At 72.9% G+C, this 230,686-nt stretch carries 207 protein-coding genes and 1 tRNA gene (2 of these 208 cut by a window edge); 150 read left to right on the top strand and 58 right to left on the bottom strand.

Going from position 1 to position 230,686, the window contains the following annotated elements; all coding sequences use genetic code 11:
* The 4 genes from OSR43_RS16345 to OSR43_RS16330 form a co-directional block, all read left to right on the top strand.
* A protein-coding gene (locus tag OSR43_RS16345) for a flagellar biosynthetic protein FliR (protein ID WP_302267742.1) crosses the window boundary here: on the top strand, window positions 1–198 show its 3' end. Its footprint begins 570 nt before the window's first position; only the last 198 of its 768 coding nucleotides appear in the window; the start codon falls outside the window, past its left edge; it ends in the stop codon at window positions 196–198.
* Window positions 195–1,340, top strand: a complete 1,146-nt coding sequence (locus OSR43_RS16340; RefSeq protein WP_302267741.1) for a flagellar biosynthesis protein FlhB — start codon at window positions 195–197, stop codon at window positions 1,338–1,340. The genes OSR43_RS16345 and OSR43_RS16340 overlap by 4 nt, the downstream gene beginning before the upstream one ends.
* 82 nt (window positions 1,341–1,422) lie before the next feature.
* Complete coding sequence (flhA, locus tag OSR43_RS16335; protein ID WP_302267739.1) at window positions 1,423–3,471, top strand: flagellar biosynthesis protein FlhA; 2,049 nt, start codon at window positions 1,423–1,425, stop codon at window positions 3,469–3,471.
* Window positions 3,468–3,749, top strand: a complete 282-nt coding sequence (locus tag OSR43_RS16330) for a hypothetical protein (protein ID WP_302267738.1) — start codon at window positions 3,468–3,470, stop codon at window positions 3,747–3,749. The genes flhA and OSR43_RS16330 overlap by 4 nt, the downstream gene beginning before the upstream one ends.
* A gap of 59 nt (window positions 3,750–3,808) precedes the next feature.
* Here OSR43_RS16330 and OSR43_RS16325 read toward each other — a convergent pair whose 3' ends face one another.
* The 5 genes from OSR43_RS16325 to OSR43_RS16305 form a co-directional block, all read right to left on the bottom strand.
* Window positions 3,809–5,923 (bottom strand): xanthine dehydrogenase family protein molybdopterin-binding subunit, encoded by a 2,115-nt coding sequence (locus OSR43_RS16325; protein ID WP_302267736.1) that lies wholly within the window; start codon window positions 5,921–5,923, stop codon window positions 3,809–3,811.
* Entirely contained in the window at window positions 5,920–6,912 is a 993-nt protein-coding gene (locus OSR43_RS16320) for a xanthine dehydrogenase family protein subunit M (RefSeq protein ID WP_302267735.1), read from the bottom strand. The genes OSR43_RS16325 and OSR43_RS16320 overlap by 4 nt, the downstream gene beginning before the upstream one ends.
* Entirely contained in the window at window positions 6,909–7,427 is a 519-nt protein-coding gene (locus OSR43_RS16315) for a 2Fe-2S iron-sulfur cluster-binding protein (protein WP_302267733.1), read from the bottom strand. The genes OSR43_RS16320 and OSR43_RS16315 overlap by 4 nt, the downstream gene beginning before the upstream one ends.
* 607 nt (window positions 7,428–8,034) lie before the next feature.
* On the bottom strand, window positions 8,035–9,297 hold the full coding sequence (locus tag OSR43_RS16310) for an HNH endonuclease signature motif containing protein (RefSeq protein ID WP_302267731.1): 1,263 nt from the start codon (window positions 9,295–9,297) through the stop codon (window positions 8,035–8,037).
* Window positions 9,298–9,634: 337 nt separating this feature from the next.
* Window positions 9,635–10,042 carry a CoA-binding protein gene (locus tag OSR43_RS16305; RefSeq protein WP_302267729.1) on the bottom strand — a complete coding sequence of 136 codons (408 nt, stop codon included), beginning with the start codon at window positions 10,040–10,042 and terminating at the stop codon, window positions 9,635–9,637.
* Window positions 10,043–10,182: 140 nt separating this feature from the next.
* On the opposite strand from OSR43_RS16305, the gene OSR43_RS16300 reads away from it, so the two are divergent.
* From OSR43_RS16300 to OSR43_RS16285, 4 genes are all read left to right on the top strand, one after another.
* A complete protein-coding gene (locus OSR43_RS16300) occupies window positions 10,183–11,061 on the top strand; it encodes an Ig-like domain repeat protein (RefSeq protein ID WP_302267727.1) in 879 nt (292 codons plus the stop codon).
* 54 nt (window positions 11,062–11,115) lie between these two features.
* Window positions 11,116–11,847: a TSUP family transporter gene (locus OSR43_RS16295; RefSeq protein ID WP_302267726.1), complete on the top strand. Its 732-nt coding sequence runs from the start codon at window positions 11,116–11,118 to the stop codon at window positions 11,845–11,847.
* 74 nt (window positions 11,848–11,921) lie between these two features.
* Complete coding sequence (dps, locus tag OSR43_RS16290; protein ID WP_302267724.1) at window positions 11,922–12,476, top strand: DNA starvation/stationary phase protection protein Dps; 555 nt, start codon at window positions 11,922–11,924, stop codon at window positions 12,474–12,476.
* Between the two features lie 177 nt (window positions 12,477–12,653).
* The gene (locus tag OSR43_RS16285) at window positions 12,654–13,601 is read left to right on the top strand and encodes a sigma-70 family RNA polymerase sigma factor (protein WP_302267723.1); all 948 of its coding nucleotides are present in this window, start codon (window positions 12,654–12,656) and stop codon (window positions 13,599–13,601) included.
* Between the two features lie 55 nt (window positions 13,602–13,656).
* Here OSR43_RS16285 and OSR43_RS16280 read toward each other — a convergent pair whose 3' ends face one another.
* Window positions 13,657–14,526 (bottom strand): crotonase/enoyl-CoA hydratase family protein, encoded by an 870-nt coding sequence (locus OSR43_RS16280; protein ID WP_302267721.1) that lies wholly within the window; start codon window positions 14,524–14,526, stop codon window positions 13,657–13,659.
* Complete coding sequence (locus OSR43_RS16275; protein ID WP_302267719.1) at window positions 14,523–15,782, bottom strand: LCP family protein; 1,260 nt, start codon at window positions 15,780–15,782, stop codon at window positions 14,523–14,525. The genes OSR43_RS16280 and OSR43_RS16275 overlap by 4 nt, the downstream gene beginning before the upstream one ends.
* A gap of 23 nt (window positions 15,783–15,805) precedes the next feature.
* Here OSR43_RS16275 and OSR43_RS16270 point away from each other — a divergent pair, with 23 nt between their 5' ends.
* The 9 genes from OSR43_RS16270 to OSR43_RS16230 all read left to right on the top strand — a co-directional run bounded on the left by OSR43_RS16270 (window position 15,806) and on the right by OSR43_RS16230 (window position 27,946).
* Complete coding sequence (locus tag OSR43_RS16270) at window positions 15,806–16,336, top strand: acyl-CoA thioesterase (RefSeq protein WP_302267717.1); 531 nt, start codon at window positions 15,806–15,808, stop codon at window positions 16,334–16,336.
* A 124-nt stretch (window positions 16,337–16,460) separates the two neighbouring features.
* A complete protein-coding gene (locus OSR43_RS16265) occupies window positions 16,461–17,930 on the top strand; it encodes an LCP family protein (protein WP_302267715.1) in 1,470 nt (489 codons plus the stop codon).
* A gap of 779 nt (window positions 17,931–18,709) precedes the next feature.
* Window positions 18,710–19,681 carry a glycosyltransferase family 2 protein gene (locus tag OSR43_RS16260; RefSeq protein ID WP_302267713.1) on the top strand — a complete coding sequence of 324 codons (972 nt, stop codon included), beginning with the start codon at window positions 18,710–18,712 and terminating at the stop codon, window positions 19,679–19,681.
* A complete protein-coding gene (locus OSR43_RS16255) occupies window positions 19,678–20,583 on the top strand; it encodes a glycosyltransferase family 2 protein (protein ID WP_302267711.1) in 906 nt (301 codons plus the stop codon). The genes OSR43_RS16260 and OSR43_RS16255 overlap by 4 nt, the downstream gene beginning before the upstream one ends.
* A 6-nt stretch (window positions 20,584–20,589) precedes the next feature.
* Window positions 20,590–21,789, top strand: a complete 1,200-nt coding sequence (gene glf, locus OSR43_RS16250; RefSeq protein WP_302267709.1) for a UDP-galactopyranose mutase — start codon at window positions 20,590–20,592, stop codon at window positions 21,787–21,789.
* A complete protein-coding gene (locus tag OSR43_RS16245) occupies window positions 21,786–23,879 on the top strand; it encodes a glycosyltransferase (RefSeq protein ID WP_302267707.1) in 2,094 nt (697 codons plus the stop codon). The genes glf and OSR43_RS16245 overlap by 4 nt, the downstream gene beginning before the upstream one ends.
* A complete protein-coding gene (locus OSR43_RS16240) occupies window positions 23,872–24,759 on the top strand; it encodes an ABC transporter permease (RefSeq protein WP_302267705.1) in 888 nt (295 codons plus the stop codon). Before OSR43_RS16245 ends, OSR43_RS16240 begins: the two co-directional genes overlap by 8 nt.
* On the top strand, window positions 24,756–25,562 hold the full coding sequence (locus OSR43_RS16235) for an ABC transporter ATP-binding protein (RefSeq protein ID WP_302267703.1): 807 nt from the start codon (window positions 24,756–24,758) through the stop codon (window positions 25,560–25,562). The genes OSR43_RS16240 and OSR43_RS16235 overlap by 4 nt, the downstream gene beginning before the upstream one ends.
* Before the next feature lie 257 nt (window positions 25,563–25,819).
* Complete coding sequence (locus OSR43_RS16230; RefSeq protein ID WP_302267701.1) at window positions 25,820–27,946, top strand: N-acetylmuramoyl-L-alanine amidase; 2,127 nt, start codon at window positions 25,820–25,822, stop codon at window positions 27,944–27,946.
* Between the two features lie 46 nt (window positions 27,947–27,992).
* On the opposite strand, the gene OSR43_RS16225 is transcribed toward OSR43_RS16230, so the two are convergent.
* Entirely contained in the window at window positions 27,993–28,715 is a 723-nt protein-coding gene (locus OSR43_RS16225) for a TIGR03089 family protein (RefSeq protein WP_302267699.1), read from the bottom strand.
* A 43-nt stretch (window positions 28,716–28,758) separates the two neighbouring features.
* Here OSR43_RS16225 and OSR43_RS16220 point away from each other — a divergent pair, with 43 nt between their 5' ends.
* Entirely contained in the window at window positions 28,759–29,904 is a 1,146-nt protein-coding gene (locus OSR43_RS16220; protein ID WP_302267698.1) for a mannose-1-phosphate guanylyltransferase, read from the top strand.
* 44 nt (window positions 29,905–29,948) lie between these two features.
* Window positions 29,949–30,170 carry a hypothetical protein gene (locus OSR43_RS16215; protein WP_302267697.1) on the top strand — a complete coding sequence of 74 codons (222 nt, stop codon included), beginning with the start codon at window positions 29,949–29,951 and terminating at the stop codon, window positions 30,168–30,170.
* Between the two features lie 85 nt (window positions 30,171–30,255).
* Here the strand turns inward: OSR43_RS16215 and OSR43_RS16210 are convergent, their stop codons facing one another.
* The 3 genes from OSR43_RS16210 to cofD are packed head-to-tail and all read right to left on the bottom strand — an operon-like array spanning window position 30,256 to window position 33,058.
* Window positions 30,256–31,011 carry a DUF3105 domain-containing protein gene (locus tag OSR43_RS16210; protein WP_302267695.1) on the bottom strand — a complete coding sequence of 252 codons (756 nt, stop codon included), beginning with the start codon at window positions 31,009–31,011 and terminating at the stop codon, window positions 30,256–30,258.
* A gap of 51 nt (window positions 31,012–31,062) precedes the next feature.
* A complete protein-coding gene (gene cofE, locus OSR43_RS16205; protein ID WP_302267693.1) occupies window positions 31,063–32,037 on the bottom strand; it encodes a coenzyme F420-0:L-glutamate ligase in 975 nt (324 codons plus the stop codon).
* A gap of 4 nt (window positions 32,038–32,041) precedes the next feature.
* Complete coding sequence (cofD, locus tag OSR43_RS16200; protein ID WP_302267691.1) at window positions 32,042–33,058, bottom strand: 2-phospho-L-lactate transferase; 1,017 nt, start codon at window positions 33,056–33,058, stop codon at window positions 32,042–32,044.
* A gap of 219 nt (window positions 33,059–33,277) precedes the next feature.
* On the opposite strand from cofD, the gene OSR43_RS16195 reads away from it, so the two are divergent.
* The 3 genes from OSR43_RS16195 (at window position 33,278) to OSR43_RS16185 (ending at window position 37,945) form a co-directional block, all read left to right on the top strand.
* The gene (locus OSR43_RS16195) at window positions 33,278–33,565 is read left to right on the top strand and encodes a WhiB family transcriptional regulator (RefSeq protein ID WP_302267690.1); all 288 of its coding nucleotides are present in this window, start codon (window positions 33,278–33,280) and stop codon (window positions 33,563–33,565) included.
* A gap of 139 nt (window positions 33,566–33,704) precedes the next feature.
* Window positions 33,705–36,551, top strand: coding sequence for a glycosyltransferase family 2 protein (locus OSR43_RS16190; protein ID WP_302267689.1), 2,847 nt, complete (start codon window positions 33,705–33,707; stop codon window positions 36,549–36,551).
* Entirely contained in the window at window positions 36,548–37,945 is a 1,398-nt protein-coding gene (locus OSR43_RS16185; protein WP_302267688.1) for a DUF5719 family protein, read from the top strand. The genes OSR43_RS16190 and OSR43_RS16185 overlap by 4 nt, the downstream gene beginning before the upstream one ends.
* Here the strand turns inward: OSR43_RS16185 and OSR43_RS16180 are convergent.
* The gene (locus OSR43_RS16180) at window positions 37,942–38,376 is read right to left on the bottom strand and encodes a metallopeptidase family protein (protein ID WP_302267687.1); all 435 of its coding nucleotides are present in this window, start codon (window positions 38,374–38,376) and stop codon (window positions 37,942–37,944) included. The two genes, OSR43_RS16185 and OSR43_RS16180, sit on opposite strands and share 4 nt — an antisense overlap.
* A 48-nt stretch (window positions 38,377–38,424) precedes the next feature.
* Between OSR43_RS16180 and OSR43_RS16175 the strand changes: the two genes are divergently transcribed.
* Genes OSR43_RS16175 through OSR43_RS16150 form a run of 6 tightly spaced genes read left to right on the top strand, consistent with a single transcriptional unit; the run spans window position 38,425 to window position 43,584 of the window.
* The gene (locus OSR43_RS16175) at window positions 38,425–38,787 is read left to right on the top strand and encodes a DUF3499 domain-containing protein (RefSeq protein ID WP_302267686.1); all 363 of its coding nucleotides are present in this window, start codon (window positions 38,425–38,427) and stop codon (window positions 38,785–38,787) included.
* A 19-nt stretch (window positions 38,788–38,806) separates the two neighbouring features.
* Window positions 38,807–40,195 carry a phosphomannomutase/phosphoglucomutase gene (locus tag OSR43_RS16170; protein WP_302267685.1) on the top strand — a complete coding sequence of 463 codons (1,389 nt, stop codon included), beginning with the start codon at window positions 38,807–38,809 and terminating at the stop codon, window positions 40,193–40,195.
* A complete protein-coding gene (locus tag OSR43_RS16165) occupies window positions 40,195–40,374 on the top strand; it encodes a Trm112 family protein (protein ID WP_302267684.1) in 180 nt (59 codons plus the stop codon). Before OSR43_RS16170 ends, OSR43_RS16165 begins: the two co-directional genes overlap by 1 nt.
* Window positions 40,375–40,378: 4 nt before the next feature.
* Entirely contained in the window at window positions 40,379–41,407 is a 1,029-nt protein-coding gene (locus OSR43_RS16160) for an SIS domain-containing protein (RefSeq protein WP_302267683.1), read from the top strand.
* 59 nt (window positions 41,408–41,466) lie between these two features.
* On the top strand, window positions 41,467–42,567 hold the full coding sequence (locus OSR43_RS16155; RefSeq protein ID WP_302267682.1) for an acyltransferase family protein: 1,101 nt from the start codon (window positions 41,467–41,469) through the stop codon (window positions 42,565–42,567).
* A gap of 60 nt (window positions 42,568–42,627) precedes the next feature.
* Complete coding sequence (locus tag OSR43_RS16150) at window positions 42,628–43,584, top strand: DUF808 domain-containing protein (protein ID WP_302267681.1); 957 nt, start codon at window positions 42,628–42,630, stop codon at window positions 43,582–43,584.
* Window positions 43,585–44,008: 424 nt separating this feature from the next.
* Here the strand turns inward: OSR43_RS16150 and OSR43_RS16145 are convergent, their stop codons facing one another.
* Window positions 44,009–45,259, bottom strand: a complete 1,251-nt coding sequence (locus tag OSR43_RS16145; RefSeq protein WP_302267680.1) for an HNH endonuclease signature motif containing protein — start codon at window positions 45,257–45,259, stop codon at window positions 44,009–44,011.
* A 518-nt stretch (window positions 45,260–45,777) separates the two neighbouring features.
* Here OSR43_RS16145 and ahcY point away from each other — a divergent pair.
* The 9 genes from ahcY (at window position 45,778) to secA (ending at window position 59,143) form a co-directional block, all read left to right on the top strand.
* Window positions 45,778–47,253: an adenosylhomocysteinase gene (gene ahcY, locus OSR43_RS16140; RefSeq protein WP_302267679.1), complete on the top strand. Its 1,476-nt coding sequence runs from the start codon at window positions 45,778–45,780 to the stop codon at window positions 47,251–47,253.
* 128 nt (window positions 47,254–47,381) lie between these two features.
* Window positions 47,382–48,095, top strand: a complete 714-nt coding sequence (gene mtrA, locus OSR43_RS16135; protein WP_302267678.1) for an MtrAB system response regulator MtrA — start codon at window positions 47,382–47,384, stop codon at window positions 48,093–48,095.
* Window positions 48,064–49,932: an MtrAB system histidine kinase MtrB gene (gene mtrB / locus OSR43_RS16130; protein ID WP_302267676.1), complete on the top strand. Its 1,869-nt coding sequence runs from the start codon at window positions 48,064–48,066 to the stop codon at window positions 49,930–49,932. Before mtrA ends, mtrB begins: the two co-directional genes overlap by 32 nt.
* Complete coding sequence (locus OSR43_RS16125) at window positions 49,929–51,674, top strand: LpqB family beta-propeller domain-containing protein (RefSeq protein WP_302267675.1); 1,746 nt, start codon at window positions 49,929–49,931, stop codon at window positions 51,672–51,674. The genes mtrB and OSR43_RS16125 overlap by 4 nt, the downstream gene beginning before the upstream one ends.
* Window positions 51,675–51,739: 65 nt before the next feature.
* A complete protein-coding gene (locus OSR43_RS16120) occupies window positions 51,740–52,480 on the top strand; it encodes a ComF family protein (RefSeq protein ID WP_302267674.1) in 741 nt (246 codons plus the stop codon).
* A gap of 430 nt (window positions 52,481–52,910) precedes the next feature.
* On the top strand, window positions 52,911–53,540 hold the full coding sequence (gene raiA, locus OSR43_RS16115; protein WP_302267673.1) for a ribosome-associated translation inhibitor RaiA: 630 nt from the start codon (window positions 52,911–52,913) through the stop codon (window positions 53,538–53,540).
* Window positions 53,541–53,680: 140 nt separating this feature from the next.
* Window positions 53,681–54,373, top strand: coding sequence for a response regulator transcription factor (locus OSR43_RS16110; RefSeq protein WP_302267672.1), 693 nt, complete (start codon window positions 53,681–53,683; stop codon window positions 54,371–54,373).
* 654 nt (window positions 54,374–55,027) lie between these two features.
* On the top strand, window positions 55,028–56,245 hold the full coding sequence (locus OSR43_RS16105) for a winged helix-turn-helix domain-containing protein (RefSeq protein WP_302267670.1): 1,218 nt from the start codon (window positions 55,028–55,030) through the stop codon (window positions 56,243–56,245).
* A gap of 72 nt (window positions 56,246–56,317) precedes the next feature.
* Window positions 56,318–59,143 carry a preprotein translocase subunit SecA gene (gene secA / locus OSR43_RS16100; RefSeq protein ID WP_302267669.1) on the top strand — a complete coding sequence of 942 codons (2,826 nt, stop codon included), beginning with the start codon at window positions 56,318–56,320 and terminating at the stop codon, window positions 59,141–59,143.
* A 257-nt stretch (window positions 59,144–59,400) separates the two neighbouring features.
* Here secA and OSR43_RS16095 read toward each other — a convergent pair whose 3' ends face one another.
* Both OSR43_RS16095 and OSR43_RS16090 read right to left on the bottom strand, forming a co-directional pair.
* Window positions 59,401–59,940, bottom strand: coding sequence for an Rv3235 family protein (locus OSR43_RS16095; protein WP_302267668.1), 540 nt, complete (start codon window positions 59,938–59,940; stop codon window positions 59,401–59,403).
* Window positions 59,937–60,587, bottom strand: coding sequence for a LysM peptidoglycan-binding domain-containing protein (locus OSR43_RS16090; RefSeq protein WP_302267666.1), 651 nt, complete (start codon window positions 60,585–60,587; stop codon window positions 59,937–59,939). The genes OSR43_RS16095 and OSR43_RS16090 overlap by 4 nt, the downstream gene beginning before the upstream one ends.
* A gap of 208 nt (window positions 60,588–60,795) precedes the next feature.
* Between OSR43_RS16090 and OSR43_RS16085 the strand changes: the two genes are divergently transcribed.
* The gene (locus tag OSR43_RS16085) at window positions 60,796–60,924 is read left to right on the top strand and encodes a hypothetical protein (RefSeq protein WP_302267665.1); all 129 of its coding nucleotides are present in this window, start codon (window positions 60,796–60,798) and stop codon (window positions 60,922–60,924) included.
* A gap of 101 nt (window positions 60,925–61,025) precedes the next feature.
* On the opposite strand, the gene OSR43_RS16080 is transcribed toward OSR43_RS16085, so the two are convergent.
* Window positions 61,026–62,810: a peptidoglycan recognition protein gene (locus OSR43_RS16080; protein ID WP_302267663.1), complete on the bottom strand. Its 1,785-nt coding sequence runs from the start codon at window positions 62,808–62,810 to the stop codon at window positions 61,026–61,028.
* Between the two features lie 138 nt (window positions 62,811–62,948).
* On the opposite strand from OSR43_RS16080, the gene OSR43_RS16075 reads away from it, so the two are divergent.
* Both OSR43_RS16075 and OSR43_RS16070 read left to right on the top strand, forming a co-directional pair.
* Window positions 62,949–64,391 carry a cytochrome ubiquinol oxidase subunit I gene (locus tag OSR43_RS16075; RefSeq protein WP_302267661.1) on the top strand — a complete coding sequence of 481 codons (1,443 nt, stop codon included), beginning with the start codon at window positions 62,949–62,951 and terminating at the stop codon, window positions 64,389–64,391.
* Window positions 64,391–65,395 carry a cytochrome d ubiquinol oxidase subunit II gene (locus OSR43_RS16070; protein WP_302267659.1) on the top strand — a complete coding sequence of 335 codons (1,005 nt, stop codon included), beginning with the start codon at window positions 64,391–64,393 and terminating at the stop codon, window positions 65,393–65,395. The genes OSR43_RS16075 and OSR43_RS16070 overlap by 1 nt, the downstream gene beginning before the upstream one ends.
* A 53-nt stretch (window positions 65,396–65,448) precedes the next feature.
* On the opposite strand, the gene OSR43_RS16065 is transcribed toward OSR43_RS16070, so the two are convergent.
* A complete protein-coding gene (locus OSR43_RS16065; protein WP_302267657.1) occupies window positions 65,449–65,733 on the bottom strand; it encodes a GlsB/YeaQ/YmgE family stress response membrane protein in 285 nt (94 codons plus the stop codon).
* Between the two features lie 248 nt (window positions 65,734–65,981).
* On the opposite strand from OSR43_RS16065, the gene OSR43_RS16060 reads away from it, so the two are divergent.
* Window positions 65,982–66,521 (top strand): hypothetical protein, encoded by a 540-nt coding sequence (locus tag OSR43_RS16060; RefSeq protein ID WP_302267656.1) that lies wholly within the window; start codon window positions 65,982–65,984, stop codon window positions 66,519–66,521.
* An 11-nt stretch (window positions 66,522–66,532) separates the two neighbouring features.
* On the opposite strand, the gene OSR43_RS16055 is transcribed toward OSR43_RS16060, so the two are convergent.
* From OSR43_RS16055 to OSR43_RS16040, 4 genes are read right to left on the bottom strand one after another with little or no spacing between them, the layout of a single operon-like run.
* Window positions 66,533–66,868, bottom strand: coding sequence for a sec-independent translocase (locus OSR43_RS16055; RefSeq protein WP_302267654.1), 336 nt, complete (start codon window positions 66,866–66,868; stop codon window positions 66,533–66,535).
* A gap of 3 nt (window positions 66,869–66,871) precedes the next feature.
* Complete coding sequence (locus tag OSR43_RS16050) at window positions 66,872–68,035, bottom strand: Mrp/NBP35 family ATP-binding protein (RefSeq protein ID WP_302267653.1); 1,164 nt, start codon at window positions 68,033–68,035, stop codon at window positions 66,872–66,874.
* A gap of 11 nt (window positions 68,036–68,046) precedes the next feature.
* Window positions 68,047–68,616 (bottom strand): DUF1003 domain-containing protein, encoded by a 570-nt coding sequence (locus tag OSR43_RS16045; RefSeq protein ID WP_302271702.1) that lies wholly within the window; start codon window positions 68,614–68,616, stop codon window positions 68,047–68,049.
* Window positions 68,617–68,635: 19 nt separating this feature from the next.
* A complete protein-coding gene (locus OSR43_RS16040) occupies window positions 68,636–69,883 on the bottom strand; it encodes a CBS domain-containing protein (protein WP_302267651.1) in 1,248 nt (415 codons plus the stop codon).
* A gap of 66 nt (window positions 69,884–69,949) precedes the next feature.
* On the opposite strand from OSR43_RS16040, the gene OSR43_RS16035 reads away from it, so the two are divergent.
* The 14 genes from OSR43_RS16035 (at window position 69,950) to OSR43_RS15970 (ending at window position 84,537) form a co-directional block, all read left to right on the top strand.
* Window positions 69,950–71,035: a hypothetical protein gene (locus tag OSR43_RS16035; protein WP_302267650.1), complete on the top strand. Its 1,086-nt coding sequence runs from the start codon at window positions 69,950–69,952 to the stop codon at window positions 71,033–71,035.
* Window positions 71,032–71,436, top strand: a complete 405-nt coding sequence (locus tag OSR43_RS16030) for a hypothetical protein (RefSeq protein ID WP_302267649.1) — start codon at window positions 71,032–71,034, stop codon at window positions 71,434–71,436. The genes OSR43_RS16035 and OSR43_RS16030 overlap by 4 nt, the downstream gene beginning before the upstream one ends.
* Window positions 71,437–71,528: 92 nt before the next feature.
* A complete protein-coding gene (locus OSR43_RS16025) occupies window positions 71,529–72,902 on the top strand; it encodes a phospholipase D-like domain-containing protein (RefSeq protein WP_302267648.1) in 1,374 nt (457 codons plus the stop codon).
* A gap of 67 nt (window positions 72,903–72,969) precedes the next feature.
* Window positions 72,970–75,156: a cutinase family protein gene (locus OSR43_RS16020; RefSeq protein WP_302267647.1), complete on the top strand. Its 2,187-nt coding sequence runs from the start codon at window positions 72,970–72,972 to the stop codon at window positions 75,154–75,156.
* Window positions 75,153–76,208: an endonuclease/exonuclease/phosphatase family protein gene (locus tag OSR43_RS16015; RefSeq protein WP_302267646.1), complete on the top strand. Its 1,056-nt coding sequence runs from the start codon at window positions 75,153–75,155 to the stop codon at window positions 76,206–76,208. Before OSR43_RS16020 ends, OSR43_RS16015 begins: the two co-directional genes overlap by 4 nt.
* A gap of 11 nt (window positions 76,209–76,219) precedes the next feature.
* Window positions 76,220–77,800 (top strand): class I SAM-dependent methyltransferase, encoded by a 1,581-nt coding sequence (locus tag OSR43_RS16010; protein WP_302267644.1) that lies wholly within the window; start codon window positions 76,220–76,222, stop codon window positions 77,798–77,800.
* Window positions 77,797–79,104, top strand: coding sequence for a DUF6752 domain-containing protein (locus tag OSR43_RS16005; protein ID WP_302267643.1), 1,308 nt, complete (start codon window positions 77,797–77,799; stop codon window positions 79,102–79,104). The genes OSR43_RS16010 and OSR43_RS16005 overlap by 4 nt, the downstream gene beginning before the upstream one ends.
* A 24-nt stretch (window positions 79,105–79,128) precedes the next feature.
* Window positions 79,129–79,356, top strand: a complete 228-nt coding sequence (locus OSR43_RS16000) for a hypothetical protein (RefSeq protein ID WP_302267642.1) — start codon at window positions 79,129–79,131, stop codon at window positions 79,354–79,356.
* Window positions 79,357–79,463: 107 nt separating this feature from the next.
* A complete protein-coding gene (locus OSR43_RS15995) occupies window positions 79,464–80,663 on the top strand; it encodes an acyl-CoA dehydrogenase family protein (protein ID WP_302267641.1) in 1,200 nt (399 codons plus the stop codon).
* 59 nt (window positions 80,664–80,722) lie between these two features.
* Window positions 80,723–81,751: a hypothetical protein gene (locus OSR43_RS15990; RefSeq protein WP_302267640.1), complete on the top strand. Its 1,029-nt coding sequence runs from the start codon at window positions 80,723–80,725 to the stop codon at window positions 81,749–81,751.
* A complete protein-coding gene (locus tag OSR43_RS15985; RefSeq protein WP_302267639.1) occupies window positions 81,748–81,894 on the top strand; it encodes a DUF1059 domain-containing protein in 147 nt (48 codons plus the stop codon). The genes OSR43_RS15990 and OSR43_RS15985 overlap by 4 nt, the downstream gene beginning before the upstream one ends.
* Before the next feature lie 259 nt (window positions 81,895–82,153).
* The gene (locus OSR43_RS15980; protein WP_302267638.1) at window positions 82,154–82,333 is read left to right on the top strand and encodes a DUF5302 domain-containing protein; all 180 of its coding nucleotides are present in this window, start codon (window positions 82,154–82,156) and stop codon (window positions 82,331–82,333) included.
* Window positions 82,334–82,432: 99 nt separating this feature from the next.
* Window positions 82,433–82,969 (top strand): MaoC family dehydratase, encoded by a 537-nt coding sequence (locus tag OSR43_RS15975; protein ID WP_302267636.1) that lies wholly within the window; start codon window positions 82,433–82,435, stop codon window positions 82,967–82,969.
* A gap of 92 nt (window positions 82,970–83,061) precedes the next feature.
* Entirely contained in the window at window positions 83,062–84,537 is a 1,476-nt protein-coding gene (locus tag OSR43_RS15970) for a peptide MFS transporter (protein ID WP_302267635.1), read from the top strand.
* Here the strand turns inward: OSR43_RS15970 and OSR43_RS15965 are convergent.
* Window positions 84,497–85,696, bottom strand: a complete 1,200-nt coding sequence (locus OSR43_RS15965; RefSeq protein WP_302267634.1) for an MFS transporter — start codon at window positions 85,694–85,696, stop codon at window positions 84,497–84,499. The genes OSR43_RS15970 and OSR43_RS15965 overlap by 41 nt on opposite strands.
* Before the next feature lie 162 nt (window positions 85,697–85,858).
* On the opposite strand from OSR43_RS15965, the gene OSR43_RS15960 reads away from it, so the two are divergent.
* The 5 genes from OSR43_RS15960 to OSR43_RS15940 are packed head-to-tail and all read left to right on the top strand — an operon-like array spanning window position 85,859 to window position 88,569.
* On the top strand, window positions 85,859–86,182 hold the full coding sequence (locus OSR43_RS15960) for a potassium channel family protein (protein WP_302267633.1): 324 nt from the start codon (window positions 85,859–85,861) through the stop codon (window positions 86,180–86,182).
* A 30-nt stretch (window positions 86,183–86,212) separates the two neighbouring features.
* Entirely contained in the window at window positions 86,213–86,770 is a 558-nt protein-coding gene (locus OSR43_RS15955; RefSeq protein WP_302267632.1) for a histidine phosphatase family protein, read from the top strand.
* A 40-nt stretch (window positions 86,771–86,810) separates the two neighbouring features.
* Window positions 86,811–87,452 (top strand): DUF6758 family protein, encoded by a 642-nt coding sequence (locus tag OSR43_RS15950; protein WP_364868868.1) that lies wholly within the window; start codon window positions 86,811–86,813, stop codon window positions 87,450–87,452.
* A 17-nt stretch (window positions 87,453–87,469) separates the two neighbouring features.
* A complete protein-coding gene (locus OSR43_RS15945; RefSeq protein WP_302267630.1) occupies window positions 87,470–87,655 on the top strand; it encodes a hypothetical protein in 186 nt (61 codons plus the stop codon).
* A gap of 26 nt (window positions 87,656–87,681) precedes the next feature.
* Window positions 87,682–88,569, top strand: a complete 888-nt coding sequence (locus OSR43_RS15940; protein ID WP_302267629.1) for a PHP domain-containing protein — start codon at window positions 87,682–87,684, stop codon at window positions 88,567–88,569.
* Between the two features lie 16 nt (window positions 88,570–88,585).
* Here OSR43_RS15940 and OSR43_RS15935 read toward each other — a convergent pair whose 3' ends face one another.
* The gene (locus tag OSR43_RS15935) at window positions 88,586–89,344 is read right to left on the bottom strand and encodes an SDR family NAD(P)-dependent oxidoreductase (RefSeq protein WP_367891500.1); all 759 of its coding nucleotides are present in this window, start codon (window positions 89,342–89,344) and stop codon (window positions 88,586–88,588) included.
* A gap of 77 nt (window positions 89,345–89,421) precedes the next feature.
* Here OSR43_RS15935 and OSR43_RS15930 point away from each other — a divergent pair, with 77 nt between their 5' ends.
* The 6 genes from OSR43_RS15930 to OSR43_RS15905 all read left to right on the top strand — a co-directional run bounded on the left by OSR43_RS15930 (window position 89,422) and on the right by OSR43_RS15905 (window position 94,697).
* The gene (locus tag OSR43_RS15930; protein WP_302267627.1) at window positions 89,422–90,201 is read left to right on the top strand and encodes a ParA family protein; all 780 of its coding nucleotides are present in this window, start codon (window positions 89,422–89,424) and stop codon (window positions 90,199–90,201) included.
* 1 nt (window position 90,202) lies between these two features.
* Window positions 90,203–90,889, top strand: coding sequence for a L,D-transpeptidase (locus OSR43_RS15925; RefSeq protein WP_302267625.1), 687 nt, complete (start codon window positions 90,203–90,205; stop codon window positions 90,887–90,889).
* A 200-nt stretch (window positions 90,890–91,089) separates the two neighbouring features.
* On the top strand, window positions 91,090–92,172 hold the full coding sequence (locus tag OSR43_RS15920) for an iron ABC transporter permease (protein ID WP_302267624.1): 1,083 nt from the start codon (window positions 91,090–91,092) through the stop codon (window positions 92,170–92,172).
* 10 nt (window positions 92,173–92,182) lie between these two features.
* Window positions 92,183–93,184, top strand: a complete 1,002-nt coding sequence (locus tag OSR43_RS15915; RefSeq protein WP_302267623.1) for an ABC transporter substrate-binding protein — start codon at window positions 92,183–92,185, stop codon at window positions 93,182–93,184.
* Window positions 93,181–93,984 (top strand): ABC transporter ATP-binding protein, encoded by an 804-nt coding sequence (locus OSR43_RS15910; RefSeq protein ID WP_302267622.1) that lies wholly within the window; start codon window positions 93,181–93,183, stop codon window positions 93,982–93,984. The genes OSR43_RS15915 and OSR43_RS15910 overlap by 4 nt, the downstream gene beginning before the upstream one ends.
* Window positions 93,981–94,697: a class I SAM-dependent methyltransferase gene (locus OSR43_RS15905; protein WP_302267620.1), complete on the top strand. Its 717-nt coding sequence runs from the start codon at window positions 93,981–93,983 to the stop codon at window positions 94,695–94,697. The genes OSR43_RS15910 and OSR43_RS15905 overlap by 4 nt, the downstream gene beginning before the upstream one ends.
* A 101-nt stretch (window positions 94,698–94,798) precedes the next feature.
* Here OSR43_RS15905 and OSR43_RS15900 read toward each other — a convergent pair whose 3' ends face one another.
* Window positions 94,799–96,298, bottom strand: a complete 1,500-nt coding sequence (locus OSR43_RS15900; RefSeq protein WP_302267619.1) for a DEAD/DEAH box helicase — start codon at window positions 96,296–96,298, stop codon at window positions 94,799–94,801.
* Window positions 96,299–96,518: 220 nt separating this feature from the next.
* Here OSR43_RS15900 and OSR43_RS15895 point away from each other — a divergent pair, with 220 nt between their 5' ends.
* The gene (locus OSR43_RS15895) at window positions 96,519–97,232 is read left to right on the top strand and encodes a ferritin-like fold-containing protein (protein ID WP_302267618.1); all 714 of its coding nucleotides are present in this window, start codon (window positions 96,519–96,521) and stop codon (window positions 97,230–97,232) included.
* A gap of 65 nt (window positions 97,233–97,297) precedes the next feature.
* On the opposite strand, the gene OSR43_RS15890 is transcribed toward OSR43_RS15895, so the two are convergent.
* From OSR43_RS15890 to OSR43_RS15880, 3 genes are all read right to left on the bottom strand, one after another.
* Window positions 97,298–97,567 (bottom strand): hypothetical protein, encoded by a 270-nt coding sequence (locus tag OSR43_RS15890; RefSeq protein ID WP_302267617.1) that lies wholly within the window; start codon window positions 97,565–97,567, stop codon window positions 97,298–97,300.
* Window positions 97,568–97,569: 2 nt separating this feature from the next.
* Window positions 97,570–97,791, bottom strand: a complete 222-nt coding sequence (locus tag OSR43_RS15885) for a DUF3107 domain-containing protein (protein ID WP_302267616.1) — start codon at window positions 97,789–97,791, stop codon at window positions 97,570–97,572.
* A gap of 71 nt (window positions 97,792–97,862) precedes the next feature.
* On the bottom strand, window positions 97,863–98,444 hold the full coding sequence (locus tag OSR43_RS15880; protein WP_302271701.1) for a TetR/AcrR family transcriptional regulator: 582 nt from the start codon (window positions 98,442–98,444) through the stop codon (window positions 97,863–97,865).
* A gap of 255 nt (window positions 98,445–98,699) precedes the next feature.
* Here OSR43_RS15880 and moeZ point away from each other — a divergent pair, with 255 nt between their 5' ends.
* From moeZ to OSR43_RS15865, 3 genes are all read left to right on the top strand, one after another.
* Window positions 98,700–99,899: an adenylyltransferase/sulfurtransferase MoeZ gene (moeZ, locus tag OSR43_RS15875; RefSeq protein WP_302267614.1), complete on the top strand. Its 1,200-nt coding sequence runs from the start codon at window positions 98,700–98,702 to the stop codon at window positions 99,897–99,899.
* 175 nt (window positions 99,900–100,074) lie between these two features.
* Complete coding sequence (locus OSR43_RS15870; RefSeq protein WP_302267613.1) at window positions 100,075–100,965, top strand: hypothetical protein; 891 nt, start codon at window positions 100,075–100,077, stop codon at window positions 100,963–100,965.
* A 78-nt stretch (window positions 100,966–101,043) separates the two neighbouring features.
* Window positions 101,044–101,352 (top strand): MGMT family protein, encoded by a 309-nt coding sequence (locus tag OSR43_RS15865; RefSeq protein WP_302267612.1) that lies wholly within the window; start codon window positions 101,044–101,046, stop codon window positions 101,350–101,352.
* A gap of 132 nt (window positions 101,353–101,484) precedes the next feature.
* On the opposite strand, the gene OSR43_RS15860 is transcribed toward OSR43_RS15865, so the two are convergent.
* Window positions 101,485–103,716 (bottom strand): SCO7613 C-terminal domain-containing membrane protein, encoded by a 2,232-nt coding sequence (locus OSR43_RS15860; RefSeq protein ID WP_302267610.1) that lies wholly within the window; start codon window positions 103,714–103,716, stop codon window positions 101,485–101,487.
* A 127-nt stretch (window positions 103,717–103,843) separates the two neighbouring features.
* Here OSR43_RS15860 and OSR43_RS15855 point away from each other — a divergent pair, with 127 nt between their 5' ends.
* The 3 genes from OSR43_RS15855 (at window position 103,844) to OSR43_RS15845 (ending at window position 107,560) form a co-directional block, all read left to right on the top strand.
* The gene (locus tag OSR43_RS15855; RefSeq protein ID WP_302267609.1) at window positions 103,844–105,175 is read left to right on the top strand and encodes a sodium:proton antiporter; all 1,332 of its coding nucleotides are present in this window, start codon (window positions 103,844–103,846) and stop codon (window positions 105,173–105,175) included.
* A gap of 56 nt (window positions 105,176–105,231) precedes the next feature.
* A complete protein-coding gene (locus OSR43_RS15850; protein ID WP_302267608.1) occupies window positions 105,232–106,800 on the top strand; it encodes a SpoIIE family protein phosphatase in 1,569 nt (522 codons plus the stop codon).
* 76 nt (window positions 106,801–106,876) lie between these two features.
* On the top strand, window positions 106,877–107,560 hold the full coding sequence (locus OSR43_RS15845; RefSeq protein ID WP_302267606.1) for a 1-acyl-sn-glycerol-3-phosphate acyltransferase: 684 nt from the start codon (window positions 106,877–106,879) through the stop codon (window positions 107,558–107,560).
* A gap of 32 nt (window positions 107,561–107,592) precedes the next feature.
* On the opposite strand, the gene OSR43_RS15840 is transcribed toward OSR43_RS15845, so the two are convergent.
* Window positions 107,593–107,886 carry a hypothetical protein gene (locus tag OSR43_RS15840; RefSeq protein WP_302267604.1) on the bottom strand — a complete coding sequence of 98 codons (294 nt, stop codon included), beginning with the start codon at window positions 107,884–107,886 and terminating at the stop codon, window positions 107,593–107,595.
* Window positions 107,887–108,079: 193 nt separating this feature from the next.
* On the opposite strand from OSR43_RS15840, the gene OSR43_RS15835 reads away from it, so the two are divergent.
* The 3 genes from OSR43_RS15835 (at window position 108,080) to OSR43_RS15825 (ending at window position 113,552) form a co-directional block, all read left to right on the top strand.
* Window positions 108,080–111,049 carry a M14 family zinc carboxypeptidase gene (locus tag OSR43_RS15835; protein ID WP_302267602.1) on the top strand — a complete coding sequence of 990 codons (2,970 nt, stop codon included), beginning with the start codon at window positions 108,080–108,082 and terminating at the stop codon, window positions 111,047–111,049.
* 141 nt (window positions 111,050–111,190) lie between these two features.
* Window positions 111,191–112,771: a metallophosphoesterase gene (locus tag OSR43_RS15830; protein WP_302267601.1), complete on the top strand. Its 1,581-nt coding sequence runs from the start codon at window positions 111,191–111,193 to the stop codon at window positions 112,769–112,771.
* A 16-nt stretch (window positions 112,772–112,787) separates the two neighbouring features.
* A complete protein-coding gene (locus OSR43_RS15825; protein WP_302267600.1) occupies window positions 112,788–113,552 on the top strand; it encodes an SDR family NAD(P)-dependent oxidoreductase in 765 nt (254 codons plus the stop codon).
* A 70-nt stretch (window positions 113,553–113,622) separates the two neighbouring features.
* Here OSR43_RS15825 and OSR43_RS15820 read toward each other — a convergent pair whose 3' ends face one another.
* Window positions 113,623–114,213 (bottom strand): DJ-1/PfpI family protein, encoded by a 591-nt coding sequence (locus tag OSR43_RS15820; RefSeq protein ID WP_302267599.1) that lies wholly within the window; start codon window positions 114,211–114,213, stop codon window positions 113,623–113,625.
* Between the two features lie 126 nt (window positions 114,214–114,339).
* Between OSR43_RS15820 and OSR43_RS15815 the strand changes: the two genes are divergently transcribed.
* Together OSR43_RS15815 and OSR43_RS15810 are read left to right on the top strand one after the other, a co-directional pair.
* The gene (locus OSR43_RS15815; RefSeq protein WP_302267598.1) at window positions 114,340–117,585 is read left to right on the top strand and encodes an ATP-dependent DNA helicase; all 3,246 of its coding nucleotides are present in this window, start codon (window positions 114,340–114,342) and stop codon (window positions 117,583–117,585) included.
* Window positions 117,582–120,872, top strand: coding sequence for an ATP-dependent DNA helicase (locus OSR43_RS15810; RefSeq protein WP_302267597.1), 3,291 nt, complete (start codon window positions 117,582–117,584; stop codon window positions 120,870–120,872). Before OSR43_RS15815 ends, OSR43_RS15810 begins: the two co-directional genes overlap by 4 nt.
* On the opposite strand, the gene OSR43_RS15805 is transcribed toward OSR43_RS15810, so the two are convergent.
* Entirely contained in the window at window positions 120,842–121,906 is a 1,065-nt protein-coding gene (locus OSR43_RS15805; RefSeq protein WP_302267596.1) for an NAD(P)-binding domain-containing protein, read from the bottom strand. The two genes, OSR43_RS15810 and OSR43_RS15805, sit on opposite strands and share 31 nt — an antisense overlap.
* A 114-nt stretch (window positions 121,907–122,020) precedes the next feature.
* Between OSR43_RS15805 and nudC the strand changes: the two genes are divergently transcribed.
* Window positions 122,021–122,953 carry an NAD(+) diphosphatase gene (gene nudC, locus OSR43_RS15800; RefSeq protein WP_302267594.1) on the top strand — a complete coding sequence of 311 codons (933 nt, stop codon included), beginning with the start codon at window positions 122,021–122,023 and terminating at the stop codon, window positions 122,951–122,953.
* Between the two features lie 18 nt (window positions 122,954–122,971).
* On the opposite strand, the gene OSR43_RS15795 is transcribed toward nudC, so the two are convergent.
* Window positions 122,972–123,223 carry a mycoredoxin gene (locus OSR43_RS15795; protein WP_302267592.1) on the bottom strand — a complete coding sequence of 84 codons (252 nt, stop codon included), beginning with the start codon at window positions 123,221–123,223 and terminating at the stop codon, window positions 122,972–122,974.
* Window positions 123,224–123,300: 77 nt separating this feature from the next.
* On the opposite strand from OSR43_RS15795, the gene OSR43_RS15790 reads away from it, so the two are divergent.
* The 6 genes from OSR43_RS15790 (at window position 123,301) to OSR43_RS15765 (ending at window position 127,154) form a co-directional block, all read left to right on the top strand.
* Window positions 123,301–125,322: an ATP-dependent DNA helicase UvrD2 gene (locus OSR43_RS15790; protein ID WP_302267591.1), complete on the top strand. Its 2,022-nt coding sequence runs from the start codon at window positions 123,301–123,303 to the stop codon at window positions 125,320–125,322.
* Window positions 125,323–125,549: 227 nt separating this feature from the next.
* Window positions 125,550–125,780, top strand: coding sequence for a hypothetical protein (locus OSR43_RS15785; RefSeq protein WP_302267590.1), 231 nt, complete (start codon window positions 125,550–125,552; stop codon window positions 125,778–125,780).
* A gap of 108 nt (window positions 125,781–125,888) precedes the next feature.
* A complete protein-coding gene (locus OSR43_RS15780; protein ID WP_302267588.1) occupies window positions 125,889–126,206 on the top strand; it encodes a WhiB family transcriptional regulator in 318 nt (105 codons plus the stop codon).
* 74 nt (window positions 126,207–126,280) lie between these two features.
* Window positions 126,281–126,445 carry a hypothetical protein gene (locus OSR43_RS15775; RefSeq protein ID WP_302267587.1) on the top strand — a complete coding sequence of 55 codons (165 nt, stop codon included), beginning with the start codon at window positions 126,281–126,283 and terminating at the stop codon, window positions 126,443–126,445.
* A 32-nt stretch (window positions 126,446–126,477) separates the two neighbouring features.
* Window positions 126,478–126,690, top strand: a complete 213-nt coding sequence (locus OSR43_RS15770; RefSeq protein ID WP_302267586.1) for a hypothetical protein — start codon at window positions 126,478–126,480, stop codon at window positions 126,688–126,690.
* Window positions 126,691–126,959: 269 nt separating this feature from the next.
* Window positions 126,960–127,154 (top strand): hypothetical protein, encoded by a 195-nt coding sequence (locus OSR43_RS15765; RefSeq protein WP_302267585.1) that lies wholly within the window; start codon window positions 126,960–126,962, stop codon window positions 127,152–127,154.
* A gap of 27 nt (window positions 127,155–127,181) precedes the next feature.
* Here the strand turns inward: OSR43_RS15765 and OSR43_RS15760 are convergent, their stop codons facing one another.
* Together OSR43_RS15760 and OSR43_RS15755 are read right to left on the bottom strand one after the other, a co-directional pair.
* Window positions 127,182–128,018 carry a TOMM precursor leader peptide-binding protein gene (locus OSR43_RS15760; protein ID WP_302267584.1) on the bottom strand — a complete coding sequence of 279 codons (837 nt, stop codon included), beginning with the start codon at window positions 128,016–128,018 and terminating at the stop codon, window positions 127,182–127,184.
* 131 nt (window positions 128,019–128,149) lie between these two features.
* Window positions 128,150–128,308, bottom strand: a complete 159-nt coding sequence (locus OSR43_RS15755; RefSeq protein ID WP_091115022.1) for a DUF5679 domain-containing protein — start codon at window positions 128,306–128,308, stop codon at window positions 128,150–128,152.
* Window positions 128,309–128,474: 166 nt separating this feature from the next.
* Between OSR43_RS15755 and OSR43_RS15750 the strand changes: the two genes are divergently transcribed.
* From OSR43_RS15750 to OSR43_RS15740, 3 genes are all read left to right on the top strand, one after another.
* Complete coding sequence (locus OSR43_RS15750) at window positions 128,475–129,269, top strand: enoyl-CoA hydratase/isomerase family protein (RefSeq protein ID WP_302267582.1); 795 nt, start codon at window positions 128,475–128,477, stop codon at window positions 129,267–129,269.
* A gap of 329 nt (window positions 129,270–129,598) precedes the next feature.
* The gene (locus OSR43_RS15745) at window positions 129,599–130,657 is read left to right on the top strand and encodes a PHP domain-containing protein (protein ID WP_302267581.1); all 1,059 of its coding nucleotides are present in this window, start codon (window positions 129,599–129,601) and stop codon (window positions 130,655–130,657) included.
* Window positions 130,658–130,666: 9 nt separating this feature from the next.
* Window positions 130,667–131,197 carry a M48 family metallopeptidase gene (locus tag OSR43_RS15740; RefSeq protein ID WP_302267580.1) on the top strand — a complete coding sequence of 177 codons (531 nt, stop codon included), beginning with the start codon at window positions 130,667–130,669 and terminating at the stop codon, window positions 131,195–131,197.
* On the opposite strand, the gene OSR43_RS15735 is transcribed toward OSR43_RS15740, so the two are convergent.
* Both OSR43_RS15735 and OSR43_RS15730 read right to left on the bottom strand, forming a co-directional pair.
* Complete coding sequence (locus OSR43_RS15735; protein WP_302267579.1) at window positions 131,134–131,748, bottom strand: NUDIX hydrolase; 615 nt, start codon at window positions 131,746–131,748, stop codon at window positions 131,134–131,136. The genes OSR43_RS15740 and OSR43_RS15735 overlap by 64 nt on opposite strands.
* Complete coding sequence (locus OSR43_RS15730; RefSeq protein ID WP_302267578.1) at window positions 131,745–133,115, bottom strand: zinc-dependent metalloprotease; 1,371 nt, start codon at window positions 133,113–133,115, stop codon at window positions 131,745–131,747. The genes OSR43_RS15735 and OSR43_RS15730 overlap by 4 nt, the downstream gene beginning before the upstream one ends.
* A gap of 42 nt (window positions 133,116–133,157) precedes the next feature.
* On the opposite strand from OSR43_RS15730, the gene OSR43_RS15725 reads away from it, so the two are divergent.
* The 15 genes from OSR43_RS15725 to OSR43_RS15655 all read left to right on the top strand — a co-directional run bounded on the left by OSR43_RS15725 (window position 133,158) and on the right by OSR43_RS15655 (window position 155,244).
* Window positions 133,158–133,586, top strand: coding sequence for a molybdenum cofactor biosynthesis protein MoaE (locus OSR43_RS15725; RefSeq protein ID WP_302267577.1), 429 nt, complete (start codon window positions 133,158–133,160; stop codon window positions 133,584–133,586).
* 68 nt (window positions 133,587–133,654) lie between these two features.
* Window positions 133,655–133,882, top strand: a complete 228-nt coding sequence (locus OSR43_RS15720; RefSeq protein WP_302267576.1) for a hypothetical protein — start codon at window positions 133,655–133,657, stop codon at window positions 133,880–133,882.
* Window positions 133,883–133,970: 88 nt separating this feature from the next.
* Complete coding sequence (locus tag OSR43_RS15715; protein ID WP_302267575.1) at window positions 133,971–135,023, top strand: PDZ domain-containing protein; 1,053 nt, start codon at window positions 133,971–133,973, stop codon at window positions 135,021–135,023.
* On the top strand, window positions 135,020–135,730 hold the full coding sequence (locus OSR43_RS15710; protein ID WP_302267574.1) for a PPA1309 family protein: 711 nt from the start codon (window positions 135,020–135,022) through the stop codon (window positions 135,728–135,730). Before OSR43_RS15715 ends, OSR43_RS15710 begins: the two co-directional genes overlap by 4 nt.
* Window positions 135,727–138,768: a UPF0182 family protein gene (locus OSR43_RS15705; RefSeq protein ID WP_302267573.1), complete on the top strand. Its 3,042-nt coding sequence runs from the start codon at window positions 135,727–135,729 to the stop codon at window positions 138,766–138,768. Before OSR43_RS15710 ends, OSR43_RS15705 begins: the two co-directional genes overlap by 4 nt.
* Before the next feature lie 50 nt (window positions 138,769–138,818).
* Window positions 138,819–138,892, top strand: a tRNA-Met gene (locus OSR43_RS15700).
* 295 nt (window positions 138,893–139,187) lie between these two features.
* A complete protein-coding gene (locus tag OSR43_RS15695; RefSeq protein ID WP_302267571.1) occupies window positions 139,188–139,598 on the top strand; it encodes an AlpA family transcriptional regulator in 411 nt (136 codons plus the stop codon).
* 56 nt (window positions 139,599–139,654) lie between these two features.
* Window positions 139,655–141,985, top strand: a complete 2,331-nt coding sequence (locus OSR43_RS15690; protein ID WP_302267570.1) for a hypothetical protein — start codon at window positions 139,655–139,657, stop codon at window positions 141,983–141,985.
* Window positions 141,986–142,680: 695 nt separating this feature from the next.
* Complete coding sequence (locus OSR43_RS15685) at window positions 142,681–142,884, top strand: excisionase family DNA-binding protein (protein ID WP_302267569.1); 204 nt, start codon at window positions 142,681–142,683, stop codon at window positions 142,882–142,884.
* A 14-nt stretch (window positions 142,885–142,898) separates the two neighbouring features.
* Complete coding sequence (locus OSR43_RS15680) at window positions 142,899–146,147, top strand: SNF2-related protein (RefSeq protein ID WP_302267568.1); 3,249 nt, start codon at window positions 142,899–142,901, stop codon at window positions 146,145–146,147.
* A complete protein-coding gene (locus OSR43_RS15675) occupies window positions 146,144–146,797 on the top strand; it encodes a DUF4391 domain-containing protein (protein ID WP_302267566.1) in 654 nt (217 codons plus the stop codon). Before OSR43_RS15680 ends, OSR43_RS15675 begins: the two co-directional genes overlap by 4 nt.
* A 16-nt stretch (window positions 146,798–146,813) precedes the next feature.
* Complete coding sequence (locus tag OSR43_RS15670) at window positions 146,814–148,814, top strand: site-specific DNA-methyltransferase (RefSeq protein ID WP_302267565.1); 2,001 nt, start codon at window positions 146,814–146,816, stop codon at window positions 148,812–148,814.
* 4 nt (window positions 148,815–148,818) lie between these two features.
* Entirely contained in the window at window positions 148,819–151,932 is a 3,114-nt protein-coding gene (locus tag OSR43_RS15665) for a type III restriction-modification system endonuclease (protein ID WP_302267564.1), read from the top strand.
* 10 nt (window positions 151,933–151,942) lie between these two features.
* A complete protein-coding gene (locus tag OSR43_RS15660; RefSeq protein WP_302267563.1) occupies window positions 151,943–154,528 on the top strand; it encodes an AAA family ATPase in 2,586 nt (861 codons plus the stop codon).
* A 446-nt stretch (window positions 154,529–154,974) separates the two neighbouring features.
* Window positions 154,975–155,244 carry a hypothetical protein gene (locus OSR43_RS15655; protein ID WP_302267562.1) on the top strand — a complete coding sequence of 90 codons (270 nt, stop codon included), beginning with the start codon at window positions 154,975–154,977 and terminating at the stop codon, window positions 155,242–155,244.
* A gap of 56 nt (window positions 155,245–155,300) precedes the next feature.
* Here the strand turns inward: OSR43_RS15655 and OSR43_RS15650 are convergent, their stop codons facing one another.
* From OSR43_RS15650 to OSR43_RS15640, 3 genes are all read right to left on the bottom strand, one after another.
* Complete coding sequence (locus tag OSR43_RS15650) at window positions 155,301–155,987, bottom strand: hypothetical protein (protein WP_302267561.1); 687 nt, start codon at window positions 155,985–155,987, stop codon at window positions 155,301–155,303.
* A gap of 20 nt (window positions 155,988–156,007) precedes the next feature.
* On the bottom strand, window positions 156,008–157,660 hold the full coding sequence (locus OSR43_RS15645) for a hypothetical protein (protein ID WP_302267560.1): 1,653 nt from the start codon (window positions 157,658–157,660) through the stop codon (window positions 156,008–156,010).
* 73 nt (window positions 157,661–157,733) lie between these two features.
* The gene (locus tag OSR43_RS15640; RefSeq protein ID WP_302267559.1) at window positions 157,734–157,994 is read right to left on the bottom strand and encodes a hypothetical protein; all 261 of its coding nucleotides are present in this window, start codon (window positions 157,992–157,994) and stop codon (window positions 157,734–157,736) included.
* 506 nt (window positions 157,995–158,500) lie between these two features.
* Between OSR43_RS15640 and OSR43_RS15635 the strand changes: the two genes are divergently transcribed.
* The 3 genes from OSR43_RS15635 (at window position 158,501) to OSR43_RS15625 (ending at window position 160,406) form a co-directional block, all read left to right on the top strand.
* Entirely contained in the window at window positions 158,501–159,802 is a 1,302-nt protein-coding gene (locus tag OSR43_RS15635) for a hypothetical protein (protein WP_302267558.1), read from the top strand.
* A 180-nt stretch (window positions 159,803–159,982) separates the two neighbouring features.
* Entirely contained in the window at window positions 159,983–160,225 is a 243-nt protein-coding gene (locus OSR43_RS15630) for a hypothetical protein (protein ID WP_302267557.1), read from the top strand.
* Window positions 160,226–160,238: 13 nt separating this feature from the next.
* Window positions 160,239–160,406, top strand: coding sequence for a hypothetical protein (locus OSR43_RS15625; RefSeq protein ID WP_302267556.1), 168 nt, complete (start codon window positions 160,239–160,241; stop codon window positions 160,404–160,406).
* A gap of 89 nt (window positions 160,407–160,495) precedes the next feature.
* Here OSR43_RS15625 and OSR43_RS15620 read toward each other — a convergent pair whose 3' ends face one another.
* Window positions 160,496–161,212: a hypothetical protein gene (locus OSR43_RS15620; protein ID WP_302267555.1), complete on the bottom strand. Its 717-nt coding sequence runs from the start codon at window positions 161,210–161,212 to the stop codon at window positions 160,496–160,498.
* A gap of 946 nt (window positions 161,213–162,158) precedes the next feature.
* Here OSR43_RS15620 and OSR43_RS15615 point away from each other — a divergent pair.
* Window positions 162,159–163,214: a hypothetical protein gene (locus tag OSR43_RS15615; protein WP_302267554.1), complete on the top strand. Its 1,056-nt coding sequence runs from the start codon at window positions 162,159–162,161 to the stop codon at window positions 163,212–163,214.
* A 127-nt stretch (window positions 163,215–163,341) separates the two neighbouring features.
* Here OSR43_RS15615 and OSR43_RS15610 read toward each other — a convergent pair whose 3' ends face one another.
* From OSR43_RS15610 to OSR43_RS15600, 3 genes are all read right to left on the bottom strand, one after another.
* Window positions 163,342–165,441 (bottom strand): DUF262 and DUF1524 domain-containing protein, encoded by a 2,100-nt coding sequence (locus tag OSR43_RS15610; RefSeq protein WP_302267553.1) that lies wholly within the window; start codon window positions 165,439–165,441, stop codon window positions 163,342–163,344.
* A 228-nt stretch (window positions 165,442–165,669) separates the two neighbouring features.
* Complete coding sequence (locus OSR43_RS15605; RefSeq protein WP_302267552.1) at window positions 165,670–165,876, bottom strand: hypothetical protein; 207 nt, start codon at window positions 165,874–165,876, stop codon at window positions 165,670–165,672.
* Window position 165,877: 1 nt separating this feature from the next.
* Window positions 165,878–166,552 carry a hypothetical protein gene (locus OSR43_RS15600; protein ID WP_302267551.1) on the bottom strand — a complete coding sequence of 225 codons (675 nt, stop codon included), beginning with the start codon at window positions 166,550–166,552 and terminating at the stop codon, window positions 165,878–165,880.
* A gap of 1,153 nt (window positions 166,553–167,705) precedes the next feature.
* Between OSR43_RS15600 and OSR43_RS15595 the strand changes: the two genes are divergently transcribed.
* Both OSR43_RS15595 and OSR43_RS15590 read left to right on the top strand, forming a co-directional pair.
* Window positions 167,706–168,815 carry an SPFH domain-containing protein gene (locus tag OSR43_RS15595; RefSeq protein ID WP_302267550.1) on the top strand — a complete coding sequence of 370 codons (1,110 nt, stop codon included), beginning with the start codon at window positions 167,706–167,708 and terminating at the stop codon, window positions 168,813–168,815.
* Window position 168,816: 1 nt separating this feature from the next.
* Complete coding sequence (locus OSR43_RS15590) at window positions 168,817–170,103, top strand: hypothetical protein (protein ID WP_302267549.1); 1,287 nt, start codon at window positions 168,817–168,819, stop codon at window positions 170,101–170,103.
* An 11-nt stretch (window positions 170,104–170,114) separates the two neighbouring features.
* Here OSR43_RS15590 and OSR43_RS15585 read toward each other — a convergent pair whose 3' ends face one another.
* Window positions 170,115–170,639: a hypothetical protein gene (locus tag OSR43_RS15585; protein WP_302267548.1), complete on the bottom strand. Its 525-nt coding sequence runs from the start codon at window positions 170,637–170,639 to the stop codon at window positions 170,115–170,117.
* Window positions 170,640–170,753: 114 nt separating this feature from the next.
* Here OSR43_RS15585 and OSR43_RS15580 point away from each other — a divergent pair, with 114 nt between their 5' ends.
* The 6 genes from OSR43_RS15580 to OSR43_RS15555 all read left to right on the top strand — a co-directional run bounded on the left by OSR43_RS15580 (window position 170,754) and on the right by OSR43_RS15555 (window position 175,494).
* A complete protein-coding gene (locus tag OSR43_RS15580) occupies window positions 170,754–171,308 on the top strand; it encodes a hypothetical protein (protein WP_302267546.1) in 555 nt (184 codons plus the stop codon).
* Between the two features lie 84 nt (window positions 171,309–171,392).
* Entirely contained in the window at window positions 171,393–172,070 is a 678-nt protein-coding gene (locus OSR43_RS15575) for a response regulator transcription factor (RefSeq protein ID WP_302267544.1), read from the top strand.
* Window positions 172,063–173,496, top strand: a complete 1,434-nt coding sequence (locus OSR43_RS15570; RefSeq protein ID WP_302267542.1) for a cell wall metabolism sensor histidine kinase WalK — start codon at window positions 172,063–172,065, stop codon at window positions 173,494–173,496. The genes OSR43_RS15575 and OSR43_RS15570 overlap by 8 nt, the downstream gene beginning before the upstream one ends.
* 87 nt (window positions 173,497–173,583) lie before the next feature.
* On the top strand, window positions 173,584–174,207 hold the full coding sequence (locus OSR43_RS15565) for a PepSY domain-containing protein (RefSeq protein WP_302267541.1): 624 nt from the start codon (window positions 173,584–173,586) through the stop codon (window positions 174,205–174,207).
* Between the two features lie 109 nt (window positions 174,208–174,316).
* Window positions 174,317–174,544, top strand: coding sequence for a hypothetical protein (locus OSR43_RS15560; protein ID WP_302267539.1), 228 nt, complete (start codon window positions 174,317–174,319; stop codon window positions 174,542–174,544).
* Window positions 174,545–174,714: 170 nt separating this feature from the next.
* The gene (locus tag OSR43_RS15555) at window positions 174,715–175,494 is read left to right on the top strand and encodes a hypothetical protein (protein WP_302267538.1); all 780 of its coding nucleotides are present in this window, start codon (window positions 174,715–174,717) and stop codon (window positions 175,492–175,494) included.
* A gap of 24 nt (window positions 175,495–175,518) precedes the next feature.
* On the opposite strand, the gene OSR43_RS15550 is transcribed toward OSR43_RS15555, so the two are convergent.
* Window positions 175,519–176,532, bottom strand: coding sequence for a LacI family DNA-binding transcriptional regulator (locus OSR43_RS15550; RefSeq protein ID WP_302267537.1), 1,014 nt, complete (start codon window positions 176,530–176,532; stop codon window positions 175,519–175,521).
* Window positions 176,533–176,723: 191 nt separating this feature from the next.
* Here OSR43_RS15550 and OSR43_RS15545 point away from each other — a divergent pair, with 191 nt between their 5' ends.
* From OSR43_RS15545 to OSR43_RS15490, 12 genes are all read left to right on the top strand, one after another.
* Complete coding sequence (locus tag OSR43_RS15545; RefSeq protein ID WP_302267535.1) at window positions 176,724–178,292, top strand: sugar ABC transporter ATP-binding protein; 1,569 nt, start codon at window positions 176,724–176,726, stop codon at window positions 178,290–178,292.
* A complete protein-coding gene (locus OSR43_RS15540) occupies window positions 178,289–179,359 on the top strand; it encodes an ABC transporter permease (RefSeq protein ID WP_302267534.1) in 1,071 nt (356 codons plus the stop codon). Before OSR43_RS15545 ends, OSR43_RS15540 begins: the two co-directional genes overlap by 4 nt.
* Complete coding sequence (locus OSR43_RS15535; RefSeq protein WP_302267533.1) at window positions 179,356–180,462, top strand: ABC transporter permease; 1,107 nt, start codon at window positions 179,356–179,358, stop codon at window positions 180,460–180,462. Before OSR43_RS15540 ends, OSR43_RS15535 begins: the two co-directional genes overlap by 4 nt.
* Window positions 180,459–181,499, top strand: coding sequence for a rhamnose ABC transporter substrate-binding protein (gene rhaS, locus OSR43_RS15530; protein WP_302267532.1), 1,041 nt, complete (start codon window positions 180,459–180,461; stop codon window positions 181,497–181,499). The genes OSR43_RS15535 and rhaS overlap by 4 nt, the downstream gene beginning before the upstream one ends.
* A 136-nt stretch (window positions 181,500–181,635) precedes the next feature.
* The gene (locus tag OSR43_RS15525) at window positions 181,636–181,989 is read left to right on the top strand and encodes an L-rhamnose mutarotase (protein WP_302267530.1); all 354 of its coding nucleotides are present in this window, start codon (window positions 181,636–181,638) and stop codon (window positions 181,987–181,989) included.
* Between the two features lie 99 nt (window positions 181,990–182,088).
* On the top strand, window positions 182,089–183,267 hold the full coding sequence (rhaI, locus tag OSR43_RS15520; protein WP_302267529.1) for an L-rhamnose isomerase: 1,179 nt from the start codon (window positions 182,089–182,091) through the stop codon (window positions 183,265–183,267).
* Window positions 183,268–183,271: 4 nt separating this feature from the next.
* Window positions 183,272–185,332 carry a bifunctional aldolase/short-chain dehydrogenase gene (locus OSR43_RS15515; protein WP_302267528.1) on the top strand — a complete coding sequence of 687 codons (2,061 nt, stop codon included), beginning with the start codon at window positions 183,272–183,274 and terminating at the stop codon, window positions 185,330–185,332.
* Window positions 185,329–186,822, top strand: a complete 1,494-nt coding sequence (locus OSR43_RS15510; RefSeq protein WP_302267527.1) for a rhamnulokinase family protein — start codon at window positions 185,329–185,331, stop codon at window positions 186,820–186,822. Before OSR43_RS15515 ends, OSR43_RS15510 begins: the two co-directional genes overlap by 4 nt.
* 50 nt (window positions 186,823–186,872) lie before the next feature.
* Window positions 186,873–189,869, top strand: coding sequence for a glycosyl hydrolase (locus OSR43_RS15505; protein WP_302267526.1), 2,997 nt, complete (start codon window positions 186,873–186,875; stop codon window positions 189,867–189,869).
* A gap of 31 nt (window positions 189,870–189,900) precedes the next feature.
* Complete coding sequence (locus OSR43_RS15500; RefSeq protein ID WP_302267525.1) at window positions 189,901–190,701, top strand: (Fe-S)-binding protein; 801 nt, start codon at window positions 189,901–189,903, stop codon at window positions 190,699–190,701.
* A 17-nt stretch (window positions 190,702–190,718) separates the two neighbouring features.
* Window positions 190,719–192,209 carry a lactate utilization protein B gene (locus OSR43_RS15495; protein WP_302271699.1) on the top strand — a complete coding sequence of 497 codons (1,491 nt, stop codon included), beginning with the start codon at window positions 190,719–190,721 and terminating at the stop codon, window positions 192,207–192,209.
* Window positions 192,206–192,817, top strand: coding sequence for a lactate utilization protein C (locus tag OSR43_RS15490; protein WP_302267524.1), 612 nt, complete (start codon window positions 192,206–192,208; stop codon window positions 192,815–192,817). Before OSR43_RS15495 ends, OSR43_RS15490 begins: the two co-directional genes overlap by 4 nt.
* A 51-nt stretch (window positions 192,818–192,868) precedes the next feature.
* Here the strand turns inward: OSR43_RS15490 and OSR43_RS15485 are convergent, their stop codons facing one another.
* Entirely contained in the window at window positions 192,869–193,261 is a 393-nt protein-coding gene (locus OSR43_RS15485) for a VOC family protein (protein WP_302267523.1), read from the bottom strand.
* 145 nt (window positions 193,262–193,406) lie between these two features.
* Between OSR43_RS15485 and OSR43_RS15480 the strand changes: the two genes are divergently transcribed.
* Window positions 193,407–196,232 (top strand): crotonase/enoyl-CoA hydratase family protein, encoded by a 2,826-nt coding sequence (locus OSR43_RS15480; protein ID WP_302267522.1) that lies wholly within the window; start codon window positions 193,407–193,409, stop codon window positions 196,230–196,232.
* Between the two features lie 131 nt (window positions 196,233–196,363).
* On the opposite strand, the gene OSR43_RS15475 is transcribed toward OSR43_RS15480, so the two are convergent.
* Window positions 196,364–197,440, bottom strand: coding sequence for a hypothetical protein (locus tag OSR43_RS15475; RefSeq protein ID WP_302267521.1), 1,077 nt, complete (start codon window positions 197,438–197,440; stop codon window positions 196,364–196,366).
* A gap of 84 nt (window positions 197,441–197,524) precedes the next feature.
* On the opposite strand from OSR43_RS15475, the gene OSR43_RS15470 reads away from it, so the two are divergent.
* The 4 genes from OSR43_RS15470 (at window position 197,525) to OSR43_RS15455 (ending at window position 204,430) form a co-directional block, all read left to right on the top strand.
* A complete protein-coding gene (locus tag OSR43_RS15470; RefSeq protein ID WP_302267520.1) occupies window positions 197,525–197,821 on the top strand; it encodes a hypothetical protein in 297 nt (98 codons plus the stop codon).
* 76 nt (window positions 197,822–197,897) lie between these two features.
* Window positions 197,898–199,322 (top strand): SIR2 family protein, encoded by a 1,425-nt coding sequence (locus OSR43_RS15465; protein ID WP_302267519.1) that lies wholly within the window; start codon window positions 197,898–197,900, stop codon window positions 199,320–199,322.
* A gap of 52 nt (window positions 199,323–199,374) precedes the next feature.
* On the top strand, window positions 199,375–203,055 hold the full coding sequence (locus tag OSR43_RS15460) for a SpoIIE family protein phosphatase (RefSeq protein ID WP_302267518.1): 3,681 nt from the start codon (window positions 199,375–199,377) through the stop codon (window positions 203,053–203,055).
* A gap of 40 nt (window positions 203,056–203,095) precedes the next feature.
* The gene (locus tag OSR43_RS15455) at window positions 203,096–204,430 is read left to right on the top strand and encodes an alpha/beta hydrolase domain-containing protein (RefSeq protein WP_302267517.1); all 1,335 of its coding nucleotides are present in this window, start codon (window positions 203,096–203,098) and stop codon (window positions 204,428–204,430) included.
* Window positions 204,431–204,433: 3 nt separating this feature from the next.
* On the opposite strand, the gene OSR43_RS15450 is transcribed toward OSR43_RS15455, so the two are convergent.
* Together OSR43_RS15450 and OSR43_RS15445 are read right to left on the bottom strand one after the other, a co-directional pair.
* The gene (locus OSR43_RS15450) at window positions 204,434–205,060 is read right to left on the bottom strand and encodes a PaaI family thioesterase (protein WP_302267516.1); all 627 of its coding nucleotides are present in this window, start codon (window positions 205,058–205,060) and stop codon (window positions 204,434–204,436) included.
* Window positions 205,057–206,319, bottom strand: coding sequence for a hypothetical protein (locus tag OSR43_RS15445; protein ID WP_302267515.1), 1,263 nt, complete (start codon window positions 206,317–206,319; stop codon window positions 205,057–205,059). The genes OSR43_RS15450 and OSR43_RS15445 overlap by 4 nt, the downstream gene beginning before the upstream one ends.
* Window positions 206,320–206,490: 171 nt before the next feature.
* Between OSR43_RS15445 and fadD1 the strand changes: the two genes are divergently transcribed.
* From fadD1 to OSR43_RS15385, 12 genes are all read left to right on the top strand, one after another.
* Window positions 206,491–208,083, top strand: coding sequence for a fatty-acid--CoA ligase FadD1 (gene fadD1 / locus OSR43_RS15440; RefSeq protein ID WP_302267514.1), 1,593 nt, complete (start codon window positions 206,491–206,493; stop codon window positions 208,081–208,083).
* A gap of 966 nt (window positions 208,084–209,049) precedes the next feature.
* Window positions 209,050–209,628: a TetR/AcrR family transcriptional regulator gene (locus OSR43_RS15435; protein WP_302267513.1), complete on the top strand. Its 579-nt coding sequence runs from the start codon at window positions 209,050–209,052 to the stop codon at window positions 209,626–209,628.
* A complete protein-coding gene (locus tag OSR43_RS15430; RefSeq protein ID WP_302267512.1) occupies window positions 209,625–210,899 on the top strand; it encodes a cytochrome P450 in 1,275 nt (424 codons plus the stop codon). The genes OSR43_RS15435 and OSR43_RS15430 overlap by 4 nt, the downstream gene beginning before the upstream one ends.
* Window positions 210,896–211,681: an SDR family oxidoreductase gene (locus OSR43_RS15425; RefSeq protein ID WP_302267511.1), complete on the top strand. Its 786-nt coding sequence runs from the start codon at window positions 210,896–210,898 to the stop codon at window positions 211,679–211,681. The genes OSR43_RS15430 and OSR43_RS15425 overlap by 4 nt, the downstream gene beginning before the upstream one ends.
* On the top strand, window positions 211,678–213,063 hold the full coding sequence (locus OSR43_RS15420; RefSeq protein ID WP_302267510.1) for a cytochrome P450: 1,386 nt from the start codon (window positions 211,678–211,680) through the stop codon (window positions 213,061–213,063). Before OSR43_RS15425 ends, OSR43_RS15420 begins: the two co-directional genes overlap by 4 nt.
* Complete coding sequence (locus tag OSR43_RS15415; protein ID WP_302267509.1) at window positions 213,063–213,269, top strand: ferredoxin; 207 nt, start codon at window positions 213,063–213,065, stop codon at window positions 213,267–213,269. Before OSR43_RS15420 ends, OSR43_RS15415 begins: the two co-directional genes overlap by 1 nt.
* Window positions 213,262–213,921 carry a hypothetical protein gene (locus tag OSR43_RS15410; RefSeq protein WP_302267508.1) on the top strand — a complete coding sequence of 220 codons (660 nt, stop codon included), beginning with the start codon at window positions 213,262–213,264 and terminating at the stop codon, window positions 213,919–213,921. Before OSR43_RS15415 ends, OSR43_RS15410 begins: the two co-directional genes overlap by 8 nt.
* Window positions 213,918–215,381: an aldehyde dehydrogenase gene (locus OSR43_RS15405; protein WP_302267507.1), complete on the top strand. Its 1,464-nt coding sequence runs from the start codon at window positions 213,918–213,920 to the stop codon at window positions 215,379–215,381. Before OSR43_RS15410 ends, OSR43_RS15405 begins: the two co-directional genes overlap by 4 nt.
* A gap of 106 nt (window positions 215,382–215,487) precedes the next feature.
* A complete protein-coding gene (locus OSR43_RS15400) occupies window positions 215,488–216,237 on the top strand; it encodes an SDR family oxidoreductase (protein ID WP_302267505.1) in 750 nt (249 codons plus the stop codon).
* A complete protein-coding gene (locus OSR43_RS15395; protein WP_302267504.1) occupies window positions 216,230–217,078 on the top strand; it encodes an NAD(P)-dependent oxidoreductase in 849 nt (282 codons plus the stop codon). Before OSR43_RS15400 ends, OSR43_RS15395 begins: the two co-directional genes overlap by 8 nt.
* Window positions 217,075–217,500, top strand: a complete 426-nt coding sequence (locus OSR43_RS15390) for a carboxymuconolactone decarboxylase family protein (RefSeq protein WP_302267503.1) — start codon at window positions 217,075–217,077, stop codon at window positions 217,498–217,500. Before OSR43_RS15395 ends, OSR43_RS15390 begins: the two co-directional genes overlap by 4 nt.
* A 50-nt stretch (window positions 217,501–217,550) precedes the next feature.
* On the top strand, window positions 217,551–218,177 hold the full coding sequence (locus OSR43_RS15385) for a hypothetical protein (protein WP_302267501.1): 627 nt from the start codon (window positions 217,551–217,553) through the stop codon (window positions 218,175–218,177).
* A gap of 131 nt (window positions 218,178–218,308) precedes the next feature.
* Here the strand turns inward: OSR43_RS15385 and OSR43_RS15380 are convergent, their stop codons facing one another.
* Window positions 218,309–218,548 carry a hypothetical protein gene (locus OSR43_RS15380; protein ID WP_302267500.1) on the bottom strand — a complete coding sequence of 80 codons (240 nt, stop codon included), beginning with the start codon at window positions 218,546–218,548 and terminating at the stop codon, window positions 218,309–218,311.
* Between the two features lie 648 nt (window positions 218,549–219,196).
* Between OSR43_RS15380 and OSR43_RS15375 the strand changes: the two genes are divergently transcribed.
* The 4 genes from OSR43_RS15375 to OSR43_RS15360 all read left to right on the top strand — a co-directional run bounded on the left by OSR43_RS15375 (window position 219,197) and on the right by OSR43_RS15360 (window position 222,892).
* Window positions 219,197–220,525, top strand: coding sequence for a helicase (locus OSR43_RS15375; protein WP_302267499.1), 1,329 nt, complete (start codon window positions 219,197–219,199; stop codon window positions 220,523–220,525).
* Window positions 220,526–220,616: 91 nt separating this feature from the next.
* Window positions 220,617–221,288 carry a Type 1 glutamine amidotransferase-like domain-containing protein gene (locus OSR43_RS15370; RefSeq protein ID WP_302267498.1) on the top strand — a complete coding sequence of 224 codons (672 nt, stop codon included), beginning with the start codon at window positions 220,617–220,619 and terminating at the stop codon, window positions 221,286–221,288.
* A 61-nt stretch (window positions 221,289–221,349) separates the two neighbouring features.
* On the top strand, window positions 221,350–222,207 hold the full coding sequence (locus OSR43_RS15365) for a nuclease-related domain-containing protein (protein WP_302267497.1): 858 nt from the start codon (window positions 221,350–221,352) through the stop codon (window positions 222,205–222,207).
* 97 nt (window positions 222,208–222,304) lie between these two features.
* On the top strand, window positions 222,305–222,892 hold the full coding sequence (locus tag OSR43_RS15360) for a hypothetical protein (protein WP_302267496.1): 588 nt from the start codon (window positions 222,305–222,307) through the stop codon (window positions 222,890–222,892).
* A 143-nt stretch (window positions 222,893–223,035) separates the two neighbouring features.
* Here the strand turns inward: OSR43_RS15360 and OSR43_RS15355 are convergent, their stop codons facing one another.
* From OSR43_RS15355 to OSR43_RS15330, 6 genes are all read right to left on the bottom strand, one after another.
* Entirely contained in the window at window positions 223,036–223,269 is a 234-nt protein-coding gene (locus tag OSR43_RS15355; protein ID WP_302267495.1) for a superinfection immunity protein, read from the bottom strand.
* A 183-nt stretch (window positions 223,270–223,452) separates the two neighbouring features.
* The gene (locus tag OSR43_RS15350) at window positions 223,453–224,490 is read right to left on the bottom strand and encodes a phosphotransferase family protein (RefSeq protein WP_302267493.1); all 1,038 of its coding nucleotides are present in this window, start codon (window positions 224,488–224,490) and stop codon (window positions 223,453–223,455) included.
* Window positions 224,487–225,575: a TIGR03857 family LLM class F420-dependent oxidoreductase gene (locus OSR43_RS15345; RefSeq protein ID WP_302267491.1), complete on the bottom strand. Its 1,089-nt coding sequence runs from the start codon at window positions 225,573–225,575 to the stop codon at window positions 224,487–224,489. Before OSR43_RS15345 ends, OSR43_RS15350 begins: the two co-directional genes overlap by 4 nt.
* Window positions 225,572–226,330, bottom strand: coding sequence for an SDR family NAD(P)-dependent oxidoreductase (locus OSR43_RS15340; protein ID WP_302267490.1), 759 nt, complete (start codon window positions 226,328–226,330; stop codon window positions 225,572–225,574). Before OSR43_RS15340 ends, OSR43_RS15345 begins: the two co-directional genes overlap by 4 nt.
* Window positions 226,327–227,208 carry an SDR family oxidoreductase gene (locus tag OSR43_RS15335; RefSeq protein WP_302267489.1) on the bottom strand — a complete coding sequence of 294 codons (882 nt, stop codon included), beginning with the start codon at window positions 227,206–227,208 and terminating at the stop codon, window positions 226,327–226,329. The genes OSR43_RS15340 and OSR43_RS15335 overlap by 4 nt, the downstream gene beginning before the upstream one ends.
* Entirely contained in the window at window positions 227,205–228,974 is a 1,770-nt protein-coding gene (locus OSR43_RS15330; RefSeq protein WP_302267488.1) for a GMC family oxidoreductase, read from the bottom strand. Before OSR43_RS15330 ends, OSR43_RS15335 begins: the two co-directional genes overlap by 4 nt.
* A gap of 208 nt (window positions 228,975–229,182) precedes the next feature.
* On the opposite strand from OSR43_RS15330, the gene OSR43_RS15325 reads away from it, so the two are divergent.
* Window positions 229,183–229,341: a DUF1905 domain-containing protein gene (locus tag OSR43_RS15325; RefSeq protein WP_302267487.1), complete on the top strand. Its 159-nt coding sequence runs from the start codon at window positions 229,183–229,185 to the stop codon at window positions 229,339–229,341.
* Window positions 229,342–229,431: 90 nt separating this feature from the next.
* Here the strand turns inward: OSR43_RS15325 and OSR43_RS15320 are convergent, their stop codons facing one another.
* Window positions 229,432–229,854, bottom strand: a complete 423-nt coding sequence (locus tag OSR43_RS15320) for a DUF309 domain-containing protein (protein ID WP_302267486.1) — start codon at window positions 229,852–229,854, stop codon at window positions 229,432–229,434.
* A 49-nt stretch (window positions 229,855–229,903) separates the two neighbouring features.
* Window positions 229,904–230,512: a TetR/AcrR family transcriptional regulator gene (locus OSR43_RS15315; RefSeq protein WP_302267485.1), complete on the bottom strand. Its 609-nt coding sequence runs from the start codon at window positions 230,510–230,512 to the stop codon at window positions 229,904–229,906.
* A 93-nt stretch (window positions 230,513–230,605) separates the two neighbouring features.
* On the opposite strand from OSR43_RS15315, the gene OSR43_RS15310 reads away from it, so the two are divergent.
* Window positions 230,606–230,686 carry the 5' end (the start) of a cytochrome P450 gene (locus OSR43_RS15310; RefSeq protein WP_302267484.1) on the top strand. Its footprint extends 1,341 nt past the window's final position, so 81 of the gene's 1,422 nt are visible here — the first part of the coding sequence; the start codon lies at window positions 230,606–230,608; its stop codon lies off the right edge, out of view.

Here is a 230,686-nt window from a genome sequence, read left to right as displayed (position 1 = left end):
CTGTTCATCACCGACCTCGGGCTCGCCCTGCTGACCAAGGTGGCCCCGCAGCTGAACGCGATCAACGTCGTGTTCCCCGCCAAGATCGGCCTCACCCTGCTGCTCGTCGGGCTGTCCTTCCCGGTGCTCCCCGGGGTGGTCGACCGCCTGGTCGAGGCGGCGCTGGAGGCCATGGCCGCGATCGTGGGGGCGTCGTGAGCGACGACAAGACCGAGAAGCCGACACCCAAGCGCCGCAAGGAGGCGCGCAAGGAGGGGCAGGTCGCGCGCACCCAGGAGCTCGGCGCGTGGTCGGCCCTGCTGCTGGTCTCGCTGGTGATCCCGGCGCTGCTGCGCCACGAGCTGGAGACCCTGTCGGCCCTGCTCGAGCGGTGCCTGAGCTCCGCGGAGGGCGCCGACGTGCCGATGGCGCTCGAGCTGCTCGCCGAGGCCGGCGGGCACATCCTGCTCACCCTGGTGGTGCTCGGCTGCTGCGTGATGGTCGTCGGGGTCGCCGGCGCGCTGGCGCAGGGCGGGTTCTTCGTCGCCACCAAGACGGTCACGCCGAACCCCAAGAAGCTCGACCCCATCAAGGGCTTCAAGCGGATCTTCGGCCCGCAGGCCTGGTGGGAGGGGGCGAAGATGCTGGTCAAGTGCGCCCTGGTCGCCGGCCTGGTCTGGCTCGGCGTCGACGCGATGATGCCGGTCCTCGGCGGGTTCGTGCCGGTCGGCGTCGTGCTGGAGATCGTCGGCGGCGAGGCGCTCACCATGCTGCGCAACATCGCGATCGCCGGGCTGCTGATGGCGGTCGTCGACTACGCGGTGCAGCGCCGCCGGATCGGCAAGCAGACCCGGATGAGCAAGGACGAGGTCAAGCGGGAGCACAAGCAGACCGAGGGCGACCCGCTGGTCAAGAGCGCCATCCGCTCGCGCCAGCTCGCGGCGTCGCGCAACCGGATGCTCGCCGACGTGCCGACCGCCGACGTGGTCCTGGTCAACCCCACGCACGTCGCCGTCGCCCTGCGGTACGACGAGGGCTCGCCGGCCCCGCGCGTGGTCGCGCGCGGCGCGGGGCTGGTCGCCCAGCGGATCCGCGAGACGGCGGCGGCCAACGACGTGCCGCTCGTGCGCGACGTACCCCTCGCCCGGGCGCTGTACGCCGCCACCGACGTCGGTCGGGAGATCCCGGCCGAGCTGTTCGCGGCCGTCGCGCAGGTGCTCGCGTTCGTGATCAGCCGGCGCGCGCGGGGGCAGCGCGGGGGCGAGCACCGGACCCCGCGGGCGACGACCGACCTGCCCGCGGTGACGAGCGGCCGTCGTCGTCCGCGGAACTCCTCAGCCGCGGCGCTGCCCGGCCGATAGGGGTGGGCAGCAGGGGACCAGGACGGCCCCCACCCGCGCCAGGGACGGCGCCGCCCGCAGCCTCCCCGAGGAGCCACCCGCGTTGTCCCTGAAGCGCCTGACCCAGCTCGGCGTGCCGCTCGGCATCGTGCTCATCGTGGTCATGCTGGTGATCCCGCTGCCGGCGATCGTCCTGGACCTGCTGATCGCGCTGAACATCACCGGTGCGCTGCTGATCCTGCTCACCGCGATGTTCGTGAGCCGCCCGCTCGACTTCGCGGCGTTCCCCGCGGTCCTGCTCGTGATGACGCTGTTCCGGCTGGCGCTCAACGTCAGCGCGACCCGGTTGGTCCTGCTGCACGGCGACGCGGGGAAGGTGATCGAGACCTTCGGCCACTTCGTCGTCGGCGGCTCGCTGATCGTCGGCCTGATCGTCTTCGCGATCCTGCTGGTCATCCAGTTCGTCGTGATCACCAACGGCGCCGGCCGCGTCGCGGAGGTCGGCGCGCGGTTCACGCTCGACGCGATGCCGGGCAAGCAGATGGCCATCGACGCCGACCTCAACAGCGGCCTGATCGACGAGGAGCAGGCGCGGCGGCGCCGGGCCGAGGTGCACGCCGAGGCGGACTTCTACGGCGCGATGGACGGCGCCTCGAAGTTCGTCAAGGGCGACGCGATCGCCGCGATCGTGATCACGCTGGTCAACCTTCTGGGCGGCTTCGCCGTGGGCATGGCCCAGCGGGGGATGTCGGCCGGCGACGCGGTGCAGACCTACAGCCTGCTCTCGGTCGGCGACGGCCTGGTCTCCCAGATCCCGGCGCTGCTGCTCTCGGTGGCGACCGGCCTGGTGGTGACCCGCGGCGTCGGCGACGGCGACATGGGCTCCGACATCATCCGCCAGCTCACCCGGCAGCGGACGCCGCTGCGCGTGGCGGGCGGCTCCGCCCTCGCCCTGTGCCTGGTGCCCGGCATGCCGAAGATCCCGTTCCTGCTCGCCGGCGGCGCCTTCCTCCTCGTCTCCACCCGGATCGACGAGTCCTCCGGCGACGCCGCGGCGGAGCAGGCCCCCGAGCTCGCCGCCGCCCCGCGGGACACCCCCGAGCTGCTCGCCGCGGAGATCCAGGTCGACCCGCTCAGCCTGGAGCTCTCCGCGGACCTCATCGACCTCGTCGACCGCGAGCACGGCGGCGACCTGCTGGAGCGGGTCAAGGCGCTGCGCCGGAAGGTGGCGCTCGAGACCGGCGTGCTGATCCCGCCGGTGCGCACCCGCGACAACCTCGAGCTCCCGCTGCGCACCTACGTCATCAAGCTCTTCGGCATCGAGGTCGCCCGCGGCGAGGCGCCGCGCGGCACGGTCCTGGCGATCGGCGACCACCTCGCGTCGCTGCCCGGCGAGCTCACCCGGGAGCCGGTCTTCGGCCTCGAGGCGAAGTGGATCCCCGCCGAGCTCGCCCACCAGGCCGAGATCGGCGGCGCGACCGTGGTCGAGCGGACCGCCGTCATGACCACCCACCTCTCCCACGTGGTCAACACCCACGCCAGCCGCCTGCTCGGCCGCGAGGACGTCCGGCTGCTCACCGACGTGCTCAAGCGGACGCACCCGGTCGTGGTCGACGAGCTGACCCCGACGCTGCTCAGCCTCGGCCAGGTGCAGCGGGTGCTGCAGTCGCTCCTCGACGAGGGGGTGTCGATCCGCGACCTGGTCCGGATCTACGAGGCGCTCTCGCTGCGCGCCGCCGACAGCAAGGAGCACGACGCCCTCGTCGAGGCGGCCCGGGTCGCGCTCGGGCCCGCCGTCGTCGCACCGCACCTGCGCGAGGGGGTGGTCCACGTGATCAGCCTCGACCCGCGCCTGGAGCAGCAGATGCTGGAGTCGATGCGGCTGGGGGAGGAGGGCAACGTGCTCCTCCTCGACCCGGTGCTCGCCCAGTCGGTGGTGACCCGGCTGGGTCAGCTGCTCATCGAGGCGGAGAACGCCGACATCCGCCCGGTGCTGGTCTGCGCCCCGCAGATCCGGCCGGCGTTGCGCCGGTTGGTCCACCAGCAGGTCGACCGGCTGCCAGTCCTGTCCTACCAGGAGCTCGTCGGCTCCGCCCAGGTCCGCTCGGTCGGCGTGGTCTCCGGCGAGGCGATGATCGAGGTGGGCTCGTGAAGCCGCTCTCGGTCCCCGTGCTCGGCGTCGCCGCCGTGCTCACCGCCCCCGCCCTGTGGTCGGCGCTCGTCGGCGAGCTGCCGGTCGAGACGGCCGCGGTCCGCTACGTCGTCGTCGCCGCCCTCGCCTGGGCCGCGCTCTCCGCGCTCGCGCTCCTGGTGGGGCCGCCGCCCGCCGGCGCCGGCGCCGAGGAGGCCGGGACGGGCAGCGGGGACCAGGACGCCCTGGACCCCACTGCGGTGCTGCCCGCCGTCGACGGACCCGGCGCCGGAGCCTGAGCCGGGCCTGAGTCGCCCCTGGGTCGGCCCTGGGTCGGCCCCGGCCCGGTGCCGCGGTCCTAGTCGAGGAAGTGGTCCGCGGTCAGCGGCAGGCCGCGGACCCGCACCCCGGTGGCGTGGTACGTCGCGTTGGCGACCGCTGCGGCGGTGCCCACGATCCCGATCTCGCCGATGCCGCGGGACCCCATCGGCGTGGACAGCTCGTCGACGTCGTCGAGCCACTCGGCCTCGATCTGCTTGACGTCGGCGTTCGCCGCCACGTGGTAGGTCGCCAGGTCCTGGGTGACCGTGTGGCCGGTGCGCGGGTCACGCCAGCCGTCCTCGAACAGCGCCGCCGAGAGCCCCATCACCAGGCCGCCGAGCAGCTGCGACCGGGCCGTGCGCGGGTTGACCACGCGGCCGACGGAGTACACGCCGAGCAGCCGGGGCACGCGGACCTCGCCGGTGTAGCGGTGCACCCGCGCCTCGCAGAAGACGGCGCCGAAGGAGTGCAGCGCGTGGCCGTCCATGTCGGCGTACTGCCCCGAGGCCGCCGTCGTCTCCACGCCCGGGTCGGGGTGGTCGCCGTGGTCGGCGCGGAACTGCTGGGCGGCCGCCACGATGGCGGTGCCCCACGACGTGGTGCCCGAGGAGCCGCCCGCGACCGAGCCGAAGGGCAGGTCGCTGTCGGCCATGTCGAGGTCGATCGCCTCCGGCGGGCAGCCGAGCGCGTCGGCCGCGATCTGGACGAGCACGGTGCGGGCGCCGGTGCCGATGTCGGTGGCGGCGATCGCCACGCCGTACCGGCCGCCGTCGAGGGAGCGGACCCGGGCGACGTTGCCGGGCATCCACAGCATCGGGTACGTCGAGGCGGCCATGCCGGTGCCGACCCACCACTCGCCGTCGGCCGTCGCGCGGGCCTCGGCGGGCCGGTCGGCCCAGCCGAACCGCTCGGCGCCGCGCCGCAGGCACTCCACCAGGCGACGGTTGCCCCACGGGTTGCCGGTGTCGGGGTCGACGTCCGGCTCGTTGCGCACGCGCAGCTCGACGGGGTCGACACCGGTGTGCAGCGCGAGCTCGTCCATCGCGACCTCGTGGGCGAACATCCCGGGCATCTCGCCGGGAGCCCGCATCCACGACGGGACCGCCACGTCGAGCTCCGCGACCCGGTGGGTGGTCGCGCGGTGCGGCGCGGCGTACATCACGCGGGCCGGGACGGCGGCCTGCTCGGCGAACTCCTTGATCCGCGAGGACTGCGACACCGTGTCGTGGCGCAGCGCCTCGATCCGGCCGTCGGGGTGGGCGCCGAACCGTACGTGGGAGCGCGTGGCGGTGCGGTAGCCGGTCAGCGCGAACATCTGCTGGCGGGTCACCGCCAGCCGGACCGGCCGGCCCGGGACGGTCATCGCCGCCATCGCGGCCGCCATCTCCGGGGCGTGGGGGAGCCCCTTGGAACCGAACCCGCCGCCGACGTACGGCGCGAGCACCCGCACCTGCTCCTCCTCGAGCCCGAGCATCGGCGCGAGCGTGCCGCGCACCGGGCGCGGGCCCTGGGTGGAGTCGTGCAGGGTCAGCCGCTCGCCGTCCCACAGCGCGGTGGCGGCGTGCGGCTCCATCGGGTTGTTGAACTCGTACGGCGTCGTGTAGGTCGCGTCGACGGTCACCACCGCCCGGGCCAGGGCCTCGTCGGGGTCGCCGTCGAGGGTGTCGGTCTCCGAGCCGCCGTTGACCTGCTCGGGGGCGTACGTCGGGGTGTCCGCGTCGAAGACCACCTCGTGCGGCTGCGCCTCCTGCTCGACGCGCACGAGCGCGGCGCCCTCGCGGGCGGACTCGGCGGTCTCGGCGAGGACGATCGCGACGATCTGCCCGCGGAAGTCGACGACGTCGTCCTGCAGGATCGCCAGCTCGCGGTCACTGGTCTCGGCCAGCCGCGGGGCGTCGGTGTGGTCGACCACCGCGACGACGCCGGGGTGGGCCAGGGCGGCGCTCCGGTCGATCGAGACGACGCGGCCCCGGGCGACGGTCGAGGTGACCAACCAGGCCTGGAGCGGCGGCTCGCCGCCGGCACCGGTGACGGGGTGCTCGACTGCGTACGCCGCCGACCCGGTGACCTTCTCCACGCCGTCGCGGCGCAGCAGGCTGGTGCCGATCGAGCTCGGCGCGACCGGGGTGGGCGTGACCTCGTTGGCGGTCATCGGGCGGCTCCTTCCGCGAGGCTCGTCAGGGTGAGCGCGGTGAGGTTGCGGACCATCGCGACCTTGTAGGCGGTCTGCTCGTCCGTGACGGCGGCCTCGAGCTCGGCCTCCGCGGCCTGCCGCACCGCGTCCTCGCCGAGGTACTGCCCGCGCAGCGCCTCCTCGGCGACCTCCGCCCGCCACGGCTTGTGCGCGACCCCGCCCCAGGCGATCCGCACGTCGCGGACCCGGCCGCCGTCGAGCTCGACGCCGGCGGCGACGGAGACCAGCGCGAAGGCGTACGACGCCCGGTCCCGCGCCTTGCGGTACGTCGAGCGCGCCGCCACCGGGCTGGCCGGCAGCTCCACCGCGGTCACCAGCTCGCCGTGGGCGAGCGTGGTGTCCTGCTCGGGCCGGTCCCCGGGCAGCCGGTGGAAGTCGCCGATGGGGACCCGGCGCTCGCCGTCCGGGCCGAGCACCACGACGGTCGCGTCCACGGCGGCCAGGCCGACGGCGAGGTCCGAGGGGTGCGTGGTCACGCAGGACCCGCTCGCCCCGAGGATCGCGTTGTAGCGGCCGTAGCCGCCGATCGCGCTGCACCCCGTGCCCGGCTCCCGCTTGTTGCACGGGGTGGTGACGTCCTGGAAGTACACGCAGCGGGTCCGCTGGAGCAGGTTGCCGCCGGTCGTCGCCTGGTTGCGGATCTGCCCCGACGCCCCGGAGAGCAGCGCCCGGGTCACCACCGGCCACCCGCGGCGTACCGCCGGGTGGGAGGCGAGGTCGCTGTTGCGGACGTTGGCCCCGACCCGCAGGCCGCCGTCGGGCAGCTCGGTGACCTCGTCGAGCGGGAGCCGGCTGACGTCGACCAGCGTCGTCGGCGACGTGACGCCGAGCTTGAGGTGGTCGACCAGGTTGGTGCCGCCGCCGAGGAAGCGCGCGTCGGGGTCGCCCGAGACGAGGGCGACGGCCGCCGTCGCGTCGGTGGCGCGGTGGTACGTCAGCTCCTTCATGCCGCGCCCGCCTGCCCGGCCTGCTTCACGGCCGCGACGATGCCGGCGTACGCGCCGCAGCGGCACAGGTTGCCGCTCATCCGCTCGCGGACCTCCTCGTCGGTGAGCTCGGGGTCGGCCTCGAGGTCGTCGGTGACGTGGCTGCGGTGCCCCTGCTCGATCTCGTCGAGGACACCGACGGCCGAGCAGACCTGCCCGGGCGTGCAGTAGCCGCACTGGTAGCCGTCCTGGTCCAGGAACGCCTGCTGCACCGGGTGCAGCCCGCCGTCGCTCCCGGCCAGCCCGCCCGCGGTCGTCACCTCGGCACCGTCGTGCGCGACGGCCAGCGCCAGGCAGGTCAGGTGCCGGCGCCCGTCGAGGAGCACCGTGCACGACCCGCACTGCCCGTGGTCGCACCCCTTCTTGGGGTTGTTGACGCCGAGCCGCTCGCGCAGCGCGTCGAGCAACGTCGTCCGGGTGTCGACCGTGACGGTCCGCTCCTGCCCGTCGACGGTGAGGGTGATGTCCGCATCCATGGCGACGAGGTACCCACCCGCGCGCCGACGAGCAGCGAGCGCGGCCACCCGCTGGTCGAGCAGCGAGCGCGAGCGAGCGTCGTCGAGACCCGGTGAGGTGCGCAGGGCCTACGGGTGATCGTCGGGCCGGCCTCCTGCTGGTCGAGCAGCGAGCGCCAGCGAGCGTCGTCGAGACCCCGTGAGGTGCGCAGAGCCTCGGGGTGCGGCCGCTGGTCGAGCAGCGAGCGCGAGCGAGCGTCGTCGAGACCCGGTGAGGTGCGCAGGGCGCGGGGGTGATCGCCGGGCCAGCTTCCTGCTGGTCGAGCAGCGAGCGCTGGCGAGCGTCGTCGAGGCCCGGTGAGGTGCGCAGGGCGTGGGGTGGTCGTCTGGCCGGCTTCCTGCTGGTCGAGCAGCGAGCGCTGGCGAGCGTCGTCGAGACCCGGTGAGGTGGGCAGGGCCCCGGGGTGGTCGTCGGGCCGCCGGGTGGTGCCAGGGCAGGTCCCTGTTTCGAGTCGTGTGGTTGCGCGCCGCTGTGGTCGAGGTCCTGGGCGCGGCTGCATGTCGCCTCACGGCTTGAGGGGGTCGACCGCTGTGGTTGCGGTGGACGGGGCGTGTTCGTTGGTTCGGCCTATGTCCTGCGGTGGAAGGCGACCTCCCCTCCGGGCAGGTGGGTGGTGTCGTAGGCGGGGTCGTGGATGCGGGCGTGGTGCCTGGGGCAGAGGTTCCGGGCGTTCGTCAGGTCGGTGGCGCCGCCGTTCGACCAGGGTTGGTCGTGGTGGGCGTGGCAGAGGTGGGCGGGCCAGTCGCAGCCTTTTGCGGTGCAGGTCGGCTGGGTGGTGTTGAGGGCCCGTCGTTGGGGTCCGGTGAAGAGGCGGGTGGTGCGGCCGAGGTCGAGCAGCTCTGACTTGCTGCCGAGGACGGCGGGGATGAGTCCTGCTTCGCAGGCCAGTCTCCGTGCGGTGGTTGCGGAGATGGTGGTGCCGTCGTCGAGCACACCTGGCGCGAGGCCACCTAGGAGGGACGCGATGTCCATGGTGATGACGACGGTGGCGTTGAGCCCGCCGAGCTTCGGGACCGAGGCGGTGGGGATGCGTTCGAGGAGCTCGCAGAACGCGTCGCCCATCCGCTCCGGTGATGGGCGGCACTCGACCGCCTCGGGCGCGCCTGGTTCCTGGGTGGCGGCTTGGTGCTTCGGCGCCGCGAACGCCAACAGCGTCTTCTTCAGCATGGCGCCGTGCAGCTCGGGGATCTTGAACTTCCCGACCACCGACCCGCGGCCGTCGGGGCTCATGGTCAGCCAAGCGGTCTCCCGAGCGAGGCGCTCCTCGGCTTCGAGGGCCTTCGCGTCGCGTGCCTCCCCGATCTCGGGGGCGACGACGGTGAGGACGTGCTTGGCCAGGACCCGCAGGGCTTTCGGGTCTCGGTGGCGGGCCTCGGCCAGGAGGTGCTGCTCGGCGCGGAGCGGGATGGTCGGGTCGTCGAGGTCGGCGGGCAGCCGGTCGAGGCACTCGGTGATCACGCGAGCGTGATCGACCGACACCTCGCCCTCGGCGAAAGCCGTTGCCGTCTGGCAGTGGCGGTCCAAGGACTCGGCCAGCCGCATGCGGTGCTTCGCAGAGGGCCTCGTCTGGCGGGTCTCGACCGCCCACCAGGCGGCGGTGTCGGTGGCACCGACCCGTTCCCCGGCGTGCCGGCGGTCGGCTTCCGCGGCCAGGCGGAGCTCGAGCGCCTCGACCCGGGCGCGCAGCCGCGCGGCCTCGACCAGGGTGGCGGTGACGTCGTCATCCGACATCGACCACAGGTGCGACTCGTGCGCCCGGTCGAGGCGGGTGTGGGACTTCGCGACGGCGCGGCACACCACGTGTGCGCTGCGTCGGGAGTCCTTGGCCATGGGTCTACTCAAGCACCGACCACCGACAGTCCAGTGGTCGTTTCCCCAGGTCAGACCACATCGTGGACCACGAGTTCAGGGACTCTTCGCCGACCCCGGAGGCTCGAGGCCCTGCGTCACTCACCGGGTCTCGGCGACGCCTCGCCAGGGCTCGGCTGCTCGACCAGCGGCAGCCGGGAGACCACTGCGACCACCCGCCCTACGTCTGCCGTAGCTGCCCCCACCCGCAACCACCCATGGCCCGGCAGCCAGAGGCGAGCAGCCAGGCCCTGCCCATCTCACTGGGTCTCGACGACGCCTCGCCAGGGCTCGGCTGCTCGACCAGCGGGGGCGAGGCTCAGTAGCGACGCCACTCGATGGCGGGACAGGTGTCCATGACCATGGGGACGCCGGCGGCGGTGGTCCGCTCGAAGGCCGCCTCGTCGACGACGCCGAGCTGGAACCACACGGCCTTCGCGCCCACGGCGACGGCCTGGTCGGCGAACTCGCCGGCGGCCTCTGAGCGGCGGAAGACGTCGACGACGTCGATGGGGAACGGCACGTCGGCCAGCGAGGCGTACCCCTGCTCGCCCAGCACCGTCTCGGCCGACGGGTGGACCGGCACGATCCGCTTGCCGCGATCCTGCAGCAGCTGCGCGATCTGGTACGCCGTGCGGCTCGGGTCACCGGAGAGGCCCACCACCGCCCACGTGTCGCAGTCGTCGAGCATGAACCGGACCGCCTCGGGGTCCTGCCAGCTGGTCATGGCGCCAGTCAACCACCGTGCCGCACGCGCCCGCCGTACGGCGACCCGGCGCGATCCGCTGCGGCGAGCGCCGCGTGCACCTAGGTTGGCCGCTGGTGCGTGCCGGGAGGCGGCAGCGCCCTGCTCTCGGGAGGAGCCCCATGACCGCCGTCGCCGGCCTCGCCGCCACGCTCGCCACCACGCTCGCAGCGGCGACGATGGTCGGCGCGACCACCACCCCGGCCCGCGCAGCAGCCCCCGGCACCGGCACCGCGACGTTCAGCTGCGACGTGCCGCTCCTCGGCGCGGTCGAGGTGCCGCTGACCCTGTCGCCGGAGACGCTGCCGACCGAGCTCCTCGCCGACAGCCTCCTGGCCCGGCTCCCCGTGGCCGGGCAGCTCGAGCTCGGCGGGCTGCTGGGGCTCCTCGGCAGCCTCCCCGTGCTCGGCGCGGTCACGCAGATCGGTACGAGCCTGACGGACTTCGACCTCCTGCTCGGCGCGCGCCCGGTCCCCGTCTCCGGCCTCGGCTCGCAGGTCGGTCCGCCGGGCCCCGTCGCCGTCCTGACCGGCGCGCTCGGCGGGGCGGGCGTGCGGGCTCCGGCCAGGCCCGGCACCTACGAGCTGAGGTTGCCCCGGTCCTTCGAGCTCCGGACGCTGGGCCTGCCGGCCCCGCTCGCCGAGCTGGTCCCCGCCCTCTCCTGCACGATCAGCGACGGCCGGGGCCCCGTCGTCGGCACCGTCACCGTCACGAAGCAGTCGCCGGCGCTCTCCGCCCGCGTCGTGCGCGACACCGTGCGCAAGGGCAAGCCCGTCAAGGTGCGGACCAAGGTGACCCGCGAGGACGGGAAGGAGGCGACCGGGAAGGTCGTCGCCGTCGTCGGCGGCAAGCAGGTCGCGCGCCGGTTCCTGCAGAACGGCCGGGCCACCCTGGCGATCTGGAGGCTCGGCGCGGGCAGCAAGCGGGTCGTGGTGAAGTACCTCGGCGACAGCTCCACCCGCACGGCGCGGCGGACGGTGCGGGTCACGGTCCGGCGGTAACGGCCGAGCGACCAACAGGGTCGAGTAAGTCGACCGACCCGCTACGGTTAGCGGGTGCTGGCCGTCCCCCTCGTCCTCGCGCTGCCCGTCGGCGTCCTGGTCGGGATGGTCGGCGTCGGCGGCCTCCTCCTGCCGGCCGCCCTGGCCGGCCCCGGAGGGCTGGACCCGCACCAGGCGGCCGCCACCAGCTCGTGGGCGTTCCTCTTCACCGGTGTCGTGGCCGCCGTCGTCCTGGCCCGCGCCGGCCGGCTCCCGTGGCGCACGGCCGGCCCGCTCGCGCTCGGGGCCGCCCCCGGCGCCGCGCTCGGGGCCGGCGTCGGCGGTGCCGTGCCGGGCGCGGTCCTCGTCCTGCTCCTCGCCGCCGTCACCCTCGGCTCGGGCCTGCACGATCTGGTGGGCAGGGGGCGGCGGCCGGCCGGGCGCTCCCTGCCCGTCCCGGTCGTCGTCGGCATCGGCGCCGCCGTCGGCCTGGGGTCGGCCCTCACCGGCACCGGCGGGCCGGTCCTCCTCGTCCCCGTGCTGCTCCTCCTGGGCGTCGACCTCGTCGAGACCATCGCGCTGGGCCAGCTCGTCCAGCTGCCGATCGTGTCCTTCGCGGTCGCCGGCTACTGGCCGCAGGGGTACGTCGACGTACGGCTCGGCACCCTGCTCGGGCTGCTGGCGGGGGCCGGCGCGGTGGTCGGCCTGCTGCTGGTGCGCCGCGTGCCGGCGGGGGACCTGCGGCGGGCGACCAGTGTGCTGCTCGTCCTCACCGGTACCTACCTGGCGGTCTCCGCGACGTTCTGACCGGCGCCGCGGCGGAGCTGCCGCCCGGCCCCGCGGCCCGATTCACCCGAGCGGGTGGTGGGTACCTGCGCGGCATGTCCACCAACGCCAAGCTCCGCTACACGGTTCCCGGCATGAGCGAGTCCGACGCCGAGCGCGTCGTGGAACTGCTCCAGGGCCGGCTGAACGCCACCAACGACCTGCACCTGACGCTCAAGCACATCCACTGGAACGTCGTGGGTCCCCACTTCATCGCCGTCCACGAGATGCTCGACCCGCAGGTCGAGGCGATCCGTGGCTTCGCCGACGAGCTCGCCGAGCGCATCGCGACCCTGGGCGGGTCCCCGGTCGGCACGCCCGGCCGCCTCGTCGAGGCCCGCGACTGGGACGAGTACTCCATCGGTCGCGCGACGACCCAGGAGCACCTCGGTGCCCTCGACCTCGTCTACACCGGCGTGATCGAGGACTACCGCAAGGGCATCGAGGAGCTCGGCGAGCTCGATCCGGTGACCGAGGACATGTTCATCGCCCAGACCAACCAGATCGAGCTCTTCCACTGGTTCGTCCGGGCGCACCTCGAGGACAAGGGCGGCAACCTCAGCACCGCGGGCGCCACCTCGGAGACCGAGGCGGCCAGCGCCGCCGGCTGAGCCGACACCGATCCACTGCCGGTCACGACCGGCACGCAGCGCAGCGCACGACCCGACCGGGGCGCGGACGAGGAGTCCGCGCCCCGGTCGTCGTGTGTCTGGACCGCCTCTCTCGATCCGGTGGCAGCGGCCGACACCCCGTGGGAGCATGCAGCCGTTGGCTGGGGGGATCAGCCGATGACGGAGGTCGGGGTCGTGGGGACCGAGAGCGACTGGGCGTACGACGGCGGCACGCCGCCCGCGCCCGAGCGGCGAGCACCCCAGCGGGAGACCGCGGGGGAGTGGAGCGTCGGCACGCAGCCGCCCGCGCCCGTCGCCGCTCCCGCACCGGACGCCCCGACGCTGTTCCGAACGGTGCCCCCGCAGCGCGCACGCATGACCGACAGCAGGCGCCGGATGGAGACCGCCCGGCTGCTGTCCCGCGCCCGCGCCAGCCAGGGCGAGCTGCGCACCCGCTACGAGGACGAGGTGATCCGGCTCAACATGACCGTCGCCTCGGACGTGGCCCGGCGCTACCACGGCCGCGGGATCGCTGCCGAGGACGTCGACCAGGTCGCCTACCTCGGCCTGGTCAAGGCGGTTCGGGGCTTCGACCCGACGCTGGGGGAGGACTTCCTCAGCTTCGCGGTCCCGACGCTGCGCGGGGAGATCCGCCGCTACTTCCGCGACGCCGGCTGGGCGGTCCGCCCGCCGCGGTCGGTGCAGGAGGTGCAGGCGCGGGTCACCGCGGCCGAGGGTGAGCTGGCCCAGCAGCTGGGACGGACCCCCCGGCCCGCCGAGGTCGCGGTCCACCTCGACGTACCGCTGCAGCTGGTGCTCGACGCGCTCCACGCCACGGGGTGCTTCACCCCGGTGTCCCTCGACGCGCCTAGGCCCGACGGCGTCGAGGACCCGACGGAGTCGATGGGCGACCTCGACCCCGCCTTCGCCTCGGCCGAGGCCCGGGTCGCGCTGCGCCCGCTGATGGCCGAGCTCACCGACCGCGAGCGGCGGATCATCGAGCTCCGCTTCTTCGAGAACCGCACCCAGACCCAGATCGGCGACGAGGTCGGTGTCACCCAGGAGCAGGTCTCCCGGCTGATCACCTCGATCCTCGCCCGGCTGCGCAAGAGCCTCGCCGCCTGAGCCGACGCCCGGGCCCGCCGGCCAGGTCCGCGACGTCCGACCGGCCGCGGGAGGGTCAGAAGACCGGCGGCAGGTCCGAGGCCCGGCCCGTGAACTCCGGCGCGCGCTTCTCGCGGAAGGCCGCCACGCCCTCCTTGCCGTCGCCGACGGAGGTCCAGTACATCGCCAGCGAGTCGTTGAGGTGCGCCTCGAGCGGGTCCGCGGCGGCGGCACCCCGGTGGAGCAGCTGCTTGGCCAGGGCCAGCGCGACCGGCGACCGCCCGTCCACGAAGGACCGGGCCAGCTCCCGGGCGGCCGGCAGCAGCTCGTCGGGCTCGTGCACCGAACGCAGCAGCCGGCCGGCGAGCGCCTGCTCGGCGTTCAGGACCTCCGCGGAGTAGACCCACTCCAGCGCCTGCTGGATGCCGACGATCCGGGGCAGGAAGTACGACGACGCCGCCTCCGGCACGATGCCGAGCCGGCCGAAGACGAACCCGATCCGCGCCTTCGTCGAGGCCAGCCGCAGGTCCATCGCGAGCGTCATCGTCGCGCCGATGCCGACGGCCGGGCCGTTGATCGCGGCGATGACCGGCTTGGGCAGCGCGTGGACGGCCAGCGTCACCTTCCCGCCGGTGTCGCGGACGCCGGCGTCGTACGGCGCCTGGTCGTACGCCGCGCGGAACGCCGCCGGGTCGGGGCGGACCGACTCGTCGAGCCCGAAGACGTTGCCCTCGGCCGAGAGGTCCATCCCCGCGCAGAACGCGCGGCCGGACCCGGTCACCACGACGGCGCGGACGTCGTCGGAGAGGGCCTCGGTGCGGAACACCTGCTCCAGCTCGCCGGCCATGGTTACGTCGAAGGCGTTGAGCTGGTCGGGTCGGTGCAGGGTGAGGGTCGCGACGCCGTGGTCGTCGACGTCCCACAGCAGGGTCTCGTAGGAGGTCATCCGGTCACTTCCTTCGGCAGCCCGGTCGGGGTGCACAGCTTGCGCGGGATCGAGTCGATGTCGTCCTCGATGATCGCCTGGAACATCTGCTCGGACCGCTCGGGGTCCCAGGTGACCGCGAGGTCGGAGATGGGGACGCCGCAGGTCAGCCCGGACTCGCCGTTCACCCGGGTCATCGCCATCGCCCACATGCCGGCGCGCAATGGGCCGGTGCCCTCGCCGAAGGCGAAGAAGCCGGGCACGGAGTGGTTGAGGTCCCAGTAGCGGAACGGGTTGAGCACGGTCCACGGCGAGACGACCTTCTTCCCGACCGCCGAGACCACCTCACGCTGGGCCTGGGCCCGCTGGGTGTCGCCGAACCGGGTGTAGGTCTTGCGCGAGCGTGCGTAGCCCAGCGCCGTCGGTCCGTCGGCCTCCTGGCAGCCGGCCTCGATGTCGAGCTTGGCCTGGGGGTCCTTCATCGCGTTCTCGGGGCAGATCTCGATCCCGCCCACCGCGTCGACGACCCCGGCGAGGCCGCCCATGCCGATCTCGACGTAGTCGTCGACACGGATGCCGGTGGACTGCTCGATCGTCTGCACCAGCAGCTTCGGGCCGCCGAACGCGTAGGCGGCGTTGATCTTGTTGAGCCCGCGCCCGGGGATCTCGACGTTGGAGTCGCGCGGGATCGACATCAGCAGGTTCGGCCCGGAGCCGGTGTGCAGCAGCATGATCGTGTCGGTGCGCTGCCCCTCCGCGCCGCCGGTGCCGAGCCGCTTGCGCTCCTCGGGGGAGAGGTCGCCGCGCGAGTCGCTGCCGACCATCAGGTACGTCGTGCCGGGCTGGTCGCCCGGGCGGTCGCCGTCGGGCTCGAAGTCGACCTTGTCCACGTCGTTCCACGCCATCACCGGCACGATCACCAGGTAGGCGATCCAGGCCAGCACCAGCAGGAACACCCACCGCAGCCGCGGTCGCGGGAACCGGAAGCCCCGCCGCTCGCGGGTCGCGGGGCTCGCGGGGCCCGACGGGACGCCCGCGCCCCGAGGTCGGGAGGTCGCAGGGCCCCCCGGGGGCGTGTCCCGTCCGACCGGCTGGGCCGGTCGGGGTGGCTGGGCCGGCTGCCCCGGCACGGCGCGCGACCGGCCGCCGTCGCGCGGCTGCACGGGCATGACGCGGGTCTCCTCGGGGCCGGGCTCACGGGGCTGCTTCCCGCCGTAGAGCCAGCCGTACTCTCGGGACCCGTCCTCGGGACCGCCGTTCCGGGGACGATCTGCCATGGGCCCGACGCTACCGTGCAGCCATGCCGGAACCCTCGGAGCGGCCGCTCGAGCCGCGGCCCCCGTCCTACGCGCGGGTGGCCCTGGGCCAGGTCGTCACCAGCCGCGAGGCCAACCTGCTCGGCAACATCCACGGTGGCGAGATCGTCAAGCTCGCCGACTCCGCCGCGGGCGTCGTCGCCCAGCGGCACAGCGGGGGACCGGCGGTCACCGCGGCGCTCGACGAGATGACGTTCCTCGAGCCCGTGCACGTCGGCGACATCGTCCGCACCTATTCCCAGGTGAACTGGGCCGGACGCTCGTCGATGGAGATCGGCGTGCGGATCGAGGCCCAGCCCTGGGACGACCCGACGGTCACCTCGCTGCACGTCGCCTCGGCGTACTTCGTCTTCGTCGCGATCACCGCCGAGGGCGGCTCGCGGCCGGTGCCGTCGCTGCGCCCCGAGACCCCCGACGAGCTCCGCCGCCAGCGGGAGGCCGAGATCCGGCGGGCGCACCGGCTGGCCCGCCGCGAGGAGATCGAGTCGGGCCGACGTGGCCCACGCGACACCTGAGCGGCGCCCCGATCCGGGCGACCGGCGCGTCGCGCGCGGCTGTGACGCCTGTGACTGGTGATACTGACCGGGCAGCACTGACCTTCCCCTTCAGTACTCACGGCAGTACCCAGCAGAAAGAGGCATGTCGATGCCACCCGTCTCTTCCCCCGGGTTGCTCGACGGCACGAGCCGCGTGCCGCGCACCCCCCTCGAGGAGCGCGCGGCACGCGTGCGCTTCCGTCGGGCGATCTCGCTGATGGTGATGACCCTCGTCCTCCCCGGCTCGGCGCAGCTGGTCGCCGGCAACCGCCGGGTCGGCGGCGTCGCCCTGGTCGTCTGGTTCGGGGCCGTCGTCTCCGGCGTCCTGCTCCTGCTCGTCGGACTGGTGCACCACCAGGCGCTGTTCACGCTCTTCTCCAGCACCGGTGTGCTGCTGGTGCTGCGCGCGCTGCTCGTGGTCGGGGCGATCGCGTGGGCCGCGCTGTTCATGGACGCCTGGCGCATCGGTCAGCCGCTGAGCCTCGGCCTGGCGCACCGCCGGGCCGTCGTCGGGGTGAACGGCGTGCTGTGCCTCTCCGTCATCGGCACCATGCTGTTCGGCGCGCACGTCGTCGGGGTCCAGCGCGACTTCATCCTCACGATGTTCGGCTCCGACAAGGTCGTCGGTGCGCACGACGGCCGCTTCAACGTCCTGCTCCTCGGCGGTGACTCCGGCGCCGGGCGCTGGGGCCTGCGCCCGGACTCGCTCACCGTCGCCTCGATCGACGCCGAGACCGGCCGCACCGTGCTGGTCGGCCTCCCGCGCAACATGGCGTCCTTCCCGTTCCGGCAGGGCTCGCCGATGGCGAAGGAGTTCCCCGACGGGTTCGACTGCGACGGCTGCTACCTCAACGGCGTCAGCACCTGGGCCCAGGACCACACCGAGCTCTTCCCCGACTCCGAGAACCCCGGCATCGACGCGACCGTCTCGGCCGTGGAGGGCATCACCGACCTGCGGATCAACTACTGGGCGATGGTCAACCTCGAGGGCTTCAAGGACCTGGTCGACGCGGTCGGTGGGGTCACCCTCAACGTCCGCCAGCCGATCCCGGTCGGCCTGCCGCACGAGTCGACGTTCCACTACATCGAGGCGGGCACGCGAAAGCTGAACGGCCACGACACGCTCTGGTACGCCCGCGCCCGGGAGGGCTCCGACGACTACTCGCGGATGGCGCGGCAGAAGTGCGTCATGAACGCGATGCTGCAGCAGGTCAGCCCGCAGGTCGCGGTCCGGAACTTCGAGAAGATCGCCACGGCCTCCACGGAGATGATCTCGACCAACCTCCCGGCCTCCGAGCTCGACACCTTCATGGACCTCGCGCTCAAGGCCCGCGGCCAGAAGGTCTCGACGCTCTCGCTGGTGCCGCCCATGATCGTCACCGCCGACCCCGACATCGACCTGGTCCGCTCCAAGGTCGCCCAGGCGATCGACCGGGCCGAGGGCGGGACCACCGCCAAGGCGGGGGGCGCCAAGCCCAAGCCCGCGCCCGACTCCGTCACCGGCGGGTCGCTCGGCTCGCTGTCGGAGGGGTACGCCGCGAACCAGGCCGAGGACCTCGGCTCCGCCTGCTGATCGCCCCACCCGCTGGTCGATCAGCGAGCGCCAGCGAGCGTCGTCGAGACCCGGTGAGTCGGGCTACGGCGTCGGTGGTGGGGGTAGGGGCCGCCGCTGGTCGAGCAGCGAGCGCCAGCGAGCGTCGTCGAGACCCGATGAGTGGGCTACGGCGTCGGTGCTGCGGTGTCGGTGGTGGGGGTCGGGGCCTGCGGTTCCCGCCGGGCGGGCAGGCCCGGTCTACCGGCCCTGCGCTCGTGCCTCGCTCCGGGCCGCCAGACCCGACCACGACCGGGCCTGCCCGCCCGTCGTCCACCTCCGGCCCCGACCCGCGGCAGCCGCTGGTCGAGCAGCGAGCGCGAGCGAGCGTCGTGGAGACCCGGTGAGGCGGGCTACGGCGTCGGTGGTGGGGGCCGGGTTCTGCGGTTCCCGCCGGACGGGCAGGCCCGGTCCACCGGCCCTGCGCTCGTGCCTCGCTCCGGGCTGCCAGGCCCGACCACGACCGGGCCTGCCCGCCCGTCGTCCACCTCAGGCCCCGACCCGCGCGGCAGCCGCTGGTCGAGCAGCGAGCGCCAGCGAGCGTCGTCGAGACCCGGTGAGGCGGGCTGCGGTGTCGGCTCCGCCGGCCTGATGACAGACCGGCCCGATCGTTCCTCAACCCGCCGACTTCTCAGGGATAACCAGCGCTTCTCAGGGAATGCGTCCCCTGAGAAGCGCCGGAATCCCCGGGGGGCCGGGGAAACCGACGCCCCACCCCCGCCACCCGCACCCACCACCACCGGGCTCGTAGGGTGACGCCCGTGACCGACCCCAGTGTGCCGTCGCCGCGGGTGGTGGCCGTCGTCGTGACGTACGACCGGATCGAGCTGCTGCAGCGGCTGGTCGAGCGGCTCGACGAGGTGGGTGCCCGCGAGGGGAGCCCGCTGGTCGAGGTGCTCGTCGTCGACAACGCCTCCTCCGACGGCACGGGGGAGTGGCTGGCCGGGCTGACGGACCGGGAGATGCCCGACGAGCACGCGAGCACGCCGGTGCTGGGGCGGACGCTGGCCGAGAACCTCGGCGGCGCCGGCGGGTTCCACGCCGGCCTGGCCTGGGCGGTCGAGCGCGGGGCGGACCTGGTCTGGCTGATGGACGACGACGGGCTGCCCGACGCCGGGTGCCTGGAGACGCTGCTGGAGCACCGCGGCGACCTGGACTTCTGGGGCCCGGTGGTCGTCGACGAGGACGACCCGGGCCGGCTGGTCTTCCCGATCCGGCTGCCCGGGGGCACCCGCGTGGTGCACCGGATGGCGGACGTCGCCGCGGCGGCGGACGGGGACGGGCTGATCCGCGACGTGGTGATCCCGTTCAACGGCGTGCTCGTGACGCGGGAGCTGGTCGAGCGGATCGGCCTGCCGCGAGAGGAGTTCTTCATCTGGGGCGACGACCACGAGTACCGCCTCCGCGCCGAGCGTGCCGGAGGACGGGTCGCGACGGTGGTCGACGCCCGGGTGCTCCACCCCTCGGTGGGCGAGCTCGGCACCCCGATGCTGGGCGGCCGGACGACGTACAACCACAGCCCCAGCGACCTCAAGCACTACTGCATGGCGCGCAACAACCTGCTCAACCTGCGGGAGTACCGCGGCTGGCCGCACGCCCTCGCGTTCGTCGCCAAGACCCTGTGGTTCTACACCGTCACCCGGCCCCGGCCGCGCCGCCTCGTGCTCAGCGCCCGGGCGTGGGTCGCCGCCCTGCGCGGCGACTTCACCGGCCACCGGCGGTACCTGCGGTGACCGGTCGCGAGAGCGTCGCGGTCGTCGTGGTGACCTACAACCGCGCCGACCTGCTCGACCGGATGCTCGACGGCCTGGCCGCGCTGACCACCCAGCCCGACGCGGTGCTGGTGGTCGACAACGCCAGCACCGACCACACCGCCCGGGTGCTGGCCGCGCGGACCGAGCCGTGGCTGCGGGTGACGCGGACCGAGGAGAACCTCGGCGGCGCCGGCGGCTTCTCCCTCGGCGTGCGCCAGGCCCACGCCGGCGGCTGGGACCGGATCTGGCTGATGGACGACGACGTGGTGCCCGCGCCGGACTGCCTCGACGTGCTGCTCGACCAGGACGAGGACTGCCTGATGGCCGTGCGCGAGGACACCTCGGGCCGGCTGTGCGAGAAGGCCGCCACCCGCTTCGACCTCCGCAACCCGCTGGCGATCAAGCCGAAGACGTCGATGGTCGAGACCGACTGGGGCACCCGGGCCGCGATGCCCGAGCGGGTCGAGCTGGAGAACGTCGCCTTCGAGGGCTTCATGTGCCGCCGCGGCGTGGTCGAGCGGATCGGGCTGCCCGACCCGTCGTACTTCATCTTCTACGACGACGTGGACTTCGCCGTCCGCGCGCGGCGGGCCGGCTTCCGGATCTGGGCGGTCCGCGACGCCGTGCTGGTGCGCCAGCTCGACTTCGACCAGCAGCACGACCTGGCCGGCTGGAAGGGGTTCTACATGTACCGGAACCTCTTCGCCGTGCACTTCCGGTACGGCGAGAACGCGCTCGTCCGGGCCAAGCCCTGGCTCGTCGCGCTGGCGGTCGTCGTGCTCAGCCCGCTGCGCGGCGGGCGGGCCGAGGCGGGCAACGTGATCCGGGCCATCGTCGCGGCGCGTGCGATGCGGACGCCTCCGCCGCTCTCCGTAGACTGACCCACCGTGTCCTCCCCTGATCCGGCTCCCGCGTCCGCACCCGACCTGGTCGTCGTCGGCTCCGGCTTCTTCGGCCTGACCGTCGCCGAGCGCTGCGCCAGCGAGCTGGGCCTGAAGGTGCTCGTCCTCGAGCGCCGCAGCCACATCGGCGGCAACGCCTACTCCGAGATCGACCCCGAGACCGGCATCGAGGTGCACGTCTACGGCACCCACCTGTTCCACACCTCCAACACCAAGGTGTGGGAGTACGTCAACAGGTTCACCGACTTCACCGACTACCAGCACCGGGTCTTCGCCAAGTACCAGGGGCAGGTCTACTCCTTCCCGATGAACCTGGGCCTGATCAACCAGTTCTTCGGCAAGTCCCACACGCCCGACGAGGCGCGCGCGCTGATCGCCGAGCAGGCCAGCGAGATCGCCACCGCGGACGCCACGAACCTCGAGGAGAAGGCGATCTCCCTCATCGGCCGTCCGCTCTACGAGGCGTTCGTGAAGGGCTACACCGCCAAGCAGTGGCAGACCGACCCCACGGAGCTCAGCGCGGACATCATCACGCGCCTCCCGGTCCGCTACACCTTCGACAACCGCTACTTCAACGACACCTACGAGGGCCTCCCGGTCGACGGCTACACCGCCTGGCTCGACCGGATGGCCGACCACCCGAACATCGAGGTCCGGCTCGAGACCGACTTCTTCGACGTGGCCGACGAGTGGAGGGGCACCGTCCCGATCGTCTACACCGGACCGGTCGACGAGTACTTCGGCAACTCCGAGGGCCGCCTGTCGTGGCGCACCATCGACCTCGAGCGGGAGACCGTCGACGTCGACGACTACCAGGGCACCGGCGTGGTCAACGCCAACGACCAGGACGTCCCGTGGACGCGCGTGCTGGAGTTCAAGCACCTGCACCCCGAGCGCACCTACCTGCCCGGCAAGTCGATCGTGGTCCACGAGTACAGCCGCTTCGCCGAGGAGGGCGACGAGCCGTACTACCCGGTCAACACCGCCGCCGACCGGGAGAAGCTGCTGAAGTACCGGGAGCTGGCCAAGAAGGAGCCGATGGTGCTCTTCGGGGGCCGCCTCGGGACCTACAAGTACCTCGACATGCACATGGCCATCGGGTCGGCCCTGTCGATGTTCGAGAACAAGCTGCGTCCGCACTTCGCGGACGGCACGCCGCTGACCAGCGGAGGAGTCGACGCATGACCACCACCAGCACGAGCACGGGCACGGCCACGAGCGGCACGGCCGGCACCGCCACCCGCCTGCTCCAGCGCCAGATCCTGCCGCTGGACCGCGACTCCGACGTCCTGGCGCTGTACGTCGACCCCGAGGACGCCAAGCTCGACGCCGACAAGTACGAGATCGGCGGCAACCGCTCGGCCAAGGCGCTCAACAACGCCGCGCTCCGGCAGTCGACGTCCACCGGCCGCGCCCTGCACCCCGACCAGATCGAGTCGCGCACCGCGCTGCGGGTCGAGTCCGGCGACCGGCTCTCGTTCGGCACCTACTTCAACGCGTTCCCCGCCAGCTACTGGCGCCGCTGGACGGTCGTCACCGAGGTGACGCTCACCGTCACGCTGCGGGGGAGCGGGGCGACCGTGATCGTCTACAAGTCCATGGCGCGCGGCAACGCGCAGCGCGTCGACGCGGCGGAGACGACCACGTCCGGCTCGGAGTCCTTCAGCTTCGACCTCACCCTCAAGCCCTTCGTCGACGGCGGCTGGTACTGGTACGACGTCATCGCGGGCGACGAGGACGTGGTGGTCGAGTCGGCCGAGTGGACCGCGGAGGTCCCCGCCGACCGCGCCCAGCACGGCACCGTCGACATCGCGATCACCACGATGAACCGGCCCGACTTCTGCGCCCAGCTGCTGACCCAGATCGGCGAGGACGAGGCGCTCCGGCCCTACCTCGACACCGTGATGGTGATGGAGCAGGGCACCGACAAGGTCACCGGCTCGGCGGACTTCGCGCGGGCGCAGGAGGCCCTCGGGGACGTGCTGCGGGTCATCGAGCAGGGCAACCTCGGTGGTTCCGGCGGCTACGCCCGGGGCCAGCTGGAGTCGGTGCGCAAGGGCACCGCGACGTACGCGCTGATGATGGACGACGACGTCGTCTGCGAGCCCGAGGGCATCGTCCGCGCCGTGACCTTCGGCGACCTGGCCCGCCGGCCCACGATCGTGGGCGGCCACATGTTCAACATCTACTCGCGCTCGCGGATGCACAGCTTCGGCGAGATCGTCCAGCCGTGGCGGTTCTGGTGGCAGTCGGCGCCCGACACCCAGACCGACTGGGACTTCGCGGGCCGCAACCTGCGCTCGAGCCGGTGGCTGCACAAGCGGATCGACGTCGACTACAACGGCTGGTTCATGTGCCTGGTCCCGCGGGTCGTGCTCGAGGAGGTCGGCCTCTCGCTGCCGCTCTTCATCAAGTGGGACGACTCGGAGTTCGGCCTGCGGGCCAAGCAGGCCGGCTTCCCGACCGTGACGTTCCCCGGCGCCGCCGTCTGGCACGTGCCGTGGACCGACAAGAACGACGCGCTGGACTGGCAGGCCTACTTCCACCACCGCAACCGCCTGGTGGCGGCGCTGCTGCACTCGGTCTACCCCAAGGGTGGCCGGATGATCCGGGAGAGCCTCAACCACCAGGTCGCCCACCTGGTCTCGATGCAGTACTCCACCGCCGAGCTCCGGCTGCTGGCGATGGAGGACGTGCTCGCCGGTCCCCACGGCCTGCACGAGATGCTGCCGACCCGGTTGGCGGAGGTCAACGCGCTGCGCAAGCAGTTCACCGACGCCCAGCTCCAGGTCGACCCCGACGCCTTCCCGTCGGTGCGCCGCAGCAAGCCGCCGCGCAAGGGCCGGGACAGCGCGGAGGTGCCGGGCCGGCTCTCGACCCTGGTCAGCGCCGGTCTCCAGCCGCTGCGCCAGCTGAAGAAGCCGCGTCCGCTGGCCCAGGAGCACCCGGAGGCCGAGATCCGCGCGATGGACGCCAAGTGGTACCGCCTCGGCACCCTGGACTCCGCGGTCGTCTCGATGAACGACGGCACCTCCGCGGCGTTCTACCGACGCGACCCCGACAAGTTCCGCGACCTGGTGAAGCGGACCGTCGAGATCCACGAGCGCTACCGCCGCGAGTGGCCGCGGCTGGCCCAGGACTACCGCGAGGCGCTCGGCGAGATCACCTCGCCCGAGGCCTGGGAGAAGACCTTCGGCCCGTGGCTGGACCGGACCGAGCCGACCGGGTCGCGGGCGACCCCGTCGGCGAGCGCGCAGCAGGGATCCGATGACTGAGGCCGACCGGCAGCGCGTGGTCGACGCGCCGCTGGCGTCGCCGGCCCCGGCGGCGGGACTGATCGACGTCCTCGGACGCCGCTACCTGCTCAAGCTGCTCGTGCGCCGCGAGATCAGCGCGCGCTACCAGGGGTCGTTCCTGGGCCTGGTGTGGTCCTACATCAACCCGCTCTCGCAGCTGTTCATCTACTGGTTCGTCTTCGGCTACATCATCGGCCGCGGGAACGTCGAGCGGTACGCCGTGCACGTCTTCTGCGGCCTGGTCGTCGTCCACTTCTTCACCGAGACCTTCAACGCCGGCACCCGCTCGATCGTGCGGAACAAGGCGCTGGTGCGGAAGATGGCGATGCCCAAGGAGATGTTCCCGGTCGCCTCGATGCTGGTCTCGCTCTACCACGTGGGACCGCAGGTGGTGATCCTGACGATCGTGTGCCTCTTCTGCGGGTGGGCACCCGACCCTGTGGGCGTGCTGGCCTTCGTCCTCGCCGTCGCGGTCATCGCGGTGCTCGGCACCGCGCTGGCCCTGATGTTCAGCGCCGCGAACGTGTTCTTCCGCGACTTCGCCAGCGCGGTCACGATCCTCACCAACTTCGTCCGCTTCGGCGTGCCGATGCTCTACCCCTACACGATGGTCGACGACCGGTTCGGCCGCTTCGCCGAGCTCTACCTGCTCAACCCGATCGCCGACGCGGTGCTGCTGGTGCAGCGCGCGTTCTGGGTGGGGTCCACCAGCGACCCGGAGCGGACCGCCGCCGAGCAGATCCCCGACCACCTCCTGCTGTACGGCCTCGGGTCGCTGGTCGGCTCGCTGGTCCTGCTGCTCCTCGCCCAGCTGCTCTTCAGCCGGCTCGAGAACAAGATCCCGGAGCGCCTGTCGTGACCGTCGACCCCTCGTCGTACCCGGCTGACGCCTCGATCGTGGTCGACCACGTCAGCAAGGACTTCACGCTGCGCTACCACCGCACCGCCAAGCAGATGGCGGTCGCGATGGTCAAGGGGCGCGACATCAGCGACTCCTTCACGGCGCTCGACGACGTGTCGTTCACGGTCCAGCAGGGCGAGTCGGTCGGCCTGATGGGCCTCAACGGCTCGGGCAAGAGCACGCTGCTCAAGCTGATCAACGGCGTGATGAAGCCCGACAGCGGCACCGTGCTCACGCGCGGCCGGATCGCCGGCCTGATCGCCACCGGGGCCGGTTTCCACCCCCAGCTCACCGGGCGCGAGAACGTCTACCTCAACGCCGCGATCCTGGGCATGTCCGAGGCCGAGACGCAGCGCAAGTTCGACTCGATCGTGGAGTTCGCCGACATCGGCCGCTTCCTGGAGACCCCGGTCGGCAACTACTCCTCCGGCATGTTCGCCCGCCTCGGCTTCGCGGTCGCCATCCACGTCGACTCCGACATCTTCCTCGCCGACGAGGTGCTCGCGGTGGGGGACCGGCCGTTCAAGCGCAAGTGCCTGGCCAAGATGCAGGAGATCCGCGAGTCCGGTCGCACCCTCGTCTACGTCAGCCACGCGGCGGGCTCGGTGCGCAAGATGTGCGACCGGGTGATCGTCCTCGAGGGCGGCCGGGTCGGCTTCGACGGCCCCGTCGACGCGGGCATCAAGTACGTGAAGTACGAGGAGGACGAGCCCACGGCCCTGGAGGACCGGGAGGACGACGAGCTCGGCTCGGACGTCTGACCGCTCGGTCCTCGAGGTCCGTCCTGGCCCGTCCGTCCCGAGGCGCTCGGCGCGCCCGGGCGGCCTGCGCGCGCGCCACGACGACCCCGGTCCGGGGTTGTCTGAGCCAGTTCCGGTGAACTTGACAAATCTCGGATCCACCGGCGTGTCGACTGGAAATTACAGCCTTGTAGTTACTCACGGACCCTTCCGTCGGCCTGTGACGCATGTGAAAGTTGCGCCTTGTGTGAACTTCCCCCGCACGAGAGCAGGCCGTCATGTCCAGGTCGAAGGACCGTTTCGTCACCGGTTGCCAGCAGCTGCTGGCCCTCGGTGCGGTGCTGGCCGTCCTGACCCCGGCAGCGCGGGTCCTCACCCTCGACGTCGTCCACGAAGCCCCGGGCACCCCGGCCCTCGGCCTGGGCGAGAGCAACGGCGTGGCGGTGACCGGGCGGCTCTCGACGTACGCCGCCGAGCAGGCCCAGCAGTCGGTGCTGCCGGCCGAGCCGGTCGACCCCGTCGTCACCGAGTACGCGCTGAGCGCGCCGGCGAACGGGCGACTGGCCAGGGGAGCCCTGCACGCCCGCACCCGGGTGCAGGGCCGGCAGGCCGTCGTGGTCGCCGAGCCGCAGCCGGTGCGCGGGTACGGCGCGGTCGGCGTCACCTGGCAGCACGGCGAGGAGGTCGCCGACGACGCGATCACCTTCCAGGTCCGCACGGAGACCGGCGGGGCCTGGACCGGCTGGTCGGCGATGGCCTACCACGACGAGCACGGGCCCGACCCCGACAGCGCCGAGGCGCGGCGCGCCCGGCCCGGCACCGACGAGCTGCTCGTCGGCGAGGTCGACCGGGTGCAGGTGCGCGTGCGCTCGGAGGCCGGCGTTCCGGACGACATGCGCCTCGCGGTGGTCGACCCCGGCGAGGCCGACGACCTGACCCGCGAGGCGCCCGCGCTGCACGCGACCGGCGGCGACGCCCCGGCCGCCACTGACAGGACTGACACGACTGACACGGCCGCCACGGCCGGCGGCGCGATGGCGCTCAGCGCGGCGGCGTACACCCCTCGCCCGGTCGTCTACTCCCGCGCGCAGTGGGGCGCCAACGAGAAGCTCCGGGGCGCGACCGCCCCGTCGTACTACGAGGTGCACGCCGGCTTCGTGCATCACACGGTCAACGCGAACGAGTACACCCGCGACGAGGTGCCGGGCATCCTCCGCAGCATCTACGCGTACCACACCCAGTCCCGCGGCTGGTCCGACGTGGGCTACAACTTCCTGGTCGACCGGTTCGGCCGGATCTGGGAGGGCCGCTACGGCGGCATCGACCGCCCGGTGGTCGGCGCGCACACCCTCGGCTACAACGAGAACTCCTTCGCCATGTCGGCGATCGGCAACTTCGACGTCAAGCAGCCGAGCAGCGCGATGGTCCAGGCCTACGGCGCGCTCTTCGCCTGGAAGCTGTCGCTGCACGGCGTCGACGCCTCCTCGCCGAGCCAGGTCGTCGGCAAGAAGTCCTTCCGCGCGATCAACGGGCACCGCGACGCGGGCTCGACCGCCTGCCCGGGCCGCTACCTCTACGCCAAGCTCGGCAAGATCCGCGCGCTGGCCGCGCAGGACCAGATCGGCTGGGCCGGCCGCGAGCGCGAGTCGGACCTGGTGGGCACCCCGCACCCCGACCTGCTGGTCCGGAACGCGACCGACGGCCTGGCCTACGTCCTGCCCCTCGTCGCCGACGAGGCCGGCACCGTGTCGACGGCGGCACCGGTGCCGACCGGCATCCGGGTCCGCGGCGCCGACGCGCTGCTCAGCGTGGGTGACTGGGACCGCGACGGCTTCGGCGACATGGTCGTGCGGACCAAGGCCACCGGCGTGCTCAAGCTCCGGCGCGGCGACGGCACGGGCCACTTCTCCAAGGCGGTGCCGATCGGCAGCGGCTTCGGCGGCGTCTCGCTGCTGTCGGCCGCCGGCGACATGACCGGCGACGGGTGGCCCGACCTCCTCGGCCAGCCCGCCGGCGGCGCGATGCGCGTCTACCCGGGCCGCGGCCTCGAGGGCCTCGCCGCGTCGTACGTCGTGCACTCGCGCGTCTCGGCGACCCAGCAGGTCGCGGTGGGCCGCTGGGACGCCGACGGTGCTCCGGACAGCCTGCTGCGGGTGGGGAACAAGCTCACGCTCTACCCGGGCAACGGGCCGGGCGGGCTGACCTCGCCCCGGGCGCTCGGCCTGGCCGTCTCGGCCTACGACTGGCTGGTCGGCGTCAGCGACGTGGGGCTGACCGGGCACGCCGACGTGGTCGCGCGCAGCAGGGCCGACGGACGGCTCTGGCTGCTGCCGGGCACGCCGACGGGGTTCGGCGCCCGCGTGCCCCTCGGCGAGGGCGCGAGCGCCTACGACCTGGTGGGCTGAGCAGGCAGAGCAGGCAGAGCAGCCCCAGGAGACCTGGTCCCGGTGGTCATGCGGGGAAGCGGGCGGTGGCGCGCTCGGCGGCGTACGTCGCCTCGAGCCGCTCCCGGTCGGCGCCGACCACCAGGACCAGCGAGCCGCCCCTCGCGAGCGGCTCGGTGACGGTGGCGATGCCCGGTGGGGAAGCCGGGTCCGCCTCCGAGAGGAGACGGCCGCCGTCGGTGAGGAGACTCCCGGCGGCGGCCGCGCTCCAGAGCGCGGCCTGGGTCACCTCGTCGCCGGCGAGCGCAAGCGCGAGGTCGTCGTCCTGCGGCGGGTCCCAGGGGATGAAGGAGTCCGGCTGGGACCACACCTCCACCCCGACGTCGTGCACGCCGGCCGGCAGCGGGTCGGCGAACCGCACCCCCAGCGGCAGCAGCGAGCAGGCCAGGACGGGCACGTCGCCCGCCCGGTCGGCCCACCGCCCGAGCCCGCCGGGACCGCAGACCACCGCGTCCGCGTCGTCGGCGTCGGTGACGACCAGGCCCGCGTTCCAGGCGGCGCCGAGGAACACCGGGGCGAGCCAGTGCGGGGGGAGGTCCACCCGCAGCGCGTCGCCGCGTGCCAGGTCGTGCTCCTCGACGAGGAGTGAGGAGACCTTCGCGACCCAGTTGGCGTACGTCGTGACCGACAGCTCCACCCGCTCGCCGGTCGCGTGGTCGTAGAAGGTCACCAGGGGCCGGCCCGGCTCCTTGCGGAGCAGGTCGGCGAGCACGGTCGCGAAGGTCGTCACAGCGCCTCACCCTAGACAGGGGCCGGACCCTAGGCTCACGCCCATGAGCTCCGCTGCCGCCGCTCCCGCGTCCACCGGCCCGTCCGCGCTCGAGGGCTTCTGGGCGGTGATCCCCGCCGGCGGCGCCGGGACCCGCCTCTGGCCGCTGTCGCGGCGCACCTCGCCGAAGTTCCTCCGCGACCTCACCGGCAGCGGCCGCTCCCTGCTGCAGGAGACCCACGACCGGCTCGAGCCGCTGGCCGAGGACCGGTTCCTGGTCGTCACCGGCCGGCCGCACCGCGACGCGGTGGGCGAGCAGCTGGCGACGCTGGCCGAGGAGGCCGTCATCGCCGAGCCGTCGGCCCGGGACTCGATGGCCGCCATCGGCCTCGCCGCCGCGGTCCTCGAGCGGCGGGACCCCGACGCCGTCATGGGCTCGTTCGCGGCCGACCACGTCATCGCCGACCCCGAGGCGTTCCGGGACTGCGTGCGCACGGCCGTGCGGGTCGCGCGGGAGGGCTGGCTGGTCACCCTCGGGATCGAGCCGACGTTCGCCTCCTCCGCCTTCGGCTACGTCCACCTCGGCGAGGAGCTGCCCGGCCACCCCGGCGTCGCGGCGGTGCGCGAGTTCGTGGAGAAGCCCTCGACGGAGGTGGCCGCGCAGTACCTCGCGACCGGTCGCTACCGCTGGAACGCCGGCATGTTCGTCGTGCGTCCCACGGTGCTCCTCGACCTGCTCGCCACCTGGCACCCGTCGTTCGCCGCGGCGCTGCGTGCCATCGCCGCCGAGCCGGGGCGGCTCGACGAGCTGTGGCCGGACCTGCCGAAGATCGCGCTGGACCACGCCGTCGCCGAGCCCGCGGCCGACGCCGGCCGCGTCGCCACGGTCCCCTCGACGTTCGGGTGGGACGACATCGGCGACTTCGACTCCCTCGCCACGCTGCTCGACGCGCTCCGGGACCCCGACGGGCAGGCCCGGGAGCGGGACCGGGGCGTGCTCGTGCTCGGGGAGGAGGGCCTGGTCCGTGCCGTCGACAGCACCGGGCTCGTGGTCCCGCGCTCGGAGCGCGTGGTCGCCGTGGTCGGCCTCGACGACGTGGTCGTCGTGGACACCCCCGACGCCCTGCTCGTCACCACGCGGGCCCGCGCGCAGGACGTCAAGGCCGTCGTCACGGGCCTCACCGAGGCCGGGCGCACCGACCTGACCTGACCGCGAAGCCACGCGGGACGCCCCGGGGGCGCATACTGGCGGTGATGTCACCTTCACACCGGGCGCGGCCACGCCATCTCGCCAGCAGCCCCTTCAAGCCCGAGCCCGAGCTGGTCGTCGAGCAGTACGACGTCGACGACCGCGTCTCCCACGACGCGCACGGGCTCGGCCGCGTGGTCGCCGTCGACTCCGCCGCGGTGATCGTGGACTTCGGCTCCACCAACATCCGGGTGCCGGCGCCGTTCACCCGGATGTCCAAGCTCTGACGTCCCCAGTCCCTTCATGACGACGGGCCGCCCTCCGTGATGGAGGGCGGCCCGTCGTCGTCGGAGCCGGTTCGCCGGGGTCAGGTCACCCGGCGTTGGGCTCGGGGGAGTCCATGTAGGGGTACTCGATCATGAAGTCCTCGAGCGCCTCGCCGGACGGCTCGGAGCAGTACTGCCAGACGCCCACCTGGGTGGAGGTGTCGGAGACGTCCTTGTCGGCGCCGCCGATCGACCAGTGGGTGTAGGCGATGTGCTGGCCCTCGGGGAACGGCTCGCCGTCCTCCTCGGTCCACGGGACGGCCTTGAACTTCAGGCGCAGGTTCGAGGTGCCCTTGAACTTGGTGGCGAGGCCCCGGATGTCGTCCATCATCGCGTCGTCCGCGGCGGCGGTCTCGTCGTACCAGAGGATCGTGTAGCCGTGCTCGAGGTTGTGCACGAGCGCCTCGACCTCGGGTCGGTCGTCGGCGGTGTAGAGCTTGCGCTCCATCGGGTCCGGCGCGACGTTCGCCTCGTTCCAGTGGGCGCCGTACGCCGGCGGGGCGTGGTCGTACTCCACCGGCGTGCCGGTGGGGACGTGCTCCTGGTTGCCGGTCGCCTTCTGGGTGGTGATCTTCTGGCAGGCCGACGCCGGGGCGCCGATGGAGGCGACGTCGATGTCGTTGAACTTGCGCAGGTCCCACCAGTCCTTGACGGGCTTGAACGCCGCGGCACCGATGAGCAGGACGGCGACCAGCGCGCAGACACCGACGATCGCGAAGCCCCGGCGCTTGTCGGCGCCCTTCTGCTTCTTGCGGATCTGGTCGATGACCGCTTGGCGGTCGGACTTGGCGGGCTTGGCCACGGTTCGGATTTCCTCGCGGTGGGTACGGCGGGCAGGGATGCGCGGCCGAGTCTAGGTCGTCGCTGGGCGCAGCCGTGCCTCGGCGGCGGAACCGGACGGCCCCGCCGCGGTCGCCGGCGCCAGGGCCCACCCGTGGGCGAAGGCGAGCGCGGCCAGCGCCTCGAGGCGCCCGGTGCGGACGACCAGGACCTGCGCCTCGTCGGTGGCTTCCTGCCTCGCCTCGACGCCGAGCACGCGACGGACCACGTCGGCGAGGTCCTCGGCCGCGACGGGAGCGCCGAACGGCGCCTGGTCGGCCGGGTCGCCGAGCAGCGCGCGCACGACGGCCTCGCGGGCGCCGTACCCGAACAGGTCGCCGCCCTCCGGCCGCACCAGCGCGCGGGCGCCGGGCCCGTCCTCGCCGGGCGGCAGCACCAGGTCGGCGCGGCCGCGGACGACCGCGAAGGGCCGGGCGCCGAGCTTGCCCGAGGCCAGCTCGGCCACGCCGGCGATCTCGTCGGCGACGGCCGGCGCGGTCACCACCAGCGGGTTGCCGTGGGCGTCGACCCGGCCACCGAAGTCCTCGGCGACCAGCAGCCCGGCGGCGCCGACCGCGATGTCGGTCTGGCCCTCCCGCCAGGCGCGGCCGGCGGTGTCGGTGACCACGACGCCGACGTTGCGGCCGGTCCGCTCCAGCAGCGTGGCGCGCAGGGCCCGGGCGGAGGCGTCGGGGTCGAGCGGGAGCAGCACGACCGAGCCGACCTCGACGTTGCTGGCGTCGATCCCGGCGGCGGCCATGGTGAGCCCGTGCCGGGTGCGCACGATGGTGGTGGGCCCGCGGCGGGCGACCACGCGGACCGTCTCGGCCGCGAGCTGCTCCTCGCGCGTCGTGCCGCTCACGACGCGGCCCTCGGCCTTGCTGACCACCTTGCTGGTCACGACGAGCACGTCGCCGTCGGCCAGGTCGACCAGCGGCAGCACCAGCGCAGCGAGGTCGTCCCCGGCGCGCACCTCACCGACGCCGTCGGGCGCCTCGACGGTGATCACGCGCTCACCCGGTGACGAGCCCGACGGCGGCCGCGGCCATCGCGGCGGTGGCGTCGTGGTCGGTCATCATCAGCGGCACCGCGGCGCAGGCGACGCCGCCCTCGCGCACCCGGGCGACCTGGGCGGCGTCGCCCTCGTCGACCAGCCAGCCGTCGAGGACCCCGCCGGCCGAGCGTGCGCCGTAGTGCAGCCCGACCGCCGCGGCGCTGACCTCGACACCGATCGAGGTCAGCATCTGCTCGGCCATGCCGTGGACGTGGCTAGGCCCGACGATGGGGGAGATCCCGACGACGGGGGCCTTCGTCACCCGCAGGACGTCGCGGACGTCGGGCACGCCGAGGATCGTGCCGACGGAGACGACCGGGTTCGACGGCGGGAGCACGACCAGGTCGGCGCCGGAGATCGCGTCGAGGACACCCGGGCCAGGGGTCGCCTGCTCGAGGCCGACGAAGACCACGGTCTCGGCGGGGACCGAGGCCCGGAGGCGGACCCAGTACTCCTGGAAGTGGACCACCCGGCGGCCGCTCGGGCTCTCCTCGTCGGTGATCGCGACGTGGGTCTCGACCCGGTCGTCGGTCATCGGGAGCAGCCGCACCCGGTCGCCGTACGTCGGGGCGAGCCAGCGCCGGCACAGGGCGGTGGTGACCTGCGAGAGCGGGAAGCCGGCCTCGAGCATCTGGGTGCGGACCAGGTGGGTGGCGACGTCGCGGTCGCCGAGCCCGAACCAGGTCGGCTCCACGCCGTACTCGGCCAGCTCGGTCCGGACGCTCCACGTCTCCTCGCGCCGGCCCCAGCGGCGGACGGGGTCGATGCCGTCGCCGAGGGTGTACATCACGGTGTCGAGGTCGGGGCAGACCTTGAGGCCGTGCACCCAGATGTCGTCGGCGGTGTTGGCCACCACGGTCACGACGGCTTCGGGCGCGACGCCCGGGAGCGTGCCCACCTCGATGCCGTGGAGGAGGCCCTGGAGGAACCGGGCCCCGCCGGTGCCCCCGGCCAGGACGGTGATGTCCCTGATCATGGAGCCATCATCGCGTGCCGCCCCCGGCCCCCGGCCCGCGCCCCGGCTCGCGGACGCCCGGCCCCGCGACACGCCGGGGGACGCTCCGCGGCGACACGCCGGGGTACCCGTGGTCCGTTCGGGTCATTGTGGCCGCGAACGGCGCCCATAGCAGATGCGGGCTTGACCGCAGGGGTACGACAGGCATGTAATTCCCACAGTGTTGTTCGAGTGGGACACATGCAGCATCACCGGGTCGAAAGGGCGAGTGCCGTGAGAGAACTCTTTCTCCTCGACGGAGACGCCGAAGATGCGGGTTGGCAGGAGCGCGCGCTGTGCGCTCAGACCGACCCCGAGGCGTTCTTCCCCGAGAAGGGTGGATCGACGAGGGAGGCCAAGAAGGTCTGCCTCACCTGCGAGGTGCGGACCGAGTGTCTGGAGTCCGCACTGATGAACGACGAGCGCTTTGGCATCTGGGGCGGTCTCTCCGAGAGGGAGCGCCGCAAGCTGAAGAAGAGCGCCGTCTGAGAAGGGAACCCCGGTCGGGAACGGCCGGGGTCCTTCTTTTCCAGCACCTCCCGCACCGCCCACCAGGCCCGGTCACCCGCGCCGCCGGTGGGCGCCGTCATTGGAGAACGGGGGAGGGACCCCCGTAGGGTCTTCCGACGTGTCTGCTCCCGGTCCGGTCGTCGCGCTGCTCGTCAGCCACGACGGAGCGCGGTGGCTGCCGGCGGTCCTCGAGGGGCTCCGCGGCCAGACCTGCCCCGTCGACGCGGTCGTCGCGGTCGACACCGGCAGCAAGGACGGCAGCGCCGACCTGGTCGAGTCCGCGCTCGGCGACCTCCTGGTCGGCGGGGTCGAGCGGGTCACCGGCGCCACGTCGTACCCCGCGGCGGTGCGGATCGGTCTGGACCGGTCGCCCGACGCCGAGTGGGTCTGGTTGCTGCACGACGACAGCAACCCCGACCCCGGCGCGCTGGAGGCGCTCCTCGCCGCCGCCGCGGCCGATCCCGAGGCCGACGTGCTCGGTCCCAAGCTGCGCGAGTGGCCCTCGCTGCGCCGGCTCCTCGAGCTGGGCGTCACCATCTCGGGCACGGGCCGGCGCGAGACCGGCCTCGAGCGCGGCGAGTACGACCAGGGCCAGCACGACGAGGTCCGCACCGTGCTCGCGGTCAACACCGCCGGCATGCTCGTGCGTCGCCGCGTGCTGGAGGAGCTCGACGGGTTCGACCGCCAGCTGCCGATCTTCGGCAACGACGTGGACTTCGGCTGGCGGGCCGCGACCGCCGGCCACCGCACCCTCGTGGTGCCGCAGGCGGTCGTCTTCCACGCCGAGGCGGCCCACCGCGGGATCCGGCGCACGCCGCTGACCGGCCGGCACACCCACTACCAGGAGCGCCGGGCGGCGCTCTACACGCTGCTGGCCAACTCCCGCGCGCGCACGCTGCCCTTCCAGCTGGTGCGGCTCACGCTCGGGACCGTGCTGCGCGTGATCGGCTTCCTGCTCGTCCGCTCCGTCGGCGAGGCGCTCGACGAGCTGGCCGCGCTGGTCTCCATCGTCTCCAGCCCCCGTGAGGTCCACGCCGCCCGCCGCGAGCGGCAGCAGCGGCAGGTCCGTGAGCCCGCCGACGTACGGCGCCTGCTCGCGCCCGCGTGGCTGCCCTACCGGCACGGCCTGGACTTCGTCAGCGACCTCGCCGCCGCGGCCACCAACCAGGCGGCCGACGTGGCCGAGCGCCGGCGCGCCGCCCAGGCCCGGCACGACCCCTCCTCGATGGCCGCGCGCCGCCAGGTGCTCGACGAGGACGAGGAGTACGCCGACACCGGCGTGGTGGCCCGCTTCCTCACCAACCCCGTGGCGGTCGCGCTCGCCGTGCTCGTGGTCGCCCTGCTCGTGGGCGCGCGCGAGGCGTACGGCGCGGTCGTCGGCGGCGGGCTCTCCCCGGTGCCGGCCGCCGTCGGGGACTGGTGGCGGCTGCACGTCGAGCACTGGCACCCGCTCGGCCAGGGGACCGGCGTGCCGGCCCCGCCGTACCTCCTCCCGCTCGCGCTGCTGGGCACCGTCCTCGGCACCACGACCGCGGTCAGCGCGCTGCTCGTGCTGTCCGCGCCCGTCGCGCTCTGGGGCGCGTGGCGCCTGCTGCGGGTGGTCGGGCGCTTCGTCTCGCCGCAGGGCGCGCCCCGCTGGCTGCTGCTGTGGGGGTCGGCGACCTGGTCGCTGGTGGCCGTGACCAGCGGCGCCTGGGGCGACGGCCGGCTCGGTCCCGTCGTCGCCGTCGCGGTGCTGCCCTGGCTGGCCCACGCGGCCCTGGGCTTCGCCGACCCCGAGCCGGACCGCCGCTGGCGCGCCGCCTGGCGCACCGGGGTGCTGCTCGCGCTGACCACCGCCTTCGCCCCGGTGGCGTGGCCGTTCGCGGTGCTGCTCGGGGCGGTCGTCCTGGCCGCGTCGTACGCCGTCGTGCGCGGCGGCCTGCGCGACCGCTCGGTCTGGGCCCCGCCGCTGGTGGCGCTCGGCGTCCCGCTGCTGCTCCTGGCGCCGTGGTGGCTGCCGAGCCTGCTCGAGCGCGCGGCCGCGGGGCTGCTCCTCGAGCCCGGCCGGCTCCCCGTGCCGACCGTCGACCCGCTCGACCTGGTCGCCGGCCGGCTCGGCGACCTCGGGGCGCCGTGGTGGCTCGGCGTCGTGGTCGCGGTCCTCGCCGTCGCCGCGCTCGTCCCGCGGGCGACGCGGATCCCGGTCCTGGTGTGCTGGATCGTCGCAGCCGTGGCCGCCGCGGTGGCCGCCCTGCTCGGCACCGTCACGCTCTCGCTGCCGTCGGTCTCCACCGGCCCCGCGCTCGGCTTCCTCGTGGTCGTCCTCCAGGGCGCGTTCGTCGTCGCCGCTGTCCTCGGCGGGCAGGGCGCACCGCGACGCCTCGCCGCCGTGCTCGCCGTCGTCGCGGCGGTCGTCCCGCTCGGCGGCCTCGTGTGGTTCGTCGCCGGCGCCGACGCCTCGTTCGACGAGGACCCACGGTCCGGCATCCCGGCGTACATGGTCCAGGCCGCCACCGAGGGCGACGACCACGGCATCCTGGTGGTCCGCGGCTCCGTCGAGGACGGGCTGACCTGGGTCGTCCGGCGCGGCGACGGCGTCACGCTCGGCGAGGACGAGGTCCTCGCCCTCGCACCCGAGGACACCGACCTCACCCGCGACGTCCAGCAGCTGGCCTCGCGGCCCACGCCGGCGCTGGTGACCGAGCTCGCGGACCGCGGGATCGAGTACGTCGTGCTCCCGGCCCCCGCCGACGGCTCGGTGGCTTCCCTGCTCGACGCCACCGGCGGCCTCGTCCAGGCCAGCGCGGCCGACCCCGGCACCCGGGCCTGGCAGGTCGACCGGCCGCTGTCCGACGACGCGCTCGACGGGCCGCGCTCGTGGCTGCGCACCGCGCTGCTCCTCGTGCAGGGCGTCGGGCTGGTGTGGGTCCTCGTCCTGTGCGCCCCGACGACCGAGCGGGCGACCGAGCGGAGGCGCCGATGAGCACGCCCTCGCGCCGGGCCACCCGGTCCACCCCGGGGGCCTCGCGCCGCGTGGCGCTCGACGTCACCGTCGTCCTCGCCGTGCTGCTCCCTCTGCTGACCGGCGGGGCGGTGCTGCTGACCCGCACCGAGGCGCCGTCGCAGCCGGACACGGCGCCCACCGAGACCGCCCTCGGTGCGGCCTCGGTGGTCTGCCCCGCGGCCGCCGCGCCGACCCTGGTCACGACGGCCTCCGGCAGCGCCGGCACGGTCACCGTCGGGCTGGGCCCCGACGGCCGCCAGCAGGAGGTGGACGTCGCCGAGGGCGCCGTCGCGACGGCGCCCGGCGCCGACGACGAACCGGTCGTCGTGCGCGCCGAGGACGACCTCGCCCCGGGACTCGTGGCCGGGCGGTACGACGAGCGCCCGCTGCGGGTCGCGGAGTGCGCCGCCCCCGCGCCCGAGCAGTGGTTCACCGGTGTCGGCGCCGGGACCGGGCACTCCTCGGTGCTGGAGCTGGTCAACCCCGACAACGGCCCGGCCGTCGCCGACGTCGTCGTCACCGGTCGGTCCGGCCTCGTCGACGCCCCCGCGCTGCGCGGTGTCGCGGTGCCGGGCGGGAGCAGCGTGCGGCTCGACCTCGGCGAGGTGGTGCCCCGGCGCGACGAGCTCTCGCTGCACGTCACCACGCAGCGGGGCCGCGTCTTCTCCGCGGTGCTGGACCGCGTCGACGAGCTCGGCGCTGGGCCCCGGGCCGAGGACTTCCTTCCGCCGCAGGCCGAGCCGGCCACCGCGCTCACGCTGCTGGGCCTGCCCGTCGGGTCCGGGAGGCGGACCCTCGTGCTGGCCAACCACGGCGACTCCGAAGTCCGGGCCGGGCTCCGGGTGGTCGACGAGCGCTCGGTCTTCGCACCGGAAGGGCTCGAGGAGGTGCGCATCGCGCCGCAGAGCGTCGCGCGCGTCCAGCTCGGCGCCACCCTCGGGCCGCTGGTCGGGGACGGGGCGCTTGGGCTGGTCGTCGAGGCCACCGGCCCGGTCACCGCGACGCTGCGGTCCTTCGTCGGGGGCGACCTCGCCCACGCGGTGCCCTCCGAGCCGGTCACGGAGCCGACCGTCGCGGTCGTGCCGCCGGGCCGCAAGCGGCTGGTGCTGTCCGGGGCCACCTCCACCGGCGTGGTCGAGGTGGTCGCCCGGGACGCCGCGGGCGAGGAGCTGGCCTCGAAGCGGGTGGAGGTCGCGCCGGACCGCGGGTTCGTCCTCGGCCTGCCGGCGCGGGCGGTGCACCTGACGGTCACCCCCGACCGCACGCCGGTCGTCGGGGCGGTCGTCGCCGCGACCGGCGGTGCCGGCGTCGTACGCCTCCACGAGCTGGTGCGCTCCGGGCTCGTCCCCGCCGTGCGCCCCGGGCTGCCCTAGTCGGACTCGTAGCGCGGGTCGATGACCTGGGGCTCGACGTTGAGCAGGTCGGCCACCTGCTCGACGACCACCGTCAGCACGAGCACGTCGAGCTCGGAGCGGGACTCCGCGCGTCGCTCGATCGGCCGGCGGAACACGACGACCCGCGAGGGCTCGCCGCCGGTGCCGCGGACGGCGGAGCCGAGGGGGATCTCCGTGGGGTCCCAGTCGTCGGGGAGGTCAGGGGTGTCCTCGACGGCGTACTCGACGGTGCCGAGGCGGTCGGCCCACTGGGCGTCGACCTCGGTGACCACGGCGAGCACCAGGTCGTCGAAGCGCTCGCGACGGGTGCGCGTCTCGGGCCGCCCGGGGGTCCGGGGGAGCACCCCGGGGCCGCGCATGCCGCGCCCGCGCCGGTCGCGGCGGCGGGGCCCGGGAGCGCGGTCGGTCATGCCGCGAGCCTAAGCCGGGCGGTCGGGGCCGAGGGGTACGGTCTGCTCGTGAGTCCCGCCCGTCGCTGTTCGCGCACCGCGTGCGGCCGTCCCGCGACCAGCACGCTCACCTACGTCTACGCCGACCAGACCGCCGTGCTCGGCCCGCTGGCGACGTACGCCGAGCCGCACGCCTACGACCTGTGCGAGGTCCACAGCGAGCGGCTCTCGGCCCCGCGGGGCTGGGAGGTCCTGCGGCTGGTGCGCGACCAGGCGGCCCAGGGGCCCTCGACCGACGACCTGCTCGCCCTCGCCGACGCGGTCCGCGAGGCCGCCCGCCCGGTGCAGCAGGTGGTGCGGCTGCCACCCGCGGAGGAGAACGTCCGCGAGCGCGGGCGGCGCGGCCACCTCCGCGTGCTCTCCACCGACTGACCTCGTTACTGTCTGGCCCATGCCCGACACCCTCGACGCCGCGAACGTCGCCGCGATCTTCAAGGCGTACGACGTGCGCGGCACCGTCCCCGACCAGCTCGACGACGAGCTCGCCCGCGCGACGGGCCGCGCCTACGTGCAGGTCGTCGGCGCGGGGACGGTCGTCGTGGGGCACGACATGCGGCCCAGCAGCCCCGGGATGGCGCGGGCCTTCGCCGAGGGTGCGACGGCGGCCGGTGCGGACGTGGTGATGATCGGTCTCGCCTCGACCGACCAGCTCTACTTCGCCTCCGGGCACCTCGGCGTCCCCGGAGCGATGTTCACCGCGAGCCACAACCCCGCGCGGTACAACGGCATCAAGATGTGCCGCGCCCACGCCCAGCCGATCGGCATGGAGACCGGGCTGGCCGAGATCCGCGACCTCGTGGCCGGCGGCGTGCCGTCCGCCACGCCGGCCGAGGGCGCCCGGACCGGCACCGTGACCGAGCAGGACGTCCTCGCGGCGTACGCCGACCACCTGCTCTCCCTCGCCCCGGTGAGCGGCCGACGGCTGAAGGTCGTCGTCGACGCCGGCAACGGCATGGCCGGGCACACCGCGCCGGCGGTCTTCGAGCGCCTGGGCAGCGACCGGGTCGAGCTCGTCCCGATGTACTTCGACCTCGACGGCACCTTCCCGAACCACGAGGCGAACCCGATCGAGGCGGAGAACCTGCGCGACCTGCAGGCGAAGGTCGTCGAGACCGGTGCCGACATCGGCCTGGCCTTCGACGGCGACGCCGACCGCTGCTTCCTCGTCGACGAGACCGGGCGCAACGTCTCCCCGTCGACCCTGACCGCGCTGATCGCGGCGCGCGAGCTGGCCAAGGAGCCCGGCGCGACGATCATCCACAACCTGATCACCAGCCGGGCGGTCCCCGAGCTGGTCACCGAGCTCGGTGGCACGCCGGTCCGGACCCGGGTCGGCCACTCCTACATCAAGGCGCGGATGGCCGAGACCGACGCGGTCTTCGGCGGCGAGCACAGCGGCCACTTCTACTTCCGCGACTTCTGGCGCGCCGACTCCGGCATGCTTGCGGCGCTGCACGCCCTCGCGGCGCTCGCCGGCGCCGACGTCCCCCTGTCCGAGCTGCTCGCGGAGTACGAGCGCTACCCGGTCAGCGGCGAGATCAACTCCACCGTCGCCGACCAGCAGGCCGCCGTCGCCCGCATCGAGCGGCAGTACGCCGCGCGCGACGGCGTCACGACCGACCGGCTCGACGGGCTGACCGTCAGCCACGCCGACTGGACCTTCAACGTGCGGCCCTCGAACACCGAGCCGCTGCTCCGCCTCAACGCCGAGGGCCGGGACGAGGCCACCATGGCCGCGATCCGCGACGAGGTCCTCACGACGATCCGCCAGGAGAGCTGATGAACATCGACCAGGGGCTGCTGGACATCATCGTCTGCCCGAACTGCCACGGGGACCTGCTCCCGGTGCCGGGCCAGGACCAGGGCGACGAGCTCGTCTGCCAGGGGGAGTGCGGCTACGCCTACCCCGTCCGCGACGACATCCCGGTCCTGCTCGTCGACGAGGCCCGGAAGCCCTGAGGCCATGACCTGGTTCGACGAGTCCCGCCTGGACGACGAGACCGCGATCGGCGCGGCCGACCTGCGGTTCCGCACGCTCGCCGAGTCCGGCTCGCGCGTGCGCCGGGAGTGCATCGACGCCGCGGACGCGATCCGGGAGGCGGTGGGCAGGCTCGAGGGCCAGGCCCGGCCGCGCGCGATCATCGCCGCCGGCCCCGACTCCCGCCTGCTGCGGGCGGTGCTCGAGCCCTGGTGCCCGGTGCCGTTCGTGGCCTGGCCCGGGCCGACGCTGCCGGGCTGGGCGGGCTCGCTGGACCTCGTCGTCGTGTTGGCCCCCGACGGCGCCGACGCCGGGACCGCGTCGGCCGTCGCCGAGGCGGTGCGCCGCGGCTGCCAGGTGGTCGTCGCCTGCCCGCCCACCTCGATGGTCGCCGACCACGCGGCGGGCCGGTGGAGCACGATCTTCCCGATCGCCACGCAGGACCAGCTCGCCACGGCCACGGTGGTGCTCTCCTTCCTCGACCAGGTGGCGCTCGGTCCGAGCGCCGACCCCGAGGTCGTGGCGACCGCCCTCGACGAGGTCGCGATCGCCTGCTCGCCGTACCGCGACCTCTCGATCAACCCCGCCAAGATGCTCGCGATCGCGCTGGCCGACGCCAACCCGCTGGTCTGGGGCGGCTCGGTGCTCGCGGCCCGCGCGGCGCGGCGCGTCGCCGAGTCGGTCCGCCGCGCCAGCGGCCGCACCGCCCTCGCCGGCGACGTCGAGCAGGTGCTGCCGGTCATCGAGGCCACCCGCCCGCGCGACGTCTTCGACGACCCCTTCGCCGAGGGCGGCGGCGAGCTCCGCCCGACGCTGCTCGTGCTCGACGACGGCAACGAGGAGCCCGTCCTCGGCGAGCACCGGCGTCGGCTCGAGGACGCCGCCGCCTCGCGCGGCGTACGCGTGGAGACCCTCACCACCGAGGCCCCCAGTGACGTCGCGCGGTACGCCTCGCTCCTCCTGCAGGGCACCTGGGCCGCGGAGTACCTCCGGCTCGGGCTCGTCGACGACTGAGCACGCATGTGACCGGTCGGTCACGTGTACGGCCGCTGGGCCCCGGGCACCGCACCGGGGTGCAGCGTGATCCCTGGTTCGACAACGCCAAGATGGCCCTGGTCACCCTGGTGGTGCTCGGCCACTCCTGGGTGCTGCTGCCCGACACCGACCTCGTCGGGCACGGCTACGACTTCCTCTACGCCTGGCACGTGCCGGCGTTCGTCTTCGTCACCGGGTACCTCTCGCGCTCCTTCACCTACACCCGCGCGCGCATGTGGCAGCTCGTCCGCACGGTCGCGGTGCCCTACGTCGTGTTCGAGGCGGCGATCGCGGCCTTCCGGATCCTCGTGGGCGGCGAGCAGATCGAGGACCTCTGGCGCGATCCGCACTGGCCGATGTGGTACCTCGCCGCACTGTTCTTCTGGCGCCTGCTGACCCCGGTGTTCCGGCCGATGTGGGGCGGGCTCGCGGTCGCCGTCGCGGTCAGCATCGTGGCCGGGCTCTACGCGGGGGACACCCTCGACATGGCCCGGGTGCTGGGCCTCCTGCCGTTCTTCGTGATGGGCCTCAAGGCGACCCCCGAGCGGCTCGAGCGGCTGCGCGCCCGCTGGGTCCGGGTGAGCGCCGTGCTGGTCCTCGCCGCGATCTGGGTGCTGACCTCGCGCACCGACGACTGGGCCGGCACGGAGTGGCTGTACTACCGGGCCCGCTACGAGGACCTCGACGTCAGCGACTCCCAGGCGTTCCTGACCCGGGCCTGCCTGCTGGTCCTGGGCACCCTGGGTGCGTGGGCGTTCCTCGCGCTCGTCCCCCGCGTCGGCGGCTGGTTCGCCCGGATGGGCGCCGCGACGCTGGTCGTCTACCTCTTCCACGGCTTCTTCGTGAAGGGCGCGGAGTACGCCGGGTTCCCCGAGTGGGCCGTGGACCACTACGCCCTGTCCATCCTCGTCACGTCGGCGGCTGCCGTCGGGCTCAGCCTCCTGCTCGCCTGGGAGCCGGTGTCCTCGCGGCTGCAGCACCTGGTCGACCCGTTCGGCTTCGCCGAGCAGCGGGTCGACCACGCCCACGGGCTGCGCGACGCGACCGTCGAGGCCGACGTGCTGGCCGGGGCGGTCCAGGAGGCCGCCGAGGAGCGCGCCGAGGACGAGGCCCGCCGGGCGGCGGCGGGCCGCCGCTAGGGTTCAGGCCGTGTCGCGCGCCGTGCCGACAACCGTGACGACCGCAGGAGTGACCGCCCCGTGAGCGCTGGACTTTTCGGACTGCTCGACGACGTCGCCGCGCTGGCGCGCCTCGCCGCTGCGTCGGTCGACGACGTCGGTGCCGCTGCCGGGCGGGCGACGACCAAGGCCGCCGGCGTGGTCGTCGACGACACCGCGGTGACCCCGCAGTACGTCCACGGCGTGACCGCCGACCGCGAGCTGCCCATGATCAAGCGGATCGCCATCGGCTCGATCCGCAACAAGCTGCTGATCATCCTCCCGGTGGCGCTGCTCCTGAGCCAGTTCGCCGAGTTCCTGCTGACCCCGATCCTCATGCTGGGCGGCGCCTACCTGTGCTTCGAGGGTGCCGAGAAGATCTGGGGCAAGATCCGCGGGCACGACTCCCACGCCGCCCCGGTGGGCGGCACGGGCGCCGACGCGGAGAAGGCGATGGTCGGCGGCGCGATCCGGACCGACCTCATCCTCTCGGCCGAGATCATGGTGATCTCGCTCAACGAGGTCGCCGACGAGGGCTTCTGGAGCCGCGCGGTCATCCTCGTCGTGGTGGCCGTCGCCATCACCGTCGCCGTGTACGGCGTGGTCGCGCTCATCGTGAAGATGGACGACATCGGGCTCAAGCTGGCCCAGCGCAGCTCGGCCGCCGCGCAGAAGATCGGCCGCGGCCTGGTCAACGGCATGCCCAAGCTGCTCACCGTCATCTCGGTCGTCGGCACGGTCGCCATGCTGTGGGTCGGCGGCCACATCGAACTGGTCGGCCTCGACGAGCTCGGCTGGCACGCGCCGTACGACTTCGTGCACCACCTCGAGGAGGAGGTCCACCACGCTACCGGCGCCCTCGGCGGTGTCCTGGGCTGGCTGGTCAACACCGCCTGCTCCGCCGTCTTCGGCCTGGTCCTCGGCGCGATCATCGTCGCCGTCGTGCACGTCCTCCCCTTCGGCAAGAAGGACGACCAGGAGCACGCCGCCGCCCACTGATCCCGCCGCTGGTCGAGCAGCGAGCGCGAGCGAGCGTCGTCGAGACCTGGACCTGCTGGTCGAGCAGCGAGCCCTGGCGAGCGTCGTCGAGACCCGGGCCTGCTGGTCGAGCAGCGAGCGCTGGCGAGCGTCGTCGAGACCCGGACCTGCTGGTCGAGCAGCGAGCGCTGGCGAGCGTCGTCGAGACCCGGACCTGCTGGTCGAGCAGCGAGCCCTGGCGAGCGTCGTCGAGACCCGGTGAGGTGTGCAGGGCCTGGGGGTGGTCGTCGGGCCGCCGGGCGCGCTTGGGGCGGGGTCCGTTTTTCGAGTCGTGTGGTTGCGCGCCGCTGGGGTCGAGGTCCTGGGCGCGGCTGCGTGTCGCCTCACGGCCGGCGGGGGTCGACCGCTGTGGTTGCGGTGGACAAGGTGTGTCCGTTGGGTCGGCCTATGTCCGGTGGTGGAAGGCGACCTTCCCGCCGGGCAGGTGGGTGGTCTCGTACGCGGGGTCGTGGTGCCTGGGGCAGAGGTTGCGGGCGTTGACGAGGTCGGTGGTGCCGCCGGTGGACCAGGGTTGGTCGTGGTGGGCGTGGCAGAGGTGGGCGGGCCAGTCGCAGCCTTCTGCGGTGCAGGTCGGCTGGGTGAGGTTCAGCGCCCTGCGTTGGGCGCCGGTGAACAACCGGGTGGTGCGCCCGAGGTCCAGGAGCTCTGACTTGCTGCCGAGGACGGCGGGGACGAGGCCCGCTTCGCAGGCCAGTCTCCGTGCGGTGGCTGCGGAGATGGTGGCGCCGTCGTCGAGGACACCTGGCGCGAGGCCACCCATCAACGAGGCGATGTCCATGGTGACGACGACGGTGGCGTTGAGGCCGCCGAGCTTCGGGACGGAAGCGGTGGGGAGGCGTTCGAGGAGCTCGCAGAACGCGTCACCCATCCGATCCGGCCACGGACGCCGCTCCACGGGCTCGGGCGCGCCTGCTTCCTGGGTGGCGGCTTGGTGCTTCGGCGCAGCGAACGCGAGGAGCGTCTTCTTCAGCATGGCGCCGTGCAGTTCGGGGATCTTGAACTTCCCGACCACCGACCCGCGCCCGTCGGGGCTCATCGTCAGCCACGCGGTCTCCCGGGCGAGGCGCTCCTCGGCCTCGAGGGCCTTCGCGTCGCGGGCCTCGCCGATCTCGGGTGCTACGACGGTGAGGACGTGCTTGGCGAGGATGCGCAACGTTTTCGGGTCCCGGTGCCGCGCCTCGGCGAGCAGGTGCTGCTCCGCGCGGAGGGGGATGGTCGGGTCGTCGAGGTCGGTGGGGAGCTTGTCGAGGCACTCGGTGATCACCCGGGCGTGGTCGACCGACACGTCACCGTCGGTGAGGACTGCCGCGGTGAGGTCGTGGCGGTTGAGGGACTCGGCCAGCCGCATGCGGTGCTTCGCAGCGGGACGGGTCTGATGCGTTTCGGTCGCCCACCAGGCGGCGGTGTCGGTGGCACCGACCCGCTCGCCGGCGTGCCGGCGGTCGGCTTCCGCGGCGAGCCGCAGCTCTAGGGCCTCGACCCGGGCGCGGAGGCGGGCAGCCTCGAGAAGGGTCGCCGCGACGTCGTCGTCGGACATCGACCACAGGTGCGACTCGTGCGCACGGTCGAGCCTGGCGTGGGACTTCGCGACAGCGCGGCACACCAGGTGCGCGCTGCGTCGGGAGTCCTTGGCCATGGGTCTACTCAAGCACCGACCACCGACAGTCCCGCCCCTGTTTCCCCAGGTCAGACTACATCGTGGACGACAAGTTCGGTGACTTTCTCGCCGGCCGATGGGAGTGGCCGAGGCCCTGCGCACCTCACTAGTCTCGACGACGCCTCGCCAGGGCTCGGCTGCTCGACCAGCGGAGCCCACCTGGCAGCCGAAGGCGAGTACCCGAGGCCGAGGCCCTGCGCACCTCACCGGGTCTCGACGACGCCTCGCCAGGGCTCGGCTGCTCGACCAGCGGAGCCCACCTGGCAGCCGGAGGCGAGTACCCGAGGCCGAGGCCCTGCGCACCTCACCGGGTCTCGACGACGCCTCGCCAGGGCTCGGCTGCTCGACCAGCGGCGGCGCCTGCACCGGGTCTCGACGACGCCTCGCCAGGGCTCGGCTGGTCGACCGGCGGTGGCCCGACCCGTGCCCGGACCGGTCTCGACCGCGGTGCCGCGAGGATTGCCGCCTCCGCGCGCGGGCGTCCTACTCTCGAGGAGATGTCCGCCGCACTCCCAGGAGCACCCATGGACCACAAGGTCGCCGACCTCAGCCTGGCCGACTTCGGCCGCACCGAGATCCAGCTCGCCGAGCACGAGATGCCCGGCCTGATGGCCATGCGTGAGCGGTACGGCGCGGAGCAGCCGCTCGCCGGCGCGCGGATCGCGGGCTCGCTGCACATGACCATCCAGACCGCGGTCCTCATCGAGACCCTGGTCGCGCTCGGCGCCGAGGTCCGCTGGGCCTCCTGCAACATCTTCTCCACCCAGGACCACGCCGCGGCCGCCATCGCGGTGGGCCCGAACGGCACGCCGGAGGACCCCCAGGGCGTCCCGGTCTTCGCCTGGAAGGGCGAGACGCTCGAGGAGTACTGGTGGTGCACCCAGCAGATCCTCCAGTGGCCGGACGTGGACGGCGAGAAGCGCTTCGCCAACATGATCCTGGACGACGGCGGCGACGCGACCCTCTTCGTCCACCTCGGTGTCGAGGCGGAGAAGAAGGGCGAGGCCCCTGACCCGGCCACCGCCACCAGCACCGAGCAGCGGATCATCTTCGAGGCGCTGAACGCGTCGCTGGCGGAGAGCCAGGACCGCTGGACCCAGATCGCGGCGGAGATCAAGGGCGTCACCGAGGAGACCACCACCGGTGTGCTCCGCCTCTACGACATGATGCGCGAGGGTTCGCTCCTCGTCCCGGCCATCAACGTCAACGACTCGGTCACCAAGTCGAAGTTCGACAACAAGTACGGCTGCCGCCACTCGCTCATCGACGGCATCAACCGCGCGACCGACGTCCTCATGGGCGGCAAGGTCGCCGTCGTCTGCGGCTACGGCGACGTCGGCAAGGGCTGCGCGGAGTCGCTGCGCGGCCAGGGCGCCCGCGTCATCGTGACCGAGATCGACCCGATCTGCGCGCTGCAGGCGGCCATGGACGGCTACCAGGTCTCCACCCTCGACGACGTCGTGGAGACCGCCGACATCATCATCACCGCGACCGGCAACAAGGACGTCGTGACGCTGGACCAGATGCGCCGGATGAAGCAGAACGCGATCCTCGGCAACATCGGCCACTTCGACAACGAGATCGACATGGCCGGCCTCGAGACCTACCCCGGCGTCGTCCGCAAGAACGTCAAGCCGCAGGTCGACCTCTGGACGTTCCCCGAGGGCGAGGGCAACGCGATCATCGTGCTCTCCGAGGGCCGCCTGATGAACCTCGGCAACGCGACCGGTCACCCGTCGTTCGTGATGTCGAACTCCTTCACCAACCAAGTCCTCGCCCAGATCGAGCTGTTCACCAAGCCCGAGGAGTACCCGGTCGGCGTCTACGTGCTGCCCAAGCACCTCGACGAGGAGGTCGCCCGCCTCCACCTCGACGCCCTCGGCGTCAAGCTCACCACCCTGTCGGACTCCCAGGCCTCCTACCTCGGCGTCGACGTGGCGGGCCCCTACAAGTCCGACCAGTACCGCTACTGACGCGTAGCCCGGGCGCCGCCTGAGCGCCGCCCGGCAGCGCCACCAGCAGCACCCCCAGCAGCACCACGGCAGCAGCCCCCGGCTCGAGGAGTCGGGGGCTGCTCCGTCGTGCTGGCAGGATTGGTGCCATGAGCCAGTCCGGCACCGGGAACGACCTCACCGCGAAGGGGCGCATCCTCGTCGTCGACGACGACGCCTCCCTCGCGGAGATGCTCACCATCGTGCTGCGCCAGGAGGGCTTCGACAGCGCGATGGTGACTCGCGGCGACGAGGCGCTGGGGGCCTTCCGCGACTACCGGCCCGACCTGGTCCTGCTCGACCTGATGCTCCCCGGGCGGGACGGCATCGACGTGTGCAAGGAGATCCGGGCCGAGTCCGGGGTGCCGATCGTGATGCTCACCGCCAAGGGCGACACCGTCGACGTGGTGGTGGGCCTGGAGTCCGGAGCCGACGACTACGTCGTCAAGCCGTTCAAGCCCAAGGAGCTGATCGCGCGGATCCGGGCACGGGTACGCCGCTTCGACTCGACGTCGCAGGCCGAGACGCTGACCATCGGTGACCTGGTGATCGACGTGGCCGGCCACTCGGTGACCCGCGGCGGCGCGCCGATCAGCCTGACCCCGCTGGAGTTCGACCTGCTCGTCGCGCTGGCCCGCAAGCCGTGGCAGGTCTTCAGTCGCGAGGTGCTCCTGGAGCAGGTCTGGGGCTACCGGCACGCCGCGGACACCCGCCTGGTCAACGTGCACGTGCAGCGCCTGCGCTCCAAGGTCGAGCACGACCCCGAGAACCCTGAGATCGTGGTGACCGTCCGTGGCGTCGGGTACAAGGCCGGCAACGCCTGAGCGCGGCCCGTCGGCCCGGCGCAGCGTCCCTGCCACCGTCCGGCGCGGCCTGACGTTCTGGCGCCGGTCCATCCAGGCCCGCGTGGTGGCCTCCACGCTGGTCCTCTCCGCGGTCGTCGTCAGCGTCGTCGGCTGGTTCCTGCTCCAGCAGACCCGAGACGGCCTGCTGGAGAACCGCGTCGCCGCGGTCGTCGCCGAGGCCGACAACGAGTCGGCGGAGGCGGTCGCCCGCCTGGTCGCCGTCCCCGGCGCCGACACCGACGCCAGCGCGCAGGCCTCCGACCTGGCCACGCCGATCATCGCCCGCGGCCAGTCCCGCGGGTTCGACGTCGTCCTCGGCGGGCCGGGGAGCTCGACCGACGGCCTGGAGGCGGCCGGCAGCGTCTACACCCCGGGCCTGGACACCACCAGCGTGCCGCAGACGCTGCTGGACCACTTCGCCGAGGACTCCGGCACCGCGTGGACCTACGCGCCGATCCGGACCCTCGACGAGGCCGGTCGGGTGGCCTCCACCCAGCCCGGGATCGTCGTGGGCTCCCAGGTGCGGCTGCCCTCCGACGGGCGGGCGTGGACGCTGTACTTCCTCTTCCCGCTGGAGGAGGAGCAGGACACCCTCGCGCTGGTGACCCGGGCCCTGCTCACCGCCGGCGGGCTCCTCCTCGTGCTCGTGGCCGGGCTCGCCTGGCTCGTGACCCGCCAGGTGGTGACCCCCATCCGGCACGCCCGCCGCGTCGCCGAGCGGCTCGCGGCCGGCCACCTGCAGGAGCGGGTCCGGGTCTCCGGCGAGGACGACCTGGCGCGCCTCGCGCTGTCGTTCAACCAGATGGCCAGCAGCCTGCAGCGCCAGATCCGGCAGCTCGAGGAGCTCAGCCGGGTCCAGCGGCGGTTCGTCTCCGACGTCTCCCACGAGCTGCGCACCCCGCTGACCACGGTGCGGATGGCCGGCGACGTCCTCTTCGACGCCCGCGCCGACTTCGACCCGGTCACCGCGCGGGCCGCCGAGCTGCTGCAGACCGAGCTGGACCGGTTCGAGACGCTGCTGGTCGACCTGCTCGAGATCAGCCGCTTCGACGCGGGGGCCGCGGTGCTCGAGCTCGACGACGTCAACCTCGTCGACGTCGCCCACCGGGTCGTGGAGCGGAACCGGGCCCTCGCCGAGCAGCGCGGCGTCACCCTGGTCGTGCGGGCCCCGGCGCGACCCGCGCTCGCGGAGGCCGACGTACGCCGCGTCGAGCGCATCGTGCGCAACCTCGTCACCAACGCCATCGACCACGCCGGGCCGCCCGAGCGCGGCCGGTCCCGGGTGGTCGTGCAGGTCGCCGGGGACGACCACGCCGCCGCCATCGCCGTCCGCGACTACGGCGTCGGCCTGGCACCGGGGGAGTCCGCGCTGGTCTTCAACCGGTTCTGGCGTGCCGACCCGGCCCGGGCCCGCACGAGCGGTGGTACCGGCCTGGGCCTGTCGATCTCACTGGAGGACACCCACCTGCACGGCGGCTGGCTGCAGGCATGGGGCCGTCCGGACGAGGGGGCGCAGTTCCGCCTGACCCTGCCGCGTCGGGCAGGCACCCCGCTGCGGCAGAGCCCGCTGCCGCTCGTGCCGATGGACGCCCGCGAGCGGACCAGTGGTGCCGGGGCGGCGGTGGGCGCCGGCCTCACCGGCCCGCCCGCCGGCCCCGGCGCGGAGTCGGTGAACGGCTCGGTGAACAGCCCGGTGAACAGCCCGGTGAACAGCTCGGTGACCGGGACCCCGACGGACCCGCCGGCCGGATCGACCACCGGGCCCACGACCGGGCCCACGACCGGGCCCACCACCGGGAAGGGGGCGGGCTCGTGACCGCCCGGCGCGCCGCGGTCCTCGCCCCGGTCCTCGCGCTCGTCCTGGCGCTCGGTGGCTGCGTCTCGCTGCCCGAGGGCGGCCCGGTCGTCGAGACCGGTCCGCGCAGCGGCGACGGCGAGGAGGCCGGCCAGTACTACTTCGACCCGCCGCCGCCGCCCGACGGCGCCTCGCCGGCCGAGATCGTCGACCGGTTCCTCGACGCGATGACGGCCTTCCCGATCAGCACGTCGGTGGCGCGGCAGTACCTCACGCCGGAGTTCCGCGAGTCCTGGAGCCCCAAGGACGGGATCATCACCTACGACGACTTCCTGTCGCCCCGCGGCAGCTCGCAGGTCCGGGTGACCCTCGTCGGAGGCGAGCGGCTCGACGGCAGCGGGCGGTGGCGCGGCCGCCTGCCGACGTACGACGAGTCGCTGACCTTCCCGGTGGAGCTGGTCGACGGGCAGTACCGCATCGCCTCGGCGCCGGACGCGCTGGTCGTGCCGCAGTCCTGGTTCGAGCAGCGCTACCAGCGGGTGACGCTCTACTTCTTCGACCCCAACGCGCGGGTGCTCGTGCCCGAGCCGGCGTTCGTGCCGCGCGGGGACCAGCGGGTCAGCAACCTGGTGTCGGCGCTGCTCGCCGGGCCGGGCCCGGAGCTCTCGCGGGTCGCGACGACGTTCCTGCCCGCCGGCTCCAGCGTCGAGCTGTCGGTGCCGGTCGGCGACGTCGTCGACATCGCGATCGACGCCTCCGGCGGGGCGCCGGCGCCCACTCCCGAGGCGGTCCGCCTGGTCGTCGCCCAGTTGGCCTGGACGCTGCGCCAGGTGCCCACGATCGAGCGGTTCCGCGTCTCCATCGACGGTCGGCCGGTCCAGCTGCCCGGCGGTGTCACCGAGTTCGAGGTCACCGAGGGGTCGGCGTACGACCCGGCGGGCTACCAGGCGACGGACCTGGTCTACGCGCTGCGCGAGGGCGTGCTCGTCTCCGGCGACGCCGATGCCCTCGAGGCGACCGACGGGCCGCTCGGCACCCGCGACCTCGGCGTCCGGTCGTTCGCGGTCGACCTCACCTCGACCACCGTGGCAGCCGTCGCCGACAGCGGCCGCACCCTGCTGCGGGCGCCGGTGCGCGGGGTGGAGGCGACCGCCGAGCCGGTCCTCAGCGGCGCCACGAACCTGCTCCCGCCCGCCTGGGACGTCAGCGGCCGGCTGTGGGTCGTCGACCGGGCCGGTGGCGGTGCCCGGGTCACGACCGTCCTCGAGGACGGTGCCCCGGTCCAGCTGAGGGTGCCAGGGATCAGCGGGTCGGACGTGCGGTCGTTCCTCGTGTCGCGCGACGGCTCGCGGATGGTGGCCGTCGTGCGGACCGCCTCCGGCGACCAGGTGCGCGTGAGCCGGATCCGCTACGACCAGAAGGGCCTCGTCTCGGCCACCCCGGCGCGCCGGCTGGTGTGGGAGGGCGGGGACGACGTGCGCATCCGCGACCTCGCCTGGCGCTCGCCGACCTCGGTCGCGGTGCTGCACCGCCTCGCCGACGAGCTCTTCGAGGTCCGCACGCTCTCCGTCGACGGCGCTCCGGCCGGGATGGAGTCGGTGGCCACGACGCTGCGGGGCCGCTACCTCGCGCTGGCCGGGACCCCGGTCACCACCGACAGCGTCTGGGCGGTCACCCAGGGCGGCCTCGTGGACGCCAGCAACCAGATGCGGGACGTCGTCGACCTCGACGACGGCGTCACCTCCGTGCGGTACGTCGGCTGACGGCTCGTCCACAGGCGGGCCCCGCCCCGGTTGCCCGGCCGCGCCGGTCCGGTGAGGCTCGGACGGTGCTCGACGCCGCGGCCGACCTGCTTCTCGGTGGCCGCTGCGCCGGCTGCGAGCGACCGGGTCGCGTGCTGTGCCGGGACTGCGCGGCCGCCCTGCCGGACTCGGCGCGCCCCGCCTGGCCGACCCCGGTGCCCGCCGGCCTGGTCGAGCCGTGGGCCGCGGCGGCGTACGACGGGCTGGTCCGGAGCCTGGTCCTGGGGCTGAAGGAGCGCCGGCTGCTGGGACTCCGGCGACCGCTGGCCGACCTGCTGGCCACCGCGGCGTCCGCGGCGGTGGGCAGTGCGGTGCCGGCGGGCTCGGTGGCGCTCGTGCCGGTGCCGTCGCGGACGGCGACGGTCCGCGAGCGCGGCCACGACCCGACGTACGCCGTGACGGCGGGCGCGGCCGCCCGGCTGCGGGCCGCAGGGGTCGACGCGGTGGCCGTCCGGATGCTGCGCACCCGGCCCGGCGTCGTGGACCAGGCGGGGCTCGACGCGGTCGCGCGGTCGGCCAACCTCACCGGCTCGATGGCGTGCACCGACGCCTCGCTCCGGCGGCTCGCCCGCCGCCGGCCCCGCGTGTCGGTCGTTGTCTGCGACGACGTGCTGACCACCGGTTCCACGGCCCGCGAGGCCCAGCGCGCCCTCGAGGCGGTCGGGCTGCACGTGGCCGCCGTCGCGGCGGTCGCGGCGACGCGACGGCGGTTCCCCGCGCCGCGGCAGGGGCCCTCACCCGGTCGGGCGGAGGCGCCCTACCGGTGACTTGGGTCACGGACTAACGTCTCCACATGGAGTCCGTCCGGGTCCGTGGTTGCACCGTCTGGGTGCCGGCCTCGACACGGGGTGCGGTGCGCAGGCGGCTAGCCGATGCCAGTCGCAGGCGAAACGGTCCACGTAAGGCGCGGTCCGGGGAGACCCGGGCCCGCCGATCACGGTGCGGCTTAGAGGTAAGACCTGCCTCGCCCCGGCCACCAGATGTGGCCGACGGCGGGAGAGGGCCGGTAGTGGCGGAGAAGCTGCGGAAGCCCCAGCAGGCGGTTGTGGGGTCGAAGACCAGGTCGGCCGGACGGACTCCTCCCCGCCACGTCACGCCAGGCGCGCCCGGTGCGCGCCCTCCGGCGTGCGTGTCGTGCTGCCCGCAGGTGGGCACGAGTGGGGCCTGAGGAAACCAACTGATCACCAGGAGGTTCACATGGAAGTTGTCGTCACGGCTCGGAACTGCGAGATCTCGGACCGCTACCGCGAGCACGCCGCGGAGAAGCTGGCCCGGCTCGAGAAGCACGACCACCGCATCATGCGGGTGCACGTCGAGGTCGACTGCGAGGCGAACCCGCGCCAGCACGACCGCGCGGTGCACGTGGAGCTGACGGCCTTCTCCAAGGGTCCGGTGATCCGTGCCGAGGCCGCCGCCGACGACAAGATGGGCGCCCTGGACCTCGCCGTGGACAAGATGGCGGCGCAGATGCGGCGCGCCGCGGACCGCCGCCGCGTCCACCGCGGCCAGAAGACCCCGGTCTCGGTCGGCCAGGCGCTCGCCGAGGTCGACGCGCTCGCGGCCGCGGCGGAGGCCCCCGAGGACGACGCGCCACTCGAGCGGAAGGTCGGGCCGATCGCCGTCGTGGGCGACGGGCCGCTGGTGGTCCGGGAGAAGACCCACCCGGCCAGCCCCATGACCCTCGACCAGGCGCTCTACGAGATGGAGCTGGTCGGTCACGACTTCTACCTGTTCGTCGACAAGGACAGCGAGCGGCCCTCGGTGGTCTACCGCCGGCGCGGCTACGACTACGGCGTGATCGCGCTCGACCTCGGCGCCCAGGAGTAGCCGGGTCGGAGGCGACGTACGGCGGGGTGGTCCGGTCACGGGCCACCCCGCCGCCGTGTCCGGCCCGCGAGCCGGGCGCCGCCGCGCTTCCGCCAGCCGGACGGGCGCACCCAGCCCCCTGCGCGTGCCATGATGCCCCGGTGACAGGACAGAGCACGGCCGCAGCCGGCGGGGCTGCCGAGCCGATCCGGGTCCTGGTCGTCGACGACCAGGAGCTCTTCCGCCGCGGACTGACCATGCTGCTCACCGTCGAGGAGGGCATCGAGGTCGTCGGTGAGGCCGGCGACGGCGTCGAGGGCACCAACCTGGCGACGAGCGCGGCGCCCGACGTGGTGCTGCTGGACATCCGGATGCCCAAGCGCACCGGCATCGAGGCGTGCCGGGCCATCAAGGAGGCCGTGCCCTCGGCCAAGATCATCATGCTCACCGTCTCCGACGAGGAGGCCGACCTCTACGAGGCGGTCAAGTCCGGCGCCTCCGGCTACCTGCTCAAGGACTCCTCGATCGAGGAGGTCGCCCAGGCGGTCCGCGTGGTCGCCGACGGCCAGTCGCTGATCAGCCCGTCGATGGCGGTCAAGCTGATCGACGAGTTCAAGCAGATGTCGCGGCCCGAGCGGGAGCACGTCCCCGGCCTGCGGCTCACCGAGCGCGAGCTGGAGGTCCTCCGGCTGGTCGCCCGCGGGATGAACAACCGCGAGATCGCCAAGCAGCTCTTCATCTCCGAGAACACCGTCAAGAACCACGTCCGCAACATCCTCGAGAAGCTCCAGCTCCACTCCCGCATGGAGGCCGTGATGTACGCGGTCAAGGAGAAGCTGCTCGACCTGCCGTAGGCCGACCGGTTCCCGCCGGTCGAGCGGCGGGGCCGTTGGTGGTGGGGGTCGGGGCCTGCGGTTCCCACTGGGCGGGCAGGGCCCGGTCTACCGGCCCTGCGCTCGTGCCTCGCTCCGGGCTGCCAGACCCGACCACGACCGGGCCTGCCCGCCCGTCGTCCACCTCCGGCCCCGACCCGCGCGGCAGCCGCTGGTCGAGCGGCGAGCGCTAGCGAGCGTCGTCGCGACCCGGTGAGCCGGGCTACGGCGTCGGTGGTGGGGGTCGGGGGCTGCGGTTCCCGCCGGGCGGGCAGGGCCCGGTCTACCGGCCCTGCGCTCGTGCCTCGCTCCGGGCTGCCAGACCCGACCACGACCGGGCCTGCCCGCCCGTCGTCCACCTCCGGCCCCGACCCGCGCGGCAGCCGCTGGTCGAGCAGCGAGCGCGAGCGAGCGTCGTCGAGACCCGGCGAGCCGAGCCGCGGCCCCGACCCGCGCGGCGTACCCGCCCCCCGGTCGCAGAGGCCCCCGGAAGGCTGCTGACCGGGGAAGTCCCTTGCTCACCGGGGCAGATCTACCCCGGTAAGCGAGGGAGTCCCCGGTTGACCGGGGACTCCAGCGACCGCGCCCGCAGCGCCGGGAAGGCAGGCGTCGGCGGCGGGCCCTACCCTCCAACGCGTGACCGAGCACCTGTCCCGCGCGCAGGCCCGGCGAGTGGCGCTGGCGGCGCAGGGGTTCCTGGACCCGCGCCACACCGTGCCGACCATGCGGACGTTCACCCGCACCCTGGAGCGCACCGGCGTGCTGCAGGTCGACTCCGTCAACGTGCTGCAGCGGGCGCACTACGTGCCGCTCTACTCGCGCATGGGGCCGTACGACACCGAGCTGCTCCGCCGGGCGGCGGAGCAGCGGCCGCGGCGCGTGGTGGAGTACTGGGCGCACGTCCAGGCGTTCATGCCGGTCGACCTGTGGCCGCACATGCAGCACCGGATGGCGGACTACCGCGAGCGGCGGGGCAAGTGGTGGCGCGACCTGCCCGAGGAGCTCACCGCCTCCGTGCTGGCCGAGGTGCGCGCCCGCGGCGCGTCGACGGCCCGCGAGCTGGAGCCGGCCCTGGGTGCGGACGGGCCGCGCAGCAAGGAGCACTGGGGCTGGAACTGGTCGGAGGCGCGCAAGGCGCTGGACCTGTTGTTCATGACCGGTGAGCTGGCCGTCGCGGCGCGCACGCCGTCCTTCGAGCCGGTCTACGACCTGCCCGAGCGGGTGCTGCCGGCCGAGGTGCTCGCACGCCCCGTGCCGACGCCCGCGGAGGCGGCGCGCGAGCTGGTCCGGCGGGCTGCCCGCTCGCACGGGGTCGCCAGCGCCCCCTGCCTGCGCGACTACTACCGGATGGGCGTCGACGAGACGCGCCGGGCGGTCGCTGAGCTGGTCGAGGCCGGCGAGCTGCTCCCGGCCCGCGTCGAGGGGTGGGACCGGCCGGTCTACCTCCACCGCGACGCCCGCCGGCCGCGCCGGGTCGACGCCCGCGCGCTGCTGAGCCCCTTCGACCCGGTCGTGTGGGAGCGCGAGCGCACCGAGCGGATCTTCGGGTTCCGCTACCGCATCGAGATCTACGTGCCGGCCGACAAGCGGGTGCACGGCTACTACGTGCTGCCGTTCCTGCTCGGCGACCGCCTGGTGGCGCGCGTCGACCTCAAGGCCGACCGGGCGGCGGGGCGGCTCCTCGTGCGCGGGGCGTACGCCGAGCCCGGCGCGCCGCCGGAGACCGCGCCCGAGCTGGTCCTCGAGCTGCGCCGGCTGGCCGGCTGGCTCGGGCTCGTCGCCGACGAGCCGCTCGTCGTGGAGCCCCGGGGCGACCTGGCGCCGGTGCTGGAGGAGCTGCTCCGATCCGGTTAGGGCCGCCTCGACCCGCTGGGTAGAGTGGCGGCGCCGCCCGTCCGGCTTCCCATCGCTAGGAGTTGTACCCCCGTGCCCGTGATCATCGACAAGCTCCTCCGCATCGGCGAGGGCAAGATCGTGCGCCAGCTGGAGACCATCGCCAAGGCCGTCAACGCCATCGAGGACGACTTCGTCGCGATGACCGACGAGCAGCTCCAGGCGATGACCGGCGAGCTCAAGCAGCGCCATGAGGACGGCGAGTCCCTCGACGACCTGATGCCGGAGGCGTTCGCGACCGTCCGCGAGGCCGCCAAGCGCGTCAGCGGCCAGCGCCACTACGACGTCCAGCTCATGGGTGGCGCGGCGCTGCACCTGGGCAACATCGCCGAGATGAAGACCGGTGAGGGCAAGACGCTGGTCGCGACCCTGCCGGCGTACCTCAACGCGCTGACCGGCAAGGGCGTCCACGTCGTCACCGTCAACGACTACCTGGCCAAGTACCAGTCCGAGATGATGGGCCGCATCCACCACTTCCTCGGTCTCACGACCGGGGTGATCCTGCCGGAGATGCGCCCGGCGGAGCGGCGCGCGGCGTACGCCTGCGACATCACCTACGGCACCAACAACGAGCTCGGCTTCGACTACCTGCGCGACAACATGGCCTCCTCGCTGGAGGACTGCGTGCAGCGCGGCCACAACTTCGCCGTGGTCGACGAGGTCGACTCGATCCTCATCGACGAGGCGCGGACCCCGCTGATCATCAGCGGTCCCACCCAGGACGAGGTCAAGTGGTACGGCGAGTTCGCCAAGATCGCGCGCCGCCTGGAGAAGGACGTCGACTACGAGGTCGACGAGAAGAAGCGGACGATCTCGGTGCTTGAGCCGGGCATCACCAAGGTCGAGGACTACCTCGGCATCGAGAACCTCTACGACTCGGTGAACACCCCGCTCATCTCCTTCATGAACAACTGCATCAAGGCCAAGGAGCTGTTCCGGCGCGACAAGGAGTACGTCGTGCAGGGCGGCGAGGTGCTCATCGTCGACGAGCACACCGGCCGCATGCTCGCCGGCCGCCGCTACAACGACGGCCTGCACCAGGCGATCGAGGCCAAGGAGGGCGTCGAGGTCCGCGAGGAGTACCAGACGCTCGCGACCGTCACGCTGCAGAACTACTTCCGCCTCTACGACAAGCTCTCCGGCATGACCGGCACGGCGATGACCGAGGCCAGCGAGTTCGACAAGATCTACAAGCTCGGCGTGGTCCCGATCCCGACCAACAAGCCGATGGCCCGCATCGACCAGCCCGACCTCGTCTACCGGACCGAGGAGGCGAAGTACGACGCGGTCGTGGAGGACATCGCCACCCGCAACGAGAAGGGCCAGCCGATCCTGGTCGGCACCGTCTCGGTCGAGAAGTCCGAGCACCTCTCCGAGAAGCTCAAGCGCCGCGGCATCCCGCACACCGTGCTGAACGCGAAGGTCCACGCCGACGAGGCCAAGATCGTCGCGATGGCCGGTCACAAGGGCGCGGTCACCGTCGCGACCAACATGGCCGGTCGAGGCACCGACATCATGCTCGGTGGCTCGGTGGAGTTCCTCGCCGACCAGGAGCTCCGCAAGCGCGGCCTCGAGCCGGGCGGCGAGACGGGCGAGGCGTACGACGAGGCGTGGCCCGAGACGATCGAGCGCATCAAGCGCCAGGTCGGGACCGAGCACGACGAGGTCAAGGACCTCGGCGGCCTCTACGTCATCGGCACCGAGCGCCACGAGTCGCGCCGCATCGACAACCAGCTGCGTGGTCGCTCCGGCCGCCAGGGCGACCCGGGCGAGTCCAGGTTCTACCTGTCGCTGCAGGACGAGCTGATGCGGCTGTTCAAGTCCGAGTGGGTCGACCGGGTGCTCCAGGTCCTCAAGATCCCCGACGACGTCCCGATCGAGAACAAGCGGGTCACGAACGCGATCGCCAACGCCCAGGGCCAGGTCGAGTCGCAGAACTTCGAGTCCCGCAAGAACGTCCTGAAGTACGACGACGTCATGGACCGCCAGCGCAAGGTCATCTACGGCGAGCGCCGCGCGGTCCTCGAGGGCGCCGACCTGCAGCAGCAGATCCGGACCTTCATCGACGACGTCGTCGAGGGGTACGTCGCCGGCTCGCTGGTCGACTTCGCCGAGGAGTGGGACCTCGAGCAGCTCTGGACCGACCTCGGCCAATTGTGGCCGGTCTCGCTGGACCACGAGAAGCTCGTCGATGAGGCCGGCGGCAAGTCCGCGCTGGACCGCGACGACCTGGTCAAGCTGCTCCGCGAGGACGCGCACGCGGCGTACGACCATCGCGAGGCGGAGGTCGGCGCGGAGGTGATGCGCGAGCTCGAGCGCCGCGTGCTGCTCTCGGTGCTCGACCGCAAGTGGCGCGAGCACCTCTACGAGATGGACTACCTGCGCGAGGGCATCTACCTGCGGGCCTACTCGCAGCGCGACCCGCTGGTGGAGTACCAGCGCGAGGGCTTCGACATGTTCGCCGCGATGATGGACGGGATCAAGGAGGAGGCCGTCGGCTTCCTGTTCAACCTCGACGTCCAGGTCGAGGAGGAGCCGGCGCCCACGCTGTCGGTCGCCGAGGGCCTGCAGTCCCCGGTCGGCCAGGTCGACGGCGCCGCCGCGGCCCCGGTCGAGCACGCGCCGCAGATCCGGGCCAAGGGCCTGGACGCGCCGCAGCGCCCGCAGCAGCTGGCCTACTCCGCCCCCACCGTCGACGGCGAGGCCGAGGTGGCCACGCGGGTCGAGCAGGAGGACGAGGACGAGTTCGCCGGCACCGGCCGCAACACCAAGTGCCCCTGCGGCTCGGGCAAGAAGTACAAGCAGTGCCACGGCGCACCGGGCGGCCCCACCGGGCACGCCGCGCGCGTCAACGGCTGAGGCGCCTCAGCACCCACGAACGCCGGCCGGTCCCCCCAGGACCGGCCGGCGTTCGCCGTCCGTGCGCTTCCGTCGGTCGGGCATCGCGCGTCGACGAGCGTCGGCGAGGCCCCGTGACCGTGTAGTGGCCCGAGGCCCTGCGCACCTCACCGGGTCTCGACCCGGCCGTCGCGACCTCGTTCCTCGCTCGCGGGCCCCGCTCGACCCGCCTTCGCGACGGACCGGCCTCGTTCCTCGGCCGGTCCTGCTCAGGCGACTCAGGCGAAGTCGAGAGCGGTGCAGACCCAGCGGGCCGGGGTGCCCTTGCCGGCGCGCTCCTCGAACCGGACGGCGAGGGCGCGGGAGCGCTCGCCGTACCGCACGTGCACGCTGGTCTCGACCACGACGGCGGACACGAAACAGCTGTGCACGCTGAGCACCTTGGGGCCGACCGGCTGTGCGCGGCCGGCGCCCGGGCGGTGACCGCCGGCGCGGGCGACCAGGCAGGCGCGGCGGTCGAGGTCGGCGTACACCTCCGGTGAGGTCCACCGCAGCAGCTGGCTGACCGGGCGGTCGCCACCGACGATCTCGACGGCGGCCTGGGCGAACCGGCGCGACCACTGCTCGAGACCCCTGCGGCGGCGGAGGTCGACCGGGACCACCCCGGCGCTCGTGGCGCCGTCGGGGCCCTGGGCCGGCGGCGGGTCGAGCCGCGGGCTCAGGTCGAGGGCCAGGGTGCCCTGGACGCTCGTCGGCTCGGGCGGGCGCGGGAAGCGCAGGACGTTGCGGCGCTGGGCGTCGAGGGGCGGTGTGGTCATGAGCGGTCTCCTCGGTCAGCGGCCGGCGGCAGCAGCAGCCGCTGGCCGGGTCGGATGAGGTCAGGGTCGTCGCCGATGACGGCCCGGTTGAGGTCGTGGACGTGGTGCCAGCGCCGGGTGACGGCGGCGGGGGCGGCAGTGGGGGAGACGTCCGCCGCGGCGATGGCCCACAGCGTGTCCCCGGGACGTACGACGTGGGTCCGCGCCGCGGGCTGCGGGTGCGCGAGGGCGCCGGAGATCCAGGCGGCCGTCGAGGTGGCCCGGTCCGGCATCGGCAGCCCGTGCAGGGGGTGCGGCTGGTCCGCCGAGGCCAGTGCCGGTGCGCACGGCACCACGAGGGCGACGCCGCAGGCACCCAGGACCGCGGCGCGGACGACCCGGGGGACGCCCCGGCCGCCCGACCCGGGGCCGCCACCCCGGAGGGCCTCGACCACGACCGCGGTCGTCACGAGCCACAGCCAGGAGGCGGCCACGAGCGCCACCACCGCGCAGGCGCCGACCAGCAGGTCGTCGAACGCGCTCCCCGAGGAGCGCGCGACGCTCCCGGCGGCGGGGACCGCCAGCGCGGCGAGCCCGGCGAGGGCGGCTGTCGCGGCGACCTCCACCAGGAGGCAGCGCGGCACGGAGCCGCGTGGGGTGTGGTCCATCCCGAGATCCATTCGTGCGCCGATCCTTGCGTTTGCGTCCGTTTGCGTCCGCATGGACCACACAACGCCGATCTCGCGCAGGCGTCAACCGCCCGTCCACAGGTCGCGTGGGCGGCATCACGGCGATCGGGGCGCACGCCGGGGCATGCGGACGCCCGGGGGATCGTTGTGCCGGGTGGACGAGAAGACCTACTGCCTCTGGAGAGACATGCTCATCCCGCCCCCCGTTCGGATCAGCCTCGGATCGCCGCGTGAGTGGCTGCGGTCGCTGGACGCCTACACGCTGTGGGCGTTCAACCCCCAGCACGTGCACGCGCGGCGCACCGCCGACAGCTGACGGAGCTCCTACGACGACCGCCCCGACCGCACTGCGGTCGGGGCGGTCGTGCGTCTGCCGCGTGCGTCTGCCGCGTGCGCCTGTGGCGTGCGTCGGGCGGCTCAGCCGGTGGGCTTGACGACCGTCGTGTCGCTGGCCGTGGCGCGGGTGGAGGTCGCCGTGGACCGGACGACCGCGCTGACGTCGTGCCGGCCCGCGGGCAGGTCGCGGACGAGCCCGGAGGCGCGGCCGTCCTTCAGCCTGAACGTCTGGGTCCTCCCGGCGACCCGTACGACGACCTCGGTGGCCGGGTGCCCGGCGGCGAGCCCGGCGGCCGTGGCCACCACCGTGATGAGCGCGCGTCCCTTGCGGCCGGCGGCCCGGACGGTGAGCGAGGTGGCGGCACGACCCCGCCCCGGCCACGAGACCGTCTGCGACGCGGTGGCGGCGCCCTCGGCCGCGACGTCGACGCGGCAGGTGATCCGGGAGCCGATGTCGGCCCGGCGGATGTTGTAGTCCGACCCGCGGGCGCCGCCGATGGGCTTGCCGTCGCGCAGCCAGGTGTAGGTGGGGGTGGCCCCCGCGGGGGTCCACGTCCCTGGCCGGACCTCGACCTTGGTCCCGAAGACGACCTTGCCGGACCTGGTGAACGGCGCCGTGATCGTGACGGCGGAGCCCTGCCCGCGGAAGTTGTCGATGCGCTTCTTCGTCTTCTGCCGGATCGCGGGCAGCGCGGCGTAGAGGTTCGAGCCGGGGCAGGAGGTGTCGTTGGTGTCGCGGTGGCCGTCGATGACCGGCAGCGTCACCGACCGCCCCGCGCCGTACTTGTCGCTGCCCTCGCTGCGCACGGTGGTCCTGCCCAGCGGGTCGCGCCCGTACTGGTCGAGCTTCCAGGCCGCGACCCGGGCGATGGCGTCGATGACCGCCTGGGGCGGCTTGACCTGGTCGAAGTTGCCGATGACCGAGATGCCGGCCGAGGTGGCGTTGAAGCCGAGGGTGTGGGCGCCGCGGACGTTCTTCGAGGCCCCGCCGGCGCGACCCGTCCAGACCCGGCCGAAGCGGTCGACGAGGAAGTTGTAGCCGAGGTCGGACCAGCCCAGGCTCTGGGTGTGGTACGCGTACATCCCGCGGATGAGCGCCGGCACCTCGCCCTCGCCGTAGGTGTTGCTGTTGACCGTGTGGTGCACGTGCACCTGCTGGATCGTCGAGATGTACGACGGCGGCTTGTCGCGCAGGTCCTCGTTCGCACCCCAGGCCTGGCGGTTGCGGATGTTGGGTCGGGGGACGCCGGCGGCGGCCCGGGCCGAGGTGCGGCCGAGCGGCAGGACCTCGGAGTCGTCGGCGTCGTCGAGCGCGGCCTCGTCGCCGGGGAGCGGGGTCGGGTGGAGCAGCACGAGCGCGAGGTCGGCCGGGCGCTCGCCGACGACCCGCACGCGGATGCCGTCGGTCGGGCCCACCCAGACCAGGTCGCTGCCGACCGTGGAGCCGACCTCGCCGGTCCCGGGGTCCGGGGACTCGTGCGACTGCGGGGCGCGCGACCAGGGCTCCCAGGCGGACCCGCGTCGCACGCTCAGCTCGAGGGTCGGCTCGGTCGCCCCCCGGGTCCAGGTGAAGCCGACCATCGAGTACGTCGTGGTCGCCAGCTTGCCGGTGCCGCGGCGGGCCGTGGGCGCGCCGGGGGTCGGGGAGGTGCCCGGTGCTCCCTCGACCAGCACCTCGTCGTCCAGCGGCAGCGTGAGGGACTCCACGCCCATGTCGCCGGCGCTCAGCTCCAACCGGCCGCCGCGCGGCCCGTCGTCACCGCCTCCTCCGATCAGCCCGGTGCGGGCTGCCGTGCCGATGCCGGCGACGGCTGCGGTTCCCCCGGCGAGGGCCAGGAGGAGCGGGCGGCGTCGGGTCGTCGTCACCCGGACATCATCCGTCACTCCTGCCCCCGAAATCACGTTCCGGCGATCGTGGGCCTGTCGCTCGGGCCCGGCCGAAGGACTTCGTGAAAACATTCACAAAGTCTTCGCTCCCCGGCGCTCCCGGCCTACCGTCGAGGTGTGGTGCCCATCGACGTGCTCCAGTCCCTGCCCGACGCGCTGACGACCCTCGCGGCCGAGCCTTCCGACCCCGCCGGGCTCCTGCCCGCCCGCCAGCAGATGGCGCTCTCGCTGGGTTGGCACATCATCCTGGCCTGCTTCGGCGTCGCCTTCCCGGCGATCATCTTCACGATGCACCTGATCGGCCTGCGCCGGGGCGACCAGGACGCGCTGACCCTCGCGCAGCGCTGGGCGAAGGTGTCGGCGGTGCTCTTCGCCATCGGCGCGGTCTCCGGCACCGTGCTGAGCTTCGAGATGGGCCTGCTCTGGCCCGGCCTGATGGGGACCTACGGCGACGTGCTCGGCCTCCCGTTCGCCTTCGAGGGCCTGGCGTTCTTCCTCGAGGCGATCTTCCTCGGCATCTACCTCTACGGCTGGGGCCGGATGCCGGCCAAGCAGCACCTGCTGATGATCCTGCCGATGGCGGTGACCGGCGTGGTCGGCACCTACTGCGTGATCGCGGTCAACGCCTGGATGAACGTCCCCACCGGCTTCCGCGTCGTCGACGGCGAGGTCACCGACATCGAGCCGTGGGCGGTGCTGTTCAACCCCGCGGGCTTCTGGCAGTTCCTGCACATGTGGGTGGCGGCGTACATGGTCGCCGGCTTCGCCATCGCCGCGGTCTACGCCGTGGGCATGCTCCGCGGCCGTCGCGACCGGCGCCACCGCCTGGGCTTCACCGTGGCGTTCGCCTTCGCGAGCGTCTCGGCGGTCGTCCAGCCGGTCGTGGGCCACCTGCTCGGCGGTCGGCTGGCGGAGTGGCAGCCGGCGAAGCTCGCGGCCTTCGAGCTGGCGACCGAGACCGAGAGCCCCTCTCCGCTGCGGCTCGGCGGGTTCCTCGTCGACGGCGAGGTGAAGTGGGCCATCGACATTCCCTACCTCGGGTCGATCATCGCCCGGAACTCCCTCACCGAGCCCGTCGTCGGGCTCGACGCCTTCCCGGCCGACACCCACCCGCCGGTCAACCTCACCCACTGGGCCTTCCAGGTCATGGTCGGCATCGGGACCCTGCTGGCGCTGGCGGCCGTCGCCTACTGGGTGGCGCGCTGGCGCGGGCGCGACCTCCTCGACAACCGGTGGTTCCTCCGGTTCGCCGCGACCGGCGGCGTGCTGGCGGTGATCGCCATGGAGGCCGGCTGGATCGCCACCGAGGTGGGCCGCCAGCCGTGGATCGTGCAGGGCTTCATGCGCACGCCCGAGGCCGCGGGGGACAACTCGGGGCTGTGGTGGCTGCTCGGCGCGACGACGGTGGTGTACGTCGCGATGACCACCGGCGCGGTCGTCGTGCTGCGCTCGATGGCGCGGCGCTGGCGGGCCGGCGAGGACGACCTGCCGAGCCCCTACGCCCCCGACCCGCCCGGCTCCGAGGACTCGGGCACGCCAACCGCGGGGGCGGTGCACTGATGCTCGAGGTGACCGTCGCCGCGGCGCTGTTCGTCGGCGTGCTGGCGTACGCCGTGTTCGCCGGAGCCGACTTCGGGTCGGGCTTCTACGACCTGACGGCCGGCGGCAGCCGTCGCGGGGCGGAGCTGCGGACGCTGGTCGACCACAGCATCGGCCCGGTGTGGGAGGCCAACCACGTGTGGCTGATCTACGTGCTGGTGACGTGGTGGACGGCGTTCCCGGAGTCCTTCGCCGCCGCCATGAACACCCTGATCGTGCCGATGCTGCTCGCGCTGCTCGGCATCGTCCTGCGCGGCGCCAGCTTCGCCTTCCGCAAGTACGCCGCGTCCCTGGCGCAGGCGCGGCTGTTCGGCGCGGTCTTCGCGACCTCCTCGCTGGTGACGCCGTTCTTCCTGGGGGCCGTGGCCGGGGGGATCGCCTCGGGGCGGGTGCCGGCCGAGGGACGTGGCGACCTGTGGAGCTCCTGGCTCAACCCCACCTCTGCCTTTGGCGGGGTGATCGCGATCGGCACCTGCGCCTTCCTGGCCGGGTGCTTCCTGTGCTCCGACGCCGCCCGCGGCGGGCACGAGCGGCTCGCCGAGCAGCTGCGGCGTCGCACGATCGGGGTCGGCGTGGTCACCGGGGCGGTGGTGCTCGCGGCGCTCGTGCCGCTCGAGCGGGACGCGCCGACGCTGGCCGACGGCCTGGAGACCCAGGCGGCGCCGCTGGTGGTGGCCTCGGCGCTCGCCGGGATCGCGACGCTGGTGCTGCTGGCGCGCCGCAGGTTCGGCCTGGCGCGCGTGACGGCCGTCGTCGCGGTCGCCGCGGTGGTCTCCGGCTGGGGCGTCGGTCAGTACCCGTGGATCCTGGTCGACCAGCTCACCGTCGCCGAGGCGGCCGGCGCGGACGCGACGCTGCAGGCGCTGCTGGTGGCGGTGGGCCTGGCGGCGGTGATCGTGCTGCCGGCGCTGGCCTACCTCTTCCGCCTCACGCAGACGGAGGCGTGGTCACGCCCCGAGCACTAGCCCGGGGGTGACCACGCCTCCGGCGTGGTGCGTGCTGCTCGTGCAGCGCTGGGTCAGCGGTGCGCGGCGCGGCCGTGCGTCTTGTTGCGACCGGTCAGCGTCGAGGCCAGGACCACGAGCACCGCGGCGATCGCGATGGAGACGATCCAGCGGGTCCAGTCGATGCCGTTGGAGCCGTTGCCGCCGAAGGCCTGGTAGACGCCCAGGCCGATCAGGACGCCGCCGATGCCGCAGAGCACCGTGAGCCACAGCGGGATGTTGTCCTTGTCGCCGGGGGCGACGAGCTTGCCGAGCAGGCCGATGATCAGACCGGCGATGATGATGCCCACGATCTCCATGGGTGTCTCCTTCGATGCAGGGAATGCCGTGCGGGGGAAAGGCGCGGTGAGCGCCGTGTCGACCCGGTACCCGGCATCGGTGCAGGTCAGCCCTCTGCGGGTGGCGGCGTGACCGTGCTCACCGCTCCGCCCGCGCGCGGGGACCCGGCTCCGGGGCCGCCTCGCCGGTGTGTGTGCGTGCCCGTGCGGCCCGCGCCCAGGGGACGGTTCCGCCCGCCGGGTGCGCAGGGCGGCTAACGTGCGCCGGCATGGGCTGGGAGCGCGAGCTGTTCGCCGTCCTCGACGACCTGGAGCAGCAGGCGGAGGCGGCGTACGACCTCGAGCGCGCCGCCGAGCTGGCCGACCGCAGCCGGGCGGAGTACCAGCAGGTCACGCTCGCCTCGCGGCTCGTCGCCTCCCTCGACACCGACCTCGCCCTCGACGTGCGCGGGGCGGGCCTGCTCGCCGGGACGCTCGAGCGCGTGGGCACCGGCTGGTGCCACCTGCGGGCGCCCGCCCAGGACTGGGTGGTCCACCTGCCGGCCGTGACCGCGGTCCACGGGGCCTCGTCGCGGTCGGTCCCGGAGGTGGCGTGGCCGGTCACGTCCCGGCTCGGGATCACCTCGGCGCTGCGCCGCCTCGCCGACGCGGGGGAGCGGTGCGTGGTGCGCGTGGTCGACGGGTCCGGCCACGACGGCACCCTGGCCCGGGTCGGGGCGGACTTCGTCGAGGTGCGCACCGGCGCGTCCGGGCGCGCGGTCCTGGTGGCGACGGCCGCGGTCGCCGCTGTCCAGAGCCGCGAGGACTGACCCGGGAGGGGTCAGGTGGCGTCGACGTCGTACGGCGGGACCTCGCCGTCGACCAGCGGGCGCAGGCCGCGGCGCTTGGGACGGGCGGCCTCCTCCTCGGCGTCGGCCATCGCCTCCATCACGTGCTTGCGCACGATCGCGCGGGGGTCGAGGTCGCGCAGCTCGAGGTCGGCGTACTCCGGGCCGAGCTCGCTGCGCAGCTCGTCACGCGCGGAGTTGGCGAACTGCTTGGCCTTGCGGAGGAACTGACCGGCCTGCTTGGCCAGGTCGGGCAGCCGGTCGGGGCCGAACACGAGCACGGCGACGAACGCGATGACCGCGAACTCCGGCAGCCCGACCCCGAACACAGGTCAGAACCTAGCGGCAGGCGTGAGCCCCAGCTGCATGCCGGCCAGGCCGCGGCCGCGGCCGGAGAGCGTCGAGGCCACCTGGAGCAGCTGACGCGCGGCCGGGGCGGTCGGGTCCACCTCGACGATCGGCTTGCCGACGTCACCGCCCTCGCGCAGCGAGATGTCGAGCGGGATCCGGCCCAGCACGGGCACGTCGTACCCGAAGCGGGACGACAGCGTCTCGGCCACCCGGTCGCCGCCGCCGGCGCCGAACACCTCGAGGCGGTGCTCCTTGCCCTCGGGGGTGCAGTGCGGGCAGGGGAGGTAGCTCATGTTCTCGACGACGCCCACGACGCGCTGGTGCATCATCGAGGCCATCGTGCCGGCGCGCTCGGCGACCTCGGCGGCGGCCTCCTGCGGGGTCGTCACGACGACCACCTCAGCGCCGGGCAGGTGCTGGCCCAGCGAGATGGCCACGTCGCCGGTGCCCGGCGGCAGGTCGAGCAGGAGGACGTCGAGGTCGCCCCAGTAGACGTCGGCGAGCATCTGGACCAGGGCGCGGTCGAGCATCGGGCCACGCCAGGCGACGACCTGGTCGCGGCGTGGCTTGAGCATCCCGATGGAGATGACCGAGACGCCGCTGGCGGTGGGGACCGGCATGATCAGGTCCTCGACCTGGGTCGGTCGCGAGTCCGCGACGCCCAGCATCGCCGGCACCGAGTGGCCGTAGATGTCGGCGTCGACGATGCCGACCTTCATGCCCTGGCCGGCCATGGCCAGCGCCAGGTTCACGGTCACCGAGGACTTGCCGACCCCGCCCTTGCCGCTGGCGATCGCGAAGACCTTCGTGAGGTTGCCGGGCTGGGCGAAGGGGATCTCGCGCTGCGCCTTGCCGTCGCTGAGGACGTCCTTGAGGCCGGCGCGCTGCTCGGGCGTCATGACGCCCAGGGAGAGGTCCACGCCGGTGATCCCGGGGACCTGGCCGACCGCGGCGGTGACGTCGCGGTTGATGGTGTCCTTCAGCGGGCAGCCGGCGACCGTGAGGAGGACGTGGACCCGGGCGAGGCCCGCGCCGTCGACCTCGACGGAGTCGACCATGCCCAGCTCGGTGATCGGCCGCTTGATCTCGGGGTCGTTGACCGTCGCGAGAGCTGCGTTGACCTTGTCGACAAGCCCGGTGCTCATGATGTCCGAGTCTAGGTCGCGGGTGTGCCGGACCCGTCATCCGGAGCAGGGGTGGGACGAGCCTCACGCGCCTGGCGCCGGTCGGCGTGCTCGTCGGCACGGTCCAGCGCCCCCGCCTCGGCCCGCTCGTCGAGCTCCTGGAGCAGCGCCCGCAGCTCCGAGCGCAGGAAGTCGCGGGTGGCCATCTCGCCGACCGACATCCGCAGCGAGGCGACCTCGCGGGCGAGGAACTCCATGTCGGCGTGCGCGCGGGCGTTGGCCTGGCGGTCCTGCTCGGCGATCACCTTGTCGCGCTGCTCCTGCCGGTTCTGGGCCAGCAGGATCAGCGGTGCGGCGTACGACGCCTGGAGGCTGAGCATCAGCGTCAGGAAGATGAAGGCGTAGGGGTCGTAGCGCCAGTCCTCGGGCGCCAGGCTGTTCCACAGCACCCACGCGATCACGAACCCCGTCATGTAGATGAGGAACCGGGCGGTGCCCATGAACCGGGCGAACTGCTCGGCGAAGACCCCGAACGTGTCCGCGTCGTACGACGGGCGCCGGGTGAAGAAGGAGCGGCGCCGGACCTCGCGGGGCGTGTCCAGCCGGCTGGTGGCGCGCTGCTCAGGCACGGCGCACCGCCCGGTCCCGCCAGCCCTCCGGCAGCATGTGGTCGAGCAGGTCGTCGACCGTGACGGCGCCGAGCAGGTGGCCGTTCTCGTCGACGACCGGCGCCGCGACGAGGTTGTACGTCGCCAGGTGCGCCGCGACCTGGTCGATGGTGGCCTCGGGCTTGAGGTTCTCCATCGAGTCGTCGAGGGCGCCGGCGACCAGCGTCGAGGGCGGCTCGCGCAGCAGCCGCTGGATGTGGGCGACGCCGAGGAACCGGCCGGTCGGGGTCTCCAGCGGCTGGCGGCAGACGTAGACCAGCGCGGCCAGGGCCGGGGTCAGCTCGGGGTTGCGCACGTGCGCCAGCGCGTCCGCGATGGTCGCGTCCGGGCCGAGGATCACCGGCTCGGGCGTCATCATCGCGCCGGCGGTGTTCTCGACGTACGACATCAGGCGGCGCACGTCCTCGGCCTCGGCCGGCTCCATCAGGTCCAGCAGCACCTCGGCGGTCTCGGGGGAGAGGTCGGCGATCAGGTCGGCCGCGTCGTCGGCCGACATCTCCTCCAGGACGTCGGCCGCGCGCTCGGAGTCGAGGTCGCTGAGGATCTCGACCTGGTCCTCCTCGGGCAGCTCCTCGAGGACGTCGGCCAGGCGCTCGTCGTCCAGCGCGGCCACCACGGCGGTGCGCCGCTCCTTGGGCAGGTCGTGGATCATGCTCGCCGCGTCGGCCGGGCGCATCTCGTTGAGCGCGTGCACCAGGTGGGTGGCACCCTGCGTCTCCTCGCGGCGGGTCAGCCCGAGGACGTCGCGCCACTCGACCACGTGGGTCTGGCCGCGGCGGCGCAGCCCCTTGGACGGCTCCTGCACCGCGACGCGGCTCAGCACCCAGTCGCGGTTGCGCGCCTGCTCCATCGCGACGTCGTAGACGGTGCCGCGCACGCCGCTGGAGGGGATGGTGACCTCGCGGTCGAGCATCTCGCCGATCACGAGCGTCTCGGTGGAGCGCTGCTCGAAGCGCCGCATGTTCAGCAGGCCGGTCGTGTAGACCTGCCCGGCGTCGATGTGGGTGACCCGCGTCATCGGCACGAAGATCCGCCGCCGCCCGAACACCTCGGCCACCATGCCGAGGACCCGCGGCTGGTTGACCTCCGAGCGGACGGCCGCCACCAGGTCGCGCACCTTGGCCACCTGGTCGCCCTGCGGGTCGAAGATCGGCAGCCCGACGAGTCGGGCTGCGTAGACGCGCGCGGGGGTGGTGCTCACGAGGCGAGGTTAGTGGCTCGCCGAGGGCGCGGGCGCCCGGCTGCGCGCGGTGGGAGGATGCGCTCCGTGCGCGTCGTCCTCCACGTCGGGTTGCCCAAGACCGGTACGACGTACCTCCAGTCGCTGCTCGCGACCCAGCGCGACGCCCTGCGCGCCGGCGGCGTGCTCCACCCGTTCCTACGGCCCGGCGCGATGTTCCAGGCGGCGGTCGAGCTGCGCGGCTCCGCCGCCAAGTTCGGCCTCGCCGAGCAGCAGGTGGCCGGAACCTGGGCCGCCCTCTGCGACCGCGCCCGCGCCCACGACGGGCCGGTCCTCCTCGGCCACGAGGTGCTCGCCGGCGCCACCCCCGAGCAGGTCGCGGCCGCGCTCGCGCCGCTGGCCGGGGTGGAGGTCGACGTCGTGGTCACGGCCCGCGACCTGGGCCGCCAGGCCACCGCGCACTGGCAGGAGGAGGTCAAGCTCGGCGACACCCGCTCCTTCGCCGAGGTCGAGGCCGGCGAGCTGCGGGCCGACACCGGCCGCGACGCCGGGCCGGACGCCGGCGGGCGGCGCCCGCACTTCTGGCACGCCCAGGACTGGGGCTGGGCGCTCGAGCGCTGGTCCACCGCCGTCCCCGCCTCCCGCGTGCACCTCGTCGTCTGCCCCGAGCCGGGCGCCGCGCCTGCCGAGCTGTGGCGGCGGTTCGCCGCGGCCGCGCGGATCGACCCCGGCCTCGTGGACGCGGACGCCGTGCCCGTGGCCAACCCCTCGCTCGGCCGCTCGGAGGTCGCGCTGCTGCGCGCGGTCAACCGCGAGCTGGCCGGCCGGCTCGACCGCGACACCTACCTGCGCGTGGTCAAGCGGGAGTACGCCGAGGGCGTGCTCGCCGCGGACGGCCGCGGCGCCGCGGACCGGCCGCGGACGCCGTACCGGCTCGCCGGCCTGCTCGAGGAGGCGACCGGCCGCTGGACCGCCGACCTCGCGCGGAGCGCGCACCCGGTGCACGGCGATCCCGCCGGGCTGCGGCCGGTCGTCGGCGGGCCCGACGACCCCGACCCGGACGCCCCCGTGCCGGCGGGCGTGGACCCCGCGGCCGTCGCCGCCGGGCTCCTGGCGCAGGCCGGCGCCGCTCCCCGCCGGCGGGGCCTGCTGCGGCGTAGGGTGCGGGGATGACCCGACGGAGGACCGCAGCCCTGCTCGCGCCGCTGGTGCTGACCGGCGCCCTCCTCGCCGGCTGCGGCGGGGACGAGGGCGCGACGGCCACCGATCCCTCGGCCCCGACCGGCTCGGGTGCCTCCGCGAGCGGCTCGAGCACCCCCAGCGCGCCGGCCGCCGACGGTCCGGACTGCGCGGAGGTCTGGGTCGCGGGCGAGCAGCTCCCCGGCGGCTACCAGGAGTGCTGGTCCGACGGGCAGCGCGTGAAGGCCGACGGTCGCTACTGCGAGTTCGGCAAGCCGCTCATCACCTACGACGACCGCTTCTGGGCCGTCCCGGGCGGCCGCATCGGCGAGGCGGAGGGCGGCCTGCTCCAGGACGCCGCGTACAAGGACGCCCTGCGCAAGTGCGGTGGCTGACCGAGCCGCGGGGTAGCCTGCCGGAACGGGAGCGGGACGGTCATCGTCGCCACCCGTCGTCCGTCTCCTCGATCCCCGGAGTGTGAACCCGCGTGCGTCGTCTCTCCGCCGCGACCGTGCTGACGACCAGCCTGCTGCTGGTCGCCGGCCTGCTCGGTGCCCTGCCCACCTCCGCCAGCGCCGCGCCCGACCGGGCGCGCGCCGCGACGGCCGCCGCGCCCGCGGCGAAGCCCAAGCCGGCGCCGCTGCGCTACACCCCCGACCAGGGGGTCCGGGTCAACAACCCCCTCGGTGACGCCGCGGCCCGCCGCCGGATCATCGGCCACCTGCTCCGCACCATCCAGAGCGTCCCGGGCCAGGAGAAGATCCGGGTCGCGAGCTGGAACGTCCGCAGCGACGACATCGCCAACGCCCTCATCGCGGCACACCGCCGCGGCGTGTCGGTCCGGGTCGTCATGGACCGGCTCAACGCCAACAAGAGCAACGTCAACGAGGGCGTCAACCGGATGCAGGCCGCGTTCAAGAAGAACGAGGCCAACCGCTCGGCGGCCATGAGGAGCGACGTGCGCAAGTGCGTGAGCTCGTGCCGCAACCGCGGCGGCATCGCGCACACCAAGTTCTTCCTGTTCAGCAAGGCCGGCAAGGCCAAGAACGTCGTGATCTACGGCTCGAACAACGCCACCGACCTCGCGGCGTACGGCCAGTGGAACGACGTCTACACGATCACCGGCAAGGCCGGCATCTACGGCGAGTTCGAGCACGTCTTCGACCAGATGCGCCGGGACAAGCCGGTCAAGCAGGCCTACGAGTCCCACGAGCACGGCAAGTACACCTCGTACTTCTACCCCTACCGGGGCAAGGGCGCCGAGGCCGACCCGCTGCTGCGCGACCTCGACGACATCGTCTGCGCCGGCGCCACCGGCGGGACCGGGACCAACGGCCGGACGAAGATCCGCATCGCCCAGACCTCCATGCACGGCGACCGCGGCAAGGCCATCGCCGAGCGGCTGCGGACGATGTGGCAGCGCGGCTGCGACATCAAGATCGTCTACGCCGTCTTCGGCAACAACGTGCTGCAGATCCTCCGCAACACCAGCCGCGGCCCGGTCCCGATCAAGCAGATCGCCCAGGACTTCAACCTCGACGGGGTCTACGACCGCTACCTGCACATGAAGACGATGGCGGTCAGCGGGCACTACCGCGGCAACACCGCCGCCCAGGTCACCTGGAACGGCTCGGCCAACTGGACCAGCGTCGCGCTGGCCAGCGACGAGATCGTCATGCGGATCTTCGACGGCGGCGTGCGCAAGCAGTACGCCGACTGGGTCGACTATCTCTACGCGCACCCGCCGAAGTACTCCAACAACCCGGTGGTGCAGGACCAGATGGAGACCCGCTCGCTCCTCGCCCGCCGCTCCCTCGTGGCGCGCGGCGGCAACCCCTACGCGGGCATCCAGGTCAACTGACCCTCGCGGTCCCCAGGCGGCGGCGCGGCTCCCGTGGCGGAGCGGCGTCGCCGCCTACCGTGTCCCCGTGCGACGTCGGGGCAGCCAGGCCCTCCTGCTGGTCGCCGCCGCGCTCGTCTCGGTGGCGGTGGTCGCGGCGCTCCTGCACACCGGCTCCGAGCCCGGCCCCGGTGAGGACCGCGGCCGCGTCGTCCTGGGCGCCGCGACCGCCGCGACCGTCGACGAGTGCGCCGACCTGCTGCTGCTCGGCGTGGACGGCGCCGGCGAGGCGCCCAGCGGTGGCGCGACGTACGGCCGCACGGTCGGCGCCTTCGCGGCGAGGCTGACCCGGCTCGCCCGGCGGGCCGACCGCAGCGTGGAGCAGGTGCGCGTGCCGATGGCGTCGCGGCCGACCGCCGACCTCCTGGGGAAGCGCCCGGACCGGCGCAAGGCGCTGCGCAGCGTCACGGTCGCGCGGGCACGGACCTGGATGCGCCCGGTCGACACGGCGACGCAGCGGATGCTCGCCCTGCTCGACCAGCACGCGTTCGACTGCCCCGACCAGCAGGTCGTGCTGGCCGGCCACGCGCAGGGCGCCGCCGTCGCCCACCGGGCCGTCACGACGCTCGCCTCCCGCCCCGACGGCCTCCTCGACGTCGTCGGCGCCGCGCTGGTCGCCGACCCCGACCGGCGGCCCCGTACCGCGGCCACCCGCCTGGGTGCCCCCGCGGCCGCGGGCCGGAGCAGCGGTGTCGCGGCACGCCGGCTCGGCCGGGTGCGCGACGTGCCGGCCCGCTCCGCGACGTACGCCGCCTGGAGCGTGTGCACCGCCGGCGACCTGGTCTGCGACCCGCGGAACATCGCCACCACCAAGGCCCTGCAGAAGAACCGCTCCTACGCGTACGGCGCCGGCGCAGCCGTCCTGCGCCGGGTCGCGGCCGGTCTCGTGGCGAGCGCCCGGCTGCGTCCCGTGCCGCGCCCCGAGGTGCAGGTGGCGACGGCGCCGGTGCGCCAGCCGTTCAGCCTGCGGCTCGCCGCGTCCACCTCGGCCACCCGCGGGGTGGTCTGGCAGGAGCCGCGCAACCTCCCGCCGGGGCTGACGCTCGACGCCTCCGGCCTGCTCGCGGGCACACCGACCGAGCCGGGCACCTGGAACATCTCCTACGTCGTGCGCGGCACCAGCCCCGCGACCGCCGGCGCGACCGGCGTGGTCGTGCTGACGGTCCCCGCGGGGCCCGCGTCGGTCAGTGCCGGCGGCCAGGTCTCCTGCCAGGTCCGCGACGGCGGCAGCGCCTGGTGCTGGGGCCGCAACAGCTTCGGCCAGCTCGGCGACGGCACGACCGCGAACCGCGCCCGGCCCGTCGCCGTGGCCGGCGGCGGTGACTGGTCGACGATCAGCACCAGCGGTGCCACGACCTGCGGGGTGCGCACCGACGGCACCCTGTGGTGCTGGGGGCTGGACAACTTCGGGCAGCTCGGCGTCGGGCGCGGCGAGGCACGCCGCACGCCGGTGCAGGTCGGCGCCAACGCGACCTGGACCTCGGTGAGCACCAGCTGGTTCCACACCTGCGGCACGCGCGGCAACGGCAGCCTGTGGTGCTGGGGGCAGAACCTCCGCGGCCAGCTCGGGGACGGCACCTTCTCCCACCGGGGCCGCCCGACCCGGGTCGGCAAGGACACCGGCTGGGCGGACGTGAGCGCGGGCGGCTTCTTCACCTGCGCGACCCGGACCAGCGGCACGGCCTGGTGCTGGGGCCAGAACACCTTCGGCCAGCTGGGCAACACCGACGGCGACCCGCAGCCCTCCCCGGTGCAGGTCGGCACCGGCACCACCTGGGCGTCGATCGACGCCGGCTGGGCCCACACCTGCGGCACGACCGTCGGCGGGGAGGCGTCGTGCTGGGGGCTCAACGACCGCGGCCAGCTCGGCGACGGCGGGCGCACGCTGCGGCGTGCACCGAAGGCCGTCTCCGGCGGGCGGATCTGGACTAGCATCACGACCGGCGACGCCACCACGTGCGGCGTCGACAACACCGGCAGTGCCTGGTGCTGGGGGAGCGGTCGCTACGGGCAGGTCGGCGACGGGTCCCGCAAGGACCGGACGGTGCCGACGCTGGTCGCCGGCGAGCGCCCCTGGCTCTCCCTGGACGCCGGCTGGTTCCACGCCTGCGGAGGCCTCGACACCGGGGCGACCGCCTGCTGGGGCAACAACGAGGTGGGCCAGGTGGGCGACGGCTCCACCACCGACCAACCGCTGCCGGAGGGACTCCCGTGAGCAGGCCACCCGAGGAGCAGGGCAGCGAGCGGCGGGCAGCGCTCGCCACCGTCGGTGCCGTCGTCGCGATCGTCCTGGTCGTCGTCGGCGCCAACCTGCTCACCCGCGGTGCCGGCGGGGGCGCCGACCCGGCTCCCGGGGCGCCGGCCGCCGCGGAGCCGAGCACGCCCACCGCCGCGGAGCTGGAGACGATGAGCCCGCAGGAGGTCGCCGACGCCGCGCTCCTCGACCGCGGCGAGGTCGCCCCGCAGGCGCTGCCCAGCGGTGCCGGCCGCCTGCGCAACCGGGTGCAGGACCTGGTCACCGCGCAGCCGTACTCCTTCACGCTGACCACCTTCAACATCCTGGGCAGCCAGCACACGGCTCCCGGCGGCGCCGCCGCGGAGTACGCCCCAGGACGGGTCCGCACCGAGTGGGCGGCCGCCCTCGTGGCGTCGTACGGCTCGAGCATCGTGGGCCTGCAGGAGCTCCAGTCCGACCAGCTCAGCGCGCTGGGCCGCGCCACCGACGGCCGGTTCGCGTTCTGGCCCGGCACCGCGCTGGGCGGGACGGGCGTACCGCAGTCGCTGATGTGGGACTCCTCGGTGTGGACCCCGACCTACCAGGACTCCATCACCGTGCCGTTCATGGGCGGCACCCGTCCGCAGCCGATCGTCCGGCTCCAGCACGTCGCGAGCGGTCGGGAGGTCTACGTGCTGAACATCCACAACTCGCCCAAGGACGCGCAGGGCCGCGAGGACGAGCGGGACAAGGCCGAGCAGATCGAGGTCGCGGCGGTCAATACCCTGAGGAAGGACGGCATCCCAGTCTTCATCCTGGGTGACTTCAACGAGCACGAGGACGCGTTCTGCCGGTTCACCGGCCAGGCCGGCATGCAGGCGGCGAACGGCGGCTCCCACAGCGGCGCCTGCCGCCCGCCGCGCCCGATGCGGGTGGACTGGATCTTCGGCACGCCCGACGTGCAGTTCTCCGGGTTCCGGATGGACACCGGTCCCGCGGTACGACGGATCACCGACCACGCGGTCATCACGACCCAGGTCACGGTGCCGTAGCCTCACCCCTCGTGGTGGACGACGGCACGGACGCGCGCCCGCGCGTCGACGACGCCGGGGTGCACCTGCCCGACGGGTTCGCCGGGTCCGGGGACGTGCTCTTCGACGGCCACCACGCCTGGTCGTTCACCGCCGAGGCGGGCTCCTCCCTCGTGCCGTGGCCCAAGCGGATGACACGCTGGCTCGACGGCGTCTCCCACGTGCGGGTCGTCTCCGGGGACACCGAGGTGTACGCCGGGGACGTGTCGTTCGGCAGCGGCGAGGGCCGGGTGCGCTTCGTCGACAAGGACGGCATCCCGGTCATGATCGACAAGTGGGGGCTGCTGCAGCGCCCCTTCTCGGGGCGCGACACCCGCGTCATCGAGCAGATGGTCGACATGACCGAGCGGATCCTCGACGTCATGGAGGCCGAGTGCGGCGTCCGCGGCTGGATCGCGTTCGGCACGCTGCTCGGCGCCGCCCGCGAGGGTGCGGTCATCGGGCACGACTCGGACGTCGACCTCGCCTACCTCTCGGAGAAGACCACGCCCGCGGAGATGGCGGTCGAGCTGTGGGACATCGCCCGCGCGCTGCGCCGCCACGACCTGCGGGTGCTGCACAAGTCCGCGGCGTTCATCACCGTGCTCTTCACCTCGCCCGACGGCGGCATGTCGAGCATCGACGTCTACACCTGCTTCTACGTCGGCGACCTGCTCCACGAGACCGCCACCGTGCGCCAGCGGGTGCCGCGCGAGGCGATCCTCCCGCTCACCGAGCTGTCCTTCGAGGGCCGGATGCTGCCGGCGCCGGCCGACCCCGACGCCATGCTCGCCGTGTCGTACGGCGAGGGCTGGCGCGTCCCGGACCCCTCCTTCCGCCACGAGCCGGGGCCGGAGGTCACCGAGCGCTTCGACGGGTGGTTCTCCTCCCTCATGCGGCAGCGCCGGGACTGGGAGCGCTACCTCTCCGACCTGGTCCAGGACGACCTGCACGGGCCCTCGGCCACCGCCGACTGGGTCGCCGACCACCTCGTGGACCGCCTGGCGCAGGAGCCGGACCTGCGCGTCGTCGAGCTCGGCGCCGGCACCGGCGAGGACGCCCTGCGCCTGGCCGAGCGCGGCCTGTCCGTGCTGGCCCTCGACTACGCCCGCCAGAGCCTGCGGGCCCCGGCCCGCCGCGCGCGCCGCGAGGAGCTGCCGGCGGAGTTCGACCACCTCAACCTCTACGACCTGCGCGACGTGCTCACCCGCGGCGCGCTGGTCGCCCGGCGACGCTCCCGCCAGGCGCTCTACGCCCGCGACCTGCTCGAGGCCCTCGAGCCCGACGGCCTGGAGAACTTCTGGCGCTTCGCGTCGATGACGATGCGCGACGGCGGCACGGCGTACCTCGAGGGCCAGGCGCTCTCCCGCGCCGACGCCGCCGAGCAGCGCGCCGAGCGCGGCGGCGGCCGGCTGCGTCCGGTCGACCCGCGCGTGCTCGAGGGGCGGGCCGTGCGCACCGGCGGCCGGGTCGTGCACCGCGAGGGGTTCCTCGACGCCGCGGCCGCGGTCGCCGGGGGAGCACCGGCACGCTGGAGGATGATCGTCGAGTGGCCCACCAGGGAGGACCAGTGACCGAGCGCGTCTACCTGCACGTCGGAGCGCCGAAGTCCGGCACGACGTACCTGCAGCGGATCCTGGAGGCCAACCGGGGACCCCTGGCCGACGCCGGGATCCTCGTGGTCGGGGACACCCACCTCGACCGCATCCACGCCGCGATGGTGGTGCGCGAGGACCCGCGGCTCGACTCGCTGCCCGCCCGCGCGTCGACCGCCTGGGACCGCCTGGTCGCCCAGGTCCGCGGCTGGCGGGGACCGGTGGCAATCCTGTCCTACGAGCTGTTCGCCGGGGCCTCGGCCGACCAGGTGGCCCGGGTGCTGCGCGACCTCGACGGCATCGAGGTGCACGTGGTGATCACCGCCCGCGACCTCGGCCGCGCGGTGCCGTCGGCGTGGCAGGAGCGCCTGAAGTTCGCGCTCACGACCCCGCTGGAGAAGTGGCGGCCGCGCCCGGAGTCCGCCGGCGTCCGCGCCGAGTGGGGCTGGCGCACGATGGACCCCGCCGGCGTCGCCGCCCGCTGGGGCGCCGAGCTGCCGCCCGAGCGTGTGCACGTGGTGACCGTCCCGACGACCCCCGGCGACGAGCACGAGCTGTGGCGCCGCTTCGCCGCCGCCTGCGCGATCGACCCGGCCGGGCTGCGGCTCGACGTCGAGCGCGCGAACGAGTCGATGGGGCTGGTCGCCGCCGAGCTGCTGCGCCGCGTCAACGAGCGGGTCCGCGAGCCGATCACCGGCAACCGCGAGCAGGCGGTGTGGCTGCGCGACACCCTCGCGCACGGCATCCTCGCCCAGCTGGGGCGCGAGCCGATCGGCCTGACCGACGCGCAGTACGCCGACGCCACCCAGCGTGCCGACGCGGCCGTCGGGGCGATCGCCGAGGCCGGGTACGACGTGCGCGGCGACCTCGAGGACCTGCGCGCCACCCGCCCCGAGGCGCGGACGCCCGGGGAGGCCAGCGACGGCGAGCTGCTCGAGACCGCGGTCGAGACGATCGTCCGGCTGCTCGTCCTCGTGCGGGAGCGCACCCGGGAGCGCGACGCGGCCCGCACCACGCTCGCCCGGGACCCCGACGAGTCCAAGGTCGTGGCGCTCGGGAAGGGCGTCGTGCGCCGGATCACCGCGCCGCGGGTCGAGAGCCGTGCCGAGGACCTCCGCGCCCGGATCGCGGAGCTCGAGCAGGAGGTCGCGCGCAGCCGCGAGCTCCAGCTGCGCGTCGCCGAGCTGTCCGACGTGGTCACCGAGCTGCTGCTCCCGCCGCGCTCGAGCGACGGCCGGGTGACCGCCAAGGCGCTCAACGCCTACCGGACCCGGTCGCTGTGAGGGAGTCGCTGTGAGGGAGTCGCTGTGAGGGGGCTGCCGCGCCGCTCCGACGTGCTCGGCCGGGTGGCCGCCGGCACGGGCGTCGAGGAGGTGCTGGCGCTGGAGCAGAAGGTCGAGGAGCTCGCCGAGGCCGTCGCCGAGAACGCCGCCCTCGAGGTCCCGCTGGCCGTGATCGTCGCCGAGCTCGAGCAGGCCCTCGTCGGGCCGCTGGAGCACCGCGCCCGTCTGGCGGCGGAGCAGAGCGGGCGGTGACGCCGGTGTGAGCCGGTGTGAGCCGGGGCATACCGCGCCTCCCTACCGGGCGGTAACCTCGCCGACACATCCCCGCCGTACCGTCCCCACCACACGAGGAGCAGTCCATGGGCCGCCTGTGCGAGACCGAGGGTCTCACCGAGGAGCAGACCGAGATCATCAAGGCGGTCCGCACGTTCGTCGACGAGAAGATCCTGCCGGTCGCGACCGAGCTGGAGCACGCCGATGAGTACCCCCAAGAGATCGTCGACGGGCTCAAGGAGCTCGGCATCTTCGGGCTGATGATCCCTGAGGAGTACGACGGGCTGGGTGAGTCGCTGCTGACCTACGCGCTGTGCGTGGAGGAGATCGCGCGCGGCTGGATGAGCGTCTCGGGCGTCATCAACACCCACTTCATCGTGGCCTACATGCTGATGAGGCACGGGACCGAGGAGCAGAAGCAGAAGTACCTGCCGAAGATGGCCACCGGCGAGATCCGGGGGTCGTTCTCGATGTCGGAGCCGGGCCTGGGCTCGGACGTCTCGGCGATCAAGACCAAGGCGGTCAAGAACGACGCCGGCGGCTACACCATCGACGGCCAGAAGATGTGGCTGACCAACGGTGGCACCTCGAACCTGATCGCGGTGCTGGTCAAGACCGACGAGGGCGCGGACTCGGTCTACAAGAACATGACGACCTTCCTGGTGGAGAAGGAGCCCGGCTTCGGCGAGACCGCGCCGGGCCTGACCATCCCCGGCAAGATCGACAAGATGGGCTACAAGGGCGTCGACACCACCGAGGCGGTCTTCGAGGGCCACCAGGTCGGTGCCGAGCAGGTCCTGGGCGGGGAGACCGGCCAGGGCTTCTACCAGATGATGGACGGCGTCGAGGTCGGCCGCGTGAACGTCGCGGCCCGTGCGTGCGGCATCGCGCTGCGCGCCTTCGAGCTGGCCATCGCCTACGCCCAGCAGCGGGAGACGTTCGGCAAGCAGATCGCCGACCACCAGGCGATCCTGTTCCGGCTCGCGGAGATGGCGACCAAGGTCGAGGCCTCGCACGCGATGATGGTGAAGGCCGCGCGGCTCAAGGACTCCGGCAAGCGGATGGACGTCGAGGCCGGCATGGCCAAGATGCTCGCCGCGGAGTACTGCAACGAGGTCGTGCAGGACTCCTTCCGCATCCACGGCGGCTACGGCTACTCCAAGGAGTACGAGATCGAGCGCCTCTACCGCGAGGCCGCGTTCATGCTGATCGGCGAGGGCACCTCCGACATCCAGAAGATGATCATCGGCCGCTCCCTGCTCAAGGACTACAAGCTCAAGGCCTGACCCTGCTCGGACCCGCACCACCTCGGACCACCCGGTCCGCCACGGATAGCCTTCGGGACGTGGCGAGCCGGGTGGTCCTGCACGTGGGGCTGATGAAGTCCGGCACCTCCTACCTCCAGCAGCGGCTCGGCGCCAACCGCGCGCTCCTGCTCGAGCGGGGCGTGCTCTTCCCCGGCGGGACCTGGCGCGACCAGGTGCTGGCGGTCTCCGACGTGCTGGGCCGCAAGCAGGCCGGGCCCGCGGCCCGCGGCCGGTGGGCCGCGCTGGTCGCCGAGGCGGCGGCGTACGACGGCGTCGTGGTGGTCAGCATGGAGTTCCTCGGCCCCGCGCCGCCGGAGCGGGTCGCCGAGGTCGTCGGGTCCTTCGGCGAGGTCCCCGTCGAGGTCGTGCTGACGCTGCGCGACCTCGGCCGCGGGGTGCCGGCCATGTGGCAGGAGAGCCTGCAGAACGGCGGCACGACCGACTGGGCGACGTACGTCGCGGGGCTGGACGGCAAGCGCAAGCCCGCGCGGTCGTTCTGGCGGCAGCAGGGGATGGGCCGGATCGTGCGCAACTGGGCCGAGGCGGTGGGGCCGCAGCGGACCGCCGTAGTGACCGTGCCGCCCCCGGGGGCGGCCGCGGGGCTGCTCTGGGACCGGTTCGGCGTGGCTGCCGGGATCGACGTCGCCGGCGCGGTCGAGGTCGAGCCGGCGAACACCTCCCTCGACGCCGCCTCGGCCCTCGTGCTGCTCGAGCTGAACCGCCGGCTGGAGGCCGCCGAGCTGTCGGCGGACGACTACCACACGCTCGTGAAGTTCGGCCTGGCCAAGCGGGTGATGGCCGGGCGCGGCGGAGGGGCGATCGGGTTCACCCCGCCGCCGTGGCTGGTCGCGCGCTCCGCCGAGGTCGTCGACCGGGTCGCCGCGACCGGCGCCCGGGTGGTCGGTGACCTCGACGAGCTCGCGCCGGTCGCCGTCCCCGGCGTCGACCCCGACGCCGTGCCGGCCGAGGAGCGGCTCGCGGCCGCGGTCGACGTCCTCGCCGGGCTCACCGTCCAGCGTGCGGACCAGCGACGCGCGGGCTCCGCGGCGGCTAGGTTGCGGACATGAAGACACGACTCACCTGCCCCTGCGGCGAGGTCGTCAAGGGCACCGACGAGGACGAGCTGGTCGAGAAGGCGCAGGCCCACCTCGCCGCGCAGCACCCCGGCCGGGAGTACGAGCGGGAGATGATCCTGTTCATGGCGACGTAGGTCGCCTGCTGGTCGACCAGCGAGCGTTGCTGGTTGAGCAGCGAGCGCCAGCGAGCGTCGTCGAAACCCCCGCCTGGCGACCGGTGCCCACCTTCCCGGGGCAGTCCCCCGCTTCCCGGGGCAGATCTGCCCCGGTAAGCGGGGGAGTCACCGGTGGACCGGGGACTCCGACGCCCCGGGCCGAGCCGGGGCCGAATCCGTTCGACACCGGAGCCGGCGAGTGTCACGGTGGGGGTCCAACGCGACCCTCGGAGGATCCATGACGGCGAACGGCAACGACGACCTCAAGGCGCGGATGAAGGAGGCGCTGGAGCACAAGCAGGCCAACGACCGCGGGGTGCCGAAGGACCGCCCGGCGAAGTCGAAGGCCAACGGGCCCGAGGTGGTGGGCTCCGCACCGAGGATGCACCGGCGCAAGGCCGGCGGCGGCGGTTCGTGAACCTACCGTGAGGTAACCCACGCGGACCAGCAGTGACGGAGGGGACGGCGCCCGGGCAGGATGTCCGGGTCCCGTCCCCGAGTCGTTCAAGGAGCCCCCGTGCAGTTCGGTCGCAGCTATGAGGAGTTCGAGGTCGGTGCGACGTACAAGCACTGGCCCGGCAAGACGGTCACCGAGTTCGACGACCACATGTTCTGCCTGCTGACGATGAACCACCACCCGCTCCACCTCGACAGCAACTACGCCGAGGAGACGACTCAGTTCGGCAAGAACGTCGTGGTCGGCAACTACGTCTACTCGATCCTCCTCGGCATGTCGGTCCCCGACATCTCCGGCAAGGCGATCGCCAACCTGGAGATCGAGTCGCTGCGCCACGTCGCGCCGACCTTCCACGGCGACACGCTGTACGGCGAGACGCGGGTGCTGGACAAGTGGGAGTCGACGTCGAAGGACGACCGCGGCGTCGTCCACGTCGAGACCGTCGGCTACAACCAGGACGGCAAGGTGGTGTGCATCTTCCGCCGCAAGGTGATGGTGCCCAAGGACAGCTACCTCGAAGCGCGCGGCGGCGAGCAGCCCGGCCGGCCCGTCCCGCAGCCGGACAAGAACTGGCCCGGCCCCGACGCCACCGAGTGACCGGGTGACCGGGCGACCGGGTGCTCGTGACCTGGTGCCCGTGACCTAGGGCTCAGGACTGACCACGGCGGGTCCGGGGCACCGGACCCGCCGTGACTTCTCCCGCTTCCCCCGAGCCGGACACGACCGCACGGGTCGAGGACCGGGGGTTCCTCGGCCAGCCGCGCCCGCTGGCCAACCTCTTCGGCGTGGAGCTGTGGGAGCGGTTCAGCTTCTACGGCATGCAGGGGATCCTGCTGATCTACCTGTACTACTCCGCCACCGACGGCGGCCTCGGCATGGACCGGGGCACCGCGACCGGCATCGTCGGTGCGTACGGCGGCTCGGTCTACCTCTCCACGATCCTCGGCGCCTGGCTCGCCGACCGGGTGCTCGGGCCCGAGCGGACGCTGTTCGGCTCCGCGGTCGTCGTGATGCTCGGCCACGTCGCGCTGGCGCTCGTGCCGGGCTTCGCCGGCGTCGGGATCGGGTGCGTGCTCATCGCCCTGGGCAGCGGCGGCGTCAAGGCCACCGCGACCAGCCTGGTCGGGGCGCTCTACGCCGAGGGCGACGAGCGCCGCGACGCCGGGTTCTCGCTGTTCTACATGGGCATCAACATCGGCGCGCTGGTCGGGCCGCTGCTCACCGGCCTGCTCCAGGAGGAGGCCGGCTTCCACTGGGGGTTCGGGCTGGCCGCGGTCGGCATGGCCGCCGGCCTGGCGCAGTACGCCGTGGGCCGGCGCCGGCTGCCTCCCGAGACCGCCGTGGTCCCGAACCCGCTGCCCCGCCCGCTCGTGGTGCGGTACGCCGCGGCGGCGGCCGGTGTGGTCGTCGTCGCCGCCGTCCTCGCGCTCACCGGGCTGGTGACGGTCGACAACCTCGACGACTGGGTCGCCGCGGTGACCCTGCTGGCGGCCGTGGCGTACTTCGCCGTGATCCTCACCAGCAGCAGCGTCGACGCGACCGAGCGCAGCCGGGTGTGGTCCTTCGTGCCGCTCTTCGTCGTCAACGCGGTCTTCTGGTCGCTCTACCAGCAGCAGTTCACCGTCGTCACGATCTACTCCGACGAGCGCTTGGACCGGGACCTGTTCGGCTGGGAGATGCCGGTCTCCTGGGTGCAGTCGATCAACCCGGTCTTCATCATCGCGCTGGCCGGTGGGTTCGCGGCGCTGTGGACGCGGCTGGGTCCCCGCCAGCCCTCGACCCCGGTCAAGTTCGGCCTCGGCACCGTCACGATGGGCGTGGCGTTCCTGCTCTTCCTGCTCACACCGCAGGGGGCGGGCTCCGTGCCGCTGCTCGCGCTGGCAGGGATCCTGCTGGTCTTCACCGTCGCCGAGCTGCTGATCTCCCCGGTCGGGCTGTCGCTGTCGACGAAGCTCGCGCCACGCCAGTTCCGCACCCAGATGGTCGCGCTGTACTTCCTCTCGGTCTCCCTCGGCACGACGATGGCCGGGCGGCTGGGGGAGTACTACGACCCCGAGGACGAGGGCGGCTACTTCCTCGTCATCGGCCTCGTCGCGATCGTGGTCGGCGGCCTGCTGCTGGTCGCTACGAAGCCGATCCGGAGGCTGATGGCCGGGGTGCACTGACCCCGGACGCCCCCGACGAACCAGTCAGCCCCGACGCGGCGGCGAAGGTCCGGGCCAGCGGCACGAGCGCCAGCACGAGCACCATGGGCACCGCGAACCCGACGCGCAGCGACCCGGCACCGGCGAGGCCGGTCAGCACCGACCCGAGCAGCGCACCGAGGTAGTTGAACTGGTTGAACCGGGCGACGACCGCGTCCACGCGAGCCTGTTCGCCGCCGGCGATGCGGGCGGCCGCGGAGAAGCTCAGCGGCGCGATGACCGCCACGCCGGCGCCGAGCAGCGTGAAGCCGGCGACCGCGACCTGCCAGGTCGGCGCCAGCACGACCACGCCGAGCGCGACCGACGCGACCACGGCCCCCACCCGCAGCACCCGCACGGCGCCGTACGCCGCCACCAGCCGGTCGCCGGCGAGCCGCACGACCAGGCTCGCCAGCAGGTAGGGGAACGTCGCCAGCGCGACCAGCCGCTCGGGAGCCGCGACGACGTCCTCGAGGTAGAGCGGGCCCCACGCCGCCGAGGCGCTGTCGACCATGTAGAAGACCACCATCGCGACGCCGACCATGACGATCGGGCGCCAGGGGACGGCCACGGCCTCGGGAGCCGGGCCGGGGCCGGCGGGGCCCTGCGTGCGGGCGAGGTACGGCGCCGCCGCCACCAGCACCGGCACCACGGCCAGCGCCGCGGTCGCCCCAAGCGGGAGCCCGGCCGTCGCCAGGGTGGTGGCCGCCCCGAGAAGGCCGCCGAGGGTCCAGCAGCCGTGCAGCGAGGGGAGCAGCGGCCGGCCGTACCGCTGCTCCACGGCGACCCCCTGCATGTTCGTCGCGGCGTCGACCAGCCCCAGCGCGAGCCCGTAGCCGGCGATCCCGACGACGAGCACGCCGAGCGACCCCGCCAGGACCAGGACGGGCAGGGCGACCGCCATGGCCAGCAGCCCGACGCGCAGCAGCACCGCGCTGTCGTGGCGTGCGGCCACCCGCTCGGCCAGGACCGAGCCGACGCCGGCCAGGACGACGAGCAGGAGCAGCAGCCCCGAGATCGCCACCTCCGAGAGGTCCCAGCGGTCGGCGATGTCGGGCAGCCGCGTCGTGAGGCTGATGAAGACCAGCCCCTGCGTCGCGAAGGCGGCCGCGGTCGCGGCGCGGGCCCGGGTCGGTGGCACGGGACCGACTCTCGCACTGTCCGCGGGAGCCCGCTGGGAGACTGCTGACATGACCCGGTGGGAACGAAGGGCCGAGCTCCCGCTCGCCGTGCTGGCGATCGTCTTCCTCGCTGGCTACGCGTGGCCGATCCTCGACCCGGGGCTCGCTGCCGGTTCACCACGATGACGACGGTCGGGTACGGGGACGAGGTGCCGGTCACCACTGGTGGGCGACTCGTAGGGCTCGGGCTGATGATCGCGGGCGTGGCGCTCCTGGGCAGCGTGACCGCGACCCTGGCGAGCTGGCTCGTGCACGCGGTGGCACGGGAGGACGCGGCCCAGGAGGTCGGGGTGCGGGACGAGACGCAGGCGCTGCGGGCGGAGATCGCGGGGCTGCGGCACCAGGTCACCGAGCTGGTCGACCTGCTGCGGCCGGCGGGTGTGCCGGACCCTGCCGATCCCGATCGTCCTGTCCACGTCGCGGCTCGAACGACTCCTCGTGAGTGAAGCACGCGCCGATCGGCAACATGGCCGAGCATGAGTGAGCTGTGGCTGGTCCGGCACGGGCAGACAGAGTGGAGCCGGGACTCCCGGCACACCTCGGTGACCGACCTCCCCCTCCTTCCCGAGGGCGAGGAGGTGGCGCGCACGCTGCGCGACCGGCTCGACCCGGCCGACTTCGAGGTCGTGCGCACCAGCCCGCGCCGCCGGGCGCGGCGTACCGCCGAGCTCGCTGGGTTCCCTGACGCCGAGGTCGACGAGGACCTCGTGGAGTGGGCCTACGGCGAGTACGAGGGCGTCACCACCGAGGAGATCCGGGAGACCGTGCCGGACTGGACGGTCTGGACCCACGACTCTCCCGGCGGCGAGAGCGCCGCGCAGGTCACCGAGCGGCTCGACCGGGTCGTCGAGCGGGCACGCGCGGTCGAGGGGCGCACCCTGGTCTTCGCCCACGGGCACTGCCTGCGCGCGCTCGCCGCGCGCTGGCTGGGGCTGCCGGTCACCGACGGGCGCCACCTGAAGCTGGGCACGGCGACGGTCTCGGCGCTCGGGTGGGAGCGGGAGACGCCGGTCGTGGAGCGGTGGAACGCCTGAGCCGCTTGACGAGCCCCGGCTGATCGGCGTATCTGGACCCATGGCGTTGACGGCAGGCTGCCCCCGCTGCCCGACCCCCGTGGGCCCGGTGGGACCCGACGGCGCGTGGTCCTGCCCCGACCACGGGCCGATCGAGCCGCTGTGGCGGCCGGGCGAGGCGTCGTACGACGGGTTCGCGGCGCACCTGCTGGCGGCGAGTGGCTTCCCGACGTACCTCCCGTGGCCGATGAGTCCCGGCTGGTCGGTCACCGACTTCGGGGTCGTCGGCAGCGCCCCCGACCGGGTGCGCGCGACGATGACCTGCTGCTCGGGCACCAGCGAGCTCGACGGGCCGGTGGACGTGCTGGTGGTCACCGAGGAGGCCGGCACCGGGCTCGGCGCCCGGTGCGCCGGGACGACCTACCTCGACCCGGGCGCGGAGATCGGCGAGGGCCCGCCCTCGGTCAAGGTGCGCCTGGACAACCAGGCCGTCGGGCTGTGGCCGGTGTCCACGAGCGCCGCGACGGGGGAGTGGGACCGCTCCGTGGTCGCCGGGGAGGCGCGGGGCCGGTGGCTGTGGATCGTGCTGCGGCCGGCCTCGGCGATCCTGCTGCTGCGCGACGACTGGATCCTGCGCGACGTCTCCGACGTGGGACCGCCGCTGGTCGAGATGGCCTTCGGAGGGCCGCGCCCGTCCTGGTGAGTGGGTACCTGCCGGACGTGTACCAGGACAACCGACCCTGCGACGTGTGCGGCTCCGAGGTGCGCCTGCGCGCGCACGAGGCCACCGAGGACCCCGCCGACGCGACCGTGCACGGCGACAACGACAGCACCGTCGACGAGCGGGTGTGCACGAACCCCGACTGCCCTACCAACGCCGGCGGTGCGGACGCCCCGCGGCCCTGACGGCGCCCGTGCCTAGGCTGGGCCCCGTGCGCATCGACCTCCACACCCACTCGCGGGCCAGCGACGGCACGCAGCGCCCGGGTGACCTCGTCCGCGCGGCCGCGGCCGCCGGGCTGGACGCGCTCGCGATCACCGACCACGACACCGCCGACGGCTGGGCCCAGGCCGAGCGCGCCGCCACCGAGGTCGGCATCGAGCTGGTCCGCGGGATGGAGGTGAGCACGCGCCACCGGGGCCGCGGCGTGCACCTGCTGGCCTACCTGCCCGACCCGACGTACCCGCCGCTGGTCGAGCAGCTCGGCCGCGTGCTGGAGGGCCGCCAGGCGCGCGTGCCCGACATGCTCGAGCGCCTGCACGCGCTCGGGATCGAGGTCTCCGACGCCGACGTGGCCAGGGCCGCCGACGGCACCGCCGCGACCGGCCGGCCCCACGTCGCCGACGCGCTCGTCGCCGTCGGCGCGGTGCGGGACCGGACCGAGGCGTTCGACCGCTACCTGGGGGCCGGGCGGCCGGCGTACGTCGACCGGTACGCCGCCCCGCTCGCCGAGACCATCCGGCTCGTCACCGAGGCCGGCGGCGTCACCGTCGTGGCCCACCCGTGGGGCCGCTCCCAGCGCGAGTGGCCCGGCGAGCCGGAGCTGGCCGAGCTGCAGGCGGCGGGGCTGAGTGGCATCGAGGTCGACCACGAGGACCACACGCCCTCGAGCCGCGACAAGCTGCGCGCGATCGCCCGGAACCTCGACCTCGTCGTCACCGGGTCCAGCGACCACCACGGCACCGGCAAGATCGACCACGAGCTCGGGTGCAACACCACCGCGCCGGAGCAGTACGACCGGCTCCTCGCCGAGGCGGCTGCCGCTGCGGTGACCGCCCGGGCGGCGGGCCGCACGCCGCCCGGCGTCGTCCGTCCCTGAGCGCCGCCGGCGGGTGCTACTTCCGCCCGAGCGACTGGAAGCGCTGCAGCACCGGGCTGGGGACCACGCGCGCGAGCGTGGCGATGGCCTTGTAGCGCGCGCTCGGGATCGAGAAGACCTTGCCCGCCTCGTGGTCGGCCAGGGCGGTGCGGACCAGCTCGTCGGCGTCGAGCCAGAGGAACGAGGGCGCCGAGGACCGGCTGACGTCCATCCGCTCGTGGAACTCGGTGCGGGTGAAGCCGGGCAGCAGCGCGGTGACCCGCACGCCCTGCGGGCGGTACTCGTCGGCCGCCCACTCGCTGAAGCTGTTGACCCACGCCTTGGCCGCCGAGTACGTCCCGCGCGGGAGGTAGGAGGCGACGCTGGAGACGTTGATGACGCCGCCGCTGCCCCGCTCGGTCATCGGTCCGAGCGCGGCGTGGGTGAGCCGCAGGACCGCCGTCACGAGCACGTCGAGCATCGCCGTCTCGAGGTCGACGGGGTTGTCGAGGAACCGCTCCTTGAGGCCGAAGCCGGCGTTGTTGACCAGCAGGTCGACCGGGCGGTCGCGGTCGGCGAGCCGGGCCTCGACCAGCGCCATGCCGTCCCGGTCGGCCAGGTCGGCGGCCAGGACCTCGACGCCCACGCCGTGGGCGGCGGTCAGCTCGGCTGCGACGGCCTCGAGCCGGGCGGTGTCGCGGGCGACGAGCACGAGGTCGTCACCCCGGGCGGCGAGCTGCTGGGCGAAGGAGTGGCCGATGCCGGCGGTCGCGCCGGTGACGAGGGCGGTGGGCACGGGCACCAGTGAAACAGCCGGGCGCAACAGCGGTGTCGCCAGGATCGCGGGCCGGGTCTCGGGCATGATGAACGGCGATGACCACCACGCTCGCGATCGCCAACCAGAAGGGCGGCGTCGCCAAGACGACGACCGTCGCCTCGCTCGGTGCCGCGCTCGCCGAGCTGGGCCACTCGGTCCTCCTCGTCGACCTCGACCCGCAGGCGTGCCTGACCTTCTCCCTCGGCATCGACCCCGAGGACGTCGAGACCTCGGTGCACCACGTGCTGACCCGGGGCGTCGACGCCACCGAGGTGATCATCGCGACCGAGGACGGCGTCGACCTGCTGCCGGCGACCATCGAGCTGGCCCGGGCGGAGGCCGACCTGCTCACCCGCACCGGCCGCGAGCACGTGGTGAAGGGTGTCGTCGAGGAGCTCGGGGACACCTACGACTGGGTGCTGCTGGACTGCCCGCCGTCGCTGGGGGTGCTGACCGTCGCCGCGCTCACCGCCGCGGACGGCGTGCTCGTGCCGCTGCAGTGCGAGACCCTCTCCCACCGCGGGGTGGGCCAGCTGCTCGACACCGTCCACGACGTCCGCCGGTTCACCAACAAGCGGCTCGAGGTGTGGGGCGTGCTGCCGACGCTGTACGACGGGCGCACCACCCACTCGCGCACGGTGCTCGAGACGATCGCCGGGACCTACTCCCTCGACGTGGTCGAGCCGCCGATCCCCAAGACGATCAAGTTCGCCGAGGCGCCCGCCGCCGGGCGCTCGATCCTCGCCACCAGCCGCACCAGCAAGGGCGCGCAGGCCTACCGCGAGGTCGCCGCCAACCTGGTGCGGCGAGCGGCCCGCCCGCGCGGGCAGGCCTGACGTGGGCAGCCACCGCGCCACGGAGGTCCGGCCGAGGTACGGCCGGATCGGGATGCTGGCCGCCTCGGTGGTCGTCACGGTCGTCGCGGTCCTGGGCGGCACCGGCGTGCTGCCCGGTGCGACCCCGGCCGACGCCGGCTCCGGGACGCTCGTCGCGGTCGACCCGGCCGCCTCCGCCCCCAGCCCCTCCGCCCCCAGCCCCTCCACCGAGGCCGACGACCCGCTCGGGCAGGCGACCAGCAGCAGCTCCGCCGAGGACGTCGCGGTCGACCCGCGCGAGGACACGACGCTGCCGACCGGCACCGGCCGCGGCAAGCGGGTCGTCTTCAGCGAGGGGCGCCAGCGGGTGTGGCTCGTCGAGGGCCGCGCGAAGGTCGTGCGCACCTACCTCGTCTCCGGCAGCGTCGAGGACAACCTCGACCCGGGCACGTACGCGGTGTACTCCCGCTCCGAGCAGGCCTACGGCATCGACGACTCCGGCACGATGAAGTACTTCGTCCGCTTCACCCAGGGCGAGCGGGCCGCGATCGGCTTCCACGACATCCCGGTCGACGAGGGCGAGAAGGTGCAGACCGTCGAGGAGCTCGGCACCCCGCAGTCGCACGGCTGCATCCGCCAGAAGCGGGCCGACGCGATCGCCCTGTGGGACTTCGCCCCGCTCGGCACCACCGTCGTCGTCACCGCCTGACGCAGACCCGCGAGCGCCGCGGCGGCCGGCGATGGGCGCCCGGGGCGCGTGCTTCCCGGGGCAGTCCCTCGCTTTCCGGGGCAGATCTGCCCCGGGAACCGAGGGAGTCCCCGGTGCACCGGGGACCCTGACGCCCCCGTGCGCCACCCACCACCTGCAACCGATACGTTGTTGCGAGTGATGTGCAACAAGGCCGACCGGTGAGCACGCAGGTGGCCCCGGCCGGGCTCGCCGCGGCGGAGCGCACCCAGGCCCGTCGCTCGTCGGCCTGGCTGGCCGGCCTCGCCGCGCTGCTCGTCGTCACCGTCGTGGCCGGGGTCGGCGCCGGGGCGGTGGGCGTGCCGCCGGGGACCGTCGCCCGCGTGCTGGGGCACCACCTGCTGGGCGTGCCCGGCGAGGTGACCTGGAGCCTGCCGCAGGACGCCATCGTCTGGCAGGTCCGGCTGCCGAGGGTCGTCCTCGGGCTGCTGGTCGGTGCGGGCCTCGCGGTGTGCGGGGTCGCCCTGCAGGCGATGGTCCGCAACGTCCTGGCCGACCCCTACCTGCTCGGCGTCAACTCCGGTGCCTCCAGCGGCGCCGCCGCAGCGATCCTCTTCGGCGTGGGGTCCGGCCTCGGCCAGCACGCGCTCCCGGTCAGCGCGTTCCTCGGGGCGCTGGCCGCCTCGGCGCTGGTCTTCCTCGTCGCGCGGTCCGCGGGCCGGGTCACCTCCGTGCGGCTGCTGCTCGCCGGCGTCGCGGTGGGCTACGCGCTCTACGCCACGACGAGCTTCCTGATCTTCGCCTCCGGCTCCGCCGAGGGCGCCCGCTCGGTGATGTTCTGGCTGCTCGGCTCGCTCGGGCTCGCGCAGTGGGACGCACCGCTGGCCGTCGTGGCGGTCGTGGTGCTCGCGACGGTCGCGCTCCTGGCCACGTGGGGGCGGCGCCTCGACGTCCTCGCGCTGGGCGACGAGACGGCCCACGCCCTCGGGACGTCCCCGGACCGGTTCCGCACGGTGCTGCTCCTCGTGGTCGCGCTGTGCGTCGGCGTGCTCGTCTCGGCCGCCGGCAGCATCGGGTTCGTCGGCCTCGTGGTCCCGCACCTGGCCCGCCGGGTCGTCGGCGGCCGCCACGTGCGCGTCGTGCCCGTCGCCGCGCTGATGGGCGCGGTCCTGCTCGTGTGGGCCGACGTGGTCGCCCGCGTGCTGCTCCAGCCGCAGGAGATCCCGATCGGGATCATCACCTCCCTCGTCGGCGCCCCCTTCCTGCTCCTGCTGGTCCGCCGCCTCCACGCCACCACCGCCTGAGGAGTCCCTCGTGAAGCGACTGCTGCTCCTGCCCGCCGCCCTGCCGGTCCTGCTGCTCACCGCCTGCGGTGCCGGCCCCGGCGAAGGTGCCACCCCGGCCGCCGCCGGCGACGCCGCGGCGGGTGCCTACCCGGTCACGGTCGAGAACTGCGGCGCGGAGGTGACGTTCACCGAGCAGCCCGAGCGGGTCGTCCTGCTCAAGAGCGCCTCGGTGCCGTTCCTCCACGACCTCGGCGTGCTCGACCGCGTGACCGCCCGCGCCGGGCAGTACCCGCCCGGCTACTACGACGAGGAGACCCTCGCCGAGCTCGACGGGATCCCGCTGCTCACCGACCGCACCGACACCAGCGGCCACCTCCAGATCTCGCGGGAGACCGTGATCGGCCAGGAGCCCGACCTGGTGCTCGGCGAGGTCGACAACCTCTCGCGCGCCTCGCTCGAGGCGGTCGGCATCCCGCTGGTCGAGGAGCCCGGGCTCTGCGACGAGGGGCTGGCCGACCCGGGCTTCGACGACGTCGAGGACCAGATGCGCACCTACGGCCGGGTCTTCGGCCGCACCGAGGAGGCCGACCGCGCGGTCGCCTCGCTGCGCGACCGCGTCGAGGCCGTCGAGGAGCGCGTCGGCGAGGGCTCGGGTCTGCGCGCCGCGGTGCTCTACCCCACGGTCGGCGGCGGCACGACGTACGCCTACGGCACCCGCAGCATGGCCCAGCCGCAGGTGGAGGCGGCGGGCCTGGTCAACGTCTTCGACGACGTCGACGAGCGGGTCTTCGAGGTGACGCTGGAGGAGCTGCTCGGTCGCGACCCGGAGGTCCTGGTCCTGCTCCACGGCGACGGCGACCCCGCCGAGGTGGAGCGCGCACTGACCGACCTGCCCGGCGCCGAGCGGCTCACCGCCGTCCGGGAGGGCAGGATCGTCACCCAGCTGTTCAACTTCACCGAGCCGCCGACCCCGTTGTCGGTCACCGGTCTCGAGCGCCTCGTCGACCGGCTCGCGGAGCTCGAGCGGTGATCACCGCCGAGGACGTGTCCTGGTCGTACGGCGCCACGCCGGTCGTCGCCGGGGTGCACCTGCGCACCGAGCCCGGCCGCGTCCTGGGCCTGATCGGCCCCAACGGCAGCGGCAAGACCACCCTGCTCCGGCTGCTGCACGGCGCCCTGCGCGGCCGGAGCGGGCGGGTCAGCGTCGACGGCGACGACCTCGTCGGACTCGGGCCCCGCGAGGCCGCGCGCCGGCTCGCCGTCGTCGTCCAGGAGGGAGCGGGGGAGTCCACCCTGACGGTCGCGGAGATGGTCCTGCTCGGCCGCAGCCCGCGTCTGGGCACCTTCCAGCGCACCGGGGCGCGCGACCACGCCGTCGCGGCGGCGTGCCTGGAACGGGTGGGCGCGACGCACCTGGCCGGACGGTCCTTCGCGGGACTCTCCGGCGGCGAGCGGCAGCGGGTCCTGATCGCCCGCGCGCTCGCGCAGGAGGCCACGCACCTGCTGCTCGACGAGCCCACCAACCACCTCGACATCCGCTACCAGCACGAGGTCCTGCGCCTCGTCGCCCACCTGGCCCACCGCTCCGAGGCCTGCGCCGTGGTCGTCCTGCACGACCTCAACCTCGCCGCCCGGTACTGCGACGACCTGGTCCTGCTGGGCGGCGGCCCCCACGGCGGCGGCGTCGTCGCGGCCGGCCCCGCCGAGGAGGTCCTCGACCCGGCCCTGCTCGAGCCGGTCTACGGCATCGGCGTCCGCCCGGTCCGGCTCGAGGACCGGCTGCACCTGCTGTTCGAACCGTTCACCCACCTGACCGAGGAGCCCGCATGACCGTCCCGTCCGTCCAGGACCGCATCGACGCCTACTGGACGCGTCGCGCGCCGGCGTACGACGACCACCAGCAGCGGCCGGACCGCCGCGAGCTCGACCGGGCCGCGTGGGCCGACGTGTGGACGGCGGCCCTGCCCCTGGCGCCCGCCGACGTGCTCGACGTCGGCACCGGCAGCGGCCACGTCGCCTGCCTGCTCGCCGCGCTCGGCCACCGCGTGACCGGGATCGACCTGGCGGAGGGGATGCTCGAGCGGGCCCGGGAGCACGCCGCCTCCCTGGGCGTCGCGCAGCCGCCGCGGTTCCTGCGCGGGGACGCCGTCGACCCCGACCTGCCGGCCGGCTCCGTCGACGCCGTCACCGGCCGCTACGTGATGTGGACGCTCCGCGAGCCCGTGGCCGCCGTGCGGCGCTGGGCCGCGCTGCTGCGGCCGGGCGGCGTCGTGGCGGTCGTGGACAGCACGTGGTTCCCCGAGGGCGTCGCGACCGGGGGAGAGGCCTTCACCGCGGCGTACGACGACGACGTGGTCGCCGCCCTCCCGCTGGCCGAGGCGCGCAGCATCGACGCCACAGCCGACGTGCTGCGCGCCGCCGGGCTCCTCGACGTCACCGTCACCCCGCTCACCGCCGTGCTCGACCTCGACCGGGCCCACGGCGTCGCGCCGGGCCACGAGGTGCGCCCGCAGCACCTGGTCACCGGCCGGGTCGCCGGCTGAGCCCCCGCCCCGAGGCGCCGGGTACGACGCAGGGCCGCCCGATCTCGGATCGGGCGGCCCTGCGTCGTGCTGGTCCTGCGGCTGGCGCCGGGGAGCGGAGGTCAGTCCTCGGCGCCGCTGCCGGCGGTGGCCGGCTGGCCCTCGCCCGCACCCTGGCCGGACCCGCCGCCCGAGCCGCCACGGCGGCGGCGGCGACGGTTGCGGCTCGGTGCCGCGTCACCCTCGCCGCTCGCGGGGGCAGCGGCCGGTGCGGTGGTCTCGGCGCCCTCGGCGACGGTCTCGCCGCTGCGGGTGCGCGTCCGGCTGCGGTTGCGGTTCCGCGAGGGACGCTCGCCGCCGCGCTCGCCCCCGCGCTCGCCCCCGCGACCGCCGCGCTCGGGGCGGTCGGAGCGCTCCTTCTTCTCGACCGGCTTGGGGTCGACGATGCGGCCCTTGGTGCCCGGGGCGATGCCCTGGTCGGTGAAGAGGTGCTCGGAGGTGGAGTAGGTCTCGACCGGCTCGTCGAAGGGCAGGTCGAGGGTCTTGTTGATCATCTTCCAGCGGTGCAGGTCCGCCCAGTCGACGAAGGTGATCGCGGTGCCCGTCGCGCCCGCGCGGCCAGTGCGGCCGATGCGGTGGACGTAGGTCTTGTCGTCCTCGGGGCAGGTGTAGTTGATGACGTGCGAGACACCGCGGACGTCGATGCCGCGGGCGGCGACGTCGGTGGCGACCAGGACGCGGATCTTGTCCTCGCGGAACTTCGCGAGCGCCTTCTCGCGGGCCACCTGGGCCATGTCGCCGTGCAGCGGGCTGGCGCTGAAGCCGCGCTCGGCCAGGTCGTCGGCGACGCGCTGCGACTGCCGCTTGGTGCGGGTGAAGACGATGATCTTCTCGGCGTCCTCGGCCTGCAGGATCCGGCCGATGATCTCGGGCTTGTCGAGGTCGTGGGCCTGGTAGATGAACTGCGCGGTCGCCGGGACCATCGTGGTGTCGTAGGACGACTCGGCGCGGATGTTCATCGGGTGGCGCATGTGCATGCGGGCCAGCGCGACGATCGCCGAGGGCATCGTCGCCGAGAACAGCATCGTCTGCCGGGTCTCGGGGGTCAGCTTGAGGATCCGCTCGACGTCGGGCAGGAAGCCCAGGTCCAGCATCTCGTCGGCCTCGTCGAGCACGAGCGCGTGCACGTGGGAGAGGTCCAGCGCCTTGCGGTTGGCCAGGTCGATGAGCCGGCCCGGGGTGCCGACGACGATGTCGACGCCCTCCTCGAGCGCGTCGAGCTGGGTGTCGTACCCGACGCCGCCGTACACCGTCAGCACACGGAGGCCGACGTCCTTGCTGGCCAGGTGGAGGTCGTTGGAGACCTGGAGGGCCAGCTCGCGGGTCGGGGCGACGATGAGCGCCTGGGGCTTGCCCTGCGGCAGGTCGGCGTACGCCGGGTCGCTCGGCGCGACGCTGCGCTGCAGCACCGGGATGCCGAAGGCGAGGGTCTTGCCGGTGCCGGTGCGGGCCTGCCCGATCAGGTCGGTGCCCATCAGGGCGACGGAGAGGGTCATCTCCTGGATGGCGAACGGGGTGGTGATGCCGGCGCGCTCGAGCGCGTCGCAGATCTCGGGAAGCACCCCGAGCTCTCGGAAGGTGGTGGTCAGAGTCTTGTCGCTTTCGTGAGTTCAGCCGGTTCGACCGAAGAAGGTTCGAGTGCGGCGGTCTCACGGAGGTCCGGGGACGCTGTCAGGAGGTCAGCCGCGCACATACTGCGGGCCGCCGGCGGGGCGCTCGACCGAGCGGGACGAGCGCCGGAGGCAGCCTCGTACTCCTTCACCTTATCGGTAGGGTGCGCACGTGACGGCATCGACGGACGGACCGGTGGAGGACGACGCGCCGCTGGCGCTGCAGGACCCGGAGTACCGCGAGGCCGTCGTCGACCTCCTCGGTGCGATCGCCTACGGCGAGATCTCCGCCTTCGAGCGGCTCGCCGAGGACGCCGGGCTGGCCCCCTCGCTGGAGGACAAGGTCGCCATCGCCGGGATGGCCAGCGCGGAGTTCGGCAAGGTCGCCGGCATCCACGCCCGGATCACCGAGCTCGGCTCGGACCCGTTCGCCGCGATGGCGCCGTTCCGCTCCGCGATCGACCGCTTCCACGAGCACACGGCGCCCGCCGACTGGTACGAGAGCCTGGTCAAGGCGTACGTCGGCGACGGGCTCGCCAACGACTTCTACCGCGAGATCGCGGCCTACCTCGACGCCACCACCCGCGACCTGGTCGTGTCCTCGCTCGAGGACGCCGGCCACTCGGCGTTCGTCGTCGAGCGGGTCCGCGCCGCGATCGCCGCGGACCACCGGCTCGGCGGGCGGCTGGCCCTGTGGGGCCGCCGGCTGATGGGGGAGGCGCTCACCCAGGCCCAGCGGGTCGCCGCCGAGCGGGACGCGCTCTCCGCGCTGCTGGCCGGCGGCGTCGACCGGCCCGGTCTGGACCTCGCTGCCATCGGCCGGATGTTCGCCCGGATCACCGAGCGGCACGCCGACCGGATGGCCGAGCTCGGCCTCGCGCACTGACCCTGACCGGCTCCTGTTCGGGGAGTGCCCGGTGCCGGGGCGCGAGCGACCGAGGGTGCGGAGGATCAGTGCGCGCGCCGACGGGCGGTGAGGTTCGCGACAGCGACGACGAGCGCGGCGGCGACGGCGATCTGCCAGGCGTGGCGCCACCAGTCCAGGCCGGGGGTGTAGGCGTCCCAGACGCGGGTGTAGAGCCAGTCGCCGAGGTAGACCCCGGCGACGCCGCACAGCACCGTCAGCCACACCGGGACGTCGTCGGGGTCGCCCGGTGCGAGCAGCTTGCCGAGGAGGCCGACGACCGCGCCGCCGACCAGCGCCCACAGCAGCGTGAGCAAGCTCAGCTCCGGAAGCCCACCTGGCCGACGACGCCGCCACCGATCTCGACGTAGGCGATCTTCGCGGCCGGGACGACGAGCTTGCGGCCCTTGCTGTCCGAGAGCGTCAGCACCGTGCCGGCCTCGACGGCCTCGGCGACGAGCTGCTGGACGGAGTCGGCGGACTCGTTGGTGTCGACGACGAGCTCACGGGGGGCGTGCTGGACACCGATCTTGACCTCCACGAGGTCCTCCTTCAGTCAGGTCCCGCAGCGGGTGCGGGGGCGGGTCGTACGAGGTGGTGCAGGGACGAGGGTCAGTGATCGAGCGGGTACCCACCGATGCCGCGCCACGCCAGCCCGGAGACCAGTGCCGCGGCGTCGGCGCGGCTGATGCCGCCGCCCTCGGAGAGCCAGAACCGCGAGCTGACCTGGGCCATTCCCACGAGCGAGACGGCGAGCAGGCGGGCGGCGGGGTCGGAGAGGCCGGTGTCCTGCTGGATGACCTCGGCGATCATCGCGGCGCACTCGCTGGTGACGCGGTCGACGTGCTCGCGCACGGCCGGCTCGTTGGTCAGGTCGGACTCGAACACCAGGCGGAACGCCCCGGACTCCTGAGCGACGTACGCGTAGAAGGCGTCGACCGCGGCGGCGACGCGGAGCTTGTTGTCCTGCGTGGAGGCCAGCGCCTGGCGGCAGCTGTCGATGATCGCGTCGCAGGAGCTGTCGAGCAGCGCGAGGTAGAGGTCGAGCTTGCCGGGGAAGTGCTGGTACAGCACCGGCTTGGAGACGCCCGCGCGGTCGGCGATGTCGTCCATCGCAGCGGCGTGGTAGCCCTGGGCCACGAAGACCTCGAGAGCGGACTCGAGCAGCTGGGCGCGTCGCTCACGCCGCGGCATCCGCCCGCCCCGGGGCCGAGCGTTGTCGACGTCGTACTGGCCTGCGCTCACGATCCCGCTCTCCTCCCGTCCCTCCGGTGCACCCACCGGCGGACCGGCGCTGCGTGCCGGGACTCTACCCGTCGGTCACCCCGGTCCGGATGACGGGACGCCGCGCCGACGCCGTGCCGTCGCGGAGGGACCATGGAGGGAACATCGTGAGGTGCCCCGGTGTTCACCGGGGACTGATCGACGAACCGCTACGAGGAGCGTGACGTGAGCTTTCCCCCGCTGGTCGAGCCGGCCGACGAGCTGACCATCGACGAGGTACGGCGCTACAGCCGCCACCTGATCATCCCCGACGTGGGCATGACCGGGCAGAAGCGGCTGAAGAACGCCAAGGTGCTCGTCATCGGCGCCGGCGGCCTCGGCAGCCCCGCCCTGCTCTACCTGGCCGCTGCCGGTGTCGGCACGCTCGGCATCGCGGAGTTCGACGAGGTCGACGAGTCGAACCTGCAGCGCCAGATCATCCACGGCCAGTCCGACATCGGTAAGTCCAAGGCGGTCTCGGCCCAGGAGTCGATCGCCGAGGCGAACCCCTACGTCGAGGTCGTGCTGCACGAGGAGCGCCTCGACAACGACAACGTCATGGACGTCTTCCGGGGCTACGACCTCATCGTCGACGGCACCGACAACTTCGCGACCCGCTACATGGTCAACGACGCGGCGTACTTCCTCGGGATCCCCTACGTGTGGGGCTCGATCTACCGCTTCGACGGCCAGGCCTCGGTCTTCGCGCCGACCATGGCCGACGACGCGCCGTGCTACCGCTGCCTCTACCCCGAGCCCCCGCCGCCGGGCATGGTCCCCAGCTGCGCCGAGGGCGGCGTCCTGGGCGTGCTGTGCGCGGCCATCGGCTCGATCCAGGTCAACGAGGCCATCAAGGTGCTCACCGGCATCGGCGACCCGGCCATCGGCAAGCTGGTCATCTACGACGCACTCGAGCTGGAGTGGCGCAAGCTGAAGGTCCGCAAGGACCCCAACTGCGCGCTCTGCGGCGAGAACCCGACCGTCACCGGCCTCATCGACTACGACGCCTTCTGCGGCGCGATCTCCGACGAGGCCGCCGACGCCGCCGCCGGGTCGACGATCTCGGTGACCCAGCTCGAGCACATGCTCAAGGAGCGCGAGGAGGGCACCCGCGACTTCGTCCTCGTCGACGTGCGCGAGCCCAACGAGTACGAGATCAACAAGATCCCCGGCTCGGTGCTGATCCCCAAGGGCGAGTTCCTCAACGGCTCGGCCCTGGAGAAGCTGCCCGCCGACAAGCAGGTCGTCATGCACTGCAAGTCGGGCGTCCGCTCGGCCGAGACGCTCGCGATCGTCAAGGGCGCGGGGTACGCCGACGCGGTGCACGTGGGCGGCGGCGTGGTCGCCTGGGTCAACCAGATCGACCCCAGCCAGCCGTCGTACTGAGGCGTTCCTGACCGGCGTCCCGCCGGTCCCGACCGGACGACCCGAGGTAAAACCTCGGGTCGTCCGGTCATTTCGGGCCATGCCGACGTAACCCCGTCGGTTGCACCCGCGTTGTGCCTGTCGTCACACCGGCGCCCTCCCGCGTCGCCGGTCCCTCTCGGAAAGGCAGAACTCGATGAAGGCTCGTCCCACCACGGTCCGGTCCGCCCGACGGCTCACCGGCGCGCTCGCCGTCCTCGGCAGCGCGGTCCTCGGCACGGCGATGATCACCAGCGCCCCTGCCTCGGCGGCGCCGCAGTGGGCGCCCGCGGGCGAGGCGGCGATCCACCCGGGCGTGCAGATGTACACCGAGGGCGCCCAGTGCACGAGCAACTTCGTCTTCACCGACGCCGCGAGCAACGTCTACGTCGGGTACGCCGCGCACTGCGCCGGCACCGGCGCGGCCACCGACACCGACGGCTGCCTCTCCGACTCCCTCCCGCTCGGCACGCGCGTCTCGTTCAACGAGGGCGGCAGCCTGCTCTCCGAGGGCACCCGGGTCGGCGGCGGGACCCTCGTCTACTCCTCGTGGGCCGCCATGGACGAGGTCGGCACGACCGACCCGAACACCTGCGCCTACAACGACTTCGCGCTGGTGCAGGTCGACGCCGCCGACGCCGGCAAGGTCAACCCCTCGATCCCGCTGTGGGGCGGCCCGACCGGCATCGACACCGACGGCACCACCGCCGGCGAGCGGGTCTACTCCTACGGCAACTCCAGCCTGCGCTTCGGCGTCGAGCTGCTCTCGCCGAAGACCGGCATCAGCCTCGGCGACGCCACGGACGACGGCGGCTGGAGCCACCCGCTCTACACGCTGACCCCGGGCGTCCCCGGCGACTCCGGCTCGGCGTTCGTCGACCGGGACGGCGAGGCGATCGGCACGCTGTCCACCCTCGGCCTGGCGCCGCTGCCGGCCTCCAACAACATCGGCGACCTCGCCCGGGAGCTCGCCTTCGCCCAGCAGCACTCCGGCATCGACGGCCTTCGCCTGGTCGAGGGCACCGAGCCGTTCTCGCCGGTCCTCTGACTGCCTGACCTCACCGACTCGGGGGTGGGGATGGGCCACGGGCCCGACGCGACGCCGTCCGCGGCTAGCGTCGGGCCCGTGCGGCATCCCGAGGAGTACGTCGAGGCGGTGCTGGCGTGCGTCGAGTCGGTGCCGCGCGGCCGGGTCACGACGTACGGCGCGGTCGCCGACGCGGTGGGCCGGTTCGGTCCCCGCCGGGTCGGCAACGTGATGGCCGAGCACGGCGCTGCGGTGCCCTGGTGGCGGGTCGTGCGGGCGGACGGCTCGCTGCCGCCGAGCCACCAGGGCGAGGCACGGCAGGCCTACCTCGAGGAGGGCACGCCGCTGCGTCCCTCGGGGAACGTCGACATCGTCGCGGCCTTCTTCCAGCCGCCGCCGCTCGCCTGAGCCGGCGGGGTCGGCGGGTGGTCGCGGGCCGTCGCAATCGTTCAATTGCGCGGAAACGGTGGTGGGCAAGCGCTTGCGCACCGTCGCAACCCAGCAATTGAACGATGGGTGTGCCCCCGACCGGGCCGAACGTCAGCGCAGCCGGCCGACGTACGCCTGCGCACGACGCAGCTCGTCCAGCCGGCGCTCCCACGTGACGCCCACGACGGTGAGGGCGGTGCCGGCGGCGCCGATGAGGATCCACTGCGGGGTGGCGGCGGCGTACGGCGCGAGCTCGCGGACCACGAGCAGGGAACCGACGACCCAGCCGACGGCGACCGGTGCGCTCCACCGCAGCGCCGTGCCGCCGAGCACCAGCGCCAGGCAGGCCAGCCCGAGGAGGGCCGCTCGCAGGGACACCGGGTCCATGGCCAGCACCCACAGCAACGTCGGCACGGTCGCGAGCAGGAGGCCGGGGGTCAGGACGGGCCCGGTCGGCGCGGCGGGGTCGCGGCGCAGCGTCGCCGCGCCGACGAGCAGCAGCGCGAGGGCGGAGGGGAGCGTGTAGGCCTCGGGCTGGCTGACGCCGAGGTCGGCCAGCCGGACCCAGGTGGCGGCGGCGAGCAGGAGCCCGCCGGCCCACGCGACCACCCGTCGCTGCGCCACCAGCAGGGCGTGGACGGTGACGAGCGCGCCACCGACGGTGAGGTGGGCCGCCAGCGAGGTCGGCCCGGTGACCGCGAGGGCCGCGGCGAGGGTGCCGGTCACGGCGGCGACGGCCTCCACCTCCGGGCGGGGGCGGAGCAGCGCGAGGGCCGCGAGGGCGAGGAGCACCGGCACGCCGCGGAAGGCCGGGTCGACGTCCGCCACGGCGAGCGCCGTCCAGACGGACGCGCCGAGCGCGGCGGGGAGCACGGCGGCGGCCTCGGTGCGGTCCCGGACGAGCCAGCAGCCCGCGACGAGCGCGACCAAGGCGCCCAGGGTGAGGACCTGGCTCGGCAGCGCCACGAGCACTGCGGCGAGGAGCAGCACCCCGGCGACCGGCCGGGAGCCGATGCCCACCAGCCCGATGCCCACCAGCCCGGCGGCCGCCAGCACGGCGACCACCACGGCGAGCGGCGCCGGGAGCAGGGCCGCCGTGGTGGTCGCGCCGAGGACACCTGCCGCCACCCAGGCGGCGGGCGGCACCGGGCGGCCCGTCCCGGCGACGTACGCCACCACGAGCGCGAGCGCCGAGGCGGCCGCGAGCGCGGGGTGCGCGAGAGCCGTCGTGGCCGGCAGGCGGACCGCGGCGCCGGCGGTGCCCGGTGCCGCGACCAGCAGGAGCCGGTCCAGGGCCTCGGCGACCAGCACCACCAGGACGCAGGTGCTGGCGACCGCCGAGGCGGCGAGGGGCACGCGGACCACGGTGGCGCCGCCGGAACGGGTCGCCAGCCCCAGGAGCGCCCACCCGAGCACGGCGGCGAGTGCCGCCGCACCGAACGACGTGCCGCCCTCGTCGAGCGCGGGCAGCACCGCGACGAGCGTCAGGATGCTCGTCGTGCCGGCCAGCGCCGGCCGCCACAGCACGGCCACCGCGGCGAGCAGGAGCGCCGCGGTCAGCAGGGGGAGGGCGTGGCCCTCGGCCCACAGCCCGGCCAGGGTCGGGTACGACGCGGCGTCGACCAGCCCGCCCAGCGCGAGCCAGCCCCAGCACAGCGCGGCGCCGGAGCCCGCGGCCCAGGGCAGCAGGCGCGCGCCGGCGACGACGCCGAGCGCGACGAGGGCGGCCATCAGCAGCGTGGCGGTGGTGGCGACGACGTGCGGGTGGGCGGTGAGGTCGACCGCGGCGACCGCCGCGAGGCCCAGGCCCAGGGGTGCGACGAGCTGGGGAGCGCCCAGCCCGGTGCGCAGCCACGCGAGCGAGGCCAGGGCGACCACGACGCCGACGACGCACGCGAGGCCCGCACCGGAGGCCTCGCCCAGCCAGCCGGCGCCGGCGGCACCGACCAGGTCGAGCACCAGCAGGCCGAGGGAGACGACCGACAGGGACTCGCCGGCCACCCGCAGCCCGCGCCCGGCGAGGACGGCGCCGAGCGCGGCGGTCGCGCCGGTCAGCCCGACCAGCACCGCCGTGCGCCCACCGACCCCGAGCGCGGACCAGGCCACCGCGAGGAAGGCCACCGCCGCGACGAGCAGGCAGAGCGCGCCGAGGCCGAGGAGCAGCGCGGGGACCGAGGGGACCGGCAGGCCGCGCGCGGGTCGGGCCGGCCGCGCGGGGGCGGCCGGCGGGGGAGCGACGGGGTACGTCGGCAGCGGCGCGGGCTGCTGGACGGGCTGCACGTGCTGCTGGACCGGCACGCGCGAGCCGCAGGTCGGGCAGGTGCCGAGGACGGTCGGGGTCATGCCGCCCATCGGACCGCGGCGGGCGGGTCGGCCGGATCGGGACGACGGCTCAACCGCGCTGAGCACGGGTACTCACCGGCGCTCGGGCGGAGCGTCCGCGATCGGGGGATGCCGGGTACCTGACGGCGTGACCTCCGATCTCGTCTACGTCGTCGCCGGCGGAGCCCTGCTCCTGGCGATCGTCCTCCCGGAGCTGCTGAGCCGCTGGGCGGTCTCCTCGCCGATGGTGCTGGTCGGGGTCGGGATGCTCCTCGGGCTGACGTCGCTGCCCGACGGACTGCCGCTGGACCCGCAGGCCAACCGCGCGGTGATCGAGCACGTGACCGAGCTCGTCGTGATCGTCGCGCTGATGGGTGTCGGGCTGGCCATCGACCGCCCGCTGCTCGTGCGGCGGGTGCGCTCGTGGCGGCCGTGGGGGCCGACCTGGCGGCTGCTGGGCATCGGGATGCCGCTGTCCATCGCCGGCGTCGCGCTGCTGGGCTGGTGGTGGGCGGGGCTGCCGCTGGCCGCCGCGGTCCTGCTCGGCGGCGTCCTGGCACCGACCGACCCGGTGCTCGCCTCGGACGTGCAGGTCGCCGGTCCGCGGACCGGCGAGGAGCACGAGGTCGACGAGGAGGACGAGCTGCGGTTCACCCTCACCTCGGAGGCGGGCCTCAACGACGGGCTGGCGTTCCCGTTCGTCTACCTCGCGATCCTCATCGCCACCGAGGGGCTCAGCCTGGCGCTGGTCCCGACCTGGGTCGGGTTCTACCTGGTCGGCAAGATCGTGATCGGCGTGGCCGCCGGGATCCTGGTGGGACGGGTGCTGGCCTACCTCGCCTTCCGGTCGCAGTCGGCCTCGCTGCGGGTCGCGGAGCGGGGGGAGTCGCTGCTGGCGCTGGCGGCGCTGGTGGCGGCGTACGGCGTGGGGGAGGTGGCGCACGGCTACGGCTTCCTCGCCGTCTTCGCGTGCGCCATGACGTTCCGCTCCGCGGAGCGCTCGCACGACTACCACGCCGCCATGCACGACGTCGCGGAGCGGCTGGAGCGGCTGCTCACCCTCTTCGTCCTCCTGGTGCTGGGCATCGCGCTGACCCGCGGCCTGCTGGAGAGCCTGGACCTGCGCGGCGTCGCCATCGGCCTGGGCCTGATCTTCGTGATCCGCCCGCTCGCGGGGGCCCTGTCGCTCGGCGCGTGGCGCGCGGCGCCGGGGCCCGGCCTGACCAAGGGCGAGAAGTGGGCGGCGGCCTTCTTCGGAGTGCGTGGGATCGGCTCGATCTACTACCTGGCCTACGCCGCGGGCGAGGCCGACGAGCTCGGCACCGACTGGCTGTGGTCGACCGTCGGGTTCACCGTGGTCGCCTCGGTCTTCGTCCACGGGGTCCTCGCCACACCGGTCATGTCGCGGATCGGGCGGGACCGCGACCGGGCGGCCGAGGAGCAGGCCGACGAGGAGGAGGCGGCCGAGCGCTCGGGCTAGCGGCCGCCGCTCGCCGCGATCACGGCCGCGCCCACGGGGTGCGGTTGGATGGGACCGTGCTCGAGGACCTGCCGTACCGCGACGCGGGCTCGTTGCGCGCGACGTACGACGCGGTGGACTGGGCGGCGACGCCGCTGGGCGATCCGTCGGGCTGGTCGCCGACGCTGCGCGCGACGCTCGACATCGCGCTGAACACGCGGTACGCCGTCACCTTGATGTGGGGCCCGGAGATGGTGCTGCTCTACAACGAGGCCTACGCCGGGCTGATCGGCCAGAAGCACCCCGACGCGCTCGGCCGACCCGCGCAGGAGGTCTTCCCCGAGGCGTGGTCGGTCATCGGGCCGATGCTCCAGTCGGTGCTGGACGGCGAGGGCCCGACGTACGTGCGCGACCAGCCGCTGCCCCTGGTCCGGGCCGGCTTCCTCGAGGAGTGCCACTTCACCTACTCCTACTCGCCGGTGCACGGCCCCGACGGCCGGGTGCAAGGGGCCTTCGACATCGTCAGCGAGACCACCGGGCAGGTGGTCGCCGAGCGCCGGCTGCGCCTGCTGGGGCGGCTCAAGGACGCGCTGGGCACCGTGGAGTCCGCCGACCAGGTGCGCTCCCGGGCGCACGCCCTGCTCGCGGACGCCACGGCCGACCTCGCCGCGGTGCGCATCGAGGTCGTGGCGGCCCACGGCGGCGCCGGCTCCCGCGCCGGGCAGTCGCTGGGCCAGCACGACATGGTCGTGCAGGAGGACCAGGACGGTCACCGGGCCCGGCTCGGCATCGGCACCGGCACGCCGTACGCCGGGTCGGTCCTCGAGGTGGTGCTCAGCCCGCGGGTCCCGCTGGGTGCGCCGGTCCTCGACTTCCTCCGCCTCGTCGGTGCGACGCTGAGCCGCTCGCTCGAGCAGGTCGCACGCATCCAGGCGGAGCGCTCGATCTCCGCAGCCCTGCAGCGCAGCCTGCTCGCGGACCCGCCGCAGCGGCCCGGCATGACCGTCGCGGTGCGCTACCAGCCGGCCGCCAACGACGCGCAGGTGGGCGGGGACTGGTACGACGCCTTCGTGCTGCCCGGCGGGTCGCTGCTGGTGGCGGTGGGCGACGTGGCCGGGCACGACGAGGGCGCGGCGGCGTCGATGGCGCAGCTGCGCAACCTGGTCCGGGGCATCGGGTGGACGGCCCACGGAACGCCCGCGGAGGTGCTGCGCCGGCTGGACAGCACGATGGACGGCCTCGCGCTCGACGTGGTCGCGACCGCCCAGCTGGTCCAGGCCGAGCGGGACGGCGAGCGGCTGGTGCTCACCTGGTCCAGCGCGGGCCACCCGCCGCCGGTGCACGTCCGCGCCGAGGGCCGCGCGGAGGTGCTGCTGCGCAAGCCCGACCTGCTCCTGGGGATCGACCACGCCACCGACCGCACCGACCACCGCACGGTGCTCGAGCCGGGCGACAGCGTGGTGCTCTACACCGACGGGCTCGTCGAGCGTCGCGGGGCGCCGATCACCGAGGGCCTGGACTGGCTCGAGACCGAGCTCACCGGGTGCGCCCACCTCACCCCCGAGCAGGTCTGCGACCACCTGCTCGACATGGTCGGCGACGACGTCGAGGACGACGTCGCGCTGCTCGTGCTGCACCACGGCTGAGCCCGCCCCGGCTCCCGCCGACCGGTCCGCGGGAGCCGATGAGGCTGACCCGCGGGTAACCGCCATGCTGGCGGTCATGCCCAGCACACCGTCGGTGTACGGCGTCCTCCACGCGGTCGTGCCGCCCCTCGCGCGAGCCGTCTGGCGGCCGACGATCACGGGTCTCGAGCACGTGCCGGAGACCGGCCCGGTCATCCTGGCCAGCAACCACCGCAGCTTCGCCGACTCCGTGGTGATCCCCGTCGTGGTGCCGCGCAAGGTCGTCTTCCTCGCCAAGTCCGACTACTTCACCGGCACCGGCGTGCGGGGCCGGCTGCAGCGGGCGTGGTTCGAGGGGCTCGGGATGCTGCCGGTCGACCGGGACGACACCAAGGCCGCGATGGCCAGCCTCGACGTCGCCCTCGACGTGCTGGCCCGCGGCGAGGCGTTCGGGATCTACCCCGAGGGCACCCGCTCGCGCGACGGCCGCCTCCACCGCGGGCGCACCGGGGCGGCCCACCTCGCGCTCACCGCCGGCGTCCCGGTCGTCCCGGTCGGGCTCCGGGGCACCGAGCAGCTGCAGCCGGTCGGGGCCCGCTGGCCGCGGCTGGCCCGCGTCTCGGTCGCCTTCGGCGAGCCGATCGACCCGCGCGGGCGGTACGACGGCGTACCCCTCGGGCGGGCGCGGCGGCTGCTCACCGACGAGGTGATGGCGGCCGTGCAGCGCCTGTCGGGGCAGGAGCAGAGCGGCGTCTACAACGACCGGGCACCCGACGCCTGACCCTGAGGCCCCCGACGCCGTGCGGGCGGCCGTCAGGCAGCGCCCAGCCCCCACCGGTCGTGGAACTCCTCGACGGGGAGGGTCGCGAGCTGGTCGTCGAGGGCCTGGCGCGTGATCGCGGCCTCCTCCTCGCCGCCGGCCTCGACGCGCAGGACCTCGGTGCCGTCGTCGCGCCGCCGGACCACCCACTGCCCGACCGACGGGGCGTCGAGATGGCCCAGGGTCGCGGCGCTCGCCAGCGACCAGGCCGCGACGGCGAGGCGGCGCCAGCGGTGCCGCTCGTGGCGCTCCAGCCCGACGACGTACACGTCTCCCGCGGTGGTCACGCCCGACCAACGAGCGGTGCGGGCCGTGGGGTTCCCGCCGGGCCCCCTCGACAGGTCACCGCACCGCCTCGGACGTGTTGCGGGCAGGTGACAGTCCGTTCGGCCCCTGCCGCTCGGGCCGGATCTGCGCCATATTCAGCCCTCACGGTGCCGTCTCTCCGCGGCGTCGCCCCCACCGGATAAGAGGACGTCCTTGAGGAACACACGCGTAGTCGCGGGCGCGACCGGTCTCGGTCTCGCCGCAACGGTGCTGGCCTGGTCGGGCACCACCGCCGCGGCGGAGCCCGGCACCCCCACCCCCACCCGCGCCGAGGCCGGCGGCGACGCCGGTCGCGGGCCCGGCACCGCGAAGCGGGTCGGTCCGGTCGAGCGGGCCCAGGTGGCCCGCGCGGCCGCCGCGGCCCCGGCCGTCGGCGACCCGGTCCAGATGCCCACGTCGTACCCCTCCCAGCCCGAGCTGCGCGTCTACGACGCCAACCCCGACGACGCCGCGCACACCGCCGAGCTGCTGGGCCACCCCGACCTGGCCCCTCGGCTCCAGGCGCTGATGGAGCGCAGCGACCGGATCTCGGTCCAGGTCGTCGGCCAGTCCACCGAGGGCCGCGACCTGTACCTGGTCACGCTGACCGCCCCGGAGACCGCGGCCCAGACGGCCGAGCAGACGGCCTGGCGCCGCAAGATCAAGGAGGCCCCCGCCGCGGCGGCGGCCGACCGGGCGCTGCTCGCCGGCTACAAGACGCCGGTGTGGATCAGCAACAACATCCACGGCAACGAGTGGGAGGGCACCGACGCCGCGATGCGGTACATCGAGCACCTCGCCACCGCGCCGCTGGCCGAGGTCGGCGACGTGCTCAGCAGCCACCGGCTGTACTTCTCCCCGTCGCTGAACCCCGACGGCCGCACGAAGGCCACCCGCGCCACCGCGCTCGGCCTCGACCCCAACCGCGACATGATCACCAGCACCACTCCGGAGTCCCGCTCGTTCGTGCGGACCGCGCAGGCGATCCAGCCGATCTACGCCGCCGACTTCCACGGCTACACCGGCGTGCTGCAGATGGAGCCCTGCGGCCCGCCGCACGGCTCGAACTACGAGTACGACCTGTACCTCCCGCACAACTACGCGCTCGCGCTCAAGGTCGAGCAGGACGTCGTCGCCGCGGAGATCCCCGGCAACACCTACTACGACGCCGCCACCGACGACGCGGTCACCGAGAACACCGGCAGGATCAAGATCCCCTACCGCGACACCCCCGACGGCTGGGACGACTTCCCGCCGATCTTCACCGCGCAGTACGCCGCCTACTACGGCGCCGCGACCGCGACGGTCGAGCTGCCGCTGTCGCGCAACGCCCCGGGCGGGCGGCAGAGCCCGGCGAACGCCAAGGTCAACGTGGCGGTGGCGCAGCAGACGATGGAGAGCATCGTCGGCTACCTCGAGGAGGGCACCAACGCCCGCGAGATGCTGCGCAACCAGATCGAGGTCTTCCGCCGCGGCACCACCGGCGCGGCCAAGGAGTCGCTGACGACCGAGGACGTCGCCGCCGTGCCGGGCCCCTCGCAGTGGAAGGAGCACTGGGACGTCGCCGACGACCAGGAGCCCGTCTCGCTGCCGCGCGCCTACGTCATCCCGGTCGGTGCCGGCCAGCGCTCGACCAGCGACGCGACCCGCTTGGTGCGGCACCTGATCGACCACGAGATCGAGGTCGGCACGCTGCGCGCGCCCGCGCGGATCGGCGGCACGACGTACCCCCGCGGCTCCTACGTCGTCGACCTGCACCAGCCGCTCCGCGGCCTCGCCAACGCGCTCCTCGCGGTCGGAGACGACATCTCCGACAAGGTGCCGTCGATGTACGACATCTCCGCCTGGAGCCTCGGCGAGCTCTGGGGCGCGACGGTCGAGCCGGTCGGGTCCACGACCGGCCGCCCGATCGGGAAGGTGACGCCGCTGAAGGCGCTCCCGCTGCCCGGCCGCGTGCCGGCCGCCCGCGGGCCGCTGACCTTCGACGTCGCCGGCGTGCCGGACTTCCAGGCCCTCAACGCGCTGCTCGAGGACGACGTCGCGGTCTCGATGCTCGCCGACGGCTCCGCGGTCGTCGAGGCAGCCGGCTGGGACGAGGCGAAAGCCGTGGCGAAGCAGACCGGTGTCCGCTTCGCCGCCGCCGAGCGCAAGGACCTGCGGGCCCTGCGCACCGCCAAGGGCCTCGAGGACCTCACCGTCGGGTACGTCGGCACGCAGGACGACCGGCTCTCGCTGACCGAGCTGGGCTTCGACGACCTCACGGCGCTCACCGCCGCCGGCCTCGAGACCGACGCCTCGGCCCTCGCCGGGGTCGACGTGCTCTGGATCGGCTCGAGCTTCGCACCGGCGGTCGGGTCCGCCGCCCGCACCGCGGTGCAGGCGTGGGTCGACGCGGGCGGCTCGATCGCCGGTCGCGGCGCCGCCGGGTTCGACGCGGCCAAGGCGTTCGGCCTGCTGGAGGGCACGGCCGTCACCGGCAACCGCTCGGCCAACGGCATCGTCGCGGTCGACACCCCGGCCACCGGGGTGCTCTCGCCGTACGCCCAGGACACCTCGTTCATCTACCCGGCCACCTGGTTCACCGGGCTGGGCGAGGCCGTCACCGTCGAGCAGCGCTACGACGCCGCGAAGCCGTTCCTCGCCGGCCACTGGCTGCCGACGGAGACCGGCGGCGACGGCCCCGACGCGGCCGCGGGCCAGCCCTCGGCGGTCTCCGCGGAGGCGGCGTCCGGTGCCCGGGCGTTCGTCCTCGGCACCGCGGTGTTCTTCCGCACCCACCCCAAGGGCGGGCTCACCCAGGCGGCTCGCGGGCTGTTCTGGGCCGCTCCGGCCGGTGACGGCGTGGAGGCGCCGCAGCAGTCGCGCACGCGGCTGACCGCCGGCAAGGTCGGCGTGGTCCGCAGCGGCAAGGCCACGGTCCGGCTGACCGTCGCGCTCGAGGTCGCCGGCCGGCCCGCCACCGGGCGGGTCGTCCTCGCCGAGGGCGGCCGGACGCTGCGCACCGTCAAGGTCAGGGCCGCGGCGGACGGCCGCGCGGTCGTCCAGGTGCGGCTGCGCCGCGGCGTGCACACCCTGCGGGCGACGTACGCCGGGAACAGCGGTGCGCTCGGCAGCCGGGACTCGGTGACCGTCCGGGTCCGCTGAGGAGCTCCTCGCGAGCACGAGGGCCGGCGCCCCTGGGGGGTGCCGGCCCTCGTCGCGTGCTCCGCCGCGAACCGCGAAGCCGCTCCGGGCGTCACACGAGCCGGCCCCTCACCGGGGTCGCCCCTCGAGATGGAGACTCCCGTGCCGCACCACCCCCGCCTGCTGCTCCCTGCGCTCGCCCTGCTGGCGGCGGTCCCGGTGACCGCGGCCGCGACGCCACCGCACGTCGGTCCCGCGACGGCCGAGGCGCCGGCCGTCTCGGTGGCCTGGCGCGACGCGCCCGTGGAGCCCGCCCGGGTCGCGGTCGGGGACACCCTGGTCGCGCAGGTCGCTGTGGACTCGGTGCCCGACGCGGGCGTCCTGCGGGTGTCGGCGCGGGGAGGCCGCTTCACGGCCCTGCCCCGAGGCTGCGTCCCGAGCTCCATCGTGCGCCGGCGGTCGAGCATCTCCGCCGACGGGACGCGGCTGCGCTGCCTGGTGCGGCCCGGCCCCCGGGTGCTCCGGGCCCCGCTGGAGGTGACCGCGGGGCCGGGTCGCGCGGTCGGCGTGGTGGCGACGCTGGGCCGGGCGCAGGCGGCTGCGCCGCGGCTGACCTCCCTGGGTGGCCCGTCGGCGGCGCCGGCGTACCGCTTCCTGTCCAGCCCCGACTTCCTCAACGGCGACGTCGCGGACCTGCGTCGGGGACCGGGCGCGTGGGACCCGCGGCGCTCGCCGAACTCGATCAACGCCGCCTACCGCTCGGCGCTCGACCACGTGCTCGGCGCCTTCGCGGACGAGGCACCCGGCTCGGTCCTGGTGGCCGGAGACCTGGTCGAGGGCTGGTGGGGCACCGATCCGGGCCGGACCGGGACCTTCGGACCGGTCGGCACGCCGGCCGAGCGGCGGGCGGCCCTGCGCCGGGCGGCGGACACCTACTACCCGCAGTGGCTGCAGCGGTTCCGCTCCCGCGGCCTGGCGGTCCTCCCGGCGATGGGCGACCACGAGCTGGGCGACGACCCGTGGACCAGCCGCAAGCGGGCGCTCGCGCCGGCGTTCGAGCGGGCGTGGAGCCGGTGGTTCGGCCGCCGCGCCGACGGCTCCCCGCGGTTCGCGGACCGCCCGCGGGGCTCGCGCCACGAGCTCAGCGCGTACGCCGTCCGTCCCACGCCCGAGCTCCAGGTGGTGACCATCAACGTCTTCGACGTGACGCCCGACCGCGCCCGGGTCCAGGTCGACCCGGCCCAGCTGGCGTGGCTGCGCGACGTCCTGCGCCGGGCCCGGCGCGACGGGGTCGCGTGGGTGGTGGTCCAGGGCCATGCGCCCGTCCTGCGGACCGACCGGGCGCGCGGGTCGAGCGGCCTGCACGTCCGCGGCGGCGCCGGCTCGGCGCTGTGGCGGACCTTCGCCCGGTTCGGCGTCGACCTCTACCTGTGCGGTGAGGTGCACGACGTGTCCGTCGCCGAGCGCGACGGGGTGGTGCAGGTGACGCACGGCGGGATCTTCCAGTTCGGGCTCACCAACTACCTGCGGGCCGACGTGCGACCGGACCGGGTGGAGCTGGAGCTGCGCGACTTCGCCGCCCGGTGGGCCGACGCCGCGGACGGCTCCCGGCTGTGGGAGACCCGTCCGGCCGGGATGCCGGCGGTGGTCCGCGTCCGGCGCACGCCGTTCACGATCGGGACGATGACCCTCGGCCTCGACGGGGTGCAGCAGGCGAGCGGGGTCCTGCGGCCCCGGAGGTGAGGGCAGGATGCCGCCCATGGCCCCGACGACCGAGACGAACCCGACCACCCGTCCGCGCACCCTGGTCACCGGCGGCAGCCGCGGCATCGGTGCGGCCGTCGCCCGCCGCCTCGCCGAGGCGGGCCACGACCTGGTCCTGTCCTACCGCGCCGACGACGAGGCCGCCGCGCGCACGCGGGCCGAGGTCGAGGCCCTCGGCGCCGCCTGCGCGACGGTGCGCGCGGACGTGGTCGACCCGGGCCAGGTCGAGGAGCTGTTCGAGGCGGCCGGTGCGCTGACCGGCGTCGTGTCGAACGCCGGCGCCACCCTGCACATCGGACCGCTGGCCGACACCCCGGTCGAGGTCGTGGCGCGGACGGTCGAGCTCAACCTCACCGCCGCGCTGTACGTCGCCCGGGCGGCCGTCCGGACGATGGCGGTGAGCCGCGGCGGCTCCGGCGGCGTGCTGGTGACCATCGGCTCCGTCGCCGCGGCGACGGGCGCGCCGGGGGAGTACGTGCAGTACGCCGCGGCCAAGGCCGGGGTGGAGGCGATGACCGTGGGGCTCGCGCACGAGGTCGCCGCGGACGGGGTGCGGGTGGTCGCCGTCGCGCCGGGGATCATCGAGACCACGATCCACGCCGACGCCGGCGAGCCGGGTCGGCTGGCGCGGGTGGGCCCGACCGTGCCGCTGGGGCGCGCGGGCGAGCCCGCCGAGGTCGCCCACGCCGTGGCCTGGCTGCTCTCGGCGGAGGCGTCGTACGTCACCGGCACGACGCTGCGCGTCGGCGGCGGTCGCTGACCGGGGCTCCGGCCTGGGCACGCGCCTCCCCGGCCCGGGCGCCGCGCCGCAGCGGCGCCCGGTCAGGCCGCTAGGACCGCCACATCCACTCCATCTCGGCCACGGTGACGTCCTTGGTCGCCGTGCCGGCCAGCTCGTCGACCACCTTGAGCGCGAGGTCGACCCCCGCGGAGACGCCGGCGGAGGTCCACAGCCGCTCGGCGCTGCGGACGAAGCGCTGGCCCCGCTCGACCGTCAGGGTCGGGTCCAGCGCGGCCAGCTCGTCGAACGCCGTGTGGTGCGTCGTCGCGCGCCGGCGCGCGAGCAGCCCGGCACGGGCCAGCAGCAGCGAACCGGTGCAGACCGACATCAGCAGCTCGACCTCGGCCGCGCGCTCGCGCAGCCAGGCGAGCAGGCGCTCGTCCTCGAGCAGCGGGCGGACCCCGGCCCCGCCCGGGACCACGAGGACGTCCGGCGGCGGGCACTCCTCGAGCGCATGCGTCGGCAGGACGGTGAACCCGCCGCGGCCGACGACCGGCGCGCCGGTCAGGCCGACCGACCGCACCTCGAACGGGGTCCCGGCGCCGAGCTCGCCGGCCACGTTGAACACCTCGTAGGGGCCGGCGTAGTCGAGCACCTCCATGTCGTCGAAGGCGAGGATGGCGACGGTCCGCGGGCTCACGGGCCACATCCTGGCAGCACCGGCCGGTCGGCGCCGCGTGACGTCCGACCCTGGTCCTGCGCGTCTTCCCGTGCCGGATCCGGTGTCCGTCCCCGCGCTGTCGGTGCTCGATGTTGTGATGGGTCCATGACCACCACCGCTGCGAGGACGCCGGGCACGACGTACCGCCTCGCGCGCCGTCCGGTGGCGGGTGCGGTCCCGGTCCTCGACGAGCACCAGCAGCGCGTCGTCGACCACGCCGGTGGGCCGCTGCTCGTGCTGGCCGGCCCGGGGACGGGCAAGACCACGACGCTCGTCGAGGCGATCGTGCGCCGTGTCGAGGAGGGTGCGCGGCCCGACGAGGTGCTCGCGCTGACCTTCTCGCGCAAGGCCGCCGAGCAGCTGCGCGACCGGGTCACCGCGCGGCTGGGCCGCACGATGGCGACCGGGCTGTCCTCGACGTTCCACTCCTTCGCCTACGCGCTGGTGCGCCGCTACGCGCCCGCGGAGCTGTACGCCGCTCCGCTGCGGCTGCTGTCGGCGCCCGAGCAGGACGTCGTGCTGCAGGAGCTGTTGACCGACGCCCCGGAGTCGGTGCGCTGGCCCGACCACCTCAAGGCCGCCGTCGGCACCCGCGGGTTCGCCCGCGAGGTGCACGCCGTGCTGTCCCGCGCACGCGAGCGGGGCCTGGACCCCGTCGACCTCGCGGCCCTGGGGCGCGCGGAGCGGGTGCCGGAGCTGGAGGCGGCCGGGCTGTTCCTCGAGCAGTACCTCGACGTCCTGGGCGACCAGTCCGCGATCGACTACCCCGACCTGGTGGCACGGGCCGTGATCGAGGCACACGTGCACCGCGACGAGCTGCGCGCCCAGCTGCGCCACGTGTTCGTCGACGAGTACCAGGACACCGACCCCAGCCAGGTCGCGCTGCTGCGCGCCATCGCCGGCGACGGACGCGACCTCACGGTCGTGGGGGACCCCGACCAGTCGATCTACGGCTTCCGCGGCGCGGACGTCCGCGGGATCCTCGACTTCCCCCGGGAGTTCTCGACCCTGGGCGGGGACCCGGCGCCGGTGGTCGCGCTCGGCACCACCCGCCGCTTCGGCTCCCGGCTGCTGCGCGCCTCGCGCTCGATCGCCGCGTCGATCGGCGTGTCCGGCTCCATCCCGGTCGAGCAGTACGCCGCGTTCCGCAACCCGGTCCCCGCCGACAACGCCCACGGGCCGGGCAGCGTCGAGGTGCTGACCTTCGACACCCACCGCGCCGAGACCGAGCACACCGCCGACCTGTTGCGCCGCGCCCACCTCGAGGACGGCGTGCCGTGGTCGGAGATGGCCGTGCTGGTGCGCTCGGGCCGCGCCTCGATCCCCGGGCTGCGCCGGTCGCTCGCGGCCGCCGGGGTGCCGGTGGAGGTGGCCGCCGACGAGACGCCGCTGGTCCGGGAGCCGGCCGTGCTGCCGCTGCTCTCGGCGCTCGCGGTGGTCGTCGACGCCGGGGTCGAGGACCCCGCCGACGAGGACCACGTCGGCGCCGACCGCGCCGAGGCGCTGCTGACCTCCCCGCTCGGCGGTCTCGACGCGACCGACGTGCGCTCGCTGACCCGCGCCCTGCGCGCCGCCGCGCCGGGGTCCCCGGCGCGGGAGCTCGTCCGCAGCGCGGTGCTCGACCCCGGCGTCCTCGCCGGCATCGACGGGGAGCCGGCGCGCCGGGCGCTGCGGCTGGCCGACCTGCTGGCGCGGGCCCGGGAGGCGCTCGCCGACGGGGCGACCGCCGAGGAGGTGCTCTGGCTGCTCTGGGACGGCACCGACTGGGGCCGGCGGCTGCGCCAGGGCACGGCCGGCGGCGGACAGGCCGCCCGGCTGGCCCACCGCGACCTCGACGCGCTCTGCGCGCTGTTCGAGGTCGCCGCCCGGACCGAGGAGCAGCAGGGCCACCGCAGCGTCCGCAGCTTCCTGGAGACGCTGCGTGCCCAGGAGATCCCCGCCGACACCCTCGCCGACCGCGGCGTCCGGGGCGAGGCGGTGCGGCTGCTCACCGCGCACCGCTCGAAGGGCCTGGAGTGGCGCCTGGTCGTGGTCGCGCACGTGCAGGAGGGCGCCTGGCCCGACCTGCGCCGACGCGACTCGCTGCTGCAGGCCGACCGGATCGGCCGCGACGGGCTGCTCCCGCCGCTCACCCGCGGGGCGATGCTGGCCGAGGAGCGCCGGCTGTTCTACGTCGCGGCCACCCGCGCCAAGCAGCGGCTCGTCGTGACCGCCGTGAAGTCGCCCGACGACGAGGGCGAGCAGCCCTCGCGGTTCCTCTCCGAGCTCGGCCGCGAGCCGGTGCACCGCATCGGCCGGCCCCGCCGGCCGCTCTCGATGGCCGGGTTGGTCTCGGAGCTGCGCCGCACGCTCGCCGACCCCGGCGAGCCCGAGCCGCTGCGCCGCGCAGCAGCGCGCCGGCTGCGCGCGCTCTCCGAGCTCGACGTGCACGGACGCCCCGTCGCGCCGCAGGCGGACCCCGCGACCTGGTGGGGGCTGCGGGCGCCCAGCCGCTCCGAGCGCCCGATCCGTCCCGGCGAGGAGCCGCTCACCCTCTCCGCCAGCGCTCTCGACGGCCTGCTCACGTGCCCGGCCCAGTGGTTCCTCCAGCGCGAGGCCGGCGGCGAGGTCGTCAGCTCGAGCGGCCAGGGCTTCGGCAAGGTCGTCCACGCGGTCGCCGAGCGGCTCGCGAACGGCTCGCTCGGCGCCGCCTCGGGCGAGGGCATCGACGAGGTCGACGTCGAGCGGGACCTGATGCCGCTGGTCGACGAGGTCTGGGGACGGATGGAGTTCCGGACCCCGTGGTCACGTGCCCGCGAGCGGGAGGCCGTGGCCGCAGCACTGGAACGCTTCCTCACCTGGCACCGACGGCCCGGCGCCCGGACCGTGCTCGCCGTGGAGCCGAAGATCCGCGCCGAGGTCCAGCTCCCCGACGGCCAGGTCGTCCGGCTGCACGGGTACGCCGACCGCCTGGAGCTCGACGAGGACGGCCGGGTCGTGGTCGTGGACCTCAAGACCGGCAAGTACGCCCCGACCGGGCCGGAGGTCCAGCGCCACTCCCAGCTGGGCCTCTACCAGCTCGCCGTCGACCACGGCGCCGCGGACGAGCACCTGCGCGAGGCGGGCATGGAGGGGCCGGGCGTCTCCGGCGGGGCCGAGCTCGTCCAGCTCCGGCTCGGTGAGGTGCTGCCCAAGGTGCAGCACCAGCCGCCCGCCGCGGACGACGGGCCCCGCCTGGTCGAGCAGCAGCTGGCGGCCGCCGCGGCCGCCCTGCGCGCCGAGGAGTTCGTGGCGCGGCCGGGTTCGCACTGCGACCGCTGCGCCTTCCAGGCGATCTGCCCCACCAAGGCCTCAGGGACGGTGCTCTCATGACCTCGACCATGCCCGACCGGACCGCGGTGCCGGCCCGCGAGATCTCGACGCCGGAGCAGCTGCGCGAGCTGATGGGTGTCGACTGGACCTTCAGCGACCAGCAGTTCGCCGCGGTCACCGCTCCCTTGGAGCCGGCCGTCGTGATCGCGGGTGCGGGGTCCGGCAAGACGACGGTGATGGCAGCCCGGGTCGTCTGGCTGGTGGCCACCGGCCGCGTGGCGCCCGGCGAGATCCTCGGCCTCACGTTCACCACCAAGGCGACCGCCGAGCTGCAGACGCGGATCCGCGAGAGCCTGCGCCAGGCCGGCCTCCTGCCCGAGCGCGGCACCCGCGCCCCCGGGCCGGACGGGGAGGAGCAGGAGGTCGAGGAGCCGACCGTCGCGACGTACCACTCCTACGCCTCGGCGCTGCTCTCCGAGCACGGCCTGCGCATCGGCCACGAGCCCGACACCCGTCTGGTCGCCGACGCCAGCCGCTTCCAGCTGGCGGCCCGCGCCGTGCAGCGGTACGCGGCTCCGGTCGAGCAGCTGACCGACTCCCCGCGCCACGTCGTCCAGTACCTCCTCGCGCTCGACGCGGAGATGAGCGAGCACCTCGTGGGCCCCGCCGACGTCCGGGCCCACGACGAGCGGCTGCGCCCGCTGCTGGTCGACGGCATGGCCACCGAGCACCGCAAGACCTACCGCGCGCTGAACGAGAAGGCCGTCGCCGCGATCGACAAGCGGGCCGAGCTCCTCGGGCTGGTCGAGGCCTACCGCGCCCTCAAGCGGCACCACGGGCTGATGGACTTCTCCGACCAGATCGCCCTGGCCGCCCGGCTGGCCGAGGAGCGGCCGGAGGTGGGGGAGGCCGAGCGGGCGAAGTACCGGATCGTCCTGCTCGACGAGTACCAGGACACCTCGGTCGCCCAGGCGCTGATGCTGCGCCGGCTCTTCTCCGGGCCCGAGCCGGGGGCCGGTCGCGGCCACCCGGTGATGGCGGTCGGCGACCCGAACCAGGCGATCTACGGGTGGCGCGGCGCGTCGGTCTCGAACATCCTCGAGTTCACCCGCGAGTTCCCGACGGCGGACGGCGCCCCCGGCACGACGTACCCGCTCACGGTCAACCGCCGCTCCGACGCCCGCATCCTCGCCACCGCCAACCACCTGGCCGAGGAGCTGTACGCCAGCCGGCCCGACCTGCTGCCGCTCGAGGCCAAGCCGGGCGCCGACCCGGGCGAGGTCCGAGCGGTCGTGCACGAGACGTGGGACGACGAGCTGGCCTGGCTGGGGGACCGGGTGCTCGAGACCCACGCCGCGCTGTCGGCGACCACCGACGGTCCGTGCTGGAAGGAGATCGGGGTCCTCACCCGCGACAACGCCCACGCCGCAGCCGTCTTCGACGCGCTGAGCGAGCGGGAGGTCCCGGTCGAGATCGTGGGTCTCAAGGGCCTGCTCCGCCTGCCCGAGGTCTCGGAGGTGGTCGCGACGCTGACCCTGGTCCAGGACGTGACGGCCAACGCCGCGCTGCTGACCCTCCTGGCGGGGCCGCGCTGGGCGATCGGGCCGCGCGACCTCGCGCTGCTCGGCCGGCGGGCCCGGGAGCTCGCCGGCGACACCTCGGGCGGGGCGACGTTCACCGACGTCCGCGAGCAGCTGGCCGCCGCCGTCGAGGGCGCCGACCCCACCGAGATCGCCTCCCTGTGCGACGCGCTGGAGGACCCGGGCGACCTGGAGTACTCACCCGAGGCGCGCGAGCGGTTCGCGCTGCTCGCCACCGAGCTGCGCCGGCTCCGCGGAGCGCTCGGCGAGCCGATCCTCGACCTGGTGCGACGCATCGTCGACACGACCGGCATCGACGTCGAGCTGGCCTCCTCGGTCAGCCCCGCCGCCGCCGCGCGCCGCGACAACCTCGACCTGTTCGTCCAGGCGGTGGCGGAGTTCCAGGCCGTCGACGGCCAGGTCACGCTGCCGGCACTGCTCGCGTGGCTCGAGGCGGAGGACGAGTTCGGCCAGGGCCTCGACGTGGCGACACCGTCGGAGGCCGACTCGGTCAAGCTGCTGACGGTGCACCGCGCCAAGGGCCTGGAGTGGGACGCGGTGTTCCTCGTCGGGGTGACGGAGCGGAAGTTCCCGACCAACCGGACCCGGTCGAGCTGGCTGACCGTGCCGTTCGTGATGCCGACCGCGCTGCGCGGCGACGCCCGCGACCTGCCGCAGCTGGCCGGCCACGGCCCCGAGGACATCAAGGCGCTGGGCGAGGCGGTCAAGGCCCACGAGGCGCTCGAGGAGCTCCGGCTCGGGTACGTCGCCTGGACCCGCGCCCGTCACCAGATGTGGGTCTCGGCCTGGCGCTGGGCGCCGCACCTCAAGAGCGGCCTCGGGCCCTCGGCGTACCTCTGCGCCACCCGTGAGGCCATGGCGACCTGGGGCGCCGAGCCGGACCGGTGGGCCGACTGCGTCGCGAAGGGCGAGACCAACCCCTACGCCGACGCCTCGCCCGACCTGCCGTGGCCCATCTCGCACCGCACCGCCGAGGTCGAGCGGCGGATCGAGGCGGCGCGCCGGGTGCGAGAGGCTGACCCGGTGACCCCGGCCGAGCTGGAGGGCGGCTTCGACGACCGGATCGAGGACGTCCTGGAGCTCGAGCGCGTCCAGCAGTGGGACGACGAGATCGCCCGCCTGCTCGAGGAGGCCCGGCGGGACCGCTCACCCCACGTCGAGGTCGAGCTGCCCAGCAGCCTCTCGGCGACCTCGCTGGCCCGGCTCCGGGACGACCCCGAGGAGCTGGCCCGCGACCTGGCCCGGCCGATGCCGCGACGGCCGTCGTCGGCGGCACGCTTCGGCACCCGGTTCCACGCCTGGGTGGAGACCCGGTTCGGCCAGCAGCTGCTCCTCGACCCCGACGAGCTGCCGGGCCGTGCCGACCTCGACATCGACGACGACGCGGACCTGCAGGAGCTGGTCGCGCGCTTCGAGGAGGGCCCCTTCGCGGAGCGGGTCCCGCACGCGGTCGAGCCGTCCTTCGCGCTGGTCGTCGAGGGACAGGTGGTCCGGGGCCGCATCGACGCCGTCTACCGCGAGGACACCGAGGAGGGGGAGGGCTACCTCGTCGTGGACTGGAAGACCGGCCGCTCCGGCGAGGCCGACCCGCTCCAGCTCGCGATCTACCGCCAGGCGTGGGCCGAGCTGCACGACCTCCCGGTCGAGCGGGTGCGGGCTGCCTTCTACTTCGTGCGCAGCGGCCGCGTCGTCGAGCCGGCCGGGCTGCCGGACCGTCAGGAGCTGGCGGCGCTGCTGCGGCTCTGAGCGGAGGCGAGGTACCGCTGCACCGAACGGGCGGCCACGCGGCCGGCCCGGTTGGCACCGATGGTGCTCGCCGACGGCCCGTAGCCGACCAGCTGCACCCGCTGGTCGGCCACGGCGGTGGTGCCGTCCAGGCGGATGCCGCCGAGCTCCGAGCGCAGGTGGAGCGGCGCGAGGTGGGCGACGGCCGGCCGGAAGCCGGTGGCCCACAGGATCGCGTCGGCCGGCTCGAGGGTGCCGTCCGGCATCCGCACGCCGTCGGGCTCGACGGCGAGGAACATCGGGTGCCACTCGTAGGCGCCCAGCCGGGCCGCCTCCTGCTCCTGGGGCCGCAGCGCCAGCCCGGTCACGCTGACCACGCTGGCCGGCGGCAGCCCGCGGCGTACCCGCTCCTCGACCAGCGCGACGGCCTCGCGTCCACGGTCGGGGGTGAAGTCGTCGCTGCGCCACACCGGCTCCCGGCGCGTCACCCAGAAGGTGTCGGTGACGGGCGCGAGCTCGCCGAGGTGCTGGACCGCCGAGGCGCCGCCACCGACGACCACCACCCGGCGACCGCGGAAGTGCTCGGGGCCGGGGAAGGCGACCGTGTGCCACTGCTCGCCGCGGAACGTCTCCGTGCCGGGGTACCGCGGCACGAACGGCCGGCGCCAGGTGCCGGTGGCGTTGACGAGCGTGCGGGTCGTCCAGGACCGGGCCCCGGCCCGCACGACCAGCAGGTCGTCGGGCCCGTCCTCGACCGTCTCCACGGCCACCGGCCGCAGCACGGGGAGGTCGAGCTCGCGCTCGTAGGCGGCGAAGTACGCCGGCACCACGACGTTGGCGCGGCCGGCGTCGCCGGCGGGAGCGGCCGAGTCGGGCAGCGCCGCGACGCCGTGGACGTCGTGCATCGTCAGGGAGTCCCAGCGGTGCTGCCAGGCACCGCCCGCGGTGGCGTCCGCGTCGAGGACGACGTGGTCGAGCCCCAGCCGGCGCAGGTGGTACGACGCGGACAGGCCGGCCTGCCCGGCCCCGACCACCACCGCGTCGTACGTCCTCACGCCGGCACAACGCGGCACCGGCCCGGGATAGTCCGCGTCCCGTCGCGGGTGGTCGGCGCGGCCGCGGGGCGCACCGGCCGGTCCGGCTCAGGAGGCCGCGTCTAGCCTCCGGACGTGACCTCGTCCGACCGCACCGCCCCGCTCCCGCCGCACCTCCGGATGGCCCAGGAGGCCCACGACCGCGCTGCGCTGCGGCGCAAGGACGACGCCTGGCTGGCGCAGCGGTGGGCCGACGAGGAGAGCCGCGTGCTGGTCGTCTCCGGCACGCGCATCCGTCCGCGCGACGGGGCCGTGGAGTGGGTGGCGCCGTCGCAGGCGCCGGAGGGGCTGCGCGTCCTGCTGGGGGAGCGCGACGGCCGCGCCTGGTTCGCGGTGGTCACCGGTCCCGAGGTCGCCAAGGCGGGCGGCGACTGGCTGCCGCTCCGGGGCCTCCTGCCCACGCTGTCGGACGACAACCTGGCGGCCGCGCCGCTGGTCTTCCACGCGCTCGGCCTGGCCGAGTGGCTGTTCGTGACGCGCTACTGCCCGCGCTGCGGAGGGACGCTCGAGGCGCGCGCCTCCGGGCACGAGCTGGTCTGCACACAGTGCGGCAAGGCGCAGTTCCCGCGCACGGACCCGGCGGTGATCATGGTGGTGGCCTCGGGGGAGCCCGGGGCGGAGGACGAACGCTGCCTGCTCGGCCGGCAGGCGATCTGGCCGGAGGGGCGCTTCTCGACGCTCGCGGGCTTCTGCGAGCCGGGCGAGACGCTCGAGGACGCCGTACGTCGCGAGGTCGCTGAGGAGACCGGGGTGGTGGTCGGCGAGGTGGAGTACTTCGGCAACCAGCCCTGGCCGCTGCCGGCGAGCCTGATGCTCGGCTTCGTCGCCCGCGCGACCTCCACCGACATCACCGTCGACGAGGACGAGATCGAGGACGCCCGCTGGTTCACCCGCGCCGAGATGCGAGAGCAGGCCGAGTCCGGCCGGCTCGTGCTGCCCGGAGGCGTCTCCATCAGCCGCTCGCTCGTCGAGCACTGGTACGGCGGCCCGCTGCCCGGTCAGTGGTGACCGGGCGCGGGCGCCGGCTCAGGAGGCCAGCGCCGCCAGCTTCTCCTTGACCTGGGCCAGCGAGGGGTTGGTCTGCGCGGTCCCGTCGGAGTACACGAGGGTGGGGACGGTCTGGTTGCCGTTGTTGGCGGACTCCACGAGCTGGGCGGCCTCGGGCACCTGCTCGATGTCGACGACGTCGTAGGCGATCCCCTCGCGGTCGAGCTGGCTCTTCAGCCGGTGGCAGTAGCCGCACCACGGGGTCGTGTACATCGTGAACTGGCCGCTCATCTGGACTGTCGCCTCCGGCGTCTAGGGTCTGGAACCGTCACCGATCCAACCACCGGTCCCCAGGAGTTGTTCCCCGCATGTCCCGCCCCGACGACCTGCTCACCGCCCTCGACCCGGAGCAGCGCCGGGTCGCCGAGGCGCTCCGCGGGCCGGTGCGGGTGCTGGCCGGTGCGGGCACGGGCAAGACCCGGGCGATCACCCACCGCATCGCGTACGGCGTGGCGACCGGCACCTACGCCCCGACCGAGGTCCTCGCGGTCACCTTCACCACCCGCGCGGCCGGCGAGATGCGCGGCCGGCTGCGCACGCTGGGCGCCGGCGGCGTGCAGGCGCGCACGTTCCACTCCGCCGCGCTGCGCCAGCTGCGCTACTTCTGGCCGCACGTCCACGGCACCGAGCTGCCCCAGCTGATCGAGTCGAAGATCGGCCTGCTGGCCAGCGCCGCCCGCCGGCAGCGGATCTCGGCCGACCAGGCACTCCTGCGCGACCTGGCCTCCGAGGTCGAGTGGGCGAAGGTCAGCAACGTCCACCCCGACGACTACGCCCGGGTCGCGGCGGCCCGCGGCCGCAGCGTGACCAACCTCGACCACGACACCGTCGGGCGGCTGTTCGGCAGCTACGAGGACGCCAAGCGCGAGTCCGGCCGGATGGACATGGAGGACGTGCTGCTGCTCACCGCCGGCATGCTCGCCGAGGACGAGCGCGTCGCGGCGCAGGTGCGCCGGCAGTACAAGTGGTTCGTCGTCGACGAGTTCCAGGACGTCTCCCCGCTCCAGTCGGCCCTGCTCGACCTGTGGCTGGGTGGGCGCGACGAGCTCTGCGTCGTCGGCGACCCGGCGCAGACGATCTACTCCTTCGCCGGCGCCAACGCCGACTACCTGCGCGACTTCCCGAAGCGCTACGCCGGCACCACCTCGGTGGAGCTGGTCCGCAACTACCGCTCGACCCCGCAGGTCGTCGACGCCGCCAACACCCTGCTCGCCGGGACCACCAGCCAGGGCGTCGACCTGCGCGCCCAGCGTCCGTCCGGCCCTCCGGTGACCTACTCCGCCCGGCCCGACGAGGTCGCCGAGGCCGAGGACGTCGCCGCCCGGATCCTCAAGCTCCGCGACGCCGGCCGGCCGCTCGGCGAGGTGGCGATCCTGTTCCGCATCAACGCCCAGTCCGAGGCCTTCGAGGAGGCGCTGTCGGCGCGCCGGATCCCGTACGTCGTCCGCGGCGCGGCGCGGTTCTTCGACCGGCCCGAGGTCCGCGAGGCGGTCACCCGTATCCGTGGCGCCGCCCGGTCCGGCGAGGGCGTCGGCGTCGTCGACACCGTGACCGCCACGCTGGCCGGCATGGGCTGGACGTCCGAGGCGCCCAGCGCCCGCGGCCAGACCCGGGACCGGTGGGAGTCCTGGCAGGCGCTGGTCGACCAGGCGACCGAGTTCGAGGGCGGTGGGGGAGACCTCGAGGCGTTCGTCGCCGACCTCGACCGCCGCGCCTCCGAGCAGCACGCGCCCGTCGCCGACGGGGTCACGCTCGCGACGTTCCACGCCGCCAAGGGCCTGGAGTGGGACTCGGTGTTCCTCTGCGGCCTCCAGGACGGCACGCTCCCGATCACCTACGCCGACACCCCCGCGGCGGTGGAGGAGGAGCGTCGCCTCCTCTACGTCGGCATGACCCGCGCGCGGCTCGACCTCGCGCTGTCGTGGGCGGCCGCCCGGAACCCCGGTGGCCGGGCGTCGCGCCGTCCCTCGCGGTTCCTCGACCCGCTGCTGCCCGAGGAGACCCGGGCGCAGGACCAGCCGCGGCGTCGCAAGGTCGCCGGGTGCCGGGAGTGCGGCAAGCCGCTGACCAGCGCCGTCGAGAAGAAGCGCGGCCGCTGCCACGACTGCCCCGCGTCGTACGACGAGGAGCTGTTCGAGCGGCTGCGCACCTGGCGCAAGGAGCGCGCCGACACCGAGTCGGTGCCTGCGTTCGTCGTCTTCACCGACGCCACCCTGCAGCTGATCGCCGAGCACAAGCCGCGCACGCCCGAGGCGATGCTGCGCATCGCTGGTATAGGCCGCTCCAAGGTCGAGAAGTACGGCGAGGACGTCCTCGGCCTCGTCGGCTGAGTTCTCGCAGGTCAGCACGGGTCGGGGCCGGTCGCGACGGAGGACCGCGGGCGGCCGGTCCGGGCGCTCGGCGGGCCCGCCCGCAGGCCCTTGAAAAAGAAATCGGCGAAATGACCAGTAAATGGTTTGCCCCTTACCGAGCGGGGGCGCTAACTTCCTGTCACCAGTCAACGCGCACCACGGTCCTGACACGACCGGCGCCCGCACGCACCGAGGAGGTGTCCCGCATGTTCACGAACCTGACGATCTCGACGGCTCAGATCCCGTCCGGCTTCGCCCTGCCCATGTGCGGCCACGCCTCGTTCCGCGCCACCGGTGTCGTCCTCGGCGCCACCGAGGTCGTCGTGCGTGATCGGCAGGCCGACACCGCGATCCGCGCCGCCGCCGCCGACAAGCGCACGACCCGCACCACGGCCTACTTCCCGGGTACCACCGCCTGGAGACCACCGATCTGCTGAGACCACTCAGCACCGGCAGCCTCCAGGCCGCGGAACCCGACACCCCGGGATCCGCGGCCTTTCTGATTTCCCGCACACCCGCGATCAAGGAAACCGAGGAGGTGAAACATGACCATCAGCGTTCTCGACCGCAGTCCGGCACCGGAGTCCACCCTCGGCTCCCTGCACGACCAGGCGGCCCAGGTCGACGACGAGCTGCTGCCCTGCCGGGCGAACAACCCCGAGCTGTGGTTCGCCGAGTCCCCGTCCGACGTGGAGCACGCCAAGGCCCTCTGCCAGGAGTGCCCGGTCCAGGCCCTGTGCCTGGACGGGGCCCTCGACCGCCGGGAGCCCTGGGGTGTCTGGGGCGGACAGCTCTTCCTCCAGGGAGTGGTGATCCCCCGCAAGCGGCCCCGTGGCCGTCCCCGCAAGAACGACGCCGCCTGACCGGCGCGCGCCCGACCAGCACAGCAGCACCAGCACGACCGACCATCTCCATCACTCACGACAAGGACGTCGCGATGAACACCCTCACCGTCGATCTCGCCCGCGCGCACACGAGCGCGCGCCTGGCCGAGGCGAAGCAGGCCCGCCGGTCCCACCAGCTGGCCCGCTCCATCCGGATGCACCGCAAGGCCGAGACGGCCGCGCAGCAGGCCCGGACCGCCCTCGCCCGAGCGCTCTGACGCCGCCCACACGAAGGACCGGACACGGACCCATGAAGACCTCGAGCCCCACCACCCACACCCCGAACGGAAGCACCGACATGAATCTGATGCACGAAGAACTGGCCCGCGCACAAATGGCCGCGCGCCTGGGAGAGGCGCAACAGTCCCGCCGCGGCCACGAGCTGGCCCGTGCCCTCCGCCTGAGCCGCAAGGCCGAGCGGGCCGCGCAGCAGGCGCGTCTCGCCCTGGCCCGTGCACTCTGAGGCGGACCCGAGCTCACCCTGATCGCGGGTGATGCAGGAGGAGCCCGGCACCACAGCAGTGGTGTCGGGCTCCTTCACGTCCCGCTCGCGCCGGCGGGCCCATCCCCGGGGTGGCGTGCGTTCCAGCGGCCCACCGGGAGCTTCATCGGCTGGCCGCTGGAGCTCCTGGTTGGCCGATGAAGCTTCAGCGGCCAACCGACAGGTTCATCGGCTGGCCGCTGAATCTTCCGGCCGCCCGCTCCTCCCGCCGGCCCGGCTACCCTCGCCGGATGGAGCAGCGTGACCGGTCCGAGGAGCAGCAGGCGCGGACCTGCGCCTGGTGCGGTCGGCAGGAGTCCGACCCCGCCCGGACTCTCGCCTGGACGACCGCGGTGGAGCGCGGCCGGGCGGTGACGTTCTGCGACCGCTGCTCGCGCGAGCACCTGCGCGCGATGGAGGGCAAGCTCGACAGCGAGTTCTGGTGACCGCCAGCCGCTGACGTCCCGGCCGGACTAGCCGGCGCGCGCGGGCACGAGGTCCGCCCAGGAGCACCCGCAGTGCGGGTGCCGGGGGACGGGCGTGCGCACGGGGTTCCCCGCGCCGAGCGAGTACGCCGCGCCCCAGGTCGACGGCCGGTCGCCCTCGAGCCACGCCAGCAGGTCGCGGACCGCCCAGGCGAGCGCCAGCGCCAGCAGCACCGGGTCCCCGGCCGGCGCGGCCGCTCGCGCGACCTGCTCGAGCACCACCGCTCGGCGGGGGTCGGTCTCGGCGCGACGGGCGTCGTCGCACCGCAGGCACCCGGTCACCCCGGGCAGCACGAACGGCCCCACGACGTACGCCCCCTCGTGGCCGGCGACCGGGAGGTGCGGGACGCCCGCGCGCAGGCAGGGGTCCAGCCGGTCGCGGGCGAGCGTGCCGTGGCTGACGGCGAGGTGGACGTCGCCCTGCCCCGCGACGGTGACTCGCAGGCCGGACCCGGCGAGGAGCGGGGCGAGGTGGTCGGCGACGTCCCGCGGAGCGTCGAGCGACACGGTCGCGGCGGCCCGGGCCGCGAGGCGGCGGGCGGCGTCGTCGCCGTGCCGCGCCCAGGCGGCCCCGGTCGCGGGGGAGGAGCCCCGCGGCCGCGGCGCGGGCAGGTCGACCAGCAGGTCGGCGGCGGTCAGCGCCGCGACCACGCGGGCGGTGGCCCCGCCGGGGGCTGGTGGCTCGCCGCGCACGAGCGAGGCGAGCACGCGACGTACGTCCGGGGCCTCGCGCAGCACCACCCGGCGGGGCGGGTCGACCCCGACCTGCAGGTGCCCGTCGTCGCGGCGCACCACCAGCACTCCGGGACGCAGCGTGCGGCTCATGTCCAGCAGCGTCACACGGGGGCCGCCGGCGTGCAGCCGCTCATCCACAGGCCGCGGGCGGGAGACGACTCCGGCGGCGTCCCCGTCGAGGGGACGCCGCCGGGCAGTCGTGGGCAGTCGGTCGGGCCGGCTCAGGCCTTGCCGAGGATGCGGTTGAGGTTCGTGCTGCAGACGGGGCACACGGCCTTGGCCATGCGGGTGCCCTTGTCGTTGACCTTGACCTCGCCCTCCGCCTCGCGCTTCTCCTTGCACTTGACGCAGTAGAACTCGCCGCTCCAGGTCTCCGCCATGACGGCCTCCTTCTGATCTTCGCTCCGGACGTCGCGACGGGATGCAGGGGGCCCGCCGGAGCCCGGTGGCGGTCGCCGCCGGGCGGCTCGACCCTACGACAGGCGGCCGTTCCCGGCCCGCAGGCGCTCCGCGGCGCCTACGCCGGCCGTCGGTAGCCTGCCGCCCATGGCTGACCTCACCCACCTGCGCCTGGACCGCACCGACGACGGCGTGGCCGTCCTGACCCTGGACAACCCCGGCATGCGCAACGCCATGTCCGACGAGATGACCGCCTCCTGGGTGGCCGCGATCGACGAGCTCGCGGCCGACCGGTCGGTCCGCGCGGTCGTGGTGACCGGCGAGGGGACGGCGTTCTGCTCGGGCGGCAACACCGGCTGGATCGCCAGCGAGCCGGACGCGTCGGTGGACTACCTGCGCACGCGGATGATGGCGTTCTACCGGGCCTGGCTGTCCATCCGGAGGCTCGAGGTCCCCACGATCGCCGCGGTCAACGGCGCCGCGATCGGGGCCGGGCTGTGCCTGGCCCTGGCCTGCGACATCCGGTACGCCGCGCGTGGCGCGAAGCTCGGGGCGCCGTTCGTGAAGCTCGGGATGCACGCCGGCATGGCCGGCACCTACCTGCTGCCCAACGTGGTCGGCGAGGCGCACGCCCGCGACCTGCTGCTCACCGGCCGCGTCGTCGGCGCCGAGGAGGCGCTGGGCATGGGCATGGTCTCCCGCGTCATCGAGCCCGAGGGCTTCCTCGAGGAGGTGCTCGGGACCGCGCACGGCATCGCCGCCACCGCCCCCATCGCCAGCAGGCTGACCAAGCTGGCGCTCCTCGACGGCGGGCACCGCGACTTCGAGGCCTGCATCCAGTGGGAGGCCATGGCCCAGCCGATCACGCTGGCGACGGCCGACCTGCAGGAGGGGATCCGCGCCAGCCGTGAGAAGCGGTCGCCGGTCTTCACCGGCGAGTGACGGCGAGTGACGGCGGGTGACGTGGCGAGGCCCCCGGCCGCCGCGTGACACCCGCCTTCCCCTTGCGGATGTCGTGCGCCGGACCCGGGGGCCTCGTCTGCCTCCACGCTAGGTTCGGGCGGGGACGCGGTCAACGGCGGCGACCCCCAGCCTGTGGGCAAGCCTGTGGACAGACCTGTGGAGCAGGCGTCGTACCCGTGGAGGACACGCGGTGCGCACCGGGACAGCCCTGTGGAGGACACGCCCGGGCCCGGCAGTGGGCACCTGTCTGACCAGCACCGATGTCCGTCCACCGGCTGTGGACGGAAATGACTTCCGAGAGGTGGGCTGTGGGCGACGGAGCGGGCGACGGGATCGGGAGCGCGTACGCCGCGGGGCCGGTCGCCGCGCTGCGGCGGATCGCGTTCCTGCTGGAGCGGGCGCGGGAGGACACCTACAAGGTCAAGGCCTACCGCGGGGCCGCCGCCGCGATCCTGCCGTTGCCGGACGCCGAGGTGGCCCGGATGGTCGAGGACGGCACGCTGACCGACGTGCCGGGGGTCGGCAAGTCCTCGGGGCGGGTGATCGCGGAGGCCGTGGCCGGCACGACTCCGCGCCGGCTGGCCGAGCTCGAGGCCGAGCACGCCGGTCCGCTGACCGACGAGGGTCACGACCTGCACGCCGCGCTCCGCGGGGACTGCCACTCCCACTCCGACTGGTCCGACGGCGGCTCGCCGATCGAGGAGATGGCGGTGACCGCGATGGAGCTCGGCCACGAGTACCTCGTGCTGACCGACCACTCGCCGCGGCTGAAGGTGGCACGCGGGCTCAGCGCGGAGCGGCTGACCCGGCAGCTCGGCGTGGTCGAGGCCGTCAACGAGCACCTCGGCGGGTCCTTCACGCTGCTCAAGGGCATCGAGGTCGACATCCTCGACGACGGGGGACTGGACCAGACCGAGGAGATGCTCGACCGGCTCGACGTCCGGGTCGCGAGCGTCCACTCCAAGCTGCGGATGGACCGCGACGCCATGACCCGGCGGATGGTCGCGGCGACGCGCAACCGCCACGTCAACGTGCTGGGGCACTGCACCGGTCGGCTGGTCACGGGCGGCCGGGGCACGCGACCGCCCTCGGAGTTCGACGCCCGGGCGGTCTTCGAGTCCTGCGCGGAGCACGACGTGGCGGTCGAGATCAACTCCCGCCCGGAGCGGCGCGACCCGCCGACCGAGCTGCTGGAGCTGGCCCGCGACGTCGGCTGCGTCTTCTCCATCGACAGCGACGCCCACGCCCCGGGCCAGCTCGACTTCCTCTGGTACGGCGCGGAGCGGGCCGCCGCCGCCGGGATCGAGCCGGAGCGGATCGTCAACACGTGGCCCAAGGAGCGCCTGCTGGGGTGGGCGACGAAGTAGGTTCCCGCCATGGGTGCCCGGCCGGACGTGGAGGTGCGTCGCTCCAAGCGGCGGCGCCGCACCGTCTCGGCGTACCGCGACGGCGAGCGGATCGTCGTCCTCGTGCCCGCCACCCTCAGCCGCACCGAGGAGGCGGACTGGGTCGAGAAGATGGTCGCCCGGCTGGAGCGCTCCGAGCAGCGCCGCCGGCCCACCGACGAGGACCTGCTGGCCCGGGCGCGCCAGCTCAGCGACCGCTACCTCGGGGGGATCGCCGCTCCGGAGTCGGTCCGCTGGGTCGACAACCAGACCTCGCGCTGGGGGTCGTGCACGCCGCTGGACCGGACCATCCGGGTCTCGACGCGGCTGCAGGGCATGCCGTCGTGGGTGCTGGACTACGTGGTCGTCCATGAGCTGGCCCACCTGATCGAGCCGGGCCACGACGCCCGGTTCTGGGCCTGGGTCGACCGCTACCCCCAGTCCGAGCGGGCGAAGGGCTACCTGCTCGGCTGGTCGGCCGCCGCCCGGCTCGACCCACCGCCGGGCGAGGTCGTCGACTGACCCGGGCGGACGCGGGCGAGGCCCAGGGCGACCAGCTCGGCCAGGTCGGGGTTCGGCAGCGCGTCGACCGGCCACCAGGCCACGTCGACCGACTCCTCGCTCACGGCGTGCGCCGCGCCCGCGGGCGCGAGGGCCAGGAACCGCACGTCGAGGTGGTGGACCGGCCGGCCGTCCGGCAGCGGCCCGCCGCAGAACGGCACGGCGTGCTCGGAGAGGTGCACCGGCTGCGGGTCGACGACGAGCCCCGCGATGCCCGACTCCTCGGTGGCCTCGCGCAGCGCGGCGCCGGCCAACGTGGTGTCACCTGCTTCGCAGTGCCCACCGAGCTGGAACCACTGACGTGCCTTCGCGTGGAGGGTCAGCAGCACCCGCTCGCCGGCGCCGTCGAGGACGAGCGTGCTGGCCGTGACGTGGTCGGGCCGGCACGAGCGCTCCAGCCCGTCGGGGCGGGCGCGCAGGTGCGCGACGTACCGCTCGCGCAGCGCCTCCTGCTCCGCCCCCGGTGCCGACCAGCCGTCGAGCAGCGCGAGCGCGTCGGCGTGCAGGCTCACTCCGCGGAGGACCCGGGGTCGAGCAGCTTGCGGAGCTCGGCGTCGAAGTCCTCCTCGCTCAGCGACTCCGGGGCCGCGGCGTCCTCGCGGAAGCCCAGCGGGTCGTCGAGGTCGGCGGCCGAGGGCAGCAGGTCGGGGTGCATCCAGACCCCGTCGCGGCCCTCGATGCCCTGGCGGCTGCGCAGCGACCCCCACAGGGTGGAGGCGTCGCGCAGGCGGCGCGGCCGCAGCTCGAGCCCGACCAGGGTGGCGAAGGTCTGCTCGGCCGGACCGCCGGCGGCCCGGCGGCGGCGTACCGCCTCCTGCATCTTGGCCGCGGCCGGCATCCGCTCGGTGGTGGCCTGCCCGACGACCTCGTCGACCCAGCCCTCCACGAGCGCGAGCACGGTCTCGAGTCGCTGCAGCGCGGCCTCCTGGCGCGGGGACCGCGGCAGGTCGAACAGCCCGCCCTCGAGCAGCTGCTGCATCGATTCGGGGTTCGTCGGGTCCATCCCGCGCATCTGCTCCTCGATGCGCGACTGGATGGCCTCGGCGTTGATCTCGACGCCCTTGGCGTAGTCGGTGACCGCCGCGATGACGTGCTCGCGCAGCCACGGCACGTGGGCGAAGAGCCGCTGATGGGCGGCCTCGCGCAGCGCGAGGTAGAGCAGGACGTCGTCCTCGGTGACGTCGAGGCCCTCGGCGAACGCCGCCACGTTGGCCGGCAGCAGAGCAGCCTGTCCCGGTCGGGTGAGCGGCACCCCGACGTCGGAGCCGCTCAGCACCTCCCCGGCGAGGGCGCCGAGCCCGGAGCCGACCTGGCTGGCGAGCATCGCGCCCACGGCCTTGCCGAGGATGCCGAGGATCGGCCCCGCCTGGGCCTTGGCCTCGGGCGGAAGCGCGTCGGCGATGCCCTGGGTGGACTGGAGCGCGACGGGCTCGACGAGCACCTTCCAGACCTCGGCGGTGCCGACGACCCACTCGGCGCGGCTCCAGGCCGCGGTCGAGGTGACGCCGGAGGGGAAGGTGGTGGTCTCGTCGAGCCAGTGGTCGGCGAGCCGGAGTGCGTCGGCGACGGCGTCCTTCTGCCGCTGCGTCGGCGAGGGGTCGGGCTGCGCGACGGCCTTGCGGGCGGTGTCGAGCGCGAGGTCCCAGTTCAGCGGGCCGTCGTAGGGCTGCATCATCGCCTGGATCTGGCCGAACAGCTGGTTCAGGTCGGGCATCCCGCCCGGCAGGCCGCCGGGGAAGCCACCCGGCAGGCCACCCGGGAAGCCGCCGGCGCCACCGGAGAAGAACGCCTCGAAGGGCGTGCCCTGGAAGGGGTTCTGGCCGCGGTCCGGGCCGTCGTCCCGGCCGTCGTCGGGACCGTCCGACGGGTTGTTGGTCATGGGTCAACGGTACGCGGCGGGTCCAGGGCTAGGGTCGGCCCCATGACCCATCCGGCCGTCCGCCTCGTCGGCCTGCGCGAGACGCCCCTCAACGTCGACGAGGTCCTCCGCTCCCTCGACGACGACGCCGCCGGGGGGCTGGTCCTCTTCGTCGGACGCGTGCGCGACCACGACGGCGGCAAGGGCGTCACCGGGCTGGACTACTCCGCCCACCCGACCGCGCTCGACCGGCTCACCGCCGTCTGCGAGCAGGTGGCCGCGGACCACGACGTGCACGGCGTCGCCGCGGTCCACCGGGTGGGGACGTTGGCCATCGGCGACGCCGCGGTCGTCGTCGCGACCGCCTCCTCCCACCGCGGCACCGCCTTCGAGGCCTCCCGCGCGCTCATCGACACCCTCAAGGCCGAGGTGCCGATCTGGAAGCACCAGCGCTTCGGCGACGGCACCGAGGAGTGGGTCGGCGCTCCCTGAGCCTCTCCCGGGCACGCCGTGGGCGTGGCTCCCCGACGCGGGGCGCCCGGCTGCCTACCGTGGGCGACGTGGAGATCCTGCTCTGGCTCGTGCCGCCCGCCGTCGTCGCGGCCGTGGCGATGGTGTGGGTCTCGTGGCTCGGCCGCGAGGGGCGCGGCGAGGTCGACCGAGAGGTCGCCGTCCGCCGGATGGGTGCGGCCATGGAGCGCGGCCACCGCGCGACGTACGCCGCCCCGCCGCGTGAGCCCGACCGCAGCACCGGCGTCGCCGTGCGGCCCTCGCGCCGCGCCTCCTGACCTCGCGCCCGCCCACGCCGCCTGCTCCGCGCTCACGCTGCCGCCGGGCAGCGCGGCGGCGGTTGCAGGCGTTTGAGAAGGTGGCGGCATGACGCAGCGCACGATCGCCGCCCTCCTGGCGGTGCCGCTGGTGGTGGCGCTCCTCGTCGCCGCCGGTACCCAACCGCTGCCGTACGTCACCTACGAGCCCGGACTGACCGTCGACGTCCTCGGTGAGAGCGACGGCGGCGAGATCGTCGAGGTCGACGGGGAGCAGACCTACCGCGACGGCGACGGGCAGCTGCGGATGACCACGGTCTTCGTCTCCCGGCCCGACGCCGACGTGTCGCTGCTGGAGGTCATGAAGGGCTGGCTCAGCGACGAGGACGCGGTCTACCCCTACGACGCGGTCTACGAGGAGGGGACGACCGACGAGGAGAACGAGACCGAGGGCGCGGTCGACATGGTCACCTCCCAGGACGCCGCCACCGCCGTCGCGCTGACCGAGCTGGGCTACGACGTGGAGCCGGCGGTCGAGGTCCTCTACGTCACCGAAGACACCCCCGCCGACGGCCGGCTGCAGGCGCGGGACGTGTTCCTCTCCGCGAACGGGACCCCGATCGAGGAGCCGCAGGACCTCGTGGACGTCGTGCAGGCGACCGAGCCCGGCGAGCCGGTGACCTTCCGCGTGCTGCGCAAGGGGGAGGAGCGCACCGTGGAGGTCGTGCCGGAGGAGGTCGACGGCTCCCCGCAGGTCGGCGTCCGGCTCGGCACCGGCTTCACGTTCCCCTTCGACGTCTCGGTCAACATCGACCCGAACATCGGCGGCCCCAGCGCCGGGCTGATGTTCAGCCTGGCGATCTACGACACCCTGACCGAGGGCTCGCTGACCGGCGGCGAGGTCGTCGCCGGCACCGGCACGATCGACCCCGAGGGGAACGTGGGGCCCATCGGCGGCATCCAGCAGAAGGTGGTCGGCGCCCGTGACGCCGGCGCCCAGCTGTTCCTCGTGCCGCCCGACAACTGCGCGGACGCCCTCGGTGCCCCCAACGAGGACATGCGCCTCGTCCGCGCCGAGACCATGCACGACGCCGTCGAGGCGATCCAGGACTGGGTCGAGGACCCGGATGCGAAGCTCCCGAGCTGCGAGGACGTGAAGTGACCGACCCCACCCCCGACGAGCCCACCGAGGGCCGGACCACCGCAGGACTGCCCGCCGACGACCTGCCCGCCCCGGCCACCGACGCCGAGGGCGACGGGCTGCTCGACAACCTCGACACCGACCCGGCGCTCGCGGCGGCCGTCCTCGAGATCGAGCAGCACCTGGCCGGCGACGGCTGGGACCAGCCCTCGCGCCTCTACGCGCTGGTCGACACCGGGACGCTCGTGCGCCAGGAGCCCGCGCTCGCCGCGCAGATGGGCCTGGACGCGTCCTCCGAGCGAGGCTCGCTGACCGCCGTCGAGCAGGACCAGCTGCCGCCCGACGTACCGCTGGAGCAGGTGCTGGAGACGATCCTGTGGCCGCACGGCGTGGCCGGGTGCGCGGCGGTCGTCGAGCGGCTCGTGCTGCCGCCCGGCGTCGACGGCGAGGTGCCGGAGGACCCGGCCGAGGCCGAGGCCTTCGCCCGCGAGCACCCGGACCGCCAGGAGGTCCGCATCGTCGCGGGCGCCACCCGCGACGGGTCGACGTACTGCGCGCTGCGGATGAGGGCGCACGACGACGACCTCTCGGTCGTCGGCGGTGCCGACCTCGTGCCGGGGCTGGTCGCGCTGCTGCGCGCGACGCTGGAGGACGACGACGCGATGGCCGGGACCCCCGGCCCGAGCGACCAGGAGAACTCGATGGACCACACAGGAGACGACGCGTGAGCGAGCTGTTCGACGACGATCCGCGGGACACCCCGCCCCCCGGACGGGAGGTGCCGCGCCGGTCGCGGGCGCTGATCATCACCGCCGTCATCGTCGTGCTGGCCTTCTTCGGGCTCACGACGTTCGCGTCGTTCTACACCGACCGGCTCTGGTTCCGCGGCGCGGGCTTCGGGTCGGTCTTCACCACCCTGTTCTGGACGCGTGCCGGGCTCTTCCTCGTCTTCGGCGCCATCATGGCGATCGTCGTCGGGCTGAACATGTGGCTGGCCTACCGCCACCGGCCGGTCTTCCGCATGCCGTCGCCCGAGCAGAGCGGCCTGGACCGCTACCGCGAGGCGGTCACCCCCGTCCGCACCTGGCTGCTCGCCGGCATCGCGCTGGTCATGGGCGTCTTCGCGGGCACCTCCGGCTCGGGGGAGTGGCGCAACTACCTGCTGTGGCGCAACGGCACCTCGTTCGGTGACGAGGACGAGTACTTCGGCCGCGACATCGGCTTCTACGTCTTCGACCTGCCCTGGCTGCACTTCCTCGTCGACTTCACGATGGCGATGGTCGTCGTCGCGCTGCTCGCCGCGGCGGTCGTGCACTACCTGTACGGCGGCATCCGGCTGCAGGTCCCCCAGGACCGGCTCTCGGGCGCGGCGCAGGTCCAGCTCTCGGTGCTGCTGGGCGTCTTCGTGCTCGCCAAGGGCGTCGACTACTACCTCGACCGGTTCGACCTGGTCACCCAGAGCGGTGAGCTGTTCACCGGCATGAGCTACACCGATGACCACGCCGTGCTGCCGGCCAAGAACATCCTCATGGGCATCGCGGTCATCTGCGCGGTGCTGTTCTTCCTCAACGTGTGGCGCCGCACCTGGCTGCTGCCGTCGATGGGCCTCGCGCTGCTCGCGCTGTCGGCGGTCCTGCTCGGCCTGATCTGGCCCGGCATCGTCCAGCAGTTCCAGGTCAACCCCTCCCAGGCCGACAAGGAGGAGAGCTACCTCAAGGCCAACATCGACGCCACCCGCTCGGCGTACGACGTGGCCGACGTCGAGATGGAGGACTACACCGCCAGCGCCGACCTCTCCACGAGCCTGGCCGCGCTCGACGACCAGACCTCGTCGGTCCCGCTCGTCGACCCGCAGCTCGTGCGGGCCGCCTTCGAGCAGGAGCAGCAGGTCCGCGCGTACTACTCGGTCGCCGACGTCCTCGACGTCGACCGCTACCCGATCGACGAGGAGGAGCGCGCCCTCGTGCTCGCCGTGCGCGAGCTCGACCAGTCCGGCATCAACGAGGGCGACCGCAACTGGGGCAACCTGCACACGGTCTACACCCACGGCAACGGCATCATCGCGGCGTACGCGAACGCCCGCCCGCAGGACAACTCCGCGCAGGAGGAGGCCGAGGGCACCGAGGCCGAGGACGCCGGCATCGAGTGGGCCGAGGGCGACACCGAGCGGGAGCTCACCGCCGCGACCGGCGGGTTCGAGACGCGGGTCTACTACGGCGAGGAGAGCCCGGAGTACTCCATCGTCGGCAAGGCCGAGAGCGACGACCCCGACGTGGAGCTCAACCTGCCCACCGGCGAGGACGAGGCCGGCACCACCTCGACGACGTACGACGGCGACGGCGACGTCGCCATCGGCGGGTTCTTCAACCAGCTGATGTACGCGGTGAAGTACGGCGAGCCGAACTTCCTGCTCTCCGGCCGGGTCAACGAGAACAGCAAGATCCTCTACAACCGCGAGCCGCGCGAGCGCGTCCAGAAGGTCGCGCCGTGGCTGACGGTCGACGCCGACGCCTACCCGGCGATCATCGACGGGCGGATCCAGTGGATCCTCGACGGCTACACGACCACCGACCGCTACCCGCAGGCGCAGCGCGAGTCGCTGGACACGATGACCGACGACTCGCTGGACTCCCCGAGCGCGCTGCGGGCGATCCCGACCGACGAGATCAACTACATGCGCAACGCGGTGAAGGCGACCGTCGACGCCTACACCGGTGACGTCGTCCTCTACGCGTGGGACGAGGAGGACCCGATCCTCGAGGCGTGGAGCAACGCCTTCCCCGGGACCGTCGAGCCCCGCAGCGAGATCCCCGAAGAGCTCGAGGAGCACCTGCGCTACCCCGAGGACCTGTTCAAGGTCCAGCGCTACCAGTTCGCCCGCTACCACGTCACCGACCCGCGGGACTTCTACCAGGGCAACAACCGCTGGCAGGTCCCCGAGGACCCGTACTCCGGCGCTGCTGCCAAGCTCCAGCCGCCGTACCGGCTCTTCGTCCGCAACCCGGGCGACGCCGAGGAGACGTTCTCGCTCACCTCGACCTTCGTGCCGTTCGGCAAGAACAACCTCGCGTCGTTCGTGTCGGTGAACGCCGACGCCACCAGCGACGACTACGGCCGGATCCGGGTGCTCCAGCTGCCCAACGAGCAGACCGACGGCCCCGGCCTGGTCGCCAACGCCTTCACCTCCGACGAGGGCGTGCGGCAGGCGCTGCTCCCGCTGCAGTCCGGTGGCGCGAAGCCCGTGTACGGCAACCTGCTGACGCTGCCGGTCGACGACGGCCTGCTCTACGTCCAGCCGGTGTACACCACGCGCGAGCTCTCCGACGCCAGCTACCCGATCCTCCAGTACGTGCTGACCAAGTACGGCGAGGAGGTCGGCGTCGGCAACACGCTGACCGAGTCCCTGGGCAACCTGCTCGGCGCGGAGGCCGGCGGACCCTCGACCGGGGGCACCGGCGGCGGCGACGGCGGGAACGGCGGCGGTGACGGCAACGGTGACGGCGCCCCGACCGGCAGCCGGCAGGAGCAGATCGCCCAGCTGCTGGCCACCGCGGAGGACGCCTTCGCGGCCGCCCAGGACGCGCTGGCCGACCAGGACCTCGCGACGTACCAGGAGCAGGTCGAGATCGCCGAGGACGCCGTGGCCCGGGCGCTCGCGCTCTCCGGGCAGTCCGGTGCCACCGCGGGCGAGGGCGGCGACGCGGGCGGGGGCGCCTCGGAAGCGCCCTCGGGGTCGGGCTCGGAGGCGCCGGACCCCGCCGAGTAGACCCCGATTTGGTGGGTCTCCACCCTGTGTCGTAACGTTGGGTTCACCGACGCGGGGTGGAGCAGCTCGGTAGCTCGCTGGGCTCATAACCCAGAGGTCGCAGGTTCAAATCCTGCCCCCGCTACAAAGGAATCGAAAGATTCGCACCTTGGCCCCCACATCTTGTGGGGGCCAAGGTCATTTCGGGCCACATCTTGTGTCGGCCACGCCGTCCTGCCGAGGGTTTATCGGCGGGTTTATCGATCGGGCGCCCCCGGTGACCCTGGTCCCACCTGGTGTCTGCACGTCCGCCGCCACGCGTCGGCGGCCGGTCTGGACCTTCCGCGACCGGGGGCAACCGGGGGAGCCCGCCCGGCTGAGGTGACGAGCGTGGAACCTCCGCGCTCGAGGCGGTTGCGCGTATCGACGGCCACCGAACGGTGCCGCGCATGACCACTCCTATGCACGGGCCAGGCAACAGCCCTCTCAACCCACGTCAGCTGCTCACTCTCCTCGAGGTCGCCGACCTGCTCGGGAAGCACCTCGACACCGTCAAGGCATGGAACACCGCCGGGCGCTTTCCCAACCGGGTCCAGGACTCCACCGGGCGCAAGGCTTGGCGCATCCCCGTCTCCGACCTCGTCGCCGCCGGCCTGCTCGACCCGAGCCGAGTCGAGGACGTCGCCAACGCCGTCAAGGCCTCCCGCGAGTCACGCAAGGTCCAGCACCTGCGCGAAACCATCGTCCGCCTGGAGGAACGCCTCGCGGCCGAAAGGGCCATCTCCCAGGAGCGCGCCGGGATGATCGCGATCCTCAACAACGTGATCGCGCGCCGAGGTGGCGCGGCATGACCCGGCATGGACGTCCCCTGACGGGGTCGAAGAGGCAGACACCCTCCGGGTGGCGGGTGAGCCTGCCGACCAGGCGCGGGTCGACGAAGCGCCAGACCTGGCTGTTCCGCAACGAGGCGGCCGCCGATGCCTGGCTCGAGGCTGGCAAGCGCGCGCTCCACGCGGACCAGGCCCTACCCATGCCGGAGCCCGGCCTGCTGGTTCAGGGCCGCACCGGCGCCCGGGTCGCCAGCGGGACCTCCTTCCGCGTCATCGCCTCCCGGTGGAAGGAAGAGAGGTATGTCGAGATGGGGCTCGCCGGCCCCAGCCGGGAGGACACGGTCGATAGGCACATCAAGCGGATCGCCGACTGGATGGAGCACAAGGACTGCAGGCTCGTGATGGAGACGATGGTCCGTGACCGAGTCAAGGAGCTGCAGGAGTTCCTGATCCGCGGGGCTGAGAGGGCGCCGACCGTACCGATACCGACGGGCCTCGACCCTGAGCAGCTTGTCACCATCCTCGAGGCGGCCGCCCTGCCAGGTATGGCCTCCCTCTCGACGCTGAAGCGGCGAGTGAAGGCCGGCATCCTCACCGCCGGGCACACGGGCCCCGGCGCTCACCTCTACAAGGTGGGCGACCTGTACTGCGAGGAAGTCCTCGATGGGCCGGACGGTCTTCGCACAGGTCCAAGAACCGGCGGTGCACTCTCGCAGAACGTCGCCAGCGACGCCATGTGGATCTTCAATGAAGTCTGCCTCTTCGCTGACGACTACGGCGTGAACGTGCCGCAGGACCGCAAGAGCCTCCCCATGCACCGCAGCGACCGGGAGAGGAAGCCGAAGCACGAACCCGTCTCGATCGGACGCTGCGCTGACGTTGCGGCTCGACTTCACGTCGTCCACCAGCTCGCGCTGTGGCTGATGCGCCTCCTCGGGCTGCGAATCGGAGAGGCCTTCGGTGTTCGCGTCGGCAGCATCATCGACCGAGGTGAGGGTGAGCCGGGCGTGCTGCTCGTCAAGGAGCAGGGCGGGCGCAAGATGCGATCGCGCAAGCCGGGCGAGCGATACGTGACCATCGCCGACCAGACCGTGGTGCTCAAGACGCACAACTCCTATCGAGTCCTTGTCGTGCCTTCGGCCCTCATGGACCTGATCCGCACCACCATCGCGGTGTTCCACACCAACACCGACGGGTCGGTCCGCACCGCGGACCGACTCGTGCCGGGCCTCAAACGCCGCAACGCCGGCGGACAGCAGGCGTTCCGAGCAGCGCTCTCGGCGGCGGCCGCGGAAGTCGCGATAGAGCTGGAGCAGGACGAAGTCGACGCGACGTTCTCCCTCGCCCCGCATGACATGCGTCGATCGGTGCTCTCCGACCTCGACCGGTTCGAGGTCAAGGACACCCACGCTCGTCGCTTCGGCGGCCACGCCGCAGGCGCCGACGTCCACGGGCGCCACTACGTCCTGGACGACCCCAAGCTCCGGCCGATGAAGAAGATCGCGAAACGCATCCAGAAGGAGGTGACGGAGGCACTTCCGGCCGGCTTGCACATCCCGACGATGGTCTCGTGTACGACGAACAACCAGCCAGCCCTGGCACTAGAGGGACGGCGCATCGACGCCGAGCTCGCCGAACGCGGCTGGCTGCTCTTGCCCTCTGACGGTGACGACGTGCTGGTCGGCGCGGGCGAGGTGGCCGAGCTCCTCGGGATCGCGGTCCAGGAGGCTCGACGCCGCATGGCGGACGGCCGCATTCCCTCGACGGTCTGGTCCGAGCGCGCGCGAGGCTCCGAACGTCGCAGTCGCCTGTCGGATGTTCGAGCGATCAAGGCCCTGCAGGACTCGCACGTCAGCATTCGGTCCATCGCAGAGGAGTTCGGCACGACCTACCACACCGTGTACCAGTTCGTGCTGGCCCAGGGCTATGAGCGTCGGCGCATCAACGACCGGGAGTACGTGCTGACGACCGAGACAGCGCAGCGGGTGCGCGCGCACTACCAAACGCAGGCAGCCCTCCACGCGCGGGCCATTCCGTTCTCGGTCGCGGTGGAGGAGCTCGGAGCGACGTTGGCGACCGTCGAGCAGATGGTCCGCGACGGGATCCTGGACGCCGATGAGCCGGCGCACGACGGCAGGCGGATGGTCACCCGGGACAGTGTGCGCCTTGCTCTCGTGGCTCGCGCAGGTCCCGAGAGGGTGCGGCGATCTGACCTGTACTCCTGGCCAGAGGCGCTCGCGCTCACCGGCTGGTCCGACGCGCGGCTCACGGCACTCGCTCACGAGGGGAAGGTCAAACGCGTCGAGTTCAATCGCCGCCGACACGTGACGTGCGCAAGCCTGCTTCGCTACCTCGCGGCAGAGGACCCGGAACTGCTAGTTGTGGCGCTGAGCGCATCTGCGACGTGAGTTCAATCGGTGCTCGAACAACCTCCCGGACCCTCCTTACATGTCCGCCCCTGCCGAGATCACCCAGATCTACGAGTGCACCAACCAGGCCCAGCGGACCGTGCTGGCACGGCAGGTCCTTGCGGGCGTCCAGAGTCAGCTCTAAGCGCTCTGACCTGCGGTTTCTTCATGTCGGGACCACTAAGCCGGCAGTGCGACAGTGATCGGTCGAAGGAGCAAGATGCGCTGACTGGCACACGAGAACGTGTCCTGTGTGCCAGTTGTGCGCCACTCAGGAGCCGGCACAACTGACGGCGAGCGCGAGAGTGATGCGTCGGCGCGGCCATGTGTCGTAGTACCACCTGAACTCGCTCTCGTCGGGAGACCGAAAGTGCCTCTGGCCTGCAGTTTCTCACTTAGCAGCGACGGTGATCGGCGCACGTTTGGCAGAGAATCGGCGGCCCGTTGTGCGAATCCTGTGCGAAAGCTGGAGCGTCGTTACAGATCCCTTGCGGCCACCGGCCACGCCTGCCAGGCCGGCGAAACGACGCGAGGGTAGGTCTGGCGGTGGAGTGGACGCGGGACAGTCGCTCGGCTGCCTGACTGGTGAACTTCGGTATGGCTCGGCGCCTCGGGCTTTGACTCCTTTTGCGCTTTGATCGGTCAGAACGGCTCAAACCGGCAAAGACCGGCACCGCCTCGGCTAGCCTCCCGGCATGACCGAACCGTGGGTGTCTGCCGATGTGATCGCCGAGCACCTCGGCGTCACCAAGGACAGCATCTACACGTGGATCGCCACAAGGGACATGCCCGCCCACCGCGTTGGACGCCTGTGGAAGTTCAAAGTCACCGAGGTGGACTCCTGGGTCCGCGGCGACGACGAGGCCGCTGAAGAGGATGAGGGGGCGGTCGGCTCTTGAGGATCATCGACAACGTGAACGACCTGCTGGGCGACGACTTCAAGAGCGAAATCACGCCGGGCGCGAAGGTGCGCATCGCTGCCTCGACCTTCTCGATCTTCGCGTTCGAGGCCCTCCGCAAAGAGTTGGAACAGGTCGGGGAGCTGGAGTTCATGTTCACTGCCCCGTCCTTCGTGACGACGAGGGTGACCGACAAGCTCCGCAAGGAGCGGCGCGAGTTCTTCATCCCGGCTGCCGGGCGCACGGAGTCGAGCCTGTACGGCTCCGAGTTCGAGATCCGGCTACGCAACAAACTCACCCAGCGCGCCATCGCCCGCGAATGCGCCGACTGGGTGCGCCGCAAGGTCACATTCCGCTCGAACGCCACGGGCAACCCGATGCAGCAGTTCGCCGTTGTGGACGACCGCGCCGCCTACATGCCGCTCCAGGGCTTCACCACGGCCGACCTCGGCTACGAGCCCGGCAACGCCGTCTCCAACATGGTCCAGAAGATCAACGCCCCGATGGCGGCGCAGTTCCTCAGCCTCTTCGAGCAGATCTGGCACAACCCCGACCAGCTCGAGGATGTGACCGACGCCGTTCACGAGCACATTGCGAGCGTGTACGCCGAGAACTCGCCGGCACGCATCTACTTTCTCATTCTCTACAACCTCTTCAGCGAGTTCCTCGAAGACATCAGCGAGGATGTGCTGCCCAACGACCGGACCGGCTACCAGGACACGAAGGTTTGGCAGAGCCTCTACAACTTCCAGCGCGACGCCGCCGTCGGCATTATCAACAAGCTGGAGACCTACAGCGGCTGCATCCTTGCCGACAGCGTGGGACTGGGTAAGACGTTCACGGCCCTCGCCGTCATCAAGTACTACGAGTTGCGCAACAAGGCCGTCCTCGTGCTTGCGCCCAAGAAGTTGTCTGAGAACTGGACCAACTACAACGCCAACCTGACTACCAACATCTTCGCCGGCGACCGATTCAACTACGACGTGCTCGCCCACACCGATCTCTCGCGCACGCGCGGGGAGTCGATGGGCCTCCGGCTCGACCGGATCAACTGGGGCAACTACGACCTGGTCGTCATTGACGAGTCCCACAACTTCCGCAACGCGGACTACGCCGAGGAGAAGGAGTCGCGTTACCAGCGGCTCATGCGCCAGGTCATCAAGGAGGGCGTCAAGACCAAGGTGCTGATGCTCTCCGCCACCCCGGTCAACAACCGCTTCAACGACCTGAAGAACCAGCTGCAACTTGCGTACGAAGGAGAGTCGGAGAACCTCTCCCAGCACCTGAGCATCTCAACCAGTGTTGAGAAGGTCTTCCGGGATGCGCAGAAAGTCTTCAACGAGTGGTCCAAACTCGACCCTGAGGAGCGCACGACCGATCGCATCTTGAAGATGCTCGACTTCGACTTCTTCGAACTGCTCGACTCAGTCACAATCGCCCGGTCACGGAAGCACATCCAAGCGTTCTACGACACCTCGGAGATCGGCGCCTTCCCCGAGCGTCTCCCTCCGCAGTCGGTGCGGATGCCGTTATCGGACCTCCCGAACGTGCCGAGCTCCAACGAGATCTTCGAGCAGCTTCAGGTGCTCACGCTCGCCGTTTACACCCCTTTGGCTTACGTGTTCCCGAGCCGCCGGGAGAAGTACGAGGACCTCTACAACGTCAAGGGCGGCACCGCCCGAGACAATCTCGGCCAGTTCGGCCGCGAGCAGGGACTCAAGAAGCTCATGACGGTCAACCTGCTCAAACGGCTCGAGAGCTCAGTCGAGGCCTTCCGGATCACGCTCGACAAGATCGAGAGCGCCGTCAACCAGACCTTGACCCGTTTGGAGAAGCACTCCGGCGCCATGTCCGAACTCGACATCGACCTCGATGAAATCGACTTCGACGTCGATGACGCAGATGACGCCAACGTCGAGGCCCTCTCCATCGGGACGAAGATCAAGGTCGACCTCGCCGATGTCGACATCGAGTCCTGGCAGCGCGACCTTTGGAACGACCGCGAGACCCTGCGCGAACTGCTGGACGAGATGCGCAAGATCACCCCTGACCGCGACCTGAAGCTCCAGGAGCTCAAGCGCATCTTGCTCGCCAAGGTCGCTCATCCGATCAACCCCGGTAACAAGAAGTCGCTGGTCTTCTCCGCGTTCGCCGACACCGCGAACTACCTCTACCGCGAGCTCGCGCCAGCCTTCGAGCAGCACGGCCTCGCGAGCGCCATCGTCACCGGTGGCAGTCACGCTGCCATGACGACACTTGGCACGGGCTACGACTTCCAGCAGGTGCTGACGCTCTTCTCGCCCAGGTCCAAGCAGCGTCACCTGACCATGCCCAAGGAGACAGCTGAACTGGACGTGCTCATCGGTACCGACGTCATCAGCGAGGGCCAGAACCTCCAGGACGGCGACTACCTAGTCAACTACGACATCCACTGGAATCCCGTACGGATCATCCAGCGCTTCGGTCGCATCGACCGCATCGGGTCAACGAACAGCCAGATCCAGATGGTGAACTTTTGGCCCGACATCAGCCTCGACGAGTACATCAACCTCAAGGAACGCGTCGAGAACCGCATGGTGATTGCCGACCTTGCCGGCACCGCCGACGACAACGTGCTCACCCTCGAAGGGAGCGAGGCGGCCTTCCGCAAGGAGCAACTGCGAAAGCTCCAGGATGAGGTCATTGAACTCGAAGACGTGCGGACGGGCGTCTCAATCACTGATCTCGGGCTCAACGACTTCCGGATGGATCTCCTCGGCTACATGAAGGACAACGAAGCCGTGGCGACAGCGCCGAAGGGACTTCATGCCGTTGTGCCAGCAGACCCGGCCAAGGGGCTCCGTCCAGGAGTGATCTTCGCTCTCCACAACATCAATGCAGATGAGCACATCAACCGCGGAAACCGCCTCCATCCGCACTACCTCGTCTACCTCGACACCGACGGCAACGTGATCGCCGACCACACCGAGGCCAAGCACCTTCTCGACTTGCTGCGAGCGGGGTGCCGCCCGTACGACGCGCCCGTCAGCGAAGTCACCCGCATCTTCAATGACGCAACCAGCGAAGGCGCCGAGATGGGCAAGTACTCCGAGCTGCTCACCAGCGCGATCCGCACGATGATCGACGTCACCGACGAGCGCGACATCGACAGCCTCTTCACATCGGGGCCGACGACGGCTCTGACTCAGTCGATCGCTGGCATCGACGACTTCGAGCTCACCGCCTTCATCGCCGTGGTCGACCCTGCCGAAGATCACGCATGACGGACGTCCTGTACCGCTGGCCCGATGGCGCGAAGTTCGGCAGACCGGTCCCGAAGATCAAGTTCTACGAGAAAGGCGTGGTCTCGTCGTCCACCAAAGACAGGTTCGTCGCAGAGGTCGAGCGCATCACCTGGGCCTACAAGCTCGCACCGGCCACGATCAACCTGCCCGGCAGTGACTCAGTGCCCGAGATCCAGGTGTTCGTCCTCGACGCCAAGGGCACAGATGTCAGCGAGGTCGTGACAGTCGCCATCGACAAGGCCATCAAGCAGCCGATCATCTTCGAGATCGTCGGCGCTCTGGGCATCCGGACAACGGCGACACCCAAACAGGTAGACGGGGCGAACTCCAAGCTCGGCGCCTACTACTCAACAGGCTGGATTCCCACGGACTCCACGAGGGAACCGCTGCCGACGGCCATCAACCTCGCTGCCCTGTACGGGGCGTTGCTGGCGCCGCTCACGTCGGTCGCCGTGCACCCGGGGGAAGAAGTGTCGGATGTGGCCGCCAGACTGGATACCGTGCGCCGGCTCGAACGTGAGGTCGCATCACTTGAGCGGAAACTCCGCACCGAGCCGCAACTCAACCGCAAGGTCGAGCTGCGGCGTGCCCTGAAGACGAAGCAGGCCGAGCTCTCGGCGCTGAAGTGAAAGACGAAGGAAGAACGTGGAAAAGCTGACGATGACGTCCCCAGACCTGACCGGCCGCAACATCGACGCGATCGCTGGGCTCTTCCCTTCCGTCGTCACCGAGGTGCTCGATGATGAAGGTAACCCCAAGCGAGCGATCAACTTCGATCTTTTGCGTCAGGAGCTTTCGGACGACATCGTCGAGGGGCTCCAGGAGCGTTACCAGCTCGACTGGCCCGGCAAGGCGAAGGCGGCTGCGGCGGCGAACCAGCCCCTTGCCAAGACGCTGCGCCCCCTGAGGGAGGAGTCCGAGGATTTCCAGAGCACCAAGAACCTATTCATCGAAGGCGACAACCTCGAAGCCCTGAAACTTCTCCAAGAGTCCTACCTGGGGAAGATCAAGGTCATCTACATCGACCCGCCCTACAACACGGGCAACGACTTCGTGTACGCCGACTCCTTCGCCTCGACGAAGGACGAGGAACTCAAGGCATCGGGCCAGGTAAGCGAAGAAGGGGTTCCTCTCGTCTCTAATCCCAAGGCGAACGGCCGCTACCACTCCAACTGGCTCACCATGATGTACCCGCGTTTGAAGCTCGCGAGGAACCTGTTGGCCGACGATGGCGTGTTGATCGTGTCCATCGACGAGAACGAGCATGCGAACCTCGTGAACCTGGGCTCGGAGGTGCTCGGGACCGATTCGTACGTCGGGGAGATCGCACTAAAGAACAGCAGTAGAAGCGACCAACGATACATTTCGATGCAGCACGAGTACATCGTCTTCTTCGTGAAGAACAAGACCGCCAACCCCGGTGAATGGACAGAGAAGAAGGGGGGGCTGGACCGCATCTACGCCGCCTTCGATGGATTCAAGAAGCAGTTCGGCGAGGATTGGGCCGCGATTCACGAGGCTGCCAAGGATTGGTACAAGGGATTTGCCCCCTCGGACCCCGTCTACGCAAGCAAGCACTACAACCGGATGGACGAGCGGGGCATCTACTTCGCCGACAACATCTCGGGGCCGAACGACGGCCAATATGTGTACGAGGTCCTTCACCCAACTACGGGGGAGCCGTGCAAGGCACCGGCACGCGGCTGGGTCTTCCCTGAGGACTCTATGAAGCAACGCATTGCGGAGAACCGCATCCACTTCGGCCCGGACCACACCACCGTTCCCAACCTGAAGACGTACCTCCGCAACACTGAATACCAGAGCCTGACCAGCATTCGGTACGTGGACGGACGCGCCGCGTCGAAGCGTCTGGCGACGCTGTTCGGCGAGAAGGTGTTCACGAATCCCAAGGATGAACTCCTGCTGCGCGACATCTACCAGGCACTCGGAGTGGGCACCGGCGACATCATCCTCGACATGTTTGCCGGCTCCGGTTCCGCTCTCCACGCCGTCTGGGAACTCAATCTCGCCACGGGATCGGAAGCGTCCTTCATTGGGATGCAGGTGGCCGAGGACCTCAACGAGTCGGTCAAGACCGCCAAGGGTGCCGCGAAGCAGATCACAACCAATGCCATCAAGTCCCTGACTGCCCAGTGCAAGCCTGCAACCGTGGCGGAGATCGGCAAGGAACGCCTCCGGCTGGCGGGGGCGAAGGTCAGCGAGAAGGCAGCGACTCTCGACGTCGGTTTCCGAAGCTTCCGAATCGACACATCGAACCTGGCAGACGTGCTTCGCACCCCTGATGAAACCGACCAAGCCATGCTTGACGGTCTCGAAGACAGCGTGAAGCCAGGCCGGTCCGGCGAGGACCTGCTGTTCCAGGTGTTGCTGGATTGGGGTCTTGAACTGGCCATGCCGATCGCTGTGGAGACGATCGAGGGCATCGAGGTCTACGCGGTCGAGGAGGACGCCCTCATCGCGTGCTTCAGCAACAAGATTACCGACGCGCTCGTGCGGGCTATCGCAAAGCGTCAGCCACTCCGTGCGGTGTTCCTCGACTCGGCGTTCGCGTCGGACGATGCTCGCATCAACGTAGAGCAGGTCTTCCGCGAGCTGTCGCCTGCCACTGATGTGAAGGCGATCTGAACCTGTGAAGCTACAGTTCAAGGTTCAGCAGTATCAGACCGACGCCGTCGAGGCCATTGTCGAGGTGTTCGGCGGCCAGCCAAATCAGGGTGGCGTCTCATACCGCGTTGACCCTGGCAAGGCGACACCCAGCGCGGGCGCGGACCAGACCCTGTTTGCTGACTACGGCTTGCGAAATGCCGAGATTGCTCTGAGCCCCAAGCAGTTGCTGGAGAACATCCAACAGGTCCAGAAGATCCGAAACCTAGAACCATCGATGGCTCTGGCCACGAGTGCAGCAGCCCCCGGTGCTCCCAACCTCTCGATCGAGATGGAGACGGGGACCGGAAAGACTTACGTCTACATCAAGACGATGATGGAGCTGAACAAGCGCTACGGCTGGAGCAAGTTCATCGTCGTGGTGCCCTCCGTCGCGATCCGCGAGGGCGTGAAGAAGTCCTTCGACGTCACGGCCGAACACTTCCAGCAGGAGTACGGGACGAAGTCCAGGGCTTTCGTCTACAACTCGTCCCAGCTTCACGAACTGGAACGGTTCAGCTCCGACGCAGGTGTCCAGGTCATGATCATCAACATTCAGGCCTTCAACTCATCAGGCAAGGACAACCGGCGAATCTACGAAGTGCTCGACGACTTCCAGTCGCGCAAGCCGATCAATGTCATCGCAGCCAACCGGCCGATCCTGATCATTGACGAGCCACAGCGGTTCGGCGAGGAGTTCAACGTCAGCAACGGCAAGGCGAAGAAGGCATCGACTTCGTTGCAGTCACTTTCCAACTTCAAGGCATTGGCGGTGCTTCGCTACTCCGCGACGCACAAGCCGCACCACGAGTACAACAAGGTCCACCGCCTCGACGCCGTCGACGCGTACAACCAGAAGCTCGTGAAGAAGATCGCGGTACGAGGCATCAACGTCCGAGGACTCGCTGGCTCTTCTGCGTACCTCTACCTCGACGCAATCGAGATCGCCAAGGGTGCTAAGCCCAAGGCGCGGGTGGAGATCGAGGTGCAGACGAAGGGCGGCCCCATCAAGCGAGTCCTGAAGCGCCTCGACCACGGCGCCAACCTTCACGACGTCTCCGGTCGCATCGAGGCATACAAGGGCCTGTTCATCACGGCGATCAACGCCAACACGGACACGATCGAGCTCAGCAACGGCGACGTCATCAGCGCTGGTGACCTGTGCGACAAGGACGTCACGGAGCAAATGAAGCGCCGCATCCAGATCCGAGAAGTCATCCGCTCACACATCGATAAGGAGCGCGCCCTCCACGCCCAAGGAGTCAAGGTGCTCTCGCTGTTCTTCATCGACGAGGTGGTGAAGTACCGCGACTACAGCCGTGAGGACACCTTGGGAGAGTACGCACGCATCTTCGAGGAGGAGTACGCCGCAGCCGTCGACGAGGTGCTTGGCGAACTCGAACTCGACGCCGGGACCAAGGCCTTCCAGGACTACCTGTGTCGGGACAAAGTCCGAGAAGTGCACGGCGGCTACTTCTCCATCGACAAGAAGACCGGGCATCAGGTCGACCCCGAGACGACGAGCTCTAAGGACGAGGGAACGTCAGCGAAGAACGCCAGTGACTACGACCTGATCCTCAGGGACAAGGAGAGCTTGCTCTCCTTCGGCACGAAGTTGCGCTTCCTGTTCTCGCACTCAGCGCTACGCGAGGGGTGGGATAACCCCAACGTCTTCGTCATGGGCATGTTGAAGCGGAGCGACAATACTGTGTCTCGCCGACAGGAGATCGGCCGTGGCCTTCGTCTCTCAGTGGATCAGAGCGGCGAACGCATGGACAACCCCATCACCGTCCACGAGATCAACCAGCTAACCGTCGTGTGCGACGAGTCCTACGACGAGTTCGTCACCGGCCTTCAGAACGAAATCGCTGCGACCCTCTCGGCTCGCCCGCGCCAGGCGAGTGAGGGCTTCTTCAAGGGCAAGACCATCGAGACGCCCGACGGACCGACCCAGGTCGAGGAGAAGCTCGCCAAGGCGATCTACGCCTACCTCATCAAGAACGACTACATCGACGACGAGGGCCTGGTCTCTCAGCAGTACATCGACGACAAGGCGGCCGGCACCCTCGCCGAGCCGACATCGGAGGTTCTCAAGCCCGTCATCGATTACTGCTGGCCCTTGATCGACTCGCTCTACCTCGACCTGCCCAAGCCGACCGATGACCGCAAGCCGAAGAAGATTCCACTCAACGAGAAGAACTTCGCCAAGAAGGAATTCCAGGAACTCTGGAGCCGCATCAACCACAAGGCCGTGTACCAGGTCGAGTTCGACTCCGCCGAGCTCGTGAAGAAGTGCATCGCCGCTCTCGACAAACACCTGACGGTAGCCGCGCTCCAGTACGTCGTCCGCTCGGGCGAGCAGAAGGACGCGCTGGACGCGGGCGACCTCGCCCTGGGCGCGGGCTTTGACGTTTCCGCCTCGAAGACGCATACCGAGACAGTCTCGGCAGGGTCGCAGGTCGCATACGACCTTCTCGGCGAGATCACCGAGAAGACCCAACTCACCCGCCGGACCGCCTCTGCGATCCTCCGGGGCGTGCAATCCGGGACCTTCGCCAAGTTCAAGCTCAATCCTGAGCAGTTCATCACCGAGGCGGCTCGCATCATCAACGAGCAGAAGGCCACAGTGATTGTCGAGCACCTCACCTACGACGCTCTCGACGACCGTTTCGACTCTGCCATCTTTACCGAGAACCAGACGGCTCAGGACCTGACCAAGGCCGGCGACAAACTCAAGAACCACATCTACGACTACGTGGTGACCGACTCCAAGGTCGAGCGGGCCTTCGTCAGTGACCTCGACAAGGCCGATGAGGTCGCGGTCTATGCCAAGCTACCCCGAGGCTTCTTCATTCCGACGCCTGTAGGCGACTACAACCCTGACTGGGCGATCGCCTTCAAGGAGGGGTCTGTCAAGCACGTCTACTTCGTCGCCGAAACCAAAGGCTCGCTCTCCACCCTGCAACTCAAGGGGGCGGAGGAGGCCAAGATCGAGTGCGCGCGGCGCTTCTTCGCGTCGCTGGACCAAGGGGCCAGTCAGGACGTCAAGTACGACGTGGTGACCGACTTTGCCGAGCTGATGTCGCTCGTCACGGCGTAGGAAGTCAGACATGTCTGATGAGACGGCAGCGGTGGAAGATGCGCAGCGGGCCGCCGAACCCGACCCCCGTGAGGTGCTCGCGGCGTGGGCGAACGAGCAAGACGAATGGGTGCGGGCGACCGTTCGACGCGTCCTCGGCTCCGGACGTGCGTTGTCGGGGGATGACCTCGACGCGATCTACTCCCTGTTCCGCCAGGAAAAGGGAATCGACGACCGCACGCTTCCCACCGAGACGCCGCTGGCGGTCGACCTTGCGGAAGACGACGCCGAGCTTCCGCTGGTCCTGACGAGGCTTTCGGAGGTCACCGGGGTCAACGCGATCGTCCCCGGTTCGGTCATCGAGCCACACGCTGGCATCACGATCCTGTTCGGCGAGAACGGCACCGGCAAGACGGGCTACTCGCGGATATTCAAAGCGCTGGCTGGCAGCCGCACCGCTGACACGATCCTCGGGAACGTCGCCGTCGAAGAAGAGATCGCTCAGACCGCCAAGGTCGAGTACGCCCTCGGTCCCGACGCGAAGATCTTGGAGTGGGCGGGTGAGCAGGGAGTCGCCCCGTTCACGCGTATGTCGATCTTCGACAGCCCCGCGGTGAACTTCCACGTCGACGACGACCTGGAGTACGTCTACGTGCCGACGGTTCTCTCGTTGTTCAACCATGTGAACACCGCGTTGAAGGGCGTCCACGATCGGATCGACGAAGCGATTCGGGAGCTCGCAGCGGGCTCAACGACTCTCCTGAGCCGTTTTCCGAGAGAGTCAACCATCTACCCCCTCGTGGAGACGCTCGGCGCCTCAACCGATCTCGCGGCGCTCGACGCCCGGGCGGACCGTGGGTCCGACGTGGACCAGCGGATAGGCGTCCTGCGGCGCGCGGTTGCTGCGCTCGAAGCGGACACCCTCACGGCGCAGATCGCCGAGCGCGTGCGGGGTGAGCGAGTGCAGACTCAGGCAAGCAAGGCTGCCGCAACGCTCGAAGCGCTGGATGTGGAGAAGCTCAACTCGCTGTATGTGCGATTGGCTGAGTTGCAGCGGGACTACCGCACGTTCCGAACGGAGCTCTTCGCGGCCGCGGACCTTCCGACAGACCCCGAGGAGACGTGGGATGCGTTCGTGACAGCGGGCGAGGGGTATCGCGCGCACCTCGACGCCCTGGGTGTTCATGACTCGGGCAGGTGTCTCTACTGCCGTCAGCAACTGTCTGACCCAGCCAAGGCGCTGGTCGCCAAGTACAGCGAGTATCTGACGGACAAGATCAGCTCGGACATCGCAGAGGTTGAGGACGGCATCAGCACCCTCACCGGTCCGATCCTCGCCGTCGCCGTGCCCGACGTAACGACCTTCCTGGTTGAGCACCAGGACCAGCAGGAGAAGCCGCCGGCCTACGCCAATGTCTCGGCGATCCATGAGGCAGTCGCATCGGTTAGAGCCGCGATAGGAGCGGGAGCGCCGCTCGACGAATCCGTTGTCGAGGGCGTGCCCACCGTCCGGGCTGCCCTGAATGCGTCCCTCGCGCTCCTCGCCGAGGAGGTCGCTGACCTGAGGATGCAGTCTGAGAACCGATCCGACGCCCTCAAAGAGAAGAAGAACGAGCTGGCTGAGTTGATCGCCGCCGGGGAGTTGGGCAAGTCCTGGCCGACGATTCAGGCGCAGGTCGAACGCGCGAAGGAAGCCGATCGACTTCGGGTTCTCGGCGGGAAGTTCGCCGCCTTGGGGCGCTCGGTCACGGAACTCGCCAAGGCCGCCAGCGACCAACTCGTCAACCAGAACTTCGAGGTGCTGTTCACGGAGGAGTGCAAGGCCCTCCGCGCGCCGGAGCTCAGGGTCGAGTTCGTCGGCCGCCAAGGTCGTGCTCACCGACGCAAGACCCTTGGCGGACGGCACAAGCCGTCCAAGATTCTCTCCGAAGGAGAGCAAAAGGTCTTGGCGCTTGCCGACTTCCTCGCCGAGGCGCGGCTTGCAGGCATCACGGCACCCGTCATCTTCGATGATCCGGTCTCCAGCCTCGACCACCGTCGAATCAACGAGGTCGCGAGACGGATCGCGAGCCTCGCTGACGGCAACCAGGTCATCGTCTTCACGCATGACATCTTCTTCGCGGCGACCCTGCTGTCGCTGTTCGAGACGTCGAAGCGCTGCACGTACTTCCAGATCACTGACGACGAGGGCAAGGGTCAGGTAACGCGGGCCTCTGGGCCACGCTGGGACTCACTCGGCAACCTCAAGACCAATATCAACAAGACCATCGAGGCCGCGCGGGCGGTCGACGGCGAAGCCCGCGCTGCTTTGGTTCGTGAAGGCTACGACTGGATCAGGGCGTGGTGCGAGGTCTTCACGGAGATCGAGCTGCTCGCCGGCGTCTCCCAGCGGTATCAGCCGAACATCCGGATGACCACCCTCGCGAGCATCAAGGCTGGCGCGCTCCCTGCCGCGTCGGAGGTCGTGACCCGCATCTTCGAGGACGCGTGTCGCTACATCTCTGGACACTCCCAGCCCCTGCCGACCTTGGGCGTCGCACCCACGCTTCCTGGGCTGGAAGCGCACTGGAAGGAGCTCCAAGACGCCCGCAAGATGTACCTGGAGGCAACGGGATAGCGCGCGGGCGCGCAACCCTCGGCGGCCGATGCGAGATTCGAGGACGCCGTCATCGCTGCCCCAATGACTGAGATGTTGTCGTGGTTGCAGATGGTTTGCTCCCAAATAGGCCGGCGCTCCTGAGCTCGCGAGGCGCCCTCGTGGCTTCGATCTTCTGCTGTTGAAGTAACACGTGAGCGGGACGCCCGGACTCGGCAGGTCCCGAAGTCCCGCCCGCCGCGCGCGTGTTCGTCAGGACAACACTGATCCATTCCTCCGCTGCGCCGTTCGGGATACCGGCAGCCGGGTGCGATGAAGCCACGATCGCACGGCTACGGCCGCGGAAAGCCTGGCGCGTTTGCCGCCGCTCGTAGCCTCACTGAGCGGTTCGGCGAGGTCCGGACCGCCGACGGTCCGCACCCCGGCGGACACCGACGAGTTTCAAGGTGGCAGGAGGAAGAACCGTGATGGGAAGTCCTGACGCGTCCTCGCCCGACCGGCTCACCGGTCAGCGAGTCATGCGGCGTCTCTGGGAGATCGATGACCTCCTCCGGATCGAGGGCATGGTCGCTATCGCCCCAGCCGACGGCTCGTTCACGCCGAGGAATGACCGTCGTTTGAATATCTCGGGGGAGGCGCTGGCGTACCTGCTTGCGCTGGGTGTACTCCAGCGCGCGGCGTTCTTCGAGTACTTCGCTGGTCCGTTTCCTCCTCCGACCGAAGAGACGCCGAAATGAGGCCCGCCGCACGTCGCTGGTGCGACGCGCGGCGAGCTTGGCTGGGTCCGGCTGCCTCAGGCCGCGATCTCGACCTCTGACTCGACAAGGCGCTTCCAGGTCGGCCGCCCGGAGGCGAGCTGAGCCAGGACCCGTGCGACCACGTCTACAGGCTCGCCGAGGTCGACGGCCACGGTATCGACGTTACGGTCAGGGTCGACGGCCAGACGGCTGGCGATCCTGACGAGCCGGGGGTCCGGGCAGGTTGGGAGGCCGAAGTAGCGGCTGTCGAATCCGAGCCGCTCGGCGAGCGCCAGACGGACACCGCGGGCGTTGGTCTGCTGGATGGCAGCGAACGGGACGCCGTCGAGGAGCTGCTCGATGGTGTGGTCGACCTTGGCGTCGAGCTCGGCGGCTGCGCCGTCGCGGTACTCGCCGTGGAAGGGGGCGCTGAACTCTTGTCCGCCGCCCGATGTACGGATGGTGCCCTGCCAGTGGGTGATGGAGCCGGCCGTGTCGTGGACCCGGATGGGCGTGCGGGTGATCGTGTCGATGGTGATGGCGCCCTTCCAGAGGTCGTTGTAGGTCGTGTCCTCGGGGTTTCGGAGGCTCTCGACCATGCGCAGCAGCAGAGTGGAGTGCAGCGGCGCGTTAGTGCTACGAGCGGCGGTGATCGCGTTGTTGAGCTGGACGTTGAGCTGGGCCGCGGCGTCGCGGGCAGGCTGGACCTGCGTGGAGTCGTGCTCGTTGTACTGCCGGTTCACCGCCTCGAGGGCGGCGCCGGTCAGCAGCGACTGGCCCTGGTCGTTGGTGCGGGTGAGCTGAGCGAGGAGGTTCTGGCCGTGAGCCCGAGCTGCTCGACCTTGAGTTCGGCGGCGTAGTGCTTGCGGCGCAGCGCCTCGACCTCGGGAGGGTCGTGCTGGACCAGCGGGATCAGGAGCTGGTCGGCGTGCTCCGCGAGCGCCTCGGCGATGCTGTCGGCGAGCACCTCGTGCGGCAGCGCGGGGAGATTCACGCCACCGCTGATGCCGGCCTCGGCGGGACGGAAGACGTAGGCCGGGCCGCTTGCCCTGCGGCTGGCCGGAGCCGAGCGCAGGGGGACAGGGCCAGCCTCGGTGTTGACGGTCACCCCGGTGAGGCCCTGCGTGGCGGGACCGCCGCCGGTGGTGCCTTCGAGGAAGGCGTCGATGCGCTCGAAGTCCTCCTTACTGGCCCAGCGCAGCCCGTCGGGCGGGAAGCAGCCGGTGATGACCAGGTCCTCGACGTCCTTGACACCGAAGCGAATGTGGAGGTCGCCGGTGCGGTAGAACTCGAGACGCTCGATGATCGGACGCATCACCCGGCCGTACTCGCCTTTCACCAGCTCCGCAGTGAAGGTGGTGCTGGGGGTGTTGTCGAGCCGCAGGCGGTGGGTGGAGAACCCCTGTTCGCTGAGGGCGCGGCCGACGTCGCTGATGACCCAACCGGGGCGGCCAAGGTTGGCCAGCGCGAAGCGGACCAAGGCAACCTGGTCGACGCGGACCTTACGGTTCTTGAACCGCGGCTGGCCGTCCTTGCCCGGCTTCTTGCGGGGGACCTGGACGTCGGTGAAGACCTCGGGCAGGCCGAAGAGCACCTCGTCGGGCGTGGGGTAGGTCTCGGATGGGGTGTCGAAGTGCAGCTCGGCCTTGCCGCGTCCGCCGTTGCTGGCGCGGCGCCGCACGACCATCATCCCGGCGGGTGCGACCTGGGCGACGCCGTACTTCACGATGCCGTTGACTGACATGTCGGTGTCGGTGTTGTCGCGCTGACCGTCGCGCGTCTTCTTCGGGATCTTCCCGGCCTCCTCGGAGGAGTCCCGCGCCTTCAGCATCGCCATGATGGCCGCGAGGTCGCCGGCCTGGACGCCGTCGAGACCGTCGATCATGGTGATCTTGAGGTGCTTGCAGATGTGCAGGGTGTTTGCGACGAGGAGGTCGGTCCGGAAGATCCGGTCCAGCCGGTGGAAGACCAGCTGTCCGGGCCGGATTGTCTTGAGCTTCTCGTTGAGCTTCTCGTTGAGCTCGTCGAGGTAGGGCTGGGCGAGTTCCTCGTCGAGCTTCTTGCCGCTACCGGTGGAGACGAACAGGTAGACGTCGTGGGCCAGGCGCAGGGTGAGGTACTCGTTGGTGAACTTCTTGCCGGTCTCGGAGTCGAAGCTGTTGTGGCGGACCGCCTCGGTCTTGAGGAGCCGGACGATCTCGGGGACGGGCGGGATAAGGTGGCGGATGTCGCGGCCGGTGTGCTTGAAGACGTCCTCGGCGACGCGGTGGCACTCGTTGGCGACGTCGTTGCGGGCCTTGCGGCTTTGCTGCCCGGAGTTGCGGGCCGCCATCAGCAAGGGACGGTCGCTGATGAGTCCGGAGCTCGCGCTGGGCAGCGAGAAATCAGGTGCGGTGGGCTTGTGGAACACGGTCATTGCGGCTTCTTTCTGCTAGGAGGGTGAGGATTGTGCTGATTGGCACGTCTGGTGACGTTGATCGAGCAGAACGTCAGGAGGCGTCGTATTCGTCGGAGTCCTCGACGGGCGTGATGACGAGTTCGTAGGCGTCCGCAGGAAGCCGTCCCTTCCAGACGCCCCGGATCAGGTCGGCGGGCGAGAGTTCGGTGCTGGCGGCGCCCTCGGAGCCGACTGCGAACCGGAACTTCGTCCCCGGGACCGGAGCGTGGGGATGGCGGCTGTCGGTTTCGATGCCGTCGGTGGATGAGGGGAGCAGGCCGCTCGGGCGTTGGATGGAGGGGGTGTTGTCCATGCGAGGGCACCGTCCGGGGCGCGGCTCCAAGCGCAACCGTCTGCCACGGGCGACGCCTGACTCTTGAGCGGTGGCACGGCGGCGTCAGTGCTCCGAAGGGAATGAACGGGCGCTTAGGGAGACCCGCAGCCGCTCAGCTGCCGGCTGCTTGTGACCACCGCCGGGGCCCTCATTCCGCGCCTGTCTAGGTCGAGAGCCAAAGTTGCTGCCCCGGGCGTGCGCGATCGCTCGTGCCGTGCGGTCGACGTGGTGCCAACCGATCCGGGGGCATACGTCGCTACCTCATTGCGTGGGCCGCGGTCGCGTGCACGGTCCTTCGTGGGCCACCTGTGGCCTCCGCTGACGCGGGGGCATCCGGCCCTCAGCGCAGCGGAACACCTCTTGGAGTTCCACATGAGCAGCAATCGATCGCGGTCGCCCGAAGGGTCGACTGGGGACGGCCGCGACAGCGCCTGGTCGGGCCGCCGGTACACCGGCGTTCACACCCGGAGCGCGGAGGGTCAGCGATGACCCTCACTCACCTTGCCAAAGGGCTGCCCGAGATCCGGGTCGACGGCGACGTCGTCCACATCCGCGACCTCGTCGTGCCCCACCCCGAGGCCGCCGGTCTTCTTAGGGCACAGCTGAATGACGCCGGGCCGGAAGTCGCCGCTGACATCGTTCGGAGGGCTCTGCCGATCGGCCTGGTCGCGCTGAACCTCTCGAGCTCGGCGGTGGACTCGGGCGCCATCGCCAGGACGCTCAGTGGCTTCGCGGATCTGATCGACTCCCGGGCGACCGCGGCCATTCATGAGCTCGAGACAGCGATGGGCCGGGTCAGGCAGCAAGAGCAGGGAATCGCAGAGACCGCGCGTCTCGTCCTCGGTGGCCTGCCGAAGCAGGTCGACGCTGCCCTTGCCGGGCAGTCGGACAGCGTCCGAAGCGCCGTCGTGGAGGCGGCCCGGTCGGTCCAGGACAGCGGCCTGCAGCAACTGACCGCGGCATTGGGCCAGCACTCCGCAGCGATCCAGAAGGAGCTCTCCCTGGACCGCGAGGGACCACTGCGCAGCCTGCGGCAGGACCTGCTGAACCAGCTGGATGGCGCTCGCCGCGAGCTGAGTACGCAGCTGACCGAGGTCCGTGCTCTGGTCGAGGCGGCCCAGGCCGCGAAGGTCGCGGGAGCGAAGAGCAGTCGAGCCGTGGGCGCTGACATCGAACGCGATCTGATGGCGCTCTGCAACGAGGTCGTCACTGCGGCGGGGGACCTCTTCGAGGAGACCGGCAACCAAGCTGGCGTGAACGGCAGGCGCACCGGCGACGGGGTGGCCACGTTGTCTGAGCTCGTGTCCGGTCCTGGGCGAAGGGTCCGCATCGCGCTTGAGGCAAAGAGCCGAAGCCGGCCGATGTCGGTCAAGGCGCTCCGCCAGGAAGCGGCTAACGCATGCGCTACGCGCGAGGCGGACGGTGTTCTCATCGTCGTGCCTACCCGGGCCGAGGTGCCCGGGCAAGCATCGCTCTGTCGTCTCGACACCACTGCGTACGTCGTCAGTGCGGAGGACGGTGGGGAAGTCACGTCGTGGAGCTACCTGGTGCTTCGCGAACAGGTGGCGCTTCTGGCGCGCCGAAACACCGCCGACACCACGGTCGACCTGTCCGTCGTCGAGGCTCGCATCACCGCGGCTCTCACGAGCATCGGTGAACTCGACGAGGTCGGCAAGTACGCCAACCTCGCAAGACAGAACCTCGATAAGCTCATCGTCAGCGGCCGGGGCACCCAGCAGCGGGTCCGAGATGCACTAACGGACGTACTCGCCGCGCTACGGGCTTGAATGATGGGGAGGGACGCCGCAGCGTCCCTCCCCATTTGCTCATCGGACTAGGTGGGGTCGAGGCGCTGGGCTACCGCAGCCCGTCACCACAGCTCGAGTCGGGCCGCCTCCTCGAGGTGCCCGGGCGTTGACTGGCGGAGCGATCGCTCCGTTGTCGGCCCAATGGTGCACGCTTGCGGCGTGACGCAGCCGCCTCAAGACCATCGTCCAGAAGCAGGTGAGAACTCGACGGGCAGTTGGCACCCGATGTACGAGCGGATCGGTCCGTTCTACGACTCGAGTGGTGCGGCCGATCGGCTGGGCGTGGACGAGGAGGCCCTCGCGGCGCGCCGTGAGGAGAGAACCCTGCTGGCCATGCGCACTGGCTCGGGGGAGTGGCTTTATCCGGCTTGGCAGTTCACGGTGGAGGGGTCCGGTACATGAGCGACTAGGGCCTGTGCTCGCAGCCCTGCGTGGGCTCGATGGGTGGCTGGCGGGCACCTGGATCGTCAACGAGCATCCCGACCTCGGCGGCCTGTCCCCGCGGAAGGCGTTGGCCAGCGGCGTGAACGTGGCGACCGTCGCACGGCTGGCGCAGCACGATGCATCGGTCCTCAACGCGTGAATCCGTGCCCCAACTTGGGGCCGGGTTCGGGCGCGCTTCGGCCGGCGAGTGAGGCCTCGAGCCGCTTACTAGTGACTTCGATGTCGAGGTCATGGCCCTTCGCGGGAGTCGTCGGCCGCCGGTGTCAGGATGTCGTCGGTCGTGGCCAGGAGTTCGGCGAGCGTTCCTTCCCAGCTGCTAGCGATGGAGGTAGCCACCACACGCCGCAGACTCCCGACCTCCGTGAATAGGAGGGCGGCGAGCTCGGCGGCGTTGTGACGCGCCTCCGTTTCAATGTCGACGACAACGAGGCGCTTGAGCATTGGCGGAATGTTCGGGTCGAGATGATGAGCGAGGGCGGCGACGGCATCGCCGTACTCGCAGCACGCCCAGAGAAGACCGTCGAGTTCCTCGCCCATGGCAGCGATGAGCCAGTCCTGTAGAGCGGTGTTGGCCGCCTCGAGATGCCATCCCGTCAGCGCAGGCTGGGCCGCGGAGATCCAGATGGCCCCGCTTGGCATCACCCGCACGCCGGTCAGATCGTGGTCATGCACCTGCCCGGTGGGCCCCGCATAGGTGAATCGTCCGCGAATCAGTCGTGCTTGCCCGTCGAGGGTCAGTTCCACGGTCGCGCGGCCGTCGGAATGAGTTGAATCGCTGTTGGCAAGGGCGTTCACCACCTCGGTGCGGGTGATCCGGTCCAGCAGCCGGAAGAGGCGGCGCATCTCGGTGTGGCCGTCAGGGATCTCGAGTTGCTCCGCTGTGAGATCGACGAGCCAAGCCGACTCCGAGGGAGGCTCGATGACTGGTTCGGGCTCAGAGCTCATCGAAAGACCCGAGTGGATTTGCAGCTAGCAGGTCTCTAGCAGTTCGGATGAGTTCGTCCGGGCTGTGATGCCAGCCGCCATTCAACAGGTCGACAGCAACGCGGCGCAGCTCGTGGTCAGGGATGTCCAGCACGGCGACCTCCAATCGGGCCTGCGCCATGTACGTGTCGTGGCGAGCGTGCGCAACTTGATCCCGGAAGCGAACCAGCCTGCCTGACTCCAGGCGGTGTCGGGCATCCCGACGGCAGATCGAGAGCAGCTCCTCGCTGGATAGGGAGTCCACCGCCTACAGCACTGCCCGGCCGCTTGCGTCCAATCGGTAGGTCGGATCCTCGAACCAGCTCGCCGCTGACGCAGGATGGCTGCCCGGACTCATGCGCTGGGTACGGCTCGCCCACTGACGCGGCGCAGTACGCGATCCGCCTCTCGCGGAATGGGCCGGTGGGCGCGCCGCCACACGAAAGACACTTGATCAACCTGAGCTAGGTCTCGCTGCTCGACTTCGATAAACGCGCTGTCGTTTCCTTCGATCACCATCTGCTGCCGTCCAACGAATCCCCTTCCGTGTGGATTAGCAAGTTCAAGCATTTCTAGGAACTGGGTCGGCACGTGCACATGCGCAATATATGAACATCTTGCGACAGGGTGATCGCTCGAAGCTCTCGGCTACGGGCGGTCATGCGGCTAGACCCGGGCGCGGTGCGTAGCCATGTGTGGCAGCTCGCGCGATGGCTCTCCGTACCTAGGCTTGGATGCGACGGCTTGTTATCCGAATGCGCGTCAAATAGGGACGCACCCGAAGGGGTGTCAAGCCATGACTGCGACAGTGATGTCGACGGGACGACCGGCAGCACTACTCCAAGTAGGCGAATAGCGACCCTGCGGCTGGCCAGAGCGCCCGGCGAGTCTTCGTCGCAAACATAGGCGGTCGGGCTAGGAAAGCGTGGTGCCCCTGATCAGCGTCACTACGAAGAAGTTCGGTCCGCGCGTAGCGACCTCACACAAGATGGACGTACCCCTCGCCAAGCTTCTGTGGGCTGCCGCAACGGTGGGTGTATCACCCACAGCACCGTCAGTCGGGAAGCGGTCGATGCTCGAGCTGTGCTGGCGAGCAAAGCTGGTCGAGGCCAACCTGCAGGTCCAGGCGAACCGGTGGTGCCGCAGCGATGGATACGACCGCCTCGACGGCAGCGAGAAGGGCGCTGTCAGTTACTTCCACGGCATGACAATGGCGCAGGTTGCGTGCGACGAAATGCTCAACGTCCCCTCACTAGTCCATCTGGACCGAGTACTCGAAGCCCTCGGCAAGAAAACCAAAGCAAGCAGGCCAGACTTCCTCGGCGTGCACCCCTTGTTCAACACGCCCTCGGTCGCTGTTGAAGCCAAGGGGCGTACAAACGAAAAGGACCAGAAAGCTCTCGATAAGGCCAAGATTCAAGCCAAGAAACTCCCCGTGATTACAGGCGTGGGGGCCACCATGGCAGTGGCATCCATGTCCTACTTCGACGTCGAAGGAGGCTCCAGCGGCGTACCGGTTTGGCGCTGCCGGCTCGAGGACCCGCCACGACAACGCACACGGGATGAGATTGCAAGAACGGCTCTCATCGCGTTGCACTATCAGCCGCTCGTGCGGGCGGTCGCTGGATCCACTCGCGAGCAACGTGGAGAGTTCAGCCGCTGGGAACTACCCAGCCTCGACGCGTGGTTGTGGTTGCCGAGCGGTCTCGTGGAAGTCGGCGCGTCACTTGGCGACGCCGTAGACCTGAGCCAACTCGAAGCGACCGGGGCGGCACTCGAGGAGCAGCTCGCCGCCCTGTACCAACGGGAATCGCTCAATCAGTGGGCGGACGTCGACCCGGACAAGCGTTCGCGCAACATGCTCTACATGGGCGCCAATGGCGTGGGACTGGAACTAGGTGACTCGTGGGAAGACCGTGTCGCTCGTGACAACGATCGTGCCGCACCACGCACCGATGACGCTCTTGACGGCGGTGTGGATTGATCCTCCGCACTCCTACTCTTGGTAGGGCCCCGGTTGGCCTATCATGCGCCACCTGGGTCGATGGCAGTGTTCGCCCGCATCGCGGCTATGAGCGAGCGCTGAGATTCGGACGCTCGCGCAACTCCGCTCAGTCGCCGCCCATCTGGTACTCCAGCGCCTGCCGCACCAGGCCCATGACATATGCGAAGTCCGACGTCTCGTCCAGTCCGACCTCGGTCGGCCCGTTGCCCCAATGGCCTTTGTCGCTGACGTCCCAGGCGAGCCCGCGCTCGTCGCGCAGCGCCTCGAGGGGAATGTTTAGGCTGAGTCGCATCCGCGCCTTCTGCGGGACGACGTCCACAAAGTTGGTCTCCGCTTTGAAGGCGACGTAGAGCTTCAAGAACTGTCGCGTGATCCCCGGGTCGAGAGCCAGCGTCTCGGCGCTGAACTTGTTGAACAGCTCTCGGCGGGCGGCTGGTAGCAGGTGGGGGTGGTCCTCGATGGAGAAATCCGAGGCGGCTCGTTGCACCTGGAACTCGGCGCTCACGTGCTCGGGCAGCGAAGGTCGTGGCCAGATCTCCAGTGCATCGTCGGCCAGGCGCTCTGCCCGCTTCTCAATCTCAGTGGGCGTCCATGCCTCGAGTTGTCCGAGACCCTTGTTGAGCCGGAGAGGACTGTCCTTGAAGCCGCCCTCCATGTCGCGCTTCTTGGCGAAGGGGTGGTCCGAGTACTCCGAGTTGTAGCCCGTGAGTGTCAGGTTGCCAAGTGTGTGCAGGTAGCGCTGCTGCACGTCGGCCCAGTCCTCGCCGAGAGCGATCCGCCACCCCGTCGGCAGGTCCTCGTTCTGCGGGAGGATGTGCTCGATCGTGTAGTCCTCGACCGTGACGTGCTCCTTGCGGTTGTGGTTCTCGAGCAGCCGGAGGAAGTACGAGCGTCGACGGAAGTTGTAGAGGTCGGTCGTCACCAGGGAGTGCTTGAACTCCTTGTCTGTCGGGAAAGCCCGGTAGCTCTTGAGTGACAGGAAGTGCGCCTTGACGCTTTCGACGTAGCGATCCTTGCGGACGGCGGCGCTGAACCCGGCAAATGTCTTGTTGAGTGAGTTGGTCGGGACGCGACACACCGCCCGTCGGAAGATGTACGACGTCACCATCTGGACGATCTGGTGGAGGCCGTCGCGATCCAGCGTGCCGAGTTCGTAGTCTGTGTAGACCTCGAGCAGGAATGGGTAGACCACGTCCGCCTTGATCTGGTCCAGGTCCTGGAAGGCTGCGCGCAGTTTGGGGTCGTCTTCCTTGCCGAGGGCCATCGCGCAGTAGCGGTGGGCGTACTGCCGCAGCTCGATGACGAGCGAGGTGATCGTCTCGTCCGCGTCGGTGAAGGCGACAGCGTGGTCCTTGAAGGCCTCGTAGATGTCGTCCAGCCGAGGGATCTCCCCGGTCTTCACCGTTAGGTAGTGACGGACGAACTGGTCGAACTGGCTCTCCTCGGCGCCGGCGAACTCCAACTCCATCGGGCGCCAGTACGCCGTGTAGACCTTCTCCTGCTCCTTCGGCGGCAGGTCCATTAGGACGTAGTTCCGGATGAGGTCGGCCTGGGACAACTTCTTGCCGGTGGAGTTCATTGCCTCGAAGACGAGCTGGGGGTTGTCCACGCCTCGCTCGAGCTTGACGTCGACGACCACGAGCTTGTCGAGCCCCTTGCACACCGTCGCCAGGTTGACCGCCGGGTCGGCGAGCTTCTGCTGAAAGTAGGCGAAGTTGTCGATGACACGCGTGACCATGCCGCCTGACGGGGCGACCCCCTGGAGGAGAGAGATGAGAGCGGCCTTGTCGCTTTGCGACAGGATCAACTTGTACTGACGTTCGCCCTCTTCATCATCGTTGAGGAGGTAGCGGTTGCGGATCTTCTTCGGCGAGAAGCCGTCCCAGGGCTCTTGTTGATCGGCGGGTAGCTCCTCCAGCCGGGCGGCGAGAGCGGTGAGAATCAAGGTTACGGTGGTGACTCGCTGCTGGCCGTCGATGATCAGGTCTGGCTCGGCTGAGGTGTTCGTGGACTGGTCGCGGGCCACGTAGACGATCGAGCCGGTGAAGTGCGCTCCGAGCTTGGGATTGGAGCCCGCCCGCAGGATGTCAGCCCACAGTTGTGCGCACTCTGGCTCCTGCCAAGAGTACAGACGCTGGTAGATCGGGACGATGAACTGGCTGCTCGCCTTGAGCAGGGTGAGCAGGTGTGAGTCGACGGCCTTCATCAGTGTCCTTCCCGAGGGTCGTTTGGCAACCTATCCCGTCTTGATGACCGGCCCGGGCTCCGATCGCACTGACATCTGCTCCGGTGATCCTCCGCCGCCAATCGGAAGGACGTTCTGCTGCGGTGGAGAGGGATGCGTGTGACCGAGTTCGAGTCAGCGCACGCTAAAGTTCAACGCTTCTCGCAGGGCAAGCGGCCGCTGGATATTTCCCGCGCGGTCGGCGCCCTGCTACGCCGTCGACTTTGGGTGGGGGCGCTCTAGCCCTACGACAACCCAGGCGAGGTTGGCCAGGCGGTCGACGGCGAGGAGCGCATAGCTGCGACGCTCGCCGTTCATGGGTAGGGCGATCAGCATCAGCAGCACGGCGCCAATCACGAGGAGGACCGCGGGCGCGGCTCCGATGAGCACGCGGACCCCGAGGATGAGCGTGGCCATGTCAGGGCTCCTGGGTCCGCTTGCGGTTCGGCTTCTTCATCGGGCGACGCGGTGGGGTCACGGTGGCCGGAGGCGAGACGCGCTTGGCAGCCGCGGACTTCTTCGAGACGTTCTCCGGCGTCGATGCCTTCTCAGCGGGTGTCGAGGTCGTCGTCGGCGGCGACTCCTTTGCGGTCGTGGCCCGCGCCTTCCCGGCGCGCATCGCGCCGGCACGGCGGTACGACACCTTTTCGGCCCACAGCGTGGGCGACTTCATGTCCGGGATGTACCGCCGCGTCTCGACAAGCAGACCCTTTCCGACCAGCTCGGTCAGTCCGGCCCGGGCTGTCGTCGGACTGATTCCGAACCACTCTTTCGCGTACTCGCTCGGCAGCCACGCGTCGTCCTTCAGATGCAGGGCGACCAACAGCATCGCTTTCGCGGGCAGGGTGAGGGACTGGTCGTAGCCCTTCAGGAAGTAGGAGTGCGGCAGGGTGAACCAGGCGTCGGTCCTGGTCAGCGGTCGCGTGTAGGCGTCGCCCGTGCCGTCCTCCTTGAGCAGCACCACCGAGCTCCGACGTCCTACCCGGCCGACGGCCACCAGGTTGTGCGTCTTGGCCAAACGGGCGAACACTTTGGAGACAGCGGCCTTGGCCGAGTCGCCGGTCGTGGTGCTGGTCAAATCGAGCAGGTGCACCCACGTCTCCGAGGGCCACGTACAGTCCCAGGGTGCGGCAGACGCAGCCGCGTGCAGCAGTAGATATGCGTCCAGACCACGCTCGTCCCCGCGGCTCACCAGTCCGGCCAGCGGCCCTGGCTTGGTGTCGGCGCGCCCCCTGCCCTGCTGGACGAAGGTCTTTCGGATCGGTACGCCCTGCCGCTTTGCGCTGCGCAGCACAGTCGTCAATGCATCCAGGCGGGGCGGCGCGGCGGGGTGCGATCGCTTACTCCGCGATGGGGCGGCAGTGGTCGAGGGCATGCAGGAAGCATGACGCGAGGTGCCGCTAACTCCAACTGCGGCTACCCCCACCCACTTACCGCGTCAGCGCGGCCAATGCGATGACTGCTAGGTCCGTCGGAGTGCCGATGCAAGAGCCATCCGAGTACCCAAAGCCGCTTACCAGGCGGAGGAGCGTTCCTGACCGCGGCCAGCTCGACGCTGGGGCAGAAGAACGACTTGACTTACCGATTGATGTCGACAGGACGACCTCGTGGACATGCCGCCACGCCGAAGCAGCGCAAGTTAGCGCCTGGTGGGATGGGCGCCTCTGGCCGGCAGCTGGGGGTGCGCGACGACGGCTTGGGCTCGAGCGCGCATTCGCGGGTTCGGCGCGCTGCACTCCCAACCCAGTCGCGACGTGGTTTGACGTGGGGTCGCTGCTTACCCCGGCGAGACCCGGCACCGCCTTCCAAGCGGTGATCCTGTGTCGCGCACGTGTGGTTCGATCGTGAGAAGTCCCCGCCGCGCTCGGCATTCTCGACGCATTTATCCACGCCGCGTGGTGGAGAACCAGCTCAGGAGGGCGACATCAGGGGAGGACCAGGGGAGTGAGGCGGGAGTGAGGGCTGCTCAGATGCCAAGGTGCGCAGGTTCAAATCCTGCCCCCGCTACAAGACGAACGGCCCGTGGCCTGCGGAGACGCAGACCACGGGCCGTTCGGCATTCCAGAGGCGCTCTGCGCCCCGGTGCCGGGGGCTGGACCGGGGCCACAGGCATTCCCGGATTCCCGGCCGGGCGTCCCGATGCGCCGTAGCATCCGAGGCACGCACGCTGAGGGCCAGGTCTGCGGACCTGGCCCGCGGCGTCCCACCGGCGGCTGTCGCGGCCGAGACAGAAGGGTGCTCGGCACATGGGCTTCATGGACAAGGTCCGCGGACAGTTCATCGACATCGTCGAGCTCCTCGACGACACCCGGGACACGATCGTGTGGCGCTTCCCGCGCCAGGGCAACGAGATCAAGATGGGCGCCCAGCTCGTCGTCCGCGAGGGCCAGGTCGCGGTGTTCGTCGACGAGGGCCAGATCGCCGACGTCTTCACCCCCGGCACCTACGAGCTCACCACCGAGAACATCCCGATCCTCAGCACGCTCAAGGGCCGGAAGTACGGGTTCAGCTCGCCGTTCAAGGCCGAGGTCTACTTCGTCGGTACGCGCCAGTACACCGACCTCAAGTGGGGCACCCAGAACCCCTTCGCCGTCCGGGACGCGGAGTTCGGTCTCGTGCGGCTCCGCGCGTTCGGGACGTACGCGCTGCGCGTGACCGACCCCGCGACCCTGCTGCGGCAGCTCGTCGGCACGGACCCCGACTTCGTGACCGGGGAGGTCGCGGAGTTCCTGCGCCAGGTCATCGTCGAGGCGGTCACCACCGCGCTCGCCGGAGCCGGCATCCCGATGCTCGACCTCGCCGCCAACCAGGGCGAGCTCTCCAAGAAGCTCGTCGGGACGCTGTCCGCGAGCCTCGCCGAGTACGGCATCGCGCTGCCGCGCTTCGTCATCGAGAACATCTCCGTCCCGCCGGAGGTCGAGGAGGCCCTCGACAAGCGGAGCCGGATGGGCATCGTCGGCGACCTCGGCGCCTACACGCAGTTCCAGGCCGCGACCGCCCTCGAGGCCGCCGCGAACAACCCCGGGGCCGCCGGCTCCGGGGCCGGCATGGTCATCGGGGTGGGGCTCGGCCAGACCGCCGCCGGTGCCGTCGCGGGTGCCGGGCAGGCGCCTGCGGCCGGTGCCGGTGCCGCGCCGCCGCCGCTGCCGGGCGCGCAGTGGTACGTCGCCCTCGACGGCCAGCAGGCCGGCCCCTTAGCGGCCGCCAGCCTGCCCGAGAAGATCGCCTCGGGTCGGATGGGCGCGGACACGCTCGTGTGGCGCGACGGGATGAGCGCGTGGCAGCCCGCCGCGCAGGTCCCCGACCTTGCCCCGCTGTTCGCCGCGACCCCGCCGCCGCTTCCGCCGCAGGCCTGAGATGACGAGCACGCCACCGCCGGTCCCGCAGACCGGGCCCGGTGGCCCGCCGCCGCTGCCCCCGACGTCGCGCGCCGACGCCGGACCCGCCCGCGGGCCGGCACCGGCGGACGTGCTGTTCGCGTCCTGCCGCTCCTGCGGCTCCCAGGTCACCCATGCGCCGGGGACGGCCAGCGTGACGTGCGGGGCCTGCGGGGCCTCCCGCGAGATCGAGGCCGGTGCGGACACCACCGTCGACGAGCACTCCTTCGACGCCTGGGTCGCCGCGAACGCGGACGTCCGGGTGAGCGCGCTCAGCGGGCAGGTGCTGCGCTGCGAGGGCTGCGGCGCTCAGGTCGAGACCGCCGACCTGGCCCAGAAGTGCCAGTTCTGCACCGGCCACCTCGTGGTGCTCTCCACGCCCGACGGCCTGGTCCCGCCCGAGGCGGTCGTGCCCTTCGCGGTGGGGCAGGAGGGCGCGCAGGCGGCGTTCAGGACGTGGGTCACCTCGCGCTGGTTCGCGCCGGGCTCGCTGAAGGAGGTCGGGACGGCCCACTCCCTCCAGGGCACCTACGTGCCGCACTGGACCTTCGACGCCCGGACCCGGAGCGACTACACCGGCCAGCGCGGCGACCACTACTACGTCACCCGCACCCGGACCGTCTCCGACGGCAACGGCGGCACGCGCACGGGGACCTACCAGGAGCGCCAGACGCGCTGGTCCCGGGCGTCGGGGCAGGTCGCGCGGGACTTCGACGACGTGCTCGTGCGGGCGACCGGCCGGCTGGACGCCGACCGTCTCGACGAGATGGGGCCGTGGCGGCTCGAGACCGCGGTGCCCTACCAGCCGCAGTACCTCGCGGGGTACTCCGCACTGCGCTACGACGTCGACCCGCACGACGGGGCGCAGGCGGCGCGCGCCGAGATGGCGGAGGTCATCGAGGACGACGTACGCCGCGACATCGGCGGGGACGAGCAGCGTGTCGGCCAGGTGGACACCGCCTACGCGCGGGTGATGTTCAAGCTGGTGCTGCTCCCGCTGTGGCTGGCGACCTACACCCACGGTGGCAAGCAGTGGCAGGTGATGGTCAACGCCGGCACCGGCGAGGTCACCGGCGCCCGGCCGTACTCCGCGGTCAAGATCGCGTGCGCGGTCCTCGCCGCGCTCGCCCTGGTCGCGGTCGTGGTGCTGCTGGTCCTGCAGGCGCGGGACGGCTCGGGGAGCGGCTCCGGGCTGGGCACGACCCTCTCCGGGGGCCTCGCCGGTCTCCTGCCGTTCGGCGGTGCGGTGACCGCCGCCGGGGGCTGACCGCTACCGGGTCACCTGGGCCCTCCGGCCGTCGCGGGAACGGGCGCGGTGACCTCGCCGGCGAGGGCGGCGGCGAGGAGGACGAACCCGGCGGCGACGCCGGTCGCCGGGGCGGCGTCGCCGACGTCGGCGAGGACCGCTGCCGCACCGGCGAGGGCGACGACCACCAGGGCGACGGCGAGGCGGGCGAACACCGGCGCGGCGAAGGCGCGGGCGAAGGGCCAGAAGTGCAGGCCCACCACGCCCACCACCCAGGGGAGCGTGAGGTCGGAGGAGTCGAGGAGGGCGAGCAGCCGCGCCCCGAGCACGATGGCGACGACCATGAGGATCACGCACCAGCCGTAGGTCCGCACCGCGGACCGTGGGGGCGGAGCGACGTCGACCGTCGGGCGCCGCCCCGCGACGACCACCGCCACGAGCACGCCGACCGCTGCCGTGCGCAGCGCCCACGCACCGGGCAGGGCGCCGGCGTTGACCAGGACGAAGACGAGACCACCCACCGCACCGAGGAGACTGCCTGCCGTCCGCCGCTTCACGCCGAGCACTCAACCAGACCGCCCGGCCCAGCGGGGCGTCAAGTCGGCGTCAGCAGGCGTCAAGCCCGCGTCAGGACGGCCGCGGCCGGGGTCGGCGGGGGAGAGGCTCGGGACGTGAACAGAACCGCCGAGGTCGATGCCCTGCTGCGCCACGTCGCCGACGCCTTCCGGGCGACCCTCCACGCCACCCTGGACGGCGACCGCGACGGTGCTCGCGAGGTGGCAGACGGCACCGCGGGGCGACGGGGGCTCGCCGACGCCGCCCACGCCATGCTCACCGCCCGCCGCTGGGTGCCGGCCCCGCAGCTGGAGCGCGAGCGCGCCTTCGTCGACGGCGTCGACCGCATCGGCGAGCTGGTCGAGGACCTCGCCGCCGCGGTGGCGGACGGCGCGCTGCACGCCCTCACCCCGACGGCGCAGCTCGAGCTGACCGTGCTCCTCGACGTCGGCGACCGCCGCCTGCGCCAGCTGATCGACGGCGCCGTCACCCCCGAGGCGCACGCGACGTACCGCGGGTGCGCCGCCGCGCTGATCGACATCGCCGGGCACTCCGCAGGCGATCCGACCGGCCACCCCGCCCTGCGCACCGCTGGCGCATCGGTGACCGCGCGGTGCTCCCTGCTCGCCGCGGCGCTGCTCGTGGCCGGACGGCAGGCGGCGGCCGCGTAGCGGGGCAGCCGGTCGCGCGGGCGTTCAGCGGGGCTTCAGGTCCGGTGCCCGACAATGGCGGTCCCCGACCCTCCGGAGGCCGTCATGCGTGTGCTCGTCGTCGACGACGAGAGGCGGCTGGCCCGATCCCTGCGGGTGGGCCTGGAGGCGGAGGGGTTCGCGGTCGACGTGGCGCACGACGGCACCGACGGCCTGTGGCTGGCGCGGGAGAACACCTACGACGCGATCGTGCTGGACCTGATGCTGCCGGGCATCAACGGCTACCAGGTCTGCGCGACCCTGCGCGCCGAGGAGGACTGGACGCCGATCCTGATGCTGACGGCCAAGGACGGCGAGTGGGACCAGGTGGAGGGGCTCGACACCGGCGCCGACGACTACCTGACCAAGCCGTTCTCGTTCCCCGTGCTGGTGGCGCGGCTGCGCGCGGTGGCCAGGCGCGGCGCCCGGGAGCGGCCCACCGAGCTCCGGGTGGGGGACCTGCGGGTCGACCCGGCCGCCCGGCGCGTGTGGCGCGGCGAGGTGGAGGTCGCCCTGACGGCGCGGGAGTTCTCGCTGCTGGCCTTCCTGGCCCGGCACCCCGGCGACGTGGTCTCGAAGCGGCAGATCCTCGACGCGGTCTGGGACGTCGACTTCGACGGCGACCCGAACATCGTCGAGGTCTACGTCCGCCACCTGCGCAACAAGCTCGACCGCCCCTTCGACCGGCAGGCGATCCAGACCCTCCGCGGCGCCGGGTACCGACTGGCGAGCGACGGTGGCTGAGGTGGGCGGCGGCCGGGCGTCGGTGCGGCTGCGGACGACCGCGGCGGCGGTGCTGGTGGTCGCGGTCGCCCTCCTGGTCGGGGCGTTCGCGCTGGTGGCCCTGGTCCGGGGCTCGCTGCGCGACGGGCTGGAGAGCACCGCCGAGCAGCGTGCCTCCGAGCTGGCCGACCAGGTGAAGAGGTCCGGCCCGTCCGGGGTCGCTCCCGACGACGCCGGCGACGAGCCCGATGACGAGCCCGATGACGAGCCCGATGACGAGCCCGACGACGAGCCCGACGACGAGCCCGGGGAGCTCGTCTGGCAGGTGGTCGCTGCTGACGGCACCGTGGTGGCTGCCTCCCAGCCCCTCGCCGGGACCGTCCCGGCCGAGGACGGCGAGGAGGTGCGGCTGCCGGGCGCCGACCACGCCTACCTCGTGGTCACCGAGGACGCCCAGGCGGGCGGAGCGTCGTACGACGTCGTCGTCGCCGCGTCCCTGGAGGAGGTCGACGACTCCACCGACGCGCTGGTCCCGCCGCTCGCGCTCGGGCTGCCGCTCGTCCTGCTGCTGGTCGGCGGCACCACGTGGGTGGTCGCCGGCCGGGCGCTCGCGCCGGTCGAGCGGATCCGTCGCGAGGTCGAGCAGATCACCGGTGACCGGCTGGACCGGCGGGTGCCGGAGCCGCGGTCGCGCGACGAGGTGCGGCGGCTGGCGCGCACCATGAACGACATGCTCGGGCGGCTCCAGGAGTCCCGCGAGCGGCAGCAGCGCTTCGTGGGCGACGCCTCCCACGAGCTGCGCTCCCCGCTGGCGAGCATCCGGCAGACCGCGGAGGTGGCGCGGGCCCACCCGGGCGCCCTCCCGGAGGGCGAGCTGGCCGAGGCCGTGCTCGAGGAGTCCGCGCGGATGCAGCGGCTGGTCGAGCAGATGCTGGTGCTGACCCGGGCCGACGAGGGCGCGCTCGCGCGCGGCGACCACGAGGTCGACCTCGACGACCTGGTGCTGGCCGAGGCCCGCCGGGTGCGGCGGGCGGGCCTGGACGTCGAGGCCTCGGGGGTCGCGCGGGTGCGCGGTGACGCTCCGGCGCTTGCGCAGGTGGTGCGCAACCTCGTCGACAACGCCGCCCGGCACGCGCGCTCGGCCGTGGCCGTCTCGCTCCGCGAGGACGGTCCCTGGGTCGAGCTGGCCGTCGAGGACGACGGCGCCGGGATCCCCGAGGAGGACCGCGAACGCGTCCTGGAGCGGTTCGTGCGCCTCGACGAGGCGCGTGCCCGCGACACCGGTGGCAGCGGTCTCGGGCTGGCGATCGTGCGGGAGATCGTCGAGGCCCACGGCGGCTCGGTCGTCGTGTCGTCCTCCGGGCTCGGCGGCGCGCGGGTGGTGGTCCGGCTCCCCGCCGATGGTGGTCCGGACGGCGGTCCGGGTGGCGCCGTACGGCGTGGCTGAACGCGCCTTCAGGTGCGTTCAGGTGGGCTTCAGCGACCGGGGCGCAGGGTGGGACCACACCCCGCAACCGAACCGGAAGGCACTCCTGTGAACACCGCCAAGCTCCGCACCAAGCGCGTCCTCGTCCCCGCCGTCCCCGCCGTCGCCGTCGTCGCCGTCCTCGGCGTGGGCGGCACGGTCTGGACCGCCACCGCGAACGACGACGTCCGTGGCGGCGACCGTGACCGGGTCTCCGCCGCGGCCGTGGAGGCCGTCGGCGGCGGCGAGGCCGTCGACGTGGAGAAGAGCGGCGACCCCGGCGAGGCCTACGAGGTCGAGGTCCGCCTCGAGGACGGCAGCGAGGTCGACGTGGCGCTCGACGACGCGCTGGAGGTCGTCAGCGAGGACCGGGACGACGCCGACGACGCAGACGATGCCGACGACGTGGACGACGTGGACGACGTGGACGACGTGGACGAAACCGATGACAGGGACGACGTCGACGGGACCGACGGGTCCGACGCCGACGACCGCGCTCTCGGCACGGCGGAGCGCCGGGCGGCCGAGAAGGCGGCCCTGGCGGCCGTCGGCGGCGGCACGGTGCTGGACGTCGACGCCGGCGACGACCGCGGCGAGGCCTACGAGGTCGAGGTCCGCGACACCGACGGCACCGAGTGGGACGTCGAGCTCGACGCCGACCACCAGGTGCTGCGCAAGACCGCCGGCAGCTGACGCCGGCGCAGCGCGAGGACCAAGGTCCCGGGGTCGGAGGACCTCGGGACCTGCCTCGTGCTCCTCGCCCGGGCCAGGCTGGTGGCACACCCGAGGACGAGGAGATCCAATGACCACCAACTACGCGCAGCTCGACTGGAGCCCGGTGACCTGGGCGCTGTTCCTGGGCGGCATGGCCACCGCCGCGGTGGTCTGCATGTCGCTCGCCGTCCTCATGGCCTTCCGCGCCAGCCAGGCGACCTCCGCCCGGCCCGCCGTCGCCGCGGTGCCGACCCCCGAGCAGGCCCCGGCCGCCCCGGCCGCCCCGGCCGCCGTCGAGCACGCCACCGCCGCCTGAGACCGCTCCCGGGCGTCGACGTCCCATGTAACGCGCTGTTCGTTGCTCTACCCGCCTGGTGCAACGTGCCGACAGAGCAGCGAACAGCGCGTTACATGCGGCCAGGCCCGTTCGCGGACCACGGCAGAGGAGGTTTGCGGGCCGGCCCGGGCGAGCACAACGCCAGGACCATGGCAGACCGAACCACCCGCCCCAGCCGTGCCGGGGAGACCCCGCCGCTGCGCGGGTGGCGAGCGGTCGCGATGGGGGTGTTCTCAGTGCTCTGCGCCGTCGTCGGCGTCGTCGCGCTGGCGCTGCTGCCGGGGGCGTACGCGGAGAGCAGCGCGATCGCGGACGCCCCGGTCTGCGAGCCCACGCCGACCGCGCCGCAGCAGGACCCGACCTGCCTGGCCGAGGTGGGCGGCGCCGTCGACGACGTACGCCGGTCCTCGGGGCGCGGCGCGCGGAGCCCGGACTGGCACTTCGCGCCGGACGACCCCGCGTTCCCTGCCGCGTGGGTCGACTTCCGCGGCACGTCCGACGAGGACGACTGGTCGGCGGCGCAGCGCCACCTCTTCGCCGGCGAGCCGGTGACCGCGCGCTACTGGGGCGCCGAGCCGGTCGCGTTCGTGACTCCGGAGGGGCCGCTGCGCACCTCGAGCGGCCGCGACGGCGCCTGGACGGCCATGCTCTGGGTGGGCCTGGGCGGGCTCGCGCTGGGCGGGATGCAGCCGGCGACGGCGTACCTGCGGCGCCGCGCCACGCCCGGCGTCCCGCTCGGCACCCGGCTGCGCGCGACGCTCGTGGGGGCGACGCCGCTGTGGCTCCTCTTCGGCGTGGGCGCGGCGATCTTCCCCGAGCGCGTCTCCACGCAGGTGGTCGCGGCCGCCACGGTGCTCCTCGCCGGCCTCGCGCTCACCGCCGCCGGCGCGGTGTGGTCGGCTCGACGGGAGTCCCGGGCGCCGCGCTGAGTGCGAGCGCCGGGGACGCGGTGCTCAGAGGGTCGAGGCGCGCGCCACGAGCTCGGGAGTGAAGGTGACCTGCTGGTGCACGTGGTCGGGGTCGGTGGACTCCTCCAGCACCAGGGCGGCGGCGGTGCGGCCGAGCTGGTGGCGCGGCTGGCGGACCGACGTCAGCGGCACCGCCGCGGCGGCGGCGAACTCGATGTCGTCGTAGCCCACGATCGCCAGGTCGCCGGGCACCGACCGTCCGCTGCCGATCGACTGCTGCAGCAGTCCGAGGGCCAGCAGGTCGTTGACGCAGAACGCCGCGGTGGGGCGCCGCTTCGACGGCATCCCGACCAGCCGCTCGCCGGCCGAGCGGCCCTCCGCGACGGTCATCGCCTCGGTCGCGACCACCACGAGGTCCTCGGCGGGCAGGCCGGCGTCGGCCCAGGCGGCGCGCGCCCCGGCGTACCGGTCGCTGACCTGGCCGATGGAGGCGGGGCCGCCGACCACCGCGACCCGCCGGTGCCCGCGGTCGACGAGGTGCTCCACGGCGAGCCGGCCGCCCAGGACGTCGTCGACGGCGACGGTGCAGAAGTCCTCGAGCCGGCGCGTGCGGTCCACCACGACGATCGGCGTCCCGCGGCGCGCCACCTGCTCCAGGGCGGCGGCGTCGGCGTCGACGGGGGTGATCAGGATGCCCTGGACCCGCTGCTGCTCGAGGAGGGTCAGGTGCGCGGCCTCGCGGTCGGCCCGGTTCGCGCTGTTGCACAGGAACAGCGACAGCGCCGCGTCGTCTGCCGCGTCGTCGATGCCGGCGGCCACGTCGGTGAAGAACGGGTTGCCGGCGTCGAGCATCACGTAGGCCAGCGTCCGGCTCCCGCCGGCGCGGAGCTGGCGGGCCGACTCGTTGCGGACGAACCCCAGCTCCAGCATCACCCGCTCGACCCGCTCGCGGGTGGCCGGGCTGACCCGGTCGGGGCGGTTGAGCACGTTCGAGACCGTGCCGAGGGAGACGCCGGCCGCGGCCGCGACGTCCTTGACCGACGCACTGCGCACGGGCATCGGAGTCCTCCTCGGCGGCCGGGAAAGTAAAGCGGAGTGAAACGGTACACACATCCCGCCCCGAGGGCCGCACGCCGTCTCGCCGGATCAGACACGCGGCGGAAACTTTCCGGAAACGCTTGACGTCTGTGACGACAGCCACGTACGTTCCCGGCATCGCTTTTTGAAACCTTTCACTGACAGGAGGCTCCGTGGTCGAGCAGTCGTCCCGCGTGGCCCTCGAGCTGCGCGACGTGGGCAAGTCCTTCGGCGCCGTGGTCGCGCTGCGCAGCGGCACGCTCGTCGTCGAGCGCGGCTCCATCCACGCCCTCGTCGGCGAGAACGGCGCCGGCAAGTCGACGCTGGTCAAGATCGTCGCCGGCGTGCACCGCCGCGACTCGGGCACCTTCCGGCTCCACGGCAAGGACGTCGACTTCGGCTCGACCGCGGAGTCCAAGGCCGCCGGCGTCGCGGTGATCTACCAGGAGCCGACGCTCTTCCCGGACCTCTCGGTCACCGAGAACATCTTCATGGGCCGCCAGCCGCGTGGCCGGCTCGGCCGCATCGACCGGGCGGCGATGCACCGCGAGGCCACCGAGCTGTTCGCGCGCCTCGGGGTCGACATCGACCCGCGCCGTCCGGCCCTCGGGCTCTCGATCGCCGACCAGCAGATCATCGAGATCGCCAAGGCCATCTCGCTCGACGCCAGCCTGCTGATCATGGACGAGCCCACCGCGGCGCTCAGCGGCGTCGAGGTCGAGCGGCTCTTCGCCGTCGCCCGCAGCCTGCGCGACGAGGGTCGGGCGCTGGTCTTCATCTCCCACCGCTTCGACGAGGTCTTCGACCTCTGCGACACCGTCACCGTGATGCGCGACGGCGAGTACGTCTCGACCGACGCGATCGCCACGACCACGCCCGACGAGATCGTCTCCCGCATGGTCGGCCGCGAGGTCGCCGAGCTGTTCCCCAAGACCGCAGCCACCATCGGCGAGCCGGTGCTCGAGGTCGAGGGCCTGCAGCGCGCCGGCGTCTTCCACGACGTCAGCCTCACCGTCCGGGCGGGGGAGATCGTCGGTCTCGCCGGCCTCGTCGGCGCCGGCCGCAGCGAGATCGCCCGCGCCGTCTTCGGCGTGGACGCGTACGACGCCGGCTCGGTGCGCCTGGCCGGCCGGGCGGTCAGGCCGCGCAACCCGCGGGCCGCCATCCGCGCCGGCATGGCGTTCGTGCCCGAGGACCGCCGCAAGCAGGGGCTGGTCACCGAGGGCTCGGTCGCCCGCAACGTCGCCGGGGTGATCCGGCGCGGGCTGACCCGCGCCGGGCTGCTCACCTCCGGTGCCGAAAACCGCGCCGCCGGCCCGTGGGCCGCCAAGCTCGAGGTCAAGACCAGCGCGCTGGACATGCACGCCACCACGATGAGCGGCGGCAACCAGCAGAAGGTCGTCATCGCCAAGTGGCTCGCCACCGACCCCAAGCTCCTGATCATCGACGAGCCCACCCGCGGCATCGACGTCGGCACCAAGGCCGAGGTGCACCGCCTGCTCTCCGAGCTGGCCGGCCAGGGCCTGGCGATCCTGATGATCTCCAGCGAGCTGCCCGAGGTGCTCGGCATGGCCGACCGCGTCCTCGTCGTCTGCGAGGGCCGGATCACCGCCGAGCTCGACCGCGGCGAGGCGACGCCCGAGAACGTCATGCGCGCGGCGACCGCCTCGCACGCCACGTCCGCCGCGACCGGCCCGGCCACCGGGTCCGCGACGCCCGACTCCCAGGAGGTGCCGGCATGAGCGCCGTCCTCACGCCCCCGAGCGCGTCGCCGAGCGACGTCAACCCCAGCTCGGTCCCGCGCGGTCGCCGCCTCCTCGGCACGGTCCTGCGCTCGCGCGAGATCGCGGTGGCCGTCGTGCTGCTCGCGCTGATCGCGTTCACGACCGTCAAGAGCACCGGCTTCGTCTTCAGCTCCGACGGCTGGCGCAACCTGCTGGTGACCCCGTCGCTGCTCCTGCTGCTGGCGGTCGGGCAGACCGTCGTCATCGTCACCCGCAACGTCGACCTGTCCGTCGGCTCGGTGCTCGGCCTCACGGCGTACTTCACCGGCAAGCTGTTCTCCGACAACCCCGGTCTGCCGATCCCGGTCGTGTTCCTCGCCGGGATCGCCTTCGGTGCGGTGCTCGGGCTGGTCAACGGCGTCCTGGTGGCCTTCGGCAAGGTGCCGGCGCTGGTCATCACGCTGGGCACGCTCTACATCTACCGCGGGGTCTTCCTCAGCTGGGCCGGCAGCGACCGGATCAACGCCTCCGACCTGCCCGCAGGGTTCCTCGACCTCGGCACGAAGACCGTGCTGACCATCCCGGTCCTCACGATCATCGCGCTCGTCGTGCTGGCGGCGGTCGGCTACTACCTGCACACCGCCCGCGGCGGTCGCGAGCTCTACGCCATCGGCTCCGACCCCGACGCCGCGAAGCTCTACGGCCTCACCGTCACCCGCCGTGTGGTCGCCGCCTTCGTCGTGAGCGGCGCGCTCGCCGGCCTCGCCGGCGTCGTGTACGCCGCCCGCTACGGCACGGTCAGCTCCGGGGCCGGCTCCGGCATCGAGCTCCAGGCCGTCGGTGCGGCCGTCATCGGCGGCGTCGCGATCTTCGGCGGCAGCGGCACGGTGTGGGGCGCGGCCATCGGCGCGTTCCTGCTGGTCACCATCAACCGGGCCCTGCCCATCGTCGGCATCTCCGACTTCTGGCAGCGCGCCGTCGTCGGCGCCCTGATCATCGCCGCCATCGTCCTGGACCGCGTCCTCTCCGCCCGACGCGAGCGCCGCCTGGTGGCCGCCCGAGACGAAGCGAGGAAGAGCGCATGAGCGTCGACACCCGCACCCCGGCCGAGGCGGCCACGCCCGCGCCCACCCGCAGCTACGCGGCGTACTCCAGGCCGCTGTGGCGCCGCGCCCTGATGACCCGCGAGTTCGCCGTCATCGCGCTGCTGCTCGTGGTCTTCTTCTACTCCAACGCGCAGGTGCCGAACTTCGACGGCCCGCTGACGCTGTACTACCTCTTCCTCGACATCACGCCGATCCTGCTGATCGCGCTGCCGATGACGATGATCATCATCACCGGCGAGATCGACCTGTCGGTCGCCAGCACCGTCGGGCTGACCAGCGTGCTCACCGGCGTCCTGCACCAGGACGCGGGCATGTCGCTGCCGGCCGCCGCGCTGCTCGCCGTCGTGGTGGGCGCGGTGTGCGGCGCCTTCAACGGCTTCCTGGTCGGGTACGTCGGGCTGCCCTCGCTCGCGGTCACCATCGGCACGCTCGCGCTCTACCGCGGCATCGCGGTCGGCCTGCTGGGCACGACGGCGATCACCGACTTCCCCGACAAGTGGACCGACCTGGCCACCGAGCGGATCCAGGAGGGGTCGAGCTACCCGCTCGTCCTGCTGCCGATCATCGTGCTGATCGCGGTGTTCGCGCTGCTGCTCCACTTCTCCCCGTTCGGCCGCGGCGTCTTCGAGATCGGGCTCAACGACGAGGCGGCGCACTTCACCGGCGTCGACGTCGCGCGCACCAAGCTCATCCTCTTCGTCCTCTCCGGGGCGGTCTCGGCGCTCGCCGGGATCTACTTCACCCTCCGCTACGGCAGCGCCCGCGGCGACAACGCCACCGGCATGGAGCTGCAGGTCATCGCGGCGGTGCTCCTCGGCGGGGTGTCCATCTTCGGCGGCCGCGGCGCGCTCCACGGCGTCGTCGCCGGCGTCGTCCTGATCGGTGTCCTCTCCAGCGCGATGCGCCTGGAGGGCCAGACGGTCAACGTCATCAACATCGTCATCGGCCTCCTCCTGGTGGCCTCGGTGATGTCCACCAGCCTCCTCTCCTGGGTCTCGGCACGCACTGGAGGGAAGGGGGGCCCACGGGCCCTCGTCAGGCGCCGGCAGTCGGCGACCGAACCACGAAAGGCACAAGCATGAAGCTCCTCAACCGACGGCTCTCCGCCCTTGCGGCGGTCGGCCTGGCTGCCAGCCTCTCCCTGACCGCGTGCGGCAGCGACGACGGCGACTCCGGCTCGGGCTCCGGCTCGGGCGGTGGTGGCGGCGACGTCGCCATCACGATGCTGCCGAAGAACCTCGGCAACCCCTACTTCGACACCTCCACCAAGGGTGCGGAGGCCGCGGCGAAGGAGGTCGGCGCCACCCTCGAGGAGGTCGGCCCCGACACCGCGACCCCCGACGCCCAGGTGCCGTTCATCAACACCGCGGCCCAGCAGGGCGTCGACGCGCTGATCGTCTCGGCGAACGACCCGACCGCGATCTGCGACGCGCTCGAGGAGGCCAGCGGCGCCGGCACCAAGATCGTCACGTTCGACTCCGACACCGACCCCGAGTGCCGCGACCTCTACATCAGCCAGGCCGACGCCGCGGGCATCGCCAAGGCGCAGGTCGACCTGATCGCCGAGCAGATCGGTGACCAGGGCGAGATCGCCGTCCTCTCGGCCGCGGCCAACGCGACCAACCAGAACGAGTGGATCAAGCTGATGGAGGAGGAGCTCGAGGCCAACCACCCCGACATCGAGCTCGTCGACACCGTCTACGGCGACGACGACGACCAGACGTCGTTCGACAAGACCGCCGCGCTCCTCGAGTCGCACCCCGACCTCAAGGGCATCGTCTCGCCGACCACCGTCGGCATCGCGGCCGCCGCGCGCTACCTGTCCACCTCGGACGCCAAGGGCAAGGTCAAGCTGACCGGCCTGGGCACCCCGAACCAGATGCGCCAGTACGTCGAGGACGGCACCGTCGACGCCTTCGCCCTGTGGAACCCCGAGGACCTCGGCTACCTCGCGGCCTTCGCCGCGGACGCGCTGGCCTCCGGTGACATCGAGGGCGCGGAGGGCGACACCTTCACCGCCGGCGAGCTGGGCGACTACGAGGTCGGCGCCGACGGCGTCGTGCTCCTCGGCGAGCCCTTCGTCTTCGACAAGTCCAACATCGCCGACTTCGACTTCTGATCCTCGAGGTCGACGGCACCACCGGCAGCACCCGTTCCACGAGCAGCACCTGAGGTCCGCCGGGGCGTGCGACCCACGCCCCGGCGGCCCCCGCAGCAAGCAACCGCCAGCCAGCCAGCAGTCGAGGAGAGTCGCCGTGCACCGCGTGTGCTTCCAGCTCCAGGTCAAGCCCGACCGGATCGAGGAGTACAAGGAGCGCCACCGGGCCGTGTGGCCCGACATGCTCCGGGCGCTCCACGAGACCGGCTGGCACAACTACTCGCTCTTCCTGCGCCCCGACGGCCTCCTGGTCGGCTACCTCGAGACGCCGTCGCTGGAGCAGGCCCAGGCCGGCATGGACGCCACCGAGGTCAACGCCCGGTGGCAGGCCGAGATGGGGGAGCTGTTCGAGGAGCTCGACGGCGTCCCGCCCGACCAGGGCTTCCTGCAGCTCGAGGAGGTCTTCCACCTCGAGGACCAGCTCGACCGGCTCGGGGAGCCCGAGGCCTGATCCCCGCTCCGCCCGCACCACCCCCGCAGCCCCCGTGGCCTGCCCGCCACCCGCGGGCCTTCGCGCCGTTCGGCATGAAACGTTTCAATCGGAGATGAGATGACTGACTTCGCCCAGATCGCCCCCCAGCTCGAGGGGCAGGCCATCGAGCTGCCCTCGTGGGCGTTCGGCAACTCCGGCACCCGGTTCAAGGTGTTCGGCTCGCCCGGCACGGCCCGCACCGTGGAGGAGAAGGTCGCCGACGCCGCGACCGTGCACCGCTTCACCGGCCTCGCGCCGTCGGTCGCCCTCCACATCCCGTGGGACCTCGTCGACGACTACGCCGCGCTGCGCCGGTACGCCGAGGACCACGGCGTGCGGCTCGGGACGATCAACTCCAACACCTTCCAGGACGACGACTACAAGCTCGGCGCCCTGACCCACACCGACGCCAAGATCCGCCAGAAGGCGATCGACCACCACTTCGAGTGCATCGACGTCATGGACGCCACCGGATCGCGCGACCTGAAGATCTGGCTCGCCGAGGGCAGCAACTACCCCGGCCAGGCCGACCTGCGCGCGCGCCAGGACCGGCTGCACGAGTCGCTCTCGGCGATCTACGACCGGCTCGGCGAGGACCAGCGGCTGGTGCTGGAGTACAAGTTCTTCGAGCCGGCCTTCTACCACACCGACGTCCCGGACTGGGGCACGTCGTACGTCCAGGTCGCGGCTCTCGGCGACCGCGCCGTGGTCTGCCTCGACACCGGCCACCACGCGCCGGGCACGAACATCGAGTTCATCGTCATGCAGCTGCTGCGCCTGGGCCGGCTCGGCTCCTTCGACTTCAACAGCCGCTTCTACGCCGACGACGACCTCATCGTCGGGTCGGCCGACCCCTTCCAGCTCTTCCGCATCCTGTTCGAGGTGATCCGCGGCGGCGGCTACGGCCCCGCGAACCCCGACGGGCACAGCGACGTCGCGTTCATGCTCGACCAGTGCCACAACATCGAGGCGAAGATCCCCGGCCAGATCCGCTCGGTGCTCAACGTGCAGGAGATGACGGCGCGCGCGCTGCTCGTGGACCGCGCGGCGCTCACCGTCGCCCAGGAGGCCGGTGACGTGCTCGGCGCGAACGAGATCTTCATGGACGCCTTCTCCACCGACGTCCGCGCCGACCTCGCCGCCTGGCGCGAGCAGCGCGGCCTCCCCGCCAACCCGATGCGCGCGTACGCCGAGTCGGGCCACCAGCAGCAGATCGAGGCGGACCGCATCGGCGGCACGCAGGCAGGATGGAACTGAGGACATGACCGACTCCAGCACCGCGAAGCAGACCAACCCCGCGGCCGCCGCGCTGATCGAGCGGTCCAACCGCCTCGGCGCGGACCCCAAGAACACCAACTACGCGGGCGGCAACACCTCCGCCAAGGGCACCGAGACCGACCCGGTGACCGGCGAGCCGGTCGAGCTGCTGTGGGTCAAGGGCTCCGGCGGCGACCTCGGCACCCTCCGGGAGCCCGGCCTCGCCGTGCTCCGCCTGGACCGGATGCGCGCCCTCGTCGACGTCTACCCCGGCATCGACCGCGAGGACGAGATGGTCGCGGCCTTCGACTACTGCCTGCACGGCAAGGGCGGCGCCGCGCCGTCGATCGACACCGCCATGCACGGGCTCGTCGACGCCGCGCACGTCGACCACCTGCACCCCGACTCCGGCATCGCGATCGCGACCGCCGCCGACGGCGAGGCGCTCACCAAGGAGATCTTCGGCGGGAAGGTCGTCTGGGTCCCGTGGCGCCGACCGGGCTTCCAGCTCGGCCTCGACATCGCCGCGATCAAGGCGGCCAACCCCAACGCGGTCGGCTGCATCCTCGGCGGCCACGGCATCACCGCGTGGGGCGAGACCAGCGAGGAGGCCGAGGCCCGCTCGCTGTGGATCATCGACACCGCGGCCGACTACATCGCCGAGAACAGCACGGCCGAGCCGTTCGGCCCCGCGCTGGAGGGGTACGCAGCGCTGCCGAACGCCGAGCGCCGCGCCAAGGCCGCCGCCCTCGCCCCGACCATCCGGGGCATCGCCTCGGCGGACCGGCCCATGGTCGGCCACTTCACCGACGCCGACGTCGTCCTGGACTTCCTCGCGCACGCCGAGCACCCGCGGCTGGCCGCGCTGGGCACCTCCTGCCCCGACCACTTCCTGCGCACCAAGGTCAAGCCGCTCGTGCTGGACCTGCCCGCGGGCGCCTCGGTCGAGGACAGCATCGCCCGGCTCCGGGAGCTCGCGGTGTCCTACCGCGAGGACTACCAGGCCTACTACGACCGGCACGCGACCCCGGACAGCCCGGCGATCCGCGGCAAGGACCCGCTGATCGTGCTGGTGCCCGGCGTCGGCATGTTCTCCTTCGGCAAGGACAAGCAGACCGCGCGCGTGGCCGGCGAGTTCTACGTCAACGCCATCAACGTGATGCGCGGGGCCGAGGGCCTCTCGACGTACGCGCCGATCGACGAGGCGGAGAAGTTCCGCATCGAGTACTGGGCGCTGGAGGAGGCCAAGCTCCAGCGGATGCCGAAGCCCAAGCCGCTCGCCACCCGGATCGCGCTGGTCACCGGTGCCGCCGGCGGCATCGGCAAGGCCACCGCCAAGCGGCTCGCCGCCGAGGGTGCCTGCGTCGTCGTCGCCGACCTGTCGCTGGAGAAGGCCGAGGCCGCCGCGGCGGAGATCGGCGGCCCGGACGTGGCCGTCGGCGTCGCCGCCGACGTCAGCAAGGCCGACGCCGTCCAGGCCATGGTCGACGCGGCCGTGCTCGCCTTCGGCGGCCTCGACCTGGTCGTCAACAACGCCGGGCTCTCGCTGTCCAAGGCGCTGCTCGACACGACCGAGGCCGACTGGGACCTGCAGCACGACGTGATGGCCAAGGGCTCGTTCCTGGTGTCCAAGGCGACCGCGAGGGTGATGGTCGAGCAGGAGATGGGCGGCGACATCGTCTACATCTCCAGCAAGAACTCGATCTTCGCCGGCCCCAACAACATCGCCTACTCCGCCGCGAAGGCCGACCAGGCCCACCAGGTGCGCCTGCTCGCCGCCGAGCTGGGCGCCCACGGCATCAAGGTCAACGGCGTCAACCCCGACGGCGTCGTCCAGGGCTCGGGCATCTTCGCCAGCGGCTGGGGAGCCAACCGGGCCGCGGTCTACGGCGTGGAGGAGAAGGACCTGGGCAAGTTCTACGCCCAGCGCACCATCCTCAAGCGCGAGGTGCTGCCGGAGAACATCGCCAACGCGGTGTTCGTCCTGTGCACCTCCGACCTGTCGCACACCACCGGCCTGCACGTGCCGGTCGACGCCGGCGTCGCCGCCGCGTTCCTGCGGTGACGGCTCCGACCCGGCCGGTGCGCGTCGCGGCCGTCGACCTCGGGGCCACCAGCGGCCGCGTGATGGCCGGCCGGGTCGGGCCGCGCTCGCTCCACCTGGAGGAGGTGCACCGCTTCCCCAACGGGGGAGTGCGCGCGCACGGCTCGCTGTTCTGGGACGTGCTCGGCATCCACCGCGAGCTGCTCGCGGGTGTCCGGGAGGTGGCCCGCACCGGGCCGCTCGACGGCATCGGCATCGACTCCTGGGCGGTCGACTACGGCCTGCTGGACCGCGACGGCCACCTGCTCGGCAACCCCTACAGCCACCGCGACGCGCGCACCGACGGTGTCGCGGCGCGGGTGCTGCAGCAGGTGGGCGCGGCGGAGATGTACGCGACCACGGGCCTCCAGCAGCTGCCGTTCAACACCGTCTACCAGCTGGTCGCGGCGCGGGGGACCGCGGCCCTCGAGGCGGCCGAGACGCTGCTGCTGCTGCCGGACCTGCTCGGCTACTGGCTGACCGGGGCCGTCGGCGCCGAGCGCACCAACGCCTCCACCACCGGGCTGTACGACGTCCGCTCGGGCGGCTGGGCCACCGACCTCGCCGCCCGGGTCGGCCTGCCGTGGGCGGTCCTGCCGCCGCTGCGCGACCCCGGCGACCTGGTCGGCCGGGTCCTGCCCGAGGTGGCCGCCCAGCTCGGGACCACCACCGACCTGCCGGTGGTCGCGGTCGGCTCGCACGACACCGCCTCCGCGGTCGTCGGCGTGCCGGCCACCGAGGACGACTTCGCCTACATCTCCTCCGGCACCTGGTCGCTGGTCGGGCTGGAGCTGGACGAGCCGGTGCTCACCGAGGCGGCCCGGCTGGCCGACTTCACCAACGAGGGCGGCGTCGACGGGACCGTGCGGTTCCTCAAGAACGTCATGGGCCTGTGGGTGCTCTCGGAGTCGGTCCGCGCCTGGGCCGACGAGCGGATCGCCGGCGCCGACCTGCCCTCCCTGCTGGCCGGCGCCGCCGACGCCCCGGCCCTGCGCACCGTCGTGGACATCAACGACCCGCGCCTGCTGCCCCCGGGCACCTCCGCCGCCACGAGCATGCCGGCACGGATCGCCCGGCTCGCCGAGGAGGCCGGCGAGCCCGTCCCGCGCACGCCGGTCGCGGTGACCCGGTGCATCCTCGACAGCCTCGCCCTGGCCTACCGCCGCCACCTGCGCGTCGCGGCGGACCTCGCCGGCCGGGCGCCGACCGTCGTGCACGTGGTCGGCGGCGGCTCGCAGAACCACCTGCTCTGCCAGCTCACCGCCGACGCCACCGGCCTGCCGGTGCTCGCCGGGCCGTCGGAGGCCGCGGCGCTCGGCAACGTGCTGGTGCAGGCCCGCTCGCTGGGGGCCGGGCTGCCGGACCTGGCCGCCATGCGCGACCTCGTGCGGCGTACCCACGAGCTCCACCGCTTCGAGCCGCGCCCGGGGCTCGACTGGGACGGCGCCGAGGCGCGCGTCACCAGCGCCTGACCCCGCCGGGCACCTCCCCTCACCCACCACCCCTCACCTCTCGGAGAACCATGAGCCAGCCCCCCACGCTCGCCGTCCGCCGTCGTTCGCTCTTCGGTGCCGCCGCCGCGGCCGCCGGTGTCGCGGCCCTCGCCGACCCCGTCGCCTCCTCCGCCTCGGCGGCGCCCGGCAAGCCGCACCCGGGCTCCCTGCCCCGGGACCTGGTCCGCGCGTTCGCCGAGCCCGGCACCGGGACGGCCGCGGGCTTCCGCTGGTGGTGGCCGCACGGCCTCGTCGACCCGCGCGAGGTCGCCCGCGAGGTCGACCAGGTCGCCGACGCCGGCTTCGGCATCCTCGAGGTCGCCGACGTCACCCACTCGCTGCGGGCGCGCGACATCGAGATCGACCTCGAGCGCCACGGCTGGGGGAGCCCCTCGTGGGTCGCGGGCGTCAAGGCCGCGCTCGAGCGGGGCGCGAAGCGCGACGTGCGCATCGACATCACCGTCGGTCCGTCCTGGCCCGCCGCCGTCCCCACGATCACCCCCGACGACGACGCCGCCTGCACCGAGCTCGCCCACGGGCGCGCCGACGTCGCGGCCGGCTCGTCGTACGACGGCCCGGTCCCCGAGCCGGCTGTGCCGGCCGCGAGCGCCGCCACCCGCCGCGAGCTGGTCGCCGTCCAGGCCTTCCGGGACCTCGGCACGGTCAAGGCCGTCACGACCCTCGACCGGTCCTCGCTGGTCGACCTCACCGACCAGGTCCGTGACGGGAGGCTCACCTGGACCCCGCCCGCCGACGGTGCCTGGACGGTGCTGTCGTACTGGCGTCGCGGCTCCGCGCAGGAGCCCGAGGCGGGTCCGCACACCAACCCGCGGTCGTGGGTCGTCGACCACTTCAGCGCCGCCGGCTCCGACGCCGTCGTCGAGCTGTGGCAGGACCGCGTCCTCGACAAGGAGATGCGCCGCCTGCTGGCCAAGGCCGGCGGTTACCTCTTCGAGGACTCCCTCGAGATCGAGACCGACGCGACGATCTGGACGCCGCGCATGCTCGCGGAGTTCCGCGAGCGGGCCGGCTACGACCTGCTCCCGCACCTGCCCGCCGTCGTCGAGGCCCACGAGAAGTACCTGTTCGCCTTCACCGACGCCGTCGCCACCACGCGGGTGCGCGACGACTTCAACCAGGTGCTCAGCGACCTCTACCGCGACCACCACCTGCTGCCGCTGCAGCGGTTCGCGCGCAGCCTGGGCCTGGGCCTGCGGGTGCAGCCCTACGGGCTCGAGACCGACACCGTCGAGCACGCCGCCCTGCTCGACGTCCCGGAGACCGAGTCGCTGGGCTTCAAGAACCTCGACGACTACCGCGTCATGGCCGGTGGCCGGGACATGGCCGGCCACACGCTGCTCTCCTGCGAGGCGGCCTGCTACTTCGGCGCGGCCTACAACACCACGTGGGACCGCGCGCTGCAGACCCTCAACAGCATCTTCGCCGCCGGTGTGAACTCCGCCGTGCTGCACGGCTTCGCCTACGCCGACGCCCCGGGCGTCACCTGGCCGGGCTTCGCCGCGTTCTCGCCGTACTACGACGGTGCGGTGGGGTACGGCGAGGCCTGGGGCCCGCGGACCCCGCAGTGGCGGCACGTGCCCGACGTCGCGGCGTACCTCGCCCGCACCCAGCTGGTCCTGCAGACGGGCGTGCCGAAGTACGACGTGGTCTTCCTGCGGCAGAAGGGCTGGACCTCCACCGGAATCGGCGCCCCGTGGGCCACCAACGACGGCATCCCGCTCGGCTGGACCCACTCCTTCGCCACCCCGGCGCTGCTCGACCTCCCGCTGGCCACGGTCCGCGGGGGAGTGCTCGCGCCCGACGGGCCGACGTACAAGGCCGTCGTCGTGGGTCCCGACCAGTTCCGCGGCCAGGAGCGCACCATCGCCGTGGCCACCGCGCGCCGGCTCCTCGAGCTGGGCCGCGCCGGCCTGCCCGTCGTGCTCCGCGGGGACTGGACGACCGCCGAGCCGGTCGGGCTGCCGCAGGACGGCGAGACCGCGGAGGTCCGACGCCTGGTCGCCGAGCTCGCCGCCCTCCCGACCACGCGTGCCGCCGCCACCGACGCCGACATCCCGCTCGCCCTGGCCGCGCTCGGGGTGGTCCGCGACGTCGAGCACGAGCGCTCGACGGTGGCGCACGTGCGCCGGGTGGTCGGGGACACCGACCTGTACTACCTGGCCAACGCCAAGCACGCGGAGAACCGGCGCCTGGTGCGGGTCACCCAGGACGTCTGGCTCACCAGCACCCGCGGCGACGCGGTGCCGTACCTCCTCGACGCCTGGACCGGGACGATCACGCCGCTGGCGGCGTACGAGCGCCAGGGCCGGCGCGTCCGGGTCCGCGTCGACCTGCTCCCCGGCCAGTCGACCGTCGTCGCGCTCGGCGCGCCCCACCCGGGCGACCGCACCCCCGCCGTGGTCGCCTCGACCGGTGACGTGCGGCGCGACGACCGCGGGCTCCTGCTGCGGGCGGCCACGCCCGGCCGGCACACCGCGACGCTCGCCGGCGGCCGGCAGGTGGCCACCACGGTCGCCCGGGTGCACGAGCCGGTCGTCCCGGCCAGGTGGGAGCTGGTCGTCGAGGACTGGCAGCCGGGCCGGACGGCGACCGAGACCGTCCGGCCGCTGCGCCGCGCCGAGCTCACGACCCTCGTACCGTGGTCGCGCGTCCCGGGGCTGGAGGACGTCTCCGGCGTCGGCCGCTACCGCACCGTGGTCGAGCTCGACAGGTCCTGGGGGCCCGAGGACGGCGCCCTGCTCGAGCTCGGCGAGGTCAACGACACCTTCCGGGTGACCGTCAACGGCCGGGCGCTGCCGCCGTGCGACGTCCTCGACACCACCGTCGACCTGGGACACACGCTGCGAGCCGGTCGCAACGTGGTGGAGGTCGAGGTGACGAGTACACTGATCAATCGTTTGCGCACCGTCACGCCCGAGGTGTACGGCGTCGCAGCGCGGCAGGACTACGGCCTCGTCGGCCCGGTCCGGCTCGTCCCCTACGTCGAGAGGAAGCTGACCACCTGATGGATCCCCACGGGAGTGCGAGGGTAGAGCCATGCGCGTCGCACTGATGGTCACCTGCGTCAACGACGCGATGTTCCCCGAGACCGGCAAGGCGGTCGTCCGGCTGCTGCGCCGGCTCGGGGTGGACGTGGAGTTCCCCGCGGCCCAGACCTGCTGCGCGCAGCCGATGGTCAACACCGGCTACCTCGACGAGGCCGTGCCGGTGGTGCGGACCTTCGTCGACGCGTTCGCCGGGTACGACGCCGTCGTGACCCCCAGCGGGTCGTGCGCGGGGTCCGCGCGGCACCAGCACGGCCTCGTGGCGCGCCGCTCCGGTGACGCCGGGCTGGCCGCCGCGGTCGCGGAGACCTCGCCGAAGGTCTACGAGCTGAGCGAGTTCCTCGTCGACGTGCTCGGCGTGGTCGACGTGGGCGCCTACTTCCCGCACACCGTGACCTACCACCCGACCTGCCACTCGCTGCGGATGCTCGGCGTCGGCGACCGGCCCCGGCAGCTGCTGGAGAACGTCCGCGGCCTGCGCCTGCTGGACCTGCCGCAGGCCGAGCAGTGCTGCGGTTTCGGCGGGACGTTCGCGGTCAAGAACGCCGACACCTCGGTGGCGATGGGCGCGGACAAGGCGCGCCACGTCCGCGAGACCGGCGCGGAGGTGCTAGTGGCCGGGGACAACTCCTGCCTGATGCACGTCGGCGGCGTGCTGTCGCGCCAGCAGGCCGGCGTACGCGTCGTGCACCTCGCCGAGATCCTCGCCTCGACCGAGGAGGGCGCGAGCGGACCGCCTGGTGGGGCCTCGGCTCATCCCGAGGTCGAGCTGGCACGGGGGGAGCAGCGGTGAGCGCGACGTTCGTCGGGATGCCGGCGTTCCCGACCGCCGCGCGGTCCGCGCTGGCCGACACCCAGCTGCGCCACAACCTGGCCCACGCCACCTCGACGATCCGCGCCAAGCGGGCCGCCGTCGTCGGCGAGGTCGAGGAGTGGGAGGAGCTGCGGCTCGCGGGCGCGGCGGTCAAGGAGGCCGCCCTCCGTGACCTCGACACCCACCTGGTGCGGCTCGAGGAGTCGCTGACCGCCCGCGGCGCGACGGTCCACTGGGCCCGCGACGCCGCGGAGGCCAACGAGATCGTCGCCCGGGTCGCCCGCGACCACGGCGCCGACGAGGTCGTGAAGGTCAAGTCGATGGCCACCCAGGAGATCGGCCTGAACGAGGCGCTGGCCGAGCACGGCATCGCCGCGTGGGAGACCGACCTCGCCGAGCTCATCGTGCAGCTCGGCGACGACCTGCCCAGCCACATCCTGGTCCCGGCGATCCACCGGAACCGGGCCGAGGTGCGCGAGATCTTCCTGCGTGCGATGGGCGAGGTCGGGCGACCGGCGCCGGCCGACCTCACCGACGAGCCGGCCGTCCTGGCCGGCGCCGCCCGGGAGCACCTGCGCGAGAAGTTCCTGCGCGCCAAGGTCGCGGTCTCGGGGGCGAACTTCGCCGTCGCCGAGACCGGCACGCTGGTCGTGGTGGAGTCCGAGGGCAACGGCCGGATGTGCCTGACCCTGCCCGAGGTGCTCATCAGCGTCGTCGGCATCGAGAAGGTCGTGCCGACGTTCGCCGAGCTCGACCCGCTGCTGCGGCTGCTGCCGCGGTCCTCGACCGGTGAGCGGATGAACCCCTACACCTCGACCTGGACCGGCGTCACGGCCGGCGACGGGCCGCAGGAGGTGCACGTCGTCCTGCTCGACAACGGGCGCACCCGGGCGCTGGCCGACGACGTCGGGCGGCAGGCGCTGCGCTGCATCCGGTGCTCGGCCTGCCTCAACGCCTGCCCGGTCTACGAGCGGGCCGGGGGCCACGCCTACGGCTCGGTCTACCCCGGCCCGATCGGCGCGATCCTGAACCCGCTGATGAAGGGGACCGGCGACCCCCAGACCGACTCGCTGCCGTACGCCTCCTCGCTGTGCGGCGCGTGCTTCGAGGTCTGCCCCGTGCGCATCGACATCCCGGAGGTGCTGGTCCACCTGCGCTCGAAGGTGGTCGACAGCCACCGCGACGACACCGTCCCCAAGGCCGAGGCGGTGGCGATGAAGGCGGCGGCCTGGTCCTTCGGCGACAGCCGCCGGCTGGGCTGGGTCGAGAGGGCCTCCGGCGTCGCCGGGCGCGTGCTCACCCGCTTCGGACGCACGACGCTGCCGGGCGGCCGCTCCGCCGCCGGGCGCATCCCCGGCCCGGGTGCCGCCGCCTGGACCGGCGCCCGCGACCTGCCCGCCCCGCCGCGGGAGTCGTTCCGCGCGTGGTGGCGGCGGACCGACGGTGGCCGGGCCGATGGTGGCCGGACGGACGGAGGACGCTCATGACCAGCGCACGCGACGAGATCCTGGGCCGGGTGCGCTCGGCGCTGGACGGGGTGGACCGGACGGCGCCCGAGGCCCCGGCGCCGCGGATCACGCCGGCGGCGGACCTGGTCGGGCACTTCGCCGACCGGGTCGAGCACTACCGCGCCGTCGTCGAGCGCTGCGCCCCCGCCGACGTCGAGGCGACCGTCGTCGCCGCCCTCGCCCGGCACCTGCCGGGCGGGTCCGGCACGGTGGTCGTGCCGGCGGGCCTGTCGTTCGACGTGGCGGGTGCCGTGGTCGACACGGGCCTCACCGCCCTGCAGCTCGACCGGGTCGACGCCGTGGTCACCGAGGCGGCGGTCGGCGTCGCCGAGACCGGCACGATCGTGCTGGACCACGGCCCCGGCCAGGGCCGGCGCGCGGTCACGCTGGTGCCCGACCGGCACGTGTGCGTCGTCCGCGCCGAGCAGGTCGTGCCCGACGTGCCCGACGCGCTCGCCCGGCTCGACCCGCTGCGCCCGATGACCTGGATCAGCGGCCCCTCGGCCACCAGCGACATCGAGCTCGACCGGGTCGAGGGCGTCCACGGCCCGCGCACCCTGCACGTGGTCGTCGTCGACCCCGCCTGACCCGCCCGGCGTCGTCGCGGGTGACGGGGGAGCACCGCCGGCCGGGACGGCTCAGCCCATCGCGGACATGTCCATGTGCATGACCTCCCAGACGTGGCCGTCGGGGTCGCGGAAGGAGCCGCCGTACATCGGGCCCTCGCCGGTCCGCGCGTCGGCGTCGGTGGCGCCGGCCGCGGCGGCGCGGGTGCACAGCTCGTCGACCTCCTCGCGGCTCTCGGCGGAGAGGCAGACCAGCACCTCGGTGCCGCCCGCGGAGGTGGTGCCGTGGAAGGAGTGGAAGAACTCCTCCTGCAGCAGCATCGCGCTGCACTGCTCGTTGAGGACCAGGCACGCGGCCTTGCCGTCGCTGAACTGCTCGTCGAACGTGAGGCCGAGAGCGGTCCAGAAGTCGCGTGCGCGCTGGACGTCGGCGACGGGGAGGTTCAGGAAGATCATGCGGCTCATCGGGGTCTCCTGCGGGTCGGGGTGAGTGGCTGCCGGAGGAGACCGTGGCCGGACGCCGGACTCATCGGCGGCCAGGGAGCGGGGATTCCGCTACCCTCCCCAACAAACAGTCACGCCTGACTGTTTGTTGCCCCCGGGAGTCCGCATGAGCGAGTCCGACCTGCCCACCCAGCCCGCCGGCTACCCGCGCGTGGTGCGCGCGTCCGCGGACGTCGCCGCGCCGCTCGCCCTGGCGCAGGGCCTGGTCGCCGACCTCTCGCAGTACGCCGCGTGGCTGAGCCTGCACGCGTCGTTCCGCGGGTCGCCGCCGGAGGTGGCCAGCGTGGGGGACACCTTCGAGGAGCAGGTCACCTTGATGGGGATCCCGGCCGACATCGCCTGGACCGTCGTCGCGGCCGACGACGGCCTGGTCGGCCTCGAGGGCACCGGCCCGATGGACCTGGTGCTCGGGCTGCGGACCAGCGTCACCGGCACCGACGGGTCGGTCCGCGTCGCGGTGGAGGCCGGCATCGGCGGGGACCCGGTCGAGGGCCCGCTCGGCGCGACGGTCGCGGCCAGCGTCGAGGAGGCGCTGACGGAGTCCGCGACCCGGTTCGCCGGGCTCGCCGCCGAGCTCGCCGCGGACCCGGCCGTGGCCGCGGGCGGCCGGTTCCCGCGCCGTACCGTCGTCCACGAGCGCACCGGCGCCCGCCTCGACCCCAGCACGCCGGTCCTCGTCGGCGTCGGGCAGGTCACCCAGCGCGAGCCCGACCTCGGCGCGCCCGAGGACCCGGTCGCGCTCGCCGTCGAGGCGCTGCGCCGCGCGGGCGCGGACAGCGGCGTGGGCTCGGAGCTGCTGGCGGCGGCCGACGCGGTGTACGCCGTCGCGAGCGCGTCGTGGACCTACCGCGACGCCGCCGCCCTGGTCGCCGAGGCGCTCGGCGCCGAGCCGGACGAGACCGCGATGTCCGCGCCGTACGGCGGCGACGCCGGCCAGGTCCTCGTCAACACCGCCGGCCAGGCGGTCGCCGAGGGGCGCGCCGACGTCGTGCTGGTCTGCGGCGCGGAGGCCGGCGCCACCCTCGCCGCGGCGCAGAAGCGGGGCATCGACCTCGACTGGCCGACCCAGCCCGCCGACGTGGCGCCCGACCGGGTGATCGGCAGCGACCGCGAGGCCAACAACGGGCCGGAGTCGGCGGCCGGCCTGACCGTGCCGGTCTACACCTACGCGCTGATGGAGTCCGCCGTGCGGGCGAAGGCCGGCGAGTCCCCCGAGGAGCACCTGCGCACCATCACGGGCCTGTGGTCGCGCCTCTCCGAGGTCGCCGCGGGCAACGAGCACGCCTGGCTCCCGAAGGCGTTCACGCCCGAGGAGCTCGCGACGCCCGGCGGCGGCAACCGGATGATCAGCGAGCCCTACCCGAAGCTGCTGTGCGCGAACCTCACCGTCGACCTCGCCGCCGGCGTCGTCGTCACCAGCGTCGCGGCCGCCGACGCGCTCGGCATCCCCCAGGACAAGTGGGTCTTCCTGCACGCCGGGGCCGCGGCGTACGACGAGTGGTTCGTCTCCGAGCGGCGCGACCTCGCAGCCTCGCCGGCGATCCGGGCGATCGGCGAGGCGGCGTTCGCGCACGCCGGCATCGGTCCCGACGACGTCGACCACGTCGACCTCTACTCCTGCTTCCCGGCGGCGGTGCAGATCGCGGCGGGCGAGCTCGGGTTCCCGCTCGACGACCCGCGGCGGCCGCTGTCGGTGACCGGCGGGCTGACCTTCGCGGGGGGCCCGGGGAACAACTACGGCACCCACGCGGTCGCGACGCTCGTCGGCCGGCTGCGCGAGGACCCCGAGGCCTACGGGCTGTCGACCTCGCTCGGCTGGTTCGTGACCAAGCACGCGCTGGGCATCTACTCCGCGACGCCGCCGCGCGCGCCGTACCGCGCCCTCGCCCCGGTCCTGCTCCCCGAGCGCTCCCGCCCGGCGCTGGACACCTGGTCCGGTCCGGGCGTCGTGGAGGCGGCGACCGCGCAGTACGACCGGTCGGGTGCGCCCGAGCACGCGATCCTCAGCGTGGTGACCCCCGACGGCTCCCGGGTGCTGGTGCGCTCCGCGCAGCCCGAGGTGCTGGCGCAGGTCGTGGGCGGCGACCCGCTGCGCCGCCCGGTCGAGGTGGCCGACGCCAAGACCCTGCGCTTCACCGGCGCCGAGCGCCACGAGCTGCCCGAGCCGCCGGAGCCGCCGCTGCTGACCGAGCGCCGCGGCCCGGTGCTGGTCATCACGATCAACCGCCCCCACCGCCGCAACGCCATCGACCTGCAGACCGCCCAGCTGCTCGAGCGGGTCATCGACGCCTTCGAGGCCGACGACGAGGCGCGGGTCGCGGTGCTGACCGGGGCGGGCGGGACGTTCTCGGCCGGGATGGACCTCAAGGCCGCGGCGGGCGGCTCGTTCGCGCTGACCGACCGGCGCGGGCCGCTCGGCATCGCCGGGCTGCCGATCAGCAAGCCGGTCATCGCCGCGGTGGAGGGGCACGCGCTCGCCGGCGGCTGCGAGCTGGCCCTGGTCGCCGACCTGATCGTGGCCGCCGACGACTCCCAGTTCGGAATCCCGGAGCCCAAGCGGGGCCTCGTGGCGGCCGCCGGCGGCGTCCTGCGGCTGGCCGAGCGGCTGCCCCGGAACGTCGCCATGGAGCTCGCGCTCACCGGCAACCCGATGCCGGCGACGCGGATGGCCGAGCTCGGCCTGGTCAACCGGCTGGCCGCGCCCGGCGCCGTCCTCGACACGGCGCTCGCCCTGGCCGACGAGATCGTCGCCAACGCCCCGCTCTCGGTCGCCGCGAGCCGCCGGATCGTGCTCGAGTCGCCCGGCTGGGCGCCCGAGGAGGCCTTCGCCCGGCAGAGCGACCTCGCGGCCGTCGCGGTCATGTCCGAGGACGCCGCCGAGGGCATCGCCGCCTTCGCCGAGCACCGGGACCCGGTGTGGCGGGGTCGCTGACCGCGGCTGCGGCGTACGGGCTCATGTAACGCGCCGTTCGGTGCACTACCCGCACGTTGCAACGGGTGGGTAGATCACCGAACAGCGCGTTACATGCCGCGACACCCGCCCGCCGGCCCCGCGAGGCCCGGTCACGACCACGCCTCGACGGCCCGCTCCAGGTTCACCCACACAGCAGCCGCGGACAGGTGCTTGTCATCGGTGGTGGCGAGCCGGGCGACGAGCAGGCCGAGCTCCTCGACGGCACGTTCGGCGTCGGCGGTGGGGACGGTGGCGGCGTCCTCCTCGCGCGGGTCCTCCTCGGCGCTGCGCAGCATCGTCGCCACGGCGCGCATCGCCCGGGCCATCGTGTCGCGCAGGTCCTGCGACGGCTCGTCGTCGCGGTGCACGGCGGCGCGCTGGTCGGTGACGAGCGCGGAGACCTCGTCCACGCAGCCGGCCAGCCGTTCCAGCGCCCGCGCCTGGTCGTAGCGCCGGTCCGCGGTCTGGGTCCAGTGGCCGGCGCGCCAGTTCGCCCGCCGCGCGTCGTTGGCCTCGGCGACGAGCGCCCGCAGCTCCTCGACGTGCGGCTCGAGCCGGCGGCGCTGCTCCTCCCAGAACGAGGTGTCGAGCAGCTCCTCGGCGAGCAGACCGTCGGCCAGGCCGTCCAGCTCGTCGGCGAGCCGGTGGCGCAGGCGCGCCTGGGCCCGCGCCACGGGGGCGAGCGGCAGCTGCGGGACGAGCGCGTTGACGACGGTGGCCACGACGGCGCCGAACGCCGTCAGGCCGACGTACGCCGCGACGTACGCCTCCGGGTCGTGGCCGCCGATGATCAGCACGAACAACGCCGCGACCAGGACCCAGCCACCCATCGCGCCGAGCAGCCGGATCCCGGCGAGCAGCGTCGCGACCGCGATGGTCAGGGTCAGCGCGAGCCAGCCGGGGGCGTCGAGGAGGCCGGCCCCGGCGGCGATGAGGGCGCCGAGCGCGATCGCGCCGACGGCCTGGACGGAGGTGCGGATGGAGCCGGCGACCGTCGTCGACATCACGGCGGCGGCGCCCATGGGCGCGTAGTAGGGGTAGTCGCCGATCGGGCCGTCGAGCGGTTGCACGAGCAGCCAGGCGGCGCCCGCGGCGAGAGCTGTCTTGACCGCCAGGAGCCATCGGGGGTGCTCCCAGGAGGCGGTCCGCAGTCGTCGCCAGGGGTGGGCGGCGGGGGAGGGGGACATCGTCTGGCCCCGTACCCGCTCCACCAACGCGCGTCACCCCCTGGGGTGAGCATGGTCACAGGCGCCGGCAGGCACCGTAGGAGCATGGACATGGGGCTGGCCTCGAGCGGAGCTGGGACGGTCGCGCTGCGGACCGTCGAGCGCGGGGAGCGGCGCGACCGTCCCGCCTTCTGGTACGACGACGCGGGGACGCCACGTGACGACGTCGAGGCCGTGGCCGCGGTGCTGGCCGACCAGGGCTACGACCTGGACGCGATCGCCGGCTGGTTCACCGAGCCGAACCCCGGGCTCCCCGGCCGTGCGGCACCGGTCGACCTGCTGCCCGCCCACGTCGGCCGCGTCCTCGCGCTGGCCGGCTCCGACCGGCCCTGCGGCACCTGACCCGGGTGGCCCGGCCACGCCGCTGACGGCTCCGCCGGGTCTGCGACCGGCCGGGGCGGGGGACCGAGCGGCGGAGATGCCGACGACGTACCCAGGCCACCTGTTCCTCGTCCGCGGCCGCATCGAGACGGTCGTCCACGACGCCGCCGTCGTGCCCACGAACGACTCCGGCGAGGTCGCCGACAGCTGGCGCCCCGTGCTCGACGGCGGCCCGTCGGTCTGGTTCGTCAGCGTCGGCTCCGGTGACGGCGTCCCGCCCGCGGAGCTGGTACGCCGCGTGCTGGCCGTCGTCGAGGAGGTGGCGGCCAGCGACCTCCCGCCGGCCGGCGGACGGGTCAAGCCCGTGCTCGCGGTGCCGGTGCTCGGCCTCGAGGGCGGCGGCCACGACCGGGACCGCGGCGAGGTGCTCCAGGAGCTGCTGGCCGGGCTGCTCGACGCCGTGCAGCGGGTCGACCTCGACGTCGCCGTCGTCGTCCCGGACGCCGCGGTGCACGCCGCGGCCCAGCACGTCCGGGCCGGCCTGGCGGCGCCGCCGCTCGAGGAGGGGCTGGCCGCCGAGGCCGACCGGCTCGGCGCCCTCGCCCGTCGCGGGGACCTCGCGCTGTTCCTGGGGGCCGGCGTCAGCGTCCCGGCCGGCCTGCCGTCGTGGGGCCGGATGCTGCGGCTGCTCGCCGAGCGCACCGGCGGGCACGACGGCCCGGCGGTCGACCGGCTCACCCTCCTCGACCGGGCGCAGCTCCTCGAGCAGCGGGTGCCCGACCTCGGCGAGCGGGTCGCGGAGCTGTGCGGGGGTGCGGAGCGCGGGTCGCTGGCCCACGGGCTGCTGGCCGGCCTGGGGTGCCGGGCGACGGTGACGACGAACTACGACCGGCTCTACGAGACCGCCGTGCGCGCGGCCGGCGGGGACGTGGCGGTGCTGCCGTGGGCCAGCCCGCTCGAGGCGGCCGGCTGGGTGCTGAAGCTGCACGGCGACGTCGACCACCCCGAGAGCATCGTGCTGACCCGCCGCGACGTCGTCCGGTTCACCGCCGAGGTGGGGCCGACGGGGGCGATGCTGCAGAACCTCCTGCTCACCCGGCACCTGCTCGTCGTCGGCTCCTCGATGACCGACGACAACGTGGTCCGGCTGGCCCAGGAGGTCCAGGTGCACCGCGAGCAGCACGGCGTCGTCGGCGAGGTCGGCACGGTGCTCGACGTCGACGACGACGCCGCGCGCGGGCAGCTGTGGGGCGGGCAGCTGTCCTGGCTGACGCTCCCGGGCGGGCGGCTCGAGGAGCGGGCCCGGAACCTCGAGATCTTCCTCGACGCGGTCGCGGCACGCGCCTCCGACGACGCCCGGTGGCTGCTCGACCCCCGCTTCTCCGGCCTGCTCGACGAGGACGGGCAGGCCCTCGCCGCCGACGTACGACGCCTGCGGGCCGCGGCCGCCGAGCACGACGCGACCGGTGCCTGGCGCCCGCTGGTGGCCGCTCTCGACGCGCTGGGCGCCGGGGAGGAATGAGCGTCGTGCCCGTCGCGTAGGCTCCCGCCGCGGCACGGCGGAAGGAGGCCTGGTGGGCCAGCGGCGCGACCTGTTCGACGAGGGCACCCCCGTCGGGCGCCTGATGGCGCGCACGGACTGGTCCGCGACACCGGTCGGCGAGCCGGACACCTGGCCCGAGACGCTGCGGGTGCTGGTGCGCACGGCGCAGTCCTCGCGCTACCCGATGCTGATCCTCTGGGGCGAGCAGTTCACCCAGATCTACAACGACGCCTACTCCGCGCTCATCGGCGACCGCCACCCCGCCGCGATGGGCGGCGACTGCCGGGTGACCCTCTCGGAGGGCTGGCCCGTCCTCGGCCCGCTCATCGCCGAGGCCATGGCGACCGGGGTCGCGAGCTGGGTGCCGGCCCTGCAGCTGCTGCTCGAGCGGGCCGGCTACCGCGAGGAGGCGTACTTCAGCGTCAGCCACGCACCGGCCGAGGACGACGAGGGCGTGACCCGGGGCGTGCTCACGGTCTGCTCGGAGGTGACCGAGCAGGTGGTCGGCGAGCGGCGGCTGCGCCTGCTCCAGGCCGTCACGCTGGCCGACGACACCACCGTGCCCGTCGACGAGGTCGCCGGCCGGATCCTGGCCGCGGTCGAGGAGCGGCCCCTCGACGTGCCGTTCGTCGGTCTCTACCTGCGCTCGGGGGACCGCCTGCGCCGCGTCGCCGCCTCGATCGACGGTCTGCCCGAGGCGGCCGACCTGGCCGGGGACGACGACCCGTGGGGCCTCGGCGCCGCCGGCCGCGGCGCCGCCACGACCGTCGCGGTGCCGCCCGGCACGCAGGTCCTCGGCGGCGCGTTCTCCGAGCCGGTCACCGAGGCGGTGTCGATCCCGATCCCGTCGGCGGACCCCCGCACCCCGCTCGGCGTCCTGGTCGCCGGGGTCTCGCCGAGCCGGGCGCTCGACGACCTGTACCGCTCCTTCCTCGGTCTCCTCGCCCAGCAGGTCGGGACGGCGCTGCGCAACGCGCTGGCCTACGAGGAGGAGCGCGCCCGCGCGGAGGCGCTGGCCGAGCTGGACCGGGTGAAGACCGAGTTCTTCACCAACGTCAGCCACGAGTTCCGCACCCCGCTGACGCTGATGCTCGGACCGCTCGGCGACGCGCTGGAGGACCAGGAGGAACCGCTCGCTCCGGCGCAGCGCGACCGGGTCGGCACGGCCCTGCGGGCCTCGCGGCGGCTGCTCAAGCTCGTCAACAACCTGCTCACCTTCTCCTCCCTCGAGGCGGGGGCCGCCGCGAGCGAGCCCGAGGTCGTCGACCTGCCGGCGCTCACCTCCGACGTCGCCAGCGGCTTCAGGGCCGCGGTCGAGCGCGGCGGGCTGACCCTGGACGTCGCCTGCGCCGCCCTGCCGCCGACGCTCGTCGACCCGGTGCACTGGGAGACGATCGTGACGAACCTGCTCTCCAACGCGCTGAAGTTCACCTTCACCGGCGGCATCACGGTCCGGCTCGAGGGCGACGCGGAGGAGGTCCGGCTCGTCGTGGCCGACACCGGCGTCGGGGTCGCCGAGGAGGACCTGCCCCGGCTCTTCGACCGGTTCCACCGCGCCCGCGGCGCCCGCTCCCGCAGCCACGAGGGCTCGGGCATCGGCCTGGCGCTCGTCGGCGAGCTGGTGGCGCTGCACGGCGGCACGGTCGACGTCGACAGCCGGGTCGGCGCCGGCACGACCTTCACCGTGCGGCTGCCCGTCCGCTCCGCCCCGGCGCCGACCCGAGGTGCGCACGGCACGGACGGCACGCCCGGCACGTCCGGCCCGCGGCTGGCGGCCGCGGTCGAGGAGGCGGAGTCGTGGGTGTCGCTCGAGCGGTCCGCCGAGCCGGCCGGCCGGGCCGGCGACGTACCTCCCGGCGACCGGACGCGCGTCCTGGTCGCCGACGACAACGCCGACATGCGCGAGCACGTCACTCGGCTCCTGGAGGGCGAGGGGTGGGAGGTGACCGCCGTGGCCGACGGCCGGGTGGCCCTCGACCTGGCCCTGCGCGAGGTCCCGGACCTGCTGCTGACCGACGTGATGATGCCGCGGCTCGACGGGTTCGAGCTGGTCCGGGCGCTGCGCGCGGACCCGCGCACCGCGACGCTCCCGATCGTCGTGCTCTCCGCGCGGGCCGGTGAGGGCGCGTCGGCCGAGGGCCTGGACCTGGGCGCCGACGACTACGTCGTCAAGCCGTTCGCCAGCTCCGACCTGCTCGCGCGGCTGCGCACCACCCTGCGCCTGGCCCGCCAGCGCACCCAGCACGTCGCGCAGCTGCGCGAGCTGGCCGACGCCGCGGCGCTGATCACCTCCGGCCGGCGGCTCGACGACGCGCTGGGCAGCCTGGTCGAGCAGGTCCGCGCGCTGCTCCCGGCCGACGAGGTGGTGCTGACGCTGGCCGCCGAGGACGGCGGGCCCGACGTGACCTTCCGCGCCGGTGCGCCGAGCGCGTCGGCCGAGCTGATCTCCGCGACCGTGCGGGGCCGGGGCGACCGCCGGCTCGGCACCCTCGAGGTCCGGCTGCCCGCCGCGGCGGCGCTGCGCCCGCAGAGCCGGGCCCTCCTGGAGCCGGTGACCCGCGTGCTCGCCGCGGTCGTCGAGGAGGGCTGGCACGCCGAGCGCGACGTGGTCGTCGCCTCCACGCTGCAGCGGGCCCTGCTGCCCGAGCGGCTCCCCGACGTCGCCGGGCTGCGGCTCGCCGCGGCGTACCGTCCCGCCGAGCGCTCGGTCCAGGTCGGCGGCGACTGGTACGACGTGCTCGCGCTGCCCGACGGCCGGGTGGCGCTGTGCATGGGCGACGTGGCCGGGCAGGGGCTGACCAGCGCGCTGGTCATGGGCCAGCTGCGGACCGCCGTCCGCGCCTACGCGCTGGAGGGGCTGAGCCCCACCGAGAGCGTCGCCGCCCTCGACGAGCTGATGGACCGGATGCCCGGGGCGTCGTTCACGACGATGTTCCTGGGTCACCTCGACGTCGTCTCCGGCACGCTGAGCTGGTGCAACGCCGGGCACCCGCCTCCGGTGCTGCTCGGCCCCGACGGCGGCGCGGAGCTGCTCGGCGGCGAGGTCACCCCGCCGCTCGGCGCGGCCTTCGGCCTGGCCCCGTCCGCGGGGAGCACGCAGGTGCCGGCCGGCGCGACCCTGGTCGCCTACACCGACGGGCTGGTCGAGGACCGCGCGACCCAGCTGGAGGGCGGCCCCGAGCGGCTCGTGCAGCTGCTCGCGAGCCGGGCAGGAGACGACGTGCACGCGATCGTCGACGACGTGCTCGGGCTGGTGGCCGGCCGGGAGCGCACCGACGACGTCGCGGTGCTGGTCCTGCAGCGACCGCCGGGCGCGCCGCCGCAGTCGGTGCTGGTGCCGCTGGAGCTCGAGCTCGACCTCCCGCTGGCGCTCGAGGCCGCCGGCCGCGCGCGGCGCGAGGTCGGTCCCCGCCTGCTGGCCGCGGGGCTGACCGAGCGCGACGTGTTCGAGGTGCTGATCAGCCTCTCCGAGGCGGTCAACAACTCCGTCGAGCACGCCGTGGCGCCGACGCGCGACCGCGTGCTCGTCCGGGTCGAGGTCGACGACGTCCAGCGCCGGGTCCGCGTCGAGGTGCAGGACTTCGGCCGCTGGCGCGAGCGCCGGGCGAGCATGGACCGGGGCCACGGCGCCGCGCTGATGAGCGCCGCCGGCGAGGTCCGGGTGGTCCCGAGCGAGAGCGGCACGACCGTCGTCCTGGAGCGGTCGGTCTGATCGCCGGACGCGCGCGACGCGACCGGGCAGGATCGGTCGGGTGACCACGCTGACGCCCCTCCCGCCCGGCGAGCACGGCCTGCTGGCCGCCCGGCCCGGCCCCGACCTCGCCGCGGCGGGGTACGTCGAGTCCGAGCTGGTCGCGAGCGGCACCGCCCGCTCGTGGAGCGCGGCCGAGCTGCCCCAGGACGGACGGTGGGCGCTGGCCGAGCGCGACCGCGCCGACTTCGCCACCCGGGTCGTGCTGCGCGCGCCGGCCGACCCGGCGACGTTCAGCGGCACCCTGCTGGTGGAGTGGCTCAACGTCAGCTCCGGCACCGATGCCGCCCCGGACTGGACCTACCTGGCCGAGGAGGTCGTCCGTCGCGGCCACGCCTGGGCCGGGGTCTCCGCCCAGCACATCGGCGTGATGGGCGGGGTTTCCGCGGTCGGGCTCGGAGCCCCGAGCGCGGGCCTGCGCGGGCAGGAGCGGTACGCCGCGCTGCACCACCCGGGCGACGCGTACGCCTACGACGTCTACACCGAGGTGGCCGGCGCGCTGGTGGACCACCTCGCCGGCGGGCCCGGCCCGGTCACCTGCCTGCTCGCGGTGGGGGAGTCGCAGTCGGCGTACGCGCTGACGACCTACGCCAACGGCCTTCAGCCGCTCACCGGCCGGTTCGACGGGTTCCTCGTGCACTCCCGCGGCGGCGCCGCGATGCCGCTGGGGGAGCCGGGCGCCGCGGTGGACATCGGCGTCTTCCGCTGCGACCCGCCGGTGCGCGTCCGCGACGACCTCGACGTGCCGGTCGTCATGGTGCAGACCGAGACCGACCTGACCGGCCGCCTGGCCTACCTGCCCGCGCGGCAGCCGGACGCCGACCGCGTGCGGCTGTGGGAGGTCGCGGGCACCGCGCACGCCGACAAGTTCCAGATCGGCGACTTCGAGCAGTACCTCGCCTGCCCGCGGCCGGTGAACCGCGGCCAGCAGGCCTACGTCGTCCGCGCGGCCGTCCGGCACCTCGAGGCGTGGGCGCGCGGCGGACCGGCCGCACCCGCGGCCGAGCGGCTCGAGGTCGAGGACGGCCGGTTCGTGACCGACGAGGTCGGCAACGCCCGCGGCGGGGTCCGCACGCCCGCGGTCGACGCGGCCCTGGAGGTGCTCTCCGGCGACACCGAGCCGGGCGCGCCGGTCATCTGCGAGCTGTTCGGCAGCACGCTGCCGGTCGAGCCCGAGCGGCTGGCGGCGGCGTACCCCGACGTGGCCGCCTACCTCGCGGCGTACGAGCGGGCCACCGACGCCGCGGTCGCGGCCGGGTTCGTCCTCGCCGAGGACCGCGACGAGGTGCTCGCCGAGGCCCGGCCCGACCTCGTCGAGGAGGCGCTGCGGGGGTGAGCCTCAGGTGGCCCAGCGGGGGACGATGAAGACGCCGTCGGCCTCGACGGTCACCCCGTCGGGGTCGCCGATCGTCGCGACGACGAACACCTTGCGTCCCTCCTCGCGGGCGATGCGGCTCTCGATCCGCACCGGCCCGAGCGGCGTGCTCCGGACGTAGCGCATGGTGAGCGTCCCGGTGAAGGTCACCCGCTTGGACGCGCTCGCCGTCTCGCCCATGACGTGGTCGAGCAGCATCGCGGCGACGCCGCCGTGGACCATGCCGGGCGGTCCCTCGTACGCCGCGCCGAGCACGGTCTCGGCGTGGGCCAGCCCGTCGGGCTCGTGGACGACCCGCAGCGGCGGCGCGACCGCGTTGCGCTGGCCGACCACGGCGTTGCCCCAGCTCCAGCTGCGGGCCTCGGAGTTGTAGCGGACGCCGGCGGGGCCGTCGAGCTGGCGGGCGCGCAACCGGGCGACGAGGGCGTCGACCTCCGCGCGGACCGCGTGCACCTCCTCGTCGTCGACGGTGGTGCGGATAGTGGCGTCGACGAGCTCGCGGACGCTGTCGGCGAGCGGCCGGTGCAGCGCCTCGAGCCGGTCGACCTCGGCGGTGGGGACGTCCTCGTGGACGAAGACCGGGTGGCTCACGCGTGCGCCGGGTGGACCGGGGTGATCGGCAGCGAGCGCCGCGGCTGGAACTCGAAGGAGGCGCCCGTGCTGATCCGGGTCACCGCGACCTCGTCGGGCTCCTCGGCCGGCTCCTCGCGGGTGACGACGGTGGCCGTCCAGTGCTCGGCGGTGCCCGTGACCTCGACGTCGAGGTAGGGGCTGACGGCGCGCACGGCCGCCTGCAGCGGACCGGTGCTGCCCGGGCCGACCAGCGTGACCCACGCGCCGTCCGCGTGCGCGGCCGACGGGGCGACGGTGACCGACCGGGTGCCGACCGACGCCTCGACGTACGCCGCCGGGTTGAGCAGCGGGTGCAGCCGGAGCACCTCGGTGGCCCCGTCGGCGTCGGCGGGCAGGTCGAGCGCGCGCCGGATCCGGTCCGCGGCGACACCGGCGATGCCGGTGAGCTGCTTGGTCGCGATGGTGCGGTGCTGGGCGGCGCCGGCCCCGTCGTCCCCGGTGCGCGCCCGCAGCGCGAGGAGGAACGCGAGGTTCAGCAGGTGCATCTGCAGGCAGACCTCGTCGGCGATCCGCACCAGCGCGGAGCGGCTGAAGGCGGTGAGGTCGAGGTCGTCGAGCAGCGGCCCGGCGTAGTCGGCCGCCCCCTCGTCGAGGGGGTCCACCGGGTCCAGCTCCGTGGTGGCCGCGCGGGAGCGCTCGACGAGGGCGAGGGCGGGAATGCCCTCGACCGGCGGGTACGACGCGTCGATCCGCACCGTCCAGGCGCAGTGCGGGGTGCGGCCGGCGGGGACCCGCGGGGGCCGGTGGACCGGTCGCACCTGCGCCTGCGGATTCGTCGCGACGGCGGTGGCGTCGAAGGTCGGGTCCTCGATCGTGTGGCACATCGAGCGGACGTAGTCGGGGCCCATCGGCTCGACGTCCATCAGCGCGCCGCAGTGGTCGAGGTGGAACTCGCCGTGCCACCGGTCGTGGACGGTGTAGCGGAAGTCCATGAACTGCGGGGGAGCGCCGATGTCGAGCTGCAGGCCCTTGAAGATCGTCACGACGTCGCCCTCGCCGGGCTCCGCGGCGTACCCCAGCGCCCGCTGCATCCGGCGGGTGTAGACCGGCGAGGACGCCGCCCACTCCTCGATGGCGATCTGGGCCATCTCCTCGCGGCCGAACGCGGCGATGCACCACGCCATGCCCGAGCGGTCGATGAGCTGGCCGATCAGCAGCAGCTCGCGCACGAGCGTCGCGAGCTGGGCGCGCGAGAGGTCGGCGTACCGGCTGGTCATGCGGGCATCGTCAGCCACCACCGCCGAGGTGTCAACAGTGTTGACACCTTCGGACTCTTTGCCCGGAAACGGTTGACGTACGTCACACCAGGGGCCATGTTGACGCGCGTCGAGTGATCTGGAACACGTTCCAGTTCGGTGGGAGCAGAAGCGAGCCGGAGGGCGAGGGCAATGGCGGAGAACGTGCAGCAGCTGGTGCGGGAGCGGGCCGAGGACGACGGGGTCGCGGTCAAGCACGGCGACCGCACCTGGACGTGGCGCGAGCACGTCGCGGAGGCCTCGGCGGAGGCGTCGGCGCTGCTGGGGCTCGTCGACCCCGAGCGCCCGGTCCACGTGGCGGTCCTGCTCGGCAACACCCCCGACATGCTGCGGTCGATGGCCGCGGCCGCCCTGGGCGGCTACGTGCTGTGCGGGGTCAACAACACCCGGCGCGGGGCCGGGCTGGCCGCCGATGTACGCCGCTGCGACGCGCAGGTGCTGCTCACCGACGCCGAGCACCGGCCGCTGCTCGAGGGGCTCGACCTCGACGGGGTGCGCGTGCTCGAGGTGGGCACGCCGGAGTACGACGAGCTCGTCGCCGGCGCCGGGCCGCTCGTGCCGCACCGCGAGGTCGAGGCCATGGACACCTTCATGATGATCTTCACCTCCGGGACGAGCGGTGACCCCAAGGCCGTGCAGGTGGCGCACCTGATGGTGCTCTTCGCCGGCATCACGCTCATCGACAAGTACGCCGTCACCGCGGACGACACCTGCTACCTCTCGATGCCGCTGTTCCACTCCAACGCGGTCCTCGCCGGGTGGTCGGTCGCGATCGGGTCCGGTGCCGCGATGGCGCCGGCGAAGTTCTCGGCCTCGCACTTCCTCGACGACGTGCGCCACTACGGCGCGACGTACATGAACTACGTCGGCAAGCCGCTCGCCTACGTCCTCGCGACACCGGAACAGCCCGATGACGCCGACAACCCGCTGCGCGTGGCGTTCGGCAACGAGGCCAGCGACCGCGACATCGAGGAGTTCTCGCGCCGGTTCGGCTGCACCGTCTGGGACGGCTTCGGCTCGACCGAGAGCGCGGTGATCATCACCCGTGAGCCCGGGACGCCCAAGGGCTCGATCGGCAAGGGCTTCGACGGCGTCGCGATCTACGACCCCGAGACCGTCACCGAGTGCGAGCCGGCGGTCTTCGACGAGCACGGCGCGCTGGCCAACGCCGACCGGGCCGTCGGGGAGTTGGTCAACACCCAGGGCGCCGGCTACTTCTCCGGCTACTACAACGACCAGGCGGCCAACGACGAGCGGATGCGCCACGGGATGTTCTGGTCGGGGGACCTGGCCTACCGCGACGCCGACGGCTGGATCTACCTCGCCGGCCGGACCGCGGACTGGATGCGGGTCGACGGCGAGAACCTCGCCGCAGCCCCGATCGAGCGGATCTTCCTGCGCCTGCCGCAGCTCAACCGGGTCGCGGTGTATGCCGTCCCCGACGGCAACGTCGGCGACCAGGTGATGGCCGCAATCGTGCTGCAGGACGACGCCGTGCTGACCCCGGCCGAGCTCGAGGCGTTCCTCGCCGAGCAGCAGGACCTCTCGCCGAAGGCCTGGCCGCGCTACGTCCGCGTGGCCCCCGACCTCCCCTCCACGGCCACCAACAAGGTCGTCAAGCGCGAGCTGATCGCCCAGGGCCCCACGCCCGGCGACGGCGAGCTGTGGGTGCGCGAGGAGCGAGGTCGCACCTACGCCCCCGCCGGCGCCCCCGTCCCCGCCTGACCCCGCGCCCTGCTGGTCGAGCAGGGGGGTCGCCAGCGCCGAGCGTCGTCGAGACCCGGTGAGGTGGCTACGGCGCTGGGGACGCTTGCGGGGTCTCGACGACGGCTCGCTTGCGCTCGCCTGCTCGACCAGCGGGCGGGCTCTGCTGGTCGAGCAGGGAGGCGCGCCAGCGCCGAGCGTCGTCGAGACCCGGTGAGGTGCCCACGGCGCTGGGGACGGTTGCGGGGTCTCGACGACGGCTCGCCAGGGCTCGCCTGCTCGACCAGCGGGCGGCTCTGCTAGTCGAGCAGGGAGGCGCGCCAGCGCCGAGCGTCGTCGAGACCCGGTGAGGTGCCCACGGTGCTGGGGACGGTTGCGGGGTCTCGACGACGGCTCGCCAGGGCTCGCCTGCTCGACCAGCGGGCGGGCTCTGTTGGTCGAGCAGGGAGGCGCGCCAGCGCCGAGCGTCGTCGAGGCCCGGTGAGGTGCGTGCGGCGCTGGGGACGGTCGCGGGGTCTCGACGACGGCTCGCTGGCGCTCGCCTGCTCGACCAGCGGGTACGCCGCGTCCTGCTGGTCGAGCAGGGAGGCGCGCCAGCGCCGAGCGTCGTCGAGACCCGGTGAGGTGCTTCCGGTGTTGGGGACGGTCGCGGGGTCTCGACGACGGCTCGCCAGGGCTCGCCTGCTCGACCAGCGGGTACGCCGCGTCCTGCTGGTCGAGCAGGGAGGCGCGCCAGCGCCGAGCGTCGTCGAGACCCGGTGAGGTGCCCAGGGCCGCAGGGACGGTCGCCGGGTCTCGACGACGGCTCGCTGGCGCTCGCCTGCTCGACTAGCGGTGCGGTGAGGTGCCCACGGCGCTGGGGACGGTCGCGGGGTCTCGACGACGGCTCGCTGGCGCTCGCCTGCTCGACCAGCGGGTAGGCCGCAGCCTCGACCAGCGGTCCAGAAGTGCTTGCGGTCGCACGAGAACACGTTCTAGGTTGGACACGTGTCCAGTTATGTGTCCAACGCCCCGCGGCAGGAGCTCGGGTCGCGCCGGGCGGAGACCGTGGAGCGGCTCTTCACGGCCGGCGCCGAGGAGCTCGACGAGGTGGGGCACGAGGCGCTGACGATCCGGTCGGTGGCCAGCCGGGCGGGGGTGTCGGCGGCGACGGCGTACACCTACTTCGCCTCCAAGAACCACCTCTTCGCCGAGCTGTTCTGGCGCCACCTCGCCGAGGACGCCGACGTGGTGGCGCAGGGGGCGACCCCGGTCGAGCGGGTCCAGGACGTGACCCGTCGGATGGCGGCGCGGCTGGCCGCCAGCCCGGCGCTCGCCGCGGCGGTCACCCCGGCGCTGCTGAGCTCCGACGCCGACGTCGCCCGGCTGCGGCTGCGGATCGGCGGGGAGTTCCTCGACCGGTTCTCCCGGGCGCTGGGGGAGCACGCGGAGCCGGCCGTGCTGGAGGCGCTGGTGCTGGCGTTCTCCGGGGCGCTGCTGCAGGCCGGCATGGGCGTCCTGACCTACACCGACATGGGCGAGCGGCTCGACGCCGTCGTCGCCGCGATCCTGGAGGGACACGCATGAGCACGACGTTCGAGCCGGCGGCCGCGCCCGTGGTCTTCGACCCCTACGACTACGACTTCCACGAGGACCCCTACCCGGTCTACGCCCGGCTCCGCGCCGAGGCGCCGCTGCACCACAACGCCGAGCACGACTTCTGGTCGCTGAGCCGGCACGCCGACATCGCGGCCGCGGTGCGCGACGACGACACCTTCTCCAACGCCATGGGCGTCTCGCTCGACAAGAGCGCGTGGGGTCCGCACGCGCACAAGGTCATGTCGTTCCTGGCGATGGACGCCCCGCACCAGGCGCGGCTCCGGTCGCTGGTCTCGCGTGCGTTCACCCCGCGCCGGGTCCGCGGGCTGGAGCCGCGGGTGCAGGCGCTCACCGAGCACTACCTCGGGTTCGCCCTCGAGGGCGCCGGCAGCGGCGACGAGGTCGACCTGGACTGGATCGCCGCCTTCGCCGGCAAGCTCCCGATGGACGTCATCTCCGAGATGATGGGCGTCCCGGAGGCCGACCGCGACGAGGTACGCCGCCTGGCCGACCTGGTCGTCCACCGCGAGGAGGGCGTGCGCGACGTGCCGCCGGCCGGCATGGAGGCCGCGCTCACGCTCGTCGGCTACTACGCCGAGATGCTCGCCGAGCGCCGCCGGCAGCCGACCGAGGACCTCACCAGCGCGCTGCTCGCGGTCCGCCTGGACGACGAGGCCGGCGGGAGCGGCGCGGGGGACCGGCTCGGCGACGACGAGATCATCGCCTTCCTCTTCCTCATGGTGGTCGCGGGCAACGAGACGACCACCAAGCTCCTCGGCAACGCGCTCTTCCACCTCACCGCCCACCCCGAGCAGCTCGCCGACGTCCTCGACGCCGGACCTGGCCCCGACGGGCTCGTCGGTCCGTGGATCGAGGAGACGCTGCGCCACGACACCTCCAGCCAGATGGTCGCCCGGCACCTCAAGCGCGACCTGGCCCTGCACGGCACCGTCGCGCCGGCCGGCTCCAAGCTGCTGCTGCTGCTCGGCTCGGCCAACCGCGACGAGACGGTGTTCACCGAGCCGACCGTCTTCGACCTGCACCGCGAGCGGGCCGAGCTCTCCCAGATCCTCAGCTTCGGCGGCGGCCGGCACTTCTGCCTGGGCGCCAACCTGGCCCGGCTCGAGGCCCGGGTCGCCCTCGCGCACCTGGTGGGGGTCGCCGACGGCCTCGAGGTCGACCACGGCGCCGCCGTACGGGTGCACTCCACGAGCGTGCGCGGGTTCGCCTCGCTCCCGACCCGGGTGCGCCTCCGGTGAGCCGGGGCAGGTACGCCCAGCCCGAGCGCCGCCCCGCGGTGGTCGCCGGCGCCTCCTCGGGCATCGGTGCGGAGACGGCCCGGGCCCTCGCGGCCGCCGGCTTCCCCGTCGCGCTCGGTGCGCGGCGTACCGACCGCTGCGAGGAGCTCGCCGCCGCCATCCGCGCCGAGGGCGGCGAGGCCGTCGCCCACCCCCTCGACGTCAGCTCGGAGGAGTCGGTCGCGGACTTCGCCGCGAAGGTGACCGCCGATATCGGCGACGTCGAGGTCGTCATCAGCAACGCCGGCCTCGTCGGGCCGGGCCGCCTGCTCGAGGTCGGCACCGAGCGGTTCGCCCGCGAGCTCGACGTCAACCTGGTGGGCCCCTACCGGCTGGTCCGGACGTTCGTGCCCCCAATGGTCGAGCGCCGCCGCGGTGACGTCCTCTTCGTCTCCTCCGACGTCGCGCTGCGGGCCCGGCCGTTCATGTCGGCCTACACCGCCGGCAAGTCCGGGCTCGAGGGGCTCGTGGAGTCGCTGCAGATGGAGCTCGAGGGCACCGGCGTCCGCGCCTCGGTCGTGCGCCCCGGGCCGACCTGGAGCGAGATGGGCGGCGACTGGGAGGCCGAGCAGGCGGCGTTCGTGCTCGAGCAGTGGGTCCGGTTCGGGCTGGCCCGCCACCCGCACTTCCTCAAGGCCCGCGCCATCGCCGACGCCATCACCACGGTCGTCAGCGCGCCCCGCGGCGTCCACATCAGCCCCGTCGACGTCAACCCCGAAGCACCCGTGGAGGACCCGTCATGACCACCACCGCCCCGCGCGACCTGCTCGCCGACATCCCGGAGGTCTCCACGGTCCTCGACGACCAGGCGGCCGAGGTGCCCGAGATCATCCGCGGCACCGGCCACCTCCCGGAGATGCGGGTCGACCCGATCGGCCTGTTCCACCGGGTGCGCGAGGAGTGCGGCGACGTCGGCCGCTTCCGGCTCGCCGACAAGGACGTCGTGCTGGTGACCGGAGCGGAGGCCAATGAGGCGTTCTTCCGCGCGCCGGACTCCACGCTCGACCAGGCCGCGGCGTACCCCTTCATGACCCCGATCTTCGGCCAGGGCGTCGTCTTCGACGCCAGCCCCGAGGAGCGCCAGCAGATGCTGAAGAACCAGGCCCTGCGCGGCGACATGATGCGCGGCCACGCGCAGACCATCGAGGCCGAGATCCGCCGGATAGTCGCCGACTGGGGCGACGAGGGCGAGATCGACCTGCTCGACTTCTTCGCCGAGCTGACGATCTACACCACCTCCTCCTGCCTGATCGGCAAGCCGTTCCGCGAGGAGCTCGACGGCCGCTTCGCGCGGCTCTACCACGAGCTCGAGCACGGCACCGACGCCATCGCGTACGTCGACGCGTACGCCGACATCGACAGCTTCCGCCGCCGCGACGCCGCCCGCGAGGAGCTCGTGGCCCTGGTGCAGGCGATCATCGACCGGCGGGTCGCCCGCGGCCCGGTCCCGCGCGAGGAGCGCGACCTGCTCGACGTGCTGGTCTCGCTGGAGATGTCGGCCGACTACGTGACCGGGATCTTCATCTCGATGATGTTCGCCGGGCACCACACCAGCAGCGGCACCGCCTCCTGGGCGATGATCGAGCTGCTGCGCCACCCCGACGTGATGGCCGACGTCGTGACCGAGCTCGACGGCCTCTACGCGGACGGCTCGGAGGTGTCGTTCCAGGCGCTGCGGTCGATCCCGGTGCTGGAGTCGGTGCTCAAGGAGACCCTGCGCCTGCACCCGCCGCTGATCGTGCTGATGCGGCTGGTCCAGGAGGACTTCGAGCTGGCCGGCCGCACCATCCCCGCCGGCGCCGTCGTGGCGTCCTCGCCGCGGGTGTCGAACCGGATCGAGGAGGACTTCCCCGACGCCGAGCGGTTCGACCCGGCCCGCTACATCGACCCGCGCCAGGAGGACCTGCAGAACCGCTGGACCTGGATCCCCTTCGGCGCCGGCCGGCACCGCTGCGTGGGCAACGCGTTCGCGATGATGCAGATGAAGGCGATCTTCTCCGTCGTCCTGCGCGACTTCGAGTTCGAGGCGGCCCAGCCGCTGGACTCCTACCGCGACGACTTCACCAAGATGGTCATCCAGCTCGAGCAGCCCTGCCGCGTGCGCTACCGCCGCCGGGACGCGTGATGCGGGTCGTCGCCGACCTCGACCTGTGCCAGGGCCACCAGGTGTGCCTCGGCGAGGCACCCCAGGTCTTCGCCTTCGACGACGACGCCGACCGGGTGGTCGTGCTCGAGGAGCACCCCGACGAGTCCCTGCGCCCGCAGGTGGCCGATGCCGTGAAGTACTGCCCAGCGATGGCGCTGGCTCTCCAGGAGGACCGAGATGAGTGACCTGACCCGCGCCGAGCTCGAGGAGTTCTGGGACGGCTGGCTGGCCGTCAACCGCGAGGCCGAGCGACTGGGCGACTGGCGCGTGCTGGCCGAGGAGTACGCCGAGGACGCCAGCTACGGGTGGATGTACTCCGTCGACGAGCACTTCATGGCCGTCGGTCGCGACCAGATCCGCGACTGGGCCATCGGCATCGAGATGGACGGCTTCGACGGCTGGCACTACGACTACGTCGCCACCGTGATGGACGAGAAGGCCGGGATGGTCGTCGGCTTCTGGAAGCAGCGCTCGGGCATCACCGACGACGCCACCGGCCAGGAGTACGAGATCCTCGGCATCGGCGGCTCGTGGTTCGGCGTCGAGCGGCAGACCAGCGGCGCGGACGCCGGGCAGCTGAAGATCGCCTGGCAGCGCGACTGGTTCGACATGCCCTCGACCGCCCAGACGTTCATGGAGATCCTGGGGTCGGGCAAGGCGCCGGAGCGGCTGCTGGAGCGGATGAAGGTCGCCGGCCACGGCGTCCCCGGGCACTACCACCTCGCCGACATCCCCTCGCCGGTCTGGCCGCCGCCGGTCGAGGCCGGGCTGCACGTGCGGCCCGAGCCCACCACGACGGAGCCGACGACGGAGCCGACCGCCGGGACCACCGCATGAGCGGGCTGACCAACCCGCCGGCCCAGCAGCTGGTCGACGGCAAGCTGGTCGCGGCGAGCGACGGCGCGACGTACCCGATCCGCAACCCGGCCACCGGCGAGGTCATCGGGCACGCCCCGGACGGCACCGCGGACGACGTCGAGGCGGCGATCGCCGCGGCGCGGCGCGCCTTCGACGAGAGCGGCTGGGCCACCGACGTGGCGCTGCGGGTGCGCTGCCTGCGCCAGCTGCACGCCGCGCTGCTGGAGGAGGGCGAGGCGTTCAAGGCGCTGACCACCGCCGAGGTCGGCATGCCGGGGTTCATGATGGGCGCCGCCGGGTTCGACGTGCCGGTCGACGGGCTGCGGTGGGTGACCGACCTGCTGGAGTCCTACGAGTTCGAGACCGACCTCGGCGTCGCCAGGCCGATGGGCATCCCCTCGCGCCGGACCGTGCGCCGCGAGCCGGTCGGCGTCGTCGCCGCGATCAGCCCGTGGAACGTCCCCACCCAGATCAACCTCGCCAAGATCGGCCCCGCGCTGGCGGCCGGCTGCACGGTCGTGCTCAAGCCGGCCCCCGACACCCCGTGGGTCGCCGCCGAGCTGGGCCGGCTCGCCGCGGAGCGCACCGACATGCCCGCCGGCGTGCTCAACGTCGTCACGCCGCGGTCCAACGAGGTCGCCTCGGTCCTGGCCAGCGACCCGCGGGTCGACATGGTCTCCTTCACCGGCTCGACGGCCACCGGCCGCGCGATCATGGCGGCGGCGGCGCCGACCCTGAAGAAGGTGTTCCTCGAGCTCGGCGGCAAGTCCGCCGCGATCGCCCTCGACGACGCCGACGTCGCCTCGGTCGCCGGCGCCACGGCGTTCACCGCCTGCATCCACGCCGGCCAGGGCTGCGCGATCACGACCCGGCTCGTGGTGCCCCGGGAGAAGTACGACGAGGCCGTCCAGGTCGCCGCCGCGACGATGGAGTCGATCGGCGCCAAGGACCCGGCCGACCCCGGAGCGATCTGCGGGCCGGTGATCTCCCAGGTGCAGCGCGACCGGGTGGAGTCCTACCTGCGGCTGGCCGAGGACGAGGGCGGCACGTTCGCCACCGGCGGCCACGTGATCGACCAGCCCGGCTACTGGGTCGCCCCGACCGTCGTCGCCGGCCTCGACAACTCCTCGCGGCTGGCCCAGGAGGAGATCTTCGGGCCGGTGCTGGTCGTCATCCCGCACGACGGGGACGACGACGCCGTGCGGATCGCCAACGACTCGGCGTACGGCCTCTCGGGGTCGGTGGACTCCGGCTCGCTGGAGCGGGCCAAGGCCGTCGCCGACCGGATCCGCACCGGCACGCTCGCCGTGAACGGCGGCGTGTGGTTCAGCCCCGACGCGCCGTTCGGCGGCTACAAGCAGTCCGGCCTCGGCCGGGAGATGGGCGTCGCCGGCTTCGAGGAGTACCTGGAAGTCAAGACGCTGGCGTTCCCGGCATGAGCCTGCGAAGGCCGGGACCGGTCAGCGGGTCGAGCAAGCCCGCGACCGAGGAACGAGGTCGCGACGGCGTGTCGAGACCCAGTGAGACGAGAGGCAGCCGTAACCCATGAACAGACTGCAGGACAAGGTCGTCGTCGTGACCGGCGCGGCGCAGGGCATCGGCGAGGTGTACGCCCGCTCGATCGCCGCGGAGGGTGCGGCGGTCGTCGTGGCCGACCTCAACGAGGAGTCGGGGGAGAAGGTCGCGGCCGCGATCGCCGAGAGCGGCGGCCGGGCGACGTTCGTGCGCACCGACGTCAGCTCGCACGAGTCGGCGGCCGCGCTGGTCGAGCGCACCGTCGCCGAGCACGGCGGCATCGACGGGCTGGTCAACAACGCCGCGATCTACGGCGACATGCAGTTCGACCTGCTGATCAGCGTCGACTGGGACTACTACCGGAAGTTCATGAGCGTCAACATGGACGGCGCCCTGGTGATGACCCGCGCGGTCCATCCCGTCATGCAGCAGCGCGGGGGCGGCTCGATCGTCAACCAGAGCTCGACCGCGGCGTACCTCTACTCCGGCTTCTACGGACTGGCCAAGGTCGGCGTGAACGGCCTGACCCAGCAGCTGGCCCACGAGGTCGGCGGCATGGGCATCCGGGTCAACGCGATCGCGCCCGGCCCCACCGACACCGAGGCCACCCGCACCCAGGCCGGCGGGGCGTCCAAGGAACTGGTCAAGGCGCTGGCGATCAAGCGGATGGGCCAGCCCGAGGACATGGTCGGCGCGTGCGTCTTCCTGCTCTCCGACGAGGCGTCCTGGGTGACCGGGCAGATCCTCGCCGTCGATGGCGGACAGACGTTCCGTGGCTGAGCCTGCTCCCGGCCCGGTCGTCGGGTTCGTCGGGCTGGGCAACATCGGGAAGCCGATGGCGCTGCGGCTCGCGGCCTCGGACCTGCCCCTGCACGTGTACGACGTCGCGCCGGAGCCGCTGGCCGAGCTCAGGGACGCGGGTGCCGAGGTCACGGGGAGCGTGGCCGCGCTGTCCGGCGCGGTCGACGTGCTGTGCGTGATGGTCCGCGACGACGAGCAGGTGCGCGACGTGCTGCTCGAGGCGCTCACCACCGCCCGGGCCGGGCTCACGGTCGTGGTGCACTCGACGGTCGCGCCGGACACCCCCGGCGACCTGGCCGACGTCGCCGCGCGCCACGACGTACGACTCCTCGACGCGCCGGTCAGCGGCGGCGCCATGGGCGCGGCCGACGGCACGCTGGCGATCATGGTCGGCGGCGACGACGAGGCGTTCGCGGCGGCCCGGCCGGCGCTGGACGTGATGGGCGCCAAGGTGGTGCACGCGGGTCCGGTCGGCGCCGGGACGCGCTTCAAGCTGGCGCGGAACCTCATGCACTTCGTTGCCTTCACCGCCGCCACCGAGGCGCAGCGGCTGGCCGAGGCTGCCGGCCTCGACATCAGGGCGCTGGGCGACGTGGTGCGCCACACCGACGCGATCACCGGCGGGCCGGGCGCGATCATGCACCGCGACACCACCGCGCCGATCGCGCCGGACGACTTCTGGCACGGGGTGTTCGGCCACGTCGTCGCGCTGGGGGAGAAGGACCTCGGGTTCGCGGTCGCCCTGGCCGACGAGCTCGGGGTCGACGTGCCGCTCGCGCGGCTGGCCGAGGGTCGACTGCGGAAGGGGCTGGGGTTGTGAGCGAGGACCGTGCCGGGAGGTTCGACGACCTCCCGGAGACCCGTCGTCGCGGGCTGGAGAAGATGGAGGAGGTCTACGGCTTCGAGATGTCCGACGGCACCGGCGACTTCTTCCGCTACACCGCCGACCACCTCTTCGCCGACATCTGGAACCGGCCGGGCCTCTCCGACCGCGACCGGCGGCTGCTGCTCATCGGGATGCTCGCCGGCCAGGGCGCCGCGGACGTGCTGGGCATCCAGGTCCCGGCGGCGTACGCCAACGGGGAGCTCGACGACGAGGCGCTCCGTGAGATCGTGGTCTTCGTGTGTCACTACGCCGGATGGCCCCAGGGGGCCCGACTGAACTCCATCGTCGAGGAGACGATCGCGAAGGCGGCCCGCCGGGCCGCGCGCGCCGCCGACCAGGCGGGGGAGTCGTCCTGAGCGCTGCGACCGCCGTCCGGCCGCTCGGCCCCACCGACCTCGACCGGGTCGTGGGACTGCTCGAGCGGCGCAGCGCCCGCATGGCCGACTGGGCCCCGCGCCTGTGGCGGCCCAGCGACCAGGCCTCCGCGGTGCTGCGGGCGATGGCGGAGCGGATGCTCGCCGCGCCCGACGCCGTCTGCCTCGGCACCGACGACGCTGTGCTCCTGGGGGTACGCCGCGGCGCCGGCGTCGTCGTGGACCACCTCGAGTCCGCGGCCGACGACCCCGACGCCCTGGCCCGGCTGCTGACCAGCGTGCCGGCCGACGCGGGGGAGGTGCGCGTCTTCACCCCGCTCGCCGACGAGGTGCGGCTCCGCGCGACCGACGCCGCCGGGCTGGTGGCGACGGGCCGCTGGTGGGTCCGCGACCTCCCGGTCACCCTCGCGGTCGCGGCCAACCTGGCCGCGCCGCGACCCGGCTACTCCCTCGCCCCGGCCCCGCCCTTCCACGACCCCGGCGGCCCGATCGCCGTCATCGGCAAGGCCACCTCCGCCCAGGAGCTGGTGGAGCTCGGCGTCGACGCCGCCGCCCGCGACGCCCGCGTCGCCGTCGTCATCGCCGACGCCGGCTCGCCGTTGGAAGCGCTTGCTGCTGACGCGGCGTACCGGCCGGTCGCGGAGCTGCGGGCCCGCTGAGAGAGCTGGTCCCGTGTTTGCTCAGCGTCCACGGGTGCGTGCCTCACGTCGCCGGGCTCCCGGCCCATCCCGCCACGACGCTGGACTGTCCACCGCGCCGTCGGGGACCACCTACTTCCATCCTGCGCGTCTCAGATCCAACGCGAACCGATCTCGTCGTGGAGCTGCTGGGTCTTCTCCACCTTGAGGACGCCGCTCTCGACGAAGGCCCGCAGGCCACAGGCCGTGGCGGTCGCGACGATGGCGTCCCGTTCCTCCGGGTGGGCGTCGGCATCGCCGCCGTCCCACAGCTGCAGCCACCGGTCCGCAGGGTCATCACTTCCCTCGGCTGCCCACACCCGGCAGATCAGGTCGAGTTCGTCCTGCGTCATCGGTCGCGTGGGTGTCGCGTACATGAGGCTCCCAGCTCCAAGGGTGAGGGCGCGACCATCCGGCCCTCTGCCCGCCATCATCCCCGCACGTGTCCGTCGGGCAACCCGGGACGGATCGCCGATCGCACGGCTGGCACGTCTCGACGACGCTGGTGGACCGTGCCCGCTCCGGAGGCCGGACCGCGACGGCGGCCCGGGCGAGGCAGCCCGGCGCACGGCGGCGGCCCGGATAGCGTCCGGGGGTGGCCAGCTCTCGTCGATCCAGTGCCGGTCGGCGCAGCGCGTCACCCCGCCGCAAGGGGACGCGTCAGCCGCAGCGGCCGCTGCCGTCCGTCGGGCCGGGGGAGCGGCTGTGGGTCCTCGACGTGCCGTACGGGACGCAGGTCGACGGCGCCACGTGGCACCCGGCGGTCAGGACCCACCTGTACGTCGGGCGCGCGCTGCCCGCGCACCTCGCGCCGTACTCCCCGGGACCGCACACGCTCGGTCGGTTCATCGAGAACACCCTGAAACCCCGACGACCCGACACCTGCTCCGGAGGCGACAGGTGATCTCGAGCCCAGGAGGATCCAGTTCGAGGCGGCCGACGCGATCGCGGAGCGGGCCGCGGCGGGCGGACGCCTGTTCCTGCTGGCCGACGAGCCGGGCGTGGGCAAGACGATCTCCGCGGTCCTCGGAGCGACGGCCGTGGGCGACCTCCGTGGCGCGCAGCGGGTGCTCGTCGTGGCCGACCGGCCCGCCGCGATCACCATCGGCCACTGGTGCCGCACGATCACCGACCTGGGCGACGGCGGGCTGGAGTGGGTCGTCATCACGTGGGACCGGCTCGAGAAGGTCAAGGACCACCAGTGGGACGTGATCATCGCGGACGAGGCCCATGCGCTGCGCCGTACGACGACGAAGCGGTGGAAGCTCTGGGCGTCGATCTCCGGGCACGGTCGGCCGCACGACAAGGCGCCGTTCGTCATCGCGACGACCGCGACGCCCGGGCACACACCGCTCGAGCTGCCGTACCTCGCCCCCGCCTACGCGCAGGTGCGCGGCGAGCCGATGCGGGAGTGGACCTCGGCGACACAGCCCGGGGCCACCTTCGCCACCGCGCTCGAGCGGCACGGCGTCGGCGTGGAGCAGGGCCGGTACGGCGCGAGCTGGACCACCGACCCGGCGCGGCGGGCCGCCGACCTCAAACTGGTGCGCGGCTGGCTCGCCGACGAACGGCCCCCGGCGATGCTGCACCGCGCGGCGCCGTGGGGGCCGGTGCCGATCTCCGGCATGCCGGTGACGCTCACCCCGGCGGAGCGGACCGCCTACGAGGCCGAGTGGGGCGAGTTCTGCCGCGAGATGGACATCGCGCGCCGCGGCCGCAACGTCGCGAAGGGCCGTGCCGCGCTGCTGCGCTTCCGGCAGAAGGCCGGGCTGATCCGCGTCGACTCGACCGTCGACTGGATCGCCCAGCAGATCCAGTCCGAGCGGCAGGTGGCGTGCTCGGTCGAGTTCGTCGCGACCGCCGCCGACCCCATCGCCGACCGGCTGCGTGACGCGGGGATCGAGGTGGCCACGATCTACGGCCGCGACCGGTTCGACGCCGAGGCCGAGCGGTTCCGGTTCCAGACCGGGCAGGCGAAGGTCTGCGTCTTCACCACGGTCGCCTCGATCAGCCTGCACGCCGGCGAGACCCTCGCCGACGGCCGCCAGGCGAGCACCGATCCGCGCGTCGGCGTCTTCCACCAGGCCCGCTTCTCGGGCATCGCCGGGCGGCAGGTGACCGGCCGCACCCACCGCGACCACCAGGTCTCGCCGTGGCACATCGCGTACGCCGAGGGCACCGTCGAGGAGCAGGTCGGCAAGGTGATGGTGGAGCGGATCGCCGCAGCGTCCGACACGGTCGGGAGCGACACCGCCGGGCTTGCCGACCTCGCGCAGCTCCTCGGCGCCGACTGGCTGCCGGCCACGAGCCTGACCGAGGACGGCGCCTGACCGACGCGGGTGTCGATCGACGGCGATGAGTCCGGCGCTGACGACCGGTCAGTACGACGCCTCGTCCATCGCCCACTGCCCAGGAGGAACCGTGAAGCTCCTGCTCACCTCCGGAGGCGTCACGAACCCGAGCATCCGCCGGGCGTTGGTGGACCTGCTGGGCAAGCCGATCGCCGAGTCCACTGCCCTTTGCATCCCGACGGCGCTGTACGGACATCCCGGGGTCGGGCCCGGCGCCAGGGCCTGGCAGTTCATCAGCGGCCACTCCGACAACCCCATGGTCGACCTGGGCTGGGAGTCCGTCGGCGTGCTGGAGCTCACCGCGCTGCCCAGCATCGACGCCGAGCAGTGGGTGCCCCTGGTCAGGGAGACCGACGTCCTGCTGGCGGCGGGCGGCGACGTCCTCTACCTGTGCCACTGGATGCGGCAGTCCGGGCTCGCCGACCTGCTCCCGGCGCTGAGCAGGACGACCTGGGTCGGCCTGAGCGCCGGGAGCATGGTGATGACCCCCGAGGTCGGGGACGACTTCATCCAGTGGCGACCGCCGACCGGTGACGACAGCGCGCTGGGGCTCGTCGACTTCTCGATCTGCCCCCACCTGGCCGAGGACGGCCTGCCGGGCAACTCCCTGGCCGAGGCGGAGCAGTGGGCCGCCGGCATCTCCGGCCCCGCCTACGCGATCGACGACCAGACCGCCATCACGGTGGTCGACGGCACCGTCGAGGTCGTCTCCGAGGGGCGCTGGAGGCTGCTGCACGACTAACCGCTTGTCGTCCATGGCAGAAAGGCCTTCTAGCGACAACATCGCCAGCTAGCGTCGATCCATGTCGACGCAGCCCGACGAGAAGCGGATGCGGCTCCGCTATGCCGGGTCCTGCCGCGCATGCGGCACGGTGCTCGAGGCTCGAACCGAGGCCGTCTACGAGCGAGCCACCAAGACCGTTCGCTGCCTGACTTGCGTAGCAGCGACCGCGCACGCTGGTCGGGAGGATCCGCTGTCCGGTACCGATGCAGCTCGTCCAGCCGCCGACCCGCTCGATGCCGGTACCGCCGGTGCCTCCGCCCGCCGCGAGCACGAGCGCCGCCGGGCCAGGCGTGAGGAGCGCATCCGCACCGCGCACCCCAAGCTGGGTGGCCTGATCCTGGCGCTGAGCGACGACCCGCAGTCGACGACTGCCTGGGGCACCGGCGCTGTGGGGGAGGAGCGGCTCGGCCGACGACTCGACGAGCTCTCCTCGGCCACGCTCCGGCTCCTCCACGACCGACGCATCCCTGGGTCGCCCGCCAACATCGACCACCTGGCCGTCACGCCGACGGGTGTCTACGTCATCGACGCCAAGCGGTACGTCGGCAAGCGGCCGTCGCTCCGCGTCGAGGGAGGGATCCTCCGGCCCCGGGTCGGAAAGCTGCTGGTCGGGTCGCGCGACCAGACGAAGCTTGTCGACGGCGCCCTCAAGCAGGTGGAGCTCGTGCGGTCCGTCGTCGGCGAGGACGTGCCTGTCGTCGGCGTCCTGTGCTTCATCGAATCGGACTGGCCCTTGGTCGGAGGTGCGTTCGCCACCCGCGGGGTCGACGTGCTGTGGCCGAGGAAGCTCTACCCCCGGCTCACGGCCGACGGACCGCACGCCTCCTGTGTCGGCGACGTCCACGCGCGCCTGGCCCGAGCCCTGCCACCGGCCTGATGCTTGGGGCGACCGCGGGCTGACCGGTCAGCTCAGCCGATCCGCCGAGCGCCCGGAGCCACCTGCGGCGCAGGTGCAGCCGTGGAAGGATCGGCCCATGTCGGCCGCAACGGATGTCTCCACGACCGATGCGAGCGCGCAGCCACGGCGCCCGCGCCGCAAGGTCGTGCTGACCTGGGTACTCGTCGGCGCTCTCGTGCTGGCGGCCCTCTTCACCTGGCGCTGGTGGACCCACCCGACGGCGTTCGACGACCTGGGTGACTCCGGTCGTCTTGACCCCCTGCCGGTGGCCGATGCAGCCCTCTCGACCACCGTCATCTACCCGAAGGCCAGCGGCTCGGCCGAGACGGTCACGATCGACGGCCTGGACGCCACGTTCTCGGAGAACAGTGCGGCCGCCACGGCAACGTTCTGGGTCTGCCACCTGGCGCCGGACGAGGACCCCATCGGCGCCGTCCACGACCCTTCCTCGGTGTGCGGAGACATCGAGAGCTTCGAGCCGCCCATGCGTTTCGAGCACGGCGTCGCCCCCGACAGCGACTACCTCTTCGTCACCATCACCCCGAGCCGGCCAGGCGTCGCGCGGCTGCAGTCGGTCGACATCGAGTACCGACGCTCGGGCGAGCACTTCTACCAGCGCGGCACCCAGACCATCCACGTCGATCGGAAGCTCACCGCGCGCTGACGCGGGACAGCCGGCTCGGCACTCCGACGAGCACCGACGTCCCTGGCTCCCGCCCGCACGGCGCGGACGCATCAACGCCATCCGCTCAGCCCGGCGATGTCCAGGGCCGCGGTCAGGCTCGCGCTCTTCCCCCGTGAGGGAGGTCAGTAGCGTCGGATCGGCTTGTGGGAGCCGAACGCCATGACGACGGCGACGATCCACAGGACCACCGTCCAGCCGCCGAGCAGGTTGATCCAGAAGATCGTCCAGTGGTTCGACTTGCCGCGCAGGGCTGCAACCGCCCACGGCAGCATGTAGCCGCCGCTGAGGAGAGCCACGACGACGGCGACGAACGCGCTGACCGGACGATCACGCTGATCGGTCAGATGGCTGGTCACCTCTCCAGCCTACGGGAGCACGGTCGCCGGCGCCGGACGCTCCGCACCGGGACCTCGCGCGGCGGCTGCCCATCAAGGTATGTCGCCGAGCGGTCACGTCCCCGGGTGAGCTCCGCGGGGGGAGTGACAGTTCGTCTGCATACCTTGATGAAGCGACGGCGCCCCGGGCGAGCACCCACCGGCTCACACCAGGCCGAGCGTCCCCAGCTCCCGCACGGCAGCGGCGGTCCGCTCGACCATGACCGCGAACATCCGGTCACCCCGGTCGGTGCGGGCGCCGTACGCGCAGCCGAAGACGGAGACGAGGATCCCCTGCAGCATCGCGAAGCGGTAGTCGTCCCAGCACTCCTCGAGCGGGTGGCCGGTGACGCCGTGAGCGAGCAGCCGCCGGTGGTACGCCGCGACGACGGCCTCCTCGCAGGCGCGGCGCGCGGGGGCGTCGAGGCTGGTGGCGACGAGGTAGGCGAGGTCCTTGGCGGGCAGCCCGAGGCTGAGGGTCTGCCAGTCGACGGCCTTCACCTGGACGGCGGGGTCGGGGGAGAACATCAGGTTGTCGAGGCGGTAGTCGCCGTGGACGATCCCGAACCGCTCCGCCCGCGCCAGCGACCAGTCGACGACCACGTCCTGGGTCTCGCGGACGGTCGTGGCCGCCTCGGACGACATCAGCGGGCCGGTGATCTCCAGGAACGTGTCGATGGCGGGGCCGTAGACCGACGCGAGCAGGTCCGCGCCCTCGGCGTCCTGCATCGTGATCCGGCCCAGGTCGAGGAGGGCGGGGTCGCACCAGCGCGGACCGTGCAGCCCGGCGAGGTTCTCCGCCGCGCCGCGCACCTGCTCCGGAGTGCCGCCGCGCAGCTGGTCGCCCTGCTCGGCCGGCGCGAGGTCCTCCAGGACGAGCGTGAAGCGCCCGTCGTCGGTGACGTCGGTGGCCAGGTGGCAGCGCGGCACGTCGACGGCGACGGTCGGCTCGAGCTCGCGGTAGAAGCTGACCTCGGACCGGTAGGCGCCGACGAGCATGCCGCGGGTTCCGGCGTCGGCCGTCGGCAGCTTCACCAGCACGCTCGGCGGCAACCCGTCCCCGGCGAGCGAGACCCGCAGGCAGGACCCGATCTGGCCGAAGCCGACCGGGGCCACCCGCACCGAGTCCGGCACGGCGCCCAGCGCCTCGCCGACCCACTCGGCGGTGATCTCCTCAGGGGTGTCGATCGTCGGCGCGGTCATGACATCCATCCCGGGTTGGCCGGGAGCCCGGCGAAGGTGGCGTCGTCGCGGGCCGCGGCGTACGCCGTCAGCACGGGCGCCAGCTCGGCGGGCGTCGCCCCGTGGAGCACGACGCTGTCGGCGCCGAGCGCGAGCTGCTCCAGCACTCGGGCGGCGCACTGCTCCGCGCTGCCGGTCGCCGAGGCGGCGAGCCACTCCGCGGGCAGGACGTCGTCGCGCAGGTGGGTCAGCTCCTCGACGGTGCCGATCGCGTCGAACGCACCGGGATAGCCCTGCACGAGCGGGTCGGTGCGGAACCGGTCGAGCACGGCGGGGTCCCAGCCGTTCGCGGCGACCAGCACGTCGCCGTACCCCTGCAGGTACGTCGCCAGCCGGCCCACCAGCTTGCGCAGCCGCAGGTCCTCGGGCAGCGAGTCCTCGACGGTCGCCAGCACCGCCCAGACCCGCACCGACGCCGGGTCGCGCCCGGCCTCCTCGGCCGCGGAGCGGATCGTGGCGACCGACCGCGCCAGCGCCTCGTCGGTGAGGAACGTGTGCAGCACGACCCCGTCGGCCAGCCGGCCGGCCAGCGCGAGCGACCGCGGGCCGATGGCGGTCATCAGCACCGGGACCCGCTCGTCGAACGAGCCGTCCTGGGAGAGGTAGGGGTAGGAGCCGGCCGGCCCCTCGTGGCCGAGCACCGCCTCGCCCCGCCACAGCGAGCGGTAGATGCCGATCGCGTCCTCGAGCTGCGCACCGGTCACCCGCGGCAGCCCCATCACGTCGAACAGCGCGCCGAACCCGCGGCCCAGGCCCAGGGCGTACCGCCCGCCGGACAGCCGGTGCGCGGTGGTCGCCAGCGTCGCGGTGACCAGCGGGTGCCGGGTGTTGTGGTTGGTCGCCGCGGTGGCGATGCCGACGTGCTCGGTGGCGGCCGCGACCGCCCCGGCCAGCACGCCGGCGTCCTTGAGGTTGAACCGCTCGGAGAGGAACACCGAGCCCAGGCCCAGCTCCTCGGCCAGCCGCGCCTCGGCGAGCAGGTCGCGGGGCTGGTCGGTGTGCCCGGCGAGGCCGTAGCAGGCCAGCTCGGTGAGGCGCTGGCTCACCCGAAGGCCCGCGTCACGTGGCCGACGAGGTCGGGGTAGCGCATAAGGTGCGCGCCGCCGTTGAGGTCGAGCACCTCGCCGGTGAGCCAACGTGCGGTGGCCAGGTAGACGACCGCCTCGGCCACCTCCTCGGGCGTGCCGGCCCGGCCGAGCGGCGTGTTCTCGACGTAGTCCTCCTGCACGCCGGGGATGTCCATCGCCGGCGCGGTCAGCGGGGTGACGACCAGGCCGGGGGAGACGGCGTTGACGCGCACGCCGCGCGGCCCGAGCTCCAACGCGGCCACCTGGGTGAGCATCGCCAGGCCCGCCTTGGCCGAGCAGTACGCCGCCATGCCGGTGCCCGGCTGGCGGGCGTTGAGCGAGGCGATCGAGACGACCGCGCCGCCGGCGCCGTCCGGGGTGGCCATCACCCGGGCCGCGTGCTTGAGCACGAGCATCCCGCCGGTGAGGTTGACGTCCAGCACGCGCCGGAACTCCTGCACGTCGTGGTCGACCACCTGCATCAGCGTGCTGACACCGGCGCTGTTGACCACCACGTCGAGCCGGCCGTGCTCGGCGACGACCGTGTCGACCGCGGCCGCGACGGCCGCCTCCTCGGTGACGTCGACGACCAGGTCGGCCGCCGCGCCCTCCAGGTCGCCGGTGACGACGGTGTGGCCGGCCGCCCGCAGCGCCGCGGCGGACGCGGCACCGAGCCCGGAGGCACCACCGACCACGAGCGCGACGGGCTGTCCTGCGGGGCTGGTGCTGGTCATGCGGGGCCTCCTGACGTGGCGCGCCGGGCCTGGAGCCGGCGCTGCTTGGCGACGAACCGGGTCGCGGCCCGGTTGGCGAACGAGGGGGCGAGCCGGCCCACGCGCCACGCGACCCGCGCCGGGCGCGGGGTGACGAGCATCGGCCGGTCGGCGGCCACGGCGGCGAGCGCCTGCGCGGCCAGCACGTCGGCGTCGAGCGGGCGGCGTACGCCCTGGCCCTTGAGGTAGTAGTCGCGACCGTGGAACCGGCCGAGGTGGCCCTTGTCGAGGATCGGCGTCTCGACCGCCGCGGGGCACAGCACGGTGACGCCGACGCCCTTGGCGGCCGCCTCGGTGCGCAGGGCGAGGGACAGGCCGACGACCGCGTGCTTGGTCATCACGTAGCTGGTGATCAGCCCGGCGGCCATGATCCCGCCCATCGAGGCGGTGTTGACGATGTGCCCGCCCGGGCCGCCGGTGGCGCCCTGCCGGACCATGTGCGGGTACGCCGCGGCGACGCCGTGCACCACGCCGCGGATGTTGACGTCGATGATCGCGTCCCAGTGCTCCAGCGAGAGGTCCTCGGTCTCGCCGCCGAAGGTGATGCCGGCGTTGTTGAACAGCAGGTCGATCCGGCCGGCCCGCTCGACCACCTCGTCGACCGCGGCCTGCACCGCCGCCGCGTCGGTCACGTCGAGCTGCACCGCCCGCGCGGTCCCGGGACCGGTCACGGCACCGGCGACGCGCTGCGCGGCGGCCTCGTCGAGGTCGGCGACCACGACGTCCGCGCCGGCGGCGACGAGCGCGCGCACCAGCGCTGCGCCGATGCCCGAGCCGCCTCCGGTGACGAGGGCCTGGCGGCCGGCGAACCGGTCCTGCGGCGGGTCCTGCTGGGTCATGCGTGCTCCTCGACCGGGGGTGCGGGCGTGACGGGTGTGAGGGGGATCAGCCGGAGCGCGCCCGGGGCGGTGGCCGGCACGGCGGGGGAGCGCGGGGGCACCGGGTCCAGCCGCTGGTACGCCGCACGGAGCGGCGGGCGGGGATCGGGCTCGCCGCGGTTGGGCCAGAACGACATCGCCCGCTCCGCCATCGCGGTGATGGTCAGCGAGGGGTTCACCCCGAGGTTGGCCGCGACGGCCGAGCCGTCGACGACGTGGAGGCCCGGGTGGCCGTGCAGCCGGTGCCAGGGGTCGATCACGCCGGTGGCCGGCCCGGTCCCCATCGGACAGCCGCCGAGGAAGTGCGCGGTGGTCGGCACGTCGAGGACCTCGGTCCACCCTGCGCCGGGGATGCCGTCCATCCGCGCGGCCATCGCCCGGCCGATGGCGTTGGCCTCGGGGATGTGGGTGGGGTTCGGCTCGCCGATGCCCTGCCGGGTCGTCATCACCCGGCCCCGGCCCAGGCGACGGCGCCGGGTGTAGGTGGTCAGCGAGTTGTCGATGCTCTGCATGACCAGGACCCCGATCGACTGCTCGGACCACCGGCGCGGCACGTGCAGCCGCCGCAGGTCGCGCCGCCCGCGCCACATCTCCCGCGCCATCACCAGCACGCGGCTGCGCCCGGGCACCGGGTCGGTCATCGTCGCCATCGCCATGCCCATCGCGTTGCTGCCCCGGCCGTAGCGGCACGGCTCCACGTGGGTCCGCTCGTCGAGGTGCACCGAGGAGGTGATCGCGACCCCCTCGGTGTAGTCCACGTCGTCGCCGCGGGCGCGCACCGCAAGGCCCGCCTCGGAGTTGGTCCGGGTCAGCTCGCCGAGCCGGGGTGAGACGTGCGGCAGGCTGCCGGAGTCGCGCAGGTGGTGCAGCAGCCGCTGGGTCCCCAGTGCGGCGGCCGAGAGCACCACCTGCTCGGCGGTGAAGGTGCGCCCGCGCCGCCGCAGCGGACCCGTGCGCCGCGTGGACACGGCGTACCCACCTCCGGGCAGGGGCCGCACGTCGGTGACCGTCGTCAGCGGGTGGACGACGGCGCCGGCGGCCTCGGCGAGGTGGAGGTAGTTCTTGGGGAGGGTGTTCTTGGCGTTGTGCCGGCAGCCGGTCATGCACTCCCCGCAGTGCAGGCAGGCGTTGCGGTCCGGGCCGGCGCCGCCGAAGAACGGGTCCGGGACGCTGCGGCCGGGCACCGGGTCGAGCAGCACCCCGACGTCGGTGGGCCGCCAGGTGCCGCCCGCGCCCAGGTCGGCGGCCGCGTCGCGCAGCACGCGGTCGGCCGGCGTCACCCGGTCGTACGTCGTCACGCCGAGCATCCGGCGGGCCTGGTCGAAGTACGGCGCCAGCTCGCCGCGCCAGTCGGTCAGGTCGCGCCAGTGCGGGTCGTCGTAGAAGGCGTCCGTCGGCTCGTAGAGGGTGCCGCCGTAGACCAGCGAGCCGCCGCCGACGCCGGCGCCGCTGATCACCAGCGCGTTGCGCAGCAGGGTCACCCGCTGGATGCCGAGCAGGCCGAGCGCCGGTGCGAAGACGTAGCGGCCCAGCCGCCACGACGTCCGCGGCAGGTCGGCGTCGGTGAACCGCCGACCGGCCTCGAGGACGGCGACGTCGTACCCCTTCTCGACCAGGCGCAGCGCGCTCACGCTCCCGCCGAAGCCCGAACCGACGACCACGACGTCGTGGTCGAAGCCGCGCTCGCCGCTCCGCCGGTCAGGCCGGGCCTGTGTCGTCCGCCACACGAGGTCAACAGTGTTGACAGGCGTCAGGTCTGTCAATGGCCCGGGCGGGCCGGTCCTCCGCCCACTAGGGTCCGCTGGTGTGGAGCTCGACGTGACCGGACCGGTCTTCGAGTGGCGCGGCCCGGCGCCGCACCACTTCGTGGCGCTGCCCGAGGACGACGCCGCCGTCGTGCGCGACGTCGCCGCCGCGGTGACCTAAGGCTGGGGGATGGTCCCGGTCGCGGTGCGGATGGGCGAGGCGCGGTGGACGACCTCGCTGTGGCCCAAGGACGGCACGTACGTCGTGCCGCTCAAGCTCGCCGCCCGCCGTACCGAGGGCGTCGTCACCGGCGACGTCGTCGACCTGGTGGTGACCATCGACGTCTGATCCGTGACCACCGCCGGCCGGTGTCCCCGCGGCGGTCTCTTAGATCCCGCCAGGCAGGCCCGCGCCAGCCAGTCGCTAGTCAGTCGCCGATCAGTCGGCGAGCGTCGTGCGCACGCACGCGACGACCGCCGCCAGGTCGAGGTCGTACGTCGGCCCGCCGCCGCGCTCGTGGCTCGCCAGCCGGCCGGCCGCCCGGTCCAGCAGCCGCGCCGCGCCGACGGTGTTGCCGCGGGCGTGGTGGGTGAGCGCCACGCACAGCTGCGCCAGCCCCTGCCAGAGCTCGCGCTCGTCGGCCGGGCAGGACTTCCACCGGACCTCGAGCGCCTCGTGCGCGGCGAACGGCCGCCCCGCGTCGAGCAGCTCCCGGGCGTAGGCGAGGGTCCCGGCCGGCGGCAGCGGCTCCTCGGAGATCGGCTCGACCCCGGTGGCGCCGTACGGCAGCGGGCGGCCGAGCTCGTCGCGCGGTCGCGCCTGCTCGGCGCGGCCCAGGTGGTTGCGGTCGCGGTCGACCACGGCGGCCTCCTTCGGGACGTGGGGGTGCCCGTCTCGGGGCGGTGGGGAGTCAGCGGAAGACGCCGACGAAGATCCGGGTCGCGGTCTCGACCAGCTCCTGCGGCGTCGCGTCGAGCGCACCGTCGAGCCAGGCGGTGATCAGCTCGGCCATCCCGCCGATGAAGAGCAGGCCGACCAGCTCGCCCTCCCGGGTGCCCCAGTCGACGCCGTGCTCGCGCGCCTCCTCGGCCGCCCGGTGCGCGAAGTGGCGCAGCAGCTGGGTGCGCCGGGGCCGCAGCGCGGGCATCGCGCCGGCCTCGATGATCGCCACGCGACCCTTGCGCGGGTCGGCCTCGATCAGCTCGACGAAGGCCAGCACCGACGCGCGGACCCGGGCGGTGGGGTCGTCGCCCGCGGCGTCGGCCGCCGCCAGGCTGACCTGCTCGATCTCGGTCGCGATCGACTCCACCACCGCCGTCAGAGCGTCGTCGAGGGAGCGGAACGACTCGTAGAAGTAGCGCTCGGTGAGGCCGGCGGCCGCGCAGATCCGGGTCATCGTCGGCCGGGCGCCGGCCGGGTCGGCCCAGACCGCCAGGGTGGCCTCGAGCAGCCGCTCGCGGCGCTCGGCGGCGCGGTCCTCGGCGCTGACGCCGCGGTAGGTGCCCGACTGCACAGCCATGTCGCCACCCTCTCACAGAAGGTTGACAGGGTGTCCTGTCTGAATGATGCTGGCGGGACCGCCGTGCCCGTCACCCACCCCAGGGGGCCATCCGTGTCGCTCGACCTCAGCAGTGCGCCCGCCCGGCCCGGCCGCCCCGCGCCCGACCCCGCGGAGGTCCGCGACCTCCCGCCG

The sequence above is a fragment of the Nocardioides sp. Arc9.136 genome, assembly GCF_030506255.1.
In the GTDB taxonomy this organism is placed as follows: domain Bacteria; phylum Actinomycetota; class Actinomycetes; order Propionibacteriales; family Nocardioidaceae; genus Nocardioides.
Note: the sequence above shows the minus strand (reverse complement) of the source record. Positions and strands in the feature narration are given on the sequence as shown.

Coding starts and splice junctions, on each gene's coding strand:
- OSR43_RS15980 (WP_302267638.1), top strand. CDS start 82,154: ATGACGGCGAACGGCAACGACGACCTCAAGGCGCGGATGAAGGAGGCG.
- OSR43_RS16170 (WP_302267685.1), top strand. CDS start 38,807: ATGCCCGACACCCTCGACGCCGCGAACGTCGCCGCGATCTTCAAGGCG.
- OSR43_RS15750 (WP_302267582.1), top strand. CDS start 128,475: ATGGCTGACCTCACCCACCTGCGCCTGGACCGCACCGACGACGGCGTG.
- OSR43_RS15730 (WP_302267578.1), bottom strand. CDS start 133,115: ATGACCAACAACCCGTCGGACGGTCCCGACGACGGCCGGGACGACGGC.
- OSR43_RS15335 (WP_302267489.1), bottom strand. CDS start 227,208: ATGACCCAGCAGGACCCGCCGCAGGACCGGTTCGCCGGCCGCCAGGCC.
- OSR43_RS15795 (WP_302267592.1), bottom strand. CDS start 123,223: ATGAGCGGCCAGTTCACGATGTACACGACCCCGTGGTGCGGCTACTGC.
- mtrA (WP_302267678.1), top strand. CDS start 47,382: ATGAGCCAGTCCGGCACCGGGAACGACCTCACCGCGAAGGGGCGCATC.
- OSR43_RS16060 (WP_302267656.1), top strand. CDS start 65,982: ATGGGCTGGGAGCGCGAGCTGTTCGCCGTCCTCGACGACCTGGAGCAG.
- OSR43_RS15500 (WP_302267525.1), top strand. CDS start 189,901: ATGCGCGTCGCACTGATGGTCACCTGCGTCAACGACGCGATGTTCCCC.
- OSR43_RS15340 (WP_302267490.1), bottom strand. CDS start 226,330: ATGACCAGCACCAGCCCCGCAGGACAGCCCGTCGCGCTCGTGGTCGGT.
- OSR43_RS15950 (WP_364868868.1), top strand. CDS start 86,811: ATGGCGTTGACGGCAGGCTGCCCCCGCTGCCCGACCCCCGTGGGCCCG.
- OSR43_RS16215 (WP_302267697.1), top strand. CDS start 29,949: ATGTCACCTTCACACCGGGCGCGGCCACGCCATCTCGCCAGCAGCCCC.
- OSR43_RS16300 (WP_302267727.1), top strand. CDS start 10,183: ATGACCGCCGTCGCCGGCCTCGCCGCCACGCTCGCCACCACGCTCGCA.
- OSR43_RS16315 (WP_302267733.1), bottom strand. CDS start 7,427: ATGGATGCGGACATCACCCTCACCGTCGACGGGCAGGAGCGGACCGTC.
- OSR43_RS15365 (WP_302267497.1), top strand. CDS start 221,350: ATGTCGACGCAGCCCGACGAGAAGCGGATGCGGCTCCGCTATGCCGGG.
- OSR43_RS15765 (WP_302267585.1), top strand. CDS start 126,960: ATGGAGCAGCGTGACCGGTCCGAGGAGCAGCAGGCGCGGACCTGCGCC.
- dps (WP_302267724.1), top strand. CDS start 11,922: ATGTCCACCAACGCCAAGCTCCGCTACACGGTTCCCGGCATGAGCGAG.
- OSR43_RS15380 (WP_302267500.1), bottom strand. CDS start 218,548: ATGACGCAGGACGAACTCGACCTGATCTGCCGGGTGTGGGCAGCCGAG.
- OSR43_RS16095 (WP_302267668.1), bottom strand. CDS start 59,940: ATGACCACACCGCCCCTCGACGCCCAGCGCCGCAACGTCCTGCGCTTC.
- OSR43_RS15685 (WP_302267569.1), top strand. CDS start 142,681: ATGACCGAACCGTGGGTGTCTGCCGATGTGATCGCCGAGCACCTCGGC.
- OSR43_RS16325 (WP_302267736.1), bottom strand. CDS start 5,923: ATGACCGCCAACGAGGTCACGCCCACCCCGGTCGCGCCGAGCTCGATC.
- OSR43_RS15470 (WP_302267520.1), top strand. CDS start 197,525: ATGGACATGGGGCTGGCCTCGAGCGGAGCTGGGACGGTCGCGCTGCGG.
- OSR43_RS15785 (WP_302267590.1), top strand. CDS start 125,550: ATGTTCACGAACCTGACGATCTCGACGGCTCAGATCCCGTCCGGCTTC.
- OSR43_RS15465 (WP_302267519.1), top strand. CDS start 197,898: ATGCCGACGACGTACCCAGGCCACCTGTTCCTCGTCCGCGGCCGCATC.
- OSR43_RS15815 (WP_302267598.1), top strand. CDS start 114,340: ATGACCACCACCGCTGCGAGGACGCCGGGCACGACGTACCGCCTCGCG.
- OSR43_RS15760 (WP_302267584.1), bottom strand. CDS start 128,018: ATGAGCCGCACGCTGCGTCCCGGAGTGCTGGTGGTGCGCCGCGACGAC.
- OSR43_RS15480 (WP_302267522.1), top strand. CDS start 193,407: ATGAGCGAGTCCGACCTGCCCACCCAGCCCGCCGGCTACCCGCGCGTG.
- OSR43_RS16070 (WP_302267659.1), top strand. CDS start 64,391: ATGCTCGAGGTGACCGTCGCCGCGGCGCTGTTCGTCGGCGTGCTGGCG.
- OSR43_RS16180 (WP_302267687.1), bottom strand. CDS start 38,376: ATGACCGACCGCGCTCCCGGGCCCCGCCGCCGCGACCGGCGCGGGCGC.
- OSR43_RS15535 (WP_302267533.1), top strand. CDS start 179,356: ATGAGCGTCGACACCCGCACCCCGGCCGAGGCGGCCACGCCCGCGCCC.
- OSR43_RS15620 (WP_302267555.1), bottom strand. CDS start 161,212: ATGAGCTCTGAGCCCGAACCAGTCATCGAGCCTCCCTCGGAGTCGGCT.
- OSR43_RS16145 (WP_302267680.1), bottom strand. CDS start 45,259: ATGGCCAAGGACTCCCGACGCAGCGCGCACCTGGTGTGCCGCGCTGTC.
- OSR43_RS16065 (WP_302267657.1), bottom strand. CDS start 65,733: ATGGAGATCGTGGGCATCATCATCGCCGGTCTGATCATCGGCCTGCTC.
- OSR43_RS15495 (WP_302271699.1), top strand. CDS start 190,719: ATGCCGGCGTTCCCGACCGCCGCGCGGTCCGCGCTGGCCGACACCCAG.
- OSR43_RS15560 (WP_302267539.1), top strand. CDS start 174,317: ATGACCACCAACTACGCGCAGCTCGACTGGAGCCCGGTGACCTGGGCG.
- OSR43_RS15740 (WP_302267580.1), top strand. CDS start 130,667: ATGGGTGCCCGGCCGGACGTGGAGGTGCGTCGCTCCAAGCGGCGGCGC.
- OSR43_RS15430 (WP_302267512.1), top strand. CDS start 209,625: ATGAGCACGACGTTCGAGCCGGCGGCCGCGCCCGTGGTCTTCGACCCC.
- OSR43_RS15590 (WP_302267549.1), top strand. CDS start 168,817: ATGACGAGCACGCCACCGCCGGTCCCGCAGACCGGGCCCGGTGGCCCG.
- OSR43_RS15485 (WP_302267523.1), bottom strand. CDS start 193,261: ATGAGCCGCATGATCTTCCTGAACCTCCCCGTCGCCGACGTCCAGCGC.
- OSR43_RS15400 (WP_302267505.1), top strand. CDS start 215,488: ATGAACAGACTGCAGGACAAGGTCGTCGTCGTGACCGGCGCGGCGCAG.
- OSR43_RS16230 (WP_302267701.1), top strand. CDS start 25,820: ATGTCCAGGTCGAAGGACCGTTTCGTCACCGGTTGCCAGCAGCTGCTG.
- OSR43_RS15490 (WP_302267524.1), top strand. CDS start 192,206: ATGACCAGCGCACGCGACGAGATCCTGGGCCGGGTGCGCTCGGCGCTG.
- OSR43_RS15635 (WP_302267558.1), top strand. CDS start 158,501: ATGACCCTCACTCACCTTGCCAAAGGGCTGCCCGAGATCCGGGTCGAC.
- OSR43_RS15415 (WP_302267509.1), top strand. CDS start 213,063: ATGCGGGTCGTCGCCGACCTCGACCTGTGCCAGGGCCACCAGGTGTGC.
- OSR43_RS16305 (WP_302267729.1), bottom strand. CDS start 10,042: ATGACCAGCTGGCAGGACCCCGAGGCGGTCCGGTTCATGCTCGACGAC.
- OSR43_RS16030 (WP_302267649.1), top strand. CDS start 71,032: ATGACCCGACGGAGGACCGCAGCCCTGCTCGCGCCGCTGGTGCTGACC.
- OSR43_RS15780 (WP_302267588.1), top strand. CDS start 125,889: ATGACCATCAGCGTTCTCGACCGCAGTCCGGCACCGGAGTCCACCCTC.
- raiA (WP_302267673.1), top strand. CDS start 52,911: ATGGAAGTTGTCGTCACGGCTCGGAACTGCGAGATCTCGGACCGCTAC.
- rhaS (WP_302267532.1), top strand. CDS start 180,459: ATGAAGCTCCTCAACCGACGGCTCTCCGCCCTTGCGGCGGTCGGCCTG.
- OSR43_RS16270 (WP_302267717.1), top strand. CDS start 15,806: ATGCCGGAACCCTCGGAGCGGCCGCTCGAGCCGCGGCCCCCGTCCTAC.
- OSR43_RS15860 (WP_302267610.1), bottom strand. CDS start 103,716: ATGACCCCGACCGTCCTCGGCACCTGCCCGACCTGCGGCTCGCGCGTG.
- OSR43_RS15410 (WP_302267508.1), top strand. CDS start 213,262: ATGAGTGACCTGACCCGCGCCGAGCTCGAGGAGTTCTGGGACGGCTGG.
- OSR43_RS15810 (WP_302267597.1), top strand. CDS start 117,582: ATGACCTCGACCATGCCCGACCGGACCGCGGTGCCGGCCCGCGAGATC.
- OSR43_RS16050 (WP_302267653.1), bottom strand. CDS start 68,035: ATGAGCACCGGGCTTGTCGACAAGGTCAACGCAGCTCTCGCGACGGTC.
- fadD1 (WP_302267514.1), top strand. CDS start 206,491: ATGGCGGAGAACGTGCAGCAGCTGGTGCGGGAGCGGGCCGAGGACGAC.
- OSR43_RS15870 (WP_302267613.1), top strand. CDS start 100,075: ATGAAGGCTCGTCCCACCACGGTCCGGTCCGCCCGACGGCTCACCGGC.
- OSR43_RS16195 (WP_302267690.1), top strand. CDS start 33,278: ATGCAGCATCACCGGGTCGAAAGGGCGAGTGCCGTGAGAGAACTCTTT.
- OSR43_RS15725 (WP_302267577.1), top strand. CDS start 133,158: ATGACCCATCCGGCCGTCCGCCTCGTCGGCCTGCGCGAGACGCCCCTC.
- rhaI (WP_302267529.1), top strand. CDS start 182,089: ATGACTGACTTCGCCCAGATCGCCCCCCAGCTCGAGGGGCAGGCCATC.
- OSR43_RS15360 (WP_302267496.1), top strand. CDS start 222,305: ATGTCGGCCGCAACGGATGTCTCCACGACCGATGCGAGCGCGCAGCCA.
- OSR43_RS16285 (WP_302267723.1), top strand. CDS start 12,654: ATGACGGAGGTCGGGGTCGTGGGGACCGAGAGCGACTGGGCGTACGAC.
- OSR43_RS16310 (WP_302267731.1), bottom strand. CDS start 9,297: ATGGCCAAGGACTCCCGACGCAGCGCACACGTGGTGTGCCGCGCCGTC.
- OSR43_RS16220 (WP_302267698.1), top strand. CDS start 28,759: ATGAGCTCCGCTGCCGCCGCTCCCGCGTCCACCGGCCCGTCCGCGCTC.
- OSR43_RS15405 (WP_302267507.1), top strand. CDS start 213,918: ATGAGCGGGCTGACCAACCCGCCGGCCCAGCAGCTGGTCGACGGCAAG.
- OSR43_RS15595 (WP_302267550.1), top strand. CDS start 167,706: ATGGGCTTCATGGACAAGGTCCGCGGACAGTTCATCGACATCGTCGAG.
- OSR43_RS16185 (WP_302267688.1), top strand. CDS start 36,548: ATGAGCACGCCCTCGCGCCGGGCCACCCGGTCCACCCCGGGGGCCTCG.
- OSR43_RS15660 (WP_302267563.1), top strand. CDS start 151,943: ATGTCTGATGAGACGGCAGCGGTGGAAGATGCGCAGCGGGCCGCCGAA.
- OSR43_RS15315 (WP_302267485.1), bottom strand. CDS start 230,512: ATGGCTGTGCAGTCGGGCACCTACCGCGGCGTCAGCGCCGAGGACCGC.
- OSR43_RS15325 (WP_302267487.1), top strand. CDS start 229,183: ATGGTCCCGGTCGCGGTGCGGATGGGCGAGGCGCGGTGGACGACCTCG.
- OSR43_RS16165 (WP_302267684.1), top strand. CDS start 40,195: ATGAACATCGACCAGGGGCTGCTGGACATCATCGTCTGCCCGAACTGC.
- OSR43_RS15505 (WP_302267526.1), top strand. CDS start 186,873: ATGAGCCAGCCCCCCACGCTCGCCGTCCGCCGTCGTTCGCTCTTCGGT.
- OSR43_RS15555 (WP_302267538.1), top strand. CDS start 174,715: ATGGCAGACCGAACCACCCGCCCCAGCCGTGCCGGGGAGACCCCGCCG.
- OSR43_RS16160 (WP_302267683.1), top strand. CDS start 40,379: ATGACCTGGTTCGACGAGTCCCGCCTGGACGACGAGACCGCGATCGGC.
- OSR43_RS15645 (WP_302267560.1), bottom strand. CDS start 157,660: ATGACCGTGTTCCACAAGCCCACCGCACCTGATTTCTCGCTGCCCAGC.
- OSR43_RS16085 (WP_302267665.1), top strand. CDS start 60,796: ATGCTCATCCCGCCCCCCGTTCGGATCAGCCTCGGATCGCCGCGTGAG.
- OSR43_RS15515 (WP_302267528.1), top strand. CDS start 183,272: ATGACCGACTCCAGCACCGCGAAGCAGACCAACCCCGCGGCCGCCGCG.
- OSR43_RS15930 (WP_302267627.1), top strand. CDS start 89,422: ATGACCACCACGCTCGCGATCGCCAACCAGAAGGGCGGCGTCGCCAAG.
- OSR43_RS15995 (WP_302267641.1), top strand. CDS start 79,464: ATGGGCCGCCTGTGCGAGACCGAGGGTCTCACCGAGGAGCAGACCGAG.
- OSR43_RS15905 (WP_302267620.1), top strand. CDS start 93,981: ATGACCGTCCCGTCCGTCCAGGACCGCATCGACGCCTACTGGACGCGT.
- OSR43_RS15715 (WP_302267575.1), top strand. CDS start 133,971: ATGACGCAGCGCACGATCGCCGCCCTCCTGGCGGTGCCGCTGGTGGTG.
- OSR43_RS16265 (WP_302267715.1), top strand. CDS start 16,461: ATGTCGATGCCACCCGTCTCTTCCCCCGGGTTGCTCGACGGCACGAGC.
- OSR43_RS15445 (WP_302267515.1), bottom strand. CDS start 206,319: ATGACCAGCCGGTACGCCGACCTCTCGCGCGCCCAGCTCGCGACGCTC.
- OSR43_RS15540 (WP_302267534.1), top strand. CDS start 178,289: ATGAGCGCCGTCCTCACGCCCCCGAGCGCGTCGCCGAGCGACGTCAAC.
- OSR43_RS15655 (WP_302267562.1), top strand. CDS start 154,975: ATGGGAAGTCCTGACGCGTCCTCGCCCGACCGGCTCACCGGTCAGCGA.
- OSR43_RS15825 (WP_302267600.1), top strand. CDS start 112,788: ATGGCCCCGACGACCGAGACGAACCCGACCACCCGTCCGCGCACCCTG.
- OSR43_RS15610 (WP_302267553.1), bottom strand. CDS start 165,441: ATGAAGGCCGTCGACTCACACCTGCTCACCCTGCTCAAGGCGAGCAGC.
- OSR43_RS16280 (WP_302267721.1), bottom strand. CDS start 14,526: ATGACCTCCTACGAGACCCTGCTGTGGGACGTCGACGACCACGGCGTC.
- OSR43_RS15770 (WP_302267586.1), top strand. CDS start 126,478: ATGAAGACCTCGAGCCCCACCACCCACACCCCGAACGGAAGCACCGAC.
- OSR43_RS16240 (WP_302267705.1), top strand. CDS start 23,872: ATGACTGAGGCCGACCGGCAGCGCGTGGTCGACGCGCCGCTGGCGTCG.
- OSR43_RS15475 (WP_302267521.1), bottom strand. CDS start 197,440: ATGTCCCCCTCCCCCGCCGCCCACCCCTGGCGACGACTGCGGACCGCC.
- cofD (WP_302267691.1), bottom strand. CDS start 33,058: ATGATCAGGGACATCACCGTCCTGGCCGGGGGCACCGGCGGGGCCCGG.
- ahcY (WP_302267679.1), top strand. CDS start 45,778: ATGTCCGCCGCACTCCCAGGAGCACCCATGGACCACAAGGTCGCCGAC.
- OSR43_RS16275 (WP_302267719.1), bottom strand. CDS start 15,782: ATGGCAGATCGTCCCCGGAACGGCGGTCCCGAGGACGGGTCCCGAGAG.
- OSR43_RS15605 (WP_302267552.1), bottom strand. CDS start 165,876: ATGGCCACGCTCATCCTCGGGGTCCGCGTGCTCATCGGAGCCGCGCCC.
- OSR43_RS15640 (WP_302267559.1), bottom strand. CDS start 157,994: ATGGACAACACCCCCTCCATCCAACGCCCGAGCGGCCTGCTCCCCTCA.
- OSR43_RS15675 (WP_302267566.1), top strand. CDS start 146,144: ATGACGGACGTCCTGTACCGCTGGCCCGATGGCGCGAAGTTCGGCAGA.
- OSR43_RS15845 (WP_302267606.1), top strand. CDS start 106,877: ATGCCCAGCACACCGTCGGTGTACGGCGTCCTCCACGCGGTCGTGCCG.
- OSR43_RS15880 (WP_302271701.1), bottom strand. CDS start 98,444: ATGCCGCGGCGTGAGCGACGCGCCCAGCTGCTCGAGTCCGCTCTCGAG.
- OSR43_RS16090 (WP_302267666.1), bottom strand. CDS start 60,587: ATGGACCACACCCCACGCGGCTCCGTGCCGCGCTGCCTCCTGGTGGAG.
- OSR43_RS15755 (WP_091115022.1), bottom strand. CDS start 128,308: ATGGCGGAGACCTGGAGCGGCGAGTTCTACTGCGTCAAGTGCAAGGAG.
- OSR43_RS15575 (WP_302267544.1), top strand. CDS start 171,393: ATGCGTGTGCTCGTCGTCGACGACGAGAGGCGGCTGGCCCGATCCCTG.
- OSR43_RS15790 (WP_302267591.1), top strand. CDS start 123,301: ATGTCCCGCCCCGACGACCTGCTCACCGCCCTCGACCCGGAGCAGCGC.
- OSR43_RS15985 (WP_302267639.1), top strand. CDS start 81,748: ATGAAGACACGACTCACCTGCCCCTGCGGCGAGGTCGTCAAGGGCACC.
- OSR43_RS15350 (WP_302267493.1), bottom strand. CDS start 224,490: ATGACCGCGCCGACGATCGACACCCCTGAGGAGATCACCGCCGAGTGG.
- OSR43_RS16245 (WP_302267707.1), top strand. CDS start 21,786: ATGACCACCACCAGCACGAGCACGGGCACGGCCACGAGCGGCACGGCC.
- OSR43_RS16320 (WP_302267735.1), bottom strand. CDS start 6,912: ATGAAGGAGCTGACGTACCACCGCGCCACCGACGCGACGGCGGCCGTC.
- OSR43_RS15550 (WP_302267537.1), bottom strand. CDS start 176,532: ATGCCCGTGCGCAGTGCGTCGGTCAAGGACGTCGCGGCCGCGGCCGGC.
- OSR43_RS15775 (WP_302267587.1), top strand. CDS start 126,281: ATGAACACCCTCACCGTCGATCTCGCCCGCGCGCACACGAGCGCGCGC.
- OSR43_RS15955 (WP_302267632.1), top strand. CDS start 86,213: ATGAGTGAGCTGTGGCTGGTCCGGCACGGGCAGACAGAGTGGAGCCGG.
- OSR43_RS15420 (WP_302267510.1), top strand. CDS start 211,678: ATGACCACCACCGCCCCGCGCGACCTGCTCGCCGACATCCCGGAGGTC.
- OSR43_RS15960 (WP_302267633.1), top strand. CDS start 85,859: ATGACGACGGTCGGGTACGGGGACGAGGTGCCGGTCACCACTGGTGGG.